216 protein-coding genes and 4 tRNA genes (2 of these 220 only partly in view) are annotated in these 230,686 nt (G+C 34.5%); 135 read left to right on the forward strand and 85 right to left on the reverse strand.

Annotated features, from left to right (window positions below):
* The 6 genes from hppD to BLT57_RS03605 form a co-directional block, all read left to right on the forward strand.
* Nucleotides 1-892, forward strand: partial view of a 4-hydroxyphenylpyruvate dioxygenase gene (gene hppD, locus BLT57_RS03580; protein ID WP_091422385.1) — the 3' portion only. The gene continues 269 nt to the left of window position 1, outside the view; only the last 892 of its 1,161 coding nucleotides appear in the window; its start codon lies beyond the left edge, outside the window; the stop codon is at nt 890-892.
* A 174-nt stretch (nt 893-1,066) separates the two neighbouring features.
* The gene (locus BLT57_RS03585; protein WP_091422389.1) at nt 1,067-1,861 is read left to right on the forward strand and encodes a DUF3108 domain-containing protein; all 795 of its coding nucleotides are present in this window, start codon (nt 1,067-1,069) and stop codon (nt 1,859-1,861) included.
* 3 nt (nt 1,862-1,864) lie between these two features.
* Nucleotides 1,865-2,797 carry a tryptophan 2,3-dioxygenase family protein gene (locus tag BLT57_RS03590; protein WP_091422392.1) on the forward strand — a complete coding sequence of 311 codons (933 nt, stop codon included), beginning with the start codon at nt 1,865-1,867 and terminating at the stop codon, nt 2,795-2,797.
* Between the two features lie 11 nt (nt 2,798-2,808).
* Nucleotides 2,809-4,104, forward strand: coding sequence for a peptidoglycan DD-metalloendopeptidase family protein (locus BLT57_RS03595; RefSeq protein WP_091426650.1), 1,296 nt, complete (start codon nt 2,809-2,811; stop codon nt 4,102-4,104).
* Nucleotides 4,104-5,750 carry a glucose-6-phosphate isomerase gene (pgi, locus tag BLT57_RS03600; protein WP_091422396.1) on the forward strand — a complete coding sequence of 549 codons (1,647 nt, stop codon included), beginning with the start codon at nt 4,104-4,106 and terminating at the stop codon, nt 5,748-5,750. Before BLT57_RS03595 ends, pgi begins: the two co-directional genes overlap by 1 nt.
* A 149-nt stretch (nt 5,751-5,899) precedes the next feature.
* Nucleotides 5,900-8,482, forward strand: a complete 2,583-nt coding sequence (locus BLT57_RS03605; protein ID WP_091422399.1) for a TonB-dependent receptor domain-containing protein — start codon at nt 5,900-5,902, stop codon at nt 8,480-8,482.
* 73 nt (nt 8,483-8,555) lie between these two features.
* Here the strand turns inward: BLT57_RS03605 and gldD are convergent, their stop codons facing one another.
* The 4 genes from gldD to mutY all read right to left on the reverse strand — a co-directional run bounded on the left by gldD (nt 8,556) and on the right by mutY (nt 12,053).
* Entirely contained in the window at nt 8,556-9,137 is a 582-nt protein-coding gene (gene gldD, locus BLT57_RS03610; protein ID WP_091426651.1) for a gliding motility lipoprotein GldD, read from the reverse strand.
* Between the two features lie 13 nt (nt 9,138-9,150).
* The gene (locus BLT57_RS03615) at nt 9,151-10,458 is read right to left on the reverse strand and encodes a gliding motility-associated protein GldE (RefSeq protein WP_091422403.1); all 1,308 of its coding nucleotides are present in this window, start codon (nt 10,456-10,458) and stop codon (nt 9,151-9,153) included.
* A 24-nt stretch (nt 10,459-10,482) separates the two neighbouring features.
* Nucleotides 10,483-10,935 carry a single-stranded DNA-binding protein gene (locus tag BLT57_RS03620; RefSeq protein WP_091422410.1) on the reverse strand — a complete coding sequence of 151 codons (453 nt, stop codon included), beginning with the start codon at nt 10,933-10,935 and terminating at the stop codon, nt 10,483-10,485.
* Nucleotides 10,936-11,012: 77 nt separating this feature from the next.
* Nucleotides 11,013-12,053 (reverse strand): A/G-specific adenine glycosylase, encoded by a 1,041-nt coding sequence (gene mutY / locus BLT57_RS03625; protein WP_091422411.1) that lies wholly within the window; start codon nt 12,051-12,053, stop codon nt 11,013-11,015.
* Between the two features lie 134 nt (nt 12,054-12,187).
* On the opposite strand from mutY, the gene BLT57_RS03630 reads away from it, so the two are divergent.
* The gene (locus BLT57_RS03630; protein ID WP_028870804.1) at nt 12,188-12,478 is read left to right on the forward strand and encodes an HU family DNA-binding protein; all 291 of its coding nucleotides are present in this window, start codon (nt 12,188-12,190) and stop codon (nt 12,476-12,478) included.
* Nucleotides 12,479-12,813: 335 nt separating this feature from the next.
* Entirely contained in the window at nt 12,814-14,358 is a 1,545-nt protein-coding gene (locus BLT57_RS03635) for a ribonuclease E/G (protein WP_091422415.1), read from the forward strand.
* 62 nt (nt 14,359-14,420) lie between these two features.
* Here the strand turns inward: BLT57_RS03635 and BLT57_RS03640 are convergent, their stop codons facing one another.
* The 3 genes from BLT57_RS03640 to BLT57_RS03650 form a co-directional block, all read right to left on the reverse strand.
* Entirely contained in the window at nt 14,421-15,458 is a 1,038-nt protein-coding gene (locus BLT57_RS03640) for an aldo/keto reductase (RefSeq protein WP_091422420.1), read from the reverse strand.
* Nucleotides 15,459-15,557: 99 nt separating this feature from the next.
* A complete protein-coding gene (locus BLT57_RS03645) occupies nt 15,558-16,517 on the reverse strand; it encodes an OmpA family protein (protein ID WP_091422424.1) in 960 nt (319 codons plus the stop codon).
* A 30-nt stretch (nt 16,518-16,547) separates the two neighbouring features.
* Nucleotides 16,548-17,309: an exodeoxyribonuclease III gene (locus BLT57_RS03650; RefSeq protein WP_091422427.1), complete on the reverse strand. Its 762-nt coding sequence runs from the start codon at nt 17,307-17,309 to the stop codon at nt 16,548-16,550.
* Between the two features lie 112 nt (nt 17,310-17,421).
* On the opposite strand from BLT57_RS03650, the gene BLT57_RS03655 reads away from it, so the two are divergent.
* Together BLT57_RS03655 and BLT57_RS03660 are read left to right on the forward strand one after the other, a co-directional pair.
* Nucleotides 17,422-20,832 (forward strand): hypothetical protein, encoded by a 3,411-nt coding sequence (locus BLT57_RS03655; protein ID WP_091422433.1) that lies wholly within the window; start codon nt 17,422-17,424, stop codon nt 20,830-20,832.
* Between the two features lie 107 nt (nt 20,833-20,939).
* On the forward strand, nt 20,940-21,491 hold the full coding sequence (locus tag BLT57_RS03660) for a hypothetical protein (protein WP_091422436.1): 552 nt from the start codon (nt 20,940-20,942) through the stop codon (nt 21,489-21,491).
* Between the two features lie 41 nt (nt 21,492-21,532).
* Here BLT57_RS03660 and BLT57_RS03665 read toward each other — a convergent pair whose 3' ends face one another.
* The 3 genes from BLT57_RS03665 to BLT57_RS03675 all read right to left on the reverse strand — a co-directional run bounded on the left by BLT57_RS03665 (nt 21,533) and on the right by BLT57_RS03675 (nt 26,026).
* Entirely contained in the window at nt 21,533-23,218 is a 1,686-nt protein-coding gene (locus BLT57_RS03665; protein WP_091422441.1) for an FG-GAP-like repeat-containing protein, read from the reverse strand.
* Nucleotides 23,219-23,536: 318 nt separating this feature from the next.
* Nucleotides 23,537-25,078, reverse strand: a complete 1,542-nt coding sequence (locus BLT57_RS03670; RefSeq protein ID WP_091422444.1) for a glycine--tRNA ligase — start codon at nt 25,076-25,078, stop codon at nt 23,537-23,539.
* A 63-nt stretch (nt 25,079-25,141) separates the two neighbouring features.
* Complete coding sequence (locus BLT57_RS03675) at nt 25,142-26,026, reverse strand: hypothetical protein (RefSeq protein ID WP_091422447.1); 885 nt, start codon at nt 26,024-26,026, stop codon at nt 25,142-25,144.
* A gap of 180 nt (nt 26,027-26,206) precedes the next feature.
* Between BLT57_RS03675 and BLT57_RS03680 the strand changes: the two genes are divergently transcribed.
* Nucleotides 26,207-26,776: a ComF family protein gene (locus BLT57_RS03680; protein WP_369825397.1), complete on the forward strand. Its 570-nt coding sequence runs from the start codon at nt 26,207-26,209 to the stop codon at nt 26,774-26,776.
* 74 nt (nt 26,777-26,850) lie between these two features.
* Nucleotides 26,851-28,458 carry an Ig-like domain-containing protein gene (locus BLT57_RS03685; RefSeq protein ID WP_091422449.1) on the forward strand — a complete coding sequence of 536 codons (1,608 nt, stop codon included), beginning with the start codon at nt 26,851-26,853 and terminating at the stop codon, nt 28,456-28,458.
* On the opposite strand, the gene BLT57_RS03690 is transcribed toward BLT57_RS03685, so the two are convergent.
* The 4 genes from BLT57_RS03690 to ahcY all read right to left on the reverse strand — a co-directional run bounded on the left by BLT57_RS03690 (nt 28,445) and on the right by ahcY (nt 32,360).
* The gene (locus tag BLT57_RS03690) at nt 28,445-29,224 is read right to left on the reverse strand and encodes an amidohydrolase (protein ID WP_091422451.1); all 780 of its coding nucleotides are present in this window, start codon (nt 29,222-29,224) and stop codon (nt 28,445-28,447) included. The genes BLT57_RS03685 and BLT57_RS03690 overlap by 14 nt on opposite strands.
* 13 nt (nt 29,225-29,237) lie before the next feature.
* A complete protein-coding gene (locus BLT57_RS03695) occupies nt 29,238-30,380 on the reverse strand; it encodes a methionine aminotransferase (RefSeq protein ID WP_091422453.1) in 1,143 nt (380 codons plus the stop codon).
* 83 nt (nt 30,381-30,463) lie between these two features.
* Nucleotides 30,464-30,928, reverse strand: a complete 465-nt coding sequence (locus BLT57_RS03700) for a DUF1569 domain-containing protein (RefSeq protein WP_091422455.1) — start codon at nt 30,926-30,928, stop codon at nt 30,464-30,466.
* A 118-nt stretch (nt 30,929-31,046) separates the two neighbouring features.
* Nucleotides 31,047-32,360, reverse strand: coding sequence for an adenosylhomocysteinase (ahcY, locus tag BLT57_RS03705; protein WP_091422458.1), 1,314 nt, complete (start codon nt 32,358-32,360; stop codon nt 31,047-31,049).
* A 138-nt stretch (nt 32,361-32,498) separates the two neighbouring features.
* On the opposite strand from ahcY, the gene BLT57_RS03710 reads away from it, so the two are divergent.
* The 8 genes from BLT57_RS03710 to BLT57_RS03745 all read left to right on the forward strand — a co-directional run bounded on the left by BLT57_RS03710 (nt 32,499) and on the right by BLT57_RS03745 (nt 39,662).
* Nucleotides 32,499-33,125 (forward strand): 4'-phosphopantetheinyl transferase superfamily protein, encoded by a 627-nt coding sequence (locus BLT57_RS03710; protein ID WP_091422461.1) that lies wholly within the window; start codon nt 32,499-32,501, stop codon nt 33,123-33,125.
* The gene (locus BLT57_RS03715; RefSeq protein WP_091422462.1) at nt 33,126-33,857 is read left to right on the forward strand and encodes a geranylgeranylglyceryl/heptaprenylglyceryl phosphate synthase; all 732 of its coding nucleotides are present in this window, start codon (nt 33,126-33,128) and stop codon (nt 33,855-33,857) included.
* Nucleotides 33,854-34,114 (forward strand): hypothetical protein, encoded by a 261-nt coding sequence (locus BLT57_RS03720; protein WP_091422464.1) that lies wholly within the window; start codon nt 33,854-33,856, stop codon nt 34,112-34,114. Before BLT57_RS03715 ends, BLT57_RS03720 begins: the two co-directional genes overlap by 4 nt.
* Nucleotides 34,098-34,739, forward strand: a complete 642-nt coding sequence (gene pnuC / locus BLT57_RS03725) for a nicotinamide riboside transporter PnuC (RefSeq protein WP_091422466.1) — start codon at nt 34,098-34,100, stop codon at nt 34,737-34,739. Before BLT57_RS03720 ends, pnuC begins: the two co-directional genes overlap by 17 nt.
* Nucleotides 34,691-35,266, forward strand: coding sequence for an AAA family ATPase (locus BLT57_RS03730; protein ID WP_091422469.1), 576 nt, complete (start codon nt 34,691-34,693; stop codon nt 35,264-35,266). The genes pnuC and BLT57_RS03730 overlap by 49 nt, the downstream gene beginning before the upstream one ends.
* Entirely contained in the window at nt 35,263-36,819 is a 1,557-nt protein-coding gene (locus tag BLT57_RS03735) for a DUF4301 family protein (protein WP_091422470.1), read from the forward strand. Before BLT57_RS03730 ends, BLT57_RS03735 begins: the two co-directional genes overlap by 4 nt.
* Nucleotides 36,820-36,842: 23 nt before the next feature.
* On the forward strand, nt 36,843-37,229 hold the full coding sequence (arfB, locus tag BLT57_RS03740; protein ID WP_369825398.1) for an alternative ribosome rescue aminoacyl-tRNA hydrolase ArfB: 387 nt from the start codon (nt 36,843-36,845) through the stop codon (nt 37,227-37,229).
* A 252-nt stretch (nt 37,230-37,481) separates the two neighbouring features.
* Nucleotides 37,482-39,662: a TonB-dependent receptor gene (locus BLT57_RS03745; protein WP_091422475.1), complete on the forward strand. Its 2,181-nt coding sequence runs from the start codon at nt 37,482-37,484 to the stop codon at nt 39,660-39,662.
* A gap of 68 nt (nt 39,663-39,730) precedes the next feature.
* On the opposite strand, the gene BLT57_RS03750 is transcribed toward BLT57_RS03745, so the two are convergent.
* Nucleotides 39,731-40,159, reverse strand: coding sequence for a hypothetical protein (locus BLT57_RS03750; RefSeq protein ID WP_091422477.1), 429 nt, complete (start codon nt 40,157-40,159; stop codon nt 39,731-39,733).
* 174 nt (nt 40,160-40,333) lie between these two features.
* Here BLT57_RS03750 and greA point away from each other — a divergent pair, with 174 nt between their 5' ends.
* Together greA and BLT57_RS03760 are read left to right on the forward strand one after the other, a co-directional pair.
* Nucleotides 40,334-40,807, forward strand: coding sequence for a transcription elongation factor GreA (gene greA, locus BLT57_RS03755; protein WP_091422480.1), 474 nt, complete (start codon nt 40,334-40,336; stop codon nt 40,805-40,807).
* Between the two features lie 108 nt (nt 40,808-40,915).
* Nucleotides 40,916-41,305, forward strand: coding sequence for an HIT family protein (locus BLT57_RS03760; protein WP_091422482.1), 390 nt, complete (start codon nt 40,916-40,918; stop codon nt 41,303-41,305).
* Nucleotide 41,306: 1 nt separating this feature from the next.
* Here BLT57_RS03760 and BLT57_RS03765 read toward each other — a convergent pair whose 3' ends face one another.
* Entirely contained in the window at nt 41,307-41,663 is a 357-nt protein-coding gene (locus tag BLT57_RS03765; RefSeq protein ID WP_091422485.1) for a hypothetical protein, read from the reverse strand.
* Nucleotides 41,664-41,672: 9 nt separating this feature from the next.
* The gene (locus BLT57_RS03770) at nt 41,673-42,827 is read right to left on the reverse strand and encodes a HAMP domain-containing sensor histidine kinase (RefSeq protein ID WP_091422487.1); all 1,155 of its coding nucleotides are present in this window, start codon (nt 42,825-42,827) and stop codon (nt 41,673-41,675) included.
* A gap of 152 nt (nt 42,828-42,979) precedes the next feature.
* On the opposite strand from BLT57_RS03770, the gene BLT57_RS03775 reads away from it, so the two are divergent.
* The 3 genes from BLT57_RS03775 to aat all read left to right on the forward strand — a co-directional run bounded on the left by BLT57_RS03775 (nt 42,980) and on the right by aat (nt 45,142).
* Nucleotides 42,980-43,849, forward strand: a complete 870-nt coding sequence (locus tag BLT57_RS03775) for a flavin reductase family protein (RefSeq protein WP_091422491.1) — start codon at nt 42,980-42,982, stop codon at nt 43,847-43,849.
* A gap of 39 nt (nt 43,850-43,888) precedes the next feature.
* The gene (locus BLT57_RS03780; RefSeq protein ID WP_091422494.1) at nt 43,889-44,260 is read left to right on the forward strand and encodes a DUF3127 domain-containing protein; all 372 of its coding nucleotides are present in this window, start codon (nt 43,889-43,891) and stop codon (nt 44,258-44,260) included.
* A 255-nt stretch (nt 44,261-44,515) separates the two neighbouring features.
* The gene (gene aat, locus BLT57_RS03785) at nt 44,516-45,142 is read left to right on the forward strand and encodes a leucyl/phenylalanyl-tRNA--protein transferase (protein WP_091422497.1); all 627 of its coding nucleotides are present in this window, start codon (nt 44,516-44,518) and stop codon (nt 45,140-45,142) included.
* A 1-nt stretch (nt 45,143) separates the two neighbouring features.
* Here the strand turns inward: aat and BLT57_RS03790 are convergent, their stop codons facing one another.
* Nucleotides 45,144-45,707: a DNA-3-methyladenine glycosylase I gene (locus BLT57_RS03790; RefSeq protein WP_091422500.1), complete on the reverse strand. Its 564-nt coding sequence runs from the start codon at nt 45,705-45,707 to the stop codon at nt 45,144-45,146.
* A 143-nt stretch (nt 45,708-45,850) separates the two neighbouring features.
* Between BLT57_RS03790 and BLT57_RS03795 the strand changes: the two genes are divergently transcribed.
* Nucleotides 45,851-46,471 carry a thioredoxin family protein gene (locus BLT57_RS03795; RefSeq protein ID WP_091422504.1) on the forward strand — a complete coding sequence of 207 codons (621 nt, stop codon included), beginning with the start codon at nt 45,851-45,853 and terminating at the stop codon, nt 46,469-46,471.
* Here the strand turns inward: BLT57_RS03795 and BLT57_RS03800 are convergent.
* The 6 genes from BLT57_RS03800 to BLT57_RS03825 all read right to left on the reverse strand — a co-directional run bounded on the left by BLT57_RS03800 (nt 46,468) and on the right by BLT57_RS03825 (nt 50,628).
* Nucleotides 46,468-47,226, reverse strand: a complete 759-nt coding sequence (locus tag BLT57_RS03800; protein WP_091422507.1) for a hypothetical protein — start codon at nt 47,224-47,226, stop codon at nt 46,468-46,470. The genes BLT57_RS03795 and BLT57_RS03800 overlap by 4 nt on opposite strands.
* A 58-nt stretch (nt 47,227-47,284) precedes the next feature.
* Nucleotides 47,285-47,827, reverse strand: a complete 543-nt coding sequence (locus BLT57_RS03805) for a hypothetical protein (protein WP_091422511.1) — start codon at nt 47,825-47,827, stop codon at nt 47,285-47,287.
* 35 nt (nt 47,828-47,862) lie between these two features.
* A complete protein-coding gene (gene truB, locus BLT57_RS03810; protein WP_091422514.1) occupies nt 47,863-48,558 on the reverse strand; it encodes a tRNA pseudouridine(55) synthase TruB in 696 nt (231 codons plus the stop codon).
* 3 nt (nt 48,559-48,561) lie between these two features.
* The gene (locus BLT57_RS03815; RefSeq protein WP_091422517.1) at nt 48,562-49,356 is read right to left on the reverse strand and encodes an undecaprenyl-diphosphate phosphatase; all 795 of its coding nucleotides are present in this window, start codon (nt 49,354-49,356) and stop codon (nt 48,562-48,564) included.
* 70 nt (nt 49,357-49,426) lie between these two features.
* On the reverse strand, nt 49,427-49,693 hold the full coding sequence (locus BLT57_RS03820) for a DUF3098 domain-containing protein (RefSeq protein ID WP_091422521.1): 267 nt from the start codon (nt 49,691-49,693) through the stop codon (nt 49,427-49,429).
* A gap of 56 nt (nt 49,694-49,749) precedes the next feature.
* Nucleotides 49,750-50,628 carry an ABC transporter permease gene (locus BLT57_RS03825; RefSeq protein ID WP_091422524.1) on the reverse strand — a complete coding sequence of 293 codons (879 nt, stop codon included), beginning with the start codon at nt 50,626-50,628 and terminating at the stop codon, nt 49,750-49,752.
* Nucleotides 50,629-50,749: 121 nt separating this feature from the next.
* Here BLT57_RS03825 and leuS point away from each other — a divergent pair, with 121 nt between their 5' ends.
* From leuS to BLT57_RS03850, 5 genes are all read left to right on the forward strand, one after another.
* A complete protein-coding gene (leuS, locus tag BLT57_RS03830; RefSeq protein ID WP_091422527.1) occupies nt 50,750-53,566 on the forward strand; it encodes a leucine--tRNA ligase in 2,817 nt (938 codons plus the stop codon).
* Between the two features lie 2 nt (nt 53,567-53,568).
* Entirely contained in the window at nt 53,569-53,913 is a 345-nt protein-coding gene (locus BLT57_RS03835; RefSeq protein WP_091422530.1) for a hypothetical protein, read from the forward strand.
* Nucleotides 53,914-54,064: 151 nt separating this feature from the next.
* Entirely contained in the window at nt 54,065-55,165 is a 1,101-nt protein-coding gene (gene ald, locus BLT57_RS03840; protein ID WP_091422532.1) for an alanine dehydrogenase, read from the forward strand.
* A gap of 90 nt (nt 55,166-55,255) precedes the next feature.
* Nucleotides 55,256-55,771 carry a hypothetical protein gene (locus tag BLT57_RS03845; protein ID WP_157717113.1) on the forward strand — a complete coding sequence of 172 codons (516 nt, stop codon included), beginning with the start codon at nt 55,256-55,258 and terminating at the stop codon, nt 55,769-55,771.
* Nucleotides 55,772-55,847: 76 nt separating this feature from the next.
* On the forward strand, nt 55,848-56,552 hold the full coding sequence (locus BLT57_RS03850; protein WP_091422537.1) for a zinc metallopeptidase: 705 nt from the start codon (nt 55,848-55,850) through the stop codon (nt 56,550-56,552).
* Nucleotides 56,553-56,609: 57 nt separating this feature from the next.
* Here BLT57_RS03850 and BLT57_RS03855 read toward each other — a convergent pair whose 3' ends face one another.
* The 3 genes from BLT57_RS03855 to BLT57_RS03870 form a co-directional block, all read right to left on the reverse strand.
* Entirely contained in the window at nt 56,610-57,287 is a 678-nt protein-coding gene (locus tag BLT57_RS03855) for a response regulator transcription factor (protein ID WP_091422539.1), read from the reverse strand.
* Nucleotides 57,280-58,083 carry a sensor histidine kinase gene (locus BLT57_RS03860; RefSeq protein WP_091422542.1) on the reverse strand — a complete coding sequence of 268 codons (804 nt, stop codon included), beginning with the start codon at nt 58,081-58,083 and terminating at the stop codon, nt 57,280-57,282. Before BLT57_RS03860 ends, BLT57_RS03855 begins: the two co-directional genes overlap by 8 nt.
* 618 nt (nt 58,084-58,701) lie before the next feature.
* Complete coding sequence (locus BLT57_RS03870) at nt 58,702-59,106, reverse strand: hypothetical protein (protein WP_091422547.1); 405 nt, start codon at nt 59,104-59,106, stop codon at nt 58,702-58,704.
* Nucleotides 59,107-59,292: 186 nt separating this feature from the next.
* On the opposite strand from BLT57_RS03870, the gene BLT57_RS03875 reads away from it, so the two are divergent.
* From BLT57_RS03875 to BLT57_RS03885, 3 genes are all read left to right on the forward strand, one after another.
* Nucleotides 59,293-59,841, forward strand: coding sequence for a phage tail protein (locus BLT57_RS03875; protein WP_172827426.1), 549 nt, complete (start codon nt 59,293-59,295; stop codon nt 59,839-59,841).
* 40 nt (nt 59,842-59,881) lie between these two features.
* Nucleotides 59,882-60,433: a phage tail protein gene (locus BLT57_RS03880; protein WP_091422551.1), complete on the forward strand. Its 552-nt coding sequence runs from the start codon at nt 59,882-59,884 to the stop codon at nt 60,431-60,433.
* 117 nt (nt 60,434-60,550) lie between these two features.
* A complete protein-coding gene (locus tag BLT57_RS03885; RefSeq protein ID WP_091422554.1) occupies nt 60,551-61,558 on the forward strand; it encodes a T9SS type A sorting domain-containing protein in 1,008 nt (335 codons plus the stop codon).
* A gap of 67 nt (nt 61,559-61,625) precedes the next feature.
* Here BLT57_RS03885 and BLT57_RS03890 read toward each other — a convergent pair whose 3' ends face one another.
* Entirely contained in the window at nt 61,626-62,096 is a 471-nt protein-coding gene (locus BLT57_RS03890) for an Lrp/AsnC ligand binding domain-containing protein (RefSeq protein ID WP_091422556.1), read from the reverse strand.
* Between the two features lie 52 nt (nt 62,097-62,148).
* Nucleotides 62,149-63,513 carry a saccharopine dehydrogenase family protein gene (locus tag BLT57_RS03895; RefSeq protein WP_091422559.1) on the reverse strand — a complete coding sequence of 455 codons (1,365 nt, stop codon included), beginning with the start codon at nt 63,511-63,513 and terminating at the stop codon, nt 62,149-62,151.
* 153 nt (nt 63,514-63,666) lie between these two features.
* Between BLT57_RS03895 and BLT57_RS03900 the strand changes: the two genes are divergently transcribed.
* Both BLT57_RS03900 and pckA read left to right on the forward strand, forming a co-directional pair.
* The gene (locus tag BLT57_RS03900; RefSeq protein ID WP_091422562.1) at nt 63,667-64,062 is read left to right on the forward strand and encodes a DUF423 domain-containing protein; all 396 of its coding nucleotides are present in this window, start codon (nt 63,667-63,669) and stop codon (nt 64,060-64,062) included.
* Between the two features lie 60 nt (nt 64,063-64,122).
* Entirely contained in the window at nt 64,123-65,733 is a 1,611-nt protein-coding gene (gene pckA / locus BLT57_RS03905; RefSeq protein ID WP_091422565.1) for a phosphoenolpyruvate carboxykinase (ATP), read from the forward strand.
* 67 nt (nt 65,734-65,800) lie between these two features.
* On the opposite strand, the gene BLT57_RS03910 is transcribed toward pckA, so the two are convergent.
* Nucleotides 65,801-66,553, reverse strand: a complete 753-nt coding sequence (locus BLT57_RS03910) for a uroporphyrinogen-III synthase (protein ID WP_091422568.1) — start codon at nt 66,551-66,553, stop codon at nt 65,801-65,803.
* A gap of 15 nt (nt 66,554-66,568) precedes the next feature.
* Nucleotides 66,569-67,222, reverse strand: a complete 654-nt coding sequence (locus BLT57_RS03915; RefSeq protein ID WP_091422572.1) for a DUF4271 domain-containing protein — start codon at nt 67,220-67,222, stop codon at nt 66,569-66,571.
* 164 nt (nt 67,223-67,386) lie between these two features.
* Here BLT57_RS03915 and BLT57_RS03920 point away from each other — a divergent pair, with 164 nt between their 5' ends.
* Genes BLT57_RS03920 through BLT57_RS03930 form a run of 3 tightly spaced genes read left to right on the forward strand, consistent with a single transcriptional unit; the run spans nt 67,387 to nt 69,939 of the window.
* Nucleotides 67,387-68,112 carry a polyprenol monophosphomannose synthase gene (locus BLT57_RS03920; RefSeq protein ID WP_091422575.1) on the forward strand — a complete coding sequence of 242 codons (726 nt, stop codon included), beginning with the start codon at nt 67,387-67,389 and terminating at the stop codon, nt 68,110-68,112.
* Between the two features lies 1 nt (nt 68,113).
* Entirely contained in the window at nt 68,114-69,460 is a 1,347-nt protein-coding gene (locus tag BLT57_RS03925) for a dihydroorotase (protein ID WP_091422577.1), read from the forward strand.
* Entirely contained in the window at nt 69,457-69,939 is a 483-nt protein-coding gene (locus tag BLT57_RS03930) for a DUF4296 domain-containing protein (RefSeq protein ID WP_091422580.1), read from the forward strand. The genes BLT57_RS03925 and BLT57_RS03930 overlap by 4 nt, the downstream gene beginning before the upstream one ends.
* Here the strand turns inward: BLT57_RS03930 and BLT57_RS03935 are convergent.
* Nucleotides 69,906-70,934 (reverse strand): NAD-dependent epimerase/dehydratase family protein, encoded by a 1,029-nt coding sequence (locus BLT57_RS03935; protein ID WP_091422582.1) that lies wholly within the window; start codon nt 70,932-70,934, stop codon nt 69,906-69,908. The genes BLT57_RS03930 and BLT57_RS03935 overlap by 34 nt on opposite strands.
* A gap of 71 nt (nt 70,935-71,005) precedes the next feature.
* Between BLT57_RS03935 and tyrS the strand changes: the two genes are divergently transcribed.
* Nucleotides 71,006-72,298: a tyrosine--tRNA ligase gene (tyrS, locus tag BLT57_RS03940; RefSeq protein WP_091422586.1), complete on the forward strand. Its 1,293-nt coding sequence runs from the start codon at nt 71,006-71,008 to the stop codon at nt 72,296-72,298.
* A gap of 151 nt (nt 72,299-72,449) precedes the next feature.
* Here tyrS and BLT57_RS03945 read toward each other — a convergent pair whose 3' ends face one another.
* Nucleotides 72,450-73,430, reverse strand: a complete 981-nt coding sequence (locus tag BLT57_RS03945; RefSeq protein WP_091422588.1) for an acyl transferase — start codon at nt 73,428-73,430, stop codon at nt 72,450-72,452.
* Nucleotides 73,431-73,507: 77 nt separating this feature from the next.
* A complete protein-coding gene (locus BLT57_RS03950; protein WP_091422590.1) occupies nt 73,508-75,604 on the reverse strand; it encodes a T9SS type A sorting domain-containing protein in 2,097 nt (698 codons plus the stop codon).
* Nucleotides 75,605-75,841: 237 nt separating this feature from the next.
* Between BLT57_RS03950 and BLT57_RS03955 the strand changes: the two genes are divergently transcribed.
* Nucleotides 75,842-76,525: a response regulator transcription factor gene (locus BLT57_RS03955; RefSeq protein WP_091422592.1), complete on the forward strand. Its 684-nt coding sequence runs from the start codon at nt 75,842-75,844 to the stop codon at nt 76,523-76,525.
* Entirely contained in the window at nt 76,525-77,568 is a 1,044-nt protein-coding gene (locus BLT57_RS03960) for a cell wall metabolism sensor histidine kinase WalK (protein ID WP_091422595.1), read from the forward strand. Before BLT57_RS03955 ends, BLT57_RS03960 begins: the two co-directional genes overlap by 1 nt.
* Here the strand turns inward: BLT57_RS03960 and BLT57_RS03965 are convergent.
* Nucleotides 77,542-78,603, reverse strand: coding sequence for a glycosyltransferase (locus BLT57_RS03965; protein ID WP_091422598.1), 1,062 nt, complete (start codon nt 78,601-78,603; stop codon nt 77,542-77,544). The two genes, BLT57_RS03960 and BLT57_RS03965, sit on opposite strands and share 27 nt — an antisense overlap.
* Nucleotides 78,604-78,682: 79 nt before the next feature.
* Here BLT57_RS03965 and trmB point away from each other — a divergent pair, with 79 nt between their 5' ends.
* The 7 genes from trmB to BLT57_RS04000 all read left to right on the forward strand — a co-directional run bounded on the left by trmB (nt 78,683) and on the right by BLT57_RS04000 (nt 83,321).
* Complete coding sequence (gene trmB / locus BLT57_RS03970) at nt 78,683-79,357, forward strand: tRNA (guanosine(46)-N7)-methyltransferase TrmB (RefSeq protein ID WP_091422601.1); 675 nt, start codon at nt 78,683-78,685, stop codon at nt 79,355-79,357.
* Nucleotides 79,358-79,359: 2 nt separating this feature from the next.
* Nucleotides 79,360-79,989: a LysE family transporter gene (locus tag BLT57_RS03975; protein ID WP_091422603.1), complete on the forward strand. Its 630-nt coding sequence runs from the start codon at nt 79,360-79,362 to the stop codon at nt 79,987-79,989.
* A gap of 1 nt (nt 79,990) precedes the next feature.
* Complete coding sequence (locus BLT57_RS03980; RefSeq protein WP_091422607.1) at nt 79,991-80,323, forward strand: MGMT family protein; 333 nt, start codon at nt 79,991-79,993, stop codon at nt 80,321-80,323.
* 162 nt (nt 80,324-80,485) lie between these two features.
* A complete protein-coding gene (locus BLT57_RS03985; RefSeq protein WP_091422609.1) occupies nt 80,486-81,625 on the forward strand; it encodes an Mrp/NBP35 family ATP-binding protein in 1,140 nt (379 codons plus the stop codon).
* A 3-nt stretch (nt 81,626-81,628) separates the two neighbouring features.
* Nucleotides 81,629-81,871, forward strand: coding sequence for a NifU family protein (locus BLT57_RS03990; protein ID WP_091422613.1), 243 nt, complete (start codon nt 81,629-81,631; stop codon nt 81,869-81,871).
* A gap of 65 nt (nt 81,872-81,936) precedes the next feature.
* Nucleotides 81,937-82,989, forward strand: a complete 1,053-nt coding sequence (locus BLT57_RS03995) for an NAD(P)/FAD-dependent oxidoreductase (RefSeq protein ID WP_091422616.1) — start codon at nt 81,937-81,939, stop codon at nt 82,987-82,989.
* Nucleotides 82,989-83,321, forward strand: coding sequence for a 2Fe-2S iron-sulfur cluster-binding protein (locus BLT57_RS04000; protein WP_091422618.1), 333 nt, complete (start codon nt 82,989-82,991; stop codon nt 83,319-83,321). The genes BLT57_RS03995 and BLT57_RS04000 overlap by 1 nt, the downstream gene beginning before the upstream one ends.
* Here the strand turns inward: BLT57_RS04000 and BLT57_RS04005 are convergent.
* From BLT57_RS04005 to BLT57_RS04025, 5 genes are all read right to left on the reverse strand, one after another.
* Complete coding sequence (locus BLT57_RS04005) at nt 83,318-84,217, reverse strand: metallophosphoesterase family protein (protein ID WP_091422623.1); 900 nt, start codon at nt 84,215-84,217, stop codon at nt 83,318-83,320. The two genes, BLT57_RS04000 and BLT57_RS04005, sit on opposite strands and share 4 nt — an antisense overlap.
* 123 nt (nt 84,218-84,340) lie before the next feature.
* Nucleotides 84,341-85,519 (reverse strand): acyl-CoA dehydrogenase family protein, encoded by a 1,179-nt coding sequence (locus BLT57_RS04010; protein ID WP_091422626.1) that lies wholly within the window; start codon nt 85,517-85,519, stop codon nt 84,341-84,343.
* 60 nt (nt 85,520-85,579) lie between these two features.
* Nucleotides 85,580-86,320, reverse strand: coding sequence for a tRNA1(Val) (adenine(37)-N6)-methyltransferase (locus BLT57_RS04015; RefSeq protein WP_091422629.1), 741 nt, complete (start codon nt 86,318-86,320; stop codon nt 85,580-85,582).
* A 55-nt stretch (nt 86,321-86,375) separates the two neighbouring features.
* Entirely contained in the window at nt 86,376-86,906 is a 531-nt protein-coding gene (gene rimM, locus BLT57_RS04020; protein WP_091422632.1) for a ribosome maturation factor RimM, read from the reverse strand.
* A gap of 103 nt (nt 86,907-87,009) precedes the next feature.
* Nucleotides 87,010-87,531, reverse strand: a complete 522-nt coding sequence (locus BLT57_RS04025; RefSeq protein WP_091426654.1) for a 30S ribosomal protein S16 — start codon at nt 87,529-87,531, stop codon at nt 87,010-87,012.
* A 194-nt stretch (nt 87,532-87,725) separates the two neighbouring features.
* Here BLT57_RS04025 and BLT57_RS04030 point away from each other — a divergent pair, with 194 nt between their 5' ends.
* From BLT57_RS04030 to BLT57_RS04075, 11 genes are all read left to right on the forward strand, one after another.
* Nucleotides 87,726-89,093: a DUF6252 family protein gene (locus tag BLT57_RS04030; protein WP_091422635.1), complete on the forward strand. Its 1,368-nt coding sequence runs from the start codon at nt 87,726-87,728 to the stop codon at nt 89,091-89,093.
* A 162-nt stretch (nt 89,094-89,255) separates the two neighbouring features.
* Nucleotides 89,256-93,641, forward strand: a complete 4,386-nt coding sequence (gene dnaE, locus BLT57_RS04035; RefSeq protein WP_091422638.1) for a DNA polymerase III subunit alpha — start codon at nt 89,256-89,258, stop codon at nt 93,639-93,641.
* A gap of 17 nt (nt 93,642-93,658) precedes the next feature.
* Entirely contained in the window at nt 93,659-93,952 is a 294-nt protein-coding gene (locus BLT57_RS04040; RefSeq protein WP_091422641.1) for a hypothetical protein, read from the forward strand.
* Between the two features lie 163 nt (nt 93,953-94,115).
* Nucleotides 94,116-94,433: a thioredoxin gene (gene trxA, locus BLT57_RS04045; protein ID WP_091422643.1), complete on the forward strand. Its 318-nt coding sequence runs from the start codon at nt 94,116-94,118 to the stop codon at nt 94,431-94,433.
* A gap of 90 nt (nt 94,434-94,523) precedes the next feature.
* Nucleotides 94,524-95,066, forward strand: a complete 543-nt coding sequence (locus BLT57_RS04050) for a ClpP family protease (RefSeq protein WP_091422647.1) — start codon at nt 94,524-94,526, stop codon at nt 95,064-95,066.
* A 1-nt stretch (nt 95,067) separates the two neighbouring features.
* A complete protein-coding gene (locus BLT57_RS04055; RefSeq protein WP_091422651.1) occupies nt 95,068-95,997 on the forward strand; it encodes a DUF58 domain-containing protein in 930 nt (309 codons plus the stop codon).
* A 78-nt stretch (nt 95,998-96,075) separates the two neighbouring features.
* Nucleotides 96,076-96,149: transfer RNA gene (locus BLT57_RS04060), tRNA-Asp, on the forward strand.
* Between the two features lie 226 nt (nt 96,150-96,375).
* On the forward strand, nt 96,376-97,335 hold the full coding sequence (locus BLT57_RS04065; protein ID WP_091422653.1) for a hypothetical protein: 960 nt from the start codon (nt 96,376-96,378) through the stop codon (nt 97,333-97,335).
* A gap of 571 nt (nt 97,336-97,906) precedes the next feature.
* Nucleotides 97,907-98,077, forward strand: coding sequence for a hypothetical protein (locus tag BLT57_RS14030; RefSeq protein ID WP_157717114.1), 171 nt, complete (start codon nt 97,907-97,909; stop codon nt 98,075-98,077).
* Nucleotides 98,078-98,188: 111 nt separating this feature from the next.
* Entirely contained in the window at nt 98,189-100,207 is a 2,019-nt protein-coding gene (locus tag BLT57_RS04070; protein ID WP_091422656.1) for a tetratricopeptide repeat-containing sensor histidine kinase, read from the forward strand.
* A 5-nt stretch (nt 100,208-100,212) separates the two neighbouring features.
* Nucleotides 100,213-100,881: a response regulator gene (locus BLT57_RS04075; RefSeq protein ID WP_091422659.1), complete on the forward strand. Its 669-nt coding sequence runs from the start codon at nt 100,213-100,215 to the stop codon at nt 100,879-100,881.
* 247 nt (nt 100,882-101,128) lie between these two features.
* Here the strand turns inward: BLT57_RS04075 and BLT57_RS04080 are convergent, their stop codons facing one another.
* Entirely contained in the window at nt 101,129-101,626 is a 498-nt protein-coding gene (locus tag BLT57_RS04080; protein ID WP_091422663.1) for a DUF456 domain-containing protein, read from the reverse strand.
* A gap of 121 nt (nt 101,627-101,747) precedes the next feature.
* Between BLT57_RS04080 and BLT57_RS04085 the strand changes: the two genes are divergently transcribed.
* Genes BLT57_RS04085 through BLT57_RS04105 form a run of 5 tightly spaced genes read left to right on the forward strand, consistent with a single transcriptional unit; the run spans nt 101,748 to nt 106,488 of the window.
* Nucleotides 101,748-102,668, forward strand: a complete 921-nt coding sequence (locus BLT57_RS04085; protein WP_157717115.1) for a DUF4350 domain-containing protein — start codon at nt 101,748-101,750, stop codon at nt 102,666-102,668.
* A gap of 22 nt (nt 102,669-102,690) precedes the next feature.
* Entirely contained in the window at nt 102,691-103,053 is a 363-nt protein-coding gene (locus BLT57_RS04090; protein ID WP_091426656.1) for a BlaI/MecI/CopY family transcriptional regulator, read from the forward strand.
* A gap of 2 nt (nt 103,054-103,055) precedes the next feature.
* Nucleotides 103,056-104,825, forward strand: coding sequence for a M56 family metallopeptidase (locus BLT57_RS04095; RefSeq protein WP_157717116.1), 1,770 nt, complete (start codon nt 103,056-103,058; stop codon nt 104,823-104,825).
* Nucleotides 104,825-105,961 carry a tetratricopeptide repeat protein gene (locus BLT57_RS04100; RefSeq protein ID WP_091422667.1) on the forward strand — a complete coding sequence of 379 codons (1,137 nt, stop codon included), beginning with the start codon at nt 104,825-104,827 and terminating at the stop codon, nt 105,959-105,961. The genes BLT57_RS04095 and BLT57_RS04100 overlap by 1 nt, the downstream gene beginning before the upstream one ends.
* A 50-nt stretch (nt 105,962-106,011) precedes the next feature.
* Nucleotides 106,012-106,488 carry a hypothetical protein gene (locus BLT57_RS04105; RefSeq protein WP_091422669.1) on the forward strand — a complete coding sequence of 159 codons (477 nt, stop codon included), beginning with the start codon at nt 106,012-106,014 and terminating at the stop codon, nt 106,486-106,488.
* Here BLT57_RS04105 and BLT57_RS04110 read toward each other — a convergent pair.
* From BLT57_RS04110 to BLT57_RS04125, 4 genes are read right to left on the reverse strand one after another with little or no spacing between them, the layout of a single operon-like run.
* Entirely contained in the window at nt 106,485-107,222 is a 738-nt protein-coding gene (locus BLT57_RS04110) for a Bax inhibitor-1/YccA family protein (protein ID WP_091422671.1), read from the reverse strand. The two genes, BLT57_RS04105 and BLT57_RS04110, sit on opposite strands and share 4 nt — an antisense overlap.
* The gene (locus tag BLT57_RS04115; RefSeq protein ID WP_091422673.1) at nt 107,222-108,094 is read right to left on the reverse strand and encodes a hypothetical protein; all 873 of its coding nucleotides are present in this window, start codon (nt 108,092-108,094) and stop codon (nt 107,222-107,224) included. The genes BLT57_RS04110 and BLT57_RS04115 overlap by 1 nt, the downstream gene beginning before the upstream one ends.
* Nucleotides 108,095-108,148: 54 nt before the next feature.
* The gene (locus tag BLT57_RS04120) at nt 108,149-109,276 is read right to left on the reverse strand and encodes a glycosyltransferase (protein ID WP_091422676.1); all 1,128 of its coding nucleotides are present in this window, start codon (nt 109,274-109,276) and stop codon (nt 108,149-108,151) included.
* Complete coding sequence (locus BLT57_RS04125) at nt 109,276-110,250, reverse strand: lysylphosphatidylglycerol synthase domain-containing protein (RefSeq protein ID WP_091422679.1); 975 nt, start codon at nt 110,248-110,250, stop codon at nt 109,276-109,278. The genes BLT57_RS04120 and BLT57_RS04125 overlap by 1 nt, the downstream gene beginning before the upstream one ends.
* Nucleotides 110,251-110,276: 26 nt before the next feature.
* On the opposite strand from BLT57_RS04125, the gene BLT57_RS04130 reads away from it, so the two are divergent.
* From BLT57_RS04130 to BLT57_RS04175, 10 genes are all read left to right on the forward strand, one after another.
* Entirely contained in the window at nt 110,277-110,915 is a 639-nt protein-coding gene (locus BLT57_RS04130) for an outer membrane beta-barrel protein (RefSeq protein ID WP_091422683.1), read from the forward strand.
* A complete protein-coding gene (gene ruvC, locus BLT57_RS04135; protein WP_091422684.1) occupies nt 110,915-111,469 on the forward strand; it encodes a crossover junction endodeoxyribonuclease RuvC in 555 nt (184 codons plus the stop codon). The genes BLT57_RS04130 and ruvC overlap by 1 nt, the downstream gene beginning before the upstream one ends.
* 73 nt (nt 111,470-111,542) lie before the next feature.
* Entirely contained in the window at nt 111,543-112,415 is an 873-nt protein-coding gene (locus BLT57_RS04140) for a DUF6252 family protein (protein WP_091422687.1), read from the forward strand.
* Between the two features lie 100 nt (nt 112,416-112,515).
* Nucleotides 112,516-113,649, forward strand: coding sequence for a radical SAM family heme chaperone HemW (gene hemW / locus BLT57_RS04145; RefSeq protein WP_091422689.1), 1,134 nt, complete (start codon nt 112,516-112,518; stop codon nt 113,647-113,649).
* Complete coding sequence (locus BLT57_RS04150) at nt 113,646-114,395, forward strand: cyclase family protein (RefSeq protein ID WP_091422692.1); 750 nt, start codon at nt 113,646-113,648, stop codon at nt 114,393-114,395. The genes hemW and BLT57_RS04150 overlap by 4 nt, the downstream gene beginning before the upstream one ends.
* A gap of 44 nt (nt 114,396-114,439) precedes the next feature.
* On the forward strand, nt 114,440-115,048 hold the full coding sequence (locus BLT57_RS04155) for a DUF4230 domain-containing protein (protein WP_091422694.1): 609 nt from the start codon (nt 114,440-114,442) through the stop codon (nt 115,046-115,048).
* Nucleotides 115,045-115,407 (forward strand): MmcQ/YjbR family DNA-binding protein, encoded by a 363-nt coding sequence (locus BLT57_RS04160; protein ID WP_091422697.1) that lies wholly within the window; start codon nt 115,045-115,047, stop codon nt 115,405-115,407. The genes BLT57_RS04155 and BLT57_RS04160 overlap by 4 nt, the downstream gene beginning before the upstream one ends.
* Before the next feature lie 138 nt (nt 115,408-115,545).
* Nucleotides 115,546-116,124, forward strand: coding sequence for an alkylphosphonate utilization protein (locus BLT57_RS04165; protein ID WP_091422698.1), 579 nt, complete (start codon nt 115,546-115,548; stop codon nt 116,122-116,124).
* Between the two features lie 4 nt (nt 116,125-116,128).
* Complete coding sequence (locus BLT57_RS04170) at nt 116,129-116,392, forward strand: DUF1272 domain-containing protein (protein WP_091422701.1); 264 nt, start codon at nt 116,129-116,131, stop codon at nt 116,390-116,392.
* 182 nt (nt 116,393-116,574) lie between these two features.
* Nucleotides 116,575-116,853 carry an STAS domain-containing protein gene (locus tag BLT57_RS04175; protein WP_091422703.1) on the forward strand — a complete coding sequence of 93 codons (279 nt, stop codon included), beginning with the start codon at nt 116,575-116,577 and terminating at the stop codon, nt 116,851-116,853.
* On the opposite strand, the gene BLT57_RS04180 is transcribed toward BLT57_RS04175, so the two are convergent.
* The 4 genes from BLT57_RS04180 to BLT57_RS04195 all read right to left on the reverse strand — a co-directional run bounded on the left by BLT57_RS04180 (nt 116,854) and on the right by BLT57_RS04195 (nt 121,408).
* A complete protein-coding gene (locus BLT57_RS04180) occupies nt 116,854-117,324 on the reverse strand; it encodes a nuclear transport factor 2 family protein (RefSeq protein WP_091422705.1) in 471 nt (156 codons plus the stop codon).
* Between the two features lie 42 nt (nt 117,325-117,366).
* The gene (locus BLT57_RS04185) at nt 117,367-118,467 is read right to left on the reverse strand and encodes a DUF4407 domain-containing protein (protein WP_091422708.1); all 1,101 of its coding nucleotides are present in this window, start codon (nt 118,465-118,467) and stop codon (nt 117,367-117,369) included.
* 113 nt (nt 118,468-118,580) lie between these two features.
* The gene (locus BLT57_RS04190) at nt 118,581-121,040 is read right to left on the reverse strand and encodes a M56 family metallopeptidase (protein ID WP_091422710.1); all 2,460 of its coding nucleotides are present in this window, start codon (nt 121,038-121,040) and stop codon (nt 118,581-118,583) included.
* Between the two features lie 2 nt (nt 121,041-121,042).
* Nucleotides 121,043-121,408, reverse strand: a complete 366-nt coding sequence (locus BLT57_RS04195) for a BlaI/MecI/CopY family transcriptional regulator (RefSeq protein WP_091422712.1) — start codon at nt 121,406-121,408, stop codon at nt 121,043-121,045.
* Nucleotides 121,409-121,533: 125 nt separating this feature from the next.
* Here BLT57_RS04195 and BLT57_RS04200 point away from each other — a divergent pair, with 125 nt between their 5' ends.
* A complete protein-coding gene (locus BLT57_RS04200; RefSeq protein ID WP_091422715.1) occupies nt 121,534-122,928 on the forward strand; it encodes a M28 family peptidase in 1,395 nt (464 codons plus the stop codon).
* 70 nt (nt 122,929-122,998) lie between these two features.
* Here the strand turns inward: BLT57_RS04200 and BLT57_RS04205 are convergent, their stop codons facing one another.
* On the reverse strand, nt 122,999-124,387 hold the full coding sequence (locus BLT57_RS04205) for a dipeptidase (protein ID WP_091422718.1): 1,389 nt from the start codon (nt 124,385-124,387) through the stop codon (nt 122,999-123,001).
* A 131-nt stretch (nt 124,388-124,518) separates the two neighbouring features.
* Between BLT57_RS04205 and BLT57_RS04210 the strand changes: the two genes are divergently transcribed.
* Nucleotides 124,519-124,600 (forward strand) — tRNA-Leu (locus tag BLT57_RS04210).
* A 341-nt stretch (nt 124,601-124,941) separates the two neighbouring features.
* Complete coding sequence (locus BLT57_RS04215; RefSeq protein ID WP_091422720.1) at nt 124,942-127,317, forward strand: GAF domain-containing protein; 2,376 nt, start codon at nt 124,942-124,944, stop codon at nt 127,315-127,317.
* 18 nt (nt 127,318-127,335) lie between these two features.
* Here the strand turns inward: BLT57_RS04215 and BLT57_RS04220 are convergent, their stop codons facing one another.
* A complete protein-coding gene (locus tag BLT57_RS04220) occupies nt 127,336-128,562 on the reverse strand; it encodes a Pycsar system effector family protein (protein ID WP_091422723.1) in 1,227 nt (408 codons plus the stop codon).
* 201 nt (nt 128,563-128,763) lie between these two features.
* Between BLT57_RS04220 and BLT57_RS04225 the strand changes: the two genes are divergently transcribed.
* The 5 genes from BLT57_RS04225 to BLT57_RS04245 all read left to right on the forward strand — a co-directional run bounded on the left by BLT57_RS04225 (nt 128,764) and on the right by BLT57_RS04245 (nt 137,615).
* Nucleotides 128,764-130,326: a YdiU family protein gene (locus BLT57_RS04225; protein WP_091422726.1), complete on the forward strand. Its 1,563-nt coding sequence runs from the start codon at nt 128,764-128,766 to the stop codon at nt 130,324-130,326.
* A 247-nt stretch (nt 130,327-130,573) separates the two neighbouring features.
* Nucleotides 130,574-131,791: a bifunctional alpha/beta hydrolase/OsmC family protein gene (locus tag BLT57_RS04230; protein WP_091422731.1), complete on the forward strand. Its 1,218-nt coding sequence runs from the start codon at nt 130,574-130,576 to the stop codon at nt 131,789-131,791.
* A gap of 21 nt (nt 131,792-131,812) precedes the next feature.
* Nucleotides 131,813-132,958, forward strand: coding sequence for an ergothioneine biosynthesis protein EgtB (egtB, locus tag BLT57_RS04235; RefSeq protein ID WP_091422734.1), 1,146 nt, complete (start codon nt 131,813-131,815; stop codon nt 132,956-132,958).
* Between the two features lies 1 nt (nt 132,959).
* Complete coding sequence (locus tag BLT57_RS04240; protein ID WP_091422737.1) at nt 132,960-133,904, forward strand: L-histidine N(alpha)-methyltransferase; 945 nt, start codon at nt 132,960-132,962, stop codon at nt 133,902-133,904.
* Between the two features lie 33 nt (nt 133,905-133,937).
* Entirely contained in the window at nt 133,938-137,615 is a 3,678-nt protein-coding gene (locus tag BLT57_RS04245; protein ID WP_091422739.1) for a metallophosphoesterase, read from the forward strand.
* On the opposite strand, the gene BLT57_RS04250 is transcribed toward BLT57_RS04245, so the two are convergent.
* Nucleotides 137,616-138,446: a hypothetical protein gene (locus BLT57_RS04250; RefSeq protein ID WP_231928764.1), complete on the reverse strand. Its 831-nt coding sequence runs from the start codon at nt 138,444-138,446 to the stop codon at nt 137,616-137,618. It lies immediately after the preceding gene.
* A 102-nt stretch (nt 138,447-138,548) separates the two neighbouring features.
* Between BLT57_RS04250 and BLT57_RS04255 the strand changes: the two genes are divergently transcribed.
* From BLT57_RS04255 to BLT57_RS04290, 8 genes are all read left to right on the forward strand, one after another.
* Nucleotides 138,549-139,259 carry a glycerophosphodiester phosphodiesterase family protein gene (locus BLT57_RS04255; RefSeq protein ID WP_091422742.1) on the forward strand — a complete coding sequence of 237 codons (711 nt, stop codon included), beginning with the start codon at nt 138,549-138,551 and terminating at the stop codon, nt 139,257-139,259.
* Nucleotides 139,256-140,473 (forward strand): NAD(P)/FAD-dependent oxidoreductase, encoded by a 1,218-nt coding sequence (locus BLT57_RS04260; RefSeq protein WP_091422744.1) that lies wholly within the window; start codon nt 139,256-139,258, stop codon nt 140,471-140,473. Before BLT57_RS04255 ends, BLT57_RS04260 begins: the two co-directional genes overlap by 4 nt.
* Nucleotides 140,470-141,018 carry a DUF1697 domain-containing protein gene (locus BLT57_RS04265; RefSeq protein WP_091422746.1) on the forward strand — a complete coding sequence of 183 codons (549 nt, stop codon included), beginning with the start codon at nt 140,470-140,472 and terminating at the stop codon, nt 141,016-141,018. Before BLT57_RS04260 ends, BLT57_RS04265 begins: the two co-directional genes overlap by 4 nt.
* Before the next feature lie 85 nt (nt 141,019-141,103).
* Nucleotides 141,104-142,192 (forward strand): diphosphomevalonate/mevalonate 3,5-bisphosphate decarboxylase family protein, encoded by a 1,089-nt coding sequence (locus tag BLT57_RS04270; RefSeq protein ID WP_091422748.1) that lies wholly within the window; start codon nt 141,104-141,106, stop codon nt 142,190-142,192.
* Between the two features lie 86 nt (nt 142,193-142,278).
* On the forward strand, nt 142,279-143,208 hold the full coding sequence (locus tag BLT57_RS04275; protein ID WP_091422751.1) for a mevalonate kinase: 930 nt from the start codon (nt 142,279-142,281) through the stop codon (nt 143,206-143,208).
* A 10-nt stretch (nt 143,209-143,218) separates the two neighbouring features.
* On the forward strand, nt 143,219-144,121 hold the full coding sequence (locus BLT57_RS04280; protein ID WP_091422754.1) for a geranylgeranylglycerol-phosphate geranylgeranyltransferase: 903 nt from the start codon (nt 143,219-143,221) through the stop codon (nt 144,119-144,121).
* Nucleotides 144,121-145,071, forward strand: coding sequence for a carbon-nitrogen hydrolase family protein (locus BLT57_RS04285; protein ID WP_091422757.1), 951 nt, complete (start codon nt 144,121-144,123; stop codon nt 145,069-145,071). The genes BLT57_RS04280 and BLT57_RS04285 overlap by 1 nt, the downstream gene beginning before the upstream one ends.
* A gap of 38 nt (nt 145,072-145,109) precedes the next feature.
* Complete coding sequence (locus BLT57_RS04290) at nt 145,110-145,985, forward strand: pseudouridine synthase (protein WP_091422762.1); 876 nt, start codon at nt 145,110-145,112, stop codon at nt 145,983-145,985.
* Nucleotides 145,986-146,041: 56 nt separating this feature from the next.
* Here the strand turns inward: BLT57_RS04290 and BLT57_RS04295 are convergent, their stop codons facing one another.
* A complete protein-coding gene (locus tag BLT57_RS04295) occupies nt 146,042-147,055 on the reverse strand; it encodes a transglutaminase domain-containing protein (RefSeq protein ID WP_091422765.1) in 1,014 nt (337 codons plus the stop codon).
* A 13-nt stretch (nt 147,056-147,068) separates the two neighbouring features.
* Complete coding sequence (locus BLT57_RS04300) at nt 147,069-147,545, reverse strand: carboxypeptidase-like regulatory domain-containing protein (RefSeq protein ID WP_091422768.1); 477 nt, start codon at nt 147,543-147,545, stop codon at nt 147,069-147,071.
* A 553-nt stretch (nt 147,546-148,098) separates the two neighbouring features.
* Between BLT57_RS04300 and BLT57_RS04305 the strand changes: the two genes are divergently transcribed.
* The 5 genes from BLT57_RS04305 to BLT57_RS04325 are packed head-to-tail and all read left to right on the forward strand — an operon-like array spanning nt 148,099 to nt 153,357.
* Nucleotides 148,099-149,556 (forward strand): arginine decarboxylase, encoded by a 1,458-nt coding sequence (locus tag BLT57_RS04305; RefSeq protein ID WP_091422771.1) that lies wholly within the window; start codon nt 148,099-148,101, stop codon nt 149,554-149,556.
* Between the two features lie 8 nt (nt 149,557-149,564).
* A complete protein-coding gene (speB, locus tag BLT57_RS04310) occupies nt 149,565-150,509 on the forward strand; it encodes an agmatinase (protein ID WP_091422774.1) in 945 nt (314 codons plus the stop codon).
* The gene (locus BLT57_RS04315; RefSeq protein ID WP_091422780.1) at nt 150,496-151,473 is read left to right on the forward strand and encodes a deoxyhypusine synthase family protein; all 978 of its coding nucleotides are present in this window, start codon (nt 150,496-150,498) and stop codon (nt 151,471-151,473) included. Before speB ends, BLT57_RS04315 begins: the two co-directional genes overlap by 14 nt.
* Nucleotides 151,473-153,002: a bifunctional GNAT family N-acetyltransferase/carbon-nitrogen hydrolase family protein gene (locus tag BLT57_RS04320; protein WP_091422783.1), complete on the forward strand. Its 1,530-nt coding sequence runs from the start codon at nt 151,473-151,475 to the stop codon at nt 153,000-153,002. Before BLT57_RS04315 ends, BLT57_RS04320 begins: the two co-directional genes overlap by 1 nt.
* Nucleotides 153,003-153,042: 40 nt before the next feature.
* On the forward strand, nt 153,043-153,357 hold the full coding sequence (locus tag BLT57_RS04325) for a hypothetical protein (RefSeq protein WP_091422785.1): 315 nt from the start codon (nt 153,043-153,045) through the stop codon (nt 153,355-153,357).
* A 48-nt stretch (nt 153,358-153,405) separates the two neighbouring features.
* Here the strand turns inward: BLT57_RS04325 and BLT57_RS04330 are convergent, their stop codons facing one another.
* Genes BLT57_RS04330 through BLT57_RS04350 form a run of 5 tightly spaced genes read right to left on the reverse strand, consistent with a single transcriptional unit; the run spans nt 153,406 to nt 159,867 of the window.
* Entirely contained in the window at nt 153,406-154,764 is a 1,359-nt protein-coding gene (locus BLT57_RS04330; protein ID WP_091422788.1) for a mannosyltransferase, read from the reverse strand.
* Nucleotides 154,764-156,254: a cellulose synthase family protein gene (locus BLT57_RS04335; protein ID WP_091422791.1), complete on the reverse strand. Its 1,491-nt coding sequence runs from the start codon at nt 156,252-156,254 to the stop codon at nt 154,764-154,766. The genes BLT57_RS04330 and BLT57_RS04335 overlap by 1 nt, the downstream gene beginning before the upstream one ends.
* Complete coding sequence (locus BLT57_RS04340; protein WP_091422794.1) at nt 156,251-156,943, reverse strand: glycosyltransferase family 2 protein; 693 nt, start codon at nt 156,941-156,943, stop codon at nt 156,251-156,253. Before BLT57_RS04340 ends, BLT57_RS04335 begins: the two co-directional genes overlap by 4 nt.
* Before the next feature lie 33 nt (nt 156,944-156,976).
* Nucleotides 156,977-158,566, reverse strand: coding sequence for a 4Fe-4S dicluster domain-containing protein (locus BLT57_RS04345; RefSeq protein ID WP_091422796.1), 1,590 nt, complete (start codon nt 158,564-158,566; stop codon nt 156,977-156,979).
* On the reverse strand, nt 158,563-159,867 hold the full coding sequence (locus BLT57_RS04350) for an NAD(P)/FAD-dependent oxidoreductase (RefSeq protein ID WP_091422800.1): 1,305 nt from the start codon (nt 159,865-159,867) through the stop codon (nt 158,563-158,565). Before BLT57_RS04350 ends, BLT57_RS04345 begins: the two co-directional genes overlap by 4 nt.
* Nucleotides 159,868-160,117: 250 nt before the next feature.
* Here BLT57_RS04350 and BLT57_RS04355 point away from each other — a divergent pair, with 250 nt between their 5' ends.
* Both BLT57_RS04355 and BLT57_RS04360 read left to right on the forward strand, forming a co-directional pair.
* Nucleotides 160,118-161,116, forward strand: a complete 999-nt coding sequence (locus BLT57_RS04355; RefSeq protein ID WP_172827427.1) for a glycoside hydrolase — start codon at nt 160,118-160,120, stop codon at nt 161,114-161,116.
* 81 nt (nt 161,117-161,197) lie between these two features.
* A complete protein-coding gene (locus tag BLT57_RS04360) occupies nt 161,198-161,929 on the forward strand; it encodes a metallophosphoesterase (protein WP_172827428.1) in 732 nt (243 codons plus the stop codon).
* On the opposite strand, the gene BLT57_RS04365 is transcribed toward BLT57_RS04360, so the two are convergent.
* The 9 genes from BLT57_RS04365 to BLT57_RS04405 all read right to left on the reverse strand — a co-directional run bounded on the left by BLT57_RS04365 (nt 161,930) and on the right by BLT57_RS04405 (nt 168,637).
* Nucleotides 161,930-162,625, reverse strand: a complete 696-nt coding sequence (locus tag BLT57_RS04365) for a TIGR04283 family arsenosugar biosynthesis glycosyltransferase (protein ID WP_091422807.1) — start codon at nt 162,623-162,625, stop codon at nt 161,930-161,932.
* Nucleotides 162,618-163,496 carry a DUF547 domain-containing protein gene (locus tag BLT57_RS04370; protein ID WP_091422810.1) on the reverse strand — a complete coding sequence of 293 codons (879 nt, stop codon included), beginning with the start codon at nt 163,494-163,496 and terminating at the stop codon, nt 162,618-162,620. The genes BLT57_RS04365 and BLT57_RS04370 overlap by 8 nt, the downstream gene beginning before the upstream one ends.
* A 202-nt stretch (nt 163,497-163,698) precedes the next feature.
* Entirely contained in the window at nt 163,699-164,667 is a 969-nt protein-coding gene (gene arsM, locus BLT57_RS04375) for an arsenosugar biosynthesis arsenite methyltransferase ArsM (RefSeq protein WP_091422813.1), read from the reverse strand.
* An 80-nt stretch (nt 164,668-164,747) separates the two neighbouring features.
* A complete protein-coding gene (locus tag BLT57_RS04380) occupies nt 164,748-165,560 on the reverse strand; it encodes a purine-nucleoside phosphorylase (protein WP_091422817.1) in 813 nt (270 codons plus the stop codon).
* On the reverse strand, nt 165,553-166,164 hold the full coding sequence (locus BLT57_RS04385) for a TIGR04282 family arsenosugar biosynthesis glycosyltransferase (protein WP_091422820.1): 612 nt from the start codon (nt 166,162-166,164) through the stop codon (nt 165,553-165,555). Before BLT57_RS04385 ends, BLT57_RS04380 begins: the two co-directional genes overlap by 8 nt.
* The gene (locus BLT57_RS04390) at nt 166,157-166,609 is read right to left on the reverse strand and encodes a rhodanese-like domain-containing protein (RefSeq protein ID WP_369825399.1); all 453 of its coding nucleotides are present in this window, start codon (nt 166,607-166,609) and stop codon (nt 166,157-166,159) included. Before BLT57_RS04390 ends, BLT57_RS04385 begins: the two co-directional genes overlap by 8 nt.
* Nucleotides 166,610-166,671: 62 nt before the next feature.
* The gene (gene arsS, locus BLT57_RS04395) at nt 166,672-167,736 is read right to left on the reverse strand and encodes an arsenosugar biosynthesis radical SAM (seleno)protein ArsS (protein WP_091422823.1); all 1,065 of its coding nucleotides are present in this window, start codon (nt 167,734-167,736) and stop codon (nt 166,672-166,674) included.
* Nucleotides 167,737-167,742: 6 nt separating this feature from the next.
* Complete coding sequence (locus tag BLT57_RS04400; protein ID WP_091422825.1) at nt 167,743-168,078, reverse strand: arsenosugar biosynthesis-associated peroxidase-like protein; 336 nt, start codon at nt 168,076-168,078, stop codon at nt 167,743-167,745.
* Between the two features lie 88 nt (nt 168,079-168,166).
* Nucleotides 168,167-168,637 (reverse strand): nucleoside deaminase, encoded by a 471-nt coding sequence (locus tag BLT57_RS04405; protein WP_091426657.1) that lies wholly within the window; start codon nt 168,635-168,637, stop codon nt 168,167-168,169.
* A 112-nt stretch (nt 168,638-168,749) separates the two neighbouring features.
* Here BLT57_RS04405 and BLT57_RS04410 point away from each other — a divergent pair, with 112 nt between their 5' ends.
* Nucleotides 168,750-169,520, forward strand: a complete 771-nt coding sequence (locus BLT57_RS04410) for a zinc-dependent peptidase (protein WP_091422828.1) — start codon at nt 168,750-168,752, stop codon at nt 169,518-169,520.
* A 232-nt stretch (nt 169,521-169,752) separates the two neighbouring features.
* Nucleotides 169,753-171,087: a site-specific integrase gene (locus tag BLT57_RS04415; protein WP_172827429.1), complete on the forward strand. Its 1,335-nt coding sequence runs from the start codon at nt 169,753-169,755 to the stop codon at nt 171,085-171,087.
* Nucleotide 171,088: 1 nt separating this feature from the next.
* Here BLT57_RS04415 and BLT57_RS04420 read toward each other — a convergent pair whose 3' ends face one another.
* From BLT57_RS04420 to BLT57_RS04435, 4 genes are all read right to left on the reverse strand, one after another.
* Nucleotides 171,089-172,096 (reverse strand): bacteriophage abortive infection AbiH family protein, encoded by a 1,008-nt coding sequence (locus tag BLT57_RS04420; protein ID WP_091422835.1) that lies wholly within the window; start codon nt 172,094-172,096, stop codon nt 171,089-171,091.
* Nucleotides 172,097-172,141: 45 nt separating this feature from the next.
* Entirely contained in the window at nt 172,142-173,110 is a 969-nt protein-coding gene (locus BLT57_RS04425) for a phage/plasmid replication protein (RefSeq protein ID WP_091422841.1), read from the reverse strand.
* Nucleotides 173,111-173,155: 45 nt separating this feature from the next.
* A complete protein-coding gene (locus BLT57_RS04430) occupies nt 173,156-173,458 on the reverse strand; it encodes a helix-turn-helix domain-containing protein (RefSeq protein WP_091422844.1) in 303 nt (100 codons plus the stop codon).
* Between the two features lie 198 nt (nt 173,459-173,656).
* Nucleotides 173,657-174,838, reverse strand: a complete 1,182-nt coding sequence (locus tag BLT57_RS04435) for a hypothetical protein (protein WP_091422846.1) — start codon at nt 174,836-174,838, stop codon at nt 173,657-173,659.
* Between the two features lie 114 nt (nt 174,839-174,952).
* Between BLT57_RS04435 and BLT57_RS04440 the strand changes: the two genes are divergently transcribed.
* From BLT57_RS04440 to BLT57_RS04455, 4 genes are read left to right on the forward strand one after another with little or no spacing between them, the layout of a single operon-like run.
* The gene (locus BLT57_RS04440) at nt 174,953-175,147 is read left to right on the forward strand and encodes a helix-turn-helix domain-containing protein (protein WP_091422848.1); all 195 of its coding nucleotides are present in this window, start codon (nt 174,953-174,955) and stop codon (nt 175,145-175,147) included.
* A 2-nt stretch (nt 175,148-175,149) separates the two neighbouring features.
* The gene (locus BLT57_RS04445; RefSeq protein WP_091422850.1) at nt 175,150-177,912 is read left to right on the forward strand and encodes a type I restriction-modification system subunit M; all 2,763 of its coding nucleotides are present in this window, start codon (nt 175,150-175,152) and stop codon (nt 177,910-177,912) included.
* Nucleotide 177,913: 1 nt separating this feature from the next.
* Nucleotides 177,914-179,182: a restriction endonuclease subunit S gene (locus BLT57_RS04450; protein WP_091422855.1), complete on the forward strand. Its 1,269-nt coding sequence runs from the start codon at nt 177,914-177,916 to the stop codon at nt 179,180-179,182.
* A 27-nt stretch (nt 179,183-179,209) separates the two neighbouring features.
* Nucleotides 179,210-182,338 carry a type I restriction endonuclease subunit R gene (locus BLT57_RS04455; RefSeq protein WP_091422859.1) on the forward strand — a complete coding sequence of 1,043 codons (3,129 nt, stop codon included), beginning with the start codon at nt 179,210-179,212 and terminating at the stop codon, nt 182,336-182,338.
* A gap of 548 nt (nt 182,339-182,886) precedes the next feature.
* Here the strand turns inward: BLT57_RS04455 and BLT57_RS04460 are convergent.
* A tRNA-Phe gene (locus tag BLT57_RS04460) sits at nt 182,887-182,962 on the reverse strand.
* A 190-nt stretch (nt 182,963-183,152) separates the two neighbouring features.
* On the opposite strand from BLT57_RS04460, the gene BLT57_RS04465 reads away from it, so the two are divergent.
* From BLT57_RS04465 to BLT57_RS04495, 6 genes are all read left to right on the forward strand, one after another.
* Complete coding sequence (locus BLT57_RS04465; protein ID WP_091422860.1) at nt 183,153-183,881, forward strand: type III pantothenate kinase; 729 nt, start codon at nt 183,153-183,155, stop codon at nt 183,879-183,881.
* Nucleotides 183,881-185,185: a hypothetical protein gene (locus BLT57_RS04470; RefSeq protein ID WP_091422863.1), complete on the forward strand. Its 1,305-nt coding sequence runs from the start codon at nt 183,881-183,883 to the stop codon at nt 185,183-185,185. The genes BLT57_RS04465 and BLT57_RS04470 overlap by 1 nt, the downstream gene beginning before the upstream one ends.
* Before the next feature lie 16 nt (nt 185,186-185,201).
* Nucleotides 185,202-186,584: a M48 family metallopeptidase gene (locus BLT57_RS04475; protein ID WP_091422866.1), complete on the forward strand. Its 1,383-nt coding sequence runs from the start codon at nt 185,202-185,204 to the stop codon at nt 186,582-186,584.
* The gene (gene lptC, locus BLT57_RS04480; protein ID WP_091422868.1) at nt 186,585-187,154 is read left to right on the forward strand and encodes an LPS export ABC transporter periplasmic protein LptC; all 570 of its coding nucleotides are present in this window, start codon (nt 186,585-186,587) and stop codon (nt 187,152-187,154) included.
* A 253-nt stretch (nt 187,155-187,407) separates the two neighbouring features.
* A complete protein-coding gene (locus tag BLT57_RS04490) occupies nt 187,408-188,697 on the forward strand; it encodes a hemolysin family protein (protein ID WP_091422872.1) in 1,290 nt (429 codons plus the stop codon).
* Between the two features lie 174 nt (nt 188,698-188,871).
* Nucleotides 188,872-191,031, forward strand: coding sequence for a SurA N-terminal domain-containing protein (locus BLT57_RS04495; RefSeq protein WP_091422875.1), 2,160 nt, complete (start codon nt 188,872-188,874; stop codon nt 191,029-191,031).
* Between the two features lie 49 nt (nt 191,032-191,080).
* On the opposite strand, the gene BLT57_RS04500 is transcribed toward BLT57_RS04495, so the two are convergent.
* Together BLT57_RS04500 and BLT57_RS04505 are read right to left on the reverse strand one after the other, a co-directional pair.
* Nucleotides 191,081-192,010 carry a GYDIA family GHMP kinase gene (locus tag BLT57_RS04500; RefSeq protein WP_091422878.1) on the reverse strand — a complete coding sequence of 310 codons (930 nt, stop codon included), beginning with the start codon at nt 192,008-192,010 and terminating at the stop codon, nt 191,081-191,083.
* Nucleotides 192,011-193,327, reverse strand: a complete 1,317-nt coding sequence (locus BLT57_RS04505) for a hydroxymethylglutaryl-CoA reductase, degradative (RefSeq protein WP_091422882.1) — start codon at nt 193,325-193,327, stop codon at nt 192,011-192,013.
* Between the two features lie 179 nt (nt 193,328-193,506).
* On the opposite strand from BLT57_RS04505, the gene BLT57_RS04510 reads away from it, so the two are divergent.
* The 4 genes from BLT57_RS04510 (at nt 193,507) to BLT57_RS04525 (ending at nt 199,655) form a co-directional block, all read left to right on the forward strand.
* Complete coding sequence (locus BLT57_RS04510; protein ID WP_091422885.1) at nt 193,507-195,735, forward strand: S9 family peptidase; 2,229 nt, start codon at nt 193,507-193,509, stop codon at nt 195,733-195,735.
* A gap of 28 nt (nt 195,736-195,763) precedes the next feature.
* Nucleotides 195,764-197,161, forward strand: a complete 1,398-nt coding sequence (locus BLT57_RS04515; RefSeq protein ID WP_091422888.1) for a peptide MFS transporter — start codon at nt 195,764-195,766, stop codon at nt 197,159-197,161.
* Nucleotides 197,162-197,230: 69 nt separating this feature from the next.
* The gene (locus tag BLT57_RS04520) at nt 197,231-199,015 is read left to right on the forward strand and encodes a peptide MFS transporter (protein WP_091422891.1); all 1,785 of its coding nucleotides are present in this window, start codon (nt 197,231-197,233) and stop codon (nt 199,013-199,015) included.
* Between the two features lie 88 nt (nt 199,016-199,103).
* Complete coding sequence (locus BLT57_RS04525; protein WP_091422893.1) at nt 199,104-199,655, forward strand: thioredoxin fold domain-containing protein; 552 nt, start codon at nt 199,104-199,106, stop codon at nt 199,653-199,655.
* A 9-nt stretch (nt 199,656-199,664) separates the two neighbouring features.
* On the opposite strand, the gene BLT57_RS04530 is transcribed toward BLT57_RS04525, so the two are convergent.
* From BLT57_RS04530 to surE, 5 genes are all read right to left on the reverse strand, one after another.
* The gene (locus BLT57_RS04530) at nt 199,665-201,701 is read right to left on the reverse strand and encodes a ComEC/Rec2 family competence protein (protein WP_091422895.1); all 2,037 of its coding nucleotides are present in this window, start codon (nt 201,699-201,701) and stop codon (nt 199,665-199,667) included.
* Nucleotides 201,702-201,740: 39 nt separating this feature from the next.
* Nucleotides 201,741-202,262, reverse strand: coding sequence for a C40 family peptidase (locus BLT57_RS04535; protein WP_091422899.1), 522 nt, complete (start codon nt 202,260-202,262; stop codon nt 201,741-201,743).
* 75 nt (nt 202,263-202,337) lie between these two features.
* On the reverse strand, nt 202,338-203,447 hold the full coding sequence (gene lpxB / locus BLT57_RS04540) for a lipid-A-disaccharide synthase (RefSeq protein WP_091422900.1): 1,110 nt from the start codon (nt 203,445-203,447) through the stop codon (nt 202,338-202,340).
* A 2-nt stretch (nt 203,448-203,449) separates the two neighbouring features.
* Nucleotides 203,450-203,734 carry a hypothetical protein gene (locus tag BLT57_RS04545; protein ID WP_091422903.1) on the reverse strand — a complete coding sequence of 95 codons (285 nt, stop codon included), beginning with the start codon at nt 203,732-203,734 and terminating at the stop codon, nt 203,450-203,452.
* Nucleotides 203,724-204,503 carry a 5'/3'-nucleotidase SurE gene (gene surE / locus BLT57_RS04550; protein ID WP_091422904.1) on the reverse strand — a complete coding sequence of 260 codons (780 nt, stop codon included), beginning with the start codon at nt 204,501-204,503 and terminating at the stop codon, nt 203,724-203,726. The genes BLT57_RS04545 and surE overlap by 11 nt, the downstream gene beginning before the upstream one ends.
* 215 nt (nt 204,504-204,718) lie before the next feature.
* On the opposite strand from surE, the gene BLT57_RS04555 reads away from it, so the two are divergent.
* Complete coding sequence (locus tag BLT57_RS04555) at nt 204,719-206,902, forward strand: carboxy terminal-processing peptidase (RefSeq protein WP_091422906.1); 2,184 nt, start codon at nt 204,719-204,721, stop codon at nt 206,900-206,902.
* 1 nt (nt 206,903) lies between these two features.
* The gene (locus BLT57_RS04560; protein ID WP_091422909.1) at nt 206,904-207,998 is read left to right on the forward strand and encodes an ABC transporter permease; all 1,095 of its coding nucleotides are present in this window, start codon (nt 206,904-206,906) and stop codon (nt 207,996-207,998) included.
* Here the strand turns inward: BLT57_RS04560 and BLT57_RS04565 are convergent.
* From BLT57_RS04565 to BLT57_RS04575, 3 genes are read right to left on the reverse strand one after another with little or no spacing between them, the layout of a single operon-like run.
* On the reverse strand, nt 207,995-208,801 hold the full coding sequence (locus tag BLT57_RS04565) for a sulfotransferase (RefSeq protein ID WP_157717118.1): 807 nt from the start codon (nt 208,799-208,801) through the stop codon (nt 207,995-207,997). The two genes, BLT57_RS04560 and BLT57_RS04565, sit on opposite strands and share 4 nt — an antisense overlap.
* Before the next feature lie 11 nt (nt 208,802-208,812).
* On the reverse strand, nt 208,813-209,421 hold the full coding sequence (gene yihA / locus BLT57_RS04570) for a ribosome biogenesis GTP-binding protein YihA/YsxC (RefSeq protein WP_091422913.1): 609 nt from the start codon (nt 209,419-209,421) through the stop codon (nt 208,813-208,815).
* Between the two features lie 30 nt (nt 209,422-209,451).
* Nucleotides 209,452-210,216: an alpha/beta fold hydrolase gene (locus BLT57_RS04575; RefSeq protein WP_091422915.1), complete on the reverse strand. Its 765-nt coding sequence runs from the start codon at nt 210,214-210,216 to the stop codon at nt 209,452-209,454.
* 299 nt (nt 210,217-210,515) lie between these two features.
* Here BLT57_RS04575 and mraZ point away from each other — a divergent pair, with 299 nt between their 5' ends.
* The 18 genes from mraZ to BLT57_RS04665 all read left to right on the forward strand — a co-directional run bounded on the left by mraZ (nt 210,516) and on the right by BLT57_RS04665 (nt 229,327).
* On the forward strand, nt 210,516-210,983 hold the full coding sequence (gene mraZ, locus BLT57_RS04580) for a division/cell wall cluster transcriptional repressor MraZ (protein ID WP_091422917.1): 468 nt from the start codon (nt 210,516-210,518) through the stop codon (nt 210,981-210,983).
* Nucleotides 210,970-211,866 (forward strand): 16S rRNA (cytosine(1402)-N(4))-methyltransferase RsmH, encoded by an 897-nt coding sequence (gene rsmH / locus BLT57_RS04585; RefSeq protein ID WP_091426659.1) that lies wholly within the window; start codon nt 210,970-210,972, stop codon nt 211,864-211,866. The genes mraZ and rsmH overlap by 14 nt, the downstream gene beginning before the upstream one ends.
* A 59-nt stretch (nt 211,867-211,925) precedes the next feature.
* Nucleotides 211,926-212,243 carry an FtsL-like putative cell division protein gene (locus BLT57_RS04590; RefSeq protein ID WP_091422920.1) on the forward strand — a complete coding sequence of 106 codons (318 nt, stop codon included), beginning with the start codon at nt 211,926-211,928 and terminating at the stop codon, nt 212,241-212,243.
* A gap of 57 nt (nt 212,244-212,300) precedes the next feature.
* A complete protein-coding gene (locus BLT57_RS04595; protein WP_091422923.1) occupies nt 212,301-214,247 on the forward strand; it encodes a penicillin-binding protein in 1,947 nt (648 codons plus the stop codon).
* Complete coding sequence (locus BLT57_RS04600) at nt 214,247-215,710, forward strand: UDP-N-acetylmuramoyl-L-alanyl-D-glutamate--2,6-diaminopimelate ligase (protein ID WP_091422926.1); 1,464 nt, start codon at nt 214,247-214,249, stop codon at nt 215,708-215,710. The genes BLT57_RS04595 and BLT57_RS04600 overlap by 1 nt, the downstream gene beginning before the upstream one ends.
* A 1-nt stretch (nt 215,711) precedes the next feature.
* Nucleotides 215,712-216,953, forward strand: coding sequence for a phospho-N-acetylmuramoyl-pentapeptide-transferase (mraY, locus tag BLT57_RS04605; RefSeq protein ID WP_091422928.1), 1,242 nt, complete (start codon nt 215,712-215,714; stop codon nt 216,951-216,953).
* Nucleotides 216,954-218,285, forward strand: a complete 1,332-nt coding sequence (gene murD / locus BLT57_RS04610; RefSeq protein ID WP_091422930.1) for a UDP-N-acetylmuramoyl-L-alanine--D-glutamate ligase — start codon at nt 216,954-216,956, stop codon at nt 218,283-218,285. It abuts the gene before it with no gap.
* Nucleotides 218,286-218,294: 9 nt separating this feature from the next.
* On the forward strand, nt 218,295-219,488 hold the full coding sequence (locus BLT57_RS04615; RefSeq protein ID WP_091422933.1) for an FtsW/RodA/SpoVE family cell cycle protein: 1,194 nt from the start codon (nt 218,295-218,297) through the stop codon (nt 219,486-219,488).
* On the forward strand, nt 219,488-220,582 hold the full coding sequence (gene murG, locus BLT57_RS04620) for an undecaprenyldiphospho-muramoylpentapeptide beta-N-acetylglucosaminyltransferase (protein ID WP_091422935.1): 1,095 nt from the start codon (nt 219,488-219,490) through the stop codon (nt 220,580-220,582). Before BLT57_RS04615 ends, murG begins: the two co-directional genes overlap by 1 nt.
* Complete coding sequence (gene murC / locus BLT57_RS04625; protein WP_091422936.1) at nt 220,582-221,934, forward strand: UDP-N-acetylmuramate--L-alanine ligase; 1,353 nt, start codon at nt 220,582-220,584, stop codon at nt 221,932-221,934. The genes murG and murC overlap by 1 nt, the downstream gene beginning before the upstream one ends.
* A gap of 16 nt (nt 221,935-221,950) precedes the next feature.
* Nucleotides 221,951-222,643 carry a cell division protein FtsQ/DivIB gene (locus BLT57_RS04630; RefSeq protein WP_231928766.1) on the forward strand — a complete coding sequence of 231 codons (693 nt, stop codon included), beginning with the start codon at nt 221,951-221,953 and terminating at the stop codon, nt 222,641-222,643.
* A 3-nt stretch (nt 222,644-222,646) separates the two neighbouring features.
* Complete coding sequence (gene ftsA, locus BLT57_RS04635) at nt 222,647-223,978, forward strand: cell division protein FtsA (protein WP_091426661.1); 1,332 nt, start codon at nt 222,647-222,649, stop codon at nt 223,976-223,978.
* Nucleotides 223,979-224,058: 80 nt separating this feature from the next.
* On the forward strand, nt 224,059-225,987 hold the full coding sequence (ftsZ, locus tag BLT57_RS04640) for a cell division protein FtsZ (protein ID WP_091422940.1): 1,929 nt from the start codon (nt 224,059-224,061) through the stop codon (nt 225,985-225,987).
* A 149-nt stretch (nt 225,988-226,136) separates the two neighbouring features.
* The gene (locus BLT57_RS04645; RefSeq protein WP_091422942.1) at nt 226,137-226,583 is read left to right on the forward strand and encodes a GatB/YqeY domain-containing protein; all 447 of its coding nucleotides are present in this window, start codon (nt 226,137-226,139) and stop codon (nt 226,581-226,583) included.
* Nucleotides 226,584-226,655: 72 nt separating this feature from the next.
* Nucleotides 226,656-226,729: transfer RNA gene (locus BLT57_RS04650), tRNA-Arg, on the forward strand.
* Between the two features lie 275 nt (nt 226,730-227,004).
* Entirely contained in the window at nt 227,005-228,237 is a 1,233-nt protein-coding gene (locus BLT57_RS04655) for a phage integrase SAM-like domain-containing protein (protein WP_091422944.1), read from the forward strand.
* Nucleotides 228,234-229,037 carry a hypothetical protein gene (locus BLT57_RS04660; protein ID WP_091422946.1) on the forward strand — a complete coding sequence of 268 codons (804 nt, stop codon included), beginning with the start codon at nt 228,234-228,236 and terminating at the stop codon, nt 229,035-229,037. Before BLT57_RS04655 ends, BLT57_RS04660 begins: the two co-directional genes overlap by 4 nt.
* 62 nt (nt 229,038-229,099) lie before the next feature.
* Nucleotides 229,100-229,327 carry a hypothetical protein gene (locus BLT57_RS04665; RefSeq protein ID WP_091422948.1) on the forward strand — a complete coding sequence of 76 codons (228 nt, stop codon included), beginning with the start codon at nt 229,100-229,102 and terminating at the stop codon, nt 229,325-229,327.
* Nucleotides 229,328-229,335: 8 nt separating this feature from the next.
* Here BLT57_RS04665 and BLT57_RS04670 read toward each other — a convergent pair whose 3' ends face one another.
* Nucleotides 229,336-229,689, reverse strand: coding sequence for a hypothetical protein (locus BLT57_RS04670; RefSeq protein ID WP_091422951.1), 354 nt, complete (start codon nt 229,687-229,689; stop codon nt 229,336-229,338).
* 108 nt (nt 229,690-229,797) lie between these two features.
* Nucleotides 229,798-230,154, reverse strand: coding sequence for a hypothetical protein (locus tag BLT57_RS04675; protein ID WP_157717119.1), 357 nt, complete (start codon nt 230,152-230,154; stop codon nt 229,798-229,800).
* Nucleotides 230,155-230,470: 316 nt separating this feature from the next.
* Between BLT57_RS04675 and BLT57_RS04680 the strand changes: the two genes are divergently transcribed.
* Nucleotides 230,471-230,686: the beginning of a helicase-related protein gene (locus BLT57_RS04680; RefSeq protein ID WP_157717120.1), read on the forward strand. The gene runs 2,607 nt beyond the window's last position; 216 of the gene's 2,823 nt are visible here — the first part of the coding sequence; it begins with the start codon at nt 230,471-230,473; the stop codon falls past the right edge of the window.

Raw genomic sequence — 230,686 nt, forward strand, 5'->3', positions numbered from 1 at the left:
TAATGCCCATATTGTAAAACACGGTGATGGGGTAAAAGTAATCGCACTATGGGTAGATGATGCTAGAAAATCGTATGAAGAAACAACGAAAAGAGGGGCAAAGTCTTACATGAAGCCAGTTGTTGAAACCGATGAATTTGGAGAAGTGGTACGTGCAGGAATTTACACCTATGGAGAAACGGTACATATGTTTGTAGAGCGTAAAAACTATAAAGGGACGTTCATGCCAGGATTTGAAAAATGGGAATCCGATTATAACCCTGAACCTGTGGGCTTGAAATATATAGATCATATGGTAGGTAATGTAGGTTGGGGACAAATGAATACATGGGTGAAATGGTATGAAGACGTTATGGGATTTGTGAATTTCCTGTCTTTTGACGACAAGCAAATTCATACCGAATATTCAGCTTTAATGAGTAAGGTGATGAGTAATGGAAACGGCCGTATTAAATTCCCAATTAATGAACCTGCAAAAGCAGCTAAAAAATCACAAATAGAAGAATATCTTGATTTTTATGAAGATTCAGGGGTGCAACATATTGCAGTCGCAACAGATGATATCATTAAAACAGTGGCGAAATTAAAGGCTAGAGGTGTAGAATTCTTACCACCACCGCCACAGTCCTATTATGATATGATTCCTGAGCGATTGGGAGAGCATCGCGATATGATGAAGGAGGATATTAATAAATTGCAAGAATTATCAATTTTGGTAGATGCTGATGAGGAAGGTTATTTATTACAAATTTTTACGAAACCAGTGGAGGACCGTCCAACACTGTTTTTTGAAATTATTCAACGCATGGGAGCTAAAGGATTTGGGGCGGGTAATTTTAAAGCCCTGTTCGAATCAATAGAACGAGAACAAGCCAAACGCGGAACTTTATAAAGAAAAAAACTCCATCAGTATTGATGGAGTTTTTTATTTGAATTCTAACATAACTATAACGTCATTGTATATAATGGTTTCAATAAAATTTATATTTTTGGAATAGTAATTGTAATTCTATAGTACAAACAATAAAGTGTAATGCTGAAAGTTACATATACAATACGATCTAAAATGAAAAAAGTACTACTTATAATTGCTATTCTGTTTGGTGTGCAAGTTTCTTTTGCCCAAGATAAAGGCGCATTCCAAGAAGGCGAATGGTTTAAGTTTAAGATGAGTTATAGTGGTTGGTTAAAAGCCGGAGAAGCCACGTTAAAAATAAATGAAAAAGAATTAAATGGGAAAAAGGTGTATCATGTCGTAGGAAAAGGAAAAACTACAGGTTTGATTAATACCGTTTTTAAAGTAAGAGACCGCTACGAAAGCTATTTTGATAAGACAACAGGCTCTCCATATAAATTTATAAGAAAAATAGACGAAGGAGGACATACTAAAGATATTGAAATAGATTTTAATCATCAAGAACAGAAGGCTACTGTAAATAATAAAAAGTATAAAAACATTAAAACTATTGCGACTGAACAAGGTGTTCAGGATATGGTTTCTATGTACTATTATTTAAGAAATAGTATTGACATATCTACTTTGAGACGCGGAGATGAGATAAAAACAAATATGTTTTTTGATGAAGAGAATTATGGTTTTAAATTGAAATATTTAGGTAAAGAGACGATTAAAGTAGATATAAATGGTTCAGAGGTTAAAGTGAAAACATTGAAATTTAGACCTTATGTTATGGCTGGTCGCGTATTTAAAGAAGAGGAAAGCTTAACACTATGGGTTAGTGCCGACAAGAATAAAATTCCTCTAAAGATAAAAGCAGATTTAGCAATAGGGTCTTTAAGAGCAGATCTTGTCGCTTTCAAGGGTTTAAAACACTCTTTTCAAATAGAATTTGACAATTAAATTATGCCAGACCAACCTAAGTACGACGACATTATTAAAAAACTTCAAACGAAGTATGCTAAAATAGACCAAGATACCGAAGACCATTTATATGGTTTGCTTTATAGCAAGCCAATTACATATTGGGACTATATACAAACGGATGCACTTTTAAGCCTTCAAACACAGCGTACAACTTTACCTGATGAAATGGTCTTTATAGCCTATCATCAAATTAATGAGCTCATTTTTAAAATGATTTTGTGGGAAATTCAACAAGTAGCCGAAAAGGACGAATTATCTGTTGAGTTTTTTGAAAATAAAATTATGCGTATCAGTCGGTACTTTGACATGTTGACTACCTCATTCAATATCATGAGAGAAGGAATGGAAGTTGAACAATACATGAAGTTTCGATACACGCTGACTCCAGCAAGTGGATTTCAAAGCGCACAATATCGCATGATTGAATTCGCGTCAACCGAATTAATCAATCTTATTGATTATAGATTTAGAAAAACCATTGATCGGAATACACCTTTTGAGCACGCTTTCGAGCATTTGTATTGGCAAGCTGCAGGGAAAGATTATACTACAGGTAAAAAATCAACTCTTTTGACGAATTTTGAAAAGCGATACAAGGGTGATTTTATTCGCTTTATGCAAACCTACAATACTAAAAATTTATGGTCACGCTTTAAAGAATTACCAGAAAAAGATCAAGAAGATGAAAGCCTAGTTAAAGCTATGAGGCACTTTGACTATACGGTTAATATCACTTGGGTGATGGCGCATTACAATGCAGCACGTCATTACATTGAAAGCGGGACCGGAGATGGCGAAGCTACAGGCGGAAGCGATTGGAAAAAATATATGCATCCTAAATACCAAAAACGCATATTTTTTCCTGAACTTTGGAGCGAACAGGAATTAGAAAATTGGGGAGAAAACATTTAACGAACATTTTAATGCAACCAAAACAATTATTAATAGCACTTTTTATTTGTATTGGTTTTTTTTCATGCAAGGAGGAAGAAAAACCAGAATTAGAGCAATTACAAACCTTTTTAGAGCCAGAACCTGACAAAGAGTTTGGTTTTGTTCTCGAAGACTACGTTGTTAAAAGAGATACGATAAGAAAAGGAGATAGCTTCGGCGAAATATTAGAACGTAACAAAATTGGCTATCCTAAGATTTTTAATATCGCTGAAAAGGCCAAAGATAGTTTTGATATTAGAAAACTACAGATAGGTAAACCATATACCTTATTGTGCTCTAAGGATTCATTAGAAACACCTCGCTGCTTTATATACCAACCTAATAAAGAAGAATACGTCGTTATTAACTTTCAAGATTCTATTCATGCTTACACGAGTAGAAAGCCTATTACTTATGTTGAGAAAACTGCAACAGGAATTATACCAGATGGTATGGGAATTTCACAATTAATGATTGAACAAGGATTAAGTCCAAGATTAGCCTATAAAATGGCCGATGAAATATATGCTTGGACTATTGATTTTAGAAGACTTCAAGCGGGAGATAGATTTAAAGTGATTTATACTGATAAATATATAGATGATTCTGTATATGTAGGTGTTCATGATATTAAAGCCGTGTATTTTGAACACAAAAAAGAACCTTTCTATGCGTTTGAGTTTGAAACTGATTCTGTGAAACAAATTAGAGATTATTTTAATGATGAAGCTAAAAATTTAAGAAGGGCATTTTTAAAAGCACCTGTTCAATTTAGCCGGATATCGTCACGTTACAATCTCAATCGTCGAATCGCCTATTACGGTTATAAATTAAGACCACATAAAGGAACTGATTTTGCAGCATCAATAGGAACACCAATTCTGGCAACTGCCAACGGAACCGTCACCGAATCCACAAGACGACGAGGAAATGGGAAATATGTGAAGATTAGACATAATGCTACCTATAGCACTCAATACCTGCATATGAAAGCACAAAATGTTAAAAAAGGTGATTTTGTAAAGCAAGGAGATGTTATAGGTTGGATAGGGATGACTGGAAATACTGGTGGACCTCATGTGTGTTACCGTTTCTGGAAAAATGGAAAACAAGTGGACCCTTTAAGAGAAAAACTTCCTGAAGCCAAACCAATTTCAGATAGTTTAAAAGTAAAATATTTAGATTATATAGCACCAGTAAAAGTCAGGCTAGATAACATTCAATTTGAAGATAATAAAATTGAATTACCATCGGAAAGTGAAACACTAACGTCTAAAATACAGTAATGGCATTACAGACAATTAATCCAACTACAACTGAAGCTTGGAGCAAATTACAAGCACATTTTAAAAATATTCAATCGAAACATTTAAATGACCTTTTTGCACAGCATCAAGATCGCGTGAAGGACATGACGATTTCTTGGGATGATTTTTATGTAGATTATTCCAAACATCGCATTTCAGAAGACACAATGGATTTACTCCTAGAACTGGCCCATGAAGTGAAATTAAAAGACGCCATAGAAAAGTATTTTGGAGGTGATGTAATTAACCAAACTGAGGGGCGGGAAGTTCTACATACAGCCTTACGTAATCCAGAGCATACTGAAGTTCTGGTTAACGGAAAAAATATAATGCCAGAGATCTATCAAGTGAAAGGTAAGATTCATAGGTTTTCAAGTGATATCATCAACGGATCATTAAAGGGTTATACTGATAGGCCTTTTACAGATGTCGTCAATATTGGTATTGGTGGTTCTGATTTAGGTCCAGCAATGGTAGTTGATTCTCTTACATATTACAAAAACCACTTAAAAACACACTTTGTAAGTAATGTAGATGGTGATCATGTGAATGAAGTGATTAAGCAGCTAAATCCAGAAACGACTTTATTTGTGATCGTATCTAAAACCTTTACGACGCAAGAGACCTTGTCTAATGCAAATACCTTGAGAGATTGGTTTCTAAACAATGCGCCTAATGATGCCGTTTCCAAGCATTTTGTTGCTGTTTCTACTAATATTGAAAAAGTAAAAAGCTTTGGGATCGATGAAAACAATATTTTCCCAATGTGGAATTGGGTTGGTGGCCGTTTTTCACTTTGGAGCGCCGTAGGATTATCCATAAGTCTTGCTATTGGGTTTGATAATTTTGATAAGCTTCTTATCGGCGCTCATAAAATGGATGAGCATTTTAAAACAGAAGATTTTAAAAATAATATTCCTGTGATTACAGCACTTTTAAGTGTTTGGTATAATAATTTTTTTAATGCTGAAAGCGAAGCGATTATTCCATATTCGCAATATTTAAACCAATTTGCGACCTACTTGCAACAAGGTATTATGGAAAGTAACGGAAAAAGTATCGATAGAAATGGAGATACTATCAATTATCAAACAGGAACTATTATTTGGGGAGAACCAGGAACTAATTCTCAGCATGCGTTTTTTCAATTGATTCATCAAGGCACCAAATTAATACCTGCAGAGTTTATTGGATTTGCTAAATCCCTTCATGGAAATCAAGATCATCAGGATAAGTTGATGTCTAACTTTTTTGCTCAAACCGAAGCGTTAATGGGTGGAAAGTCGAGAGATGCGGTTAAATCAGAATTACTTGCTCAAGGGCTTTCCGAAGAAAAAATAAAAGAATTGACACCTTTTAAAGTTTTTGAAGGGAATAAACCAACAACAACTATCTTAATTGAAAAATTAACTCCAGAAAGCTTAGGTAAACTCATAGCAATGTATGAGCATAAGATTTTTGTTCAAGGAATTATTTGGAACATCTTTAGTTACGATCAATTCGGCGTGGAGTTAGGAAAGCAACTCGCAAATACCATTTTGAAGGAGCTAAATGACGAAAATGTTATCAACAATCACGACGCATCTACACAAAACCTTATCAAATACTACAAAAGCGTTAAATAGACCTGTTTATTACTATTTTGATTTCCATCAAGTTAAAAAGCAATTTTATGATAAATTTGTGTGTTAATAATTATTAACATTAAATTAACGTTTAAAACTAATACCATAGTATTTTTGCAGAAAATTAAAACTCTTTAAATTAATTTCATATGAAAAAAATTACTCAATTTTTATTTATGAGCTTATTGTTGCTTTCTACAGCAGCTATGGCTCAAAGTACTGTAAAAGGAAAGGTGGTCGCTGATGGCTTTCCATTACCTGGAGCAAACGTAGTTGAAAAAGGCACATCAAATGGTGTAAGTACCGATATTGATGGAAATTTCACCTTACAAACTAATGCTGCTAGCGGTTCTATCGTGATTTCTTACGTTGGATACTCAAGCATCACATTGAAGTTCAATGGGTCTCAAGATCTAGGATCTATTACTCTAGAAGCAGATAACTCACTACAAGAAGTTATTGTTGTTGGTACAGGAGTTATTGATATTGCTGAGGCAAGACAAACTCCAGTAGCCGTATCTACAATTAGAGGTAAAGATATTCAGTTGAAAATTGCTGGTAACTCTGAATTCACGGAATCAATGAAAAACACACCATCTATTTATGTAGCTAATCAAGCTGGTGGATTTGGTGATAGTCAATTATTTTTACGTGGTTTTAACGATACAAATACGGCTTTCCTTTTAAATGGACAACCTATTAATAGTGTTGAAGATGGTCGTTTGTTTTGGTCTAACTGGGCTGGTATGGCTGATGTTGCCAATGCCGTACAGATTCAAAGAGGTTTAGGGTCTTCTAAATTAGCAATCTCTTCAGTTGGTGGTACTGTTAACATTGTATCTAAAACGACTGAGCAGAAAAAAGGTGGTTTCTTCAGAGTCATGGGGGGTAACGATAGCTTTATGAAAGCAACTGTGGCTTACAACTCTGGTGTTAACGAGAAAGGCTGGGCGTTTTCAGTTTTAGTTGATCACTGGCAAGCACACAGAAAGTATTCTATTGGTACTGCTGGTCAAGGACAAAACTACTTATTCTCTGTTGGTTACAAGCCAAACGATAAAAACACATTCAACTTTTTATTAACGGGAGCACCACAATGGCATGATCAAAATTTTTCTAACGATTTAGAAGAATATGAGTTATATGGTGAGAAGTATAATGGAAATACAGGATTTAAAGATGGAGAGCGTTTTTCTGAAAGACGTAACTACTACCATAAGCCAGTAGCAAATCTTAACTGGGACTACAACATCAATGAAAAATTAGATTTATCTACCGTATTATATGCGTCTTGGGGACGAGGAGGTGGAACAGGGATGTTAGGTCGAGGTAGCCGTATCAGAAACGATATTGGTGAGATAGTATTTGATGATATCGTTGATAATAATGTTGCTGCGGCAGATTCTAATGGTTTTGCTGGTTTTAATGATGCTAGAGTAAGACGAGCGTCAGTTAATAATCATAACTGGTATGGATTATTATCTAATTTAAACATTGAATCTGGTGAAAACTGGACATTTAATGTAGGATTTGATGGTCGTTTATACAAAGGTGATCACTGGAGACAAATCAACGACTTGATGGGTCTTAGTGGTTTTGTAGATAATTTTAGAACCGATCGTCCAGATGATTATGTGTTTACTACTGAATTTGATGCCAACCCATGGTCGGCCTTATTTGAAACAGCAGACGAATCTGAACGTACGCAATTTGATTATTCTGAAAATATTAATTACTTAGGTGGTTTTGGTCAAGCTGAATATTCTACTGATAAATTCTCTGTATTCGTGCAGGCTGCAGTATCTACTCAGTCTTTCCAAAGAACAGGTCGTTTTATAGGAACAGGTAATGGTTTAGGTGAGTCTGAAAAAATTAATAAAACAGGTTACCAGGTTAAAGGTGGTGCATCTTATAACTTAGATGAACAACACACCGTTTTTGCAAATGCTGGTACATTCTCTCGTCAGCCATTCTTAGATAATATCTTTAGAGATATTAGAAACTCTAATGATTTAGTTCAACCAGAGATTGAAAACGAAGAAATCTTAGGTCTTGAAGCAGGATACCGTTTCACAAATGATGTGTTCAGATTTAACGTAGATGTATACAGAACCGAATGGGGTAATAGATTCCTATCATTTGGAACAGAATTACCAATGGATGAATTTGGAACATACCGTTTTACAGATGTAACACAAATTCACCAAGGTGTTGAATTTGATTTCGAATACCGTCCAATAGGAGGAGATTTCACATTAAGAGGTTACGGATCTTTAGGAAACTGGAAATATGAAGGATCTACGCCTTTTACCTTACAAAATGATGATACTACAGTTTTCCTAGAAACCAATGGAAATGTAGAATTAACAGATGTAAAAGTTGGTAATGCACCACAAACATCTTTTGGAGCTGGTTTTGTTTATAATATTACTGAAGGATTATCAGTAGATATGGATTATAACCTTTTCACAGACTTATATGAGTTTGTAGATGTTGAGGATGTTGTAGATGCAGCATTAAATGACACAACTTATCAAGCAGAAAAATTACCTGCTTACACATTGGCGGATGCTGGTGTAACTTACAGATTTGATCTTGGAGATAACAAGATGACATTTAGAGCAAACGTTAATAACGTATTTAACTCTGCTTATATCAACCAAAGAGATAACTTCGGTTACTTCCTAGGAATTGGAAGAACGTTCAACGCAAGTTTACGTTACAATTTCTAATTAGACTTAAGCTCAAAAATATAAAAAAGCCTATCATAATTGATAGGCTTTTTTGGTCATATTAATTTGGTTTTCATTTCTTCCATTCAATAGATTCCATCAAATGTTTGATGTCATTTTTTAAGTATACTGCTGCAGGATAAATAGAATCATAATTAGGTTTTGTATAGAAATATAAGGATCCACTTAGAAAATGATGGGTACTGTCTGTGACATAAAATTGTGATTGTGATGCAGCATTACCACCTACTTCATAGAACATTCCATAAACATCCTGTTTTGGATTCTCATAAATGATACTTTCAATTTCATCGGCTTTCATCGTGTGCTTCTGAGTTAAGTTTTGTGCATCTCGTAATAAGTTATTTAAATTATCAGCTGTAACTTTCTTATAAGTAAGATAAATAGTCCCTTTCATGTCAGGATAATTAATATCAATACCATAAGAATTATTAATACCATCTAATTTTAGCTTAGAGATATTATCTGCAGCTTTATTCTTTTCAAACGTAAATGGTATCGGCAAATCTACTTTAGCATATTCTGGTTTTTGATAGTCTAGTCTGAGCATCGCCTTGGGCTTCGGCAAGGGGTCATTTCCGCAAGAGATACAAGCAAAAGCCATCACAGGCAGCAATATTTTTTTTATCCTCATAGTGGTAGCCATTTTAATCTAAAATGGTAAACTTAATCTGTTTGATTCTTTTTTTGTCAATAGCTTCTATAGTGAAAACGTAATTTTTAAAGTTTATTTTACTCTGTAATCTTGGGAAAATTCCTGAAATCTCTAATACAAAACCAGCAATAGTCTCCGCTTCACCTTTATAATCTTCAAAATGTGATTCATCTTCAAGTTTAATGATTTTATAGAAGTCTTTAAGTGTTGTCTTCCCTTCAAAGGAATAATTTTTATCGTCAATTTTTGTGTAGATGACATCGTCATCATCAAATTCATCACTAATATCTCCAACGATTTCTTCAATGACATCTTCTAGTGAAATCACTCCTGATGTACCGCCATATTCGTCTACAACAATGGCTAAATGCACTTTCTTCTCTTGGAATTCTAACATTAAATCATCCAACTTTTTATTTTCAGGAACAAAAAATGGTTCACGCAATAAGGTCGTCCATTCAAACTTTTTTCGTTCAATATGAGGCAGAAGGTCCTTTATGTATAATATTCCAGTAACACTATCAATACTATCTTTATACACTGGAATTCTAGAGTAGCCATTTTTTACCACTTCTGGAATAATTTCTGCGTAATTCAAATCTTCACTCAGAGCAAAAATGTCCATTCTAGGTCGCATTACTTGCTTGGTATCGGTATTACCAAAAGACACAATTCCTTTAAGTATTTTATGTTCTTCTACGGTCGTATCGCCTTCCGTAGTGAGCTCTAAAGCTTGGGACAGCTGGTCAACACTTAAGTTTGATTTTTGCTTTCCAAATCGGTTTTGAATGCCTATTGTAATACTGCGCATAGGTAAACTAACAGGAGAAAATAGTACATCTAATATTCTTAATGGAATGGCCATAAACAAAGAGAATTTCACCCGATTTCTACTGGCATATATTTTAGGGACAATCTCACCAAAGAGCAAAATTAAAAAGGTGATAACAACTACTTCTAATGCGAAACGCAACCACGATAATTCAATGCTTTCAAATAAACGTTCACCTAGATAAGCAAAGAGAATTACGATGCCAATATTAATAAAGTTGTTGGCAACTAATATTGTGGCTAAAAGCTTTTTAGGGCGCGCTAATAGTTTAGAAATAACAGCAAAAGCTTTTTCATTTTCTTCTAAACCATTGTCAATATCAGATTTGGTTAAAGAGAAAAAAGCGACTTCTGCACCAGATATAAGAGCAGAGCAGAGCAACAAAATAAAAAGTAATACGAATCCGTAGAGAAAGGAAGCGCTTACATTGAGTATGCTAATTATTAAACTCGAGGGTTCAGGGTCCAAAGCAATAATTTAAGTTTAGATTATTTAAAACGGAAGATCATCGTTGTCTTCTGTAATTGATTCAGTTGGACTCGAAAGAGCCGGATCAGGTGTTGCTGCTTGTGTATTAGCCGCAGCAGCTTGACTTCCTTGATTCTCATTTTTTGTCGATAAGAATGTGAAATCGGTACATTGAATTTCAGTTGAATAACGATCGGTACCTTTATCGTCTGTCCATTTTCTCGTCTTTAAACGTCCTTCAATATAGACTTTGTCACCTTTTGATAAGTACTTTTCACATATTTCAGCTGCTTTATTCCGAACGACAATATTGTGCCATTCTGTATTGCTTACACGTTCATTAGTCTGTTTGTTCACATAGGTTTCGTTCGTGGCTAATGGAAAACGACCTACGCAATTCCCACCATCAAAATAATGCATCTTTACTTCATCGCCTAAATGCCCTATTAGCATTACTTTATTTAATGTTCCTGACATAGTTATTGTTATTTGAGCTTACAAAATTAAACATTTTGTAATCAGAATATTAAAAGTAAGAAAATTTTATGAGAATACTAAAAGTCAAACTCGTCAATAAATTTACTAATTAATATGGGTGTAGGATAGGTTTTGAGATGAGCAACAGGGATTCCTTCCTTTGGGAGCTTATCAAGCTCAATAATCCAAAATCGAGTGAACAAATGCTGGTGTGATAGTTTATGGACCAATTCGGAAGTGTTATATAAACTGTACTCATAATTAAGTCCACTGAAAAAGTGCTTAACTTTGGTATGCGAATTAAAATTTTCAGGATCTATGGGATGTTCACTTTCTATCAGTGGGAACTGATATAAATTTTGCCAAATACCTTTAGACGTCCGTTTTTCGAAAAGCGTTTGTTTGTCTGCGGAAATGAGCACTAAAAAGTTGAAGTGTTTCTTAGTGATCTTAGTTTTCTTTAGTTTGACAGGCAAAGCGTCAACCTTGCCTTTTTGTAACGCCATGCAACTATCTTTAAGCGGACAAACAGAACAGTTTGGATTTTTGGGCTTGCATTGGGTGGCGCCAAACTCCATAACTGCTTGGTTATAATCTCCTGGGTTGGTGCTATCTAATAAAGAACTGGCCAAGGCCTTGAATTCTTTAATACCAGTACTTGAGTTAATGGGTGTATCAATTCCAAAATATCGCGATAGCACACGATATACGTTTCCGTCAACCACCGCGGCAGATTCATTGAAACAAATGGAAGCAATGGCACTGGCTGTATAATCACCAACACCTTTAAGTTTTAGAATGTCTGAATAATTAGAAGGGAAAACACCATCTAGCTCATCAGCAATATGTTTTGCTGAAGTGTGCAAATTTCTAGCTCTAGAGTAGTAGCCTAATCCTTGCCATAATTTTAACACCTCTTGCTCGTCGGCATCTGCAAGTTTAAAAACTGTTGGAAAATGCCTTATAAAAGCTTCATAATAAGGCAACCCTTGTTTAATTTGAGTTTGTTGCATGATAATTTCAGACAACCAGATATGATAAGGGTTTTTGGTTGTTCTCCATGGTAAGCTACGCTTATTTGCTGAGTACCAATGTGTTAAAATTTTAGTGAAATTCATTTAAATTAAAAAATATTGGCAAAAGTAAATCTTTACAACGTTAAATTTTAATTAATTACGCTTGAAATATTGAAATTAAATTACCTATATTTGCATCCCTTATAATTAATAGATAACCCTAAAAATTAATAACAATGACAAAAGCTGACATAGTAGCTAAAATTTCCGATAAATTGGGAATTGAGAAAGGAGACGTACAAGCAACGGTGGAAACATTTATGGAAGAAGTTAAATCATCTTTAGAAGGAGGAGATAACGTTTACTTAAGAGGTTTCGGAAGTTTTATCGTAAAAACTAGAGCAGAAAAAACTGGTCGTAACATTTCAAAAAACACAACAATTAAAATACCTGCGCACAATATCCCTGCATTTAAACCTGCAAAAGTATTTGTCGAAGGAGTTAAAACTAACGTTGAAGTAAACTAAAACACGGGCTGAATTCGGTTCAGTAATAAAACAAATATTAATTTAAAAAATACATAATTTATGCCAAGTGGTAAAAAAAGAAAAAGACACAAGGTAGCGACGCATAAGCGTAAAAAACGTAGACGCGCTAATCGTCACAAAAAGAAATAAATTAAGAAAAGTAGTTTTTAACTACTTTTCTTAATTTTAAAAACAACGTTCTTTGATATAAAATTCATGAGTTTATTGCGTTTTACCTTCGCAATACATGAGTTTACTGGATTAAATATCCTGTGTCAAAATAAAGTAGTATCCATCTGTTTTGAAATGAATCAAAATGGATTAAAATTAACAACATGGAAAAAGAATTGATTATTAGATCGAGTTCTGATATTGTTGATTTTGCCTTATTAAAAGATGGAAAACTTATCGAGTTACACAAGGATGAAGATGATAACAACTTTGCAGTTGGTGATATATTTATCGCCAAAGTACGTAAAGCTGTTCCTGGTCTAAATGCTGCATTTGTAAATGTAGGTTATGAGAAAGATGCCTTTTTGCATTATCATGATTTAGGACCAAAATTACCTTCCCTTGTAAAATTCGTTAAACGTGTAAGCACAGGTAGACATACCGATTTTTTACTGAAAAATTTTCAGTTTGAGAAAGATATTGATAAAAACGGAAGCATAGCTAACGCTTTAAAATCAAATCAATCTCTATTAGTACAAATTGTAAAAGAGCCAATATCAACCAAAGGTCCTCGTATTAGTAGCGAGTTATCTATTGCTGGTCGTTATATCGTCTTAGTACCGTTTTCAGATCGGATTTCAATTTCTCAAAAAATTGAATCTAAAGAAGAAAAAGACCGTTTAAAACGGTTGGTTAAGAGTATCACACCAAAAGGATTTGGCGTTATTATTCGTACAGTCGCAGATGGCAAAAAAGTTGCCGAACTCGACAGAGATTTACAGAATTTGCTGAGTAGATGGACAGCAATGTGTAAAAAACTCAATAAAGCACATCATCCTAGTAAGGTCTTGAGTGAAATGAACAAAGCCTCTTCAATTTTAAGAGATATTTTTGACGATTCATTCTCAAGTATTACAGTAGATGACGAATTGCTTTATGGACAGATTAAAGATTATGTGCAAGAAATTGCGCCCAAAAAAGAATCAATCGTGAAGTTGTATAAAAATGGCGTACCTCTATTTGAGAAATATGGTATTGAACGTCAGATTAAAACGACTTTCGGTCGCACAGTTTCTATGGCAAAAGGAGCTTATTTGGTGATAGAACACACCGAAGCGATGCATGTGATTGATGTTAATAGCGGGAACAGATCTAACAAAGAAAAAAATCAAGAAGACACTGCATTAGAAGTCAATATGATTTCTGCTTCAGAAATTGCTCGACAATTGCGTTTACGCGATATGGGAGGAATTATCGTGGTAGATTTTATTGATATGAAAAGTGCAGAGAATCGAAAAAAATTGTATAATTATCTTCGTGACGAAATGAACGATGATAAGGCAAAACACAAAATTTTGCCACCTAGTAAGTTTGGTTTGATACAAATTACCAGACAACGTGTTCGCCCAGAACGCAATATTAAAACAAAAGAAGAAAACCCTGATGGTGTTGTTGGTGGTGAAATTGAAGCACCAATTAAAGTGATTCAAAAAATCACCCAAGACCTAGAAAGGCTTTTCAAAAAAGACTACAAAAAGATAACCTTAAATGCGCATCCTTTTATAGCAGCCTTCTTAACCAAAGGGTTTCCATCGGTACGTTCTAAGTGGTTTTTAGAACACAAAAAATGGGTAAAAGTTTTACCTAGAGATGCTTACACTTATCTTGAATACCATTTTATTGATAAAAATGGTAAGGAAATCAAATAATATCAAAAAACCCCTTTTCGTTTAACGGAAAGGGGTTTTTGTTTTTAATATAGTCATCGATATTAAGGCGCTGGATTTGGTAATTCAGCATGCACGTCATTAATCGCTTTCAAGATCTCATCACTTAATTGAATATCAATACTGTCAATATTTTCTTCTAGTTGAACTAAAGAAGTCGCTCCAATGATATTACTGGTCATAAATGGTCTATCGGTTACAAAAGCTAACGACATTTGTGCTAAAGTCATATTGTTGTTTTCTGCAATTCGCATATAACGTTTGGTTGCTTCCGTAGCTTTGTCTCCACTGTATCTCGCAAATCTTGGGAATAATTTTAAGCGTGCATTGTCTGCAGCCGTGCCTTTAATATATTTCCCAGACAACACTCCAAAAGCCATTGGAGAATAGGCTAATAAGCCAATCTCTTCACGCATTGCAATTTCAGCCATATCACCTTCAAACACTCTATTAAGTAATGAATAAGCATTTTGAATGGTAATCATTCGCGGTAAGTTATGCGCATTAGATTCTTCTAAATAGCGCATGGTTCCCCAGGCTTTTTCGTTTGAAATCCCAACTTGACGTATTTTCCCTGATTTGATGATATCGTCTAATTGATGTAAGACCTCATTAAAATTATCGGTCCATGGGTCATTAGAATTGTGCGTGTAATCTCTCACACCAAAAGTATTGGTTTGACGTTCTGGCCAATGCAATTGATACAAATCGATATAATCTGTTTTGAGTCGTTTTAAACTGTTATTTACGGCCTCGTTAAGCGCTTCTTTACTAAAACCTGTGGTACGAATATGCGCAGTATAGTCACCTGGTCCAGCAATTTTAGTGGCTAAAACCACTTTATCACGATGCCCCGTTTTATCAAACCAGTTACCAATAATACGTTCGGTATCGGCATAGCGTTCAGCAGTAGCAGGTACAGGGTACAATTCGGCAACATCAAAGAAATTCACTCCTTTATCTAAAGCTAAATCCATTTGTGCAAAGCCTTCTTCTTGCGTGTTTTGATTTCCCCAAGTCATAGTGCCAAGGCATATTTTACTAACTTTTATGTCGGTTTTTGGTAAGGTCGTATATCTCATTCTTTTCAATTAATTATTAAAGACGTGTAAAGATAAGAAGACCTTTCAGCTTTATAAAAACGGAAAGGTCTAAATCTATGTTAAGGTTTTAATGATGAATTAAATATCATTTAACAACTTTGAGATTTCATCTAATTTCGGAGTCAATATCACTTCTATGCGACGGTTTTTCGCTTTGCCTTCTGCAGTTTCATTAGTCGCTATCGGTGCATATTCACCGCGACCTGCCGCGGTTAAATTCTCAGGGTTGATGTTAGCATTCTCTCTCAATATATTCACAATGGCCGTTGCACGTTTGGTTGATAAATCCCAATTGCCACTTAATTGTGCATTACCTTTATAGGGAACATTATCAGTATGGCCTTCTATTAAGATTGCAATTTCAGGATTGTCTGCCAGTACTTCGCCCAATTGCTTTACTGCTTGTTTTCCTTGCACCCCTACTGCCCAACTTCCAGATTCAAATAAGAGTTTGTTTTCCATTGAGACATATACTTTTCCGTTGCGTTGCTCAACAGTAAGACCTTTACCTTCAAAATTGGTTAGGGCTTTTGAAATCGCATCTTTTAGTTTGCTCATTGCAGCATCTTTAGCAGCTATTACGCTTTCTAACTCTGCAACACGCTGTGAACGCGCTTCTAGTTCTTTCTTTAATTGTTCTAATCTAGCGTTTTCGGCAGCAAGGGCTTGCTCTTTTGCTTCGAGTTGTGCTAAGAGCTCTCTATTCTTTTTAGAATTTTCAGCAATGGCAGCACTGCTATTCTTTTCTAAGGCGTCGTATGATGCTTTTAAATTATCCAGATTTGCCTTAGCGGCATCGTAATCGGCTTGCAATGTATTGCGTTTCGCCAAAGTTGTATCGTAATCTTTCTGAAGTTTAGCCAACTCGTTTTGAGCTTTGTTAAGCGCTGTTTGTAATTCGCTATTATCGTCAGCGAGTGTTCTATTTTCCTTCTTTAAATTGGCGTATTTGTCTTCTAAATCTTCATAGATTTTTTTAGAAACACAAGAGGTTGTTAATACTAAAGTTAATGCTATTAGTGACAATTTTTTAATCATGCTAAATGAATTAAGTTGTTTGTTTTTAGTTTAGTTTTCAATTTCTATTAGAATCGGACAGTGATCACTGTGTACCGCTTCAGAGAGTATAACGCTGCGTTTGATGTTTTCTTGTAAAGGTTGTGTCACCATCCCATAATCCAGTCGCCAACCTTTATTATTAGCTCTAGAGTTAGCGCGATAACTCCACCATGTATACTCTTGATTTTCAGGGTGTAAGTATCTAAATGAGTCTATAAACCCACTATCTATAAAATGGCTTAACCACTCACGTTCTTCAGGTAAAAACCCTGAAACTCCTTTCATTTTTGGGTTGTGAATATCAATGGCTTCGTGACAAATATTATAATCACCTAGAACAACAAGCTTGGGTTTTTCTTGACGCAGATTGTTAAGGTAATTCTTGATAAGATCCATATACTCAAACTTATGTGCTAATCGAGCATCATTAGTTCCAGAAGGTAGATACATACTCATAACAGATAATCCATTAAAGTCTGCTCTTAGGTTACGCCCCTCAAAATCCATAGACGCAATACCAGTGCCATATTCTACATGGTCAGGTTCGGTTTTACTTAAAATAGCAACACCACTATAGCCTTTTTTTTGAGCACTAAACCAATAGTTGTATTTGTAACCTGCATTTTCAATGGCTTCGATATCAACTTGCTCTTTCATAGCTTTGATTTCTTGTAAGCAAATCACATCTGGATTTGCGCTTTGGAGCCACTCGATAAAGCCTTTATTCATGGCTGCACGAATACCGTTGACGTTGTAGGAGATGATTTTCATTCTAACATATTATTGATTTCAGCTAAATTAAATAATATGGTACTTTTACACTATTATTTTAAGGGCATTTTAACCATAAAATAATTTCTGTCTTTACAAGTTTATATACTGGATGAAATTTGCTATAACACTTATTTGTTTTATTATGTCTTTTTGCGCTTTAGCACAGGAAGGCAGCACTAACTATAGAACAAAAAAAATAGCGGTTCGCGATTCTATTACAATAGACACTGTAAGTATCAACTCTAGTTTTTTTATTCTGAAACGGAAAGATAAAACCACCATTGACACCTCATATTATAAAGTCGATTTTGCAAAAGCCATACTCACATTTAAAACACCTATTAAACTCGATTCCGTAGAAGTAAGCTATTTGCGTTATCCTGATTTTTTAACTCGGAAATATTTTCAATTAGACGACAAAATTATTGTTGATAATACTAATAATCTTCAACGGCTATACAAACTCAACCAATCTAATCTCGATCGCACCTTTAAACCCTTTGATGGTTTGACTACCACAGGTAGTATTTCTAGAGGGGTTACCTTAGGGAATAATCAAAATTCAGTATTAAATAGTGAGCTAGATCTGCAAATCTCAGGTAAACTGAGCGATAAAGTATCGTTAAGAGCATCTATCCAAGATGCCAATATACCTTTACAAGAAAGTGGCTATTCGCAGCGTTTGGATGAATTTGATCAGGTATTTATTGAACTCTTTAGTGACGATTGGAACATTAGAGCTGGAGATATTGACTTAACAAATACCAATAGTTATTTTGCCAGCTTTACCAAACGTGTACAAGGGTTGCAAGTGAGTGCTAATATCAATGGAGACGACTCTAAAACAAATCTTTTTGCCTCTGGAGCTCTGGTGCGTGGTCAATTTACTACGAGCCAGTTTATTGCACAGGAAGGTAATCAAGGCCCCTATAAACTTACAGGACCCAATAATGAATTGTTCGTCTTGATTGTTTCTGGAAGTGAAACGGTGTATGTTAACGGTGTACCTATTGAACGTGGTGAAAACAGGGATTATATTATCGATTATAATGCTGGTGAGATTATTTTCAATTCTACGTTTCCAATTACTTCGGAAATGCGAATTACAGTAGACTATCAGTTTAGTGATCGTAATTATTCTCGATTTACGGTGTATGGCGGTGGAACCTATGAAACTGAAAAATTAAAACTTGGGGTATCGGTTTACTCTGAAGCCGATGCTAAAAACCAACCTTTACAGCAAAACTTATCTTCCGAACAGGTTGAAATTCTATCCAATGCGGGTGATGATACTTCTCTCATGGTGGCACCCTCTGATGTGGCGCAGGCTTTTGATGAAAATAGAATTTTATACCGAAAGGAACTTATTGGTGCCACTGAAATATTTATATTTTCTAACAATCCAGATGATGAGTTGTTTAGTGTGCGTTTTTCTTTGGTCGGACCTAATCAAGGAAATTATATCTTGATTAATAGTAATGCTGTGGAAAATATCTTTGAATATATAGCTCCAATAAATGATATACCACAAGGAAATTATGAACCAATAGTGCGCTTAACACCTCCTGAAAAACTTCAAGTAGTAGTATTAAGCGGTAACTATAAGCCTACGGAAAAAACGGATGTGTTTTTAGAATTGGCGGGAAGTAGAAACGATATTAATTTATTTTCAAATTTAGATGATGGCGATAATGATGGATTTGCAGCCAAATTACGCGTCAATCAAAGCATTATAAAAACAGATAGTTTATGGAATTTGAATGCCTTTGCTGATGCAGATATTATTAATAAGAATTTCACAACAATCCAACGCTTATATAGAGCTGAATTTAACCGTGACTGGAATCTGGAAAATCCATCAGGGAATCAGGCCTTGTTAACCTCAGGAGTGGATCTTGTTCATCCTAAGAAAGGATTAGCATCCTATAAATTTGAACACCTAAATTATTCTCAAAACTTTAATGGTAATCGTCATAATTTGTTGGCTAATTTACAACTGAATCAGTTTAATATTTTTTCAAATTCTAGCTTCTTGAGTAATACTAGTAGCGTTTCAACATCTACTTTTGTGCGTTCTTTTAACCGCTTGACCTATAACTTTAAGAAACAATGGGTTGGTGCTAAAATCGCTTTAGAAGACAGTGAACAGCGTGAAAAAGAAACAAATTTATTAACCAATATAAGTCAGCGATTTACCTCATATGAGGCTTTTACAGGCTATGGTGACAGTACTGGTGTTTTTGTTGAAGTGGGTTATAAATACCGAGTCAATGATAGTTTGAGAGCTAATCAAATCAAGCGCGTTAATACTTCCAACACCTATTATGTAAAGTCGCGCATTGTTCAGAATAAAAATACAAACATCGGAATCTATGCCAATTACCGGACTCTAAAAAGTGAAGATGATGCCATTAAAGATGAGAATTCTTTAAATTCTCGATTGAACTTCAATCAAAAATTCTGGAATAATTTAGTGTTGTGGAATACTGTCTTTGAGACTAATTCAGGAACGTTAGCACAACAAGATTTCACCTATGTAGAAGCAGAGCCTGGACAAGGGGCTTATGCCTGGATAGATTACAACGACAATGGAATTCAAGAACTCAATGAATTTGAACTAGCACAATTTTCTGATCAAGGGAGTTTTATTCGTGTATTACTGCCTAATCAAGTATTTGTAAAAACCCATCAAAATCGTTTTAGTCAAACTTTGACAATCAATCCGCAACAGTGGGTAACCTCCGAAAATAAAACTAAGAAATTCTGGTCGCACTTTTATAACCAAACCTCCTATTTAATTGACAGAAAAAACAGAAGAGTAGGTGATAACTTCGATTTAAATCCCTTTGCGACAGATGAAGAAAATCAATTAGCATTGAACAAAAGTGTGAGAAATGTACTTTTTTTTAATCGAGGAAAACAACATTACACCACCTCATATACCTTTTTGTCTAATGTAAACCGAACGACACTGTCAATAGGATTTCAGGAAAATCAGTTACAAAGTCATCAATTACAATTCAATCATAAGTTTGCTAAAAGCTGGTTAATGACCTTACAATCTAGCTTAGAGACCAATGAAAGTACTAGTGAGAATTTTGTGACGAGAAACTTCAAATTAGAGGAACTACGTTTGCAACCCAAGCTGTCATATATTTTCAATGAGAACGCGCGTTTCGATATGTTTTATCAATACACATCTAAAGATAATACCATTGGTGAACTTGAGCAATTGTTACAAAATAATTACGGACTTTCATTTACCTACAATAATGCTAATAAGATAGCATTAACAGGAGAAGTAAATTTCTTTAAGAATGAATTTAGTGGAAATGCCAATACACCAGTAGCGTATCAAATATTAGAAGGCTTACAACCAGGAAACAATTTTACTTGGACTTTATTAGTACAAAAGAAATTGACCAAATTTCTAGATTTGAATTTGAATTACTTCGGTAGAAAAACAGAAACCAGTAAAACCATTCATACTGGAACTGTACAATTAAAAGCTTATTTTTAATTCGAAAATTACTATTTTTCTTACGCAACCTTTTCATTATACTTGCATCTTAACACTGGTATCATAATTGTTACTCTAGTTCACATTAACTTTTAACTACATCTTTTATGAAAAAATCAATTTTATGTTCGCTTGCTCTATTGTTTTCAGTGTCATTATTTGCTCAGGAAAATACCGTAGACCCAGAAGTAAACTATCCATCGCATGAACTTAAACTCAATGCCCTTTCTTTAGTTCTTGGAGGCTTTGATATATCTTATGAATATTTTTTAAATGAAGAATCTGCTCTAGGATTAAATGCTCTTGTTGTTTTTGATGACGATTTAGACACCGATCTCAACTATTATATTTCACCATATTACCGCCTCTATTTCGGTCAGAATTATGCTGCGGGATTCTTCATAGAAGGATTTGGAATGCTGAGTTCTGTAAAAGACAATCGCGCTATATTTTTTGATAATTTTGGGAATATTACAGGTCTTGAAGAAGAGAATGTCACAGATTTTGCTTTAGGTATAGGATTAGGAGGTAAATGGGTTACAAAGAGCGGTTTTATTGGAGAAATTGGACTTGGAATTGGCCGTAATTTATTCAACTCAGATGAATCGGGTTATGACCTTGTGGTAAAAGGAGGGATTACAGTTGGTTATCGTTTCTAATAGACTTTAGTTGATATCAAACCTATTTTGTAATAAGTTAATTAGCGTTTAATGATTTTTTTAATTTGAGATTGATTGTTGCTATAGGTCATATGTAAGAAATAAATGCCAGCATTTAAATCTGAAACATCTAGCTCAAAATTGACCTGAGAAACAGAATACTTCCGCACTTGTTGTTGTAATGTATTAAATAGTGTCACTTCTGAAATGAGACTTTCCGATTGCAATGTCAAAGTATTACTGACAGGATTGGGGTACACGGCGGTTACAAATGTATCGGCATCACTAAGTGATAAGGTAGTAGAATTTTCTACAATGTTAACGGTTTGGTCTACATTAATATTTTCTATGAGATCTACTATACCACTAGGCCAAGTGACTTTAATATAGTCAATAGAAGTATTTTGTCCTAAACCAAAGAATTCGGCAGATGAGTTTTGCGTGAGATACCCTTCTCCACATTGTGTCTGTCGGTATTGTTTTTGTCCATTTAATGAGATTTCTATAAATGATCCAATACCGTCTCGATTGCTAGTAGTGCCCTCTAAAGTTACCTTTAGCCAATGATTTGTGGTTGTACTTTGGTTTTCCCAAAGGTCAATACTTTGATTATTAGTATTAGTCACTACCAAATCAGGATAACCATCATTGTTGATATCACCAATGGCATTACAATAACTTTGCTTTTCGTCACCAATAAACCCAGCGTTATTTGGGATTTGAAACACACCAGTACTCATTTGTTCATAAAACACAGATGTATTAATGGAGGGGTTATTGAAAAGAGAACTACTCACGTAAAGATCTAAATCGGCATCTAAATCGGCATCTAAAAAAACAGCGCCCCAAGTAAATCCGCCATGTTCACAACCAGAGGGCACAGCTTGATTTGAGAATGTTTCATTACCATTGTTAACTAATAAGGCAGTATTGCCTCCATTGGTCACATAAATATCGATATAGCCATCGTTATTATAATCACCAACCGTCGCACTCATAGCATTAAAAGCTAAGTTGGTGCCAGATGCAAATCCAATTTCTGTAAAAGTGCCATCACCATTATTTTTATAAAGTTGATTGAGGTTATAGGCTTTGTCTGTTGACGTGTAAATATCTTGCCATCCGTCATTATTAATGTCTAAAAATACGGAACAGAAGGTTTGATGACTATTAGCATCAATCCCAGATATACTCGAGACATTGGTAAAAGTACCATCGCCATTATTTTTATATAAATAATTAGGAATAATGATATCAGCAGTTGCACCTTTATTGCTCAGAAAAACATCGAGATAACCATCATTATTATAATCTGCCCAAGCCGCCCCATTCGTGTATACATTTGCAATAGGAAGTCCGGAAGAGTTTGTGATTTCATTAAAATTTAAGTTTCCTAAATTTTCAAAAATCTTATTGCCAATAGTGTTGCTCGTGATAAATAGGTCTTTATCACCATCGTTATCAATATCAACCCAATTTAATTGCTTTGTTTCATGGCTGATAATCCCAATGTTTAAGGTTACAGGGACAAAGATTCCATTATTGTTTTTATAAAACCTAAGATTTTGTCCATTTCCAGAGGCGAAGGACAAATCATCCCAACCATCATTATCAAAATCAACAAATGCAACACCACTGCCTAAATACGGATTTCCGACGGTATAATTAACACCGAGATTATTAGCATTATTTTCAAAAGCAATTTGGCCCTGTGAGAAGAACCACATAGATAGTAACACATATGTAAAAACGCATCTTCTAATAACTGTCAATTGCAATAAATATTTAGTTTCATTCAGTAGGCAAAATACTAAATTGTGTTAAAATTTTATAGTAAAAATTAAAATTTGTGAGAATAAGAAACAATATTATAGAAATTGAGGTTATTTATAGTATAAAGTCTATATAATTGTTTTGATTTTAGACAAAGTGGGTGATACAAGGTTTATGTGATTAGGAGCTTTAATTGAACTTGTAAACAGATAAAAGCTCCCATGATATATCATGAGAGCTTTAAGATTTGGAGTCTATTTTTAAATTAGGGATTATTTCATTTTTTGAAGCCAATGCTTCACATCTACTTCATTCTTAATGATACTGCGTAAATCATCAATTTTAACACGTTGTTGCTCCATAGTATCTCTATGACGAATCGTAACTGTTTGATCTTCTTTAGTGTTATGATCTACTGTAATACAAAAAGGTGTTCCGTTTGCATCTTGTCTTCTGTAACGTCTTCCCACAGCATCTTTTTCATCATAAATGACATTGAAATCCCATTTTAAATCTTCTACAATTTGTTTGGCGATTTCAGGCAAGCCATCTTTTTTTACTAATGGTAAAACTGCTGCTTTAGTAGGCGCCAGTACTGCGGGTAATTTCAAAACGGTTCTTACACTTCCGTCTTCTAGAGTTTCGTCTTCTAGTGCGTTCGAGAATATGGCTAAAAACATCCGATCTAAACCAATTGAAGTTTCCAGCACATATGGTGTATAACTGGCATTGTCTTCATGATCGAAGTACTGCAATTTTTTACCAGAAAACTCTTCATGCTGTTTTAAGTCAAAATCAGTACGTGAGTGAATGCCCTCTAGTTCTTTAAAACCGAATGGAAATTTAAATTCGATATCTGTAGCGGCATCGGCATAATGTGCTAATTTTTCGTGGTCATGAAAACGATAGTTCTCCGCTCCCAAACCCAATGACAAGTGCCATTTCATGCGGTTTTCTTTCCAATAGTCAAACCATTCTTTTTGAGTTCCTGGCTTGATAAAGAATTGCATTTCCATTTGCTCAAATTCACGCATTCTAAAAATAAATTGTCTTGCAACAATTTCATTTCTGAAGGCTTTACCCGTTTGTGCAATACCAAAGGGAATCTTTATACGTCCCGTTTTCTGAACATTCAAAAAGTTAACGAAAATACCTTGAGCAGTTTCAGGGCGTAAGTACAAATCCATAGCATGTTCTGCACTGGCCCCTAACTTAGTTCCAAACATCAAATTGAATTGCTTGACCTCTGTCCAGTTTCTAGAACCCGAAAGTGGATCAGCGATTTCTAATTCTTCAATTAATGCCTTTACATCTACTAAGTCTTCTTTTTCTAAAGATTGACCTAATCGCTTTAGAATGCTGTCAATTTTCTCTTGATATCCAACAACTCTTCCGTTAGTACTTATAAATTCTTCTTTATTGAATGAGTCACCAAAGCGTTTTTCGGCTTTTTTAACTTCTTTATCAATCTTATTTTCAATTTTAGCACAATAGTCTTCTACTAAAACATCTGCTCGATAACGCTTTTTAGAATCCTTATTATCAATTAAAGGATCACTAAATGCGTCAACGTGACCAGAAGCTTTCCATGTGGTAGGATGCATGAAAATTGCTGCGTCAATACCAACAATGTTTTCGTTCAATTGAACCATGGCTTTCCACCAATAGTCGCGAATATTTTTTTTGAGTTCTGCTCCATTTTGTGCATAGTCATATACTGCACTTAATCCGTCGTAGATTTCACTACTTTGAAACACGTAACCATACTCCTTTGCGTGAGAGATTACTTTTTTGAATTGATCTTCGTTTGCCATGATGCAAAAATAAAAAACCGCTCCAATTAACAGAGCGGTTTTTAATAATTTATGTTGTATAATTTATTTAAGTCTAACTTCTGTACTTCCAAGTTTTCGGTCTTTGTGAAAAATAGAGATATAATAGGTGCCTGGAAAAAGCGGTCGCTCATCAATATCGGCATCAATATCTAAACAAACATCAACCACGTCATTAGAATAATTTATAACTTTTTTAGCGCTATAAATTAATGAATTGCTTCCAAAATTAATGGCGCCTTTATCAGCAACTACATTATTTTTCGGATTGACGATTTGAACATAGAGTTCTTTTTCTCCAGCGATGGTCAATGCGTTTTCAGCGAGTGTAAAACATACTTCAATACTTTGAACACGTTTGGCTTTTGCACTGGATCGTTTTGCTCCGAAGAAATTCTCATAACCTTTTGCCTTAAAGGAATTAGCAGTTAATAATGCACCTTTCTCTATGCTTTTTTCAAGGTCTCTTTTTTCTTTTTCTAATGAAGTATTAGCGAGTTGTTGCTTTTTTAATTCGTTGTAAGCCACTAGCTTTTCAGTCATTAAATTTTGATTTACAGCATCTAAAGAATCTACAGTTTTAAATAAAACCTTATTTTTAAGTTTAAGATTGAATAATTGTTGACGATATTTTGAGAGGACGGTTAAGTCGCTGCGAAGGACCCTAAGAGAATCCAAAGTAAGTTTGGTGTTTCTTTTAGCATCTTCTAGTTGAGAAGAAATCAGATCATTAGAAATTGAAACATCATCATAGCGTGTAATCATTTGGGATAATTCACTTTCAACGAGTTTCTTTTCTTGTTCTAAAAATTGTTCATGAGCTCTAATGGATTGAAAACTCGTAAAACTAAAAACAGTCAAAACGGCAACTGCCACTATTAAAGAACCAATAATTAATCTGTAGTTAAATGATTGAGGGTTAACTATCATTATTAATATTGTTATTTTACTTTGCGAAACTAAAGAATATGAATCCGAAAATTGATTTTAATCGTTGAAATGATAAAAAACTTGTTAAACTTATTTTTTCCTAAGATCTGCCTAGCATGTAGTAATCATTTGTGCGATAATGAATTGCATATTTGTACGAATTGTCGCCATCAACTACCTTTGACAAGTTTTCATGATGATAAAGACAACAAGGTTCATAAATCACTTTATGGACGTGTAAAATTAGAAAACGCAACAGCGTTACTTCATTTTTCAAAGAAAGGAATTGTACAACAATTATTGCATAACCTTAAATACAAGGGACATGAGGAAGTTGGTCAAATATTAGGGGAATGGCTAGGAGAAGAATTGAAGTTAGTACCAAGCTATGCTGATATTGATGTTGTTATCCCAGTGCCATTGCACAGGTTAAAGTTGAAATCTAGAGGCTATAATCAGGTTGATAAATTTGCAAAAGCCTTGTCCTCAGCACTTAATGCAGAGTTTAATAATTCGACATTATTAAAAACGACCAATACTAAAACACAGGTATTTAAAGATCGACTAAAACGAAATACCTTAGAACAGAGTAATTTTGAAATCACTAACGCGAGTATCCTAGCAAACAAGCACATATTACTGGTCGATGATATAATTACAACTGGTGCAACGGTTGAAGATTGCGCAAATCAGTTATTGGAAATTGAAGGGATTACATTAAGCCTGGCAACTATCGCAATAACAGACTAGACCTGTCAAAACCACGTTAATTGTTTTGAGTATCGAACAAATAAGTTGTTAATTTGTTGAAATTTGAACGGATAATGTGTAAAAAAAGTTTACAAGGAGGTGTACTAATTACAATCATTGCAATGCTCATTGGTTGTGCTAATCGCGGCAACCCTGCTGGTGGCCCAAAAGATAAAGAGGCTCCAGTTATTGTGAAATCTAGCCCTGAGAACTTTTCAACTAACTTTAAAGGAGAAGAAATCAGAATTTATTTTGATGAATATGTCAAAGTGAAGAATCTTCAAAAACAACTTATTATTTCACCTCCAATGGATCCTGAACCAACAATTACTCCAATGGGTTCGGCCAGTAAATACATTAAAATTATTATTAATGATACACTAGACGATAATACGACGTATGCGTTTAATTTCGGGCAAAGTATTGTCGATAATAATGAGGAGAATCCTTATGATTATTATAGATATGTGTTTTCAACAGGTGATTATATTGATTCGTTGTCTGTTAAAGGTCAAATTTTAGATGCAGAAGACAGAAAAGCCGAATCCTTCGTTTCCGTCATGTTATATGAAAAAGACAGTACATATACCGATTCTATTGTATACAAAGAAAAACCAAAATATATTACCAATACCTTAGATAGTATAACAACTTTTAGTATTGATAACATCAAGCCTGGTGCGTATAAGTTAGTGGCTTTAAAAGACGAGAATGGTAATTTTACATTTCAGCAAGACAGCGATAAAATTGGCTTTTATGAAGGATTTATAACAGCTCCTACAGACTCTTTATTTACCATAAAACTATTTAAAGAAATTCTTGAATTTGATGTTAAACGCCCAAAGCAAGTTGCCGGACAAAAAATAGCTTTTGGCTATGAAGGGGATTACAAGGATATGGATATTGAGCTTCTTGGTGATAAGCCAGATGGATTTCAAACACGCCTTACTAAAGATGCCAAGTCGGATACCCTTTATTATTGGTACAAGCCTAAGATTGAACAGGATTCGGCAAAATTCGTAATTAAAAATAAAGCTTTTGTCGACACCCTAAATCATCGTTTTAGATCTATTGATAGAGATTCATTAATCGTTAAAGTGGCCTCTAATAGCACTTTAGCTTTTGATGAAGACATTAGAATTGAAGCAAATATTCCTATTGAAAAATTTGATAAAAAGCAGGTCACAATTTTAAACAAAGACTCACTCGAAGTTTCTTTTGAAACAACATTTGATAAATTATCTAATACCTATAGTTTTCAATTCGAAAAAGAAGAATCTCAAAAATACCTTGTGCAGATACTTCCTGGAGCAGTAGAAGATTTCTTCGGAAATGTAAATGATACTATAAATCATAATGCAAGAACAAAAACATATGCCGATTATTCTAACTTAAGAGTCACATTAAAGAATGTGGATTCTTACCCAATAATAATACAGCTTGTGAATGAAAGGGGTGAATTACAATATGAGCAATTTGCTGACGAACCGCGACCATTTGATTTTAAGGCCATTGCACCGGTTAACTATTTCATTCGTGTGATATTTGACACCAATGGCAATAGGCAATGGGATACAGGAAATTACTTGAAACAAATCCAACCTGAACGTATAAGCTATTCAAAAATAATTGAGGAAACTCGAGCCAATTGGGATCCTGTAATTGAGTTTATTCTAGATTAAAATCATCTCTATCATTCAAGAACCCTAACTTGTCTCTGTTTGCTTTAATATGAGCCATGTCTAAAGTGACAATTTCTATAACTTCTTTATCATAAGGAATTGTATCTATTTGTTTTCCTAATACATCATAAGCTGCAGAATGTCCAGAATATTCATGGTTATTAAAATCTAAACCAACGCGATTCACACCAATACAATAGCTCATGTTTTCTATAGCTCTAGCTTTTAGAAGTGCATCCCAAGCAGAGATTCTAACCTTAGGCCAATTGGCGACATACAGTAAGAGGTCGTAATCTTCAACGTTTCTAGCCCAAACAGGGAATCGTAAATCATAACAAATAAGAGGTTTGATACTCCAGCCTTTATAAGTGATTATAGTATGATTCTCACCAGTTTGATAAACGTGATGTTCGCCTGCTAAGGTAAAGGTGTGGCGTTTATTATAGGTGTCAATTTTACCGTCAGGATGAACAAATAGCAACCGGTTATAATATCTGTTACCTTCTTTAATAACCATACTTCCGGTAATAGCTGCCTTGTTTTGTTTTGCTAATTCTTGCATCCATAATACAGTGGTACCAGTCATCGTTTCAGCGACGCCTTTGGCATTCATTGTAAATCCTGAGGTAAACATTTCAGGCAATACAATAAGATCGACAGGCTCAGTCATATCGTTTATTTTATCAGTGAAACGACGTCTGTTTTCATCTGGGTTTTCCCAAACTAGATCAGATTGTATGAGTGCTATTTTTAATTCGTTTTGCATGGTTTATAATGGCCTAAATTCTGTTTAATATATCTGCTGCTTGTTTTAAAGTTTCATTTGTTTTGGCAAAACAAAAACGAAGTACATTATGGTCTTGTTTATTATCGTAAAAAACGGATAATGGAATGGATGCGATACCATTTTTAGTGGTCAATTGTTTGGCGAATTCAACGTCATTCATAGTTGTAATATCTGAATACGCGAGTACTTGAAAATAAGTGCCTTTAGAAGGGGTGAACTTAAATCTTGAATCTTTAATAAGGCTTAAAAATGTATCCCGTTTTTCTTGAAAAAAATCGGGTAAATTTAAATAATGACTAGAGTCTTTCAGATAATCGGTAAATGCTTTTTGGGATGGGTGATGAACCGAAAACACATTAAATTGATGTACATTTCTATAGGCCTCCATCAAGTCTTTAGGCGCACAACAGTAGCCGATTTTCCAACCTGTGTTATGAAAGGTTTTGCCAAAAGATGCCGTTATAAAACTGCGTTCTTTTAAGTTTTGAAATTTACAGATACTTTGGTGTTGCTCAGCATCAAAAATGATATGTTCATAAACTTCATCACTAAGTATAATGATGTCTGTTTCATTTGTGAGTTCTTGAAGTTTTAGCATATCATGTTCACTCATCACAGTTCCTGTTGGATTGTGAGGTGTATTCACAATGATCATTTTGGTCTGATTATTAATGCTATGTTCAACAAGATTCCAATCTATGAGGTAATTGGGCGCTTCAAGTGCAATAGAAATAGGCTCTCCTCCATTTAGTTTTATGGCTGGTTCATAACAATCATAGGCAGGTTTAAAGATGATGACTTCATCATTGGGTTTTACAAAAGTTGAAATGATGGTGAAAATAGCTTGTGTTGCACCAGCCGTAACTGTAATTTCGGTTTCTGGATGGTAACTTGAATTATATAGAATGTCAAATTTTTTAGAAATGGCTTTTCTTAACTCTAAACTTCCAGCCATAGGCGCATATTGGTTGTAACCTGAATTCATGGCTCTTGAAACTCCGTCAATTAACTTTTGGTCGCTCTTAAAATTTGGAAATCCTTGAGATAAATTAATAGCATCATGCGCATTTGCTAAAGCGCTCATTACAGAAAAAATTGAGGTTTCTATATTGTTAAGTTTTGGTGTGATTTGCATAAAGTAAATATACAAATACCATATTTTGAAAGAAAGATAAGACGCAAATAAAAAAACCTTACAACTCTAGATAGGTGAGATATTTATGTCATGACAATATCATTTATAATTTTTAAGTGATGATTTGTGTGTAGTGCTAAAAAATAGGTGACTCTTTTTGTGTTAATATTACCAAATAATGGGTGATTGAAATAAGCGTTCTTGTCTAAACTAGATATTGTTTCAACATTAGCCTTAGCTCGTTGCATTTGTGAGATAAGATCCTCTTTTAGGATAACTTCTGGAGGTTTAACATATTTTGGAGCTTTAGCCTTTCCTCTAGGAAAGAAACCAAGTTTAAAGAATAGCTTTCCCAAAAAACTAAAATTATTTTTATACGAATTTGGATCAGATTTTTGGAGCGCAATAATTACAGTATTAACCACCTTAAGGCTGTGGTCTATATGCCAAGCGAGATTTCCTTTAGAAATTTTTAAGTTAGAAACACTATGGTTTTCAATGTGAGGCTCTAAATTAGTAAGCGCGAGATTTAAGTTTTGTAAACTCATAATTTTTTGTTCAGCAATATCAAGGTCTTAATGTATCCATTTTAAAAATAAAACCCAAACATTCAATGAGTGTTTGGGTTTAGTTTTGTCATTCAAATTCCTGCAAATCAGGCTTTTATTAATACCTGTAATATTCAGGTTTAAATGGACCTTCTTGAGGTACTCCAATATAATCTGCTTGATCTTTACGAAGTTCAGTTAATTCAACACCAATTTTAGCTAAGTGTAATTTTGCTACTTTCTCATCTAAATGCTTGGGTAACATATAGACTTCATTTTTGTATGCATCTTTGTTAGTCCATAATTCAAGTTGCGCTAACGTTTGGTTTGTAAATGAGTTACTCATTACAAAACTTGGATGACCTGTTGCACATCCTAAATTAACTAAACGTCCTTCAGCAAGAATAATAACATCTTTACCATCAATAGTATATTTATCTACTTGTGGTTTGATTTCTACATGCGTATTACCATGGTTTTTCTTTAACCAAGCCATGTCAATTTCATTATCAAAATGACCAATATTACATACAATGGTTTTGTCTTTCATAGCTTCAAAGTGTTGTCCTTGAACAATGTCTTTGTTTCCTGTTGTTGTTATTACGATATCTGTGTTTCCAACAACGGTTTCTAAACGTTTGACTTCAAAACCGTCCATAGCAGCCTGTAAAGCACAAATTGGATCTACTTCAGTAACAGTAACAATACTTCCTGCCCCTTTAAAAGAAGCAGCTGTTCCTTTCCCAACATCTCCATAGCCACAAACTGTTACACGTTTTCCTGCAAGCATAATATCTGTAGCACGACGAATCGCATCTACAGCACTTTCTTTACAACCGTATTTATTATCAAATTTAGATTTAGTAACCGAATCGTTAACGTTAATCGCCGGCATTGATAATGTTCCATTTTTCATGCGTTCGTATAAACGGTGAACTCCTGTAGTCGTTTCTTCTGATAGACCATTAATCCCTTCCATTAATTCTGGATATCGATCAAAAACCATATTAGTCAAGTCACCACCATCATCTAAAATCATGTTTAGTGGTTTACGATCTTCACCAAAGAATAATGTTTGTTCAATACACCAATCAAATTCTTCTTCAGTCATACCTTTCCATGCATATACTGGAATTCCAGCAGCAGCGATTGCAGCAGCAGCTTGGTCTTGTGTTGAAAAAATATTACAAGAACTCCAAGTCACTTCTGCACCGAGAGCTTCTAGTGTTTCAATTAATACCGCCGTTTGAATGGTCATATGAAGACATCCAGCAATTCGAGCACCTTTTAATGGTTGAGAATCTTTATATTCTTCACGAAGACTCATCAACCCTGGCATTTCTGCCTCTGCCAATTCAATTTCCTTTCTTCCCCAATCTGCAAGAGACATGTCTTTTACTTTGTACGGTACGTAAGTTGTGGTTTTATCCATTTGTCTTTTTTTAACTTTCTTAATGTTTAATTCTATTACTCCTTTGGCTTTAGAGCTTAAAATTGGTTAAATTCGCTTGTCTAATTGTTGTATTGCCAAAGGCGCTGCAAAGATAATCATTAAGTTTCAGATAATTAAATGCCATTATATAAAACTATCCACCTAAACGAAGAAACCATTGTCAAAATATGGAAGATTACAGAGTCGTATGAGGATTTATTAGGTCCCTTAGATTTAAAGAACAATAGTTTGGAACGTGTTTTAGGAATGAAAAGCGAACTGCATCAGCGAGGATTTTTAAGTGTGCGCCATTTATTGCGGGATTTTGGATATACCGATCAAGATTTGTATTACGATGCATACGGCAAACCACACTTAAAAGATGGTAAGCATATTTCAATTACACATTCATTCACGTTTTCAGGCGTAATTATTAGTCGCTCGGAGGTGGGCATTGATATTGAAATGCAGAGAGATAAAATTGCGATCATCGCGAAGAAATTTGTAGACTATGAGTTTAATTATTTATCCGATGATGATAACGAATATATTAAGAAACTTACAGTCATTTGGGGTATAAAAGAATCGTTATATAAGTTATTTGCTACTCCGGGCATGTTATTTCGTGAACATTTTTTGGTGATACCTTTTATGTTGTCTGATGCAAAAACTGTTGCATGGATTGATTATAAGGACAAAAAGTACAGGTACAATACTCATTTTTTAGAATTTGAAGGCTTTACTTGCGCCTTCGTTACGGCCTGAATGAAAGAGATCTACCATAACATATTATATTCAATTTTCGAAGGAAAAAAAATGCTTGCTATATTAATTGATCCTGATAAGATGGCACTCCAGCAGCTTTCGGCATTTATTCAAAAGGTTAACCTTTCAATGGCCACGCATATATTTGTTGGTGGTAGTACTGTAGAAGATCATCTTACTGAAGCATTGGTTTTTGAATTACAAAAACACACGAAGTTACCAATCGTCTTATTTCCTGGAGATATTACTCAAATTAGTGAGCATGCAGATGCATTACTGTTCTTGTCATTAATTTCGGGAGATAACCCTGATTATTTAATAAAGAAGCATATATCGGCGGTGGCTCAACTCAGACATTCTAACTTGGAGGTGATTCCAACAGGCTATGTTCTTATTGAAAATGGAAAAGAAACATCTGTTGAAAAAGTAACACAAACAAAACCAATACCTCGTCAAAATATTCAGCAAATTATTGATACTGCTAAAGCAGGCGAACTTCTCGGGATGAAATTGATATATCTTGAATCTGGAAGTGGCGCCTTACAACCAATACCAGCAGAAATTATTTGTGCTGTAAAAAATGAATTAAATATACCCTTGATTGTTGGTGGCGGTATTAGAACTGCGCAAGAATTGGAAATAGCATACCAATCTGGAGCCGATCTTGTTGTGATAGGCACGGCATTTGAAGACGACGACACATTTTTTGAGGAATTAAAATTAGTGCTATGAACATATCTGTAGAATTAACATTGAGTCCGTTACAAGATGAGTATGAGCCGGCAATTATTCATTTCATAAAACAATTGCGTGCATCCAACTTGAACGTGCTTGAAAACCCATTAAGCACTCAAGTCTATGGCGATTATGATGAAGTAATGAAGCTACTAACAGTCGAAATAAAAGAGGCATTTCAGCTCATTGAAAATGGCTTGTTACATATGAAGGTAGTAAAATCTGACAGATTCGAGTATGAACCACATTTTTGAGTTTTTTTTTGAAACCTATCAAAATAGAGCAACCCATTTGATAGTTCTTGAAGCAATAGCATTCTTCTTTGGTATTGCAAGTGTGATATATGCCAAGCGAGAGAATATTTTAGTATACCCAATTGGACTCGTCGCTACAGTAATTACAGTCTATATTTTTTTACATGATGAGCTCATGGGAGATATGATGATGAATTTTTACTATTCCGTTATGAGTATTTACGGATGGTGGAATTGGTCGCGAAAAAAAGACAATACATATGTAGTGCCAATTTCTAGAACCAACAACAAAGAAAAATGGATCGGATTCGGAATGTTTTTACTTACAATGCTAATCACATACTTTATTTATAAAGGATACGGAACAGCGATTGATTCTTCTAATTATATTGATATTTTTACATCTGGGATATTTTTTACTGCAATGTGGTTTATGGCTAATAAAAAGTTAGAGAACTGGACGCTTTGGATTATTGCAGATATTATCACAGTACCACTATATGCTTATAGAGGTTGGGGAATGTTGTCATTACAATATTTAATATTTACCATTGTAGCAATACAAGGTTATTTAGCATGGAAGAAAAGCTTAAACAAATCTCAGATAGAAACACAAACTGTATAAAAGTCGTTTTATATGGTCCAGAATCTACAGGGAAAACCTCTTTAGCAAAAGCTCTTGCTGATTACTATGAAACGACCTATGTTGAGGAGTTTTCTCGTTATTATGCTGAACTCAAATCCAAACAAAACTTGCCGCTAACAAAAGACGATGTCTTGCCAATTGCCATCGGACAAATACAAAAGGAGAATGAACAATTAAAAAGCGCTAATAAACTTTTAATTTGTGATACAGATCTTCTTGAGACTCAAGTTTATTCGGAGTTTTATTATAACGGATTTTGTCCTGAAATTGTCAAAAAAAAGGCCTTGGAAAACACTTACGATTTGTATTTTTTAACTTATATTGACATCGCATGGGAAGCCGATGGTATTCGTGACAAGCCCAATAATCGATTACAAATGTATAAGAGGTTTGAACAGATATTGAAGCGATCTAAAAAACCATTTATTACGGTGAAAGGTAGTTTTGAAGAACGACTCAATACTTGTAAAAGATACATTGATGAACTTTTAAAAAAAGCATATTGAATTTTTCAGAAAAAGATATAAAACAAATTGAGCGTAAAGGGTTGAGCTTGAAAAAAGTGGAGCAGCAAATCGCCCTTTTCGAGAATGGTCTTCCTTTTTCAAACTTAGTTTCTGAAGCCACCATTGGAAATGGGATTCTTAGTTTGAAACCAGATGAAATATCATATTTTAGTTCATTATTCGACAAAACAAAAGGAGAAAAATGTATTTTAAAGTTTGTTCCAGCTTCTGGTGCAGCAACTAGAATGTTCAGTTTTTTATTTGAGTTTTTAGATGAGTATTCTGTTAGGAAAGAAAGTATTAATTCTTATATAAATAGGCACAAGAGTAAAGATTTATCCCTTTTTTTTATTGGTATTGAGAAGTTTCCATTTTTTCATATTGTTCAGGAACACCTTCAAGAAAAATATCCAAATTTTGATAGCCTATCACTTAATGAGCAAGGATTAATGTTTGTTCAAATGATGTTAGATCAGGATAAGTTAGATTATGGTAATTACCCTAAAGGTTTGCTCCCGTTTCATCTTTATAAAAATCAATTGGTAGCAACCGCTTTTGGTGAACATTTATATGAATCGGCTTTGTACTCTTCTGATGATGAATCGACCAAATTACATTTTACGATTTCAGAAAAACATGAACATAAGTTTGATGAGGAATTTACAAGGATTGAAGAAAAAGTAGAACTAAAAACAGATTCAAGATTTGAAATTTCTTTTTCTTATCAAAAAGAATCTACCGATACAATTGCGGTAACTCCCAAGAATAAACCCTTTAGGAATGATGATGGCACATTACTGTTTAGACCTTCTGGCCATGGTGCTTTAATAGAAAATTTAAACGATTTAGAAGCTGATATTATCTTTATTAAAAACATAGATAATGTGGTAACTTATAAGTATAAAGAGGAAGTTGCTAAATACAAAAAAGTTCTAGCAGGGATTCTCTTTGAGGTTCAAAAACAAGCTTTTAAGTATTTAGATTTGCTAGATAACGGTGATTTATCTGAAAATCAACTTATAGAAATTGCTGAGTTCTTAGTAAACAAAATGAATGTTAAGATAAGTTCAGAATTTGAAAAGTATTCCCTTAAATATCAGATTGAGTACTTGACGGAAAAGTTGAATAGGCCAATCCGCGTATGTGGTATGGTAAAGAATGAAGGTGAACCGGGAGGTGGGCCATTTTGGGTCAAAGACGAAAGTGGAAATATATCGCTTCAAATTGTTGAATCGGCTCAAATTAATAAAAAGAGTAAGCGTCAAAAGGAAATTTTAAAGAACGCCACACATTTTAATCCGGTTGATTTAGTGTGTGGAATAAAGAATCATAAAGGTGAAAAATTTGACCTTCGGAAATTTGTAGACCCTAAAACGGCATTTATTACCATGAAAACAAAAACGGGTAAGGACCTTAAAGCACTAGAACTTCCTGGCCTGTGGAATGGCAGTATGGCTAATTGGAATACGATTTTTGTAGAGGTTCCGTTAATTACTTTTAATCCTGTAAAAACAGTTAACGATCTTCTCAAAGCACCACATCAAATAAAATAATCATGTTTGATGAATCATTACTTTTGAATGAGTTAAAATTTAAAGCCATTCGCAGTTCTGGTGCTGGTGGTCAGCATGTCAATAAAACAGCTTCTAAAATAGAATTAATGTTTGATGTGGAACACTCAGCTGTATTAACTGAAGATCAAAAGCAACGTCTTAAATCTAATCTGCAAAGCAAACTGTCAAAGGCATTTATTTTAATCATGCAATGTGGTGAAAGTAGAAGTCAGCACAAAAATAAAGCTCTAATTATAAGTCGGTTTTTAGAATTGATAAAGCTCAATTTAATTGAAGAGAAAGAGCGCATTCCAACGAAAACTACTAAAGCAGCCAAAAAAAAGAGATTGGCTAATAAACGGAAAAAAGCAGAAAAAAAATCATATCGAAAACCACCACCAATCGATTGATTAAAATTTTAAATTTTATTGGTGTACAATCCGTAAATCTATTTTATCTTTGTAACGTTCTCAAAAAAGGGGTGCCTATTATCGGCTGAGATCATACCCATTGAACCTGAGCAGGTAATGCTGCTAAGGAAGGCGATAATCGCCATATAGAAAGACTAATTTGTATTCAAATCAAACTAGTAAGCAAAACAATTATTAATAAAGAATAATAACCTCTTTTTATTCGATTATAATGTATTTAATCTAATCGTAATGAAAAATGTATTCGCTTTTTTATGTTTTTTTGCATTGACGCTCAATGTATTTTCACAAGAGAAACAACAAGATTCAACAAAAACGGAAAAACTTGACGAAGTGCTCGTAAAAGCCGTTCGTGTTGATGCCAAATCTCCAATTACACATAGTAATTTGACTAAAAAGGAAATCGCTAAACGAAATCTAGGACAGGACATCCCTATGCTTTTAAACTTTTTGCCGTCAGTGGTAACAACTTCTGATGCAGGAGCTGGTGTTGGTTATACGGGAATTCGCGTTCGTGGTATAAGTTCTCAGTCTACTAATGTCACCATTAACGGTATTCCATATAATGATGCTGAATCTCTTGGGACCTTTTGGGTTAACTTAGGTGATTTTGCTTCGTCTGTTGAGAGTTTACAATTGCAACGTGGTGTTGGTACGTCAACTAATGGCTCTGGCGCATTTGGAGCTAGTATTAATGTGCTTACCGATGCTATATCAAAAGAGGCAACTGGAGAAATTTCTAATTCTTTTGGAAGTTTTAATACTAGAAAACATACTGTGAAGTTTAGTACTGGGTTGTTAAATGAGCATTTCGAAATTGCTGGCCGACTATCAAATATTGCTTCAGACGGATATATTGATAGGGCTTCTACCAATTTAAAATCGTACTATCTGCAGGGCTCTTATGTCGATGATAATACACTCATCAAAGCAATTACTTTTGGTGGGAGTGAAGTAACATACCAATCATGGTTTGGAATCGATGCAGAAACTTTAGCAAATGATAGAACATTCAATCCAGCCGGACTTTATACAGATGATAATGGTGATATTCAGTTTTATGATCGCGAAGTAGATGACTATAAACAAGATCATTATCAGTTGCATTGGAATGAGCGCTATAACAATCAATGGTCAACAACTGTTGGATTAAATTATACCTACGGTCGTGGGTTTTTTGAACAGTTTAGAGAAGATGACGATTTTGAGACCTACGGATTAGAACCTATAACGGTTAATGGTGAATCTGTTACCACAACAGATTTGGTAAGACGTCGTTGGTTAGATAATGACTATTATGTGATTAATGCCAGTGCTAATTATAAGAATAATAACCTAGATTTAATCTTCGGAACTTCAATTAGTCACTATAATGGAGATCATTTTGGAGAAGTTATTTGGGCAGAGTTTGCAAGTCAGAGTGATATTCGAGAGCGTTATTATGAAGGGAACGCCAAAAAGAACGATGTTTCAGTTTTTTCTAAAGCTAACTTCCGATTGAATGAACGTGTCAAACTCTACGGAGACATACAGGTAAGACATGTAAATTATGAAACCTCAGGTATAGCCTCTAATTTGGCTAACTTCACTGTTGACGAAAATTACACCTTCTTCAATCCTAAAGCAGGAATTACATTTGAATTGAACCCTACAAATGACTTCTATTTTTCTTATGCTAGAGCAAATCGGGAACCAAGTCGCGATGATTTTGAAAATAATGCCAATGTGCAACCAGAACAACTTAACGATTTCGAACTTGGCTGGAGACATAAAAAGGGCAACTTTAGTTTTAATGCTAATGGTTATTTAATGCTATATAATGAACAATTAGTATTAACTGGAAATATTGATAATGTTGGAAATCCTGTTCGCACCAATAGTGGTGAAAGCTATCGTTTAGGACTAGAATTAGAAGCTGTAATTCCAGTATCCCCAAAGTTGACCTTGCAACCTAATGCAACCATAAGTGCGAATAGAAATCAAGAGACAATCATTTCATTTGATGGTACATTGGTTGATTTAGGAGCAACAGATATCGCTTTTTCACCAGCGTTGATAGCTGCAAATGCCATTGTATATCAGCCAACTAAAAACTTACAAATGTCTTTATTAAGTAAGTATGTTGGTGAACAATTTATGAGTAATACTGAAGCAGAATTGTCCAAATTAGATGGGTTTTTTACAAGTGACTTCAACATCACATACACCATAGAAACTCAGTCGATATTTGATTCGGTTGTGTTCACAGGATTGGTAAATAATATATTCAACGAAAAATTTGTATCTAATGGTTATTATTTCACCTTTGATGATGATTTTAGTAATCCTGGAACTATTTCAACAGTGGAAGGTGTTGGGTATTACCCCCAAGCTACGACTAACTTTTTAGTAGGATTAACCTTAAAATTTTAAATAGCATCAATATAAAACTCCCAAATCACTAGATTGGGAGTTTTTATATACGTTACAGATTATTTCATCTAATTGCTAATCACCAAATTCGCCCCAGAAACCGTGACTCGATATTCCCTAAGACCGCATGGCAATGGATCTCCAAGGGATTGTCCAGTAAATAAGCTGTATTTGTTTTCATCAGCACAGCCGCAGGTCACATCAACACCATCGCGTTGTAAAAAAGAACAGTTTGGATCAAAGGCGTGATTAGGATCGGCAGCATCCCAAGCTCTATAGGTGTCATTTCCAATATTGATGACATAAATTCCTGCATTCCCTTGATTAGGAACATAGACAACATTACTGGTAAATATCAATTGACTAAATTCAGGTAAGTTGAGATTGAGTGTTGCATTGACGCCAACATCAAATAGGAAATTACATCTATTTACAGTATCATCATTACCACAATTGGTTAAAAATAAGAGAGATAAAACAAGAATAAGCTTTTTCATAGGGGTGTTAACTTTTTGTTGCAATTTACAATAATTTAAAGGTTGAATTAAATATTTTGTATCTTTGTAATTCAATCTCGTGATAGCGGGATTTTTTCATTAGTCCCGAACTCGTTTCGGGATATTTTGAATATAGCTATTAGAGATTTGATTATTAACCTAAACGAGTGAATTATGAGTAAAGTATCTTATTATACTGCTGAAGGATTAAAAAAATTAAGAGACGAACTTAAGCAATTGAAAGATATTGAGCGCCCAAAAGCGTCGCAAGCAATAGCCGAAGCAAGAGATAAAGGTGATTTGAGTGAAAATGCAGAATATGATGCGGCTAAGGAAGCGCAAGGGATGTTAGAGATGAAAATTTCTAAATTAGAAGAAACCTTGTCTGGTGCACGCGTGATCGACGAGTCTCAAATGGATGCCTCTAAGGCTCTAGTATTATCAAAAGTGAAAATTAAAAACCAAACTAATGGTATGGAAATGGTTTATACTTTAGTAGCTGATGGTGAAGCCGATTTAGCCTCTGGAAAAATCTCTGTGAATTCGCCTATTGGGAAGGGGCTATTAGGTAAAATGGTGGGAGAAGTTGCGGAAGTTCAAGTGCCTAACGGTGTTATGAAATTCGATATTTTAGAGATTTCTAGATAAGTCATTACACTTTATATAATTCGTGTGAGAACACGACACAAAATATTAGAAAAGAGTTCTAAGTCATAGGAATCTTTTTATATTTACATAGACTCTAAAAATAAATCTATGGCATCTATATTCACAAAAATAATTAATGGTGAAATTCCTTGCTATAAAGTTGCTGAAACTGAAGATTTTTTGGCGTTTTTAGATATTAATCCTAATGCGAAAGGACATACATTATGTATTCCGAAAAAAGAAGTTGATAAGATTTTTGATCTTGATGAATCAACGTATCATGGACTTATGGAATTCTCAAGACAAATAGCGATAGCTATTGAAAATGCTGTGGTATGTAGGCGCGTTGGAATGACTGTTATTGGATTAGAAGTTCCGCACGTTCACGTTCACTTAATTCCATTATCAACCATGGAAGATGCGCGTTTTACCACCAAAACACAATTAAAAACTGCTGAATTTGAAGCCATCGCAGAACGGATAGCTTCTTTTCTGTAAATTAAAAGGACAAGACTCCAGTTATCAATAAAATCACAACAATTAACACTAAGAGATCCGCCAAAATAAAAAGCCAGCCTAACCGTTTTAATTTTATTGATTTTGGTTTTGGAGTTGCAGCACGCTTTTGATACGCTACCACTTGTTCAATTTCATCGGTCCAACGCACAGGAAAGATTGCAGTATCACATACCTTACAATGCATTTCGTTGATAAGATCATCAGTGATTGCTTTGTACAGTGCATTCTCAACAAAACGCTGTTTAAACGTTAGTTCTAATCCTTCAGTAGAATAGCACTCTGGACAATTATTGTTCAGTTTTACTTCTTGTAACGTAATGTATTTTGGCGTTTTCATGTGATCTAATTAGGATATTAATTTCAACGAAATCTGCATGGTTGTTCCTTTTCCAATTTCAGAATGAAGAACTTTTATTTTTCCATTGTGATAATCTTCAATAATTCGTTTTGCTAAAGACAAACCTAAACCCCAACCGCGCCTTTTGGTGGTATAGCCAGGTTGAAATATCGAATTATAATTTTGCTTTGTGATTCCTTTTCCACTGTCTTCAACAGTAATTTTTACCAGCTTATCATCATGAGTTATGGCTAATTTTAAAGTGCCTTTGCCTTTCATGGCATCAATGGCATTTTTAACTAAGTTTTCGATTGTCCAACTATATAATTGCTTATTGAGGTCAACAAATAAGGGCTGCTCTGGTGTGGTAATTTTAAAGTTAATTAATTTTGAGGAGCGTACTTTGAGGTATTCAAAAGAGTCGATTGTTTCCTTAACGATATCACTCTTTGCCAGAGTAGGTATAGAACCAATTTTACTGAAACGATCTGTAATCATTTGTAATCTGGATATGTCTTTTTCAATTTCAATGAGATAGTCTGGATTTACGTGCTCACTTCTTAGAATTTCAGTCCATCCCACCAATGATGACAAGGGTGTTCCTATTTGATGTGCGGTTTCTTTGGCCATACCCGTCCATAATTTATTTTGATCTGCTGTCTTAGAACTTTTATAGAAGAAATATGCTACGGCAGCAAATAGGAAGATAATAAGCAATAATGCTAAAGGATAATATTTTAACTTATTCAATAATGGTGAGTAGCCGTAGTAAATTGTTGAATAGACTTCATCGTCAATCATGACCTCAATGGGCTTATTTTCAGCTTTAAATTTTGAAATCAGTTTTTTTACTGCAATTGAATCTTTAATTTCAGAGTCATCAATATTATTAGTATTTCCAACGGTACCAGTTTCATTAATAACTACCAAAACTGGTGTAGAGGTATTGCTATTTAAAATTTCTAGTATAAGATCTAAATTGGGATTGTTTTCTGAGTTTAAAAACTCTGTTTGGGCAGATGACCATATTTGCATTTTACTGCGTTCTTCTGCTTTAAAATTTTGAAAAAAAGCATAGGTATTCCATAATATTAAAGAGATAATGATAAAGGAAGCAACGATGATTATCCATCGCGTCATATTGCGGTTCATGCTTAGTGCCATCAACTATAATTTTGAATTTTAAATATAAAGGAAATATGTTAATAATATTGTGTTCAGATGGGTCGAATTCATTTTTAAAACACTTACAATATAGTTACATTTGCAGTTCAATATCTTGAAACGGTTGCGTTTAAGGGTAAAACAAGGTTAACATGGCATCTTTTAATCCAAAAGACATTTCTACAGGACGATTACACGCTTATTTATTAAGTGCTGTGGCTCCAAGACCCATTGCTTTTGCAAGTACAGTAGATGCTGATGGACTTCCAAATTTATCACCTTACAGCTTTTTTAATGTCTTTAGTTCTAATCCGCCAATTATGATTTTTTCTCCGGCTAGACGTGTGAGAAATAATACCATAAAGCATACTCTTGAAAATGTTAAAGCAACGAAAGAGGTGGTCATAAATGTGGTTAATTACGATATTGTACAACAAATGTCGCTGAGTAGTACTGAATATGCCAAAGGTGTTAATGAATTTGAGAAAGCTGGTTTAACGATGTTAGCGTCTGATATTGTAAAACCCTTTAGAGTAGCCGAATCTCCAGTTCAATTTGAATGTAAGGTCAATGAGGTTGTTGCTTTAGGAACGGAAGGTGGTGCTGGTAATTTGGTAATTTGTGAAGTTGTGAAATTACATATTTCTGATGATGTATTGGATGATGAAGGGATTATTGTGCAAGAAAAATTAGACTTAGTGTCTCGGGCCGGTGGAAGTTATTATAACCGTGCAAAAAAAGGATTTTTTGAAATTCCCAAACCATTATCAACTCTAGGAATAGGTGTTGATGCTATGCCAAGTCAAGTTAAAAATAGTATGGTGCTTACTGGAAATGATTTGGGGATGTTAGGAAATGTTGAAGCTTTACCAGAGCAAAACGAAATAGACGAATTTATAAACAATGTGAGTGAACGCTACCCTAATATTAAGGATAAATCACATCACGAGAAACATAAAATTGCCAGAAACTATTTGAGTTATGGTGATGTCGATAGTGCATGGAAACTGTTACTATCATAACAATAGTAAAGAATCTAAATTAATATAAGTAATACAAAAATGGAAGTACAAGGAAAAATCAAAATGATTGGAGAAACTCAAACGTTTGGAAGCAATGGGTTTAGAAAGAGAGAATTAGTAGTAACCACAGAAGAACAATATCCACAGCATATTTTGGTTGAATTTGTCCAAGATAAAACCGATTTATTAAATAGCTATCAAGTTGGACAAGCCGTAAAAGTTAGTATTAATCTAAGAGGTCGTGAATGGGTTAATCCACAAGGAGAGACTAAGTATTTTAACTCTGTTCAAGGATGGCGAATTGAAGCAGCACAAGCAGAGGCAGGAAGTGCGCCACCTGTAGCTCCTACAGAAGCGTTTGAACCAGCTACAAATTTAAACGAAGAAGATCATGATGATCTGCCTTTTTAATATAAGCACTCATTAAAATAAAAAAACCTCAATACTACTATTGAGGTTTTTTTTATAGAAAAAAAGTCCTGAAATTTTTCAGGACTTAATATTGTGGTTTTAGGTTTGACCATTATAAACAAACTCAAAAAAAAGCAATGTTGAACAAAATTTCATCCATAAAGGTCATTTCAAATATGGCGAAAAATCATAGAATTTCAAAGTAAATCCTTAGTTTTAACATCCTAATGGATAATCATAGTGTAAGAGTACTATATGCACTTTTTAAATACTGATATTGTTTTTCCAGATGTGTCTTTGGCTTCAAAAGAAGGCATAGTCGCTTTAGGTGGAGATCTGTCTCCGCAGCGATTACTATTGGCTTATCAAAGTGGAATTTTTCCTTGGTTTGAACAAGATGAGCCTATAGTATGGTGGTCTCCTGACCCACGATTTGTTCTATTTCCAGAGAAATTGAAAGTATCTAAAAGTATGAAACAGGTATTGCGACATAGGGATTTTGAAGTGACTATAAACAAAGATTTTGAGGCTGTTATTGCCAATTGCTCCTCAATAAATCGAGATGGTGAGCATGGGACATGGATTACTCAAAGCATGAAGGAAGCCTATACGTTATTGTTTAAATTAGGTTATGCCATTTCTGTTGAAGTCTGGCAAGACAAAGAATTGGTTGGTGGTTTGTATGGTGTTGACGTTAATAATGGGGTGTTTAGTGGCGAAAGTATGTTCAGCAAGGTAAGTAATGCGAGTAAGGTGGGCTTTATTACTTTTATTCAAAATTCAGATTATAAATTAATAGACTGTCAAGTTTTTACAAAACATCTCGCTAGTTTAGGCGCTGAAGATATTACAAGGTCTGAATTCTTAACGTATTTAGGCTAGTCTACACAGCATCATATCTAAAACAATTAACTTCGTGATCATTAACCATTCCTGTTGCTTGCATATGTGCATAAACAACAGTAGAACCAACAAACTTAAAACCGCGCTTTTTTAGATCTTTACTAATGATATCACTCAATGGTGTATTTGCAGGTGCGTCTTTATAACTTTTTAAACTGTTTTTAACAGACTTACCATCAACAAAAGCCCAAATATATGTTGAGAACGAACCGAATTCTTTTTGGATATTCATGAAGGCTTGTGAATTGCTAATAGTCGCATTAATTTTCAATTTGTTTCTAATAATCCCAGTATTTTGTATCAAAGCATCTATCTTTTTATCATCATAAGTAGCAATTTTTCGATAGTCAAAATCGTCAAATGCTTTTCTGAAATTCTCTCGTTTTCTAAGAATGGTTATCCAACTTAAACCGGCTTGGAAGGTTTCTAAGATTAAGAATTCAAATAAGGTATCATCATCACGAACGGGAACACCCCATTCCTCATCATGATAGGCTTCATATAAAGCATCTCCTAAACACCAACCACATCTATGTTTCTCCATAAAATAGTATTGAATTTTAAATGTAGTAAGTTTTTTATAAAGAATCCGTCTTAATGTAGAGTACAATTTTATCGAAGGCAAATTTTATGATTTAAGTCAGTATTCTTTAACTAAGTTTAACCTAATTTTGTAATACAAATCACATGACTACATTGGAACAGACATCATTAAACCAAATCATAAAAGATAGTTTGAAAAGAGCAATATCTTATCAGGACTATCGCAAACTAGTACAACAATTAGTGAAAGAAGAATCTACTTCTGGAGATGATAAAACGGAAGCTTTAGCTAATTATACCATGCTTAATGATCGTCGCATGAAACGATGGGATAAAACCGTGAAAATTTCCGAAGACATCAAAACTAAATTGTTTAATTATAAAGGAAATATCACCTGGTTGGTGATTACCGAAAGTTGGTGTGGTGATGCCGCTCACGTGATTCCAGTTTTAAATAAGTTGGCTGAATTGAATCCTAATATCAATTTAAAATTAGTCTTTAGAGATGAAAATGAAGCATTGATGGATCAGTTTTTAACTCATGGAGGACGAGCTATTGCAAAATTAATCATGATTGATAATAACATTGGTGACGTCACCGCCACATTTGGACCTCGACCTAGTGAAGCTACAAAAATGGTAGCTGCTTATAAAAGGGAACACGGACAATTAACGCCTGATTTTAAAGAGGACTTACAAGGTTGGTACAATAAAGACAAAGGTCAAAATATTATAAATGACGTGATGAGTATGTTGGGACTCTAATGTTTTCCTTGAAAATAATAAGTAATTGAGCCAATTTGTTGTTTTCGATCTGCGGAAGAGAAACGTGCATTTTTCGCATATTCTATGGCATGATCAATTAAACATTGGTTATCGGTTGAAGACGATGAATTGATATAAGTTTCTGTTACCAGACCTACTGCATTAACTTTAATATTAACAACGATCTTTCCAGTTTCTTCGCAGAGATACACAGGAGGTGGTAAACTCACTTTCGTCCGGTTGGACAACGAAAAGGAAACACTGCTACTTTTATTGCCTTCACTGGTCTTGTCATCTTTTTTTGTTGAGTGCATGGCCAATATATCATTAGCTTTATTAAAGGTTTTACGTTCTTTTTCGTTTAAAGCATAAGTTTTAGATGAACTAATTTCAGTGTTAGAAGTTAATAACTCTTCTGGATTCTCAGAGCTCTCTTCCGTAGGCTTTTCGGTATCTTCTGCAACCTCTTGAAAATCATTGGAGTTCACAGTTTTAAAATTACGCATCATTTGTTTGAACTCTTCATCTTCGTTAAACGCCTGATTGGATTTAGGGTTTAAGTTAGCGAGTTCTTCAATACGCTTTTGTAGTTCTTGGTCCTCTAGTTCCTCTGTTGTAGGGGGCTCAAGTTGATAATAGCTTTCGGTAACAGATACAGTCTTTTGTTTGATATGAAAACTGAACATAGCAAGTACAATCGTTCCTGTAATTAGGGTCGTTAGAATGAAGGCTTTATGTTTTTCAATAAAATCCAAGTAGGTTTAATTTTGTTATGAGTTGGTCATTAATATACGTCAAAGTAGTAAAAAAAGATTAGAACAGCATAAATTCCAAGAAAACAGAAAAGCTAGATAACTTTTCTGTTTGTCTAAAACCGTAGCGTTTTCGGCTAAAATCGAATCCAATAAGCCAGGAATTTTTAAAATTGTCATCAAATGCCCGATAACCAAATCCTACTTTATAAGTGGTGCCATCTTCAAATGCCTTTCCCAGACTCACTAATTTTCCGTAACCACCACGTACGAAAACAACATCATCAAAATCAAAGATATTATAAGTGAAGTCTAAATAAAGAGGTAAAAAATTCAGATTTTGATTTATATAATGAGCATATTCTATATTAAGGCCCACACTGGTTCGGTTATCAAATTGATAGCCTAATGTATTGTTGAAGAAAATTCCGTTGACATCAATAAACGACTCGTCATTATCATTAAACAGTGTGTAATCTTCATTATTAATGAGTGTAGCAGATACTGAGGCTTTATAAAAAACACCATTTGTTTTTTCTTGTTCTTGGGAGTAGAGTGCTCCATAACAGAGAAGCAAAATTAATGTTGAGATTTGTCTAGTCATTAATGATTATTTTAGACCTAACGCTACAACAAAAATTATTCCGAAGCTAAGGACAAAATGAAATCATTTGGAGAAACGGCATTTTTAACATCAAACGCACCAATTTTAGTACGACGTAAAACCGATAGATGTGCACCAGAATCTAGAGCCTTACCAAAATCGTGAGCAAGCGAACGAATGTAAGTTCCTTTGCTACATACTACCCTGAAGTTGATATTTAAACCATTAATAGTTGTAATCTCAAATTTTGAAATTTCTACAGGTCTCGATTTGATATCTACGTTTTCACCTGCTCGCGCATATTCATATAAGCGTTTACCATCTTTTTTTAATGCAGAAAACACAGGAGGATATTGTTCAATAGTACCAATGAATTGTTCGGTAGCTTTGTGAATCATCTCTTCGGAAATATGAGCAGTAGGGTAGGTGCAGTCTATATCCGTTTCTAAATCATAAGACGGAGTTGTGCTACCTAATACGAAGGTTCCTGTATATTCTTTGTCTTGACCTTGAAAGGTATTTATCTGCTTGGTCATCTTACCTGTACAAATAATTAAAAGGCCAGTTGCTAGAGGGTCAAGCGTCCCTGCATGACCAACTTTTATTTTTTTGATATCAAATGCTTGCCTGATTTCCCAACGCAGTTTGTTCACGGCCTGAAAGGATGTCCAAGTCAACGGTTTGTCTATGAGTAGTACTTGACCAGATTTAAAGTCTTCTCCAGATGTCATATATTAATTCATTGAAGCATAAGTGATCGCAATAAAGCCTACCACCACACAGTAAATAGCAAAGTAAGTTAGCTTACTCTTTTTAACTAGTGAAATCATCCAAGTACATGCAAATAATCCTGAAACAAAAGCCGCAATAAAACCAGCAGAAAGGATTGTAAAGTTAGTACTGTCGTAGCTAATAGTCCCTGTGAGGACATCTTTCCCTATTTTACCGAAAATTAATGGCACTACCATTAAAAATGAAAATCGTGCAGCTTTGGTTTTATCATTTCCAAGCAAAACCGATGTTGAAATCGTTGCTCCAGATCGTGAGATACCAGGCAGCATGGCGATGGCTTGGGCAAAGCCTATAATTAGAGCATTTTTAAAACTTACTTTCTTATCAGTATGTTTGGCTTTGTCAGCAAGATATAATAGGAATGCGGTTAGCAATAACATAAAACCTACCAATTGAATATTGCCTCCAAATAGTTCGGCGAGTTCAGATTCGTAGTTGTAGCCAATAAGTACAGCGGGAATCATAGAGATGATAATTTTTGTTAGGAATTGTAGATCTTCATTCCATTGAAATTTTAGAATACCTTTAAGGATTACCCAAATATCCTTTCTGAAAACCACCATAGTACTTAAAGCAGTGGCAAAATGCAAAACAACCGTGAAGAGTAAACTTTCCTCTGGAATGGAATCGTCACCTAGAATCGCTTTTCCAAGTTCTAAATGCCCACTAGATGATACAGGTAAAAATTCGGTAAGTCCTTGAATAATTCCTAATATAATTGAATCTAAAATATCCATATTTAGCAAATATCAATTAACCTAATTCAAATTCCAAATAAGAAAATTGAAAACTCTTTTTAGAAATGGATTATTTCGACTTAGAATGTTTGTTTGGGTTTAATAATATGGCATACACTTGAATACCAAAACCGATGAGTACTAAAGTTGGGGCTAATCTAATGCGTCTCCAGTTAAAAATACTTTCATCAAATACATTGGGATCATTGCTGCCACCGCCAGACATTAATATAAAACCAAGTCCAATACATGCTAATCCAATAAGCATGAATTTGTAGTTTTTCTTTCCGAAGATAAATTCGTCTTTAGTAGCGTCTTTGCGTTTTTGTTCTCCCATGTTTTAAATATGATGTAAATATAAAAGAAATTTTAGTTCAAATTCTTAATTAAATATTAATAGTATAACTGATCTGTCTTTAAATTAAGGAAACGCTGGGTAGCAATAAACGTACTAATCCAAGTAATCAAAACTCCTAAGAGAAAGACGCCAATAAATAATACAGCGATTAAAACTGGTTTTTGCAGTAATTCTAGCTCTGGAAACGTTCTATCGAGGTAGTATAAAACCACAGCCATTCCAATAAGTGCGACGATAGCTCCAATAACACCCAATTGGATACTCTTAAAAACAAATGGTTTTCTAATGAATCGTTTCGTGGCGCCTACCATTTGCATCGTTTTAATAATAAAACGCTTAGAATACACAGCTAAGCGTATTGAACTATTGATGAGTAGCACTGCAATCAATGTAAAAAGAGCACTTAAAATTAGCACCCAGAAAGTAATTCTCTTGACGTTATTATTCATGATTTCAACCAAATCGTTATCATAAGTAATATCTTCAATAAATGCTTTGTTCGCTAATTCTGCGGCAATCCCATCTAAAGTTTCGTTGGTAACAAAATCAGCATTTAGGTATATATCAATTGAGTTTTGTAGTGGATTAGCACCAAGAAACTCCATAAAATCTTCACCAATATCGGACTTGATAATTTGGGCAGCTTCTTCTTTAGAAACGTATTTGGCTTCTTTGGTATATTGGGCCATCGCAAGACTTTTTTGAAGTTGATTGACTTCAACTTCTTTTGCTGAATCATTTAAATAGATAGTCACGACTACCTGCTCTCTAAAATGATCTGCTACCTTTTTGGCGTTCAATACTAATAGGCCTAAGCAACCCAATAAGAACAAGACCAAAGCAATGCTAATCACTACTGAAAAGTAGGATGAGATTAATTTTCGTTTTTGATATCTGTCAAATGAGGTGCTCATAAAAGTGCCGGATTAATGATGTAAAAATAAAAAACAATTTGTTTGTATAAGGTTTACAACGCTTAAACTTTTAATTGTGTTGTAATACGTGTAAATTTGCGGTCTAAATTTCAGGACTACCATGAGTTATCATTTCAATACTATAGAAGCCAAATGGCAGAAATATTGGGCAGAACACCAGACGTTTAAAGCTAAAAACAATAGTGATAAGCCCAAGTATTATGTGTTAGATATGTTCCCTTATCCAAGTGGTGCGGGATTGCATGTTGGGCATCCGCTGGGCTATATTGCTAGTGATATTTATGCACGGTATAAGCGTCATAAGGGATTTAATGTTTTGCATCCCCAAGGATATGATAGTTTTGGATTACCCGCTGAACAATATGCGATTCAAACAGGTCAACATCCAGCCATTACTACAGAAACTAATATTAAAACCTATCGTCGTCAGTTAGATCAAATCGGATTTTCATTTGACTGGAGTCGAGAAGTGCGTACAAGTGATCCAAACTATTACAAATGGACACAATGGATTTTTATTCAGTTGTTTGAGTCATGGTACAATAACGATACAAATCAAGCGGAACATATGGATACCTTAATTTCGAAATTTTCTTCCGAAGGGAATGCCTTTGTAAATGCTGTTTGTGATGATAATATTTTAGCGTTTACAGCTCAAGATTGGGCTCGTTTTTCTTCAATAGAACAACAAGAGATTTTATTGAAATACCGCCTGACATATCTCGCCGAAACAGAAGTGAACTGGTGCCCTGCGTTAGGAACAGTTTTAGCCAATGACGAAATCGTTAATGGTGTTTCTGAACGTGGAGGACATCCTGTGATTAGAAAGAAAATGACCCAATGGAGTATGCGAATTTCAGCTTATGCCGAACGCTTGCTTCAGGGCCTAGAGACCATAGATTGGACAGATGCACTCAAGGAGAGTCAGCGCAACTGGATTGGTAAATCGGTTGGTGCTAGTGTGACATTCAATGTGAATAGTCATGATGAGGTGATTGAAGTCTTTACAACCCGTCCTGATACTATTTTTGGTGTGTCGTTTATGACCTTAGCACCAGAGCATGACTTGGTATCAAAAATTACAACTGCAGATCAAAAAACAGAGGTAGAAGCTTATATTCAAGCAACAGCAAAACGCAGTGAACGCGATCGTATGGCAGATGTCAAAACCATTTCAGGTGTATGTACAGGTGCCTATGCTGAGCATCCATTTACCAAAGAGCCTATTCCAATCTGGATTGGTGATTACGTCTTAGCAGGCTATGGAACAGGAGCTGTGATGTCTGTGCCTTGTGGAGACCAACGCGATTATGATTTTGCAACACATTTTAATATTCCAATCCCTAACATTTTTGAAGGAGTTGATATTTCTGAAGCAGCTTTTGACGATAAAGCAAATACGATTATTACTAATAGTGATTTCCTTAACGGAATGAACTATAAAAAAGCGACGAAACGCGCGATATATGAATTAGAGCAACTGGGTCAAGGCGAAGGAAAAACAAATTACCGATTGCGTGATGCTGTATTTAGCAGACAACGATATTGGGGAGAACCGTTCCCAGCGTATTACGTGAATGGCATGCCGCAAATGATAAACAAAGAACATTTGCCTATTCGTTTGCCAGAAGTTGAAAAATATCTGCCAACAGAAGAAGGTGAGCCTCCTTTGGGTCGCGCTGATGTTTGGGCTTGGTGCACCAAAACTAACACGGTAGTTACTAATGACAATATAAATAATAAAACAGTGTTTCCTCTAGAACTCAACACCATGCCAGGCTGGGCAGGAAGCTCGTGGTACTTCTTTAGATATATGGAAGAAGCCATGCGTGATGAAGTGTTTGCAAGTGAAGAGGCACTTAGCTATTGGGAAAATGTCGATTTATATATAGGTGGAAGCGAACATGCGACAGGTCATTTATTATACTCCCGTTTTTGGGTGAAGTTTATGCATGATAGAGGTTTTGTCAATGTAGACGAGCCTTTTAAAAAGCTGATTAACCAAGGGATGATATTAGGAACTAGTGCATTTGTATATAGAGAAGAAGGCACGAATAGGTTTTTGTCTAAAGGCTTAATTGCAAATACAAAAGTTCAGCCTATCCACTCCGATGTTGCTTTTGTCAATGCCTCTGATGAATTAGATATTGATGCTTTTAAAACTTGGCGAGATGAATTTAAAGACGCAGAGTTCATTCTTGAAAAAGGCGTTTATAAAGTGGGTCGCGAAGTCGAAAAAATGTCGAAGTCTAAATACAACGTCGTTAATCCAGATGCCATTTGCGAGCAATATGGTGCCGATAGTCTGCGTCTCTACGAAATGTTCTTAGGGCCTCTAGAGCAAGCAAAACCTTGGAACACGGCAGGAATTACTGGAGTTCATGGTTTCCTTAAAAAACTATGGAAATTGTATGTGGGTGATAACGGTTTAAACGTTAACGATGCTCAACCAACAAAAGACAACCTAAAGACATTACATAAAACCATCAAAAAAGTAGAAGAAGATATCGAGAATTTCTCGTTTAATACTTCGGTGTCTACGTTTATGATTGCAGTCAATGAATTGACAGCTCAAAAATGCACGAGCAAAGTAATTCTTGAACCTTTACTCATCGTATTGTCACCTTATGCACCTCATATTGCGGAAGAGCTCTGGAGCAGTCTTGGAAATGACGAGTCAATCTCAATAGCAACATTTCCGAAGTTTGAAGCGCAGCATTTAGTGGAGAGCAGCAAGAATTATCCAATATCATTTAATGGAAAGACACGTTTCACCTTAGAATTGCCCTTAGATATGAACAAAGAGGAGATTGAAAAAACAGTCATGGCTCACGAAAAAACAATAGCCCAATTACAAGGGCGTACACCTAAAAAAGTGATAGTGGTTCCAGGTAAGATTGTAAATATAGTGGGTTAGAAATGTATAAGAAAACGCTTTTCATATTGGTTATTGCGATTGTAATTAGCGTTATTCTCATTTCAATCAATGAAAATCAATTTGATGAAGCGAATTGGAAGAATGATCCTTTGACTCGTTATACCATGGCTAAGGATATTGTTGAAAATGAATTACTTATTGGAGAATCAAAATCGGATGTTTTGTTACGTTTAGGAGAAGCTAAAACCTCTAATTTAGAAGGGAAAGATCATTTAATATATCCCTTAGGAAAAGCGCCTAGTTTTTTTGAATCGAAAGATGAAAGCCTAATTATTATATTTGACAATGATACTGTGTCTAAAGTGATACACTCTAAAGAGAATTGAGAAAATGATACGGTGTATAAAATTGAAAACTTCATAATAGAAACTTCATATTTTACGAAATTCATAAAAATTAATAGGAACTTACCATTCCAAGAGTGTTATGACAAATTTCATCGTATTTTTCTATGGATAACCATTAATATTTTAACAGGTGACTATAGGAATTCCGAAAGAAATTAAGAACAATGAAAACCGCGTAGGAATGACGCCTGCGGGAGTTTTTGAATTAGTAAAAAACAATCATACGGTAGTTATTCAAAAGGATGCAGGGTTTGGTAGTGGCTTTTTGGATAAAGATTACCAAGATGTTGGAGCTGTAATCATAGATACGATTGACGAAGTATATGCCTTAGGTGACATGATAGTTAAGGTAAAAGAGCCTATCGAAAAAGAGTATTCTTTAATTACTTCAAAACATGTAATTTTCACCTATTTCCATTTTGCATCAAGTGAAACCCTTACCAAACAAATGCTTAAAAGTAATGCAGTTTGTATCGCCTATGAAACGGTTGAAGATGAAGATGGTTCGTTGCCGCTATTAACACCAATGTCTGAAGTGGCTGGAAGAATGGCGATTCAACAAGGCGCTAAATATTTAGAGAAACCTATAAAGGGCCGAGGCGTATTGCTTGGAGGTGTTCCCGGTGTGCCTCCAGGACGTGTATTAGTTTTAGGAGCTGGGATAGTTGGTGTTCAAGCGGCTAAAATGGCTGCTGGCCTTGGTGCTCATGTGACAATTATGGACATTAATATGAAACAGTTACGTTATGTCAATGATGTGATGCCAAATCATGTAGTTACCGAGTTTTCTAGCGAGTACAATATTAGAAAACGAATAAAAAATCATGATTTAATTATTGGAGGTGTACTCATAAAAGGGGCTAAAGCTCCTAAACTTGTCACTCGAGATATGCTAAAAGATATGCGACCTGGAACTGTTATCGTAGATGTTGCAGTAGATCAAGGTGGTTGTATTGAGACTACAAAAGCAACAACTCATGAAAATCCAACTTATATTATTGACGATGTGGTGCATTATTGCGTGGCTAACATGCCTGGAGCGGTTCCATATACGTCCACATTAGCCCTAACCAATGTCACACTCCCTTACGTTTTAAAGCTTGCTAATATGGGCTGGGAAATGGCATGTGATAAAGACCAAACTTTGGCAAAGGGCTTGAATATTGTCAAAGGTAAGATTGTTTATAAAGAAATTGCTGAAGCATTTAATTGGCAAATTGATGCGATGTAAAAGCAATAAATTATAGTTGCGTTTTGCCTTTTTAACTGGTAATGGCCAAGTACTTCAGTAACTTTTACTATTTTTACTAAAATGTTAATTATGAGAGTTTTAACGACAGTATTAGTGCTATTGATTTGTTTTTCGGTACAAGGCCAAGACAAGGTATTTCCAGACGACTATGTAGGTGTTTATAAAGGGGATCTTGTTATAATAAATGAAAATGGGCAACAAAATGTGGGGATGGAGTTTCACCTTCAAGCCACAGATTCCATCCACACTTTTGACTATAAACTGGTATATGCGAGTGGTTCCAAACCTATGGAAAAAGTGTATAAGCTTATCATTAAGGATCGTTCAAAAGGTGAATTCATGGTCGATGAGAATAATGGAATTTTATTGAATGCGAATTATTTTAATAACACCTTATACAGTGTATTTCAAGTCAGGAATAGTTTAATCACAACAACCGAAACTTTTTATGAGGATAGAATGGAGTTTAAGATTGTATTCTCTAATATGAGTGATAACGTCATTGTTGATGGCGAAGAAAACACGGTTCAAGTCACAAATTATCCAGTAAGTGTCATACAAAAAGCAGTTTTGATCAAACAGTAACTGACAAAATTACTGAAGTGTTATTTGGCGCACTTTTTGTTATATTTATCATGAACAATTTTAATAAAAATTACATATGAATGGATTATTCGGATACTATATATTAATTGGAGCCATAGCATTGGTGAGCTGGTTAGTTAGTAATCAGTTAAAACGAAAATTTGCAAAGTACTCAAAAGTACAGTTGCGAAATGGAATGAATGGTAAGGAGATCGCAGAGAAGATGCTAGCAGATAATGGGATTAGCGACGTAGAGGTAATTTCAGTTAAAGGTCAACTTACAGATCATTACAACCCAAAAAATAAAACGGTAAATTTAAGTGAATCTGTTTACAATCAGCGTAATGCAGCCTCAGCGGCTGTGTCAGCTCATGAGTGCGGTCATGCCGTACAACATGCTCAGGCGTACAAAGCACTTGAAATGCGTTCGGCATTGGTGCCAATTGTCTCGGTAACTTCAGGAATGTCTCAATGGTTGGTTATTGGCGGATTAGTGCTAGGGGCTGCCGCAGGTGTAGGATTAGGATATTATGTTGCTGTTGCTGGTCTAATCTTTATGGGATTCGCAACCGTATTCAGTTTAATAACATTGCCAGTAGAATATGATGCAAGTAACAGAGCATTAGCATGGTTAAAAGCAAAAAATGTGGTAACCCCTGAAGAATATAAAGGATCTGAAGATGCCTTAAAATGGGCTGCAAGAACCTATTTGGTGGCCGCTATCGGAGCACTGGCATCATTGTTATATTGGGCCTTACAAGTCTTTGGAGGTCGCGATTAATACATAAAAATAGCATATAAAAAAGCATCCTGAAATGGATGCTTTTTTAGTTTAATCCTAAAACGATTCTTCGAGATTGACTAATTTATTCTGAATCGCATATACAACCAATCCTGCTAAATTCTTAGACTCTGTTTTTAAGAGCAAATTATTGCGATGACCATCCACAGTTCTCGGACTGATAAATAATTGTTCAGCAATTTCATTGGTAGTGAATTGCTGGCAAATCAGTCCTAAAACTTCCTTCTCTCGTTTCGTGAAATAAGTGTTATCAAAATTAGATTTTTTGAGTTGTTCATTATTGTTTAAAAGGCCTTCATGGATGAATTTCATCACTTGCTCATCGTAATAAAAACCTTTTTCAGCTACTTCTTTTATAGTTGTTAGCATCAATTTCGGACTGCTATTCTTGGCTAAATAGGCTACAGCACCAATAGATATCATATTGATGATAAACGGTTTACTGAAGTAACTGGTGAGAGCAATAATTCTGATATTAGGAAACTCTTTTTTAATGAGTTTCGTGGTTTCCACACCGTTAAGCTTAGGCATTTTTAAATCGGTAATTATGACGTCTGGTACCTTCGTAGCTGCCCTTAATTTTTTCATTAAGTCACTACCGTCTTCGGCATCAAAGAGAATATCAAGATGCTCTTCTTTGTTTAAAATTGAAATAAGACCACGCCTAAACAATAGCTCATCATCAGCTATTGCAATCGTAATTTTGTCATCCATAAGAGTTGCAATTTATTTTAAATATACTTCCTGTTAATTCAGAGCTCTCAACAAAAAGCTGTCCATTTAAAATAGCAACTCTACTCTTAATATTTTGTAATCCTATTCCAGATTTCTTGCTGTTTTTGGTAACGTCAAATCCCACGCCGTTATCTTTAAACATTAATGCAAATCCGGTTTTTTCTTTTTTTAATAGCATTTTTAATTCATCCGCTTTTCCATGAACAAGGGCGTTATTAATAAGCTCTTGAGCAATTCGGAAAACATGAAGTGCGTTGCTTTTATCAAGATGATCTATAGCATCGATGTCATGTTTTATTTTAATAGATGTATTCGATGTAAACTCATCAAATAATTCTTCTAGTGCGACCTTGAGTCCAAATTCATCTAATATCGGAGGAATAAGTTCGTGCGCAATTTTTCTTGAACTTTCTAAGGTTTTAGTCGTAATGTCAAGTATATGGTTTAAAGCTTCCTTATGTTCTGGTTGAATGGTTTCATCGTCTATGAGTACATTGGTTGTTAAACTCACCACATTTAGTTTTGAACTAATTGCATCATGTAAATCTTGGGCAATCCTGTTGCGTTCTACTTCCTGTACTTTGATGGTGTTTTGTAATATTTTTTTTTGATGACCTAGTTTGATGTTTATTTTTTCAACTTCTTTTTCAATAATTTTTCGTCTGGAATAATAGAAAAACAATATCAACCCTAGTGTTACTAGAACCAAAAAAATTAAACCATAAACAAGTGCGCCGATTATGAGCTCTTGGCTGGTTGAAATTTGATTTTCCATTCTATCAGAATTAAAACTAAATATAAGACGTATAATAGCTTGTTTATGATCCAAATTTTTGTGATCAAGTCATTTCTAAACTCTGCCAAATAATTTCCTAAAATAAAAATCAGGGTGCTCGTTGTAAGATACACAAGAATGCCAGAATTAACAAGCATATATTCACCGTTTTTACTCAATGAGTTGTAAAGGTGTATTATTGAATATATTATAATTGGAAATGAGGTGATAAATATTTCAAAGAGATTGAATTTGTATATTAATTCCGGGTTTTGTATGTATTGACAGATCAAAACAGTCAATACAAAAATCAAAATAAGAGTCACCCATTTTTTTTGCTTTGAATTAAAAAGAGACCCGAAGAAGAGTGATAAAAATACAAACTGTGCGATGAAATAGATATGTGATAAATGAAGATTAGGTTCACTATTATAAGCAAGAATAGAGCTAAACACCATTACAATTCCAGAAACAAATAAGTAGAGCGATAGAAACAAAAGAGCTACATTTTTTTTAACAATAATGTAGCTCCTTGTATAAAGTAATGCATTTAAGACAATTAGAAATAACCCTAAGTATTGTAATAAGTCATCAAATTGCTTCATGCAGATCGTTTATTTAATGATTAAGTGGGCTTTTAGGGTCACAATTACTCGGACATGGTTTTGTGAAATCAAAAGCACCACTACCTATAAGTTTAGCGCCACCATCTGTCGGGAAAGAGCCGTTTTCAACAATATCGCTTTGTATAGCGCCATTTTTTACCGTACCAACAATCACCAGTTTTTCACCAAAACCTTCAGATTGGCTTTCATCTGCACCCATGTAAGTTCTCACTTGAGCATTGGGGTCGTCTGCCACTAAATTGCCATTCTTGTCTCTAGAAATCGTAAGACCCATTTCGGTCATACACATTAATAAATCAGCCACAGGAATTAAGAATGCTTTGGCATGATTAGGATTGTCATTTTGCCATTTTAAAGTCCATGCTTTTGCATCAGATAGTTTTACGGGATTTGTCATTTTTATACTAGTTTATTAGGTTAATTTGGCATTAAAGCTACATCAATAGTTTTTAAAAAAATAGTTGTGTAATAAAAATAGGTATATCTACCTGTTTTTGCCTTATAGTGGTTTTGCGGTAAAATTCTGATACCTAAAACCCGACATTTGATCTTCATATTAACCAATTAGAAAAATACAAAAATTATGAATCCGTATTTAGCACAGATTATTATGTTTGCCGGAACTTTTGCCCCAAGAGGTTGGGCGTTTTGCAGCGGACAGCTATTACCCATTTCTCAATATTCGGCATTGTTCTCTTTAATAGGAACGATCTATGGTGGAGATGGAAGAACTACTTTTGCACTTCCTGATTTAAGAGGTCGTTTACCAAAAGGAATGGGGTCAGGACCTGGATTGTCACCAGTTCAAGAAGGTGAAAAAAGTGGTCGAGAACTTGTTGGTTTGACTATAGCAAACATGCCAGCTCATAGCCATGATGGCAGTAGTTTAAGCATGTCATTAGCTTGTAACGAAGAGGATGGGGATAATGAAGAACCTTCAGGTAGAAACTTTGGAATCGCTTCAGCTGGAACTCCTTATAATTCTTCTCCAAACGACGCGACTTTTGGCGGAGGAACTGTCTCTGGAAATACTGGAAATCAAGGATCTGGTCAGCAATTTGATATCCAAAACCCATTTTTAGGGGTTAATTATATCATTGCTTTACAAGGAACATTTCCACCAAGAAGCTAAACTAAAACAAATAAAACTTTAATTTAAAAAATACAATATTATGGATGATACATATATAGGTGTAATAGAAATGTTCGGAGGAAACTTTGCACCAAGAAACTGGGCATTTTGTAACGGTCAATTATTAGCAATTAGTCAATATCAAGCTTTGTTTTCAATTTTGGGAACAACTTACGGCGGTGATGGAAGAACAACTTTCGCTTTACCAGATTTAAGAGGTCGTGTTCCAAAACATGTAGGTAATGGTCCTGGATTACAACCTGTTACACTAGGAGAGAAAGCTGGTCGAGAAACTGTGGGCTTAACAACTGGAAATTTACCTTCTCATGCTCATGATGGAAGTAGTTTATCTGCAACATTAGGCTGTAATGAGGAGGATGGAGATAATGATGAGCCATCAGGGCGCAATATAGGTATTGCATCTGCTGGAACACCTTATAATTCTAGTCCTAATGACGCTAGTTTTGGTGGAGGATCAGTATCAGGAAATACAGGTTTACAAGGTGGAAATCAACCATTTGATATCCAAAACCCATTTTTAGGGATGAATTATATCATTTGCATGCAAGGCTTATATCCGCCAAGAAGCTAATAAGATATATTAAATGTAGGTTAAATCTTATGTTATTATATCGAATATTTTAGATATTGAAGTACCACGTCAAATAGATGTGGTACTTTTATCGTATTAACAATTAATATATAAACTATGAAAACAAAACTACTTTTACTTTCTTTTTGCGCGAGTATAATGATGTACTCAAACTCTACAAAAGCACAGACGGTATTGGCACCGGGCGATATTGCAGTATTTTGGTATCAAGCTGATACACCTGACTCCTTTGCATTTACAACTTTTGTAGATATCATGCCTGGAACACAAATTTTATTTACAGATTGTGGTGCGGTTCCAGCAGGAACTTTTGATCCTGCGGGCTGTGGCGAAGGTGCATTTGTTTACACCGCACCTACTGGTGGACTAACAATTGGTGATATTGTTCAATATAACGATCTTGCACCAGGTCCTGATTTTGCAGATTATGGAGGAGACAGCACTATTATAGGTGGTACCGGTATGTCATTGTCTACTGGAGGTGATCAAATCACTGTTATTCAGGGTACTGGTGTTGCTCCAACATTTATTTCTATGTTAAGTGGATCATCTACTACCTTTTCAGGTGATGATAGCCTAAGTACAACACAAACTAACTTATTTACAGGATTGGTTGATACAGGATTACCTAGAACAGCTGTTGCAGTAGGTTCTGGACCTGCGCCGTCGCAAGAAAATGATAATGCTATGTATACTGGAGTTTATACTTTTGCTACTGTTGATGAAGCCAAAATTGCTTTGACTAATCCAGCAAATTACTATGGTACTCAGGCAATTACTGATGGAACATACGCTGCTTTAGTAGGAGGTATACCTGCGGTATTTACGTATACAACGCTTTCAACTGGAGATGTTACATTAGAGAACTCTGTATTTGTTGCACCTAATCCTTCAAATGGAACTATCACTATAAAGAATGCAGGGAATGTGTTGCAATCTGCTGTGATCACAGATCTAAACGGTAGACTAGTTTCACAATTAAATTTAAATGGAAATACTGGAGATCAAGAAATTAATTTATCAAATGTGTTATCGTCAGGAATGTATTTTATGACGATCTCTACAGAAAATCAATCGACAATTAAAAAGATTATTATCAAGTAATCTAATCGTATACTTTTAAATAGAAAAGGCAGCCATATAGGTTGCCTTTTTTTGTTATATGCGGATTTTAAATCTTAATCTGTCGATCAATTTGCTGATCTAAAGAAATAAAGGTTTCGGTTCTAGAGACCCCTGTAATTGATTGAATATCATGATTAAGAACATGCATTAAGTGTGCATTATCTTTGCATAATACTTTGATGAAAACACTCCAATTTCCAGTCGTATAGTGGCATTCTAATACTTCAGGTATTTTTTGTAACTGCTTTACAGCTTGCGGATTACTTACCGCTTTATCAAGAAAAACACCAATAAAAGCCATCGTGGTATATCCTAAAACTTTGGGGTTAATAACAAATTTAGACCCTGAAATTAATCCTGATTTCTCCAGTTTCCGTAAGCGCTGATGAATAGCAGCACCCGAAATACCTACCAATCTGGCAATTTCTAAAATAGGGGTTCTAGCGTCTGTCATCAAAGCACGTAGTATCTTTTTGTCAATACCATCAATTTGAATGTTTTGGTTTACTATTTTCATAAGATCTTCGGAAATTTCGGTTGTTATACCATTTGATAACTAGCCATTGAAATTACGCATTCAAAGGATTATATCCTAAATACGGGACTTCTTTTTCAGTGAATTGAATGCCATATTCCTTGAGTTCTTCAAGGATAGGTTCATAGACTTCTCGACGTATAGGAATTTGAACACCAGGAGTTGAAATTTTTCCATTTAAGATATCCATTGTGGCTATGGCTACCGGTAAACCTACTGTTTTTGCCATGGCGGTATAGGTCTGGTCTTCACCAATAGTTACCATGGTTGCATCAATTTGATGACGTTTACCATTGAGCTCATATCCAAACTTATGATACATGACAATCATGTCTTTATCGGTTTCATCAAGTGTCCAACTATCCATTAATATCTTCTGAAGAATTTGTGCTGGTGTCGCTTTTTTAATTTCAACCATTTTTGTTTTACTGAAAATATCTAACTCTTCAAGTTTGTCCCAAACAATATCATCTTGGTCAATTTTGAGTGCATGTCGAAACTTAAGTTCCACAGAATCTGTGGGACTATATGGAAGAAATGCATTTACGAAATCACGATAGCTCATGTTTTCACTGTCATCTATAGTGTAGCTGTCATCGGTCATTCCTAAAAGCACAAATATGTTCCATGCCCGACTAAAGCCAACACGACGCATCGTGCCTCTATATAATGTTTCAACATGATCTAACCCATAAACGGATTGGTATTTAAGTGAATCCCTATTGGCATAAGCTTCAAAGCGGCCAAAACCGTCAATTTCCAAAAATTCGGTACGTCTAAATAAGCGGTTGTATGGAATGTATTTATATGAGCTTTCTTGAAGAAACTTGGCAGCACTTCCTTGACCAGCTAAAACCACATTTCTAGGGTTCCAAGTAAACTTATAATTCCATAAATTATTATCACTTTCAGGAGCGACAAGACCTCCAGTAAAAGATTCAAACAAAATCATTTTACCACCTTGGTCTCTTATTCTATCTATGACCTGCATAGCACTCATGTGGTCGATACCAGGATCTACTCCAATTTCGTTCATAAACACCAAACCTTTTTCTGTAGCCGCAGGATTTAATTCTTGCATCTCTTCACTGACGTAAGACGCAGTGACCATGTTTTTCCCATAGTTAATACAGTCTTTAGCTACTTCTATATGAAAACGCGCTGGAAGCATTGAGACCACGATATCGGCATTTTGAACAGCTTGTTCTCTTGAAGATTTATCAAAAACATCTAAGCTGATGGCATTAGCATTTTTATGACCATCAATTAATTTATTAGCATTACTTGTGTTAATGTCACCAACAATGATATGAAGATTTTCTTTTTCAGATTTGTCTAATAAATATTTTATAAGGTATGATGCTGATTTTCCAGAACCAATAACTAAAATTTTTCGCATAATGGGATGAGTTGAGTAATTTTGTTAATGAAATTTAAGTTGTGTGTACTGTTTCAAATGAATGCCTTTAGATGCGTTCACAAAACGGATAACAAATGTCAACACGAATGTAATAAATACAACGGTTTATAAAAACCTAAATCTAATATATATATGAACAAAAAAATTCTAATCATGGGTAGCCTTTTAGGACTAATAGCTATTGTTTTAGGCGCTTTTGGCGCACATGGTTTAAAGTCAGTAATTAGCATTGAATCACAACAATCGTTTGAGACTGGTGTGCGCTACCAAATGTACCACGCACTTTTTCTGCTATTTGTAGGAAGCTATTCTGGAATAGGTCTAAAGACGAAACAAGTCATTTTTTATTTGGTGCTACTTGGTGTTCTTTTTTTCTCGGGATCCATATACGGATTAGCGACAAATGACCTTTCAGGATTTGATTTTAAGGCAATTGGTTTTATAACACCTATTGGCGGACTCTTATTAATTATCGCTTGGGCCATATTGTTAATAAAGTTTTTGAAAACCAAGGCTGATAAATCTTAAAATTAACAGACTACTTTAAAATATTGTTTAATTTTGCAGCCTAAACAACACATACAAATTATGGTAAACCATACACCAACAACGAAAACGATTTCGTTAGAATCTTACGGCATTAAGGATGCTGAAGTAAAATATCAATTATCACCTGTCGAACTGCAAGAACTAGCTGTGGCAAAGGGTCAAGGAGTAGAAACTTCTAACGGCACCTTAGCAGTGAATACTGGCGAATTTACTGGCCGATCTCCGCAGGATAGATTCATCGTCAAAGATGATATTACCAAGGATCGTGTTTGGTGGGGAAATATCAATAAACCATTTGAGTCTGATAAGTTTCAAAAGTTATATGAAAAAATAACAGCGTATTTATCTCACAAAGAAGTCTTTGTTCGAGATTGTTATGCTTGCGCAGATGACAATTATAGATTGAACATACGAGTCATTAACGAATACCCTTGGTCTAACATGTTTGTTTATAATATGTTTTTAAGGCCTTCAGAGGAAGAATTGCAAGGTTTTACGCCAGAATGGACTGTAATTAATGCGCCAGGTTTTATGGCAGATGCTGATATTGATGGCACCAGACAACATAATTTTGCCATTTTAGATTTTACACGTAAAATGGCCATAGTTGGTGGAACAGGATACACTGGAGAAATCAAGAAAGGAATATTCTCTGCACTAAATTTTGTACTACCAGTTTTTAAGAACACCTTACCAATGCACTGTAGTGCTAATGTCGGTAAAGATGGAGATACTGCAATCTTTTTTGGATTATCAGGCACAGGAAAAACAACCTTGTCTACAGATCCAGACCGCAGCTTAATTGGAGACGACGAACACGGTTGGACCAATGAAAATACCGTCTTTAATTTTGAAGGAGGTTGTTACGCCAAGGTGATTAATTTAACACGTGACCAAGAACCAGAAATCTACGATGCAATTAAACCAGGAGCCATACTAGAAAATGTAATTCTAGATGATAAGGGTGATGTTGATTTTGGGGATACAACGATTACTCAAAATACTAGGGTAAGTTACCCGCTTTATCATATAGAGAATATTAGAAAGCCTTCAATAGGTAAAAACCCAAAAAATATATTTTTCTTAACGGCTGATGCCTTTGGAGTGTTACCTCCAATTTCAAAATTAACGCCAGGTCAAGCAGCGTATCATTTTATTTCTGGATACACTGCCAAAGTAGCTGGAACTGAAGCCGGAATTGACGAACCATTGCCAAGTTTCTCGGCATGTTTTGGAGCACCGTTTATGCCTTTACATCCTACAAAATATGCAGAAATGCTAAGTGCTAAAATGAAGGAAACAGGTGTTAATGTTTGGTTGGTAAATACAGGTTGGACTGGTGGACCTTATGGTGTTGGTTCTAGAATGAAATTGAAGTATACAAGAGCAATGATAAGTGCTGCAATGGACGGAAGTTTAGAAGCCGCTAATAAGGATAATTATCATCTGCATTCTGTTTTTGGAGTACAGCAACCTAGAACGTGTCCAAATGTTCCAACAGAAGTATTAAGCCCAAGATCAACTTGGAATAATGATGAAGGCTACTATAAGACTGCTTATAAGTTATCACAATCATTTAGAGACAATTTCAAAAAGTTTGAAGATTATGCCAATGAAGAAATTATGGCAGGTGCTCCAAATCTTAAATAGAAAATATCAGGACATAAAAAAATGCGATTTCAATTAGAAATCGCATTTTTTTTATCGTAATATGTCTTTATTTTCCTTTATTAGTTTTCTCTATATATTTCTCGAGAGCCATAGTCATGGAAGGCGTTTCAGGGGTTGGTGCTGAAATATCAACACGTAATCCTCGCGATTCAACGGCTTTGATTGTTGTATTTCCAAAGACAGCAATACGTGTATCGTTTTGCTTGAATTCAGGGAAATTATGAAATAAGGATTCAATTCCTGAAGGGCTGAAGAATACTAAAATATCATAATATACATTAGCTAGATCGGAAAGATCACTAATAACAGTTTTGTAAAAGACAGATTCTTTCCATTTAACACCTAAATTGTTCAAAATTTCTGGAACCTCTGGTTTTAATTTATCAGTCGTAGGTAATAAGAATGATTCGTCTTTATACTTCTTTATTAAAGGGCATAAGTCTGAAAACAAACGTTTACCAACATAGATTTTACGTTTTCTATATACCACGTATTTCTGAAGATAATATGCTACAGCCTCAGATTGACAAAAATATTTCATTGTGTCTGGAACTTTAAATCGCATTTCATCTGCTACTCTAAAAAAATGATCAACAGAGTTTCTACTGGTTAGAATGATAGCCGTATAGTGAGAAAGATCAACTTTTTGTTGTCTGATTTCTTTGGCTTCTACACCTTCAACATGGATAAATGGTCTGAAATCAATCTTAACCTTTTGCTTTTCTTGAAGATCATAGTAAGGCGAATTTTCTATTTTAGGCTCGGGCTGAGATACTAAAATCGTTTTCACTTTCGTCATATTACTTAAAGTGTTTTAAGCGTTGAAATCTTTAATTAACTTATATAAAATCAGATAGGGTCCAATTTCAAGTGCGCAAAGATACAAAATAAAATAGAAAATGTTGTTTAAAAGTAATTTTTGATGATTTTTAAATGACGTAATAAAACCAACAAGATTAACAAGAATAATAAGCCCAATAACGAGGTAAATAAGAGTTTTAGAAGGGGAAACAGCGTAAATCAGTACGCAGTTAATTGGGAAGAGAAGAAACCCAGAATAATTTTTAAAGGTGGTTTTCTGAAATAAGTAAGCATCTATCAGTTCATCTATCTCGAAAAGGCTTCCTATTAAACGTTCTAATAATACTTTTATTAAGAATAAAACACCTATTCCAAATAATAATTTAAAAAATTGATTGAGGTTAAAATCAGCAGGATTGACCAATGTTGAATAACTTACATAGGCAAACACTGATACAGAAATAATAAGATTAAAAAAAAGTAAAGCATCAAAACCATCAACAAATTTTTGATCTCTCGCATAAATCTTTAAATACTTAGAGTTTCCAATAACTGCCAAAAAGTCTTTAAAACGATGTGCAAAAAGGTATTTGCTAAGAGTCAAGCACACCAAGCCCAGGAGTAAAAATATGGTAAACCAATCATTAGAAATTATGTCTCTAAGCATAGTCACAAAATTAGTAAGAAAATTTGACGAATGGATGAGATACGATTGGCAAGTTGTGATCGCATCTAGAAGATTAACAATGTTTGTGATTTTAACATTTAAATTTAAATGATAAAACACTTACTTTTGCTCTTAACAACAATCTAAAGCGAATCAAATAGTACATGAAAGATGCACTTGTCATTATACCAACTTTTAATGAGATAGAAAATATTGAGGCTATTATCAAAGCCATACTAGCTCAAGAAAAAGATTTCGATATTTTAGTTGTAGATGATAATTCGCCAGATGGAACTAGTGCAAAGGTAAAGGAGTTACAATCAGAATTTCAAGATCAGCTTCATTTATTATTAAGAGCAAATAAAACAGGCTTGGGTACAGCTTATATTGATGGGTTTAAATGGGCCTTACAACATCCGTATGATTATATTTTTGAAATGGATGCTGATTTTTCACATAACCCGAAGGACCTCATTCACCTATACAATGCATGTGCTATAAAAGGTGCTGATATATCCATTGGATCACGCTATGTTGATGGCGTAGTAAATGTAGTAAATTGGCCAGTGAGTCGTGTATTGCTATCTTATGGAGCATCAAGATATGTAAGATTTATTACAAGAATGAAAATTGCTGATACGACCGCAGGATTCGTTTGTTATAAACGAAAAGTTTTAGAAACGATTAATTTGGATGAGATTAAGTTCGTGGGATATGCTTTTCAAATTGAAATGAAGTTTAAAGCCTATTTGAAGAAATTCAATATTATTGAAGTTCCTGTTGTGTTTACAGATCGAACAAAAGGAAAATCAAAAATGAGTGGAAGTATAATATCTGAAGCTATTTTTGGTGTGATTAAAATGAAATTTAATAGTTTATTTAGTAATTAAGATGGAAAAGAAGACAATACTTATTAAAAATGCCAAAATTGTAAACGAAGGTAAAGTGGTGGAAGGCGATATTTTAATTGAAAACGAAATTATTAAAGAGGTCTCCGATTCAATTAGCGCGAAATTTGCCGATGTTGTCGTTATTGATGTTGAAGGTAATTATGTCTTTCCCGGAGTTATAGATGATCAGGTGCATTTTAGAGAGCCTGGTTTAACGCACAAAGGCAATATTGAAACCGAGTCAAGAGCAGCCATAGCAGGAGGGATTACTTCATTTATTGAAATGCCTAATACAAATCCTCAAACTACAACTGTTGAAAAACTCGAAGAGAAGTTTGAAATAGCAGGAAATTCTTCGTTTGCTAATTACTCTTTCATGTTTGGGGGAACAAATGATAATTTAGATGAGATATTAAAAGTAGATAGTAAGTCTGTGGCAGGACTTAAATTGTTTTTAGGGTCTTCAACAGGAAACATGTTAGTAGACGATCCAAAGGTGTTAGAGAAAATCTTTCGCAGTACGGATATGGTTATATCGGTTCATTGTGAAGATGAAGCGACAATTAGAAAGAACCTTCAAGAATATATGGACGAGTACGGAGAGGATATTCCAATTGAAAAGCATCCAATCATCAGAAGCGAAGAAGCTTGTTATATATCATCATCTAGGGCTATAAAATTAGCTAAAAAGACTGGAGCAAGATTACACGTTTTTCATCTATCTACCGGAAAAGAAACAAATTTATTTTCGAATAAAATCCCGTTAAAAGACAAAAAAATTACTTCAGAAGTTTGTATCCATCATCTATGGTTTAGTGATGAAGATTATAAAACCAAAGGGACACATATAAAGTGGAATCCAGCGGTTAAAACAGCCTCAGATCGAGACCAATTATGGAAAGCACTTTTAGATGATAGGATTGATGTGATTGCAACAGATCATGCTCCGCATACCTTAGAGGAGAAAAATAATGTTTATACAAAAGCGCCTTCTGGAGGGCCACTAGTTCAACATGCCTTGGTAGCTATGATTGAAATGTTTCACCGAGGTAAAATTACGTTACCTAAAATTGCAGAAAAAATGGCACATAATCCTGCTATTCTTTTTCAAGTTGAAAAACGAGGTTATATTAAGGAAGGTTATTTTGCAGATTTGGTTGTTGTAGATATTAATAACCCATGGTCTGTGAAAAAAGATAATATTTTATACAAGTGCGGATGGTCACCTTTTGAGGGGAATACATTTAAGTCGCGCATTACTCATACGTTCTTAAACGGGACTTTGGTTTATAATAACTTCAAAGTCTTAGACGTTAAAGCAGCAAAACGCCTAACTTTTAATAGATGAGAACTACCATATTCATTTTAACGACACTGTTTCTTTTTGGTTGCAATTCGATTGAGAAGCCAGAAAAACCAGAGAATCTTCTTTCGAAGGATAAAATGGTGGATATCTTATATGATATATATATATTAAATGCGGCCAAAGGAGCTACTAAAACCGTTTTAGTAGATAATGGCATATTTCCACAGGATTATGTTTTTGAAAAGCATAAAATTGATAGTTTGCAATTTGCAAAAAGCAATGAATACTATGGATATTATGTGGAGGAGTATGAATCTATTTTAGGACAATTAGAACAAAAAATAAGTAGAGATAAAGACAAATATCAATTACAGATTGACAAAGAGTTAATAGAACGAGAGCGCAATAAAGATTCTATAAAAACCTTAAGTGATACCTTAAAAGTCAAGAAGAAAAGTAAGAAGATTAAAAAAGTCGACTATAAAGATTACCCGTCAGACAGATCTAAATCATCCAAATAAAATGAAGAAACGTCGCTTATAGATTGGTCAGTCGCTTTAAATTCAAAATCCAAAGCGTTTTTTAGTTTCGAATTGCCATAAATCGTATTGCTCGTTATAGATGCGACTAATTGTTTTGACAATTTTCTGCGTTTTCCAAAAAGTTTATGGTTGAACCAATCCACTCGCCATGCTATCGATAGCAAGAAACTAGTCGCTTCTTTTTTAGCAGGTTCTACCCCTAATTGTTGAGCAGCTTTTTTTTGAAAATCTTGAAATGACAGATTTTCTGCTATTACTATAAAACGTTCATTTGTAATGCTGCTCGCCATTAGCTGGGTCATGCTTTCAATGACGTCTAAAACATCCACATATGCTGAAATACCTTTGGTGTAGTAACTCATTCCTTTGTGAATTTGTCTAAATAAACTGCTGCTTCCGCCACCTTTCCAAAATCCTGGTCCCAAAATAATTCCTGGATTTACAATCACCGCATCAATACCTTCTTGTGTGCCTCTCCAAACTTCCATTTCAGCACCATATTTTGTAATGGCATAAACACTATGATCCAACTCTGGGTTCCATTCGGTCTCTTCAGTAATGACGGTATTAGGATTAGGTTCATGACCAATAGCCGCTATGGAGCTCACATAACACAATTTTTTAATTTGGTTACTAATACATAGATTTACAATATTTGCTGTGCCTTCTATATTTATTTTACGGAGATCAAGATATCTATTTGGTTCAAAGCTAATAAATGCGGCACAATGGTATACATGTGTAATATCTTTAAATGCGAATTCTAAGGTCGGAATATCATTAATGTTGGCGGTAATCCATTCGATTTTATTATACAATGCATCAACATCATTCGTATAATAGGAAAATACTTTTTTTACCGATTCTAATTTATGTGCTCTTCGGTAAATTGCCCGAACCGTTGCATTATTACTCACTAGTTTGAACAATAAATGTGAACCAACCAACCCAGTGCCACCTGTAACTAATATCATTTTGTAAAATTAGTCTTTTTTCTTTTGTGGTATAAATCTATCTTTGCCAAAGATTACTAAAACATCTTATTATGATAAAGAATTTCGTAGAAGAATTAGAATGGAGAGGTATGATTCATGATACGATGCCTGGAGCCGAAGAGCATTTAATAGAAGCCATGCGTTCTGCATATATAGGTTTTGACCCTACAGCCGATTCTCTGCATATTGGAAATCTCGTACCCATCATGCTTTTGGCTCATTTTCAACGTTGTGGTCACAAGCCTTTTGCATTGGTAGGAGGAGCCACTGGAATGATTGGAGATCCATCTGGAAAATCTAGTGAACGCAATTTATTGGACGAAAAAACATTGCGTCATAATCAAGAAGCAATCAAAAAACAGTTAGCTCATTTTTTAGATTTTGAAAGTGATGTCCCAAATGCTGCAGTTTTAGTGAATAATTATGATTGGATGAAAGAGTTTTCGTTTTTAGAATTCATTCGTGATGTTGGAAAACATATCACTGTAAATTATATGATGGCGAAAGATTCTGTGAAAAATAGAATTTCTTCAGAATCGACAGATGGTATGTCTTTTACAGAATTCACTTATCAATTGGTACAAGGGTATGATTTTTTGCACCTGTACAAAGAAAATGAATGTACTATTCAGATGGGTGGAAGTGATCAATGGGGCAATATTACTACGGGAACCGAATTGATAAGACGTATTGCGCAAGGAAAAGGTTTTGCTATTACGTGTCCGTTAATTACTAAAAGTGACGGTTCTAAGTTTGGAAAATCTGAAGGAGGAAACGTTTGGTTGGATGGCAATAGAACCTCACCTTACAAGTTTTACCAATACTGGTTGAATTCTAGTGATGAAGATGCTAAGAAGTATATCAAGATTTTTACTTTCTTAGATAAAGATGAAATCAATACTATTGTTGAGGCTCATCAAGAAGCGCCACATCAGCGCCTACTTCAAAAGCGTTTAGCTCAGGAAATAACCACTATGGTGCATTCTAAACCTGATTTTGAGAATGCCGAAAAAGCGTCTAATATATTATTTAGTAAAAGCTTTAAAACAGATATTAAAACTTTGGATGAAAAGACCTTCTTAGATGTATTTGAAGGCGTACCTCAAGCCCAGATTTCTAAAGATGAATTATCTGACATTGATATGATTGGTGCTTTAGCAGCTAAAACTAATTTCTTAGCCTCTAATAGTGAAGCTAGACGAGCACTGAAAGAAAATGCTGTGGCCGTGAATAAAGAGAAGGTTAAAGAAGATTATCAGTTATCGGTTGATGATTTAATTAATGATAAATATATCATTTTAAATAAAGGAAAGAAAAACACTTATATTATTAAAGTGCTATAAAAAGAAAAACGTCCCAATAAAAAAAAGGGACGCTTTACGTTAACCAACCAACTATCTGGAAGTAATGTTTTCTTTTTCATAGAATTTTCATTCTAATAAAATTACTTCCATGTTTTATGTCGGTATTATATTTAAACCTTACACTTAGGCGTTAGAGGACCATTAAATTACAGCCTCTAATGTCGCTAGCATCAAATCTTCCTATAATTTCAAAACTGTGGTCTTGATAAACTCGGCCTAAGTCTTGCGTCGCAATGAAAGCACACGAATTAATATTTGCCAAATCAATAATATTAATACCTCCTGTATGATGAGGTTGCTGGAGTGTGAGTGCGTCCTCAGGATCACGAGTTAACACGCGCATCCAATTTGGGCATCTAAAGCGACCATTGCCTTGAGAATAGGACTGACTCAATAGTTCGGTCATACCATATTCACTATGGATTTTCGAAACACCAAATCCAGATATTAAAATTCTATGAAGTTCTTCTCTTACCAATTCTTTTCTTCGACCTTTCATACCACCCGTTTCCATGACAATAGTGTTTTTTAGGTTGAATTGATGCTGTTCTACCAAATCAAGAAGCGCAAACGTCACACCTATAAGTAGTACTTTTTTACCTTCGGAATCCAGAGTGATTAACTGCTCTTTTAATTCGTTTATATTATTGAGGTAAAATCCGCTTTCAGGATGATGCGATTGCGCAATCATATCATTAACCATATAAATTAATGATGAACCTTCGCGTTCTATGTAGTTGGGTAATAATGCTAGAATGACATAGTCGTTGATATTTCCGTAGAACTGTTGAAACCCTTTGCGAAAACTTTGTTCGTATATGCTGAGGTCTGTGACATAGTGTTTACTTGTTACTGACCCTGTGGTTCCACTGCTTGAGAAAATGTCTTCAATTTGAGCGTTTGAACTAAGAACTTGGTGGCTCTTGAAGAATTGAATTGGTAAAAACGGAATGTCTTCAATATGTTTTACATCGCTAGGATGTTTGTATAACAAATCACAAAATGAGCGATATACAGTATTGTTTTCAAACTGAAATTTGAAAACCTCTAAGGCTAAAGTTTGAAATTCTTCTGCCGTAGTAATTGAAAAAATATCACATGTATTTATCATTGTTGCAAAAGTATGCAAAAACAAAAAAGCGTCCCGAAAATTTTCAGGACGCTTTTATAATAATTTATAATAGCGATTTACTTGATTACTAATTTTTTAGTGACCGAAGCGTTATTTTGAGATATCTTTAAAATGTAAATCCCTGTGTTTAATTCAGATACATTTAAACGATTATTTGCTAACGTTTCATTGATTACTTGTTTTCCTAAGATATTATAAACAACAACAGTGATATTATCGTTATTACCACTTGTAATGTTTACAAACCCTGTTGATGTTGGGTTAGGGTAAACTTTAAATCTATCTGAAGTAAATTCTTGGGTAGATAATGTAGTAGGTGTAACATCAGCCCATGAAGTTCCGACTCTTAATTCATCAACATCTATAAATCCAGTTTCTGTTGTGCTATCTTGTCTTAATGCAAATCTATTAATACTCGCAGCCATTGTAGGATCAATAAATGTAATAGTTTCTGCCGGTTCTGTGCCTTCAAAATCTGCACTTGAAGGGTTGATCCAAGCTTTCATTACTCCTGTTGTTGTTTCATAACTCATAACAACAAATACTTCATCGTTAAGCGCGTGCTCTGTAGCGTTAATAATATCGGCAGAACCAGTATTATATCCTAGGCCAACTTGGTATCCGCCAGCAGAGGGTACTACCCATAATCTACCATCAAAAGCTCCTAAAAAGGCAAAATAACCACCATCAGGATCCGTAACTAAGCTTAAGTCTGTTACTCTAAAAATGAAAGAAGAATAAACAGTTCCGCTCGTTACAGGAGCAAAGAAAATTGCATTATCAATTCCACCACCATCAAAAGAAGCTTTGTTACCAGTAGAAGGAGCAAGACCTGCATAACTTAAACTTGTAGCGGAGATTAAGATCTCATCAGATGTTCCATTAATATTATCCCAATTTGGTGCACTTGTAAGCGTAGATGCATCTGCATAATCAAAACCATCATATAGCGGTAATGTTAACACTGGATTACAGTCAGGACTATTAATATTTCTTGTAAAATCACATCCACTATTGACAGGGTCACCTGTAAATGTTACTACGAAATCAGTATCCTCAGGAATATTTGTAATTGTAATAGTTCCGGCCGCAACAGAAGTTGGATCGTCTCCTCCTAATGTTCCAATACCCTGAGTGTATATAGTGTAAATCGTTGTTCCACCTCCTGTGTAATCTAAAGTTACATTGTATGTGTCTCCAGGTCCTGGATTTATAGCATCACAAGTTTCAGTGATCGTACCTATTTGCAGATCACATGGAAATGAAATTGAGAAATTCACTGTATCCGAGGCAATTACTGCTCCATTTACAAGCTCTATCGTTACTGTTAGATTATCACCATCAACAGTTGGAATTTGAACAGGACTTGTAACGTCATTAATAGTATTTGGACTGCCACCATTAAGAGCAACAGTTATGTCAAATGTTGATCCAGCAGGTACATTTTCGCCGTTAAAAACAATATCAACCAAGGTTGTACCTGAGGCTAAAGAAGCACCTTCGGTTGGCGACGTAATGGTTACAACAGGATTAGTTAAACAACCCGTGTAAGATCCTAAAGTATCCCATCCAGAATCAATTGGTCCAATATTCCATTCAGATGTTGCCGCATCAACTCCAAAAGATCCTAATGGTGTTGGGTTAGGACTACAAATAGAAGTCTTTCTAGTTAATGTTTGGTTCTGTGTTCCATTTGTATCATCACCAACTGCCCAACCTGAACCAGGATCACCTTGAAGATCTCCTAAAATATCGATAATTGTGTAAGTACTCGCTGTTGCTCCAGCTAAAGTTAAGGCATAAGCATCATCCCCGTTACTTAAGAATTGAAATGTTGTATCTGCTTCTGCGAGAATTTGAGCGTCAGCACTTGGGTGTGCTATAACATAAACGTCGCCGTCCATTAGCATTGTGCCTGATGCAAATGTTATATTATCAGGAAAATCAAATTCTCCAAAAGTATCACATCCATTTGAACAGCTAGAAATTGAATAGTTGCTCAAATCCACGTCTGCACCTGTTCCATTGTATATTTCTAGGAACTTGTTGTCTCCACTTCCTTCAGCATACTTACTGATTAATAGATCTGTAGTTTGTCCAAAAGACAAAGTAGTGATGAGTAATGTTAAACATAAAAAGTAAAGTTTTTTCATAATTAATTAAATTAGATTGAAAATTAGTACTCAAATATACTCAGTTTTGACTTTTTTTACCAATAAAACAGTGAGTAAATCGTTATTTTACAATGATATAACATGCTTTTTAATATGAATTATAGGTATTTTCATACGAATGGCTTTAGGTTAACTTAATGTTATTAATTAAAACAAGATTCTAACATTTTGTTATTAATCTTATCTTTACCAAACTCAGTTGTTCAAAATAAAACAATGAAAAAACGCGATATTAAAATTTTATTGGTTGATGATGAACCAGATATTTTAGAGATTGTTAGTTATAATTTATCATCTCAGGGTTACCAAATCATAACTGCCGAAAATGGTCTAGAAGCTGTAAAAAAGGCTAAAAAAGAAAAACCTCAATTGATTATTTTAGATGTGATGATGCCAGAAATGGATGGTATTGAGGCTTGTGAACAAATTAGGAAAAATCCAGAATTAAGCGATACAATCATTAGCTTTTTAACCGCACGAGGCGAAGATTATTCTCAAATGGCTGGATTTGATGCAGGTGCTGATGATTATATTACTAAACCTATCAAACCTAAAGTGTTAGTGAGTAAAGTTAAAGCACTTTTAAGACGTCTTAAAGAGGAAGAGAAGCCAGATGAAGTATTGAAAATAGGCAATTTAACTATTAATAGAGAAGAGTACAAAATCACAATTAAAGGTGAAGAATTGATGCTGCCTAGAAAAGAGTTTGAATTGTTATCTTTGTTGGCATCAAAGCCTAACAAAGTGTTTAAACGCGAAGAAATTCTCGATAAAGTTTGGGGAAATGAAGTGGTAGTTGGTGGCAGAACAATAGATGTTCATATTAGAAAACTTCGCGAAAAAATTGGCGATGAAAAGTTTAAAACGATTAAAGGAGTTGGATATAAGTTTGTAGATTAATGCAAAACAAAATAAAAAAAACGTATAGGTTCGCAGCAAAAACGTCTTTGTACATCACTATTTTTTTAACGCTCTTATCGAGTGTTTTTTTGTATTTGTTACATTCAGTAAACATTCTTTATCTGGTCTCATTTGCCATATTCACTTATGTATTATCGTTTGTGGTAATACAATATAGGGTTGAGAAATTTATTTATCGAAGAGTCAAGAAAATCTACGATGATTTAACCTTGTTAGAGTCTACTAGCCTTCGTAAGCAACCTATTACTACTGATATGGCAACACTTACAGAAGAAATAGATAAATATGCTAAAGACAAAAAGCTTGAGATTGAAACCTTGAAGGTGAGGGAGGAATATCGTAAAGAGTTTTTAGGTAATGTATCTCATGAATTAAAGACGCCATTATTTACCGTTCAAGGGTATTTGTTAACCTTATTGGATGGCGCAATTAATGATAAAAACGTTAGTGAAAAATATCTCAATAGGGCTAATAAAGGATTAGAACGTCTTATATACATTGTTAAGGATTTAGATATGATTACCAAATTAGAAGTTGGGGATTTACGTCTAAATATAGAAACTTTTGATATTGTAGAATTGGTAGAAAATGTTTTTGAACTGCTTGAAATGAAAGCTGCGAAGAAGAAAATTTCATTGATCTTCGATATCGATTATAAAGAGCCCATTATGGTTGTGGCAGATAAAGAACGGATACAACAAGTGCTATCAAATCTTATTGTAAACTCTATAAAATACGGCGAAGAAAAAGGCACAACCGAAATAAGTATAGAAAATCTAATCAAAAACAAGGTAATTGTTAGAGTCACAGATAATGGTGAAGGCATCTCAAAAATTAATATTCCTCGACTATTTGAACGTTTTTATAGAGTAGACAAAAGTGGCTCTAGAAAAGAAGGAGGTTCAGGATTAGGTCTTGCTATTGTCAAACATATTATTGAAGCACATGATGAAAGAATTTATGTTGAAAGTGAATTAGGAGTTGGTAGTGAGTTTTCATTTACCCTTGAAAAGACTAAATAGTTTTTTGTAATTCACATCATAATCCATTGTTTGCAAACCTTTGTATTTTGAAGTTTCATTAAGTTTCTCCAAGCTAAATTCATCTTGACTGCAACTGGGAGCATAACCAAGAGAGGTGAGACGTTTGGCTAAATATTCTTGCTCAAATTGCCCAGGTGTTGGAATAAAAAAGACCTTTTTATTCAATTTGGTTAAATCCATAAGCGTCGTATATCCCGAACGAGTTACAATGATTTTACTTTCGTTGATGGCCGTATTGATTTCCTCTGTGGTCATAAAATTATAAATAGTTAACTGACCAGATATGGAAATATGCTGTTCCTTTTCTATCAGGCCTCTTATAAATAGAATATTCCCATTATAATGTTTGAATACATCCAAGAGTTTAGTTTCCAAAATTGAACGTTGTGGTTCAGGTCCTGAAATTAAAACAAGAATATCATATGCAATTGGAAGGTGCTCTTTTTTTAGTCGGCTCAACGGACCAATATATTTAATAGGTATCTCATACAAGGGAAAGTGTCCTAATTTACCACTAAGATTTGGATCCCCTAAATTGTCAGGAACCCAACATTCTTCAAATCGTTTAATAACTTTTTGATGTAGATTGGTACTTAGCCAGGTGGTAGTTCCGCTTAAAACCTGAAGTTGATGTGTTATAAAAACACAGGGTAAACTTTTATGATGAATGCCCAAGCGATTGTCGGAAATAATTCCGTCAATTTTATATTTTTCAATTATAGCGGCTGTTTCTCTTTTTTCAGCTATTATCGCTTTCATAAGTTTGGGCGAATCTTGAAGTAACTTCAATTTAAAATGTTTGCCTTTTTTTGGATAAGTGATATGATAAGAAGGTAATTCAATTGATTGGCAATTAGGAAATTCTTTTTTTAATAATACCAGTGCTGCGCCATCGCTAGCTATCACAGGTTCAAAATGATGCTTTATAAGGGCATTTATAATTGGGACACATCTAGTTGCGTGTCCTAAACCCCAATTTAAGGGTGCTATTAGAATTCGTTTTTTCGATTTCATCGAAAACAAAGTTAAAGCTTAAAATGTTTCCTTAATTTTACTGGCTGAAAATTAAAAAAGAAATCGTTAAATTTTAAAAGTGGGAAGTAAAAACAAACTGAAGAGGTTTAAAGAGAATGAAACATTTGAAAACGTGTTTCAGCCGAGTCGCGATGATTTGGTTAAGTCAAATTATAGCTTAAAAGGAAATTGGAATAAAACGGTTTTTAAGAATGATCATCCTCTTATTTTAGAATTAGGTTGTGGTCGTGGAGAATATTCAGTGGAACTTGCAAAAAAGTATCCGCAGAAAAACTTTATTGGGATTGATATTAAAGGCGCACGTTTTTGGAGAGGGGCAAAAACAGCCATAGAAGAGCATATTTCAAATGTTGCTTTCTTAAGAACTCAAATTGAATTAGTAGACTTTGCCTTTGCCGAAAATGAAGTGGATGAAATTTGGATTACCTTCCCTGATCCACAAATAAAATACAAGCGAACAAAACATAGAATGACCAATTCAGATTTCTTAAAACGCTATAAAACAATTCTAAAACCTGAAGGTGTTGTTAATTTAAAAACAGATAGCGAATTCATGCATGGATATACACTAGGACTGCTGCATGGTGAGGGGCACGAAGTGCTTTACGCTAACCATAACGTCTATAAACAAGAAGGAAGCCCAAAAGACGTTACCAGTATTCAAACCTATTATGAGTCTCAATATCTAGAGCAAAACAAACCAATTACGTATATTAGGTTTAAAATTAAATAGATTTGAATATTACTGTTATATTTTTCCTAGGATTAATTATTGCGTTAGTGGGTGTTATTCCTCCTGGATTATTAAATATGACAGCGGCAAAAGTAAGTTTAAAAGAAGGTTATAATAGAGGTATAGCCTTTTCTGTTGGGGTTTGTTTTATTGTATTTTTACAAACCTATATCGCCGCCATGTTTGCGCGTTATCTCAATAATCACCGAGATGTCGTTGAAATTTTACAGCGTGTCGCTTTTGTGATATTTATCTTAATCACTATTTATTATTTGCTACTGGCAAAGACAAGTCCCAAACCTGATATAGAAGCGCATACTAGAAGTAGCCATAGCCGTTTTTTTCAAGGGATGTTTTTGTCTGCAATTAATGTATTTCCTATTCCTTATCAAGCTTATATGACGATTACCATCGCCACATTTGGTTGGTTTAATTTTGAAAAAATTAGTATCATTTCTTATGTCTCTGGAGCCACAACGGGTACTTTTGTAATGCTTTATTTTTATATCTTCTTCTTTGATAAAATCAAAAACAAGGCCTTTACCTCACAAAAAAACATGAACTATATTATTGGTGCTATTACAGGTATTGTTGCAGGTGTGACCTTAATTAATATATTAATGGATCTGTAGCATGACACCTGAAACACTTTCATTTTTTGATAAAGTTTATGAGGTTGCCAAATTGATTCCTTATGGCAGAGTGACCAGCTATGGCGCCATTGCCAATTATCTTGGTGCAAAGCGGAGTTCAAGAATGGTTGGTTATGCTATGACGAGCTCTCACGGAAAGGATGTTCCAGCACATCGCGTAGTTAATAGAGTAGGCTTGCTAACTGGGAAACATCATTTTGATGGCACGAATTTAATGCAGCAATTATTAGAAAGTGAAGGGATTAGTGTTTTAGATAATCAAGTACAACAATTTAAACAGGTATTTTGGGATCCAGCTAAAGAGCTTAGATGATTTATATTACTACCTTAATCTTTTTAACTTCATAATTATAATATATACAAATTACATCATAAGAAATAGCAATCTTCTGGCTTTAATCTTCAAGCTTTATGTAGTATATTTGCACTTTAGAACCATTCTTAATAAAAAGGATTTAAGGATTTAAAAATTGCTATGAAATTACAGAAACAAGATATACTTAAAGCGCTTGAAACCATCTCTGCACCAGGAGAAGGACAAAATATGGTAGAAAGTGGTGCTGTTACAAATGTGGTGACCTTTGCCGATGAGGTTGTTGTTGATATAACAATTACAAATCCGAGCTTACAAGCTAAAAAGAAAACCCAAGTAGACATCATGAAAACTATTCATGAAATCGTATATGAAAAAGCGAAAATCACAGTTAATGTTAAGGTTGACGCTCCGGCTAAATCAGCCCCCAATGTGATTAAAGGCAAGGCAATCCCGGGGATAAAGAATATCGTTGCCGTAGCTTCTGGCAAAGGAGGCGTTGGAAAATCTACGGTTACCGCCAATTTGGGTGTTACTTTAGCGAAAATGGGATTTAGTGTTGGGATCTTAGATGCAGATATTTATGGACCCTCAATGCCAATCATGTATGATGTTGAATTAGAAAGACCTTTAGCGGTTAATATTGACGGAAAGTCAAAAATGCGACCTGTAGAAAACTATGGTGTAAAAATATTATCTATTGGGTTTTTCACTAAACCAGATCAAGCTGTAGTTTGGAGAGGACCAATGGCGGCAAAAGCGTTAAATCAAATGATTTTTGATGCAGCTTGGGGAGAATTAGACTTTTTACTGATTGATTTACCTCCTGGTACTGGTGATATTCATTTGAGTATCATGCAGTCCTTACCAATTACGGGAGCTGTGATTGTAAGTACACCGCAACACGTAGCTTTAGCAGATGCTAAAAAAGGTGTTGCTATGTTTCAACAAGATAGTATCGATGTACCGGTATTAGGTATTATTGAAAATATGGCCTATTTTACACCAGATGAACTACCTGAAAACAAGTATTATATCTTCGGGAAAGAAGGTGCGAAGCAGCTCTCAGAAGATCTTGGAGTGCCCTTTTTAGGAGAGATACCATTAGTGCAGAGTATACGAGAGGCAGGAGATGTAGGTAGACCAGCAGCATTGCAAACCGCAACACCAATAGAAAAAGCTTTTGAGAAATTAACGCAAAATGTTGTACAGGAAGTGGTAAGACGAAATGACAGTTTGCCTCCAACTGAGGCGATTAAAATCACAACCATGGCTGGTTGTTCAGCAGTTAAGAAGACATAGAAAATGAGTACAGAAGAACTAAGATTAAATGTAGAAAAAGCATTAGATGAGATTCGACCTTTTCTACAAAGCGATGGAGGTGATATTTCATTATTAGCCATTGAAAACGATACTTTAGTTAAGGTGCAACTACAAGGCGCTTGCGTTGGTTGTAGTGTTAATCAAATGACGCTTAAGTCTGGCGTGGAAATGACGATTAAAAAATATGCACCCCAAATAGAACAAGTCATTAATATTGAGGCGTAAATGTTATATTTGTCACATAATTTGACTTCCATTTCTATTAATTTTACTTCTCGAAATTAGAATTCATGATTAAAACAGATATACTCATAATTGGAGCCGGACCTACGGGTTTATTTACAGTATTTGAAGCTGGTTTGTTGAAACTTAAATGCCATTTAATTGATGCATTGCCTCAGCCTGGCGGACAATGCTCTGAAATTTATCCTAAAAAACCTATTTATGATATTCCAGCTTATCCTGAAATTCTTGCAGGTGATCTTACCGATAAATTAATCGAGCAATGCAAGCAATTTGAACCTGGCTTTACATTAGGAGAACGAGCAGAAACTATTGATAAACAAGATGATGGAACATTTATTGTAACTACAAATAAAGGAACTAAACATCATGCTCCTGTGGTTGCAATTGCTGGTGGACTTGGAAGTTTTGAACCACGAAAACCGTTGATTGCCAATATCTCAGATTATGAAGATAAAGGCGTAGAATACATTATTAAAGATCCTGAATTTTATAGAAATAAACGTGTCGTTATTGCTGGCGGTGGAGATTCAGCCTTAGATTGGAGCATCTTTTTAAGTGATGTAGCTAGCGAAGTGACGTTAATACACCGACGTAGCGAATTTCGAGGACATTTAGATTCTGTAGAAAAAGTACAAGCCTTAAAAAATCATGGTAAAATAGAACTGGTTACTCCTGCAGAGGTTGTTGGTATTGATGGTGAAGGCAAAGTTGAAACTATAACCGTTAAGAAAGGAGAGGAGACTATCAAGAAATCCTGTGATCACTTTGTGCCGCTTTTTGGATTATCCCCAAAACTTGGTCCTATTGCAAATTGGGGTTTGGAGATTGAGAAAAACGCCATTAAAGTCAATAATGCCTTAGACTATCAGACTAATATCCCAGGGATTTTTGCCATTGGTGATGTCAATACATATCCTGGAAAATTAAAATTGATTCTCTGTGGATTCCATGAAGCGACTTTGATGTGTCAAGCAGCTTATCAAATTATTAACCCAGGAAAACGTTACGTTTTAAAATATACAACAGTAAGTGGTGTTGATGGTTTTGATGGGACACGAAAAGAAGCCCCAAAGGCAGTTGTAAAAGCAATTAACTAGTGGAACAAGACGTCAATATAAAAATCACCGATAGAGCTGGTGTCACTCATGATATCTTAGCACCTACAGATATGGCCATGAACCTCATGGAGGTTGTGCGTTCTTATGAACTTGCACCAGAAGGTACTATAGGCATTTGCGGTGGTATGGCGATGTGCGCGTCTTGCCAGTGTTACGTAAAATCAAATCATAAACTTCCTGAAATGCAAGATGATGAGGAAGCTATGCTTAGTGAGGCATTTTATGTGAAGGATAATTCTCGCTTAGGTTGTCAAATTCAAATTACACCTGAAATGGAAGGATTGGAGGTAGAGCTAGCTCCAGAAAGCTAATTAGTTTTATACATTATTAGTTTTCTCGGTCCTTCCAACAATACTCTAACAATTTTTAGCGTACCATCGTCTGTGGTAGCAATTTGCCATTTGATAAGTGATATTTGTCCATTCTCTATTTCGATACCTGTAATGCTTCTAGGGTGTACACAACTTCCATCATTAAAAAAAGCAATATCATTAGGTTCGGGGAACCGTGGTCTATGAGTATGACCTACAATGGTAATAAGGTTATCATTTTCAGCTATCCATTTTTTTGTACGACGCTCCACCTTAATGAGCTCTTTATAGTTTTTAGCAGGACTTGTAGGGTCAGCAATACCCATAACATTAAGTGGTTTCCATAAAACCCGAACCATGAAACGACTCCATTTCCAAAACAGGTAATTCCACCAATCAGCTTGATGACCATGAGTTAGAAATAATTCTTGTTGTGTTTTAGTGTGTTTAAGAATGACAGCTTCGTGATATTTGATGTCACAAAATAGTTCAACATCTTCCTCTTCTTTAGGATCAAAATATGTCGATAGATGCTTTTCAACATATTTAGGGTCACGATAGACCATATCATGATTTCCCCATATCATATGAAGTCGGTTTTGTTCATGAAATTGTTTCATGAGCAAATACACATTTTTGTGAGCATTGAGTATGGAATCAAATGATAGATTTTCCCATAGTTCATCACCATCACCAAGTTCACAGTAATCAAAGCCTTCGATATAATAATACTTCAACGCATGAAAATAGATGTTTCGGTTATTTGCGAAATCATCAGCAAAACTATTATCTCCTCTGTGACAATCACTAAATAAAATGAATTTACTGGTATCATCAAAACCTACAACTTTGGCTTCTCTATACGCTCTGTCGAATCTTTTTTTAGCTGAAAACATGAAGTAAATGTAAACAAATTTGAAAGAAAAATACCTCTCTTAACTGAGAGGCATTTTCTTGAAATTAGATTATTTTCTCCACACCGATTCCGTTAGTGTGCAATAATTAAATAGGTCTTAGGTTTATTTAAAGGCGTTTAAGCCTGTAACATCTAATCCTGTAATTAACAAATGAATGTCATGAGTGCCTTCATAAGTGACAACACTTTCAAGATTCATCATATGTCTCATAATACTGTATTCTCCAGAAATTCCCATACCACCTAACATTTGTCTAGCGTCACGAGCAATTTTTAAAGCCATATCTACATTGTTACGTTTCGCCATAGAAATCTGAGCTGAGGTTGCTGTTCCGTTTTCACGCATAACTCCTAAACGCCAAGCTAACAATTGTGCTTTGGTAATTTCGGTAATCATTTCGGCTAATTTCTTTTGTTGCAGTTGAAACTGACCAATAGGTTTTCCAAATTGCATACGCTCTTTACTATATCGAAGTGCAGTATCATAACAATCCATGGCAGCACCAATGGCTCCCCATGCAATACCAAAACGTGCCGAATCTAAACACCCAAGAGGTGCTCCCAATCCAGATTTGTTAGGTAATAGATTTTCTTTTGGCACTTTTACATTATCAAAAATCAGCTCTCCTGTTGCGGATGCTCTTAGTGACCATTTATTATGTGTTTCTGGTGTTGAGAAACCTTCCATGCCACGTTCTACAATAAGTCCGTGAATACGTCCACTTTCATCTTTAGCCCAAACCACAGCTATTTGGCAGAAAGGGGAATTTGAAATCCACATTTTTGCACCATTTAAAAGATAGTGGTCTCCCATATCTTTGAAATTAGTTGTCATGCCTCCAGGATTACTACCGTGATCTGGTTCGGTTAATCCAAAAGACCCCATCCATTCTCCAGATGCTAATTTTGGCAAAAACTTTTGACGTTGTGCTTCATTTCCATATTTCCAAATTGGATACATGACCAAAGAGGATTGAACCGATGCTGTGCTTCTCACACCAGAATCACCACGTTCAATTTCTTGCATGATTAAACCATAAGAAATTTGATCTAATCCAGCACCTCCATATTCCACTGGGATATAAGGTCCAAAAGCTCCAATTTCAGCCAAGCCACCAATGATTTGTGTAGGGAATTCTGCTTTTTGCGCGTACGCTTCAATAATTGGTGAAACATCGCGTTTTACCCAATCTCTAGCTGCATCACGTACTAATTTATGTTCTTCTGAAAGTAGTTCATCTAGATTGTAATAATCTGGTGCTTCGAATAAATCTGGCTTCATATTGTTATATTTTATGAAAAGCAAAAATAACGAAAACGTTTTCAGCTAACAATTTTAAAACTACATTTTCAAGTAAAAATCTTTGGTGAGATTGATGTAATCTTCCGTATATAGATGTCGTGTAGTTTCAATAATGAGTTCAGAGCTTTGTATTTTAGAATTGCTGAAAGTGAACTCCATAAGGCTACGTTTTATTTCAGAGGAAGGGCTGCCTTTTACACGTAAAATTCGCAAAGGAAATAGATTGGATTCAGAAGCTAATTTAATAAATTGCTCTTCTTCGGAAAAGGGTACAACAACAGAAAACCGTCCATTTTTTGACAATAATTTAGCAACACTTTCAATTAAGTGTTTAAAGGGCATTGCATCCTGAAACCTTGCTTTTTTACGGGCATCAGACATTGAATTCTCTCCTTTTTGTAGAGCTGTTGAAACCAGAGAGGGCGAATAAAAAGGGGGATTAGAAATGATAAGATCATACTCATCATCAATTTCATCTGCAAATTCTTCTAAAGATGCATGGTAACAAAACAAACGATCACCCCATGAAGAATTTTCAAAATTTCTGACACACTGTTCATAGGCCTTATCGTCAATTTCGAGAGCGTCTATAGCTTCAGCCATACATCGTTGTGCCAGCATTAATGATAAAACTCCTGTGCCAGCTCCAATGTCTAATATCGAAACTGGATTTTCATTTATTGACGTCCAAGCACCAATTAATACACCATCAGTGCCAATTTTCATTGCACATTGGTCTTGGTGAATTAAGAATTGTTTGAATTGAAATGGCTGTTCCATGAAATCATCCAAAAATTAATTTAGAATGCTTTGTTAAATTTAGTTTGACAGAAAATTAATCATTTAAATAGAGATTAATTAAGCCTTCAGGAGTATCCACGAATATAGTGTTCTTTTTCTTATCTACTTTTGTAATGAATTCATCATTCATTGGTATTAATACTTCAGTACCATTGTGGTCAATTTCAAAAAGAGATTGTGCAGTAGAATCATTAATAGCTTTTATAATTCCTACAAAACCAAAATGTTTGTCTTCTACTTTGAACCCTATTATTTCATGGAAGTAAAACTTGTCATCTTCTAATTTTGGTAAAAATTCAAGAGGTAAATAGACACCGCTCTTGAGCAACGCATCGGCATCTTCTTCTGTGTCGACGTCTTCAAATTTAATACGTAATAATTCGCTTTTATGAAGTTGTGATGATTCTATAAAAAAGGGAACCAGGTTGTTTCTAAGATCAACAAAAACAGAAGCCATATGTTCATAGAGTTCTGGTTCATCTGTGTCAAGCTTGACTAAAAGTTCACCTTTAAAACTGTATTTTTTTACAATTTTTCCAAGAAAAAAGCAATCCGTTTTTTTCATTAAAAATGATAATTAATGTTACTGTCTTTTTGAGAATCGAAATTCTCAAAACTAAAAAACTCCGACACAAGGTATCGGAGTTTAAAATTATAAAAATAAATTTCTATTCTTCTTCGTTTGATGCTGTAGCTTCAGCATCACCTTCAGTTTGAACTTCTTCAGTTGCTTCTTCAACAACAGGAGCAGCTGCAGCTATTCTGGCTTCATTTACTGCTTTTTCAGCAGCTAATGCGTCTGCTTTAGCTTTCGCTTCAGTTTCAGATAAACCATCAGCTTTCATTTGTATTTTTGCTGCTTTTTCTTCTAACCAAGCATTGAATTTTGCTTCTGCTTGTTCTTCGGTTAAAGCACCTTTTTGTATACCACCAGCCAAATGGTTTTTGAGCATTGCACCTTTATAAGATAATATTGCTCTGGCAGTATCAGTAGGTTGTGCACCATTCTGTAGCCATTGTACTGCGCCATCAACATTTAAGTCAACGGTTGCTGGGTTAGTATTTGGATTGTAAGAACCTAATTTCTCTAGGTATTTACCATCTCTCTTTGCTCGTGCATCTGCGGCAACGATCCAGTAGTAAGGTTTCCCTTTTTTACCGTGTCTTTGTAATCTAATTTTTACAGGCATATTAGTAATTAATTTGTGAGGTTCTCGACCTCTATTATTAATGAGGGTGCAAAGATAATACAATTATTTAATTATGAACATTTTATTTCAAATTAAGTAATATTGAAATTTTATTATACTTTTGACAGTTCTAAATCGTTATGTTTAACCTGTATAAAACCTCGTTTTTATTTTAGAGGAACAAAACTAAAACAATGAAAAGACTAGCTATACTTTTTATAACTATATTAACACTAGTGAGTTGTGGTGATGAAGTTGAATTTAATTCACCTGCATTTCAAGGTAATCGAGAGTATGGTTTGTGGCGAGCAGAATTCACAAATGCAGCTATAGATCAGAATGGTTTTCTTACTTTAACAGGAGGAAATAATGTTGAAACCGTGCAATTAAAAGTGCCTTCTGTGGCCGTTGGCAACTATGTTGTTGGCGACTGGATTACGCTAGAAGCTCGATATATAGATGCAACAGGCAAAGTGTTTACAACTAATAACAGACCAGATCAAAGTGTGTCAATTTACCCAGAATATGGTTTTATAGAAATCACCGAAATCAACAACAATACATTCACTGGTAAATTTGAATTTTTAGCATTTGACGAATCAGGACTTAACTCGATTGGTTATAATGAAGGCATATTTTTTAGAGTTCCACTAACCTCAGGAAGTATTCCTGCTGTAGTTACAACTTGTGTTGATACGGAGTTGCTATCTCAAGAAGCTAGAGATGCCTATTTAGCCTCATTTGCGTCAAGCCTGGAATATGTGGATCTCGTCACCTATGAAGCAGCTTGTAATGCTTACCGGGAAGCTACAATAGTTCAGCGTAATTATTGTGGTGACATAAGTGGTGACCTTACACAGTTAATAGCCGAATTAAATTCTTGTGGATTTCGTTGTTCTTTCGCTGTCCATAATAAAAATACTGCCCAAGCAGCTTTTGAGGCCGCAACAATTGGAAATTATATCTCAGCATGTGAGAATTACCGGTTTTATTTAGAACAGGAAATTGAAGTTTGTGGTGATCCAGATGGTAGTGTTCAAGCGGTGATTGATGGTCTTGATTGTAATGATGATGATGGTGATGGGATTCCAAACATTTTTGAAGACTTTGATGGTAATATGGATTTAAATGATGATGATACCGATGGTGATGGTATTGCTAATTATTTAGATGACGATGATGATGGTGATGGTGTGCCTACAAGTGCTGAAGCAACTGATGCAGATGGAAATCCGATTGATTCTGATGGTGATGGCGATGTTGATTATTTAGATGATGATGATGATGGTGATGGGATATTGACCATTAATGAAATGGGAGATACCGATGGTGATGGTATAATGAATTATTTAGATAATGACGATGATGGCGATGGACTATTAACACAATTTGAAATAGGAGATACCGATGGTGATGGGATTGATGATTATCTAGATGATGATGATGATGGAGATACTATTTTAACGGCCGATGAAAACGCTGATCCTAACATGGACGGTAATCCTGCTGATGCGCTTGATACCGACATGGATGGTATACCTGATTACTTAGATAATATGTAATTTTAAATATGAAATATTATAAAAGCAGCCATTCGGCTGCTTTTTTTGTTTAAAACTGTTCATAACTTCCCTTTAAAAAAGACCAGTTTATTTGTAATTTTATGGACTTGCTTCTAGAATTATTTCTTCAGAAGTTTACATAATAAAAGGACACAAAATTACATGTATTTAATCTTTGATACCGAAACGACTGGACTGCCAAAACGATGGGATGCTCCAATAACCGATACCGATAATTGGCCAAGATGTATTCAAATCGCTTGGCAATTGCATGATGAAATGGGAAACTGTATCGATCATCAGGATTATTTGGTTCAGCCTGACGGATTTAATATCCCTTTTGATGCTGAAAAAATACACGGTATTTCAACAGAGTTAGCCCAAGAACAAGGGATTCCACTTCAAGAAGTCTTAGAAAAATTTAACGATGCGCTTTCGAAAACTAAATTTGTTGTTGGTCAAAATGTAAAATTTGACCTTAATATCATGGGTGCTGAGTTTGTGCGAGAAGATGTGGCTAATCAACTTCAAGTACTTCCCGTTTTAGATACCTGCACCGAGCATACAGCTGCACTATGTCAAATTCCAGGTGGTCGCTATGGAAAGTTTAAACTCCCTACTTTAACAGAATTGCATCAATTTTTATTCGATAAACCATTTGATGAAGCGCATAATGCAACAGCTGATGTAGAAGCAACTACACGCTGTTTTTTAGAACTTATCCGACGCGGAGAATATACCAAAGAAGCGTTAGATGTTCAGCCAGATTATTTTCAGAGCTATAATGAGGCGAATCCAAAACCAATTCAGCTTATTGGGTTAAAACATATCAACCTTAAAAAAGCGAGTGCAAAAATCAATGAACGACTGCAAAAGGTGCAAAGTGACGCGATTTCCGAAGCAGAAATTAAACAGAACATTTCTGGTTTAGCCGATGTTGATTACGTGCATTTACATAACCATTCGCAATTTTCAGTACTGCAATCTACAATTAGTATTTCAGATCTAGTTGCTGTAGCCGCGGAGCATCATATGCCAGCAGTGGCATTGACTGATCATGCTAATATGATGGGAGCTTTTCATTTTGTTAAAGCAGTTAATAATCACAATAAATCTGTTAAAGCTAAAAATGCCGAAGCTGAGGAGCTAGGAGAACTGCCAACAGCAAAAGAAATCAAGCCAATCATTGGTTGTGAGTTTTTCGTTTGTGAGGATCACAAAGATAAAACCCGAAAAGATAACGGTTATCAAATTGTATTGATTGCTAAAAATAAAAATGGCTATCACAACCTAGCTAAGTTGTCATCGCATGCGTTTGTAAACGGGTTTTACTACTTGCCAAGAATCGATAAAAAACTTATCCAACAATATAAAGAAGATTTGATTTGCTTGACTGGAAATTTGTACGGAGAAGTGCCAAGTAAAGTCTTAAATGTTGGTGAAAATCAAGCCGAGGAAGCTTTGATGTGGTGGAAACAGGAATTTGGTGATGATATGTATGTGGAGCTGATGCGTCATAATCAGGAAGATGAGAATCGCGTGAATCCTGTGCTAATTAAATTGGCTCAAAAGCATGACGTAAAACTTATAGCATCCAATAACACCTATTACTGTAAACAAGAAGATGCCAATGCACATGATATTTTGTTGTGTGTGAAAGATGGTGAAAAACAAGCGACGCCAATTGGTCGAGGTCGAGGTTACCGCTACGGATTGCCTAATCAAGAATACTATTTTAAGTCTTCAGAAGAAATGAAGGCTTTGTTCAGAGATATTCCTGAGGCTATTATTAATATTCAAGAAGTTGTTGATAAGGTAGACGCCTTTCAATTGGCGCGTGATGTCTTATTACCAGCTTTTGATATCCCAGAAAAATTTAAAGACGAAGCCGATATATCTGATGGAGGAAAACGTGGAGAGAATGCGTATTTACGGCATCTCACGTACGAAGGAGCCAAAAAGCGTTACGAAGAACTTACCGATGAGATTAGAGAACGCCTCGATTTTGAATTGAGCGTTATTGAAAACACAGGGTATCCTGGTTACTTTTTAATTGTAGAAGATTTTATTCGTGAAGCGCGAAATATGGACGTTTCAGTTGGTCCTGGTCGTGGTTCGGCAGCAGGATCTGTAGTAGCCTATTGTCTTTGGATAACAAATATAGACCCTTTAAAGTACGACTTGCTTTTTGAGCGTTTCTTAAATCCGGATCGTATTAGTATGCCAGATATTGATATCGATTTTGATGATGAAGGTCGAAGTCGTGTTATGGATTATGTGATTCAAAAATATGGATCTAATCAAGTAGCACAGATTATTACTTACGGAACCATGGCTGCGAAATCATCAATTCGAGATACAGCAAGAGTATTGGATTTGCCCTTGTTTGATGCTGATCGCATAGCGAAATTGATTCCGACCATGTCCAAATTAGGTAAGATTTTTGGTCTTGATGAAAAAGAATTGGGTAAGAAATTTAGAGCTGAAGATTTAGAAAAAGTCAATCAGTTACTAAATATTGCCGATGGGGATGATCTAGAAGCTGAAACTGTAAACCTAGCAAGGACCTTAGAAGGTTCAGTTCGTAATACAGGAATACATGCCTGTGGTGTGATTATTACGCCCGATGATATTACTAAGTTCGTTCCTGTGGCAACAGCCAAAGATTCCGATTTATATGTCACACAGTTTGATAACTCTGTCGTTGAGGATGCTGGTTTGCTGAAAATGGATTTCTTAGGGTTAAAAACCTTGACTTTAATTAAAGATACAGTCAAAATCGTTAAAGCCAAACATGATATATTGCTCGACCCAGATAGTTTTCCATTAGATGATGAAAAAACATATCAACTGTTTCAAAAAGGAGAAACGGTAGGAGTATTCCAATATGAATCACCTGGAATGCAAAAACACCTTAAGGATTTAAAACCGACCGTGTTTGAAGATTTGATTGCTATGAATGCGCTTTATCGCCCTGGTCCAATGGAGTACATTCCAAGTTTTGTTCGTCGTAAGCATGGTGACGAAGAGATTTCTTACGATTTACCAGCAATGGAGGAATATCTGAAAGAAACGTATGGAATTACTGTCTACCAAGAGCAGGTGATGCTACTCTCGCAAAAATTAGCAGACTTTACCAAAGGTGAAGCCGATGTCCTTCGAAAGGCCATGGGTAAAAAACAAATTGCGGTTCTGGATAAAATGAAACCAAAGTTTATTGCGCAAGCTAGCGCTAAAGGTCATGATGCTAAAGTTTTAGAAAAGGTGTGGAAAGATTGGGAAGCTTTTGCAAGTTATGCCTTTAACAAGTCTCACTCGACTTGTTATGCGTGGATTGCTTACCAAACGGCTTATTTAAAAGCTCACTATCCTGCAGAATATATGGCGGCTGTATTGTCTAATAATATGAATGACATCAAGCAGGTCACCTTTTTTATGGAGGAGTGTAAACGTATGCGATTAGATGTTTTAGGACCAGATGTAAATGAGTCGTATTATAAATTCTCTGTAAACCAAGATTATGCCGTTCGCTTCGGAATGGGGGCTATTAAGGGTGTAGGTCATGGTGCTGTGATGACTATAGTTGAAAATCGCAAGAAAGATGGTCATTACAAATCAATTTTTGATTTAGCAAAGCGTATTGATTTACGTGCTGCGAATAAAAAAGCATTTGAGAATTTAGCTTTGGCTGGAGGGTTTGACGGATTTGGAGAAGCACATCGTGCACAATATTTTCAAGATGAAGGAGATGGCATAACCTTTTTGGAGAAAGCCATTAAGTATGGTGCTAAACATCAGGAGAATGAAAATTCGGCACAAGTAAGTTTATTTGGAGCAACTAGTGATGTTCAAATTGCAGAACCTATAGTGCCACCCTGTGAAGAATGGGGAACTATGGAGAAATTAGCTCAAGAAAAAGAGGTGGTTGGGGTTTATATTTCTGGACATCCATTAGATGATTTTAAAGTAGAAATGAAAACGTTTTGCAATGGCAGTTTGGCCTTGTTTAACGAGTTAGAGAACTATGTCAATCGTGAAATTACGTTTGGAGGTGTTGTTACCGATGTACAACATCGTGTAAGTAAACAAGGTAAAGGCTGGGCATTATTTATGGTTGAAGATTATACAGATAGTTATGAGTTTCGGATATTTGGCGAAGAGTATTTAAAGTACCGTCACTTTTTGGTAAAGAACAGTTTTATCTATGTGAAATCATTTGTTCGAGAAGGTTGGGTAAATCGTGATACAGGAAAAAAGAGTGATCCGAGATTACAATTTAATAGTTTCCAATTATTACATGATGTTATGGGTACTTATGCTAGGAAACTTTCTATTCAACTGAATATAAGTGATCTTAAAGAGCAGCGCATCACGATATTGCAAGATTTGTTTAGAATGCATCAAGGTGAAAAAGCATTGAATTTTGTGATATACGATAATGATGAAAAAATTAAACTCAATATGCCAAGTCGAAAGCAAAAAGTAAAAATTTCGCAAGAGTTACTGAACGAATTAGAGCTGAATGATATCATGTTTAAATTAAATTAGTGCAACATTTTTAAATGATGAGCTACTTTCTTGAAACTAAAAATGATAGATATGAAAGCGACAAAGATCATCAATTGTGTATAGCGTTTGCAGGCTTATTGGCTTCTTTTTTCGGATTGATTAGTGGTGATGCAGTGATGGATCACTTCATGACCCTTATATGTAGTATCTGTTTAATTTATAGCTATTTTGAATTCAATAAGACAATAAACCCAATCATTAAAACTGATTGCGCAAAGGATGGAGCGGCCTGTTTGAGCTCTCCTGCTTCGTGCTTCGTGCTATGTAGGAAGCGAGTAGTGACAGCCTGACTGTTTTGTGCTTTTGAACAAAAGAGATGCGCCAAAACAAGAGTATGCAATCGCTCTATAACCTCATAATGAAAACAAATACTGTCCTTGTAAGGTTTCGCGAAATTTTTGACTAATTTTGTGTATTCAATTAAAATGAAGTTAAACAATAGACAATATAATTATGGCATTAGAAATAACAGATGCAACGTTTGAAGAAACAGTATTAAACAGTGATAAGCCAGTAATGGTTGATTTTTGGGCTGCTTGGTGTGGACCTTGTAGAATGGTAGGACCAATCATTGATGAAATTAGTTCTGAATATGAAGGTAAAGCTGTTGTAGGTAAGGTAGATGTTGATGCAAATCAAGAGTTTGCTGCTAAATATGGCGTACGTAATATTCCAACGGTTTTGGTTTTTAACAAAGGTGAGGTTGTTGGACGTCAAGTAGGTGTAGCCCCTAAAAACGCTTATACTGAAGCTATCGATTCTTTATTATAAGATAAATCCAAAAGAAATGATAAAAGGTTTGCCAGTGTGGTGAACCTTTTTTTATTTTTAGCTAATATTAAGACTTAAGACAAAACATATATGAGTAAGCAACCAAAAGCACAAGACCTAATAGATCAGAAATTACTAGAGGAACGCAAAGTATTTCTTTGGGGGATGGTCGATGATAAATCGGCGAAACACGTGATAGACCGATTACTGTATTTAGATGCCTTAGAGACGAAAGACATTCATTTATATATTAATAGTCCAGGCGGTTATGTTACTTCTGGCTTTGCGATTTACGATTGTATAAAATCCTTGAACAGTGATGTATCTACTATCTGTACAGGATTGGCTGCATCAATGGGATCAATCTTATTATCGGTTGGTGCTAAAGGAAAACGTTTCATACAGCCACATGCGAGAGTAATGATTCACCAGCCAAGTGGTGGAGCACGAGGTCAGGCGAGTGATATTGAAATTACTGCTCAAGAAATTATTAAAACAAAAGAGTTGAGCGCTCAAATATTAGCAGACAATTGCGGACAAGATTATAATAAAGTCATGAAAGACTTTAATCGTGACCATTGGATGGGCGCAGAGGAGTCTGTTGCTTATGGAATTGTTGATAAGATGATTTAAAATGAATTTACAGGCAGAACTCAATAAAGCAGGAGGCTTTAAAAACCTGGAATTACTTGCTAAGCAGGTGGTTGAAGGGTTTATCGCTGGAATGCACAAGAGTCCGTTTCACGGGTTTTCTGCTGAATTCGCCGAACACAAGATCTATAATCAGGGAGAAAGTACACGACATATCGATTGGAAGCTGTTTGCCAAAACAGATAAGTTATACACCAAACGTTATGATGATGAAACCAATTTGCGTTGTCATTTAATTATTGACAATAGTAGTTCAATGCACTATCCTGAAGTTAAAGATTTCAGTATCGGGAATTTAAATAAGATTGGTTTTTCGGCATTAGCTGCTGCTGCACTCATGCACATTTTAAAGAAGCAACGTGATGCTGTAGGTTTAAGTATTTATAGCGATGCATACGATTATTATGCGCCTGAAAAAGGAAGTGAGCGTCATCACCAAATGTTATTGAGTCAATTATCTAAGACGGTTGTATCGAAACAATTAAATAAAAAAACCGAGACTTATACTTATTTGCATCAAATAGCAGAAAACATCCGCAGACGTTCGTTGATATTTTTCTTTACGGATATGTTTCAAACTTCCTCAGATGATGTGAAATTATTTGAAGCCTTAAGACATTTAAAATATAATAAGCATGAAGTGGTTCTATTTCATGTGATGGATAAGGAGAAGGAGCTCAAATTCAATTTTGACAATACACCGAAGCGTTTTATTGACGTAGAGACCAATGAGTACATCAATTTATATCCTGATACCATAAAGGAGGGATATGAGTCTGCTGTGCAAGATTATTTTAAAAGCATACGATTAAAATGTGGACAATATCAAATAAAATATGTAGAAGCCGATATTAATAAACCCTTTGATAAAATACTTACGACCTACATGGTAGAGCGTCAAAAATTTATTTAATGTTTTTGATAAAAAATCTTCTGAAAATATTTGTGGTATTAAAAATCGAATGTATATTTGCCCTCGCAATAAAGCAACGGTCTGGTAGTTCAGTTGGTTAGAATGTCGCCCTGTCACGGCGAAGGTCGCGGGTTCGAGTCCCGTCCAGACCGCTAAAAATTGCAAAACTAAAGCTTCAAGAAATTGGGGCTTTTTTTAAGCAATGACAATAGTTGTGTTGTTCTCAGAGTAATCTGAGATGTAGTTTACCAAAGTAATTTGGTATTCCAATGAAAGGCTTTCCTTTTTTCTGAATAAGAAGATTGGGATGCTTTTTTGTTTTGAGTCTTTAGATACTTTTTCTTACCTTTCTTGTTATAGATTACCAACCAACCAACTATGAAAGATCAAAACAACCCACCTGAATCAAATCTGCCTGTAAAAAAACCAAACCTTTTTCGCGACTGGTGGGAAGAAATGTATCCACATGATTTCATTCAAACTTTTAAAAATTACTTTTTTAATCATAAACAATTTTTTGATGAAGTATTCAATGAACAATGGGACAATAAAGTAAAACCCATGGCTTTTTTATTTACTGCTATTGGTGTGTCATTAATTATTGGGTCTATTTCACCTTGGGGATTGGACTTTAGTGATGAACCTGCTCCACCAGTTGCCTGGCGTGAAATGCAGAAATCTATGAGTCAGGAAGAACGTGCCGCATTTGTAAATGCTTTTCAATTACAAGATTTTTTTAATTTAGAATATGATTCACCTCAATATTCACAAGCTGTTGATAACAGACTCATGGAGTATTTAAAAAGCGATACACTTGTAACGGCAACAAAACTCAAGGAATATTTCGAATCTAAAAATATGAAAGAGTTAGCTTTAAGGGCACATTATGTCGTATTAAAACAACAAGTTGAACATGATAAGTTTCTGAAAAAAAGTGAAATTGGAGAAATAGAGCAAGTGGTTTATTTAAACCTTTTCGTATTGTGGTGCATGTTTTATTGGCTCATTGCACATCGGCTTTTTAAGAGGGCCAAACGAACATCAAGGGAAACAGTGTTTGTTTTTATGTACGGTTTGGGCATGCTGATATTTGTTGTTTACGTTCCGTTAATAGCTATTTTGGGAGCTTTAGATGATAATGTTCTCGCAATTGGATTTCTTCTTGTACTACTATTATTAATATTTGTGTTATATCGCATAATTACGATCTTTAAACATACCCACAACACTGGATTTTTTAACTTGATGCTGGTGTATGTCAAAACATTTCTTGTCGCTGGTTTACTCGGGGTGTTGTTATTTGCTGGAGCGTACTTTTTAATGGAATCTCTATTATAGATAGTTCTTTTCCATTTTATTATGGAATTATATTTTGGCTCATATAATATAGGGCGTGCTACAAAAGCCCTATGACAATTCAAGAGAGGCCTTGATAAGATGAATAGGAAAAGCGTCTTCTTAGGTTCTCCTATGCCATGATGAAATACTGTTTTTTAAGATCGGGATACTCGTTTCTAGATAGTAAGGCTGTTATTATAATAGCATTTAGGGCGTTTGTCATACTGAACTTTATTATCCTTTAAGAGGAGTTATTAACAGTTAATGAACAATTAAATCAATAAATAATGCATTTCAACGATAAAATATTACATTTTATCGTTTAAATTTTTGTTTCTCTCTATTTTAGTCCTATGTTTGTAGTCCTTCTTAAGCCCCAAAATCACTTATCAAGGTAAATTTAATAATCCATTCATGTTTAGATGTCCTTAGGCATTTAGATTCCCTCAATTTTTAAGGCATTTAGTGTCTTATAGTTAATAATCCATTCTTCCCTCGAATTGGCATTTTTGATGCTGTTTTATCATTAACATAACGAAATTGAAATTTATAATCCCTAAAAACCAAAAACATGAAGACCCTGAAAATTACTTTACTACTTGTGGCTGTATTATTATTAACCGTATCTGGACAGAGCAGTGATTCTGTTGTGGATACTGATCAGCCTACCTACGAAACTCAAAAAAGCTACGATTTATTAGCACATGCTAAGAAAAAAGCAAAATTACAACCGCAAGGTTAATCTGTAAGAGATAAAATAAAAACTAAGCCCTTATTTCTATAAGGGCTTTTTTGTTTACGTTTTAATGAAATTTATTCTAACTTTGATTGAGTAACAATAAACGTATACATCTTGATTAAATGCTTCTTACCCTTATTGGTATTTTTTACCTTACAGGTCTCTTCTCAAAGTAAAAATGATAGGATTGAAGAAGTTATCTCATTACGACTAAAATCAAAAGACCAAAAGATCAAACTTGAAGATCGCATAAAATATGCGGTTCAATCTGTTGATTTAGCCAAACAAATTAAAATTGATTCATCACTCATATTAAGCAACAGGCAATTGTCGCTTTTATACTATGAGGCTGAGGCATATGACAAGTATCTTCGATTAAACAAGGAAAATATTGAAATCGCTCAAAAATTAAATGACTCCACATCTATTGCGATTTCAAATGATAATATCGCTATATATTTTCATTATAATCAAGTCAACGATAGTGCCTATTTCTATTATTCAAAAGCACTTAAGTTTTATGATGATAAAAAATTATCAAGGAAAGCAACTATCTTATTAAATATTGCTGATTTACAGGATACAGAAAAAGATTATTATGGGAGTGAAGAAAATGCGATTAATGCTCTAAAAATATTTGAGAACCTACCTGAAACAGAAGATAACTTAGATAATTTATGGATATTAAATAATCTCTTAGGAATTGTTTCACTCAAATTAGGTCATTATGATAAATCACTAGAGTATCATGACAAAGCAGAAAGGGTAAGTCGGAATATGCGAAATGGTTTTTATAATAAAATTTACTCTACCAATAATAAGGCATTCGTTTACAGAAAAAAAGAGAATTATTCTAAAGCTATAGAGTTATATTCAAGTTTGATACAAATTAGAGATCAATACGATGACTATGATCCTGCATTTTATCCACTAGTTATTGATAATATGGCTTATACAAAACTAGTTTCAGGATCAAAGAATTTTGATGAAATGGAACGCTTGTTTAAAGAGGCGTATAAAATAAGTGATACCTTAAATGATGCAACAACGAAACTTCAAATTAGTATAGATCTTTCTAAATTTTATCTTAATCGAAAACAACAAGATTCCTCCCTAAAATATGCTAATATGGCTTATAGAATAGCCAAGGAAACCTCTTCAAATGAAATTTTATTGGATGCATTAAAAGTACTATCAAAATTAAAAGAAGGGGAAGATGGAAAATCTTATTTGAACGAATATATTAGAGTTCAAGATAGTTTACTTACTGTAGAGCGAAGCAAAAGAGATAAATTTGCTAGGATAGAATTTGAAACCGATAAAGTTGAACAAGCCAACGAGCGCATGTCTGAACAGCTTATTTGGTTATTAGCGATTTCTGGAGGTTTATTAGTAACCTTATTTTTACTTTATATAATTATTACACAGCGCGCAAAAAACAAAGAATTAAAGTTCGAGAAAGAGCAACAACAAGCAAATGAAGAGATTTATAACCTAATGTTATCCCAACAAGATAAGGTTGATGAAGCTAGAGCAGGAGAGAAAAAACGAATTTCAGAAGAACTTCATGATGGCGTTCTAGGCAGACTCTTTGGAACAAGACTTAGCCTTGATAGTTTAAACTTTTCCGAAGGTAAAGAAGCAATTAGTAATAGAGCAACCTATATCAAAGAACTCATGACCATCGAAAATGATATTCGTAAAATTTCACACGACTTAAACACTGACTTTGTTTCAGGGTCTGGATTTATGGATATCGTTTCAGAACTTATTGAGAAGCAAACACAAGCCTATCAACTAAAATCAACCTTTAATTATACCGATGATATCAACTGGGAAATGGTACATAATAAAACGAAGATTAACATTTACAGGATCATACAAGAATCCCTTCAAAATATCTACAAACATGCAAATGCTAATGGTGTAAAAATTAGTATTCAACTAAAAAATAATGTAATTTGCTTATCCATTGTTGATGATGGTGATGGATTTGACGTCAATAAAAGTAAAAAAGGAATAGGTATCAAAAACATCAATTCGAGAGTTAATGAGGTTCATGGGAAGGCCGAATTTAACTCTATAATTAATAAAGGGACAGAAGTAAGTATTACCATACCATACAAAAATTAGACGACATGCAACATATTCATATTTTAATGGTTGATGATCACCCAATCATTATTGAAGGGTATCAAAACACATTGATGGCTACAAAGAAGGAAGATCAAACTTTAGTTATCGATACAGCGAATACTTGTGATGCTGCAAATTTATTAATGCAAAAAGCAGCAAAAGAGCGACCATATGACGTATGCTTTTTTGATATTAGCTTGCCGGCGTCATCGGATGGTAAAATTACATCTGGCGAAGATTTAGCTAAAATATCGCGAACGCTTATGCCAAATGCAAAGGTTATTATTTTAACCATGTTTAATGAATCTTATCGCATTCACAGTATTGTTAAAGAAATCAATCCTGATGGGTTTCTTATTAAAAGTGATTTAACCTCAAGTGAATTAGCAGAAGCCTTTCACCATATCTTAATTGATCCTCCTTATTACAGTAGTACAGTAAGTAATTTCTTAAATAAAACGGTGGTTAATGAAATTTATGTCGATGAAATTAATCGTAAAATATTACATCTCTTATCACAAGGGATAAAAACAAGAAGTCTTATTGAGTATATTGACCTTTCCATGAGTGCGATAGAAAAACGAAAAAAACAATTAAAGATTCTTTTTTCAATAAATGATGGTAAAGACGAATCGTTGATTATTGAGGCTAGAAAAAAAGGATTTCTTTAAAAAAACTGTTAAATATCTATATTTACACATCAAGGCTTCCTATGGGAAGCCTTGTCAACACTACAAACTACGGTTTTTCCACATCAAGTTTACGGTTTTTCCGTAGTAAAAAGTTATTATCTAAACCTATATTTGACAAGTCAACAAAATTAATTAATCCCTCTAAGTAATTTGTTGAATTAATAGCAAAGAAAAGAACCTAATACTGCTCAACAGGTATTAGGTTTTTTCTTTTATATAACTCATGTTAAAATATCACTGCTTTATATTCAATAAATTTTACAATAAATAAGCCTAAAAACATCATCGCCACCATAAATTTAATGAAGGTGGATGCGATAAACCCAAGAAACGATCCAAAGGCTGCCTTTAATGCTTTATCAAATTCAGTTTTATTTAGAAGTTCTCCAATTAAGGCGCCAAAGAATGGGCCAATGATAATACCACCAGGTATAGGTGACAGTAAGCCAACAATCAGTCCTACTGAAGTTCCAATCATACCTGCTTTGGTGCCTCCAAATCGCTTGGTGCCCATGGCTGGAATAATATAGTCTAATATCCAAATTCCAAACGCAAAAATGAAGGTAATAATTAAAAAGGTCCAATTCATGGGAACCACATCAGCTAAGTGAAAAGTAAGTAATCCTACCCAACTGGTTAAAGGTCCTGGTAAGATTGGAAGGAAGCTGCCTATGATTCCTAAAATCATAAAGAAGGTAGCTAAAATGACTAAAAATATGTCCATTAAAATGATTTAAAATTCTACTTAGTAGACGTGAAAAAGTTAAAATTGTTACATTTTTAAACTAAATATTTAGTTTAAACTAAGTTTTTAGTTATATTTGAAATATCAAAATAGGCAGTTTATGTTTTCAAAGATGACCAAAAGCTTAGTGATTTACAGTTTTATATGCTGTTCGTATTTTGGTATGTCGCAACAAGTAGCTGATTCGTCTTTAGTTCTAGAAATTGAAAACCCCTATCATAAAAAAGACAAAGGACCTACACTATATATTGACGAAGCACATCATAATTTCCATACCAAAGAGGGACGGTTTAAACCATTTAGTACCTTTTTAGAAAACGATGGTTATGTTGTAAAGTCCATGTCAAACTATGATAATTTAAAACCTACAGAGGTTTTAGTGATTTCTAATGCTATTCATTCTAAAAATATAGGAAATTGGCAACAACCCATTTATAGTGCTTTTAATGAACAAGAAATAAACAGGTTAACGGAATGGGTAAAAAATGGTGGACGATTATTAATCATCGCAGACCATATGCCGTTTTCTGGTGCTGCGAATGAATTGGCTAATGCTTTCGGATTTGATTTCTGTGACGGATTTGCACAATTATCAAAACCCAGAAATCAACCAGATATATTTTCCGAAGATAATGACCGCCTCATCTCATCTCCACTTACCGATGGAACTTATGGAAAAGCTATAAAAAGTGTGACCACATTTACGGGCTCCTCGTTTCAAATTCCGTCTTCCGCAACAGGAATTCTAAAATTTAAAAAAGGAGACGAATGCGCACAGCCAGAAATCGCCTGGCAATTTGATGACGATACGAAAGCCAAAGATTTAGAAGGACACTATCAAGGTGCTATTATGAATTTTAGCAAAGGTAAATTGGCCGTTTTTGGTGAAGCTGCTCAATTTACTGCACAGACTATTACCAATGAAAATGGCACATTTCGATTTGGATTTCATTCTGAAGATGCGCCAAACAATATGGAATTCCTAAGAAACCTAATGCTTTGGCTTAGTGCTAAAGACTAATAAAAACAATAAAAGTGACCAAATGAAACAATTAACAAAAGCCGAAGAAGAAATCATGCACATCCTTTGGCAATTAGAACGTGCTAATGTAAAAGATATTATTGAACAGCTTCCACAGCCTAAACCGGCTTATAATACCGTGTCTACCATAGTACGTATTTTAGAGAATAAAGGGTTTGTGGACTACGAAAAACAGGGTAAAGGGCATATTTATTTTCCGTTGGTTAAAAAACAAGAGTACAGCAATCAGTCGATTACGAACTTAGTTGACAATTATTTTCAAGGATCTTTTAAAAGCATGGTGTCCTTTTTTGTTAAGAAGAATGATGTTGATTTAAAAGATATGGAAGCCATTTTAAAAGATATTAATAATAAAAAACAATAGGCATGCTACATTATATTTTACAAGTCGTTGCGTTTCAAATATTGTTTTTAATTATCTATGATGCTTTTCTTAGGAAAGAAACGTTTTTCAATTTAAATCGCATCTATTTGTTAGGCACAGCAATACTTTCAATAGTGATTCCATTTATAAAAATTGAGCGCATAAAAGAGGTGGTTGCTAAAGATTTTAACATTCGTATACCCGAAGTGATTATAGGTAATCCTTTAGAAAGTATAGGTACAATTGATCCGCAAATTGCTATGCAAGCAGGCATAAATCTAGAACCTGAACCATCATCTATTTGGATGATTATTGTAATATCGGGAATGTGTATCGCGACCCTTATTTTACTCATTAAAATCACAAAACTATTCTGGTTAGCTCATCAACATCCTAAGCAATGGCTAGGAAATTTATTAATAATCAAATTGATAAATAGTACTAAAGCCTTTTCATTTTTTCACTATATCTTTTTAGGGGAAAAATTAAATGGTCAAGAAAAGTCGACCATTTTAGAACATGAAATTATTCATGTGAAACAAAAACACACTTTAGACTTACTATTTTTTGAAGTTTTGCGCGTTGTGTTTTGGTTCAATCCGCTTGTTTATATGTATCAATATAGAATGGCAACCTTACATGAATACGTCGCAGATGCTAAAGCGTTAGAGCATTCCAATAAAGCAGCGTATTACGACAATTTGTTAGCTCAGGTTTTTGAGACCGAACAGTTTTCATTTGTCAACCCATTTTTCAAACAATCATTAATCAAAAAACGAATTCTTATGTTAAGCAAATCAAAATCACGTCCTTTAAATCTTTCTAAATACTTATTAATTCTTCCATTAATTTCAGGGATGCTTGTCTATTCATCATGCTCGGTATTTAAAAACAAACAAGATGTCACGGTTGCAAGAACAGAAGTTAAAGAAGTCAAACAAGTAGAAAGTGGTGAAATTCCATTTGCAACAGTCGAAGAAGCACCAACATTCACAATTTGTGAATCCTTAAAAACAAATGAGGAGCGTAAACAATGTATGAGTGAAAACATCTCAAAGCATGTTGCTAAAAACTTCAATACGGATTTAGCAAGTGAATTAGGATTAGTTGGGAGACAACGCATCAATGTGATGTTTAAGATCGATAAAGACGGTGTTGTAACTGGAGCTAAAGCAAGAGCACCACATCCCAAATTAGAAGAGGAAGCCGTAAGAGTTATTAATACCTTACCACAATTTATTCCAGGTAAACACAAAGGTGTGTCAGTAATGGTTCCTTATAGTTTACCAATTGTCTTTCAGGTACAAGGGAAAGTTAGTGATGATAAACCAGCTGATAGTGCAGATAATAATCGCATACAAAAAATTAAAGAACAATCTAAAAATATAGATGAAGTGCCTTTTTCCGCTTTGGATAAAGCGCCAAGTATAGATGCGTGTAAGGGACTAACTTCAGAGAAGGAATCAAAAACGTGTTTTAGTATGTTTATTTCTAAATATGTGAATGAAAAATTCAATGTCAATTTGGCATCAAAGCTAGGCTTAGTAGGACGGCAACGTCTTAATGTAATATTTAAAGTTGATAAAGACGGTAAAGTGACTGGTGCAAGAGCAAGAGGGCCACATCCTGAATTAGAAGTTGAAGCGCTCCGTGTTATTAATAGCTTACCACAATTTACTCCTGGACAAATGAACGGCAAAGCTGTAACAGTTAATTACTCCTTACCGATATTATTTCAAATTGAACCAGCTAATAAAGACAAGAAGAATTAATGAGAATATTCCCAGTCCTACTATTTCTGATAATAATATTTAAAACCGAAGCACAGTCTTCGGTTTTAAATCGTGCAGACAGTTTATATATTAATGGTAATTATAGCAAAGCGATTGAGGCTTATAAAGCCTATGATGATCAAACTGAAGTCAATGATAGAATTGCCAAAGCGTATGTCGCCATAGGAAATTACGACGCTGCATTGCAGTATTATAAAATGAGTTTAGAAGCAAATCCTAGGAACGGATTGGTGCTTTATGAGTACGCCAAACTACTATCAAAAACTAAAAAATTCGAAGCGTCTATTGAGGCCTTCAATAATTTAATGAATATCGATTATCGCAATCCTAATTACCACTACGAAATGGGATTGGCCATAGAACGAATGGATGATTCTACGGCTATAAATCGATACCGATCGGCTTACGATTTAGATCCAACGCATCAAAAGGCGATTTTTAAAATCGCAAAGCACTATCTGCAGAAACGAAACCATTCTTATGCCGAAAAGTATATAGATAAAGGACTAGAGAGTTACGAAAATAATGTTGAGCTTATTAGTTTAAAAGCACAGAGTTATTATCTGCAAGATTATTACACCAAAGCACGAGATTGGTTTCAAAAGTTAATTGATTTGGGTGAGTCTTCAGAATTCATTCATGAGAAACTGAGTTTGTGTCATGGACAAAACTCCGACTATGAATTAGCAATAGAACAGCGAAAAAGAGCTTTAAAGTATAACCCTTATAATGCCAATGTGATTTTTGTGATTGGAACCTATTATAAACGACTTCAGAATTATACAGAAGCCGAAAAATACATTCGACAAGCATTGGCCATGAAAGATGTGCCTTTAGATTATGAGTATCAAGAACTAGGTGTTGTATTAAACTGGCAAAACAAACATAAAGAAGCCATTGAAGTCTTTGAAAAATCGCAAAAGGAAAACCCTCAAAACATCCAAACCGCTTTTTTTATCATCACAACTAAGGATAAATATTATGCAGATATAGATACAAAAATTAAGCTCTATGAGGACTTCAAGGAAAAACACAAAGAAAGCTTCTATTCTAAGTTTGCTGCACGACGAATCTCAGAGCTTAAAGAAGAGAAATTTTTAAAGGCTCAAGACTAATGCCTTCTGATATTTAAAAAAATTGTACTTTTCGGTTTCAGTAGAAATCAATGAAACGGATACTTTTTTTTCTCATCTTATTAAATCTTTTTGCTTGCGACTATTTCGATAAGAAAAAGGTATATACTGAAGATATTCTCGAAGAAGAATTACAAACATTCAATTGGAATGAAGTGGATGAATATCCTGCGTTTGAAACTTGTGAATCAGCTTCTGGAAAAGAGGATAAAAAGAAATGCTTTGAAACGACTTTACGAAGTATTCTAAATTCCAATCTATCAAAGCACCATATAATCGTCTCTGAAGATATTAATGACACCCTTCAACTTAACATAACGATTGATAATCAAGGTAAATTTACTATAAACAACATTGCCAGTAAAGCAACCACAAAAGCACTCATTCCTGATTTGGATAGTTTATTACGACATAGTTTAGATTCACTACCCAAAATTTATCCTGCAATCAAAAGAAGTCAACAAGTAAAAACTCAATTTGTATTGCCAGTCATAATAACGATTAATTAGAATCGTTTTGTGAGCTTCTGCATAAGTCTTAAGATTTCAACGTAAAGCCAGATAAGTGTCGCTAAAAGTCCCCAAGTGGCTAGCCATTCTTTAGATTTGGGTGCGCGATTTTTATGGCGTTCTATGTAATCAAAGTCTAAAAGCAATGCAAAAGACGCCACTATTGCAGCGATACAATTAAACACAATAGCAAACCATGAGGTTCCCCATATATAAGATTTAATTCCGAAGAACCCTAGAATCATTGAAATCATATATACTACAAAAATACTAACAGCTGAAGTAATAATGACACTTCTTAGTTTTTTGGTAACCACAATAATGCGTGTTTGATATAAGAGAAGCATGACAAGAAATGTGACAATCGTAACACCAATAGCTTGGTATGGCAACTCCGGAAAATTTTTATGCGCATATGCTGAAAAGCCACCTAAAAACAAACCTTTGGCAATCGTATAAATGGGTACCAAAATAGGAGCCCATTGCTGTCTTACTGAAATTACAACACTTGTGATTATTGCACCTAACATACCGCCTAATGTGAACCAACGAACACTTATACCATCTTCACTGAGTTTCCATATGTAAGCCGTTATTGCCGCAATCACTAGGATACACAGTAAAGATTTGACGAAAATACCAGTAACGGTCATTTTCTTGTTAGTGACTTTTGGCCCTTCCCAAAAATAACCAGAAAACACAGGGTTGTTCGTCTTATAGTTTGATAATCGCATTAGAGATTAAACTTAAAGCCAATTGAAAAATCTTGTGAAAAATTACCCTGATTATCCAAGAGTAAAGCAAATAATTCGTTGTAAGCTAGAGTGATATAGCTGTTTTCAGTAACTCGAATATCTGCACCAACACCAAATATGAATGGTACATCAAAAGCGGTTTCGTTAAATTCTTCCGTAGTAATTGTGCCATTGTTATCTGTTACAACTACGGCATTCGAAAAGTTCAACGTAGCAAACTTGACATTTCCATAGAGACTAAAGGTCTCCTTATTAATAACTCTAAACCGGTAACCTAATGCTACTTCTGTTGTTGAGTATTGTAATTCATCTTGTTCAACTACATGTTTTAATTGCAGGAATGCTGCATGTCTGGAAATTTGATTTGCATCTAAAACTTCAAACTCAGCTCCAAAAAGAGGCGTAGTTAAATTATCTGGATTTGTTACAAATGGGCTGTTGGTCAAACCACCAAAAACGCCAAGTCTAAACTGTAATTTATTTCTTATCGCAGTAGATTGGTAGGTTGAATCAACAGTACTATTATAGCTGTCTATAAATTCTTTTAAACTAAATAAAGTGAGGTTTAAACGTTTTGTAGACATTGTATTATTAGTAAATTCTATGAGTATGTCTTTGTATTCCGATTGGAATTTTCCGTCTTTTTTTGTGTTTTTTAGTTCTATAATGGTACTGGTTTCTGTTCTTACGAAATATCTGTATTTTCCGTCAATGATATTCCATAATAAATCCAGTTTGCCTTCAACTTCAGTCTTCAATTGTAATTGTTCTCCCTCAACCATATAAATATCTTGCGCTTGTGTAAAGGTAAAGGTGAAAAAGAGGCATAATAAACAGATAAATTTTTGCATTGCGATTATGGGTTATGATTCAGGTAAATCTAACAAAAATAAATGGAAACATCACTATTTAGTGTAGGTTCTGCCTTTCCATTTATACCCTTTAAAAACTGAAATAAACCCAATATAAACACTGAAAAATGGATATAATACACTTGAAAACAGATAGGATGGTAAATACTGTTCTTGATTAAAAAAGCGAGCCGTTTTAAACAGGAGTAAGAAGTCTATAAGGATTTTAATGAGATAGGTATAGAGAAAGGTTTTCAAAGTAATAATACCAACGAGAAATACCAAAGGTAAACATACCAGTAGTGCGTTCATTATAAGCACTGTAAATCCAGCTGCTTTACCAAAACCGTTATGATAAGTCGATGTTTTTGCAGCCCATCGCACCCGTTGTGCTTTTAGAGATTTAAAATTTGATTGTGCTGGTGTGGAGACTATGACTTGATTATTTTTCAGATAATGAACGGTGTTCTTATCCTGTTTTACAGCTTTTTCCAAAAGAAAGATATCATCGCCACTTGCAATATTTAGATTCCCTGAAAAACCATTTAGTGTATTGAAAAAGTCTTTTCTGTAAGCTAAATTTGCACCATTGCATAAGAATGGCTTTTTGATACCGAAACCTCCAATGGTAGCACCTTGCAGACTTAGAATGTCTAAAATTTGAAAGCGTTCTAAAAAAGTATGTGCCTTCGTTAGAGCCACAGGAGCAATAATAAGATTTGGTTGATGACCTTGTATGTATTGATCAAAAATATCCAACCAATATTTAGGCACTAAACAATCGGCATCAGTGGTGACAATCCAGTCATATTTGGCGTGATGAATTGCCATGGTGATAGCATCTTTTTTAGGGGAGTTTGATTGTCGATTGTTTTTAAAAACTGAAATTTTTAAACCATCAAAGTCATGGTTAAAGCTATGGATGAGCGCTACAGAATTGTCTGAAGAATCGTCATCTACCATAATGATTTCAAAATGAGACCTTGGATAATTTAATTCTGAAATGGACGTCAATAAGGCTTCCAAATGAGCCGCCTCATTTCTAAAGGGAATGACTATTGAGAATTTAGTTTTTGCAGAAATGTCAATTGTTTTAAAATCTAGAACTTTATCAAAACCATAGACCAAACTGCCAATCAAACACAGGTAAATACTTGTAATAATAAAAATGATGATGAGCATTATTGTTGTTCGGTTTTTGGAAAATTAAAATTGAGAACATAGTAGCTTCCAAATGCACTGGGCAATACAAAATTAAGCAACCACATAATAGTAATAATAGAAAGTGTAGTGAATTCATTTACACCAACTATTGTAAAAAGAAAAACTGCAATACTTCCTTTAATTACCACATCAAATATAAAAAGGGATGGAATAATTGACGAGAGCATATACATCGTGGTAATGACAATCATGGCGTTATAATAGCTTACATTTACTCCAAAGAGGTGCAGTAAAAAGTAAAACTGAAATGAAAATATGAGGTACCTTATAAGTGAAAGTGAAAAGTTCTTTAAATGCATTTCTCTCGGTAAATGCTTGAAGAAGGTTTTTAAACGTTCTATGGTAAATCCTTTTATTTTGAATCGTTTTTGTTTTAATCCAAAAACAGTAAAACCACCAATGATCACAAAAAGAACTATAAATCTGGAAACTCTGAAGTAATCAATGTTTAAATCATACTTCGCTTGCATCAGAAAAAAACCAAGTAGTCCAAACATCATGGTCACTGACATTTGCATCATATTGCTTAACAAATTAATAAGCATAATTTGTTTGCGTTTAGAACTATGGTAGTAAATAGCTTTAGCGCCATATTCCCCAATACGATTAGGTGTAAAAAGAGAAGCTGTCAAAGCCCCTAAACTTTGTTCGAGTGCATTTTTAAAGGAAATGTGTTTCACATAGCCCACTAAAGTTTTCCATTTTATGATTTCAAAAACCCAGTTAAAAAGGCTTAAAATTATCAAAAAAGCAATGTTTATGATCGAAAATGATTCGTTTTCGCTTAAAAATACTAAAAACTGACTAAAATCTAAGGCGTCATTATTGGCCAGTTTTTGATAAATAAAATAAAAAGCCCCAACTACAATACTTAATTTAATAAGTACAAAAAAGAATTGTTTAGTTTTGTAAGGAAGGCTGCCAAAATACATAGCACAATTTAAATTATTATACTGATATGACCTCAAATTATAGGCTACAAATATTACCAATTATTGTTTTGGTTCTATGTTGTATCTCTACTACTTACGCTCAACGAGATACTAACAAATGGAAAGCGCAAATAGCAATAGGAGTTAACAGTCCGTCACAATCTGGTTTTGTAGATGGCTTTGTCGGTAAATCTATCAACTTCCCTACAGTTAACTTAGGGATTCAACACATGTTTAAACCAGAATTAGGAGCAAAGTTTGACTTCGGATTTAATCGGTTTTCTAGCGATGACGCAAGTTTGGTTGACTTTAAAACAAATTATACCAGAATAAATATTCAAATGGTTTATGATCCAACAGAAAGGTTAGGGTTTATGCCTCGGCGGATGGGATTAGTAGCTCATGTTGGACCTGGTTATTCTTTTGTGAAACCATTAGGTGATTTTGGAGCAAATGATAACTCGTTTTTAAATGTCATGGCTGGATTGGAATTTCACTATGGATTGACACAACAAATATCTGTCTATTCAGACCTGTCTTATATTTTAGGTTTATCCGGTGATTTTGAGCCAGAGACCGACGGATTTGGATCATTCAACGGGAATCTTTTAACCATCACTTTCGGAATTACATTTTCGATAAGTGGATGTCAATACTGCGATTAATGAGTAACGAAAAAATTATATTAGGGATTGATCCAGGAACAACCATTATGGGCTTTGGGCTTATTAAGGTGGAAGGCAAAAAAATGTCATTTCTTCAACTCAACGAATTAGATCTTAAAAAATACAGCGATCATTACCTCAAACTCAAACTCATTTTTGAACGAACAATAGAACTTATTGATACGCATCATCCTGATGAAATTGCTATTGAAGCCCCATTCTTTGGGAAAAACGTTCAGAGTATGCTAAAGCTTGGTCGCGCTCAGGGCGTTGCTATGGCTGCAGGATTATCGCGTGAGGTGCCCATTACTGAATATTCGCCTAAAAAAATCAAGATGGCCATTACCGGTAACGGAAATGCCAGCAAAGAACAAGTTGCAAAAATGCTTCAGAGTTTACTGAATTTGAAAACCTTACCGAAAAATTTAGATGCAACAGATGGTTTAGCTGCCGCAGTTTGTCATTTTTACAATCAAGGGCGTATAGAGATTGGAAAAAGTTATTCTGGTTGGGGAAGTTTTGTAAAACAGAACGAGGATAGGGTTAAGAAATAGTGTCAATTTAATTCTAATTATGTAAGAATTTATCTATATAGAATTATATTTACGAAAATTTAAAACTCTTATTATGAAAAATTTGAAAGTATTTAAACTGTTTATTCTATTCATTTTAGTTTTTGGATGTTCAACAAATGATGATAGTGATAACGACAATCTTTCCACAAATAATTCAATGACAATTGTTGTTGATGGTGTTACATATACCTTTAACAGCTTTATTGGAATTAAAACCTTTGACAATATCGAAGTATTGGGTTCTAACGACAATGACGAAAATTTTTACATGAGATTTAATGAAAATGGAGTCATAGATAATGCTAGTTTTTATAGCACGGATTTTGAAAATGACTTTGATTTTACATCGTCTTATTTCTGGGCCGATGGTATGTTCGATTTAAATAATCTATCTATAGACGAAGGGAATATGGTTGTAAATGCCGATTTTAATGGCACTATTTATGAGGATCCTTTCATCATTGCTGACGGAGGTAGTGCTACTATTAATTCTGGAAGCTTTAATATAGTATACAGCGTAAATGAAAACGCTACCGTAGATGTGTTTTTAGATGCAAATGTGAATGGTCAAACCTATGAGAGTGTGAAAACAGGACAAACAGGAGGCTTTTTTGTTGGTACAGATATCGCTTTAACAGGATATTCGGATAAAGAATTTGACATAGCAATCGCATTTAATCCGAGTAATACCATAACTGGAACTTATGAGTTTTCGACGGGTAACGAAATTGAAAAAGTTTTAGTCTCACGCTATAACCCCTTTACTGACGAATATCAAGAATACATGACCAATGGAACCTTAATCATCGAAGAAATTGTTTCAGGTTTTACAAGTTACATTAGAGGTACTTTTGAATTGTCAGCAAATGATGGTCAGGGTGATGATTTAAATATTACAAATGGGGAATTCTTTTTAGTGTATTAAAATCTCTCAGATTTATAAAATAAAAAAAGTTCCTTTCAATTAGGAACTTTTTTATTTGCACTAACTTTATATTCTAAAACATTTTAAATAGTAAATTTAGTTGAGCGGCATCTATATCCATATCCCATTCTGTAAACAAGCATGTCATTATTGTGACTTTCATTTTTCTACCTCACTTAAAAAGAAGGATGAATTGATTCAGGCATTAGCTGCAGAATTACAAATGCGGAAAATTGAGTTTCAAAATACAATTGTAGACACCATTTATTTTGGAGGCGGAACACCAAGTCTATTATCAAATGAGGAACTACAATTTATAATCGATGCTGTCTATAGCAATTATCAAGTTTCCGAAGTACCAGAGATTACTCTTGAAGCCAATCCTGATGATCTGACTAAAGAGCGCATTCAGTTATTAGCACAAACACCAATCAATAGATTAAGTATTGGGATTCAGTCTTTTTTTGAAACCGATTTGCAACTGATGAATCGTGCGCATAATGCAGAGGAAGCCGAAAACTGTTTGCAAGTGGCTAGGCGTTATTTTGATAATATTACAATCGATTTGATTTATGGTATTCCGGGATTGAGTAATGAACGTTGGAAAGAAAATATTGATATGGCGTTGCGTTATGATATTCCGCACATTTCAAGTTATGCATTAACAGTTGAACCCAAAACAGCATTAGAACATTTAATTAAAAAAGGTGAAATTAAAAACGTTGATGATGATGCAGCGCAAGTCCAATTTCATATGTTGACAGATAGATTAGAGGCTGAAGGTTTTGTGCATTATGAGCTCTCTAATTTCGGAAAGGAAGGGTTTTTTAGTCGAAATAATTCAGCCTATTGGTTAGGAAAATCTTATATAGGTATTGGTCCTTCTGCGCATTCGTTTAATGGAAATGAGCGCAGTTGGAATGTTCGTAATAATTCAAAATACATCAATGCCATTGCGTCGAGTAGACTGCCCATGGAGACGGAAACCTTAACGGTCACTGATAAATACAATGAATATGTGATGACCGGCTTGCGAACGGTTTGGGGAGTTTCAATACATAAAGTTTCTAAAGACTTCGGGAAAACCTATAAGGATCACCTATTATTACAGGCTGATTCTTTTATAAATCAACAATTATTGTATATTAATGATGAAAAAATAATGGTTACCAAAAAAGGAAAGTTTTTATGTGATGGTATCGCTTCTGAACTTTTTATGCTCAACAACTCATGATAGCAATAATACAATATAATTCCAGAAAATTACAAATAGATTTATCACAACCTTTAGATATTTCAATTCCAATTCGCGCTTCAAAATCAAATGTTAATGCATGGTATATTGATGAGCCTCATATTGCTCCTGAAGTGATTGAAGATACCACCATAAGTGTATCACAGGGCGCTTCCACAAATTTTAATGGAATCCGTTTTAACCCCCATGCTCATGGCACACACACCGAATGTGTTGGCCATATTACAGAGACCGTGTATTCCATCAACCAGAATTTAAAGACCTTCTTTTTTCTTGCAGAAGTTGTTACCGTCGCTCCCGAAGTTAAGGGCAACGATACGGTAATTTCAAAAGCCCAATTGCAGTTTGCTTTAGGAAACAAAAAACGAGATGCTATTGTAATTAGAACCATACCTAATACGACTGAAAAATTATCACGACAATATTCACATACCAATTGGACTTACTTGGAAGAAGATGCTGTAGCCTTCTTAGTTAAAAAAGGGATTAAGCACTTGTTAATTGATTTGCCTAGCGTAGATAAAGAAGAAGATAGTGGCGAATTAAAAGCTCATAAAATGTTCTGGAATTACAGCGGTAAATTAAGAAAAGACTGTACCATTACAGAGTTAATCTATGTTCCTAATGCTCTGGAAGATGGAGAATATTTTTTAAACCTTCAAATTGCACCCTTTGAAAATGATGCAACGCCTAGTAAACCTGTGCTATACCAAATTATGGAATAATTATTGTCTTACTGATGGAGTGTCAGGACCTCATAAACATATCTATGGAAACATTTTTTATCATTATTATAAGCATACTCATCACTTTAGGAGCTGTGACCCTGTTTAAACAGTTAAAATTAAAAAGACAAACCAGTTCGCAATCGATACTATTGTTAGATAAGATTAAAAAAGTATGTAAGTTTATTACTGTAGAAGGTGATTTTGCTGAAATCTATCATTATGAAGATGTGAAGCAACGTTTTTTAAAATTAGTGTCCAGTAAAAAGAAAGCTCTGGTAGTTATTAATGCTAAAGCTCATGTAGGGTTTGACTTGTCTAAGATAAAAATGGACTCTAACATTAAAACTAAAACTCTGAAATTATATCATTTTCCACAACCAGAAGTATTAAGTATTGAAACCGATTTGAATTACTACAACAAAACGGATGGCATGTTTAATAAATTTGAAGCTTCAGACCTTACCGAGTTGCATAATGAAGCGAAGCAACATATCATGAATAAAGTCCCTGAAAGCGGACTCTATGACATTGCGAAACGCGAAGCGCTTGAGTCGGTGATACTTATTGAAAGTATTGTCCAAACTATAGGTTGGACCTTAGATTATTCAGATTTAAAATTAGAATCAGAAGACAAGACATTACTAGAATGAATATAGAAGACTACAGAAATTATTGTATGAATAAAAAGGCAGTGACAGAGCACTTTCCCTTTGATAAAGATACGTTGGTTTTTAAAGTTTTAGGTAAAATGTTTGCCCTTGCATCATTAGAAAAATGGGAACAAGGAGAAGGATTTATCAATCTTAAATGTGATCCTGAATACGCTCAAGAATTAAGAGATCTCTACGATAGTATCAAACCAGGATACCATATGCACAAACAACAATGGAACAGCGTTTACATTCATAACGGTGATCTTCCGCCTCAATTAATTTTAAAATTAATAGACCATTCTTACAATATGGTTATTCAAGGCATGACTAAAAAAATGAGAGCGCAGTTAGAGTAAATACCATCAACACCATTAGTCTGTACTTAATTTAAGCTAAACGAAGTGTGTTTTCACTTAGTCTTATTGTATTATTTTCATCATCTATGTTATCACTTTACAATTCCTATATTTGTTTACCTAAAACAAACAATTAAAATGAGTGTACTACAAACTCTGCAAGACCGAAGTAATAACACTTGCGAATTATGCGGGTCTAAACAAGACCTCAAACAATATACCATTCCACCTTCACTTAATGAAAATGTAGCTAATGATCTATTAGTTTGCAGTACGTGTTTGGATCAAATTGAGGGAACATCTGAAATGAATACCAATCATTGGAGGTGTTTAAATGATAGTATGTGGAGTGAGCATGTAGCCGTTCAAATAATGGCCTGGCGAATGTTACAAAGACTTCGAAATGAAGGTTGGCCTAAGGACCTTTTAGATATGATGTATCTAGATGATGATGCGATGACCTTAGCTAGAGCAACTGATGAGCACGAAGATGAAGCTGATAAAATTATTCACCGTGATTCTAATGGTGTGATTTTAGAATCTGGAGATTCGGTTGTGTTGATTAAAGATTTAAAAGTCAAAGGTTCTAGTATGGTAGCTAAGCAAGGAACGGCCGTTAGGAACATTCGTCTAGATCACGAAAATGCTGAATATATTGAAGGAAAGGTTGATGGTCAACAAATTGTAATCATTACGCAATACGTTAAGAAATTATAGAAGCATGTTAGACATAAGGCCAACATGTGAACATTGCAACAAATCACTTCCATTTGATTCTGAAGAGGCAATGATTTGTACGTTTGAGTGCACCTATTGTCAAGACTGTGTCACCCTACTAAAAGAAGTTTGTCCGAATTGTGGCGGTAATTTTTCGAAAAGACCAATACGACCTGAAATCTTATTAAAAATACATCCTGTTTCAACAACAGTAGTTTATAAACCGGTCGACCTTGAGAAACATTATAAAAACATACAGGGATCATAGTCTAATGTCTTTAAAACGTGTAGTTTATCGATTATCTTTAACCGTTTATTATCTATAACCAACCAATGATACATTTAGTCGAAAATATGGTAGACTTGCTCTTATATTTCGGATATTTAAATCGTAATAATATTGATTAATAGCAATCAGAGCAATTACAATATTGACTAAATCGTATTATTATGAACTTAGAAATTACGCACGCTAACAACTTCTTCAAAGTCAAAGGATCTTTAGATAAACACAATATTCATGTGTTTCAAAAAGAATTCAGAAATATTTTTGATAAAGTAAATGCTATTACGGTTAGTTTAGAAAACTTAACGAGTATTGATCGTTTTGGTGTTAGAGCAATTGCGCAATTGCATAATGAAGCCATAACTAAAAACAAACGTTTGTCAATTATTGGATTAGGTCAGGGGAATTTATATCATCACTTTAAGTCGGAAGAAGCGGCTTAATTAGCAGGACATATCGGCAACGATTTTCCATTGGCCATTAATCTTCTTAAAAATAATCATAAAAACACCGTTGGCATCTCCAATTGGTCGTATTAAATGATATTCGCCCATGACCCAATAGTTGTTATTTTCAATTTTAGAGATATCATTGATAACAAAACGTAAAGTCCCAGATTCAGCTTTCGTTGGGTATCTTTCTTTATAGTTTTGTAGGGTTTTCTCCCAGCCTAGAGTAAGGCCATTTCCACCATAAAATTTAAGTTGGTCGCTTTTCCAATACCCTTTCATAAACCCTTCTAAATCATGTTTATTCCAGGCAATTTCTTGAGCTTCCATTATAAGCCTTATTCCTGCCTCAGCCATATTAACATCACTTTCACGCATTTCTGCCGTTTCGGTCGTGACATCTGCTTTAATGCTTATGCAGCTTAGACATAAAAAGGATAACAGAACTATGCTAAAGTATTTCATAAGATTATATTTTAATTTTAATCTAAATGTACTAACTAATCTTTAAAGCGCACTTTTTTGATTATTAAAAAAAGTATCCGCCTGTAGTTGCATTAATTCTCGTGCTTTTTTACGTTTATAATTATACAATTCATCTTCTTCTGCGATATCATTGTATATTTTATTGTTCAAGGCTTGATCCGTTTTTAGTAATATCTTTCGTTCACTTACTTTTTGTTCTACCCATGTTTTAACAGCAGTTTCAATATCTTCGAGTTTATAATCATATTCGCCTTTTGGTGATAATAGTTTAGCAAAAATAGGAGAGGTTTCCACGGCTAAAAACAACAATAGAATAAATAAGGATGGCAGCCAAGGTAATTCACTTAAAGCGTTCACTCGAGCCATTAAACCATCAAAGCCATCAATTATAGGTTGCGTTGCAACGACTTGTGCGTCATAATCAGATTTTAGTTGAGCAATCTGTATTTCTGTTGCTGCAATTTTGGACTTGTTGTCCGCTTTGAGTTCATTTAACTCAGCAAGAGCAGCGTCGTGTTTTTCGCGCTTCTCCTTATAAACAGGACCTTTGCCAAGTAGCTCAGTTCCAGCGGTACCTTCTGCCTCAGAGATATAAATGTCATAGAGTGCATTAACTTCTGCTTCTTTTGTGACTATTTGTGCTTGAAGCGATTGAATATCATTTTCTAAAGCTTGAACATTGGGTGTAAACTGCTCTGAGATTTGAATTTGATTTGCTAAGGTTAATTCATTCTTCTGTTCCAAGAGGACTTGGTTGATTTCCTTTTCAAATATTTTTAGTTCTAAAGGTTTTGAAATCACTACAGCGATAATGACTGCTAAAATAAGACGTGGTGATGCCTGTATGATTTCGTCTATGATATTATTTCGTTTCTTAATAGTTGAAACGATAAAGCGGTCTAAATTAAATATTAATAATCCCCAAACAAAACCAAACCCAATGGCAGTATAAGCATTGTCAAACACGGTGTAAAGCGCATAACTACAAGCGATAAAGGCCATTACAGCCGTGAAAAACACGGTGGCGCCAATGCCAGCATATTTATTTTGTTCGCCGATAGCACAAGTATCGAGAATATCTGTATCGGCACCCGAACAGATGATGAAGAATTTTTTAAGCATGATGATTGTTTTTTGATTGATTGACTATTAGAACGCTAAATGTGGTGTTTTGTTACATTTTTGTATAAAAAAAGCCTCCGTGAGGAGGCTTTTATTACCGAGACTTAGGTTGTTTATTCTTCAGTGTGTTTGGAAAGTTTTACGACATATTTCCCCTTTGCATCTTTTTGAGTTATCATATCAGTTCCTTTTCCTTTATTCTTTCTAGCTATAGTTTTAGCTTCTTTAGCTGTAATTTTTTTTCCATCCATCAAGAAGATTGCTCCTTTTTCTTCCATTTCTTTGATGTATTCTAAAAAGGAAGGGTTTTTGGGCGGTGGCGGTGGTGGAATATCTACCACATCAGGAATTTCAATAATCTCTATGACTTCTCCATTTTTGTTTTTAGCTGTAGTAACTTTTGCATGCTTTTTAGTATTGTAATTATCCATAGCATGATTATACTTTTTCTTTTGTTCTAAAGTCGCTTTTTCTGGTAATGGTGGTGGTGGCGGAACATCTTTGATCTCTCGTATTTCTGGAGATTTTAGTGATGGTGGAGGGGGAGGGGGTGGAAAACTTGGCCATATTTCTGAATCTTTCTTTTGACTAACTGTCATTATATCGTAAATAGCTTTGTATTTATTTACCTCTTTTACTTTTACAATAGGATATGCGTTGACATCATTACTCGCCTTTGCATTAAGCATTTGCCGATTAATGGACCTTGCCCAAGTGTTGTATGCTGCCACTTGCTTTCCTGTGGCTTTTTTTTGTTGTGTTGATAGTTCTATTTGATTTGAACTAAAAAGAATCTTATATTTCTTTAAAAGTTGTAATACTTTTTCGGTATCCGTTTGAGACACTTGATCTTCAGCCTTGAAGCTAATAGTATAGTCTTTAGGTATTTCAAGATTTTGTAAAAATGTTTCCAAAGTATCAAGGTCACCAGTTTCGTTATTAATGATAAGTTTTCCGTTGTCTTTAATAAGAATATTTAGAATAGTTTTCGGAATTTTCTGTACTGCAGGCACAGGAGGAACAGGCAAAATATCATGTTTTTTCAATTCTTCTTTTGTGAATTGATTATAGAATTTATCAGCCTGTGCTTTTAGTATTCTTAGTTCAGAATTGTCTGTCTGGGGACCTTTTAAATAGTCGTGTATGGCAATAGAATATTTCTGACAAATTTCGTTATAACCACTTACAAAAGCTTCTGTATAATACTTATTAAAGCCATCTTTAGTATATAAATTAAATTGAAAAGGTTGTGGAAAGTTTTGGTTACGTGCATTTTTCTGAATTTTTGAACCTGTATAATGTGCAATCTCGCTTATCTGATAGTTGTTTAATTCTGAATTTGAAATATGTTTTCTATCTAACCAAATTGCATACACCTTTTCGTTTTTCCAAGATTCAAATTGAGTAGCTGAAGGTATAGTGGGTTCTACCGAATATAATTCAGGAGTTATTTCTTGAAGAAAAGGATGCGTTTCGACTGAGTTGCGTTGCTCTTTGCTCATAAGGTCATAGATAGCAGTTAAACGCTCAAATGTACCTACAGGTATCAAAAGACTTGAAGAGTCGTTGTTTAGTTGCTTTATCCAGTCTTTGTATTCTTTTATCATTGTCTCAGTCGCGCCATCTTCATATATAACTTGTGGCTCATTGACTTTGTCTAATTGGTTTGTAATTGCTTCTGAAATCTTACTATTTTCTTTTTCTACATATTCTTCTTGAGCAAAACTGTAATAAAGAATAGCAATTATTGGGAGCAGTAATAAACTACTTGCCCAAATTCTGGTTGTTGATGTGTTTGTTTTCATAACTGTAAATCGTTTTTTGATGGATGAATAATTGATGGCACTCACTAATTGATGATTTCGAGTGTTTGATGAAAATTGTAATAATATTTTTTGATAATTAGATGTGTCTGCACCATGCCTTAAAACTGCCTGATCTGCTAAAAACTCATGGTTAAGTTTTATATGATGTTTTAAAATATAGATGAGCGGATGAAACCAAAGTACGATCTGCAGCAGTTCTATAACTATAACATCTATACTGTGTAATTGCTTGGCATGCGTTTCTTCATGTAGCACGACTTCTGAGGGAATAGTGTTATTGTAAAAGTTTAATTCATTCAGAAAAATATATTTAAAGAATGAATGCGGGATGCGATATTCTTTCAACAATACATAAATAAATGAACGTTGAGCAATGGTCTCATTTTTAGAAATAAGACGATAGAGTCTTCTACTATTGACTGCAAATCGCAATAAAAACAGGAATACCCCTAAACCATAAATGAGCCAAAGTGTAATTTCTAAATTGATTACAGGTGATTGCTCGATAGGTATCTCAATCACAGCAGTAGTTTCAAAGGGTATAAAATTCCGTGAACTTTCTATTTTTGGAACAATAGGCTCTACATAAGTTGTTAATGTTAATTTAGGTATTAGTAGAGACAATGCTAATGCTCCTAACAAATAGAATCGTTTAAAGTGATGCATTTTATGACGTTCTAGTAAAAAGACATAAACAAGCCAAAACACTAACAAGCAAGCCGAAAATTTTAATAAATATATCTCCATTATTACTTGCTTTTAATTTCTTTGTCAATTAAAGTTTTTAAGTCTTCTAGTTCCTCTTTCGTTAGATCGGTTTCTTTTGTGAAAAAAGAAGCAAATTGCGATGCACTATCATTAAAAAAGGTTTTGATAAGTGTATTTACATGCTTAGAGAAATAGTCTTTCTTTTTAACCAAAGGGAAATATTCTCTTGATTTCCCATAGAGCTTATAAGCAACAAAACCCTTATCTGCCATGCGTTTTAAAAGCGTAGCAACTGTTGTTGTTGCTGGTTTTGGCTCAGGATAAGCTTCTAATAAATCTTTCATGAAAGCTTTCTCTCGTTTCCAGAGATATTGCATGAGTTGCTCTTCGGTTTTTGATAATTGCATTGCTCTACATTTTTAGAATGAACTCTACAAATGTAGAGTAAAATATGTAATTACACAATAGTTGAGAACGATATTTTATTAAAATCCATTATCTTTGATACCAATTATTAGAAAAAAAGCCCACAATGAAAGCCTTTAAGACTACAATCATATGTCTCCTGTTTTGTTCAGCCACTTCTTTTGGACAGAATATTCAGGATATTATTAATCAAGTTGATATCAATCGTTTGTCACTCATCATTAATGAATTTAGTGGCGAACAAAGTACTGTTGTTAATGGTAGTACAGTGACCATATTAAACAGACAGCAGGCCAATAACGATTTGGCTGCAGATTATTTGGTTGAACGATTTCAGGAACTTGATAACATTACTATAACAGATCAATCTTTCAATAGTAATGGAAGAAACATCATTGCAACCCAATTGGGTCAAACCAACCCAAACGATATTTATGTTATTTGTGCTCATTATGATACTGTGGCTAATTTCTGTGCAGACGACAATGCTACCGGAACTGCTGCGGTACTTGAGGTTGCACGATTATTATCAACACAATGTTTAGATAATACAATTGTCTATGCACTGTGGGATGAAGAAGAAATAGGGTTACGTGGTTCGGCTTTTTATGCCGACTTGGCCGCAGCGAATGGTGATAATATCTTGGGGGTTTTAAATATGGACATGATGGGTTATGACGGCGATGCTCCAGGGCAACCTGGAGACAATGAATTTGATATTGATTACAGAAATATAGCAGGTTCTGTTGCCATGAAAAACGATATCATTTCGGTTCTAAACGCATATACTTTTGACCTTAGTGTTATTGAAGTAAATCCTGGGACTACAGCGAGTGATCATTCAAGTTTCTGGTTTGCAGGTAATGGGACTACAGATGCTTTTTCTGCCGTATTGGTTGGAGAGTCCTGGGAAACTAATGATCAAACACCCGCTTATCATACAATAGCCGATCGTTTTGCAACTTTAGATTTACAATATTATCATGAAATGGTTAAATTGATAGCGGCATATACGGCAACTAAAGGCGGTCTGGTGGCTGTTGATAATACGGTATCCCAAACCATGACAACCTTAACAGCCAATGAATCTTCAGCGACTTATCAATGGATTGATTGCAGTACCAATACACCTATTTCTGGGGCTACAAATCAAACTTATGCGCCAGTAGTTAATGGGAATTATGCGGTTGAAATAACTTCAGGAATATGTATAGAACGCAGTGAGTGTATTCTTTTTGATACACTTGGTTTGGAATCTTTTCTAAATAATGAAGTTAAAGTATATCCAAATCCTGTCAAATCAAATCTTAACATAGAAGTGAATAGTGAGAATCAAGATATTGTCATTAAACTTTACGATTTGTCTGGTAAGTTGATTTTGACTTCAAACTCGACTAAGGTTTTAACTACTTTAGATGTTAAGGAAATACCTCAAGGTATTTATTTTTTAAATGTATCGTCTTCTGAAAAGTCAGGAACCTATAAAATTGTAAAAGAGTAATTCAATAAGATTAAATTAAAAAGCCACCAATGCTGTTGGTGGCTTTTTTTATGAGTCAATAATTAGGATATCATTGGCTGAGTTCTGAAAAATATTTATAGAACAGTGGAATTGTTTCAATCCCTTTAAAATAATTCCAAACACCAAAATGTTCATTAGGGGAGTGGATTGCATCACTGTTTAAGCCAAATCCCATGAGAATGGTTTTGCTTTTTAACTCCTGCTCAAATAATGCGACAATGGGAATACTTCCACCACTGCGCTGCGGAATGGGGTTTTTACCAAAGGTATCGTGATATGCTTTTGAAGCCGCTTGGTAACCAATACTATCAATTGGAGTCACATACCCTTGTCCGCCATGATGTGGTTTTACGTTTACTTTGACACCAGCTGGTGCGATGCTTTCAAAGTGTTTTTTGAAGAGTGTAGTTATCTCCTCCCAATCTTGATGTGGTACTAAGCGCATTGAGATTTTTGCATAGGCTTTACTAGCGATAACTGTTTTGGCGCCTTCACCTATATAGCCACCCCAAATACCATTAACATCTAGGGTTGGTCTAATTGAATTACGTTCATTGGTTGTATAGCCCTTTTCACCATAAACTGCATCTATACCTATAGCATCTTTATATGCTTCAAGTGAAAATGGAGCTTTAGCCATTTCTTTTCTTTCCGTATCGGAAAGTTCTTCTACTTTATCGTAGAATCCAGGTATTGTAATATGATTATCCTCATCATGTAATGACGCAATCATTTTGGTTAGAATGTTTATAGGATTTGCAACCGCACCTCCATATAATCCAGAGTGTAAGTCTCTATTGGGTCCAATAACTTCAACTTCGACATAACTTAATCCGCGAAGTCCAGTGGTAATTGAAGGTACATCTTGAGCGATCATACCAGTATCAGAAATTAAAATGACGTCATTTTTTAGTTTTTCTTGATGGGTTTCCACAAATTTTGAAAGGTTTATACTGCCTACTTCTTCCTCACCTTCAATCATGAACTTCACATTACATGGTAATTGATTGGTAGATGTCATAAATTCCATAGCTTTCACATGCATATACATTTGACCTTTATCGTCACAAGCGCCACGAGCAAAAATCGCACCCTCGGGATGTGTGTCCGTTTTTTTAATGACAGGCTCGTATGGTGGTGAATCCCATAACTCTATTGGGTCTGCTGGTTGTACATCGTAGTGGCCATAAACAAGAACTGTAGGTAAATTTTCATCTATCATTTTTTCACCATAGACAATAGGAAATCCATCGGTTTCACAAATTTCAACATGGTCACAACCTGCACTTTCCAGGCTTGCTTTAATCACTTGTGCCGTTTTAATGACATCATTTTTATAAGCAGAATCTGCACTAACAGATGGTATCTTTAATAAATCAATAAGTTCGTTTAAGAAGCGATCTTTATGTTCTTCAATATAGGATTGAATACCTTGCATAAGTTTTGTTTTTTGAATTCATTCAAAAGTACAAAATTGACTGCGATTTTTTCCTAATTAAAGTTATTTGAATATTGAAACTATTGTTTATATTTGCAACCCGTAATCCTAATAGTATTATGGAGAAAGTTGCAGGCGTGGTGGAATTGGTAGACACGCTAGACTTAGGATCTAGTGCCGCAAGGTGTGAGAGTTCGAGTCTCTCCGCCTGTACTTAATTAGAAAGCTAACTTTAACGAGTTAGCTTTTTTGTTTTTAGTTGGATTCAAAATTACTAGGAATCTATATTAAAGTTTAACAGGCTTTGAAGTCAAGAGTTGTAAATTCTAATTTGAAATAACCTAAGTGTCATTTTTAGTCAAATCTTCTCAAACGGTATTTACCAATTTAGTTATCCGGAATATCAAATAGTTGTAAGCACTTTACTGCTTTAAAACACTCCATTCAATCCTTATTATTTAACATTTGTACGTGTAACATTCTGAGCGTAAGAAAGTCTTATTACTAGCGACTAAACTAATAATTTGTAACTTTGCATGTTCAGAATGGTTCACATGAAAGACATTAATGAAAATATCGAATCACCTTTAGAGTTGAAGGTTAGCTTTGATAAATTGCTTAAGCACTATGAAATATTGTCTCAAAATGAAGACGAATTTATAGCAGCCAAAGCAAGGCGTGTTCTTAAAACAGCGGATGCTTTTCCGGTGTTGCGAGATGGATTTAGTGACACCGCTATCTTAAAAGAACGAGAAAAAGAGATAGGTATTATTCTGCAAGATTCGTTTAGTCCAGTACTAACGAAGAATGAAATTAAAACAGCTTCTGTGCCATTTCATAATTTGATTTTTAATTCTTCAGAACGATTTAAATCAATCATTCAAACTGCTGGTGACGATTTCGAATTAGAGATTAAGAACATGCCCAAAGATGATAAGTACATCATTGCATGTACCATCATTTTATCATTTTGTTATGGGTATCAATTGAATTTTAAACGACCATTTTATTATGAAATCCCTGATGCTAATGGGATAATGCAGTATTATAAAATATTATATAATGCCGATTTCACTGAAATTATACCTAGTGTTGGAGTGCCTAAAATCACTCAAGAGGATGTAGACGAATTATTAGATAATTTTGATAACATCGACTTGTGGAAGAAAAAGTTCCCTCCAAATAGCTATACATTTAAGGGCTTTGTGATCTCGAATATTTTCAATGTGACTGACGATCAATCCATTTCTAATATTAAATCATCGTTGATAGGTGAGGACAAAAGGAAAGATGAAGGCTTTATGGAAGATTTTCATGAAATTTTCAGGTCACTACTAGGTCTTAAAGATATCAAAGTAGGATTTTCTATTTACAATGAAGAAGAAGGCACCTTTGAACGTGTTTATGGCGCTGGAATGAATAGTTTTTTACTTAATAGTTTAGATAATAATGATTGCGCTAATGCTTTATGCAGTAAGTCATATAATGTGTTATTGAAAGATAAGCAATTCTATAGCATATCTGATGTGGATAAATACTATGAGTTGTCAAAAGGGAAAGTGCCACAGTATAAAACCTTGAAGGACCAACATATTAAAAGTGCCATATTAGCTCCTATAGCCAATGAAGACGGCTTGATGGGAATCCTCGAAATTGTTTCAGAACGACCTAAAGTTTTAAATAGTATCAATGCGAATAAATTGATAGATGTAATGCCATTTATTGTCTCGGCTGTTGAACGTTCTAAAAAGGAAGAAGAAAATTTAGTTGAGGCTATTATTCAGACTGAGTGTACCTCCATACATCCAAGTGTGCATTGGCGATTTGAAAAGGAGGCAAAAAACTTCATTAAAGATCAGCTTAATGGTAAGGAGCCTAATTTCAAAAAAATAGCATTTGAAAACATTTATCCGCTTTATGGACAAATTGATATTAAAGGATCTTCTGAAGCTAGAAATGCCGCAACACAAAAAGATTTAACTATTCAATTAGAATCAATTAAGGCTATAGTGCAAAAGGCGTTTACAATAGAAAAGCTACCAATTTATGAGCAGTTTTTATACCAAATAGATAATTATTTGGAAGGGCTAAATTCACGTTTTCAGGTGGATAGTGAACAACAAATTTCCGCCTTCATAAAACAAGATATTGATCCGTTATTAGAGCATCTAAAAGGTGTTGATGCTTTAGAAGAAGAGGTAAATTCATATTTTGAGAGTATTGATTCGAAAGTACAAGTGCTGTATAAGCATAGAAAAGATTATGATGAAACCATTACTTTGGTAAATAATGAAATGGCATCACTTCTAGATAAGAAACAACACGAAGCTCAGGACATGTATCCACATTATTTTGAGCGTTTTAAAACGGATGGTGTTGAACACAATATGTATATTGGAGAAGCTATTACTAAAGAAGAAAACTTTAATCCCATTTATTTATATAATCTGAGGTTATGGCAGTTGCAGGTGATGTGTGAAATGGAGAATGTATTCTATTTAATGCAATCTGATTTCCCAGTAAAGCTCGATGTGGCTTCAATGATTTTGGTTTTTAATCAACCGTTATCCATTAGTTTTAGAATGGATGAGAAACAGTTTGATGTCGATGGGACCTATAATGCCAGATATGAAATCGTAAAAAAACGTGTTGATAAGGCGTATATAAAAGGAACAAAAGAACGTGTCACCCAAAAAGGAAAAATAAGTATTGTTTATTCACAAAAACAGGACGAGGTAGAGTACTTGAGGTATATTAAGTTTTTACAATCAAAGAAGTATGTAGATGACGATGTTGAAATTGTTGAACTTCAAGATCTACAGGCGGTCACAGGTTTAAAAGCAATTCGGGTAAGTGTATTGTATCACAAAAACAAAGATGATAAAGCATTTTATACGTATGATGATTTAATGAAAGAAATTAAAGCTTAATTTTTAGTAAACCATATCCTACAATAAGGAGTTTGCTCCGTCTATTAAAGTATTAGATTCAGACAATTGAAATGCTACAGCAAAGCAAATGACACTTACTACTATGCCTATCATGAATACAGTATAGGTTAATCTTAATAGACCATATTTCCGATTTAAAACGAGCCCGAGAAAGTAAAGATCTTTAGTCAGAGAGCTGTAAAGGTAATCTCTATCTTGCATCATTTCTGTCATTGCCCATTCAAATTCATCCAGTTTCATTTTATGGAAATTTCCGAAGAACAGAAGATTAACTTTTTTATTAGCCACATCTTCTTTAGTAAATTTTCCACGTGTAACATTTGGACGCGTAGCTAAAACAGATAACACGATTGAAGCCAATGTAAATAAGGCAAAAATAGCTGTTGGCCAAATTAAATACTGATTCGATGGATTATCGAGTTTAGATACGAGATTGGAAAGGACTAAGGAAATAATAATGGCATTCACTGAGAGTAAAATGTTGGCCTTTGTATCGGCAATATCACTCAATGTAATATGATTTCTAAGGGCAACTCTAAACATGGTTTCGATACCACGTTCGGGTAAGTCCATTTTTTTCTTTTTGAAACTAAGCTCCGCTTTTTTTTGCTTTAATTTTTCCGTTCTCTCTTTTATTTTATTCTGACTTTGTAATAAACGAGCTAGATTTTGTCCTTTTCGTTTTTCCCATTTACGTGCGGCAATATCAGAATAGAAGGTGTGGTTTGTTAAAAATGAAATATTATCCTGTATCCAATCTGGTTTCGAAATAATTTTACCTTTTGTTAGTTCCCACTCTTTTCTCAGAAGCGCAGCATATTCATCATATTTTTTACTAGAGACATGGGCGCAATCGGCATCGCGTATCAGACCTTCTAATTCATTCTTTGGCTTCAAATCCATTTGGGTGGCTAGGATGATATCAGAAACAACATGTATTGTGTCTTCAGAAGCCCCTTGCGATTTTAAAAAAGCGCTTGCGATTTTTGCACTCTCCTTTTCATGTCCTTCAATCGTTTTTGTAAACCCTGTATCGTGAAACCAAGCGGCAATCAATAGATGAGATTTTTGAGGCTCATCTAATTTTATACTCTCAATTAATTCCTGAACTTTTCCAACAACACGCTGTGTATGGGCTAAATTATGATACACAAACTTAGAATCTAAGTTGTCATTTAAATAGCTAATGACATACTTTTCGGTTTCTTGAACAAGGCTTTCCATAGAGAGTAATAGTTTATTTAGTAAAAATACTAAACTTTAATTAATGCTAATCGAACAATTTACTTTGTCGTTATTTTCAATAAATCTTTCAAAATCTGAATTCTTAAATCTGTAATTTATTACAACATAAAACGACTAAATTTTTTGTAAATTATAAGATTTAAAATCATTAATTCTAATAGTCAAGTATATAAAGATTTTATGCGCTTAAACTTAAAACATACATTTATAAATGAACTGCCTGCTGATCCTATTTCAGATAATTCAAGACGACAAGTAAAACGAGCCTGTTTTTCATATGTTACTCCGAAATTAACGAAATCACCGAAGCTTCTTCATGTCTCAAAAGAGATGGCTAATGCTTTAGGAATTTCGGAACGAGATCTTTCTAGTGAGACCTTTACAAATGTCATAACTGGGAATACTCTTTTGCCTAATACTAAGCCTTATGCTATGTGTTATGGCGGACATCAATTCGGACAATGGGCTGGACAATTAGGTGATGGTAGAGCTATTAATTTATTTGAAGTTGAACATCATGGCAAACAATGGACCGTTCAGCTTAAAGGTGCAGGAGAAACACCTTATTCGCGAAGTGCTGATGGCTTAGCTGTGTTGCGTTCGTCTATTCGTGAATATCTGTGCAGCGAAGCTATGTTTCATTTGGGAGTGCCAACAACTAGAGCATTGTCATTAGCTTTATCTGGAGATGATGTGATGAGAGATATGTTGTATGATGGAAATTCAGCCTATGAAAAGGGCGCTATAGTGTCGCGGATTTCACCATCATTTTTGCGCTTTGGAAGCTTTGAAATATTTTCTGCACGACAAGATCATAAAACACTTAAGATTTTAGTGGATTATACCATAAAGCATCATTTTTCGCATTTAGGAGCACCTTCAAAAGAAAGCTATATCCAATTTTTTGCTGAAGTTTCTGAACGAACTCTAGATATGATTATTCATTGGCAACGAGTAGGTTTTGTGCATGGCGTAATGAATACTGATAATATGTCTATTCTAGGATTAACCATCGATTATGGTCCTTATGGATGGTTGGAAGGATTTGATTTTGGCTGGACACCGAATACAACCGATAGTCAGCATAAACGTTACAGATATGGAAATCAGCCAAACATCGGTTTATGGAATTTATACCAATTGGCAAATGCATTGTATCCATTAATAGAAACCCCGGAACCTTTAGAAAACATTTTAGAAAATTATAAAGTAGGTTTTGAGCGTAAGTCATTAGTCATGATGAAATCAAAACTAGGATTAGTGCAAGAAGACGATAAAGACTATTTGCTTATTGAGGCTTTGGAAGACGCACTGCTATTAACAGAAACAGATATGACTATTTTCTTTCGAAATTTAAGCAACTTCAAAAAAGGGGATGCTAAAAAAGGATTAGAAATTGTTCAAGAAGCCTTTTATGCATCTAATGAAGTCTCTAGTAATATCGCTCAACAATGGCGTGATTGGTTTGAACGCTATGATTTTAGATTAGAAAAGGAGGTCTTGTCAAATCAAGAACGACAGTCTAATATGAATTATGTAAACCCTAAATACGTCCTTAGAAATTACATGGCCCAGTTAGCTATTGATGATGCGAATAAAGGAGATTATAAGCTAATAGATGAACTGTTTCAATTGCTTAAGCAGCCTTATGCTGAACAACCTAATATGAATAAATGGTTTGCCAAACGACCCGATTGGGCACGTCATAAAGTAGGTTGTTCTATGCTATCTTGTAGTTCGTAATGCGCATCAAGTCACTTATAATATTTTGAATTAAAGTTTTGTTAACAAAACATCACGAATTGTGAAGTTATAATTGCCACTACAAATTCTGAAGATTTAAAGTCAAAGCTCAAGGTCAGAGACTTTCAATTATCTATTGCTAATCTCGACAGGTTTAAGGAATTTAAAATAGATACGACAAACTATTGGGTAGACCACAAAAAACGGAAACACTTAGAGGTCACATCGACATTTTAACCATAGAGTTATGAGAAACGAGAAATTACATATAGAAAATAAAAAGGGAATTAAACTTCAGGCCTATCTTGAATTACCTGCAAATCAAAACCCAAATTATTTTGCCGTTTTTGCACATTGTTTTACGTGCAGCAGTACCTTAAGTGCAGTGAAAAATATAAGTCGATCTTTAACCAATCACGGGTTTGGCGTTCTTAGATTTGATTTTACAGGTTTGGGACGAAGTGAAGGTGAGTTTGCCGATAGCCATTTTTCGGCTAATGTCTATGACTTGATAGCAGTTAATGACTATTTAATAGAACATTATAAGGCGCCATCATTGTTAGTTGGTCACTCTCTAGGAGGTGCAGCAGTTCTAGTTGTGGCCTCAAAATTGGATAATATCAAGGCCGTAGCCACTATTGGTGCTCCTTCAACAGTAGGTCATGTAAAGCATCTATTCTCTCATGGTCTTGAACAGGTTAAAGAAAAAGGTGAGGTTGAAGTTAATATTGGTGGACGACCATTTAAAATTAATGAAGAATTTGTAGCCGATTTTGACAAAACCGATTTACCCGCTATTGTAAAATCTTTAAGAAAACCATTACTTATTTTACATTCTCCAATAGATACAATTGTTGGTGTGAAAAATGCGCATGAGTTGTATCATAATGCGCACCATCCTAAAAGTTTTGTCAGTTTAGATAATGCTGATCATTTATTGAGTAACGCTCCTGATAGTTCTTATGTTGGAGATATGATTGGCACTTGGGTAAAACGTTATTTTGAACCTCAAGATAATAAAATGTTAGATACAGGTGGTGAACAGTTGGTCGCTCATTTAAATTTAAAAGAAGATAAATTCACGACTACCATTCAAACTTCAAAACACAGTTTTATTGCAGATGAACCAACATCTGTTGGGGGTGATGATTTTGGACCTTCACCTTATGATTTTTTAAGTGCTGGATTAGCCGCTTGCACAGTCATGACCTTAAAACTTTATGCTGAGAGAAAAAAATGGGACTTGCAAGAAGTCTTCGCGCATATTACATATTCCAAAAAACATAGTGATGATTTAATGTTAGATGTAGATAAACCAAAACGTATGGACCATCTATTAAAAAAATTGACTTTTATTGGTAACTTAGACGAATCACAAAGACAACGCTTAAAAGAGATTGCTTCAAAATGTCCCGTTCATAAAACACTACAAAGCGAAGTTATTATTGATACCGAACTTATCTAAAACATATTTCATTACTTATAAATGATTTTAAAAGACTCATATTTAAAAACGCGACAACGATTTATTTCTATTTGTAAATCTTTGAAAATAGAAGATTACTCAGTGCAACCTCAACCCTTTGTGTCTCCACCAAAATGGCATTTGGCGCATAGCACTTGGTTTTTTGAACAGTTTGTGCTTTGTCAATTTAAGAAGAATTACGTCGTTTATGATGACGATTTCGCCTATTTATTTAACAGTTATTACAATAATGCAGGCAAACGAATTTTACGACTAAACAGAGGTTTGATGACTCGCCCAACAGTAGATGAAGTCTATGACTATCGCAAGTATGTTGATGAGCAGATGATTAGTTTTTTTACTGAAAACCCATCGAAAAAAGCTCAGGAAATTATCGAATTGGGAATTCAACATGAGCAGCAACATCAAGAATTATTCTATTATGATATCAAGTATATTTTAGGAAATCAACCAACCTTTCCTATTATTGAAAACGCCATTAGTTTAGCTGAAATTGAACAGTCTTCAAAATGGATTAAGATTTCAGAAGGGATTTATAGTATTGGACACGATGGCGATTCGTTTTGTTATGATAATGAATTAGGAAAACATAAGGTGTTCTTGCATGAGTTTGAAATTTCTGATCTACTGGTAACTAACGAAGATTATATAAAATTCATGGAAGCTGGAGGTTATGAAGATTTCAATTTATGGCATGCCGAAGGTTGGGATTTTATTCAGAAACATAAAATAAATGCTCCACAATATTGGCATCATGTCGAAGGCAAATGGTATCATTATACCTTACATGGCTTTAGAGAAGTAAACCCTAAAGCACCTGTCAATCATGTTAGTTTTTACGAAGCATATGCCTATGCTGAATGGAAAAACCAGCGCTTACCAACAGAGTTTGAATGGGAAGTAGCTTCAAAATATTTTAACTATGGGCAATTGTGGGAATGGACCAATAGTGCGTATTTACCATATCCTAATTATTCGAAGGCGGCAGGTGCTTTAGGCGAATATAATGGCAAATTTATGATTAATCAAATGGTGCTTCGAGGGGCATCTATAGCTACTGTTGACTATCATAGCAGATCGACTTACCGTAATTTTTTTCACCCTGAAATGCGCTGGCAATTTTCAGGAATAAGACTCGTAAAATAACATGAATCATACATTTGCAAATGATGTTTTAGAAGGCCTATCGGCTGAGAATAAACAGTTGTCTTCAAAATATTTTTATGACGATAATGGGAGCCGCATATTTCAAGAAATTATGAATATGCCAGAATACTATTTAACAAATGCCGAGTTTGAAATTCTCTCGTTACAATCAAAACAGATTTATAAAGCGCTTCAATTTAACACACCGTTTAATATTGTCGAGTTAGGTGCAGGAGATGGTTTTAAAACCTATAAATTATTAGAGTTTTTAATTCGTAATAAGGTCGATTTTAATTATGTACCCATCGATATTTCTCAGGAAGCTATGGACATATTGACCAAGCGGCTAAATGAACGACTTCCTAGTTTGAATGTTAAACCTAAAGTTGGTGATTACTTTGAGATATTAAAACAAAATAAGCAAAGTGATTATCCAAGTTTACTCTTGTTTCTTGGTGGAAATATCGGCAATTATCAAGAAGAAAAAGCAATAGAATTATTAAACCTATTTCATGACAATATGAAGCTTGGCGATAAGCTGCTCACAGGTTTTGATATAAAGAAGAATCCAATCATCATTCATAATGCCTATTCTGACAAATTTGGTATTACAAAACGATTTAATTTAAACCTCTTACTTAGAATCAATAAGGAACTAAATGCGAATTTTAAATTGGATGATTTTGATTTTTATTGTCATTATAATCCAATTACAGGGGATGTTAAAAGTTATTTGGTGAGTTTGCGTCAGCAAACTGTAGAAATTAAAGCATTACGTAAATGTATTCACTTTGATTATAATGAATTGATATGGACAGAGCTGTCAAAGAAATACAGTCTTGACGACATTCAAAATATGGCAGAAGCTTCAAATTTTAATCTGGTTACAAATTTTTTAGATTGTAAACACTACTTCACAGATAGTCTGTGGGAAAAATTAGTCTAAGAATTAATATCTTTATACATTGAATTTTTTGAAATGAAAAATACCAACCGCTTCGTAGTCATTTTTATATTGAGTCTTTTTTGTAATGCTTGTGCAACCTATCAACCGCAATATAAAAATGAGAATACGTCCGTATCATTTCCTAATAAAGAAATTCAACATTCGTTTTATTTAATTGGTGATGCCGGAAACTATGAAATCGGAGCGTCAGCCGAAGTTTTAAATGCGTTTAGAACAGAATTGAATGCCGCTTCTAAACATAGTACAGCTATATTTTTAGGTGATAATATTTATCCTATTGGCTTTCCAGATAAGGATCATAAAAATAGAGAATCAGCTGAAAGGTATATCAAAGCGCAAACGGATGTCGCTAAAGATTTTAAAGGGCGAACTGTGTTTATTCCGGGAAATCATGATTGGTATTCTGGTGTTAAAGGATTGAAACGGCAAGAAAAATTTGTAGAGAATGCCTTAGGAAAAAATACCTTTTTACCTGAAAATGGATGTCCATTAGAAAAGATAGACATATCCGAAGACATTGTGATGCTTATTTTAGATTCTGAATGGTATTTAACCAATTGGGATAATCACCCCACTATCAATGATGATTGTGAAATTAAAACACGCGCTAAGTTTTTTGATGAGTTTGAAAGTGAGATAAAAAAAGCGCGAGGTAAAACAACTATCGTTGCCTTACATCACCCAGTTTTCACCAACGGCTCTCATGGCGGACAATATTCGTTTGGTAGTCATATGAAACCAATTCCAGTTTTAGGAACCATAAAAAATATTATACGAAAAACGGGCGGAGTTACAACAGTTGACACACAGAATAGTCTATATAATCAGTTTAGAGAACGTATTATCACGCTGTCACAAGAAAATGATAAAACGATATTCGTCTCAGGTCATGACCATAATTTGCAATACATTGTTCAAGATAATTTACCTCAAATTGTAAGCGGATCGGGTTCGAAAGTTTCAGCAACTAGAAATGTTGGAGGTGGACAATTTTCATATGGAACAAATGGATTTGCCATACTTGATGTGTTTAAAGATGGTTCTTCATTTGTGCGTTTCATAAAGGCGCCTGAGAATGAAACTGTATTTCAAACACCGGTAATATCTCCAGATAAAAAAGTCGCAAGTCGTAATTACGATGATAATGTAGTCAAACAAACTAAAGCTTCAATATACTCTGAAGAAGAAACAACAAAAGGCAGTGCTTACAGAGTACTTTGGGGAGAGCGCTATCGTGAAGATTTTAGTAGAAAAGTAACTGCTCCAACGGTAAATTTAGACACCTTGTTTGGCGGGCTAACTCCGATTCGAAAAGGTGGTGGACACCAATCGAAATCTGTTCGACTGGTGGATAAAGAAGGACGAGAATATGTCATGAGAGCACTGCGAAAAAATGCCATACAATATTTACAAGCTGTGGCTTTTAAAGACCAATATATTGAAGGGCAATTTGATAATACCTATACTCAAGGGCTCCTGTTAGATGTCTTTACGGGTTCTCATCCTTATGCACCATTTACGATTGCAACCTTATCAGATGCTGTAGGGATATATCATACTAATCCTGTATTGTATTATGTTCCTAAACAAAAAGCTTTAGGTGACTATAATAATGAGTTTGGTGACGGGTTATACATGATTGAAGAACGAGCGGGAGATGGTCATGGAGATAATGCTAGTTTTGGGTTTTCTAATGAGTTGATTAGTACTGACGATCTATTAAAAGAACTGCAAGAAGACGAAGATATAATACTTGACGAAGCAGCTTATGTTAGAGCACGTTTGTTTGATATGCTTATAGGTGATTGGGATCGTCATGAAGATCAATGGCGATGGGCAAAATTTGACAAAGACGGAAAGACGATGTATCGTCCTGTGCCAAGAGATCGCGACCAAGCCTTTTCAATTATGGCAGATGGGGCCTTGCTAGGTGTTGCATCAACCTTAATTCCATCATTGCGTTTAATGAAAAGTTATGATGAAGAACTAAAAAGTCCAAAATGGTTTAATTTAGCACCTTACCCATTAGATATGGCTTTAATTAACGAGTCAAATCGGGAGGTTTGGAATATCCAAGTACAGCATATTGTTGACAACCTTACAGATGAGATTATTGATGAAGCATTTACTTATTTCCCTTCGGAAGTTAATCAGGAAACCATTGAAACTATTAAACGAAAACTGCAAGGAAGACGCTCAAACCTTCAAAAGATATCTGATGATTACTACAATCATATTAATAGGTTTGGATTAATAAAAGGAACTGATAAAGATGATTGGTTTGATATTCTGCGACTACCAAATGGGGAAACGAAAGTGACAGCTTATAGAATTAAAAAAGGTAAAAAAGCAGATGTTTTTCATGAACGCAGTTATACGTGTGAAGACACAAAAGAAATCTGGATTTATGGTTTAGATGACGACGATGTATTTCATGTCTCTGGAGAAGGAAATAAACTTATTAAATTAAGATTAATTGGTGGTCAAAATAAAGATGTCTATGACATTCAGAACGGTAAGAAAGTAAACATCTATGATTATAAATCAAAAGAAAGTGAGTTTTTAACAACTAAAGGTCATGTGAAGCTAACTGATGACTATGAAACCAATGTTTATGACTACAAAAAATTAAAAAATAGTAGTAATCAATTTATTCCAACCATTGGCGCTAATCCAGATGACGGACTTAAAATAGGATTCGCAAATACATATACTAATTATGGATTTGAACGTAATCCATTTACCTCGCAACATACGATTTCAGGAGCATATTATTTCGCTACTCAAGGATTTGACCTTGGATATAAAGGTGAATTCGCCCATGTTATTGGACGTATGAATTTAGGTATTAGAGCTCATTTTACAAGTCCAAATTATGCGATTAACTTTTTTGGTTTTGGAAATGAAACCCAAAATCCAGAAGCCGATGAGGCTGACGGATTAGATGTAGATTTAGATTATAATCGTGTTAAGTTGAGAAACTTAACATTTTCACCCTCTTTAATTTGGAGAGGTCGTCTAGGAGCGAGCTTTGAAGTTGGATTAATATATGAGTCTATAGAAGTTGAAGAAACAGAAGGACGATTCATCAATTTATTTATAGGAGAGAATTTAGATGTCAATGATGATTTTTACGGTATAGATGCTAAATATCAATATGAGAATTCTGATAATAAAGCATTTCCAACATTAGGAATGAGGGTCGCTTTACAGGCAGGTTATAAAAATAATGTTAGTTCGTCTAATGGGTTTGGTTATATCATTCCAGAACTAGGATTTGATTATAAATTAGTATCAAGCGGACAGTTAGTTTTGGCAACTAAATTAAAAGGGCAATTTAATATTGGAGATGAGTTTGAATTTTATCAAGGCGCAAATCTTGGAGCAAATGAAGGGCTTCGAGGTTATAGAAATGAGCGGTTTACAGGAAAAAGTGCTTTTGTGCAAAGTACAGATTTGCGTTTAAATTTACGAAAAATAAAAACAGGTATTTTACCATTGCAAATTGGATTTTATGGTGGCGCCGATTATGGTCGAGTTTGGGTAGATGGTGAAGATTCTGACCGTTGGAATAACTCCTTTGGTGGTGGAATTTTTGCCAATGCTGCAGATATGATTACCGCAAATATTTCTGCATTTAATAGCGATGACGGTATACGACTAGCCTTTAAATTAGGGTTTGGATTTTAGTTAATCTAAGGCAAAACGGTAAATATTTCCGCCTTCGTGTTTCGTTTTTTCATCCGTAATTAAGACTGTGTTTGAATTGATGAAATTAATGCCTTCCTTTTGTGAATCATGATCAAATTTTATGGCGTCAATCGTTCCACTGAAAAAATCAGCACCTGTAAAGTTTGTTATTTTCCATAGTTTATCATGATTTAATAACACTACAGTGTTACCGTCATCACTGATATCCGCAGAGGTCACTTTGGTGTGTTTACCCTTTAGTTTTACTTCTGAAATGTATACAGCCACATGATCTCCAATCACATTAGGAACCGTAATTAACTTACATTTTTTGTGATCTTTACTGAAGATATAAAAGTATCCATCGAAAAGAAAAAACGACTCAAAATCTTGCGACTTCATATCTTTAGGAAGCTGGAAACTGATAACCTGAGCATCAACAGAGTCTTTTGCTTCTGATGGATTCGTCACTTTGTAAATTGCGAAATTTTCTCGTTTTTTTGAATTGTTTCCAAAATCACCAATATAGATATTTCCGTAGGTGTCCGAAGTCAAGTCTTCCCAGTCAATATTTTGAACATTATCAATATCGATATCTTTTATAATATCGCCATGAACACTCAAGCCATAGAGATTATTCTTGTTGCCAGCGTCTTCAATAACCCATAATAATTCAGAATCCTTTACTTTTTCTATGGCTGAGGTCTCTTTTAAACTTGAGGGTAAATCTGCAATAACCGTAAGTTTTCCCGTATCACAAGAACTGATCAGAAAAAATAGAATAAAAAGGGTGATGATATTTAAGTTCATAGTCTCTAAATCTGACCTCAAGAAATGAGTTTTTCTTCGGAAAATGAAATCTAAAGTCTTAAAGATTCTTTAAAACATATTATGTTGTGATTACTCAACCAATATTTAATACTTTTATCATTCATGACAGCACCACTTAATATAGGGCATCGCGGAGCTAAAGCTCATATAGCAGAAAATACCTTAGCATCTATTAAAAGAGCATTAGATTTAGGTGTTGATGGGGTAGAAATAGATGTGCATAAGTGTGCCTCGGGCGAATTAGTCGTCTTTCATGATTTTACGCTTGACCGTATGACCAATGGCAGTGGAGAAATTGCGAAACATACATGGAGCCAACTGCAAAACCTTAAAATTGATGAGCAGTTTTCAATACCATCACTCACTCAGGTTTTAGATCTTATTAATAAGAAATGTCTGCTCAATATTGAACTTAAAGGAAAGGATACAGCTACGGAAACTTGCCGATTAATAGCAGACTATGTTAGACGTAAAGACTGGCATGAAAATCAGTTTTTAATCTCCAGCTTTCAACATCAGGAATTAGAACAGGTATGTCAACTGAATACAAACTTACGCTTGGGAGTCTTAACGAAAGCCAGTGTTACTGATGCCTTAGTTGTTGCAAAAAGAGTTAATGCTTATGCCATACATCCAAATGTTGCGTTGCTCTCAAAAGCAAATGTAAAACTTGCAAAAGAAAAAGGTTATAAAGTTATTACATGGACTGTTAATGACGATGAAACCATTGAACGTATGCGACTTTATGGTGTTGATGGGATTATTTCTGATTATCCCGATAAACTAAAAGGGATTAATATATTTACTAAATGAGTAATTACGATGTTATCATAGTAGGAGGTGGAGCTGCAGGTTTTTTTGCGGCTATTAATATCGCAGAACAGAATTCGCATCTGAAAGTTGCTATTCTCGAGCGAGGAAATAGTGGGCTCCAAAAAGTAAAAATATCAGGAGGTGGACGATGCAACGTCACGCATGCAGAATTTATTCCTTCAGAATTAGTGCGCAACTATCCTAGAGGTGAAAAGGAATTGTTAGGACCATTTCATCAATTCATGACAGGAGATACGATTGAGTGGTTTGAAAACAAAGGGATTGCCTTAAAAATTGAAGAGGATGGCAGAATGTTTCCTGTCTCTGATAGCTCGCAAACCATTATCGATTGCTTTTTAAATGAAGCCCAGAAATATAAGGTTGAGGTATTATATAATCATTCGGTAAAATCTATTAAGCATGTAAATGATATGTGGCAACTAGATACGAATCAAGGTGGATTTGCATCTGAGAAATTATTAATCGCTACAGGTAGTAACCCAAAAATCTGGAGACTTATTGAAAGTTTAGGGCATACCATATCGAAGGCAGTACCATCGCTTTTTACTTTTGATATACAAGATGAACGCATAAAAGATATTCCAGGTGTTGTTGCTTTAGATGTTGATGTTAAAGTGGTTGATTCAGATTTGTGGAGCGAAGGACCACTTCTCATTACTCATGTAGGAATGAGTGCGCCAGCAATATTAAAATTGTCAGCTTTTGGTGCAATAGAATTGGCAAAACGTGATTACAACTTTGACATTGAGATTAACTTTGTAAAACAATCTTATGAAGAGTGTATAGAACAACTGAAACAACTCAAGCATAATTTGGCCAAGAAGACCGTTTTAAAGTCGGCTCAATTTGAACTGCCTAAACGCCTTTGGCGAAAGTTAGTATTAGCCTCAAACATGACCAACGAAACACGTTGGGCCGATTTGAGTAAATCACAAACAGAACAGTTAGCTTCACAGCTTACCAAAGCCGTTTTTAAAGTGACCGGTAAAAGCACATTTAAAGAGGAATTTGTAACGGCTGGAGGCATTGACCTTAAGGAGGTTAATTTTAAAACCTTCGAAAGTAAATTGCATAAGAACCTGTATTTTGCAGGAGAAATTTTAAATATTGACGCTATCACCGGAGGGTTTAACTTTCAGAATGCTTGGTCTGGAGCATATATTGCCGCAAAAGCCATAACATTAAGCTCATGAAAACAGTTATTGTATTGCTTAGAGGTATAAATGTTGGAGGTCATAAAAAAATCCCTATGGCAGAATTAAGAGACCTATTGGCTTTAGAAGGTTATCAAAATGTTAGAACCTATATTCAAAGTGGTAATGTTGTATTAGAATCGGCTGAAGACAGTCTTACGGTCATTGAAGATACCGTTCAGAAAGCCATTCATTCAAAATTTGGATTTGACGTGCCAGTGATTGCTAAAACCAGTAAAGCGTTACAATTAATTTTTGATGCCTGTCCATTTTCTGAAGAGAAGAAAATCAAAAGCTATTTTACTTTGTTGCAGTCTACTCCTAAAAAGCAAGACGTGATAGAGGCAACTAAAAAACAGTATGATGGCGAAGAATATGTAATTCTTAATAATTGTATTTATTATTACTGCGAAAAGGGATATGGCCAAGCTAAATTCAATATGAGTTTATTTGAGAGAAAACTTAATACCCAAGCAACTTCAAGAAACTATAAAACTATGCTAAAATTGTTGGCAATGTCTGATGAAAATGAAAAAGACCATTAGATATTTCCTATTTTTGCTGCGTTATATCAATTACTCAATACAAGACGTCTGTATCAAACGCTCTTTATGAGATGAATTATTATTAATGACTGAAAAATCGTTTATTCTTAAGCCCAATACACATACACTAGAGAATGGTAGTGTAACTTGGTCGTCACCAAGTAATATTGCACTAGTAAAATATTGGGGCAAAAAGCAGCATCAAATTCCAGAAAACCCATCTATAAGTTTTACACTAGACAATTGTAAAACAATAACAAATCTTACTTATGCTTCAAAGGACTCACGTTCAGGTTTTTCTTTTGATGTGTTTTTAGATGGTGAACAAAAAGACAGTTTTAAATCTAAAATTGAAACTTTCTTTAAACGAATAGAACAGTATGTGCCATTTTTGAAGGATTATCATTTTATAATTAAAACGTCAAACACATTTCCACATAGTTCAGGTATAGCCTCTTCGGCTTCAGGAATGAGTGCATTGGCATTGTGTTTAATGAGTATTGAAAAAGAACTTTCAGAAGACATTTCCGAAGAATTCTTCAAGCAAAAAGCGTCTTTTTTAGCGCGTTTAGGTTCTGGTAGTGCTTGCAGGAGTGTTGAAGGTGATCTTATAGTTTGGGGGTCTCACAAGGCGATTGTTGGCAGCTCTGATCTTTTTGGTGTGAAATATCCATACAATGTTCATCAGAATTTTAAAAACTATCAGGACACGATTTTGCTAGTAGATAAAGGGGAGAAGCAGGTGAGCAGTACAGTGGGTCATAATTTAATGCATAATCACCCATTTGCGACAAGACGCTTTGAGCAAGCACATAAGAACATGTCTCAGCTCATGAACGTTTTTGAAAATGGAGATTTGGATGCTTTTGTGAACATAGTTGAAAGCGAAGCCTTGACCTTACATGCTATGATGATGACCAGTTTGCCGTATTTTATTTTAATGAAACCAAATACACTTGAAATTATCAATAAAATTTGGTCTTACAGGAACACAAACAATTCAAAAGTTTGTTTTACCTTAGATGCAGGCGCTAACGTCCATGTATTATATCCAGAAAATGAAAAGGACAGCGTCCTTGAGTTTATTAAAAATGAATTGGTTGTATATTGTCAAAACGGACAGTATATTTGCGATCAAATAGGTTTTGGCGCAAAACAATTAATAGATGAGTAATATTTTTTATAATTGTCTTAACTATTGGCAGTGAATCAAATACTATAATTATACCTATATTTGTTAAAGCAAATTGCTAGAAATACATGAAAGGACCTCTTTTTTACTCTAAAATTTTACTCTTTGGTGAGTACGGTATCATCAAAGATTCTAAAGGGTTATCAATTCCCTACAATTTTTATAATGGAGCGCTGAAAACAGATGAGAATCCATCTCAAGAGGCGATTAAATCTAATAAAAGTTTAATACGGTTTGTATCTTATTTAAAAGATATTGATTCCAAATTGGTCACCTTTGATATTCAAAGTTTAACTAAAGATGTGTCGGCAGGAATGTATTTTGATTCGTCTATCCCGCAAGGTTATGGCGTTGGAAGTAGTGGTGCTTTGGTTGCTGCTATTTATGATAAATATGCAGAGAACAAGATTACAGTCTTAGAAAATTTAACTAGAGAAAAATTATTAAAACTTAAGGTGATTTTCTCTGAGATGGAATCATTCTTCCATGGTAAATCTTCAGGATTAGATCCATTAAATAGTTATTTAAGTATTCCAATTCTTATCAATTCTCAAGATCATATTGAGGCTACTGGAATTCCGGCGCAACAAACCGAGGGAAAAGGAGCTGTCTTCTTATTAGATTCAGGTATTATTGGAGAAACAGCACCTATGGTTCGTATTTTTATGGAGAATATGAAACAAGAAGGCTTTAGAAGTATGCTTAAAGATCAGTTCATTAAACATACCGACGCATGTGTTGACGACTTCTTAAAGGGAGATGTTAAATCCTTATTTAAAAACACAAAGCAATTGTCTAAAGTGGTATTAAATCATTTTAAACCAATGATTCCTCAGCAGTTTCATGAACTCTGGAAAAATGGTATTGACACCAATGAGTATTACCTCAAATTATGTGGTTCTGGAGGAGGAGGGTATATCTTAGGTTTTACCGAAGATATCGAAACCGCTAAACAGGCGCTTAAAGACTACAAATTGGAAGTGGTTTACAACTTCTAAATTTTCACTTATGCTTTCCCGTAGACAAAAACACATTATGCTGAAATTTTTTAGCATGTTTTCTGTGGTGCGAGGGTATAATATTCTTATTGTTGTTATTGCTCAATATTTGACTTCTATCTATATATTAGCCTATGACAAGCCTCTAAAGGCTGTCATTTTTGATGTAAACCTACTCATGTTGGTACTCGCTTCTGCAGCAACGATTGCAGGTGGCTATATTATTAATAATTTTTATGATTCAGAAAAAGATCTCATCAATCGTCCAATCAAATCCAAGCTTGATCGTTTAATAAGTCAAAACACGAAATTGTCTTTCTATTTCGTACTTAATTTTGCGGCAGCAATAATGGCAAGTTATGTGTCATTTAGGGCCGTCATATTTTTTTCTGCCTATATCTTTGGAATTTGGTTTTATTCTCACAAGCTGAAAAAACTTCCATTTGTTGGTAATCTGACTTCGGCAATTCTTACTATTTTACCTTTCTTCGCCATTTTTCTCTATTACCTAAATTTTGAAAAAGTCATTTTTGTTCATGCCGTCTTTTTATTTCTAATGATTTCTATGAGAGAACTCACTAAAGATCTAGAAAACATGACTGGTGATTTGTTACTGGATTATAAAACCATACCTGTAGTGTATGGTGAGAAAGCTTCAAAAGTAATGCTTACAGTGTTAATTGTTCTCACTAGTGTTCCTGTTTATCTCTTACTTAATCATTTTGATTTGGGATACATGTACTTTTTTTTCTACCTCTCTGTGATATTATTACTAGTGTTTCTAATTTTGTTATGGAAATCAACAACAAAGACACACTATTTGATATTGCATAACATTATAAAATTTATCATTGTAGCTGGCGTATTTAGTATCGTCTTAATTAATGTCAATCTTGTTTTAAATCGTATGTAATGAATTCTACTCTAAAAGTTGCATTAGCACAATTATCTCCCGTATGGTTAAATAAAAAACAAACGCTTAAAAAAGTTGAACACGCTATTGCAGAGGCTTCAAAAGAGGGTGCAGAGCTCATCACTTTTGGAGAAGGTCTAGTTCCTGGTTATCCCTTTTGGTTAGCCATAACGGGCGGTGCCGAATGGAACACGGACGTTAACAAAGTATTGCATGCACATTATGTAAGTAACTCCATTACCATTGAAAATGGAGATTTAGATGGAATCTGTGCTTTAGCAAAAGAGTATGGAATAGCTGTGTATTTGGGAATTATAGAACGCCCTTTGGATCGCGGTGGACATAGTATTTATGCCTCACTAGTTTATATTGATGCTCACGGTATAGTTCAATCCGTGCATCGAAAATTACAGCCTACATACGATGAAAGGCTTACTTGGGCTCCAGGTGATGGAAATGGTCTGCGCGTACATAATTTAAAAGATTTTACTGTTGGCGGACTCAACTGTTGGGAAAATTGGATGCCGCTACCTCGTGCAGCACTCTATGGTCAAGGAGAGAACTTACACATAGCCGTTTGGCCAGGTAGTGATCACAATACCAAAGATATTACGCGATTTATTGCGCGAGAATCAAGATCGTATGTGATCTCTGTATCTAATATAATGACTTCGGAAGATTTTCCAAAAGACACCCCTTACTTAGATAGTATTTTAAAAAAATCGCCAAAAGTTTTAGCTAATGGTGGTAGTTGTATTGCTGGCCCAGATGGTGAATGGATTACGGAACCTATACTTCATAAAGAAGGGGTCTTTTATGCGACTTTGGATTTCAACCGTGTGCTTGAAGAGCGTCAGAATTTTGACCCTGTTGGCCATTATTCTAGACCAGATGTGACACAACTAACCGTAAACAGGGAACGTCAATCTACAACTAAATTTGTAGATTAATTCAAGTATTGTAGTACCTTTGCGCAAAATTAGTAACCATGGGCAGACATCAAGGCGCAAGCGGAAAAGGAAAATCTTCAATAAAAGGAGCGAGCAAACCTACCAAAAAAAATTACGGTAAAGGAAAGGATAATGCTAAAGGCAAAAGTGTAGCAAGAGCTGATGCTCCTGTAAGGAAACAGAAAACACCTGCTAAAGCCAGCAATCCAAATGAAATTAGGTTGAATAAATACATTGCAAATTCAGGAATTTGTTCACGTAGAGATGCCGATATGCACATTTCTGTTGGTAGCGTTACCGTTAATGGAAAAGTGGTTACCGAGATGGGATATAAAGTTAGATTTGAGGATGAAGTTCGCTTTGATGGCGCACGTATCAATCCGGAGAAAATGACTTATGTCTTACTGAATAAACCAAAGGGATTTGCTACAACAACTAGCGAAAGTAAAGGGCGTACGGTTATGGATTTGGTTGCTAATGCTACTAGTGCTCGTATAAAACCCATTGGACGATTAGGACGTAATTCTACGGGTTTATTACTCTTTACAAATGATGATAAAATTGTGAATAAATTCACGAATTCAAAATCAGGAGTGTCACGGTTATTTGAAATAGAGTTAGACAAGAATTTGAAATTTGATGATTTCAAAAAGATTCAGGAAGGGTTTAAAATTCAAGGGAAGTTAGTCTCTGTTGAAGAGATTAGTTATATAGAAGGGCAATCAAAAACAAAGATTGGCTTAAAAATTAAAAACACTGGGAATACCATTTTACATACCATTTTTGACTATTTCAAATATGAGATTATTCGCGTCGATTGCGTGCAAATTGCACATCTTACAAAGAAAGATTTACCGCGTGGACACTGGAAAATTTTGAGTCAACAAGAGGTGAATACATTGCAGATGCTCTAATAATTCGTTTTAACAGACGTAAATACTTGTTGTATTAAGGCGTTGTCATTTTCATATTACCCCTTCACTTTAAAGGTATAGGTCGAAATGCGATCTTCACCAATAAAGAGGTGTACATCATAAAACCCGGCAAATTCAAACTGATATTCAAGGGTTACAGAAGTATCTTCTGCAATAGTTGTTTTTGGCTGTACTTTTTTATTGAAATACCCATTATCAATTTCAAATATGATTGTTTTATCTAACACCAATTGACTTAATTCATATTTGAAGGTTACAGTTTCATGTCTCTGTACGGTGTGATGCATTTTTTTCGGAGCATTATGTAAAGTCAGATTCTTATAAGCTTTCCCATATACAACTGGAGCTTCTAAAAATTCGTCAAAGCTTGGACTATTTTCCTCTATCAGTAGCCAGTTTTTATCATCTGGAAAATGATTAATTGCAAATAGTTTAGGGTTGGCAAGGAAAAACCCATCATTATATTGAAATCTAAATTTTTGGGTCCTTGGATCTGGAATTCCACTAGCCCAAGTAGGATCACATAAATACCATTTTCCATTGAGCTCAACTGCATTCCATGAGTGGTTTGGTGCTGTAAGTTGATCGAGATTTGTAATACTTGTACGACCAAAGCCATGTACGATTTCACAATTAATATTAGCTAAATTGGCGAGTTTTTTAACCAGATAGGCATAGCCGGTACATATCGTTCTTTTATTAGTTAAGAGCGTCTCTATGAGTTTAGATCTAGATTGGTGGTTCCAAAATTTTAATTTGAGGCTATCCTCTTGAAAGCGCTCTCGTTTGCGTTTATTCTTTAAATAAGACGTGTAGTCATTTGATATATTGGTGCAAACCCACATATAAATGGCTCTAAACTTTTCAACATCGGTAGTCAAATTTGAAGTCAGTTTCAGAGATAATTCTGGCAGATTATAAAGTCCTTCATTAGTGTAAGCCAAAGCCACACTATCTGCTTTTTGAAAATTGAGATGATCAAAATCAGAACGCTGTGCATGACAGTGACATACAATAATAAAGAACAATAAGTATCTAAAGAAATTCACCTAGTTATGGGATTTAATTAGAACGCTTTGATTTATATGGTTTTTCAGAATCTAAAGCGCCAAGAATTTCAAGAAGGTCGGATGTGAGTTCAACTTTCAAAAACGTCAAATTTTCAATGATCTTTAGTTCTTTGGTATCATAACCCATAAAGGTAAAAACCAATACGTCGCCTTTCTTTAAGGCCTTCGGAAAGGTAAATTCTCCATTTTTATCGGAAAATGTTCCCGTAGAGGTGCCTTTTAATAAGATATTAACACCTAATAATGGTCCGTCTTCATCACTAACCACACCTTTAACAATGCCGTCCTGGGTCGAATTAGAGGTCTTGTTAACTGCTTCGGTTTGTGCTTGTAATGGGTTAATGAAAAACGTGCTGAGTATAACACCTAAAACTAATAATAATCGAGTTCTAAATTTTAAATGCTGTGAATGCTTTTCAGGAAGCCCAATGCTTAACTGATCTTGTGTTGCTGTAAAATGTGTTTTCATAATTATTTAAGTTTTTATCAAATCTCGACACTAATAAGAGAACTATCAAACCATAATGAGTTATCGCAATATATTATCGAGTGAACGGTTTATATGGATGAGTGATCTTAAAATTAATCTTTTTAAAATAAACAACTTTCCTCAGACCTGTTAAAAATTTTTCAAAAAAATCACAAAAAAGGTTTACGCATTTAAAAATAAATTACATTTGCGGTGCTTTTTTAAATAAATAGTTTAAAAGCAATAGCATAGCTGAACAAATTGAAACATGTTTATACGTTCGGGTTTTTGGGCATCAGGGAGTCATATTCAAAAACAGCTTACAGAGTGAGTAACCGAATTTTAGAGCTAACTTCCGCAAACTACATCGCAATGAGCCAACATATGTATGGCTTTATTCCAACGACCCAGCCTCAGCTGAAGGTCTGAACACTTTATTTGTCAATTATTTTAATAGCGATATTCTTATACATCGGTATTTAGATAATTAATTGTCATTGGTATAACGTCAAGTTAGCCATCACCTTTCGTTTTTAACTTTTTTGAACTTATAATGAATACAAAATATATTGATTTGGTCAATCAGACATTTGATTTTCCACAACCAGAATTTAAACTTGAAAATAAAGCCTTAGAGTTTCACGATGTTAACCTTATGCAATTGGTTGAGCAATATGGAGCGCCTTTAAAATTCACATATTTACCACAAATCACAAATAATATTAATCGTGCAAAAAAATGGTTTTCAGATGCTATTGATAAATACAACTATAATGGAACTTATAGCTATTGCTATTGCACAAAAAGTTCACATTTTAAACATGTACTCGATGAGGCTTTGAAGAATGATATTCATATAGAAACATCATCAGCATTTGATATTGATATTGTTGAACGCCTAAAAAGTGAAGGGAAAATTACAGATAATACCTTTGTAATTAGCAACGGCTTTAAACGTGCTCAATATATTACAAATATTGCGAGATTGATTAATAACGGACATAAAAATGCGATTCCAATTATTGACAACTATGAAGAGATTGAGCTGCTTTCAGCGGAAATAAATGGAAAATTTAATGTTGGAATTCGTATCGCTTCAGAGGAAGAACCAAAATTTGAATTTTATACGTCTAGATTAGGAATTGGTTATAAGAATATTGTCCCATTTTATAAAAATCAGATTCAAAATAATGAAAAGGTAGAACTAAAGATGCTTCACTTTTTTATCAATACGGGAATTCGTGACAACGCCTATTACTGGAACGAATTAACAAAGTGTTTAAAAGTTTATACAAGCTTGAAAAAGGTTTGCCCATCATTGGATAGTTTAAATATTGGAGGAGGATTTCCAATTAAAAACTCATTGGCTTTTGATTTTGATTACGCTTATATGGTTGATGAGATCGTGAATCAAATTAACTTAGTTTGTAAAGAAGAAGAGGTAGAAGTTCCAAATATTTTTACTGAATTTGGAAGCTTTACAGTTGGAGAGAGCGGAGGAGCAATCTATGAAGTATTATATCAAAAGCAACAAAACGATAGAGAAAAATGGAATATGATTAACTCCTCTTTCATTACGACATTGCCAGATACATGGGCAATTAACAAACGTTTTATCATGTTGCCCATTAACCGTTGGAATGATAGTTATGAGCGCGTCCTACTAGGTGGATTAACTTGTGATAGTGATGATTATTACAATAGTGAACAGCATATGAATGCCATTTATCTTCCGAAGTATAATAAAGAAAAACCTTTATATATAGGTTTCTTTAACACAGGAGCGTACCAAGAGACCATTGGTGGATTTGGAGGTTTGCAACATTGTTTAATTCCTTCACCAAAACATATTTTAATTGATAGAGATGCTGAAGGAAATATCACTACAAAAGTATTTAGTGAACAACAAAAAAGTGAAGACTTACTCAAAATATTAGGATACAACCAAACAATTCAAAATAATACTAATGATCAAAATGAAGCATTAGAATTAGCTTTAAATACACTATAATTAAATTAATGAATACAAAAACTTACGCAGGAATAGAAGACCAATATTCTAAATTAGACAGTTCAAAAATTGTACTAATTCCAGTGCCTTATGATGGCACAAGCACATGGCAAAAAGGGGCAGATAAGGGGCCTCAAGCATTTTTAGATGCTTCTGAGAATATGGAGCTTTATGATATTGAAACTAAAACAGAAGCGTATAAACAAGGCGTGTTTTTAGTTGAACCTGTAACAGAAAATACATCGCCAGAACTCATGGTAGATGCTGTTCATCAAGTCGTTAAAACATATATCAAAAAGAACAAGTTTGTAACAACTTTTGGAGGTGAACATTCCATTTCTATTGGAACAATTAGAGCCTTTAATGAATGTTTCGATAATATAACAGTCTTACAGTTAGATGCACATGCCGATCTACGAAAAACCTATCAAGGCAGTAAATGTAATCATGCTTGTGCATTGTATGAAGCAAGTCAATCGACAAACCTTATTCAAGTGGGAATTAGAAGCATGGATGTTATTGAAACCACGGTGATGGACCAAGAAAAAACTTATTTTGCTCATGACATGGCAGCAGATGATAGTTGGGTAGATTCAGCCATAGATCAAATGACAGAAAATGTTTATATCACGATAGATTTAGATGTTTTTGACCCCTCAATCATGCCTTCAACAGGTACGCCAGAACCAGGTGGTTTATTGTGGTATGAAACATTAGATTTTTTACGTCAGGTTTTTGAAGAAAAAAATGTTATTGGATTTGATATTGTAGAATTGTGTCCAAACTTAAACGAAAAGTCATCAGATTTTTTAGCAGCAAAATTGTATTACAAAATGCTTAGTTATAAATTTTTAAACGAAGAAGCAGACGACGATTTCGATAATAATTTTAATGATTCAAAAGGGAAATTTAATAAGTTTTCTAAATTCAATGACGACGATGACAACTCATAAAGGACAAATTTCACAATTTATAGAAAAGTACTACCTACACTTTAATGCAGCAGCTTTGGTGGATGCAGCAAAAGGATATGAAGACCAATTGAACTCTGGTTCAAAAATGCTAGTCTCATTGGCAGGAGCCATGAGTACAGCAGAATTAGGCAAAATATTTGCAGAAATGATTCGTCAAGATAAAGTACATATAGTATCCTGTACTGGTGCAAACCTTGAAGAAGATATCATGAATTTGGTGGCACATTCCCACTATAAACGAGTACCTAATTATCGTGATTTGACTGCTCAAGATGAATGGGATTTATTAGAAAAAGGACTAAACCGTGTTACTGATACTTGTATACCTGAAGAAGAAGCTTTCAGAAGAATACAAGAACATATTGTAAAAATATGGATGGATGCTGAAGCTAAAGGCGAACGTTATTTGCCACATGAATACATGTACAAATTATTACTGTCTGGTGTTTTAGAAGAACACTATGAGATAGATTTAAAAGATTCTTGGATGTATGCCGCAGCAGAGAAAAACTTACCAATCGTTTGCCCTGGGTGGGAAGATAGTACGATGGGAAATATTTTTGCAAGCTATGTGCTTAAGGGCCAGTTAAAAGCAAGTACTATGAAATCTGGAATTGAATATATGACGTTTTTAGCCGATTGGTACACAGATAATTGTCAAAAAGGTATTGGATTTTTTCAAATTGGCGGAGGAATAGCTGGTGATTTTCCAATTTGTGTTGTACCCATGTTATACCAAGACATGGAACGAACAGACACACCGTTTTGGAGCTATTTTTGTCAGATAAGTGATTCAACAACAAGTTATGGTTCTTATTCTGGTGCTGTGCCCAATGAAAAAATTACTTGGGGAAAATTAGATATAAACACACCGAAATTTATCATAGAAAGTGATGCAACAATCGTAGCACCATTAATTTTTGCTTATCTCTTGGACATGTAATGGAAGATCATAAAATTGAAAATATAGAGTTAAAGTATTTAACGGTTGATGATTTTGAAGAATTAAAATCGGCAACTTTAGAGTCCTATGGAGGTGGGCTTAATTCCTATTGGAAAAAGCACCACATAGAAGATTTAACTTCTATGTTTCCTGAAGGGCAAGTAATCATAAAAATAGATGGTGATATAGCGGGATGTGCATTATCTCTCATCGTAGATTATGATACTATTGATGATGAACATACTTATGAGGATATTATTGGAGGGGAATCTTTTAAAAACCACCATCCTGATGGAGATGTGCTTTATGGAATTGATGTATTCATAAAACCGCAATACAGAGGCTTACGCTTAGGTAGACGACTATATGATTACCGAAAAGAAGTTTGTGAAAACCTAAACCTAAAAGGAATTGTATTTGGAGGAAGAATGCCAAATTATCATAAACACAAGCAGTTTACTCCTAAAGAATATATTGAAAAGGTGAAACGCAAGGAAATTCATGACCCCGTTTTAAATTTTCAAATTTCAAATGATTTTCATCCGGTTCGGGTTTTAAAAGGTTACTTAGAAGGCGATACTGATTCAAATGAATATGCAGTATTGATGGAATGGGATAATATCTATTATACTAAGAAAAGCCGCAAAGCGAGTAGTGTGAAAACAGTCGTTAGGCTAGGTCTAATACAATGGCAAATGCGTACATATAATAGTTTGGACGAATTGATGCAGCAGGTAGAGTATTTTGTAGATAGTGTAGCAGCTTATAGATCTGACTTTGCCTTATTTCCAGAGTTTTTTAATGCACCATTAATGGCGAAGTATAACCATATGCATGAACCAGATGCCATTAGAGAATTAGCAAAATATACCAAGATTATTGTTGAAAAAATGCAGCAATTATCAATTTCATATAACATCAATATTATTACTGGTAGTATGCCAGAGCTTATCGATGATAAATTATTTAATGTGGGGTATTTATGTCGCAGAGATGGGAGTTCAGAGCGTTACGAAAAAATACATGTAACACCAGATGAGGCTAAAGTATGGGGAATGCAGCGTGGACATAAATTGAAGACTTTTGAAACCGATGCTGGGAAAATTGGAATATTGATTTGTTATGATTCTGAGTTTCCAGAATTATCAAGATTGTTATCAGATGAAGGAATGGATATCTTATTTGTCCCCTTTTTAACCGACACCCAAAATGGATATTCAAGAGTGCGCTTGTGCGCGCAAGCACGAGCTATTGAAAATGAATGCTATGTTGCAATTGCAGGAAGTGTAGGTAATTTACCAAATGTAAACAATATGGATATCCAGTATGCTCAGTCTGCTGTATTTACGCCTTGTGATTTTTCATTTCCAAGTAATGGTATAAAAGCTGAGGCTACAACAAATACAGAAATGATTTTGGTTGCAGATGTTGATTTGAGTTTGTTAAGAGAATTACATTCTTTTGGTGCAGTTAAAAATTTAAAAGACAGAAGAAAAGATATGTATGACGTTATACGTGTAGAAAAATAAATACTATCTTTAAACTTAATTAGCTTCAATTATTAAAAAAATGAAACATAAAGACGCAAACTTAAAACGAGTTATCGTTGATTTTAAAAAACTAACGCCTGAAATATTAGCTTTGCTAGTAGAGAAGTATCCCGATGGATATGATGATGCTCACATTATCACTTTCAAAAATGCCAATAATGAAATTGTTGAAGCTGTTGAAGTAACTACGGAAGACACCAAGTATCTTGTTAAAGTAAGTACCAAACTCTCTATAACAATGGAAAATTATGACGAAGATGATTACGAAGAATTTGAAGATGATGATCCAGAAGCAGTTCAAGATCCCGAACTAGAAGTAGATGATGACGACTAAACTTATTTAAATAAAAATTAAGCCAATTCTTTTGAGTTGGCTTTTTTATTAGTGTTTTATGCGTTTCTGTATGAATATTTCCCAAAATAGAGCAGCATAGACAACGCTATATTCAATCGCAATAATCCAGAGGTTTTCAGATTTATCAGCTTTATTGAGGTGGAGGTATGATAAGTAACTTAGTATAATTACAAAACTCCATACTAAGGGAAATTTATAATTAGTAAATACATTTAAAATGAGTAGCGTTGCCAAATACCAAGGATGCACTGTTGTACTCAAAAACAGATAAAATGTAAACGCCAAAAGCATAGTCGTGATCAATTTCTTGGTATCTATACGATTTCGGAAAAGCGCTAATCCCATCACAAATAAAAACACTAAAATAGCCAAGATTTTTCCAATACTGGCAATTTCATTATACCCTCTAAATAAATAACCAATTTCACGTGCTATATAATAAATGCTCGCATTGAATTCAAAATTTTGAAACCAAAGTCCGATGGTTTTTGCATAGTTGTTTACAAATGCGAAAGAAAAGAATGGCGCAAATAGTAGGAGTGTTGCAATACCAACAATACCATAAAATAAGACTAGTTTTTTTAGATCGTATGTTTCCGAAGCCCCCTTTTTAAAGTACTTAAATAATAAAGGTAAAAACAGTAATGGAATGAGTTTTACTGAAATTGATAAAGCAAAAATTAGAGCGGCCCATTTCCATTTTCCAAGGTGTAGAAGATATATACTCCAGACTAAAAAGAAAATCATAACACCTTCAAAATGAAGGTTGCCGGTGAGTTCAATAATAATTAACGGGTTTAATAAAAACCAAAAGATGTTCTTTACAGGAATATTTAGTCGTTCAAGTAATCGTTTTCCAAAGAAAAACGTTCCGAAATCAGCAGTGATAATTAGTAATCGTAACACGATTACGGAACCTGAAATACTATACCCAGAAAAAAGTCCAGCTATAACAAAGCACAATTGATTTATTGGTGGGTAATTGGTAAAATGACTGCCATTAAGTTGTCCCATTCCGGCATATAATTCTTTAGCTTGAGCAACTGGAAATTCACCCGACAGCATGAATGATTCTGGAGTGTAGAGATAAGGATTAAAACATTCTAGAATCATGCGGCCATCCCAAATAAAGCGATAAAAATCTTGAGATAGGTTGGGAATCGCTAAGATGAAAATAGCTCGTGATAAAAAGGCGATAAGGGTTAAGAATTTAATATTCTTGTTGGCATACTTTAAAAGCAACAAAACGATTAAAAACAAAAAAGAATAAAGCACAACGAGTTTCGTATACTCGGTTCTTACCAGATTATATGCGAAATACCAATAAAGAAATAGGCTAACAAAAGTAAGCAACAACGGAACCTTATAAAGTTTCCAGAACTGCATTACATTTTAGATGAGATCGATTTGAAAAATACATAGCCGAAGCCTAAAAACAGCATCAAGTGAAAAGGAAACAATCCAAAATCACCACCTTGATCACCAACAACAAAGGCACTGTATAACCCAAAGGCAAAATACAGCATTAATAGGCCTTCAACAATCACATTGAGCGATAGTTTTTTTCGTAAGTATTTGTTGCCTTTCCAAGAATCCTTTATGGTACTAATATTAAATTTTGGCGTTCTTACAAATTCACTGCGCTTACCAATATGACCTTCAATAACTGCGATAGAGTTGTGAAGTGAAAAACCCATAGCTATTGAAAAGAAGGTGAAGAACATGGCGATATAACCAAAGAATTTTTTAAATCCACCACCATAGATCTGTTTGTACATAAACCAATAACAAACAAAGAAAATGATAGTACTCATTACGAAGAAACTCATAAAGTAGAAGTAAAATCGTAAATGTGCATACTCGTTTTTAATATATAACATCGGAATGCTCAATACCGCAACTATAAAAATACTTAAGAACATCGTACTATTGAGCAAATGCAGTAAACCGTGGATTTTAGTTTTAGCTGAAATATTCTTTGATTTGATAACGCGCCATAACATTTTTCTGAAATTCTCTGCACCACCTTTATTCCAACGGAATTGCTGTGAACGCGCAGCACTTATTACTACAGGTAATTCTGCAGGGGTTTCTACGTTTTCTAAATACTTGAATTTCCACTTTTTAAGCTGTGCTCTGTAGCTTAAATCTAAATCCTCAGTCAAGGTGTCGCCTTCCCAATTTCCTGCATCTATAATGCATGTCTTACGCCAAACACCAGCAGTACCGTTAAAGTTGATAAAGTGGCCTTTGCTATTGCGTCCAACCTGTTCTAATGTAAAATGCGCATCTAATGCAAAAGCTTGTATTTTAGTAAGTATCGAATAATTTCTGTTGATGTGTCCCCAACGTGTTTGAACTACACCAATTTGTTCATCTTTAAAATATGGAATGGTGCTTTTTAACCAGTTTTTCTTCGGAAGAAAATCGGCATCAAAAATAGCAATGAATTCACCTTTTGCAACTTTTAGTCCTTCTTTAAGTGCTCCTGCTTTAAAGCCAGTTCTATCCGTTCTTGTAATATGTTTGATGTCAAGGCCTTTACTTTTTAATGCTTTAATATGCCTGCGAGTGGTTTCAATAGTTTCATCTGTAGAATCATCTAGGACTTGAATTTCTAATTTATCTGAAGGATAATCGAGAAGTGCGATATTGTCAAGAAGTCGTTCCATAACGTACATTTCGTTATAAACTGGCAGCTGTATGGTTACCAAAGGAACTTCGTCAGGATTCGACAAATCAAAAGTCTCACAAGTTTTATCTGTTTTTTTTGATGACAGATAATTATAAAGCAGATTTAGCTGAGCTAATGCGTACATGAAAATAAGCAAGATAGCTATGGTATAAATGACAATTATAACCGTTTCAAGAATCATGTTTTAAAACTATATTTAAATATCCAACCTAGGATTTTTACGCCTGCAAATATAGCACCTTTTACCGTACCTGAAACTTTTGAGACACCTATTCTATTTCGGTAATTTACAGGAACTTCGGTATAGCTTAGTTTTTGACGCAAGGCTTTAAGTTGCATTTCTATCGTCCAACCATAGGTTTTGTCTTGCATATTAAGCTGTAGTAACTTATTGTATTTTATCGCTCGAAAAGGTCCCAAGTCACTAAATTTGGCTTTAAACAAAATCGCCATGAGGGAGGTTGCTAGCCAATTTCCGAAGATTTGAGGAAGGGTCATCGATCCTTTTTCTCTTAATCGTTTGACTCTTGACCCAATGACAAAATCGAGATTTTCATCTCGTATTGGTGCAACAATTTTAACTAATTCTTCGGGATAGTCACTGTAATCACCATCTAGAAATACAACAATATCAGGCAGGTCTTTGAGTTTTGAAATATAATCCATGCCCTTTAAACACGCATAGCCATAACCTTTGTTAGCTTCTTTAAGTACAGTGGCTCCTGCATTCTTTGCGTTTATTTCAGTATCATCAGTCGAGTTATTACTAACCACAATGATTTCATTGACAATATCAGGGATATCTCCAATAACATGTGCGATGGAATCTGCTTCGTTATAAGCAGGTATGATGACTTTAATATGGGTCATTTAGTTCATTTCAAGTTGCAAAAATACAACTTCTTAGTTCTCATTTACTAATTTCATAAGATCAACATCATTTCCTAGAAGCACTTCATTTGGATTGATTCGTCCTTTCATAGTGTCATTCTCTAATTTTAATACACCTCTCGGGCAAACGGCTGAGCATATACCACAACCTACACAACTAGAACGGACGATATTTTCTCCTTTTTGAGCATAAGCTCGAACATCAATTCCCATTTCACAGTAGGTAGAACAATTCCCGCATGATATACATTGTCCGCCATTGGTCGTAATTCTAAAACGTGAGAACATCCGTTGTTGGAACCCAAGGATCGCTGCCATAGGGCATCCAAATCTGCACCATACCCGATTTCCGAAGATTGGGTAAAAGCCTGTTCCAATAACTCCAGAGAAAATAGCTCCTATAAGAAAGCCATAAGTTACTCTTAAAGTTTCAGCCTTGAATATAAAGAGTTTTGTTTCTGAGCTGAAGAGATGAATTCCAATTAATACCATGATGATTACAAAGTATCCAATAGCACCATATATGGCGTCTTTACCTAATTCATGGCTTTTAAAGATCATGGTAAGAGCAAAAACAAGCGTTAAAAAACCAGCAACTGAAAACAAAAACGCATCACGTGTGAGCCAGTATTTATTTGGATCATAACCCAAATAGGTATAGATCACTGCTGTGGTCATCAAAACAACAAATACTAGAACACTGTGAATCACCCAACGCTCAATCTTCCATGCAGATTGGCTTTTGTCACTTAACTGTCTAAAAGAATCACCTGCTGTTTCAGCCAATCCACCGCAGCCACAAACCCAAGAACAGTACCAGCGTTTGCCAAATTTGAAAGTTAAAATTGGTGTAATCACAAAAACAGATAGGAGACCAAAAATGAGCATGGCCATTCCAATAGTGCCGCCATTGATAAATGAGTTAATACGATATTGCTCAAAGTTATAGTAGTTGAGAGGCCATACACTTTTGAGATCATAATAAGGTAAATCTGAATTCATGACGTACATAAATTCTGGAATTAAAAAGGCAAAGGCCAATTGAAAGAACATTACTGAAATGGTTCTGATTTGCTCATAGCGATTATGGCGATATTTCAAAATAAACTTATAGCCAAAAGCCAAGATTGCGATAGTATATAGGGCGCCGTATACAAACCATTGGCTTGCAGGCCTACCGCTTAAAAGTTGACTTAACGGATCAAAAAGGGCTATTAAACCTGTGTTTTCCGCACCATCTGTTGCAGTTCCTAGCAATTCTTCATAAAAGTATAATACAATATAAAATGCTGTAAGTACAATGCCGGTAATCCACCCTAAGGTGCCTCTTGATGAAATCGATTTGAACCATACGCCATCATTTTTAATGCCTTTTAATTTGGTCAGATAAACATCATTAGCGAATATGACTGTTCCTACCGCGATTAATGCAAGAGAAATGATAAGAAATATAGAAGCATTAGGTAGTTTAATATTGAAAAGTGCGAGTACTAAAATAAATAGTCCAATAACACCTAATCCGACGGCTAGTTTTTGTTTTGCAGATAAGTCTTGTGCATCAGGTTTGGCCAAAGACATACTAGGATTTAATTTATTACTCATGATGACACGGTTTGAAGTTGTTTGGTATATGCGGCTAATATGTCTTTTTCAAAACGTTTGTAAAACTCCGGATCGAAATTTGCCTCTGCAAGATGATTCATGACATAATCGATATCGCGTTTTTCAGTAAGCCATTTGTCAAATGTTTCATGGCGCATGCGTATTCCAAAAGTGTTGATTCCTATAAACGCACTAGTTTCTGTATGATAAGCTATTGTAATGCATTTTGTGTCGTCGCTATGTTTCCAATGAAAGTGTGCTTCATTTTCTCTTGGTTGGGCAAAAACCCAACCATAGGTTTGATACTCAATATCTAGAAATTTAGCAGAATTAAACCAATGTCCTGGTTTATATGCTATGCGATTTCCACAGATCGTTTGTGCTAAAGTTTCACCCATCATTCGACCAGTATACCACACAGCTTCAATTGGTCGGCGATTTCCAATAGCCTCATGCTGCTCGGCACAGTCACCAATGGCATAAACATCTGGTACGTTCGTTTCTAGGTAACGATTAACTTTAATACCTCTACCTGTTTCAATTGCAGAAGATTTTAAAAAATCAATGTTTGGAGAAACTCCAGCAGTGAGACCAACAAGGTTACATTGGATTTCTTCACCCGTTTCTTCAATGATTACAGATTTAACCTTTCCGTTAGCATCGCTTTTAATTTCTTTAAGATTATTAGATAGCCTTAGATCAATGTGATGATTTTTAATATGCCTATTTATCATTTGACTTTCGCCTTCAGGCAAAACACCATTCCAAAAACTAGACTCTCTAACTAAAAAGGCTACGGGTATATTTCTAGAATTTAACATTTCGGCTAATTCGATACCTATTAATCCGCCACCTACAATCACAGCACGTTTACAAATTTTGTTGTTTGGTGCATGGACTTCAAGATTCTCTAAATCCTGTTTATGATACATGCCCATTACGCCGTCCAAATCTTGTCCAGGCCAACCAAATTTATTGGGTTTGCTCCCGGTTGCAATTACTAATTTGTCATAGTTAAGGTTGTCACCGTCCTTAAGATTTAAAACTTTATTAGTGGTGTCTATCTGTTCCACATAAGCTTTACGAAGTTCTATTCGATTCTTTTCCCAAAACCAGTTTTCGTATGGTTGAGTGTGCTCGAATTTCATGTGCCCCATGTAAACATACATAAGTGCAGTACGTGAAAAAAAGTAGTCCGTTTCAGCCGATACGATAGTGATTTTTTTGTCGGAAAGTTTTCTAATATGTCTTGCTAATGTGACACCAGAAATTCCATTACCAATAATGACGATGTGTTCCATGTGTTTTGGTTGTTGTTAGGAGTCTGTCGAAAATAAAGATAAGAACTTAATTGGTGAATCTTATTTATATCAGGTTTAAATTAAAGGTCAATTGTAAGGTTTATTTAAGAATTTGCACAAGCAAGCGTTTTAATATACTTTTATGGCAATGGCCAGCTTAATAAACTTGAGTTTAATTAAATATTTAACATAGGCTTAAGAGCTTTGTTTTAGTCTTCATAGTATTTTAGAGCAAATAATTGATCAACCTATGCGTATATTAAAAGCTTTTCTTTTATTGATATTTCTTAATTCTTGCGCTGCACAACCAGCAAAAATTAACGGATTGAGTTTTGTAGCCGCTCGTGATGCTATCGATGAATCTCATACAAAACCAGTTGTTTCTGTAGGTGCTAATTATACGGCAATCATGCCGTTTGGTTTTATTAAAAACCTCGAACATCCTGATATTGTTCATAATACAGATCGTCAATGGTTTGGTGAAACTAGGGCAGGCGCCAAACAATATATCAATGAACTGCGTAAGAAAAACATCAAAATTATGATTAAGCCTCAAATATGGGTTTGGCGCGGCGAATTTACAGGGAACATCAAGATGTCTGATGAAGACAATTGGAAAGCCTTAGAAGCATCATATTCGAGTTTCATTTTAGAATATGCCGATTTAGCTCAAGAAACCAAATCTGAAATTTTGTGTATAGGTACCGAATTAGAGAATTTCGTAAAAGAGCGTCCAGAATACTGGAAAGGTCTTATCGAAAAAATTAGAACTATTTATAAAGGTCAATTAACCTATGCAGCCAATTGGGATGAATTTAAACGAACGCCTTTTTGGAGTGATTTAGATTATATAGGTGTAGATGCTTATTTTCCCGTAAGCAATAATCAAACACCTTCAGTGGAAGAATGTAAGGCTGGATGGCGAAAACATAAAGAAGTCATAAAGTCATTGTCTGTGAGCCATAACCGACCAGTATTATTCACTGAATATGGTTATCGCAGTATGGATTATACGGGCAAAGAACCATGGGAAAGTGATCATACAATTAAATCTTTAAATTTTGAAGCTCAAGCTAATGCTACCCAAGCTTTGTTTGAAGAATTCTGGGATGAAGAGTGGTTTGCTGGAGGTTTTGTTTGGAAATGGTTTCATTCACATGAGAAAGTTGGTGGAGAAAAAGACAATCAGTTTACACCACAAAATAAACCAGCTGAAATTATCATTAAATCTTTCTATAAATCGGAATAAAGTTTGAAATTTCCCATAAAAAATAGTTCGAAAACACTTTTTTGAGCTAATTATTACAATAGATTTGTAAATAAAACAATCATGCGAACATTAGCTATCGGTGATATTCATGGCGGACTTAAAGGACTGAGCCAACTTTTAGAGTGCGCAAAGGTAACTTCAAAGGATACACTGGTATTTGTTGGTGACTATGTGGATGGTTGGAGTGAGTCTGCACAAGTGATTCAATATTTAATTGAGCTATCAAAAACCAATGACTGTATTTTTGTTAAAGGAAACCATGACGTTTGGTGTGAAGATTGGCTTCGTACGGGACAAGGGGAGCCTGTTTGGCTCGCACATGGAGGCAAAGAAACTGTTGATAGTTATAAGACGTTTTCCGAAGATGAGAAAAAGCAACATCTATACTTTTTTGGGGATATGCAGTTGTATCATATTGACAACCAAAATCGCTTGTTTATTCATGCAGGTTTTACCTCAATACATGGTGTAGAGCGTGAATATGACGTCAGAAGTTTTTATTTTGATCGTACACTTTGGGAAATGGCACTAACTATGGATCGCAAGATTGAAAAAGATTCTGAAATATTTCCAAACCGGTTAAAGCATTACTCTGAAATATATATTGGTCATACACCAACCACAAATTTTTATAAAGACAAACCCATGAATGCCATGAATGTTTGGAATATTGATACCGGAGCTGCATTTGCTGGTAAGCTTTCAGCTATTGATATTGAGACAAAAGAAATTTTCCAGAGTGACACTTTAAAAGATTTGTATCCCGATGAGCTCGGAAGAAATAAGGCTTAATTAGCAAATGTATTTCTTGTAATAGGCAAATAATTCATCGGCTGAGGCGCCCAGCCATTTTTTAACATAAATGGTCCAAAAATGGTATTGGAGCTTCCAAACACCATGTTTGCGATACAATCGAGCTGAGGTTTTTATTTTTTTATTGATTACCACAAACTCATTTCTAGCATAAAGCTCATTAATTAAAATATTATCCTCGTAAATGATATAGGATTCATCATAGCCTCCAATCTCATCAAAAAGTTCCCTTGTGATAAACTGACTTTGGTCACCACCTCTGCAGGCACGCCATGAAAATTGTGTGAGCCAGCTCGCCAAACGCAACCACCAATGATTATGGTCAAATTTCAATCTAAAACAACCTGCTTGATGTCCTTTTTCTATTTCATTAATGATGTGTTGGTCATAGCGATTGGGAGGAAAGGAATCGGCATGTAAAAAATAGAGTATATTCCCTTTTGCAGCATTGGCTCCAATGTTCATTTGTTTAGCACGTCCTTTAGGACTCTTTAATAATACAATGTCTAAGTCTAAATTTTGAATGATAGCTATCGAATTATCGGTACTACCACCATCGACTACAATAATTTCTGAAATGGTCTGTAGTGAGGCGTTGTCTATTAAATGAAATAGAAGCGCTTTAATAGTTTTAGCTTCATTAAGAATAGGAATAATGACAGAAATCTTATTCATTTAAATTCCAGTTATAATCTTTATAACTCTTCTTCGCATTAGGAGAAATCCTAACCTTTGAATATTGATTTAGAAAATCAATAAGATTGTTGCCATACGTTTTAAAATCGCCGCCGTACCATTTGAATATTTTGGAGATTTTAATATGATCTTTAGATAATTCGTTCTTTGTAATGTCATTTAAAAACCCTCGCGTTAAGAGATCTAAATCGGATTCTAAGTGGTTTGCTGTAAAAGCTTTGTTGTATAGCCTAGGGCAGGACACAGCCGCACAAACGAGTGCAAAATGAATTCTTGGCTCTCCCATTTTACGTATGATTTTGTGTTCGACATCGTTAAGAGTGTACCAGGTTTCACCAATTTTTATAAAACGATGATTCCATGGGTTATTAATATCTTTGATGCTTTTTGTTGGATAATTATCGAGTATGAGCTTTACGGTAAAGGCATTATAAACATTCATCCAATAGGCAAGTGTTTCATCTTTGCTCCAAGACTCTTGAGGGGGCTTTTTAGTAAGCAATTCTAAATAAGAGTTAAACTTAGCATGATCGGCTATAAAACCTTTGTAGTTGACATTCCCTTGATTTGAAACATGTTTTTGTAATAAGTCATTCCATAAGGAGTGATCAACTGTTTCAAAATCAGTTAGAACCTCATTTGCGATTTCTGTTTTAGTTTTAGCAACGGGTATTTCGGTTACTATTTTGTTTTCTATTACTTCAGTTACGACTTCAATGTCTGTTTTGATTATGGTGTCAAGTTTAATAATAGCTTCATTTCTAGCTAAACTAGCAACTCTCTTAGTTTCACAACAACCAAAAGCATTAATACTCACGAATAAGACGGTTAAAAATTTTAAGTATTGCATTGCTCTTGTTTTGATATAAACATCATCTATTATAAAGATCTTATTCTAAGTGTTTTAATTTAGTCTGTAAGTTATGTCGAACCTAACATGATTTGGTCGTTCTTTTACGCGATTCCAAATACACTTCTTCATCCTACTGAAACTAAGTAATACTTTTCAAGTGCAATTGAAGCCGTAGTTTCATTCTTAAGATCATTGTCATCTAACAGCAACCACCACCATCATAATGATATGTAGAGGCACTAAGGAAGATGTCGTCTCTTTTTAAATCTGCTAATGCCCCTGCAGTTTTATCGCAGATGGCTAAGGGTTGATTTTTAAGTAAAATATGACCCGCTTGATCGTCAAAATAATCGTTTTCTCCAAAATAAATGGCTGCTTTTCCTGTAAAAACGCATGGGCCATCAGCAGGCATAGGGTCTTTAATTGCGGCGACCTCTATAGATTCAATATAGATCAACTCATTTGTTGGATAATGTTTAGGGTCTAAAATTCGATATGGCTTTCTCGCTCTAATTTCTATGGTTCCAAAACCAGCATCAGTTAATGCTTTGACATATTCTGCTATTGGCAAACTACCACTTAAACATAAGGCTCTCAAACGATCATCATTTCGCAATTCATCATTCATGGCTTGCTCACATGTTGGATCACTCATCACCAATCGACCATGAGGTTTTAATACACGGTACATTTCTGCTATGGCTTTCTTTAAATCGTCTGCTTTAAAAATGTTGAATAAGCAGTTTTGAGCAGCAACATCAATAGTATTGTCTTGAACGGGAAGATTCATGGCGTCACCCTTTTTTAGGTCTACAAATTCAGACTTAAACCAATCATTTTGAGCTTCGGCTTCTTTGAAATTTTTACGTGAAGCTTCCAACATTTCATCTACAACATCAATACCAATAACGCCACCTTTTTGGCGATTAAAATATGAAAACTGTAATAATTCCATACCTCCTCCAACACCAACATAAAGCATCTTTGGATTATTGGTTAAATCGCGAGCATGAACGGTACTTCCGCAACCATAATTCATTTCTTGCATGATTCTAGGGATTTTTAATCCAGGTAATTCCCATATGGGATTTGTAGTACAACACAACCCAACATCTGGAGTTAATGCTGCTTCTTTATATAAATCGTTAGTGGCGTTTAAGTAACTCATAGCTTAAGATTATAATTTAATGTTTTGGTGGATAAAGGTAAGTCCTTTATCAGTTTGATAGTGTAACAACTATTACACGATTAAATGGTTTTTATCAGTGTTTTAAATAAGGTAATCATATGTGGCTCTGCTTTGCCAGCCATTGCAATAATTTCTGAAATATTTACAGGCTTTAAATTATCTGGATCGCATTCATCTGTTAAAACAGACACTGCCGCTACTTTTATTTTTAAGTGATTGGCAACTATAATCTCAGGAACAGTGCTCATTCCTACGGCATCAGCTCCAATAATTTTTAGCATTCGATACTCGGCTCTTGTTTCTAATTGTGGACCAACAACACTAGCATAAATACCTTCATGTAAGGTAATCTGATGCTCGGCAGCAATAGCTCTAAACTGAGCATTGATGTCTTCGTTATACGGAGCACTCATATCGGTAAATCGCTCACCCAAAGCTTCAACACCTTTAAAGGCTAAAGGAGAACTTCCTTGTAAATTGATGTGATCGGTAATAAGCATTAATTCCCCTTTTTTGAAATTGAGGTTGATAGCGCCAGAGGCATTAGAGACTAATAATGTTTTAATTCCAAGTTTTTCCATGATGCGAACAGGGTAAGTCACATCTTGCAATGAATATCCTTCATACACATGAAAACGTCCTTGCATCACAATCACTTTTTTGCCAGCTAAAGTTCCAAAGATTAATTTTCCTTTATGAAATTCGACAGTTGCCGTTGGGAAGTTTGGAATATGATTATAACTCACTTCGGAAATGACTTCAATCTCTTCTGTTAGCTGACCTAATCCTGTCCCTAGGATTATACCAATTTCAGGATCGTTAAAGCCTTTCGATTTTAAATAATCTACGGTTTCGTTTATCAATTTAATCATGCGTCTTATAAAAGCGTTTTAGTTGTTCGTAATGTTTCATGTCATCAAAAGTGTCAATATCATTCAATTCTCGTAATAAAGACACTTTAATATTTTTTAGGTCTTCCAATGTTTCTGCTCGCACTGTTTCGGTTCCCCAAGATTTATTCTGAAAAATATTGAAATGCAGTTCTTTCATGCCAAGCAGATAATAACCACCATCTTCAGCAGGTCCCAAAACCACATTGTTTGTATCTAAGGATTGAAATGCCTTTTTAATAATAACAGGAGTTAAGTCTAATAAATCACTGCCAATAATGACAACTTTAGAATACCCCAATTCAAATAAATTCGCAAATGCATTATGCATTCGTTCGCCTAGATCTTTTCCGATCTGGACTTTTTTAATGAAGTATGCATTCGGCCATAGGTCCTTATTCGCAATGGCTTCAGAATAAAATACAAAACGGTCAGCATCAATGGCTTCTGCAACGTTGGCCGTATGAGCAAGCAAATACTTATAAATATCAAGAGCCGCTTGATTGCCTATGGTTTTCGCCAATCGCGTTTTGCACTGCCCTAACTCAGGGTTTCTAGTAAAAACAATTAAGGCATTTTTAGTCATCTGTCACTAATTCGTTAGGGTATACTTTTATGCCTTTTTCTAACCATTTACTCCAAGATTTAGAATATGCATGTATGCTATCTGTAAGTTTATCTTGAGAATTATATACCTTGAAATTCTTGTTTTTCCACTCAAAGATGCCTCCAAACAGGTTTTTGACATTTGTATACCCTTCTTCTCTGAGTCTTTTAGCTATCACTTCTGATCGAATTCCCAATGAACAGTACACAATAATTTCATTGTTTTTGTTTTGAATGACATTCTCTATCGAAGCCATTTGAAATTCATCATAGCCAATGTGAATAGCATTTTTAAGATGACTGATTTCAAATTCTGCCAATTCTCTTGCATCCAGAATAATAGCCTTAGTTTTTGGCATCGCTAATTCTTCTACAGAGATATATGGAATGTCTCCAGTATTGTATTTTTTAAGCAACTCACGCATGCTGTTTTGCGAGAAACAAATACTAGTAGTCAATGAGAATAATAATAAAAATTTTGTTTTCATTACGCGACCACACCTTGACAGCTACTGCCTGCACCAGCCGTGCATCCATAGCAATGTTGAGAAATGACAATCTTGCGTCCTTCTAATAACTCCTTATTAAATTCTGAAATATGCTTGACTTTACTGTTTACAGGTAGTTCTAGCATTTGATTAAAATCACAATCGTATAAATTACCATCCCAACTTACCGATAAAGTATTTGTACACATAACATTGGCAACAGCAGAAGGATTATACGCCTCCACAAGCTGGTACATATAGTCTTCGTAATTTTCGGATGCAATTAAGTAATCGAGAAAACGAGAAATAGGCAAATTTGTTATGGCAAAAAGAGTATGAAAATTAATACCAAAATCTTCCAACAACGCTTTTTTAAAGTCTTTTTCCATTGCGCTTTGATCACCGGGTAAAAAGGCACCAGAAGGATTGTAAACTAAATCAAGCCGCAGATCGCTACCAGGTAATCCATAACCTACAGCATTAAGTTCTTGAAGTGCTTTGATAGATTTATCAAAAACACCATCACCGCGCTGTTTGTCTGTTTTTCCTCTTGTCCAGTGGGGCATTGAACTTACAACATGTACATTATGTTTCTTAAAGAATTCGGGTAAATCGTAATATTTTTTATTAGCTCGAATGATCGTTAGATTTGACCGAACGATAAAATCTTTAATACCTACTTTAGCAGCTTCTTCAACAAACCATCTGAAATCGGGATTCATTTCTGGAGCACCTCCAGTAAGATCTAAAGTATGAGCACCAGAGTTTTTAATAACATCTAAACATTGTTGCATGGTTTCGCGAGTCATGATCTCTTTTCGATCAGGACCAGCGTCAACATGGCAATGCTCACAAACTTGGTTACACATATATCCTACATTAATCTGTAGTATTTCTAAAGCCTTGGCTTTAAGTGGGAACTGATTGGTTTCAGAAATTTTATCCTTAAACTTGGGGAGTTCGCCATTTTGAAATATACCATTGGATAAAATTTCAAGTTGCCTATTGCTTTTTGCTAATTCACTTTCGCGTTTGTGTAGGGATTGGGTCTTTAATTTTGTCATTTGCTGTTAGCCATCAAGTTTATTAACCTTATTCATCATTTGCACGCCATGCACTAAAGTTGCGCCACTTTTTATGGCGGCTCCAACATGAATGGCTTCCATCATTTCTTCCTTGGTAACACCTCTTTGTAAACCATCTTTTGTATAGGCATCTATACAGTATGGACATTGTTCAGTATGGGATACCGCTAAAGCGATCAACGATTTTTCGCGTGCTGTAAGTGCGCCTTCTTCAAATACTTTTCCGTAGTACTCAAAGAATTTATTACCCAGTTCTTCACTCCATTCGGTAATTTTTCCAAATTTTCTTAAATCTGCTGGATCGTAGTATGTTTTTTGCATATTGTAAAATTTCAAAAGGGTTTCTCGTAGCTACGTAAAATATGGATAATAGATGTTAGGTCGCAAAATTTACGCAAGCATTACAAAATTAATATTCAATTTTATCTTCTTTTTCTGTCCATGCCTTAAATGGTTCAAGAGCGCTAGCTCGCCCTAATTGCTCAAACGGAATACTTCGTTCGTTATAAGGTAGCGGTATTTCTTTGTAAATAAAGGCATCATCAAATCCAATATGAGCTGCATCCTCTTGATTACTACCAAAATAGACTTTGTCAGGTCGCGCCCAATATATGGCCCCTAAACACATTGGGCAAGGTTCACAAGAGGTGTATATTTCACATCCTTCTAACTGAAAAGAATTCAAATGTTTACAAGCTGCTCGTATTGCAGTGACTTCGGCATGAGCAGTTGGATCATTTGTTGAAGTGACTTCGTTATGCCCTCTTCCAATTATTTCACCATGCTTAACAATAACGCATCCAAAGGGTCCGCCTTCATCGTTATTCAAGCCATTTAGGGCTTCTTGAACTGCAGCCTGCATGAACTTTTCTTTACTCATTTGCCTTAAAAATTTTTTAAAAATACTAATCATTTTCTCACTTGAAGTAAATTTTAATATTTAATTATTAAAAAATGTTTAGCTTCGGAAATCTGAAAAACTGTTGTAAGCAATGACACTCTATTTTGTTATATTTTTTTTTCTGATTGCTTTTATAATCTATACGTTTATTAAGATAAAACCGAGACAAGCATCAAATTTCCCAATACATTGGTATGCTATTTTAGTAGCAGAAGTTCGTTTTTATAGCGCGCTAGATCGTAATGAACAAAAACGCTTTCAAAATCGAATGATGCAGTTTCTGTCTGAAGTTTATATTGATAGTGTAGGATTTGAATTAGAGGAATTGGACAAGATACTCATCGCATCAAGTGCCGTAATACCTGTTTTTGCATTCAAAGAATGGCATTATCCAACCGTAACTGGGATACTGTTATATCCAGATAATTTTAATGAAGATTTTGAATTTGCAGATAAGAGCCAATCACGATATATTTCTGGAGTAGTTGGTGGTGGTCGCCTAGAACGTCAGATGATTCTATCAAGAAAAGCCTTGTGTCACGGATTTAAAAACGACAATGACGGACGAAATACTGCGATCCATGAGTTTGTGCACCTTATTGATAAAATGGATGATCACATTGATGGAATACCTAAAATTTTGATGCAGAATTCTTATACAATTCCTTGGTTGAAACTAATGCATGATGAAATGGAAGCAATTAATAAAGACGAGTCTGATTTAAGAGCTTATGGCGGGACAAAACAGGCTGAGTTTTTTGCAGTGGCTTCCGAATACTTTTTTGAGAAACCGAAGCAAATGCAAAAGAAAAAGCCAGAATTATACAATATGCTTGCTGATTGTTTTAGATTTAAAACATAGCCTTGCAAAAAGGTACAAAACCAAAAAACCCGATTCATGTGAATCGGGTTTTTGATGGTGGTGCCTCCAGTACCTGAAATTATGAATAGGCTTGTTTTGGTTTAATTTCATTTAACTAGTAAATCCTTTTATTTACATAGTACATAAAGCTTAAATGAAATAATTTACTACATTTGAATTTAAATAGATTCATTAAATGTTGTACACTTTGTTGTACACTAATAGAGATTTCATGGCAAATACAGTATTAAAAACTAAGGTTTCAGTAAACTTCGTTCTTAAGGAACCTAAAGCAAAGAATGAAACGCTTATCGTGTTTAGAGTCTCAGCAGGTCGAAAGATAGATAGAAGGTTCTCAACAGGGTATAAGGTTAAACCTAAATACTGGGATTCAACGAAGAAAAAAGTACGAAATGTTGCTACCGTATCTAACAGCTTAGAGATTAATAATTATTTGGACCAATTGAAGAATGAGTTTAATAAGATTGTAGCTGATAGAATTTCTAAGGGGGAAATGATAACAAAAGATTCAATTAAAGAGATTTATCATTCCATTTCAAACAAAGAACAGATTAAAGAAAGTGATGAAACAATGACCTTTTTTAAGTATTGTGATGTGTTTATTGAGGGGAAAATCAGAACCCTTCAGAAAGATAATAAAAGAGCTAAAAGCACGACTGTAAGTGCTTATAAACAGGCAATAAAGCATATTAAAGAGTTTCAAAAGGATGAAGGTTTTAAAGTTGATTTTGATAGCATAGATTTAGAATTTTATTACAGCTTTGTTGAATACATGCAGACAAAAGAAAAGGTAGATGGTTCATTCTATGCCATTAATACTATTGGGAAGCATATTAAAACACTTAAGACAATACTTAATTCAGCAACAAATGAAGGTCATAACTCGAACTCAAAGTATAAACTTCCTGAATTTAAAATTGTTAATGAGTTGACTACCGCTGTTTATTTAGACATGGATGAATTAAAGAATATGTTTGAACTAGATTTGTCGAAATATCCAGAGCATGAAAAAGCTAGAGATATATTTATTTTAGGTTGTGAGACTGGTCAAAGAATTTCAGACTACAACAATTTTTCAAATTGTCAAATTATTAAGGAAGATGACGGGGAATATATACAGGTTGTTCAGAAGAAAACAAGAAATAAAGTTTATTGCTTCATTACACCTGTAATGAGAAAAATTATGAATGACAGATATAATGGTAATCCACCAAAACCTATGATAGAGCAGTATATTAACGCCTGTATAAAAGAGGTTGCTCAAATGGCAGGAATTAATAAAAGAGTCAAATTTGAAAGAAACGAGGGTGGTAATCAAGTTGTAAAAGAAATACTTAAATATAAATTAATTTCTACCCATACCGCTAGAAGAAGTTATAGCACTATTAAATATAGAGCAGGTGTCAATGTTCATGATATAATGCCTTTAACTGGTCATAAGTCAGAAAGAGAGTTCTTAAAGTATATAAGAGAAGATGGTAAGGATAGAGCATCTAGAATTGTTCAGTCAAACGCTTTTAAAGATTCATATCTTAAGGTTGTATAATCTACAGTTTCAATCTTGTCTGTTGATTATTAATCAAAATATGTGCTAGTTCAAAAAAGTTGATATTTGTAACTCCAATACTATTTAAATTTAATTTTATATTTTTTATTGAGTCGTAATTGTAGAAAGACACATTCCATTTTGCTTTTTTTCTTATATGTTTTTTTAATTCCTCAAAATAGGGCAAATCAACTTTTGATACTGAATGTCCAAGTACGAAAACCTCATTAATACATCCTAAATTTTCAAAGAAATGCATATTATTATTGATTACTTCATTGCTTGGTTTGTAAGTTCTTTCAAAATACTTCAATAGGTTCTCTTTACCTGTATCTATTGAATAGTCAAAGTTACCATACCATTGTTCTAGTTCCTCTTCAGATAGGTTTTCAGGTGGTTTTTCTTCAAAGCTTTTTGGTTCAATTTCATGTCCAAGAATAATTGGTTCAGACCCATAAAATGCACTATTATGTATATAATTAATTCTTTGACTTTCTATTCCGTAAATTTTTTCTAATGTAGGAGTATAATTAAAGGTTAGGAAGTTTGACTTCTTTTTTAAATTGATTAATAATCCATCTACTGATTTTGAGTATTCAATACTCTGTATAAACTCTAAAAAATTCTGCAATAAATTAGTTGTCAAACTTTCGCATAGGTCTTCCATTATATCTGGAAAAGTATGCATATCTCTAGACCTAAAATCGTCACTTGCTATATCAGGTAGAAACAATGAATAATCATTGAAAATTTCATCAAGATTTAAATTCGCTAGGTTTTCTTCAAATTTACTCCATAAGCTATTGTCCTCGGTTGGAAAGTCAATATAAGATTCCAGAGTATTATATAACTCACTGTCTTTTTGTTGAAGATATTCTGAAAAATCAAAATAACTTGTTTTCAAGCCATGGTGTAAATCAAACCCATTACCTATTATATAAAGAGTTTTGTTATTGTGTCTCCTTATTAACCAGTTTCCAATACATTTAAAAAAGCACTTGCAATTCATGTTCAAATATAAAAAAACGCCCTTGTTTTAAGGGCGTATAAGAAGCTATTTTAAAGGAATTAACATAGACTGCATTTTTGAGTTTAACTCTCCTGTAAAGTCGTAGTTTGAGGTGTTATTTGCATTGTCATAAGCGTTATTTAGCACCTGTTTTAAGTAGTATGCTTTTTGCCGAGTAAAGTTATCTGCATTTTTGGATTCATCAATCATTTTGTAAGCATATTCAATCCCTCCAATTGCTTCAACTCCTTTTGTAAAAAAATAGTCTTTAAAATCTTTAGCGGTAAAAGTTCTATTTTCAGATTCAAATATTACTGGATTCTGCTTTTTAATGTTCCAGTAATAACTTTGCCACTTATCAAAGACTTCTTTTAAGAAAGATTCAGTTCGTAAGTCAGTTACCCTTATTGTTCTGTCAAATATCTTAGCAACATCCTTTTTAAAACGAATCTCATACCTCAAAATATTTTCAGTATTTAAGTGTTTAGTAGGGATTTTAAATCCTTTCTCTTTGTACTCCTTCTTCTTATCATAGAAGTTGAGTTCTATTCTTTTAGTTTTAAAGTATAAATTTCCATTAATAGCGTATCTTTTATATCTCGAAAGATGTTTTAAACACTCATGGTAGGTGCTTGGTTTGTATTCCATTAAAAAGTTGTTAGCTATATCAATTCTACATACTCTAGCATTGTTTAAGCAAACTCCTAATCTTTCGGAAATTTCATCAATAGCATTATTGAACTGCATAAGTGTTAGGGTCTCAAAATTGTTGCCTAAATAGTATTTACAGATAGAGCTGTTCTTACCCATCATTGAAATTCTATAAGGTTCAACTTTAAAACTTAGTTTTTGGTTATTCTTACCTTCTATACTTATATATGCAAATGGTACATCATTTAATTTAAGACCATACCTTTCAATAGTTATGTTATTGGAGTTCTCTAAAACTTCATCATATAAATTTATGTTGTTTGCATCTCTACTATCTAAATACAAGCTAATATTATCATACATAATCTCTTTCTTTTTAAAAATTTGTTACAAGTACCTACTTATATATTAGACAGCATTCTGATTTCTTAATGCTCCAATTCTTTCTAGTACCTCTTTTTTGTCATATCTAGTTGATTTACCAAAAGACTTACGCTTTAGAATCCCTTGTTTGGTGTAATTGTAAACTGTGGTTTTGCATACCTTCAATAGTTTTGCTGTTTCTTCAATGGTTAGCAATTCGGTTTCACTTTCTTTTTGGTTTTTAAGACCACTTGGAAAGAGAGCGTTGAGCTTCTCATCAATTAAGTTTGAAATTTGTTTTAATAATTCTTCTGAACTAGTCTGTTCAATCACAAAGTTTTTAGTCATTTTTCATAATGATTTAATTTAAATTACTATTTATATTGTCGAACTAACGACAGTACAAAGGTACAACTGAGTAAAACGGATGGAAGTCTCAAAAAGTATATAATAACCTGTAAAACAAGTGGTTAAATCAATAAGGGGTTCTTGATTTTTATAAAAAACGGAAGTGGAAGTCTGAAAAACGGAAATGAAATTGAAAGTCTAAAATGCTTTTTCTATCCATCTAAACTCATATGAAGGAAGTTTAATGAGTTTTCTCTGATTTGGTTTGAATTGGTTTGTAATATTGATTGAGTATCTCTTTTCGAAAAAGTGTCTAAGTTTTCTTATCTCAGTATTATCAGTTACATCTGCTCTGATTTTAAAATAAGCTAAAGAGCGACAATGTAAAATAAACTCAACAAGCTGTTTCTTTTGATTAATCCATTTAGCAGAAGAATCAAAATACTCCTCTTTAATTAATTGTCTTTCTAAGTCTTCAAACGGGCGAATATTAGCAGGTAAAACAAGTTCAGATAGACTGTTTCTATCTTGTAACAAAGCGAATATCTCATCTTTATTAACCAGTATCACTTCTAAATAAGCGTTATAGTTTTGCTTCATGTAAGCATCAAAGAAAATCGTAATAAAGAATGGTTTAAGGTCAATAAGATTTTGAGACTCAAAAGTGTTGGTTTTTATGAAAATATCTAAGAAATTGGCTAAATCAATATCGTTGTTGTAATCATAATTTATTACATCGTTTACTACTAAATAAGGACTTTGCCTTAATTTGATTTTATTGAGGTTATGTAATTCTCTAATGTGAGTTCTTTTTTCTTCTTGGTTTTTATTTTTTAATGTCTTTTCAAGTTCTTCTTTTAGATTGCTGAGTGAGGTTTTTAAAGGTGTTTTAACGCTATCTAAGAGCTTCAGGTAATTGATAAAGCTATTACCTAATTGAACATCTTTAAGTTTAATATAATAGCTTAAAATTTCCTTTTTAGATTTAATGCTATTATTGAGATTTCTTATTAATTCTTTGCCGAAAATATATTCATCCAGTTTTTTACATTTATAAGTAGTCTCAAGGATATTTTTTAATTCAATTCTAATTTCACCAAAGAGGGGTTCTTCAATTTCTATATCTTTTAAGAGGTTTGTGATTTTCGAAGTGGTCTCATCATAAAAAGTGTCAAAACTTACCTCTCCAGACTTATCAATTATTTGTTGAACTTGCTTGTAATTCAAGTTAGTTTCTTGTTCTTTTAGTTTCGATTCTGTAATAAGTTTTCTACTATCTTTAATACTTTCTAAATAATCAGAAATACCGATTTTTTGAAGGTCTAAGGTTGCTAAGACTTTTAAATTAAATAGATGTGTTGTTAATTCTTCAAAAAACATAGCTTAATGTGAAACTGTTAGTTTGTAATCAAACATAATGATTATTTTTATACTCACTTAGTGAGATATTGAAAATAGTTCCTAATTTAGAAAACAGAATTAAATGATTCAGTAATGAACCGAATTAAAGAGGTTATAGAGGCGAAAGGGATTAAACAAATTTGGTTGGCTGAACAATTAGGAAAAAGCTACAATATGGTAAACTCCTACGCTCAAAATAGAAGGCAACCAAGTTTAGAAGATTTATACAAAATCGCTGAAATACTTAATGTAGATATTAAAGAGTTAATAGTTTCAAACAAGAAATAAATATGAATAAACAGCAATTAGCAGCTAAAATATGGGAATCAGCAAATCAAATGCGTTCCAAGATTGAGGCTAATGAATATAAAGATTACATTTTAGGCTTCATTTTTTACAAATACCTGTCAGATAAAGAAATACAGTTTTGCAAAAAACAAGATTTTACTGATAAGGATATAAAAGCCCTTTCTGAAGAGGAAGTTGAAACGGTAAATTACATCAAAAAGAACATAGGCTATTTTATTGCTTATGATGATTTATTCACCACTTGGATTGATTTAGCAAAAGACTTTAGTGTTGACAATGTAAGGACTGCATTGTCTGCCTTTAATCGTTCAATTAGTCCAGCTCACAAAAAACTGTTTGATGGGATTTTCAACACTTTAGAAACTGGTTTAAGTAAGCTGGGAGATACTTCTGGAAAGCAAACTAAAGCTATTAGTGAACTAATCCATTTAATAAAGGATATTCCAATGGATAGCAAGCAAAGTTATGATGTACTTGGTTTTATTTACGAATATCTTATTGAAAAATTTGCTGCTAATGCTGGAAAAAAGGCTGGAGAATTCTATACACCTCACGAAGTTTCAGTGTTGTTGTCCGAAATTGTTTCAAACCATTTAAAAGACAGAAAAGAAATTCAAATTTACGATTCATGTAGTGGTTCAGGTTCTTTATTGATTAATATTGGTAATAGTGTGGCAAAACATATTGACGACAGAAACAATATTAAATACTACGCACAAGAATTAAAAAAGAACACTTATAACCTAACAAGAATGAACTTGGTAATGCGTGATATTTTGCCAAATAACATTGTAACTCGTAATGGTGATACTTTAGAAGATGATTGGCCATATTTTGATGAAAATGATGCTGTACACACTTACGAGACACTTTATGTAGATGCAGTTGTTTCAAACCCTCCATATTCTCAAAAATGGGACCCAGCAAATAAAGATTCAGACCCAAGATATTCACGATTTGGATTGGCTCCAAAATCTAAAGCAGACTTTGCTTTCCTTTTACACGATTTATTTCACATTAAACCAGATGGTATTATGACCATTGTATTACCTCATGGTGTGTTGTTTAGAGGTGGTGAAGAAGGTACAATTCGTGAAAAATTAATAGAATCCAATCATATTGATGCCATCATTGGCTTACCACCAAGTATTTTCTTTGGAACTGGTATTCCTACTGTAGTTATTGTTTTAAAACAAAAACGTAAAAACACAGATGTCTTAATTATTGATGCATCTAAAGGTTTTATAAAAGAAGGTAAAAACAATAAGTTAAGAGCTTCGGACATTAAAAGAATTGCTGATGTAATACGTGATAGACAAACTACACCAAAATTTTCTAAAGTAATAGAACGAGATACCATTAGAGAAAATGAATACAATCTAAACATTCCAAGATATGTAGACTCTTCTGCAAACCCAGAAAGTTGGGATATTTATGCTTCTATGTTTGGTGGTATTCCTGTAAAAGAAATAGACGAGCTTGAAAAATACTGGCAAGCCTTTCCTAATTTACGAGAAGCCTTATTTTCTAAAACTTCAGAAGTTAATTCAGAATTAAAAGTGGAAGATATTAATTTGGCTATTAAAGAACAAGCTAGCGTTAAAGCATTTAAGGAAAAGTTTGATAATTCATTTAAAGATTTAGACACCTTCTTAAAACAGGAATTATTAACCAATATTGAGACCGTTAATGTTCCAAGAGAAAAAGAAGTATTGAGTAATGATATTTTTAAAAGGCTTGAAACTATAGACTTAATAGATAAATATGAAGCCTATCAATTGCTGGATAATGAATGGGAAGCTATAAAAGTAGATTTAGAAATTATACAAACTGAAGGTTTTGAATCTACAAAAATAGTAGATGCAAATATGGTGCTCAAAAAGAAAGATGGCAAAGAAGTAGAAAAACAAGAAGGTTGGAAAGGTAGAATTATGCCTTTTGAACTGGTTCAAGAAACCTACTTAAAAGAAGAGCTACAAAGCTTACAACAAAAAGAAAATCGCTTGTTAGAAATTACTTCTGAATATGAGGAAATTATTGATTCCTTTTCTGAAGAAGAAAAAGACAGTCCTGTTTTAAATGATAATAATGATGCTTTTGTAACTAAAGAAATAAATAGTGCGCTTAAAGAGATTTTTGCAGATGTAGAATCTGAAGAAATAAACACCTTAAAAAGCTATCTTGAGTTGTTAGACAATAAAGCAAGGAAACCTGAAAAAGTTGATTTTATAAACAACAATAAACAAGTGCGATGGTCCAAAATAGTAGCTAATAAAGATGGCACTTATGGTAAAGGCAATGTTAACAAATATCTATTCACATTACAATCAACATTTACATTTCCAGAAGATTCTTTTGAAAGCAAATTAGTAAAAACAGCAAAGCTTATAGCAGAAGAAAAAGACGTGAAAAAAATAGCTAAGGAAGAAAAAGCGAAACTACACTTGCTAACTAAAGAAACCATTGAAAACCTTGAAGAAAGTCAGATTTACAAGTTATTAGACCTAAAATGGGTACACCCAATTGTAACGTCTTTATATAATTTGCCAAAAACAATTATTGATGGATTGACAATGAAAGTTGTAGCACTTTCTGAAAAGTACAGTACAACCTACTCAGATGTTGCTAAAGAAATTAACAAGGCAGAAAATTCTTTGTCTAAATTAATTGATAACTTAGAAGGAAATGAGTTTGATATGAAAGGATTAAATGAATTGAAGGTTTTATTAAATAGAGAAGACTAGTATGGCAAATAAGAATAAAAATCCTGAAGTTCGTTTTAAAGGTTTTACTGAAGATTGGGAAGAAGATTTTATAGGTTCATTTTATGATTTTAAAAATGGTCTTAATAAGGGAAAAGAATATTTCGGTTACGGTAAGCCAATAGTAAATTTCACTGATGTATTTCACAAAAGAGGGTTATTAACTAAAGAGCTAAAAGGAAAGGTTGATGTAACTAGGGATGAAATTAAAAATTACAGTGTTCAAATTGGAGATTTGTTTTTTACCAGAACATCTGAAACAATAGATGAAATAGGTCAACCATCGGTTATGCTTGATAACCCAAAAGATGCAGTATTTAGTGGTTTTGTTTTACGTGCTAGACCAATACATAAAGACCCTTTAGAAATTGGTTTTAAGCAATATGCTTTTTACACAGATTTTTTTCGTTCAGAAATGACAAAAAAAAGTTCAATGACAACCAGAGCATTAACTTCTGGTACTGCTATTAAAAAAATGATATTTTCATTTCCAAAAAGTAAAATTGAACAAAAACAAATAGGTACTTTCTTCCAAAACTTAGAAAAACTTATTAGTCATCATCAAAAAAAACACGACAAACTAGTTGTTCTAAAAAAAGCTATGCTTGAAAAGATGTTTCCAAGTAATGGTGCTACTGTTCCTAAAGTTCGTTTTAAAGGATTTACTGGAGATTGGGAAGAAAAACCATTTGGAGAATTTGCTTTAGTGAAAAGAGGTTTAACTTATAGTCCTAGTGATGTTTCAAATAAAGGAGTTAAAGTTTTAAGGTCCTCTAATATTTATGAAGATACTTTTATCGAAAAGGAAGATGATGTTTATGTAAGGGAAGAAGCTATAAATATTGAATTTGCAAAGAACAAAGACATTCTTATTACTTCTGCAAATGGTTCTAGTCGTTTAGTTGGAAAACATGCAATAATTGACGGTTTAAATGGAAAGGCTGTTCACGGTGGTTTTATGTTAATTGTTAGGTCAAAAACGCCATATTTCTTAAATGCCTCTATGAGTTCTTCTTGGTATAGAAAATTTATAAGCGTTAATGTTTCAGGAGGTAATGGTGCAATCGGAAACTTAAAGGCTAGCGATTTTGAAGAACAGAAAATACTTATCCCTAATGAAGATGAACAACAAAAAATAGGTAATTATTTCCAAAACTTAGATAATCAATTAGCATTACACAAATCACAGTTAGAAAAACTCAAGAACATCAAAAAAGCCTGTTTTACTAAAATGTTTATAGCACAAGACTAATTTACTGGCACTGTAAAATTAAAGAAAATGACATTTACCAAAGAATCTGAATTTGAAGAAGCCTTAATATTGGCACTAAGTAAAAAAGGCTGGGAAAATGAGGTTATAAAAAACCCTACAGAAGAAGATTTACTAAACAACTGGGCAAATATTCTTTTTGATAACAATAGAGGTATAGACCGTTTAAATGACACGCCATTAACAAATGGTGAAATGCAACAAATACTTGAGCAAATAAATGCTTTAAGAACACCTCTAAAGCTAAATGGATTTATAAATGGTAAAACAGTTGCTATAAAACGAGATAACCAAGAAGACAAATTACATTTTGGTAAAGAAGTTAGTTTAAAAATCTACGATAGACATGAGATAGCAGCAGGACAGAGTAGATATCAAATTGTACAACAACCAAAATTTAAAACTAAATCTAAAATATTAAATGATAGACGTGGTGATTTAATGCTTTTAATTAATGGAATGCCAGTGATTCACATCGAGTTAAAAAGAAGTGGTGTATCTGTAAGTCAAGCCTATCATCAAATAGAAAATTACGCTCGTTCTGGAATCTTTTCAGGTCTGTTTTCTTTAGTTCAGGTATTTGTAGCAATGGAGCCTAAAGAAACTGTTTATTTCGCTAACCCTGGTCCAGATGGGAAATTCAATAAGGACTTTTATTTCCATTGGGCAGACTTTAATAATGAGCCAAAAAATGATTGGAATGATATAGCATCTTCTTTTCTCTCTATTCCAATGGCACATCAATTAATAGGTTTCTACACCGTACCAGATGATGGTGATGGTGTTTTAAAGGTAATGCGCAGTTATCAGTATTATGCAGCAAATGCAATATCAGATAAAGTTGCTAAAACAGATTGGAAAAGCACACATGCATTAGGTGGTTATATATGGCATACTACAGGTTCTGGTAAAACAATGACCAGTTTTAAATCGGCTCAGCTTATTGCCAATTCAAAAGATGCCGATAAGGTTATTTTTTTGATGGATAGAATAGAGTTAGGGACACAATCTCTAAAAGAGTATCGAGGTTTTTCAGATGAGAACGAAGAAGTGCAAGCAACTGAAAACACAGGTATTTTAGTTACAAAACTAAAAAGTAAAGACCCTGTAAATACTTTAATAGTTACTTCTATACAAAAGATGAGTAACATTAAGGATGAAGAGGGTGGATTAAATGCAAGAGACATTCAGATTATGAATGAAAAAAGAACTGTATTTATTGTAGATGAAGCACATCGTTCAACTTTTGGAGATATGCTTATTGATATTAAAAATACATTTTCATCAGCCATTTTCTTTGGGTTTACAGGAACACCTATTAAAGATGAAAACCAGATAAACATGAACACCACTTCAACAGTATTTGGAGGAGAGTTACACAGATATACTCTTGGTGATGGCATAAGAGATAAAAATGTATTAGGTTTTGACCCGTATAAAATATTGACATATAAAGACCGTGATTTAAGGAAGGTAATTGCTCTAGAAAAGGCAAGAGCTACAGATGAAGCAGATGCTCTTTCTGACCCTGCAAAAAGAGAAATTTTCAATAGGTATATGAATGATTTGAGAATGGCAGGATATTATGACCATTCTGGTAATTATGTTCGTGGTATTGAAGATTTTGTACCAAAGTCTCAATACGAAATAGATACGCATCAAGAAAAAGTAGTTGAGGATATATTAGAAAATTGGGTTGTGCTAAGTCAAAATAGTAAGTTTCATGCCATTTTTGCAACAAGTAGTATAAATGAATCTATTGAATATTATAGGTTAATAAAAAGACTTCAACCAGAATTAAAAGTAACAGCACTGTTTGACTCGACAATTGACAATGTTGGTAATGCTGCTTTTAAAGAAGATGGTTTAGTTGAGATTTTAGAAGATTATAACGAAAGATTTGAACAAGATTATACCTTAGCAACGCATGCAAAATTTAAAAAGGATATTGCTGCTAGATTGGCTCACAAACTACCTTATTTGAGAATTGAAACAACACCAGAAGAGCAGATTGATTTGCTAATTGTTGTAGACCAAATGCTGACAGGTTTTGATTCTAAATGGGTTAATACATTGTATTTGGATAAGGTAATTAGATATCAAAATATTATTCAAGCATTTTCAAGAACAAATCGTCTATTTGGACCAGACAAACCATTTGGGACAATACGCTATTATAGGTTACCACATACCATGGAACAGCACATTGATAGTGCCATTAAATTATACTCTGGAGATAGCCCTGTAGATTTATTTGTTGACCGTTTAGAACAAAATCTAAATTCAATAAATTTTATGTATAACGAAATTTCCCAATTGTTTAATTCAGCAGGAGTCCAAAATTTTGAAAGCCTACCAGAGGGTATTCCAGAAAGAGGACGATTTGCTTCACTCTTTAAAGATTTAAATGACTTTTTAGAAGCAGCCAAAATTCAAGGTTTCAATTGGAATCAATCAAAATATGTGTTTGGTAAAGGAAACGAAAAGTCTGTGGTTGAAATGAATTTTGATGAAAACACATACTTAATTCTAGCATTACGTTATAGAGAACTATTTAGTGGTGATGGCGGTGGCACTGGAACAAGAGAGGTTCCTTTTGAAATTGAAGGGTATTTAACGGAGATTGATACAGATAAAATTGATGCAGACTACATGAATTCTCGTTTTGAGAAATACATCAAAGAACTTAAAGGAGAGGATGTTGACAGTAAACAACTACAGCATACTTTAGATGAGTTGCATAAGTCATTTGCCACGTTAACTCAAGAAGAACAAAAATATGCTAATATTTTTATACATGATGTCCAAAGTGGTGCTGTAACTATTGAAAAAGGTAAAACATTTAGAGAATATATTACAGAGTATCTTTTTAATGCTAAGAATGACCAGATATTTAGAATTTCAGAATTACTAGGTTTAGATGAAACTAAGCTTCGTAGTATGATGGATTCAGGAGTAACTGATAAAAATATAAATGATTATGGCCGTTTTGATGATTTAAAAAGTACCGTTGATAGGGACAAGGCTAAAGCGTATTTTGAGAAATTGGAAGGTAAAACAATTCCTGCTTTTAAAATAAACATAAGAATTGATAAGCTGTTACAAGAGTTTATTATTAGTGGTGGAATTGAAATTTAATTTTTGACCCTATTGTAACTTTTTTACTGATAATGATGGCTATATGTTTACTTGCATTGTCAAAATCTAATAAAGCTCGCATTTGTATTGATTATAGTATTGTCATTTGAAAAATTCATTCTCCTCTCTCTTCCCCTTACTAGGGTATATGACAAATTAGCCCCTCACTTTTCAAAAGGGAAAGTCGATTTTTTCGATAGGGGTGGGTCTGGGTTTTAGTAATTTGAGTTGAAATTTTTGAATTTTTTATTTTTCTTCTCACTTTTTGCGCTATTTGGGTACCTATTTTGCTGCAGTTAACAGATATATGTTTTACTCATCTGACGAACCTTTGACAAAGGGAAAGTTGTTTGAAATGACTTTGGTAGTTCAGATATAACAAGGTTTTGTTTCAGAAGTCCGTTTTTTTTGACCGTTTTGCCAAGGGATAATTTTTAATTTGACAACCTGAAAAAAGTAGTAGAAATTAGTTCGTTGTACACGTAGTTGTACACTGTTAAACCAAAAAACTCGTAACTTTCTAAAAAATAGATTGTTACGAGTTTAGGTGGTGGTGCCTCCAGGAATCGAACCAGGGACACAAGGATTTTCAGTCCTTTGCTCTACCAACTGAGCTAAGGCACCAGTTGCATAAAAATGCGAGTGCAAATATAGAGGCATTTTTATTATTCGCAAAAAGAAATATTAAAAATTTAGGTTTATTATCAGATAAGGACTTCAAATGACTGGTTTCATTAGAAATAATGTTATAATTTGGTTAAGAGTTATATTGATTTGAAGCTTCATTTCGTAGATTTAACCTTTTAAAACTCCTATGAATTTAATTCTTGATGTCGGTAATACCTTTTTGAAGTTAGCTGTTTTTGACAAAGGGCGACTTATAGAAAAGTATATCGGTAAGCTTGTTGATTTAGATGTGCTTATTAAAGAGGTGCTTTTATCTTATCCGCAAGTGAAACAGGCTATAGTGTCTTCCGTAGGAAAATTAAAACAAGAACATGTCAAAATTCTTAAGGCAAAGATGCCTGTTATTGAATTGTCTCATGAACTCAAGTTGCCTTTTAAAAACCTTTATAAGAGTCCGAAGACCTTAGGTGTAGACCGCATCGCACTCGTATGTGCTTCTGTGGAGCAATTCCCTAATACTAATGTGCTTATCATTGATGCAGGTACTTGTATAACTTACGATTTTATTAATACTCAAAATGAATATTTAGGAGGTGCTATTTCACCTGGTATACGATTGAGGTATCGCAGTTTGAATAATCTAACGGCAAATTTACCGTTGTTAGATACAGAAATACCAGACACTATCATTGGAGATTCAACGCAGCAGTCCATCCATTCCGGTGTTATGTATGGCGTTTTAAAAGAAATTGATGGTGTAATTGATGATTATGCTAAAAAATATTCAGATTTAACAGTTATTTTAACAGGAGGCGATACCAAATTCTTGTCAAACCAATTAAAAAATAGCATATTTGCCAATTCAAATTTTCTTTTAGAAGGTTTGAATTTTATTTTAGAATATAATAGACAATAATGATAAAAAAACTTTTAATAGTTTTAGTTGCTTCTTTTGCTATACAAGCCTATGCGCAAGAAGGTACCGCTTCGCCTTATTCGTTCTACGGAATAGGGAGTTTGAAGTTTAAAGGTACAGTAGAAAATAGAAGCATGGGAGGTTTGAGTATTTATACAGATAGTGTTCATGTCAATTTACGAAATCCAGCAGCCTACGTTGGTTCAAATCTTAAACTTTGGAACGAGACCAACCGTCCTGTGAAATTTTCTGTAGGTGCAAGTCATAATAGTATAAATTTAGAAGCGAACTCTGGGGAGGCTGAGGTGAGCTCTACTACGTTTGATTATATAGCATTATCAATGCCTGTAGGTAAATTTGGTTTTGGTTTTGGCTTGGTCCCTTATACGTCTGTTGGTTACAAACTTGAAGATACTGAAGAAGATGTTATCCAAAATAGATATACTGGAGAGGGTGGTGTGAACAGAGCATTTTTTGGGTTTGGTTACCAAATATCACCTAAGTTAAGTGCTGGTATTGACTTCAATTATAACTTCGGAAATATTCAGAATAGCGTCGTTGAGTTTTTGTATGACGAAGATGGAAATATCGTGCAATATCAAACCAGAGAAAATAATCGTTCAGATTTAAGTGGTTTAAATATCAATGTAGGATTGACTTATAAAACAATGCTTAATGAGAAATTAGAGCTTCAGACTGGATTAACCTATTCTCCAAAAAGTAATTTATCATCGGTTAATGAACGATCATTCGCAACCATAGTGATCAATTCATTAACAGGTCAGGAGTTTGTGGTTAATGAAGTTGCTGCCGATTTAGAAGCTTCGAATCTTGATAAAACAGATTTAACTTTACCTTCAAGATTGTCTTTTGGAGCTGGTATTGGCGCACCAAGAAAGTGGTTTGTTGGAGCGGAGTACACCCTTCAAAACACAAGTGAATTTTCAAATCCAATTGTATCAATAGAAAATGCTAATTTTGTAAATGCTTCAAATGTGTCTGTTGGAGGTTTTTATATTCCAGATTACAATTCATTTTCAAGCTACTGGAAACGAGTAACCTATCGTGCTGGTTTTCATTTTGAAAACACTGGATTAGAGGTGAACAACGAAACTATTAATGAGTTTGGCATGTCTTTTGGAGTAGGATTACCAGTTGGAAATGTTTTCTCAAATGCCAATGTTGGTTTTGAGTTCGGAAGACGAGGAACAATAAATCAAAATCTCATTCAAGAAAACTTTATCAATGTGAACATAAGTCTATCATTAAACGATAGATGGTTTGAAAAAAGAAAATATAACTAACGTAAATTAAAAGAAGATGAAAACGAGAATTACACTAATCATTGCTGCTTTGTTCATGGCGACAAACTTTAGCTTTGCGCAACAAGACGAAGAGTGTATGTTAAACTTAACGTTGATGAATGACTACGTTAAGACAAAGAAATATGACGAAGCCTATGAGCCTTGGATGAAAGTAAGAAATAAATGTCCGAAGTTTAATATCGCACTTTATAAATACGGTGAGAAGATTTTAGATCATAAAATTGACAATTCCTCAGGAGCAGAAAAAGTAGCGTTTATAGAAGATTATATGGTTTTATTAGATAAAGCCAGAGAATACTATTCAAGTAAATATGAATTAGGAGAAGTATTAGAGAGAAAAGGCGTGTTAATGTATGAGAATCAAAAAGATTTGAATATTAATGACAAAAAAATATACGATACCTTCCACGATGCATATATGCAAGATTTGCCAAACTTTACAAATACAAAAGGATTGTATGTTTACTTTACTAAAACGGTAGACCTTTTTAATGCTGGAGAATTTGAACTTCAAAGCGTGTTTGATAAGTATGATGATGTTAACGAGCAGTTAGAAAATCTAAACGAAAAATATGCCAAGGCATTGAATGAAATCATTCTTAAAGAAGAAAGAGGAGAAGCTTTAGGTAAAAAAGAAAAGCAATATAAAAAATACTACCAAGCTAAAATTGAAGCTAACGGTAAAGTTGCAGGAAGTTTAGATACGTATTTGGGTCAGTTAGCCAATTGTGAGAACTTAATTCCTTTATATCAAAAAGATTTTCCAACATATAAAACAGATGCTGTATGGTTAAAAAGAGCCGTAAGTAGAATGTACAACAAAGAATGTACAGATGATCCGTTATATATTGAGTTGGTAAAAGCTTATGATGCAACCGCACCATCAGCAGATACAAAGTATTTTGTTGCAAATGTATTGTATAAGCAAGGCAAAAACTCTGAAGGTGATAAATACATCAGAGAAGCTTATGAATTAGAAACAGATACATTTAAAAAATCAAAACTAGCGAAGCGAATCGCAAATGCTTTCAAAAAGAGAGGAAGCTATGGGACTGCGAGAACATACTATAGAGAAGCCTTGAAGTTGAATCCATCAGATGGAACTCCACACTTAAGAATTGCATCTATGTATGCAGACAGTGCTAAGAATTGTGGTGATTCTAACTTTAATAAAAGAGCGGTATTTTGGTATGCTGCACAAGAGGCTTTAAAAGCGGGCCAAGTAGATCCAAGCTTAAAATCGACAGCGTCAAAAACAGCAGCATCTTATAACGCTAATGCACCAACAAAAGCTGAAATATTTACAGCTGGGAATGCAGGAGAAACCATCACTATTGGGTGTTGGATGGGAGGTAGCGTAAGAGTGCCAAGCCTATAAATGAAACGTCAAATATTACATATAAATAAAGTCATAGTCACAGCAATTGTTGTGACTATGTTTTTTTCATGTAAAAACAACTTCAAAGAAGTACAAAAAATAGGTGTGCTTCAAAATCAGCCCATCGGCGAAGCAAAAAATATCAATTTAAAATATACGGAAGCTGAAGATTCTATTGGGCGCGTAGTAGCCAATTTGGAAAGTCCTAAAATGTTAGATTATTCAAATCGTGAGTTTTCATTTTCAGAGTTTCCAGAGGGTGTTCGTTTATCTCTTTATGATGAAGATGGTCGAAAGAATATTGTTTTGGCAGACTACGCTATTGTTTATAATGCGACCGATTTAATAGATCTACAAGGTAATGTCATATTGGTCACTCCTCAAAATGATAGTTTATTTGCAGAACAGCTATATTACGATCAAAGCCGTGAATGGCTATTCACAAATCTTCCAGTTCAATTAAAATCTTCCACATCAAATAGTGGTCGTGGTGATATCTTTGACTCCGATTCTAAATTTAAAAACTATACAATATTAGAAGGGCGAGGTGATATGATATTAAAAGATTAACACCTTGGTTTTTATTTGTAAAACATCTTTATCTTTGTGCTTAACAATAAAGTAATGACATGAAGATACTTCAGTTTTTTCAATATGCATATTTGTTTTTTGCTGTGCTTTTTATTTATGATGCAATTTCAAATATAGGTGTAGATAATAGCCGAATGACAATTTCATTCGTTTTTGCCGGTTTATCAATCTTTATGTTTTTCTTCCGAAAAAAGTTTAGAAATAAATTCGATAACAGAAACAAGTAACCGCTATGGACTTTAGCCTTGTTATTATTGTTCTCATGTTATTGCTTTCGGCATTTTTCTCTGGAATGGAAATTGCCTATGTGTCTTCGAATAAGATTCATATAGAAATCGAAAAAAAACAAGGCGATTTTATCGCTAAAATTTTAACAAAGCTCACCGAGAAACCATCCAAATTTATTGCCACTATGCTTATTGGTAACAATATTGCATTGGTTGTCTATGGCTTTGTTATGGGAGATGTTTTAATGGAGTGGTTCCAATCTATGTCGCCCTCTCAATATCAAGTTGTAAATTCTCTATTGACAGATTTGAGTTTGTTATCCCAAACTATCATTTCGACTATTATTATTTTGATAACGGCTGAATTTCTGCCCAAGGTGTTTTTTCAAATCTATGCGAATTCTTTTCTGAAGATATTCGCTTTTCCAGCTTATGTATTCTATTTGCTGTTTTGGTTTGTGTCATCGTTTATCATTTGGATTTCAGACCGCATTCTAAAACGTTTTTTTAAAACAGAAGGAGATGATGTGCAGTTGGCGATGTCAAAAGTAGAGCTGGGTAATTACATTAGTGAACAGATGCAATCTGTTGAAGCACATGATGAAGTGGATAGTGAAATCCAGATATTTCAAAATGCTCTAGAGTTTGCAGAAGTTAAGGCAAGAGAGGTTATGGTTCCAAGAACAGAGATTACAGCTGTTGAGATAAATGATACAATTAAAACGGTAAGTACCTTATTTATTGATTCGGGATTGTCAAAAATACTGGTCTATAAGGATAGTATCGACGATATTCAAGGATATGTCCATTCATTTGATTTATTTAAACAACCGAAATCAATCAAATCAGTCACGAAACCGGTCGTTTATGTGCCAGCAACCATGTTGGTGAAAGATGTTCTTAATATTTTGACCAAGAAACGTAAAAGTATGGCTGTAGTTATTGATGAGTACGGAGGAACAGCCGGAATTATGACCATTGAAGATATTGTTGAAGAACTCGTTGGAGAGATTGAAGATGAACATGATAGTGTGGCCTTGATTGAAGAACAAATAGATGATAACACCTATAAGTTTTCTGCGCGATTAGAAGTCGATTATATTAATGAGGTCTATAAACTTAAGCTTCCTGAAAGTGAGAATTATGAAACTATTGGTGGTCTTATAGTTAACCAAGCTGCAGAAATCCCTCAAATTAACGACCGGGTTATCATTGCCAACTTCGAATTTACCATTCTTGAGGTTTCATCCACAAAAATTGATTTGGTCTCGCTTCAAATCTTTGAGGAAGACTAAAATTGCATTTATTATATTAAAACTCGAAGAGCGTTTCATCCGTAAAACGATCGCCTTTAACCATCAATCGATGAATGCTATTAAAAATCGGTAATAAAATCGCCTAACCGCTTTTATTATTTAATAGAAAATGGTATTTTCGCCCACTTATTATTTCATAAATTATACATAAAAATGGCAGTTTTAAATAAAATTAGACAACGTTCACTGTTTTTGATTTTGATCATCGCTTTAGCGTTATTTTCATTTGTACTTACAGACTTATTCAAAAATAGTGATGCATTATTTGGTGGATCACAAGATGTAGTTGCAACTGTAAATGGTAAAAATATTAACAGGATTGATTTCATGAATAAAGTAGAGAACATGCAAAGGCAATTAGGCCCTAATGCTTCTTCGACACAAGCAATGAATCGAGTCTATGATCAAGAAGTGCGACGAGCAGTGATGAATACACAGTTCGAAGAGCTTGGGCTAACCGTTGAACAAGATCAAATGAAAGACTTGTTGAAACAAAATTTTTCAAGTTATACTGAGTTTCAAAATGAAGCTGGACTTTTTGATGAAAACAAGCTTACAGAATTTGTTGCCAATCTTAAAGAATTAAATGGTGAACGAGCGCTTCTTGGAAATTTTCAATTAAATTATAGCGATTGGGTCAATAGTGAAAAATCTATTGCGGTAGGAGCACAGGAAAGAACATACTACAATATGGTTAAAGCTGGTGTGAATGCGACATTGAATGAAGCTGAAGTAGATTATGTTCTTGAGAATGCAACAAGAGATATCAAATTCGTGCAAATTCCTTACACTACAATTAATGATACACTGATTGAAGTAACTAAAGGAGATATTAAAGCATATATCAACGAAAACAAAAAACAATTTGAAGTTGAGGCGTCACGTGATATTGTGTTTGTGCAATTTAATGAGGAGCCAAGTCTAAAGGATGAAGAAGACTTAAAAGCGAGTTTTGATTCGTTTATCAACGGAAAAGTAGTGTTCGATAATGGTAAAAATGATACCATTGTGCCATTTGCAGCGGTTAAAATTGATGATTTAACAAACTATGTAAATTTTGCTGCAGAGTCAGATGTGAACTATGCAGATACTTTTGTGCAAAAATCAGCATTGCCAGCAACAGTTGCAGATACATTATTTAATTTAAACATTGGTCAAGTATACGGTCCATATAAAGACGCAGGTATGATGAAGTTGTCTAGATTGGTTGCGACTAGGCAAATGCCTGATTCGGCTAAAGTAAGACATATTTTAATTCCTCATCTTGGTGCAACACGAGCTGCACCAGATGTAACTAAAACGGAAGTTGAAGCTAGAAAAACAGCTGATAGTGTCTTAGCAATAGTAAAAGCAAACCGCTCTAAATTTCCAGAATTAGTAACTGCATTGTCTTCGGATACTGGAAGTATTGATAATGGAGGAGTTTATGATTTCCATCCAAGTACTCAAATGGTGAAACCATTTAGTGATTTTGAATTTCAAAATAATGTAGGCGATATCGAGGTGGTAAAAACACAATTTGGATTCCATATTATTGAAATATTAGATCAAAAAGGAGATTCTAAGGTGGTTAAAGTAGCTACGATAGGAAGAACTATCGAAGCTTCTGAAGAAACTATAGACAATGTCTTTACTGAAGCATCTAAATTTGAGATTGCGATTCAGGATGGTGATTTCCAAGAAATGGCTAAAGAGCGTGCATTGGAAGTGAGACCCGTTATTGGCATCAAAGTATTAGATGAGGCTATACCAGGTATTGGAAACCAAAGACCAATTGTACGTTGGGCTTTTGAAGAAGGGACTAAAGTAGGAGACTACAAGCGTTTTTCCGTTCCAGGTGGTGGTTATGCAGTAGTGCAAGTGACCAAGATTAGCAAGAAAGGATTAATGGATCCTGAGAATGCATCGGTATCTGCTCTTAATGAAATTAGAAAAGAAAAGAAGGCACAGATGATTCGCGAGAAAATTTCGGCGACTACAGTTGATGAAGTTGCTAAAAATCAAAACAGACCAGCATTGACGTCTGCAGCTGTAAATATGAAGAATCCTACTATCTCTGGTGCCGGACTTGAGCCGAGAGTAGTTGGTGTTGCCTTTGGTATGAATGAAGGAGAAACATCAGGATTAATTAATGGAGATAGAGGCGTGTATATGATAGAAGTCACTAAGGTGAATGAAGCTCCAAAATTAGAAAATTACCAAGCCAATGCTAACCGATTAAGTACTGCGAGATCTAGTGCTGCGCAAACACAAGTGTATAATGCACTTAAAGAAACAGCAACTATTGAAGATAATAGAGCTAGATTTTACTAATAGGCTCAAATATAATCTATAAAAAAGCGCTGCAATTTGCAGCGCTTTTTTAGTATTTTACCATCTCGGAGTACTGCAGAATAGTTGGATAGCCTTTTGATTTAAAATATGTGGTGGGGTCGACATCAGATGCGACCAATATGAAATCTCCACCCCAAGCACCTAAACTCTTAATACTGCCTTTAAAATCATTGAACAGACGTTGTTTTATAGGTGTCTGCTTAATAATTTCAGAAATAAGCTGCTCATGTTCATTTAGTAAGTGTTGAAATGCAATTAGAGTTTCACATTTAATAACCTCTTTCGTAATGGCACTTATTCTCGAAATAGATACTGATAAATCGGAGGTATTCGCTCTATACTGAGAAATACCATCACGACTATTTTGCTTTTGATTCAAGTAAATGAAGTATAAATGCTTGTGGAATGATGGATAAAATGCAACATCCGAAATCACTGGTTGATTGTTACTCTTATGATGTGGATGTAATTCATAGGTCAAACTTCTGTTTGCACTTGCACAAGCAATATCATATCCGCTTCCGCCAAAAGTCATATCGAGTAAAGAATAAGGGTTCACATTTGCCCAGCTGGCTAGATTGTTAATTAATGTTGACGACGTCCCTAGTCCCCAATCTCTAGGGAAATCTAATTTTGTGGTCACGTCATATCCTGATAGTTTTACTAGAAACTTTGGATTAAGTTTGAGCGCAGCGTTTAGTATTTGTAATAGTCGATTAGAAATGGGATCATCGCTCTCATGAGCTTTTAGAATCTCTTGATTATAAATATTAAATTCAGTTTCAAACCAAATCTGGTCATTTTCATCAAAACTCTTCCATATGAGATGGTTGTGATTGGCTTTCTGAATATCTAATGATTGTCCAAAACCTGTTGGTATGGCCAAAGATGTAGCGCCATCAAGCACAACATATTCTCCTGTGAGAAGTAATTTTCCATGACTGTAAAAGGACTTCATTTATTGTCTAAGTTTTTCTAATTCCTCAACTACTGCCCTATGTGTTACGATATTAGATTTAAAATATTCAGTCAATTTATTTTTTTCTGCTGCGGTAGCTTCAAACTGATTTAAAATATTCATGAGGTGCATCTTCATATGTCCTTCTTGTATTCCAGTAGTCGTTAACGAGCGCAATGCTGCAAAATTCTGTGCTAAACCAGCGACAGCAACGATTTGCATTAATTCTTTTGCAGAGGGTTCACCCAGTAGTTCTAAAGCAAGTTTCACTAGTGGATGCAGTTTTGTAAGTCCGCCAACTGTCCCTAAAGCCAATGGAATTTCCATCCAAAATGAAAAAATGTCATCTTCTATTTTGGCATGAGTTAAACTGCGATATTGCCCCGTTTTTGATGCGTAGGCATGGACGCCAGCTTCAACAGCCCTAAAATCATTTCCAGTAGCTAAAACAACGGCATCAATACCATTCATTATACCTTTATTATGAGTTACAGCTCTAAACGGCTCAACTTCGGCTATAGCGACTGCTTGAAGAAATTTTTCAGCAAATTCACGTGCTGGAATATCAGAATTTTCGGTGAGATCCTTTACTGCACAACTCACTTCTACCCGCACCAAACAATCAGGAACATAGTTAGAAAGAATAGACATAACGACCTGTATATCCTTTTCTTCTGAAGAAAATAATTCAAAACCTTGTGCCTCGTCTTTCAAGGTTTTGGCAAATTGCTCTAAACAAGAGTTGATAAAATTAGCACCCATAGCATCCAAGGTTTCAAAAGTGGCGTGTAATTGAAAATAACCTTCAATATCCTGGGTTTTATCTCTCAATTCAATATCAAGAATGCCGCCACCACGTTGTTCCATGTTTTTAGTGATAGGCTTTGCCTTTTTATAAAGCATGGGTTTTAGATATGTAAAAAACGCTGTCAATCTCTTGGTGTCACCAAAGTACATGAAATGTACTTGACCTATTTTTTCAGTCGATATAACTTCCGCTTTAAAACCACCTCTATCATACCAAAATTTAGCAGCTTTACTTGCAGCAGCTACCACCGAACTTTCTTCAATAGCCATTGGTATGGTGTAAATCTTATTATTTATCAAGAAATTTGGAGCAATACCAAATGGAAGATAATAATTAGTAATGGTGTTTTCTATAAACTCATCATGAAGCTGCTGGAGCTTTTCATTACTATTCCAATATTGCTTTATAAGTGTTTTAGCCGCATCAGAATTAGTGAAATAGGTGTTAACAAGCCAATCGATTTTTTCAAATTTCGATAATTTAGAAAAGCCTGAAATAATTTTGCTCATGTGTTGAAATTTAAACTTAATGATTCAAAAAAGGGTTCTCGAATACGAAATGCAAAGATACTATTCTTGGTATTATTATTGAGACATTCCCATAATAATGCGCATTTAACTCTCAATAGTTAGTGTTTTTTACATTATTTTTAGTAAACTTGACATTATTTTACCAAAAAAAAATCCCTATGAATAGACACAAATTCTTCATGCTTCTTCTTTTTTTTGTAAGCACCTTAATGTCAGGGCAAAATAAAGAAATTACACTTGAAGAGATTTGGAATGATACGTTCAAAACAGAAACGTTAGAAGAATTACACTCCATGAAGAACGGACAGCAATATTCAGTCTTAAATTCTGGTGATGGGATATCTCAAATTGATATTTATGATTACAAAACTTTAAACAAGCTTAAGACGCTAGTGAGTTCAGCAAATATTAATGGTGTAGATGAGTTTTCAAAGTATACATTTAGTACTGATGAAACCAAAGTACTATTAGCTACAAATGTTGAACCCATTTATAGACGTTCTACACTTGGTAAATATTATATCTACGATAGTACATCAAATAAAACGGTATTAGTGTCTGAAGAAAAAATTCAAGAACCAGCATTTTCTCCCGACGGTACAAAACTTGCATATGGTCTTAATAACAACCTGTTTATTAAAGACTTAGTTACGGGTGAAACTAAGCAAATCACTAATGATGGTGAAAAAAATAAAATTATCAATGGTATAACCGATTGGGTTTATGAGGAAGAGTTCAGTTTTGTGAGAGCTTTTGAATGGAATGCTGATAGTAATAAAATAGCATTCATTCGTTTTGACGAGACCAATGTTCCTGAGTTTTCAATGGATATTTATGGTCAGGAGCTATATCAAACGCAACAAGTCTTTAAATACCCCAAAGCTGGAGAGACGAATTCGCACGTGTCATTGCATGTGTATGACTTAACAAGAGACAAAGCGAATGAAGTTAAGCTGTCTAAAACGTATCAGGATTTATATATTCCAAGAATACAATGGACCAATAACCCAGATGTATTAAGTGCCCAGTATATGAACCGTCATCAAAATGAGTTGGACTTGTGGATGATTAATGCGGAAAGTTTAGAGGGTAAGTTAGTTTTAGCTGAAACCGATAAAGCCTATGTAGATGTGACCTTCAATTTAACGTTTTTAAAAGACAATAGCTTTATCTGGACGAGTGAGAGCGATGGATGGAACCATATCTACCATTATGACAAACAGGGCGATTTGATCAATCAGGTGACGTCTGGAGCATGGGAAGTAACAAATTATTATGGCTACGATACCAATTCAAAACGTATTTTCTATCAATCTACTGAAGATGGATCTATTAACCGAAGCGTTTATTCCATCGGTCTTAATGGTAAAAATAAAAAGCGCTTAACAAAGAATACTGGAACTAATTCGGCGGCTTTTAGTGCTGATTTCACCTATTTTATAAATACTTTTTCAAGTGCTACAAATCCGCCAGAATATACTTTAAACGACTCAAAGTCAGGTAATTTAGTAAAGAGTATCAAAGATAACGATAAGTTATCGCAAAAACTGTCTCAATATAAAACCTCACAAAAAGAGTTTAGTACCATCACTGTAAATGGGAACGATTTGAATATGTGGACGATTAAGCCGGCTAATTTTGATGAGAGTCAACGCTATCCATTGTTTATGTTTCAATATTCAGGACCAGGGTCTCAGAAAGTAGCTAATAGTTGGAATAAAGACAAAGACCACTGGCATCAGCATTTAGCACAACAAGGCTATATTGTTGTTTGTGTGGATGGTAGAGGCACTGGATTTAAAGGCTCAGATTTTAAGAAGATCACACAAAATGAACTTGGGAAATATGAGATAGAAGACCAAATTACTGCTGCTCAGCAATTGGCAAAATTGCCGTATATTGATGAACATAATATTGGTATATGGGGCTGGAGTTATGGTGGTTTTATGAGTAGTAATGCATTGTTTAAAGGGAATGATACCTTTTCTATGGCTATAGCGGTAGCGCCAGTCACTAGTTGGAGGTTTTATGATACCATTTATACAGAGCGTTACATGATGACGCCTCAGGAAAATCCTACAGGATATGACGAGAATTCACCAATTAATCATGTTGAAAAACTTAAAGGTGATTTCTTGTTAATTCATGGAAGCGGAGATGACAATGTACATGTTCAGAATTCTATGCGATTGAATGATGCATTGGTTCAGGCAGACAAAGCCTTTGATCAAATGATTTATACCGATAAAAAGCATAGTATAAAAGTAGGATCAAATACACGATTGCATTTATATAGAAAAATGACTCGTTTTATTCACAATACTTTAGGCAAAGATCGAAAAACACCTAATGAAGTCGACAAAGAACAAGTTAAAATTAAAGGATAAAATAACTAACTAACTAACACATAAATTTATGTCAACAGTAATTAAACAACCGCACCAGAAAGAACTATTTGGACACCCTGTAGGTCTTTATGTTTTATTTTTTACAGAAATGTGGGAGCGTTTTTCGTATTACGGAATGCGTGCAATTTTAGTATTATACCTTGTAGCACAAACTCAAGATGATAATGCAGGTCTCGGCTGGACTAATGGTGAAGCTCTCGCTCTTTATGGATGGTACACAATGCTTGTGTATGTGGCATCTATTCCTGGAGGTTGGATAGCAGATAAATTTTTAGGTCAGAAAAAATCAGTTCTCTATGGAGGAATCTTGTTAGTAGGAGGCCATAGTATTTTAGCAGTTGAGCAAATGTGGGCTTTTTATACAGGTTTGGGACTTATTATTGCAGGTGTAGGAATGCTTAAGCCTAATATTTCTACCATGGTTGGTGGGCTTTACAAACAAGGTGATATTAGAAGAGATAAGGGATTTACAATTTTCTATATTGGAATTAATGTGGGTGCATTTCTTTCTAGTCTAATTGTAGGATATGTTGGAGAAGTTCATGGTTGGCATTATGGATTCGGATTGGCAGGTATAGGAATGGCTGCAGGCTTAATACAATACCTTGTTGGGCAAAAGTACCTTAAAACTGTTGGTAATTTTTTAGGAACATCTCAAAATTTAGTTGAAAAAGAGGCCATGAAAAAGCCATTAACTAAAATTGAAAAAGATAGAGTTGTAGTTTTATTTATTTCATTTTTGCTGGTTATTGTTTTTTGGGGAGCCTTTGAGCAGGCTGGTGGATTAATGAATATATATGCATCCGAAAAGACGAATAGAATGCTGATGGGATGGGAGGTCCCTGCCTCTTGGTTTCAATCACTAAATGCAATGTTTATAATATTCTTAGGAACTACAGTTGCTGGTTATTGGGCAAGTCGAAAATTAAAAGGTAAATTATCTACAGGCTTATTTAAAATGATAATAGGACTTATTATAATGGGTACAGGATTCTTTTTTATGACAGCAGCCGCTGGACAATATGAGAGTAATGGATCATCTGCAATGTATTGGTTAGTATTGGCCTATTTATTCCATACAGTCGGTGAATTATGTATTTCACCAGTAGCATTATCTTATATAACTAAATTAGCACCATTGAAATATGCTTCCTTAATGATGGGAGTCTATTTTGCAATGACTGGATTTGGAAATAAAGTTGCGGGCTTATTAGGTGAAGCTTCTGAAAAACTTGGTGAATTTACCATCTTTACAGGTATAGCTGTATTCTGTGTTGTTTTTGGGCTGTTAGTCATGGTGTTTAGAAAAAAACTAGAAACTTTAACTCATGGTGCTGAAGATAACGAGCATGAAATGTTGGAAGCAGAAAAATACGAATTAGCAGATCCAGATATTAATAACTAAAACATATTACAAAGCCCTTGCAACTCCATTGTTGTAAGGGCTTTTCTTTTCTAACTAAATATTTTTCCTATGAATACAGATATTGAAAATCTATTTAAAGACAAAGTCATTGGTCATCCGGCTGGACTATTCGTGCTATTTTTTACTGAAATGTGGGAGCGTTTTTCCTTTTACGGAATGCGTATTCTTTTAGTATTATTTTTAACGGCACCTTTTGCCAGTGAAAACCCAGGTTGGGATTGGCCTAGAGAGCATGCTCTAGCACTCATAGGGACTTACGCTTCATTATTGTATTTAACACCAATAATTGGAGGTTGGATAGCCGATAAGATTACGGGCTATCGCGTTGCCGTGGTTATAGGTTGTTTAATAATGACGCTAGGGCACGCATCCATGGCTTTAGAAACGACCATGACATTTTATGTAGGACTAGCACTTTTAGTGATAGGAACAGGTTTCTTTAAACCAAATATTACCTCTATCATTTCAGAAATGTACAAGGGTAAAGAATCTAAAAAGGATGGCGCTTATACCATATTCTATATGGGTGTAAATGCAGGAGCCTTTTTTGGGATGATGCTTTGCGGTTATTTGGCTGAAAATTATGGATGGTCTTGGGGATTTGGATTAGCTGGAATTTTTATGTTCTTAGGAATGCTTCAATTCTGGTTAGCGAAAGAGTTGTTTGGAAAAATTGGGGCTAAACCATCGAAAATACATGAAGTTGAACTGCCACAAAATATTAATGAAGAAAGCCCTGCGGAACAAGAAGAAGCTGAGATTGATGAGAAACTAAATCCGTTCACACTATTTGACAAAGTACTCATTGTGTTATCCTCGTTAGGTGGGTTGTTATATCTGTTTAATGATCCTTTAGAAAAGATAGAAGGCACGAGCTTAGCGCCTTTTGAGTTATTTGGATTAAAGGGATCGGATGTGGTTGTATTAGGTGCATTAGTCTTGTTCTTAATATTATTGGTAACCAGAATTGCTAGGTATATTCCTATTGTGAGAGATCGTATTATTGCGGTTTCTATTTTTGGTTTATTTACCGTGTTTTTCTTTGCGTTTTTTGAGCAATCATTAGGGTCTATGACTTTATTTGCTCGAGATTATACAGATAGAATTTTGGTGGGAGATTCTGCTACCATCTTTAAAGTTGTAGATGCATTATTAACCACTGTACCTTTAATAATTATTACTTGGGTTTTAATTCTATTGGCGAAGAAGACATTTTCTAGAATAGGATTGTCCAATATTATTTTAGGAATCGCATTTGCCGGATTATGGTTTTTGGTTATTTTCAGATTAATGGATAAGTTTTCTCAAGAAGGCAATGAAGTCGATGCAACTTGGTTCGGAATTTTAAATTCCTTCTTCATTATTACACTAGCACCTTTCTTCTCAAGATGGTGGGAAAGTAAGTATAATCCAAGTGCCGCTATGAAATATGGGTTAGGGTTAATATTACTCGGACTTGGTTTTGCCATATTATCTTACGGTGCTTCAGATATACCGTCAGGCGCTAAAACAGCTTCGGTGAGTATGATATTTCTAATTTTAGCTTACTTATTACATACGATGGGAGAATTATGTTTGTCTCCAGTAGGATTGTCTTATTTAAGTAAATTAGTTCCGGCTCGAATGATTGGTTTTATGTTTGGAGTTTGGTATTTGGCCATTGCTGTAGGTCAAAAAGCAGCAGGAACCATGGGTGGTATGATTGATAAAATCTCTGAGCAATACTCTTTAGGAACCTTCTTTTTAATCTTTACATTGATTCCAATAGGTGTAGGGGTTCTTTCCATAGTATTGAATCCATTACTTAAAAGATTAATGCATGGTGTTCGATAATCGAATAAAACCGTTAAAATAACGCAAAATGCTCCTATTTAGGAGCATTTTTTGTAAGTTCGGAACAACTTTTGCAACAAATCAAATTATGAAGAAACTAATATTATTAGCAGTAGCATTGATGTTATCAAGTTCTGCTATCGCTCAATTACAGGAAATTAATTGGATGACTCTTGAAGAGGCATTGGCAGCTCAAAAGAAAAAGCCAAAGAAGATTATGATGGATGTTTACACCAACTGGTGTGGTCCTTGTAAACTGTTAGATAAAAACACCTTTCATAATAAAGACGTTGTAGACTATGTGAATGAGAATTATTATGCGGTTAAGTTTAATGCTGAAGGGAATACTGTAATAAACTACAAAGGAAACAAGTTTTCAAATCCTAATTATAAAGAGGAATTAAAGAATCGAAGAAATAGCTCACATGAATTATCGAGTTATTTGAAAATTCGTGCGTATCCAACCATTGTCTATATGGATGAAAAAGGAGATGTCATTCAACCTATTAGGGGTTACATGAAACCAAAACAAATAGAGGTGTACCTAAAGTTGTTTCATACCAATGCTTATAAAAAGATAACCACACAGGAGGAGTTTAATTCTTATTATAATTCATTTAAATATGAATTTCAAGAATAATTCTGAAATTTAATTAATTATAAAAGCTCCCTTTTCACCTGTATAGTGAAAAGGGATTTTTCTTTTCGAACAAGTCACTGCCCATCTTTTAATATAGGACTTATAATTACTGCCATCCGCAATAATCAATTGTGGTTGTATGGAGTCTATCATGCGATTTAAATGAATTCGAGGCGAGTTTCTAAGCAAGACATATTCGGGTTGAAACATTTTTACATTATAAACACCTAAGCTATCAATGATTAGCAAGATTTTATTCTGAAATTGATAAACTGATTTCAATGAATCGCTTTTAATGGAATTTATAAAATTTCCGACGCTATAATCCTCAATTAATCCACTGTTTTGTATATTTAAGTTAGCCATGTTATGATTAATTTGTAATTGCGAATTTGTCTTAATGCCAATAACGCTGTGTCTGCTTTTGTGGAAGACGGTAAACGTATTGTTGGCATGTTTGTACGCCGAATATATGTATACAACTTGTAATAGTATAATAGAAATGAGCATGACTACCATTCGTCTAAAAGTTCGTTTCTGATACCAGGACACTATCGTGATAAGACTTAAGTAGAATGTAATAACTTGAGCTGAATTAAAGGATATGTCTTGAAAAATGAACTGCTCCTTTTGCGATACCCATGATACAATAGAATTCATGAGACGTATAATGCTACTGTAGCCATGAGCTAATACTTCGGGAAGACTATCCAGTAAGGCGAGTACGATAACAAGTATGCCAAATCCTAATATAAAACCTAAAAAAGGAATGATGGCTAAATTGCTCACAAAGAATAAACCTGGAAACTGATGGAAATAATATAAACTTAAGGGTACGACACCTAGTTGAGCTGCAAAAGTTACGGTTAAAACCTGCCAGAAATAAGTTGTAATTTTCCATTTTGGATGCCATAATTTGAATAAGAGTGGTTGTATTGAAACTATAGCTATGACTGCAACATAGCTCAATTGAAATCCAACATCAAATAAAAACATAGGTTTAAAAAGTAATACAATAAAAACCGAAATTGCTAAGGTATTATAAATGTTGGTAGGGCGTTTCAAATGCATGGCAATGGCAAGGATACTAAACATGGTTACAGCTCTTGTTACTGATGCGCTTAGTCCCGCAATGATCGCGAAACTCCAAAGCAAAACGAGTATAAGTGTAACCTTAATGACTTTGCCTCTTTTAAAATGCGCTATAGGTTTGAGCAGATAATTAAGTAACAGTAGAATGATACCAACATGCAAACCCGAAACCGCCAAAATATGAATGGCACCTGCATCTGCATATGTCTTATAAGTGTCTCTGTCCATGTCTTGACGCTGACCAAGCAGCAATGCGTTAATGATCATTAATTCTTTAGAATGAAAATTATAGTGGTTTAATTTCTGGTTAATCGTTTGACGCAATACTTCGGCATAACCAAAGACCGTTCGTTTTTTTGAGTTTAGTTTTAATATTGAGTTATGATTTAAAAATAACTGTTGGTAAATATAAAGTCGCTCGAGATAAGCTTTATAATCAAATTGATTAGGATTTAATGGTGTTTTGATAGCTTCCAAATTGGAGTAGGTTATAAATACATCATCAATTTTTAAGGGCGCTAAAAGACTGTCTCTTTCAATATTTAAAAGGAGAAGACCTGTTGTTTTTTGCTTTTTTAGTTGGAGTAATTCAATCACATATTTGTCGTGATAGATACTTGGTTTAAGACGTTCTTTTATTTTGAAGGTTAATGCTATAGGTTCAGCACTAGAGACAGCGTTAAATAGTGTATAATGATTCGAGAAGTTCTTTTGATCATGAAAAGTGTAGGTTAATGCACCTATAGAAATCATCGTAAAATAAACACAGCCTCCAAACCAGATCGTTTTATTAAGCCGATATTTTGCCCTAGTGAAAGTTAAACAAAAGAGTGCCAATGTAACCATAGTGGTAAAGGCAGCTTTTTCAAGGCTTATGTTTTGATTATGAGCCAGTAGTATACCGATGGCAAGACAAACGGCTAATTTAATGACTATAAAATTGAGAGGTTTCACGCAATAAATATAGTCAATATTCTATATATAGAAAATAAACTATATTATACGTCGTGCTTGTACATAAGCTGTGTACCAATAGCGTTCAGAAAGTCTCGAAGTAATAACGCCACGACTGGTTGTAGAATGTATGAATTCTATAAAGCCTGGTCGGCGCAGAGTCACAATGCCTACATGATTAATTTTCCGGCTATTTTTTTTTGTCGCAAAAAATAAGAGATCGCCTTCTTGTACATCTTTAACATCAACCCAATCCCCACGTTTAGATAAATCGGTAGTGGTTCTTGGTAATAAAACATCTTCTTTTTTAAATGCAGTCACTACAAGCCCAGAACAATCCATTCCCTTCTTAGTAGTGCCTCCATATTTATATCGCGTTCCTTCAAAAGTTTTAGCATAGCTAATAATATTACTGACTTCTTTAGCGGATACAGTTGCGGAATTAGTTGTTTTGGAAATACTCCTTTTAGTGGTGTTACTCTTTTTTGTGACAGCACGTTTTGAAGATTTGCAGTTACAAATACAGACACTTATAATGAGTAGGAGTAAGATTTTTTTCATGGGTAGCAAATATTGCTTAAAAATAGATAATAATAAGAGTTTAATTAAGAGATACGATTTGTGTTTTCAACAGGATTATTCACAACTACCAACAATGAGTTTAGCGGCTTTCAGACTAGCACCTTTTCCGCCTAACTTTTTCTCTAGCTCGTAATAGTCCATAAAGAGTGTTTTACGTTCATTTTCATCTAGAATTTTCACCAATTCTTTTTTAAGGCGTTTAGTATTTAAATCACCTTGAATCAATTCTGTAACCACCTCACGATCCATGATAAGATTGACTAGTGAAATAAACTTCAGTGTGATAATACGTTTGGCAATTTGGTAAGAAATCGCATTGGCTTTATAGCAAACCACTTGTGGGACTTTAAATAATGCTGCTTCTAAGGTTGCTGTGCCAGATGTTACCAAAGCTGCCGTCGAAACGCTCAGTAAATCGTATGTTTTATTTGAAATAAAAGCAACGTTGTCTTGTTGAATAAAGGGCTTGTAGAAGTCAAAATCCTGACTCGGAGCTCCTGCTATCACAAATTGATAATCTGGAAAATCATTAACTAGGCTTAACATGACCCCTAGCATTTTAGTGATTTCTTGTTTTCGACTACCTGGCAATAAGGCGATAATAGGTTTATGACTTAATCTATTGTTATTCCTGAACGTTTGTTCGTCAACTTGAACTCTGTCGGCAATAGCATCTATAAGTGGGTGGCCAACAAAATTTACGTCATAATTATAGGTGTTGTAAAAGTCTTTTTCAAATGGTAGTATGACATACATCGCATCAATATCACGTTTGATCTTTTCTATTCTATTTGCTCTAGAGGCCCAAACCTGAGGTGAAATGTAATAATGTGTACGATAGTGCTGTGCTTTTGCCCATTTGGCAATACGCAGGTTGAATCCCGAATTATCAATAAATACAATGACATCGGGTTTGTATGTGTCGATATCAGTTTTACAAAATGTAATAAGTCCTAAGATCTTTCTAAGGTTCATTATCACTTCAGCAAAACCCATAAACGACCGTTCTTTGTAGTGCTTCACTAAAGTGCCACCAACAGCTTGCATAAGATCGCCTCCCCAAAATCTAAATTCAGCATGTTTATCTACAACTTGTAATGCTTTCATTAAATTGGAACCATGCAAATCTCCTGAGGCTTCGCCAGCGATGATGTAATACTTCATAGTTACACAAATCTAACTATTATGGTGATAGCAGCGACAATTACCGTTGCAATAAGCACCCCTTTTGCTTTGGAATCTTCTTTTCTCTGTATGAATAGGAAAAAGACAGCTAAATTTAAAATAGCTCCCATACTCACCAATTTTGTTAATACACTGCTGTTGATGGCTACTTGTAAGGAATCAAACAATGAGTTGCCTTTTCCAAAAATAAGCAAGGTAATGATGAGCCCTAAACAACTCGCTAGAAGCCCTGCAACTAAGCCGAGAATAACCTCTTTATTTTTCATCGAAATTCCAAGTATTTAAATGTTGTATACTATGATGAGCTGTGAGATCGAATTGAACAGGAACTACCGAAACATATCCATTTTCTAGAGCCCATTCATCGGTATCTTCACCCTTATCTAGGTTGATAAACTTACCAGTTAACCAATAATAATCTTTACCATAAGGGGTTTGACGCTTATCAAACTCTTCCTCCCAGTTGGCTTTAGCTTGCCTGCAAATTTTAATGCCTTTCATATCTTTTTTTTCTAAGTTAGGAAAGTTGACATTTAAAACGGTACCGTGATCTAAACCTTGTTCTAATACATTTTTAGCTATAGCTTTTACGTAGGATTTACAGTGGTCAAAATTGGCATTCCAATTATAATCACATAATGAAAATCCAATGGCAGGAATACCTTCAATACCTGCTTCAATTACGGCGCTCATAGTACCTGAGTAAATCACATTGATAGATGAATTAGAACCGTGATTAATTCCGGAAACGCAAAGATCTGGGCGTCTTTCAAGAATTTGTCTGATACCTAATTTTACGCAATCTGCTGGAGTTCCAGAGCAACTGTATTCTTCGATGGTATCATTTTCTGTGCTTATTTTGTCGAGGTGCAGTGTTGAGTTAATGGTTATGGCATGACCCATACCACTTTGAGGACTATCTGGAGCCACAACGACCACATCACCCAGTGTTTTCATAACATCGATTAAGGTCCTAACTCCAGGTGCGGTAATTCCATCATCATTGGTTACTAAAATTAGTGGCTTTTTAGACATAAATTCTTTCGTTTTATAGATTTACAAAAATACGCAAACGGGCTTGAAATTCCTATAAATAAGGGTTTAACAAAAAATTAGTAGCACTTGGTTTTATTGGCATGATTTTTTCAGTTACTTTAGTAGAAATTATACATTTTTAGCATTGACAGTCATGACTAAAAGAATTAATTTCTTGATAAATGCGTTTTACAATAAATAATATAACAGATATGATGAAGAGGAATTATAAACTGCTGCTTTTAGCTTTGCTTTTAGCATTTGCCTCCTGCAGTTTTACAACGAAAAAGTTCGAAGATCCAAATAAAGATAAGCTACTAATTCAGCTCATAACCTATGTGCTCGAGCAAGGTCATTTTAATCCACAAGAATTAAATGATGACTTCTCGAGGAATGTATTTGAAGGCTATATAGATCAACTGGACCCTTTCAAACGCTATTTTTATAAATCGGATATTGAAGAGTTTGAAGCTTATAAAGATCAGTTAGATGATCAAATCAAAACTTATGATTTGACGTTTTTTAATCTAACACATGAGCGTTTGTTGAAGCGCATTGAAGAGTCTAAAAGCATGTATAAAAACGTGTTGGCAGAGTCCTTTGATTTTTCAGTATCTGAAGAAATATCAACCGATTATGAGAAGTTGACCTATGTAACCTCTAAAAAGGAAATGAAAGAACGCTGGAGACAGCAGCTGAAGTTTTCAACCATAGCAAATTATGATGATTTAATAAGTGAGCAAGAAAGTGCTAGCAAAAATAATGTTTTGTCAAAAGGAATGAGTGATGCTGAATTAGAGAAACTAAATACTGCCAGTAAGAAAGAAACTAAATCATTACTTCAGTTAGAAGTCGAAGCACGAGAAGCTACGGAAAAATCACTTGATGAACTTTATGATTTTATTGATGATAGACAACGTAAAGATTGGTTTGCAGTTTATATTAATGCTATTGTTGCCGAGTTTGATCCGCATACAGATTATTTTGCACCAGAAGATAAAGATCGTTTTGATGTAACAATGTCAGGTAATTTTGAAGGGATTGGTGCGAGGCTTCAGAAAAAGATGGATGCCATCATCGTGAACGAAATTATAAGTGGTGGACCAGCTTGGAGACAGAATGAATTGGAAGTTGGAGATCAGATTGTAAAAGTGCGTCAAGAAAATGAAGAAGAACCGACTAATGTTGTAGGTATGCGACTTGACGATGCAATAAAGTTTATCAAGGGACCTAAAGGGACTAATGTCACTTTAACTTTGAAAAAAGTAGATGGTACAATAGAAGATATTACGATTACTAGAGATATTGTGGAACTCGAAGAAACCTATGCTAAATCATCGACAGTAATAAAAGATGATAAAAAGTTTGGAGTGATTAACTTACCTAAATTTTATGTCGATTTTCAAGATTACAGTAAACGAAATGCAGCCTCTGATATTAAGCTAGAATTAGAACGCTTAAAAGCAGAGGGTGTTGAAGGTATCGTTTTAGATCTGAGAAATAATGGTGGTGGTTCGCTTCAAACCGTTGTAGATATGGGTGGATTGTTTATAAAAGATGGCCCTATCGTTCAAGTAAAAACTGCTGGAGAACCAAAAGAAGTGTTATTAGATAGAGATAAGGACATCGTTTGGGATGGTCCATTAGTGATACTTGTGAATGAATTATCGGCATCGGCCTCTGAAATTTTAGCTGCGGCAATGCAAGACTATAAAAGAGCCATTGTAATAGGGAGTAAGCAAACGTATGGAAAAGGAACAGTTCAAAATGTATTGGATTTAAACCGAATGGTGAGACAAAATAGTAATGGAGATATGGGAGCTTTAAAGTTTACCACTCAAAAGTTCTACAGAATTAATGGAGGTTCTACACAACTTGAAGGCGTTAAGAGTGATGTTGTTGTGCCAGACCGCTATAGTTATATTGATATTGGAGAGAAAGATCAGGAAAATCCATTAGCATGGGATAAAATTGATCCAGTTGATTATGAACTCTGGGGAAGTTATTATGATTATGATACTACCATTTCAAAAAGTAAAGAACGCATGGCAAATAATGAACAACTTAAATTGATTGATGCTAATGCCCAATGGGTAAAGAAAATAAGAGATAGAGAAGTATATTCTTTAAACTATGAAGCCTATAAAAATGCTCTAAAAAGTAATGAAGAAGAATCTAAACGATTTGAGCAGCTTTCAGACTATAAAACCAACTTAACATTTCAATCACTTCCTTATGAGCTTAAGCTAATGCAACAAGATACAGTGCTTGGTGAGAAACGTCAACGCTGGCATACAAGTTTAAGTAAAGATGTTTATATTGAGGAAGCACTTAACGTGCTAAATGATCTTAAAATGACCTATGAAATAAAAAAAGTAGCCACGTCAGTAAAAAATTAAAATGAGTAAAACTAATGACTCGTTAACTAAATTAGCGCTCCGAAAGTTCAAAAAGAACTTTTGGGGCGTTTTGAGTTTTTGGTTAATAGTCGCTATTGGATTCTTATCATTATTTGCTTATGTCATTGCTCCAGATGACTCTCAAAACGCAAATCAAATGCATCTTTCTATTCATTCGCAACGACCAGGATTTAAAGCGCAAATACTTTATATCCCTTCAGAAATAAAAACAGATCAACACCTGCTCTCCAAGTGGCTGTTTGGGAAAAAATCAACAGATTTAGAGATTCCTATTTCAGATTTTACTGTAGAAAATAGGCATTTGGTATATACCGAGTTTGCTACTGATGGATTGGTTGGCGAGAATAAGTCGGTGAATTTAAATGTGTTTCCGAATGCTAATTATAAGCCATTTATCAAGGAAAAAACATTTCTTTTTGGCACCGATAAATACGGTAGAGATTTATTGAGTCGTATTTTAGTGGGTTCACGAATATCTTTTTCCATTGGGTTTATTGCTGTATTTATTTCGTTGGTGATAGGCATCTTTATGGGAAGTGTTGCAGGTTATTATGGTGGTAAAATAGATGCTTTTATTATGTGGATTATCAATGTCACTTGGTCCATACCAACCTTACTCTTGGTGATTGCTATCACATTAGCATTAGGTAAAGGGTTTTGGCAAGTATTTATCGCTGTTGGTCTCACCATGTGGGTTGAGGTAGCTAGAGTGGTTCGAGGTCAAATAATTAGTGCTAAAGAAATGCAATATGTGACTGCGGCAAAAGCTTTGGGTTATAATGACTATAGAATTATCACTAAGCATATTCTGCCAAATATAATGGCGCCAATCATTGTTATTTCTGCAGCTAATTTTGCAGCGGCAATTCTTATCGAAAGCGGATTGAGTTTTTTAGGAATAGGAGCTCAGCCACCTATGGCAAGTTGGGGAGCAATCATTAAAGACCATTATAATTATATTATTTTGGGAAAACCGTATTTAGCCTTAATACCAGGACTATGTATTATGCTACTAGTTATGGCATTCATGCTTATAGGCAATGCGCTTAGAGATGCGCTAGATGTAAAATCTTAAGGTGTTAACCAGTGAGAGAGGTCTCGGTTTGTAAGGGTCTCTATAGTTTTAATGTCTGCTTTAACCTGTTCTAAAATGTAGTTTTTCGTCGCTGCTGAAATTTGAGGTTTGTAATCTATGAAGTTAGTGTTGAAGTAGTTCTTAACAATTAATCCAATCTTTTTAAGTTTTAACCATGTCGTTTTCGGATTGTCATATTGATATGGTAATACACGTCTGTTAAAACTCTTATTTTGGTTAATGTCTTTTGCTTTGATTTCTATGGTATCGAGTTCTAAAAAACGACAGACAGTATGCAACACGTTTTGAGGATCATCAATAAAATCTTCAAAAAAAAGTAATAAAACATTCTCACGATTAAAACGCTCAATATATGGGTTGATTTGCATCGCATAGCGCGAAATATTCACATAACTTGGATTGGATACTATTGTGTTATTGATATCCGTTGAGGTCTCATAACCTCTGTTGTAAACATGAATATATTGTGAAATGATACGATCTATTGGATGCCTCATTATGTAAATGAGTTTCATGTCAGGATTATATTCATAAATATCATCATGAATATTGGCATTAAATAAGGGGTATTTCGTGTAATTTGTGGAGCCTTCACCATAAAGCTTGGCGTCTTTTTCGAATAAATTATGATAGTCGGAAATACGATTACGCCAGTCTTCGCGACTAAAAAATTGTGGCTCTTTTAGTGTGCTAAAACAGATATCCGGATGCTTTGATAAGGCATTGCTCAAGCTCGTTGTGGCTGATTTTGCGGCTCCGATAATTAAAAAATTGACTTTCAAATTTCTATGAATTAGCGCATAGCTCCAATTTCTGTATTGGTGTCAGCAATGAATTGTAACACATCGTCCCTTCCTATGGCTTTTGAAGAGGAGGTCACAAAGTAATTGGGAACTTCTTCCCAAGTCTTTAGTAGTTCTTGGCAATAAGATGCGACATTTCGCTCTATTGCCATAGGTTTTAATTTGTCGGCTTTGGTGAAAATAATAGAGAACGGGATTTGGCTTACTCCCAAATACTCCATAAATTCTAAATCTATTTTTTGCGGCTCATGTCTCACATCTACTAAAACAAATGCCATAACGAGTTGTTTTCGTTTTTCGAAATAGTTGGTGATAAACTTCTGAAATTTTCTTTTTGCTGTTTTGGAAACTTTAGCATAGCCATAACCAGGTAAATCCACTAAAAACCACTCTTTATTGATCATAAAATGATTGATAAGTTGTGTTTTCCCAGGGCGTCCCGAAGTCTTAGCCAAACTTTTATGATTGGTAAGCATATTAATTAATGAGGATTTTCCAACATTACTGCGCCCAATAAACGCGTACTCTGGAATCTGATGGCTCGGACATTTATCCACATCAGAATTACTTATAATAAATTCAGCAGTTTTTATAATCATAATAGTTCCAAAGTTACACTTTAATTAGAACTATAGCTTTTTGTCAATTAGCCATTTATGCAGAATCTGATTGAATTCCTCAGGATGCTCCATCATGGCCGCATGACCACATTTGTCAATCCAGAACAAATCAGAATTTGGTAATAATTGATTAAACTCTACAGCGACTTCTGGTGGTGTTACGGTGTCATTTTTGCCCCAGATAATACAAATAGGTAATACCATTTTTGGTAAATCTTTAGACATATTGTGTCTAATCGCACTTTTTGCAATAGCCAGAGTTTTTATAAGCTTGTTGCGATCGTTAACAGTTTCATAAACCTCGTCTACAATTTCTTTTGTGGCTACTTTTGGATCATAAAAAACTTCCTGTGCTTTTTTCTTTATAACCTCATAGTCACCGCGTTTTGTATAACCACCACCCATGGCACTTTCATAGAGTCCAGAACTGCCTGTAATGATAAGAGCTTTCACTTTTTCAGGATAAAGCTTAGTGTGATATAAACCGATGTGACCTCCGAGTGAGTTGCCAAGTAAAATGACCTCGTCAAAGCCCTTAAAATCAATGAAGTCGTGCAGATACTTCGCGAAACTTTTCACATTGGTCTTGAGTAATGACGTTGTATAAATAGGAAGTTCTGGTATTAAGACTTTATATCCGTTATTGCTAAAGAAATCCGTAACTGCATCAAAATTACTCAATCCACCCATCAGTCCATGAAGCACAATAATGGGAGTGCCTTCCCCTACTTCTATATAGCTATAATCTTTCTCTTTCTTTAAACGATGCGTCATGTACTAGTTAGTGATTTTTGGTCAAAAACAAATATAGTTAATTCCATTAAAATAAAAGCATATTATTTAGGGTCACACTTTAAAGTTTCATTCAAGATGTTAACAATGAATTAGGGATAAAGCATCAGTATTTTATAGGGTTGATTCTAAAGTTTTTATAAGGTTTTAATGAGGTGAATAGGTGCGCAAAAAACCTCTGAAACGGAAATTTATCAACAAAAGTGGGTTTAAGTGGTAAATTGTGGTAATATTTTCAATATATTTGAATCTTAATCGTTACAAGTACTAAATCAATCATTTTGAACCCATTAATCGGAACATACGAATGTAAAGTGGACGCCAAAGGAAGGCTCATGCTTCCTGCTGCTATCAAAAAGCAGTTGCATCCTGTCTTGCAAAATGGTTTCGTTTTGAAGCGTGCTGTATTTCAGCCTTGTTTGGAGTTGTACCCTATGAGTGAATGGGAGACGCTCATGCAAAAAGTGAATAAGCTTAATCGGTTTAAAAAGAAAAATAATGATTTTATACGTCGCTTTACTGCAGGATTAAAAGTCGTTGAAGTTGATGCGGCAGGACGATTATTAATCCCTAAAGATTTAGTGGCGTTCTCTGGTATTACCAAAGAAATTGTAGTGGCTTCTGCCATTAATATTATCGAAATCTGGGATAAAAATAAATATGAGTCGGCTATAGATGATGCAACTGGAGATTTTGCAGATCTAGCTGAAGAAGTGATGGGACAAGACGATGACGATGGAATATCATAATCCGGTTTTATTAAAAGAATCTGTTCAAGGTTTAAATATCAAGCCTGATGGAATTTACGTTGATGTCACCTTTGGAGGAGGAGGTCATAGTAAAGAAATTTTAAAACACTTAGGACCAAACGGAAAGTTATTTGCTTTTGATCAAGATAAAGACGCTCTTTTAAATACAATTGATGACGACCGCTTCACATTGATTAATGAAAATTTCAGATATGTAAAACGATTTCTGAGATTTTATGGTGTCAAACAGGTCGATGGTATTCTCGCAGATTTCGGGGTATCGTCTCATCAATTCGATGTGGCTGAGCGAGGGTTCTCTACGCGATTTGAGGCAGACCTAGATATGCGAATGAATCAAAGCAATAGATTATCTGCATATCACGTGATTAATGATTACGACGAAGAGCAAATCAAGCAGGTCCTATTTCAGTATGGCGAATTAAGACAGGCACCTGCAATGGCAAAAGTAATTGTAGAGACACGTCGTGAGGGTGATATTAAAACGAGTGAGCAATTAAAAGCGGCACTAAAAAAGTTTCTTAATCATAAAAAGGAAAATAAAGTGTTGGCTCAAATTTATCAGGCGATTCGAATAGAAGTGAATCAAGAGATAGAAGTACTCAAAGAGTTTTTGCAGCAAACGCCAGAAATATTGGTAAAAGGTGGGCGATTGAGTATGATATCTTATCACTCGCTTGAAGATAGATTGGTAAAACGATTTATACGTAACGGTCTTTTTGAGGGCGAACCTGTTCGCGATGTCTTTGGGAATTTTGAAGTGCCACTAAAAAAAGTTGGCGGTTTAATTGTTCCAGCGGCTGAAGAGATTGCAAAAAATAATAGAGCAAGAAGTGCGAAACTTCGAATTGCTGAAAAGATATAGTCAAACTAATAGTTGAATGGCTTCCTTTTTAGGGAAGATATCCGAAGGATAAAAGGGTAATGAAAAAAAACATTTACAGCATATTAAGAGGTAAATTTTTAGTCAGTGATGATTCGTTTAAAAACTGGAGAATTATCATTTTCATTTCAGTATTAGCCATTATAATGATTGCGAGTTCGCATAGTGCAGATCAAAAAGTCTATGAGATTGCAAAGCTTAAAAATGAAGCGAAAGAATATCGATCGGCATTTGTAGATGGTAGGTCAAAGTTGATGAGACTCAAAATGGAATCATCGATTATTAAAAAAGTAGCAGAAAAAGGAATCAAAATATCTGAGATTCCACCAAAAAAAATAACCGTAAAATCACAAAACTGATAAGTGGCAACCACCGAAACTAACATATTAAACAGATTGTATTTCGTAGCTGGCAGTATGTTTGTCTTCGCACTTGCTGTGGTATTTAAGTTGTGTAGTATTCAGTTTATTCAAGGGGATCAATACAGAAGTCTTGCTCAAGAACGTGTAGTGAAAAACGTTGAAATTCCTGCAAATAGAGGTAATGTATATTCTGCCGATGGGAGCTTGCTAGCAACCTCAATTCCTAAATATGATATTCGCATTGATGCGGTACAGCCAAAGCAAGAGGTATTTAATGAATTCATCAAGCCTCTAGGAGATTCATTGGCGAAATACTCAGGAAAAACATCAAGTTATCATCAAAATGTGATTAAGAAAGCTAGACTGGATAAAAACCGTTATTTCTTATTGGCTAGAAATATCAGCTATTCAGATTACATCAGGTTACGCAGTTTTCCCATATTAAAACTTGGTGCGATAAAGGGCGGGCTCATCGTAGAGCAAACTACAAGACGAGAACATCCAATGGGTGGAATAGCAGAGCGCACTATTGGTTATGAACGAACGGATGAAAACGGAAATGTGACACGACCAGGTATTGATGGTGCCTTTGGGGCGAAGTATTTAAGTGGTGTTAATGGTAAAAGACTCAAGCAGAAAATTGGTAATGGCCAATGGAAACCTATTGTGGATTATAATCAGGTGGAGCCTCAAGACGGGTATGATGTGTACACAACGATTGATGTTAATATACAAGATATCGCACACCATTCATTATTAGGTCAGTTAGAAAAATATGAAGCCGATCATGGCTGTGCTGTTGTAATGGATGTTAAAACAGGTGAAATCAAAGCGATTTCGAATTTAGGACGTAACAAGAATGGCAAGTATTACGAGCGTCTCAATTATGCCGTTGGTGAAAGTCATGAACCTGGATCTACGTTTAAGGTGATGGCCTTAATGGCAGCGTTAGAAGACAAAGTTATTGATACGTCCACCATAGTGGATACCAAAAAAGGGTCTAAGCGTTTCTACGGAAGAACCATAAGTGATTCTCGTGGACATGGTAAAATTTCAGCAGCGCGAGCACTAGAAGTGTCTTCAAATATCGGTTTGGCGACTATTATAGACGATAATTACGCTAAACAACCTAAAAAATTCATTAATAGATTAAAGGGCTGGAAGCTTCATGAACCTTTAGGGGTGTCAATCATTGGTGAAGGCATGCCTGACATTGCTGAGCCAGGTAAGGCGAATTGGAGTCGTAATGCCTTGCCATCAATGGCTTATGGGTACAATCTTAGAATGACACCGTTGCAAACACTCACCTTCTATAACGCTATTGCTAATGATGGTGAAATGGTGAAACCAAGATTTATAAAGGCTGTTAAGGAGTTTAGTAGAGAGATTGAGGTATTTGAAAAAGAAGTGATCAATCAAAAAATATGTTCTGATCAGACCTTAGGTGAGATTCGTGAGATATTAAAAGATGTTGTTGTTAGAGGAACAGGACAGGGAATGTATTCTGAAAATTTCTCAATGGCAGGAAAAACAGGAACGGCAAGAACAGACTATAATAATTATGAAGAATGGCTAAAAGACAGGAAATATGTGTCGTCTTTTGCGGGTTATTTTCCTGCAGATAACCCGAAGTATTCATGCATTGTAGTGATACATAAACCTAGTACAAAAGTGGGAATCTATGGGTCTGATGTTTCTGGACCAGTTTTCAAAAGAATTGCTCAAAAAATATATACTGAAACCCCTCTAATTGACCAAGTTGAATCGCTTGAGGTTGTCAATACTAGAGTGGAAGAAGCATTTGAGTCTTTTTATCAAACAGCTCAAACATATAAAACGATTATGCCAGACGTTGTTGGTCTTCCAGCCATGGATGCCTTGGCATTATTAGAAAATATGGGGCTTAAAGTGAAAATGGAAGGTGTTGGAACTATAAAGTCACAATCTATTACTAAAGGCATAAAAATAAAACCAAACCAAATTATTGTTTTAGGCACTTAATGATGCAATTAAAAGACATATTGTATAAGGTTACTATTAATGCTGTTAGCGGAAGTACAGGTGTATCTGTTAATGCCGTGCATTTTGATTCGCGTCAGGTATCTAAAGGGGATGTATTTGTAGCTATTAAAGGGGTTACAGTTGATGGTCATGAATTTATTGAAACCGCAATTGAAAAAGGGGCAATTGCCATCATTTGTGAAGTATTACCTTCTGAAATAAAGCATGGCATTACCTATATAGAAGTTGAAAAAGCAAGTCAAGCATTAGCTTTTATGGCTGCTAATTTTTATGGGAATCCATCCGAAAATTTACGATTGGTAGGGGTCACTGGCACAAATGGTAAGACTACAATTGTAACGCTGCTTTATCAGTTGTTTAAAAAAGCGGGCTTCAAGGTGGGTCTTTTGTCAACGGTCAAAATAATGGTCGATAATACCGAATATAAAGCCACACATACCACACCAGATTCTTTGACTATTAATAAGTACTTGAAACTTATGAATGACGCAGGCGTTGAATTCTGCTTTATGGAAGTAAGTTCTCATGGGATTCACCAACATCGAACAGATGGCCTATACTTTGAAGGCGGAATTTTCACCAACATTACTCATGACCATTTAGACTATCATAACACGTTTGCTGAATATAGAGATGTTAAGAAATCTTTTTTTGATCATCTCCCAAAACATGCATTTGCCTTGGTCAATATTGATGATAAAAATGGTTTGGTCATGATGCAAAACACACAGGCTAAAAAGTATACCTATGCGCTTAAAACCTATGCGGATTTTAGAGCACAGATATTAGAAAATGAATTTAGTGGCTTACTCTTAAAACTTAATGATAGTGAGTTATGGACGAGGCTAATTGGAAGTTTTAACGCTTATAATGTCACAGCAATATACGGTACAGCAGAATTGTTGGGGCTTGAAAAAGTTGAAATTCTAAGGCTGATAAGTGAATTAGAAAGTGTTAGCGGTCGTTTTCAATATCTCATTTCAGAAGAAAAAGTTACCGCTATTGTTGATTATGCACATACACCAGATGCTCTTAAAAATGTCTTAGAAACAGTTAATAGCATTCGAACAAAAAATGAACAACTGATTACTGTCATAGGGTGTGGTGGAGATAGAGATAAAACCAAGCGTCCAAAAATGGGGCATATCGCTTCTGCATTAAGTACTAAGGTAATTTTTACCAGTGATAACCCGAGAAGTGAGGTCCCTGAGGCCATAATAGAAGATATTGAAAAAGGGGTCGAACCTCAAAATTTCAAAAAAACCATGTCCATCGTTGATCGAAAGCAAGCCATTAAAACAGCTTGTCAATTGGCTAATCCCAATGACATCATTTTGATTGCGGGTAAAGGACATGAAACCTATCAAGAAATCAAAGGAGAGCGCTTTGATTTTGATGATTATAAACTAGTAGAGGAATTTTTAAAGCAGTTACAAAAGTAAGATGTTATACTACCTATTTGATTATTTAGAACAACAGTTCCAATTTCCGGGAGCATCGCTTTTTGGGTTCATTACGTTTCGAGCTGCTGTAGCTATTATTTTATCCTTGTTAATTTCTACCATCTTTGGTAAACGCATTATTCGTTTTCTACAAAAACAGCAAGTTGGTGAGACCATTAGAGACCTTGGTTTAGAAGGTCAGGTTGAAAAAGCAGGCACACCTACAATGGGTGGAATCATTATCATTTTGGCAACACTCATACCCGTTTTGCTCCTAGCGAAACTTGAAAACATTTATATCATTTTGCTTATTGTGACTACCCTATGGATGGGTACCATTGGATTTATTGATGACTATATTAAAAAATTTAAGAATAATAAAGAAGGTTTAAAAGGACGTTTTAAAGTGCTAGGACAAGTCGGACTAGGTATTATTGTTGGAACCACTCTGTATTTTCATGATGATGTGACTATCAAAGAAAAATTACCACAAGAGCAACAACAAGTGCTTTTGGCCGAGGACCCAAATATTTCTCCGACGAAACTTTTTGAAGAAGAAGAGAAATCAACAAAAACAACCATTCCATTTGTCAAAGGCAACGAATTTGATTATGCCGATTTAATTACATGGATAAGTCCTGGCTTGGAAAAATATGCATGGCTCATCTTTATTTTTATTACCATAGTTATAGTAACAGGTGTTTCAAATGGTGCAAATTTAACCGATGGTATTGATGGATTAGCGGCAGGCACATCGGCCATTATCGTGCTCACCTTAGGAATTTTTGCTTGGGTTTCTGGTAATATTATATTTTCAGACTACTTAGATATAATGTACATCCCAAGAGTGGAAGAGATTACTATTTATATCGCGGCATTTGTAGGGGCATTGATTGGATTCTTATGGTATAATACGTATCCAGCTCAAGTATTTATGGGAGATACAGGAAGTTTGACCATTGGAGGAATCATAGCTGTAATTGCAATTGCTGTGCGTAAAGAATGGCTCATACCTGTGTTGTGCGGAATTTTTGTGGCAGAAAATCTATCGGTGATTATGCAAGTAAGTTGGTTTAAGTATACCAGAAAGAAATATGGTGAAGGTCGACGCATATTTAAAATGTCGCCTTTACATCACCATTATCAGAAATCTGGATATCATGAAAGTAAAATTGTTACACGATTTTGGATTGTTGGAATCCTCTTAGCAATTATATCTATCGTGACCTTGAAAATTAGATAAATGAAACGGTTAGTGGTTCTTGGTGGAGGAGAAAGTGGTGTTGGAACAGCGCTTTTAGGAAGAGCAAAAGGATATGATGTTTTTGTTTCTGATAAAGGACAAATAAAAGACAAGTACAAAGAAGTTCTTATACATAATGAGATTGAATTTGAAGATGGTGAACATTCCCAAGAAAAAATTCTGAATGCAGATATCGTGATGAAGAGTCCGGGTATTCCAAATAAAGCGCCTCTGGTTAAACACATTAGAGCCATAGGAATACCAATAGTATCTGAGATAGAGTTTGCTTCAAAATTTACAGATGCGACATTAGTCGCTATTACTGGAAGCAATGGTAAAACAACCACAGCAAGTCTTACGCATCATGTTTTAAAACAAGATATGAAGGTTGGTTTAGCAGGAAATATTGGAGAAAGTTTTGCGAAACAAATCGTTGAAAATGATTATCCCAACTACGTGTTGGAAGTCAGTAGTTTTCAATTGGATGATATCCATGAGTTTAAGCCCAAGATTGCGGTGTTACTCAATATTACTCCAGACCATTTGGATCGGTATGATTATGAATTTGAAAATTATATCCAATCAAAATTCAAGATTGCTCAAAATCAAACTCAAGACGACTATTTCATCTATGATGCAGATGATCCAGTCATCACGAATTGGTTAGTAAAACATCCAGTTCAATCAACATTATTGCCATTTTCACTAATAACACCTATTGAAAATGGCGCGTATTTAGACAATGATAATATTAAAATAACAATAGATAATAACCAGATAATTATGCCAACAGCAAATTTAGCATTAGAGGGGAAACACAATATTAAAAATGCAATGGCTGCCTCAACAGTAGCGCATTTACTTAAAATAAGAAAGCAAACCATTAGAGAAAGCTTAGAGAACTTTCAAGGTGTTGAGCATCGCTTAGAGCATGTGCTTAAAATCAATAAGGTGCAGTACATCAACGATTCTAAAGCAACCAATGTCAATGCGACTTACTATGCTTTGGAAAGTATGGATGCGCCGACGGTTTGGATTGTTGGAGGTGAAGACAAAGGCAATGATTATCAAGAGCTATTTCAGTTTGTCAACGAAAAGGTAAAAGCCATTATCTGTCTTGGTGTAGATAATGAAAAGCTGATGGATAATTTTGGGAATATGGTTGACATCATCGTAGAAACTCAATTTGTGAGTGAAGCCGTGAAAATCGCTTATAAAATAGCCGAAGCCGGTGATAATGTATTGTTGTCTCCAGCTTGTGCGAGTTTTGACCTATTTGAAAATTATGAAGATAGAGGGCGTCAATTTAAAGATGCCGTAAGAAATTTGTAAAGACATACAGTGCAGACATTATTTAATAACATAAAAGGAGATCGATTAATCTGGGCAATTGCCGCATTGCTGGCTATTTTCTCATTTCTTCCTGTGTATAGTGCTGCGAGTAATTTGGCATACGTTGGTGGTGCAGGAACTACATTCAGTTTTTTTGTGAAACACTTTATGCATTTATTTTTAGGATTTGCCATTATGTATGGGGTTCATAAAATACCATATCGCTATTTCAGAGGCTTATCTATGGTGATGATACCTATTGTTGTGGTGTTGTTAATCATAACGATGTTGCAAGGAACCACTATTGATGGTGCTAACGCTAGTAGATGGATACAAATACCATTTGTAGGAATGTCGTTTCAAACTTCAACCTTGGCGGCTGTGGTATTAATGGTGTATGTGGCACGGTATTTATCAAAAATACAAGATCAACAGGTGACCTTTACGGAGACTATATTACCGCTTTGGGCGCCTGTATTTTTTATACTGATATTGATTTTGCCTGCCAATTTTTCAACAACGGCAATTATGTTTTTGATGGTGATGATGTTGGCATTTATTGGAGGGTATCCGTTAAAATATTTGGCTGTAGTCATTGGTACTGGTATCGTTGCCTTAACCATATTTGTTTTAGTAGCTAAGGCATTTCCAGATGCCATGCCAAATCGTGTGGATACCTGGATGAGTCGTGTAGAAAATTTCGCTAATGGTGAAGATACTGAAGCCGATTATCAAATTGAAAAAGCAAAAATCGCTATTGCATCGGGAGATGTTTTCGGACGAGGGCCAGGCAAGAGTCAGCAAAAGAATTTTCTACCGCAATCTTCATCAGATTTCATTTTCGCAATTATTATTGAGGAATATGGTTTAGTAGGTGGCTTGTTTTTATTAGTGCTTTACTCGTGGTTGTTATTTAGAATCGTCATAGTATCTCAAAAGGCAGATACCGTTTTTGGTAAGCTTTTGGTCTTAGGTGTTGGTCTTCCCATTATATTTCAAGCCTTAATAAATATGGCTGTGGCCGTGGAGTTATTTCCAGTAACTGGACAAACCTTACCACTAATTAGTAGTGGAGGAACCTCTATTTGGATGACCTGCTTAGCTGTAGGCATCATTTTGAGTGTTAGTGCGAGACGTGAGCAGATAAAAGATCAAGAGATTAATGAGGATAATCCATTAGAAATTTTAAGTGAAACCATTTAATGAGTAACTATAAAATCATATTGTCAGGCGGAGGAACAGGAGGTCATATATATCCTGCAATTGCTATTGCAGATGAATTGAAGTCTCGTTTTCCAGATGCTGAATTTCTATTTGTTGGCGCTTTAGATCGCATGGAAATGGAGAAAGTCCCTCAGGCAGGCTATGAGATTCAAGGCTTATGGATTTCAGGGATACAAAGAAAATTGACCTTAAAGAATCTGGTATTTCCTTTTAAACTGCTTTCAAGCTTATTAAAGTCCCGTAAAATCATCAATACGTTCAAGCCTGATGTGGCTATAGGGACAGGAGGGTTTGCAAGCGGACCACTACTAAAGACAGCGACATCTAAAGGTGTTCCAAGTTTGATTCAAGAACAAAATTCATATCCTGGCATTACCAATAAGCTTTTGGCAAAGCAGGTCAATACCATTTGTGTGGCTTATGAAGGTTTAGAAAAATTCTTCCCAAAAGATAAAATCGTTGTAACTGGAAACCCAATTAGAAAAGACCTGTTAGATATAGAGAGTAAACATATAGAAGGTAAAGATGCATTTCGATTAATACATAATAAACATACGCTTTTAGTGTTGGGAGGAAGTCTAGGAGCAAGACGCATCAACCAGCTTATAGAACACAATCTGGACTATTTTAAATCGCTTAATGTACAAGTTATTTGGCAATGTGGAAAACTGTATTATCAAGACTATAAGCATTATAATGAGTTGGAAAACATTCAAGTACACGCATTCTTAAATACTATGGATATGGCTTATGCAGCTGCAGATGTTATTATTTCTCGTGCAGGAGCGAGTTCGGTATCTGAATTATGTGTTGTGGGTAAGCCTGTGATTTTTATTCCTTCACCTAATGTGGCAGAAGATCATCAAACTAAAAATGCAATGGCAATTGCCAATAAAAAAGCAGCTATTCTAATCAAGGAGAGTGATCTAGACACAGCGTTTCAAAATGAATTCTCAGACTTGATGGCCTCTCCAGATAAAAGAGCGATGCTATCAAAACATATAAAAGATTTGGCATTAGTGAATGCAACAAAAGATATCGCAGACGAAGTTGAAAAATTGTTAAACAGTTAATGGATTTGAAGCAAAAAAATAGCGTTTATTTTATAGGCATCGGAGGTATCGGGATGAGTGCCTTGGCGCGTTATTTTGTAGCTAAGGGATTCGCTGTTGCGGGTTATGATAAAACAAAAACAGACATCACCGATGCTTTGCAAGAAATAGGCGTTTCAGTTCATTTTGAAGATGACGTGAACGCTATTGCTAGTCCGTTTTTAAACACAGAAACAACCTTGGTGGTTTACACACCGGCCATTCCAAAAACACATAACGAATTGAATTACTTCATGTCCAACGGATTTGAAGTTCATAAGCGTTCTATGGTATTAGGAGCGATTACAAAAGAGACCTTTTGTATGGCAGTAGCTGGTACCCACGGAAAAACGACCACAACGAGTATTTTAGGCCATTTACTAAAGGCATGTGATGTTGCCGTTACCGCATTTTTGGGTGGTATTAGTGAGAATTATAATTCTAATTTAATACAAAACGGAACAGAAGTGACGGTTGTCGAGGCAGATGAGTTTGATCGTTCCTTTTTGACCTTGTCTCCAGATTTTGCTTGTATTACTTCTATGGATGCAGATCACCTCGATATTTATGGTGATGCCTCGGCCTTGGTAAAATCATTTGAAGATTTTACAAAAAAAATAAAACCAAACGGAAAGCTCTTTGTTAAAAACGGACTACCTATTAAGGGTATTACTTACGGTATTGAAGATAATTCTGATTATTCAGTAAAAAATATAAAAATAGAAAATGGCAGCTATGTGTTTGATGTGCAAACACCAAAAACGCTGCTTAAAGATTTTAAATTTAGCCTACCCGGTAGACACAATCTGTCGAATGCATTAATTGCCTTGGCGATGTCTGTAGAATATGGACTCCCTCATCCGCAGCTCGCCAAGGGATTAGCATCTTACAAAGGTGTTAAACGACGATTTACGTACCAGATTAAAACCAAAGACCTGATTTACATTGATGATTATGCGCATCACCCAGAGGAGATTAATGCCGTGCATCAAGCGGTTCGAGAAATGTATCCCAACAAGAAAGTTATGGCCATATTTCAGCCGCACTTGTTCAGCAGAACAAAAGATTTTGCGAATGAATTTGCCGAAAGTTTAGCGCAGTTTGATGAAGTGGTATTGCTAGATATCTATCCAGCGCGCGAATTGCCTATGGAAGGTATTACGTCGGGTTGGTTGTTAGAAAAAATTGAGACGACTCATAAAGCTTTAGTCCAAAAAGCAGACCTTATTGAGGAGATACAAAACTCTAGTGCCACGGTAATTTTAACACTAGGCGCAGGCGATATTGGAGAAGAAGTCAAACATATTAAAAAGGCATTGAGTATTGCGAGTTAATTATAACTATATAAAAGTGGCTTTACTACTAATGTTAGTAGGTTTTTTATATGCGTTTTCATCAGTGAGAAATGCTGGGAGGAAGGTGGTGACGCCAGCTATAAAATTTGTTGGAGATGATAATCTGTTCGTGACTCATGAAACTGTTAGTAAATTGTTAATACAAAATCAAGAGAGCGTTACAAACAAGCCTAAAGATATTATAGATTTGAACGAATTAGAATCTGCCCTAAACTCTAATTCTATGATTAAGCAAGCGCAAGTGTTTATGAGTGTTGATGGCTTAATCACAGCTGAAATTGAACAAAAAAAACCTATAGCAAGAGTAAGCACAAATGCATCTTATTACATTGATGAGACGGGTTCGTTTATGCCTTTATCAACAAATTATACCGCACGCGTGCCTCTCGTAACTGGTAATATTGAAAAGAATGATTTGGTAAATGTGTATACCGTAGCCAAAAAAGTTCAAGAAGATGATTTTTTGATGACGCATGTCACTGTTATTCATCAAAATCAAGATAAAACTATTGATTTAAAATTTAGATCTCATGATTTTAATATCCATCTCGGATCATTGAATTTGTTAGATAAAAAAATAAGTAATCTAAAGGCATTCTATAAGAAAGCCATGAAAGACGATATGCTAGCTGATTATGCGCTAGTGAATTTAAAATTTGATAAGCAAGTGATTTGCACCAAAAAGTAAATGATGGAGAATAATAAAATTTCAGTAGGACTCGATATCGGTACCACAAAAATTGTGGCAATGATTGGTCGTAAGAACGAATATGGAAAAGCCGAAATTTTAGGGATTGGAAAATCCAAGAGTTTGGGAGTTCATCGCGGTGTGGTCAATAATATTACACAAACAATACAATCCATTCAGCAAGCGGTTCAAGAGGCGGAAGCTGAAGCAGGACTAAAAATTGAAGACGTAACGGTAGGAATTGCAGGGCAACATATCCGAAGTTTACAACATAGTGATTATATCACGAGAGCAAATTCTGAAGTGGTTATCGATGAAGAAGATATAGATCGATTAATTAATCAGGTGCATAAGTTGGTCATGCTTCCGGGTGAAGAAATTATTCATGTGTTACCGCAGGAATACAAAATTGATGGTCAAGCTGAAATAAAGGAACCTATTGGCATGTATGGCGGACGATTAGAAGCCAATTTCCATGTGGTGGTGGGTCAAGTGTCATCGATTAGAAATATTGGGCGTTGTGTAAAAAGCTCCGGTTTAGAGTTGGAAGGCATCACCTTAGAACCACTAGCATCGGCTAATGCCGTATTGAGTCAGGAAGAAAAAGAAGCTGGTGTTGCTTTAATTGATATAGGAGGTGGAACCACAGATCTTGCGGTGTTTAAAGATGGCATCATACGTCATACGGCTGTAATTCCATTTGGTGGCAATGTCGTGACAGAAGATATTAAAGAAGGCTGTTCTATTATTGAGAAACAGGCCGAATTATTAAAAATAAAATTCGGTTCTGCATGGCCAGGAGAGAATAAGGAGAATGAAATCGTATCGATTCCGGGATTGCGTGGTCGCGAACCTAAGGAGATTACGTTAAAAAATCTATCTAAGATTATTCATGCGCGAGTGGTTGAAATTGTAGAGCAGGTGTATGTTGAGATTAAGAACTACGGTCACGAAGAGCAAAAGAAAAAATTAATAGCCGGTATTGTTTTAACGGGAGGCGGAAGTCAGTTGAAGCATTTGAAGCAATTGGTGGAGTATATCACAGGAATGGATACAAGAATTGGCTATCCAAACGAGCACCTTGCGGGTGATAGTGATGATGAGATTGCAAGTCCGTTGTACGCCACCGCTGTAGGTTTAGTGATGGACGGATTAAAACGTCAGGAACGCAAACGTGCCGAGAAAGAAATAGAGCTCATGGAGCAGGTGGCCGAAGAAAATGCTGAGGACCATGGCGCGCATGAAGAAGCGATTGAGCAACCAAAAAAAGAACGCAAGTCCTTTTTAGACAAATTAACAGAACGCGTTAAAGATTTTTTAGATAACGCAGAATAAATAGATCATACATCTTCAATTGGGTAGGACTATTGAAGGTATTTGGGGAATTATAATATAAATAGAGTAAAAGAAATTTTATGAGCAACAACAATGAGTTAGGCAGCATTGCATTCGATTTACCAAAAAACCAATCCAACGTCATTAAAGTGATTGGAGTTGGTGGAGGAGGAAGTAACGCCATTAATCACATGTTTTTACAAGGGATTAAAGGTGTAGATTTTGTAATATGTAATACAGATGCCCAAGCACTGCAAAACAGTGGTGTCCCGAACAAAATTCAATTAGGAGTTAATTTAACCGAAGGTTTAGGTGCAGGTGCAAATCCGGAAGTAGGTGAGCAGGCTGCAGTAGAAAGTTTAGAAGATTTACGTCGCATGTTAGATACCAATACAAAAATGGTATTTATTACGGCTGGAATGGGTGGTGGTACTGGTACAGGTGCAGCACCAATTATAGCGAAGCTTGCGAAAGAATTAGATATATTAACGGTTGGTATTGTGACCATGCCATTTCAGTTTGAAGGAAAAACAAGAAATGAGCAAGCCCAAAAAGGGGTTGAAACCTTGCGTGGTCATGTAGATTCTTTAGTAGTGATCAATAATAATAAATTACGTGAAGTTTATGGTAATTTAGGATTTAAAGCTGGTTTCTCTAAAGCAGATGAGGTGTTATCTACAGCATCTCGCGGAATTGCCGAAGTTATCACACACCATTACACACAAAACATCGATTTACGCGATGCTAAAACCGTATTGAGTAATAGTGGTACGGCCATTATGGGATCATCTACAGCTTCAGGAAAAACGAGAGCTCAAGAGGCGATCATGAAGGCTTTAGATTCACCATTACTTAATGACAACAAAATTACTGGAGCTAAAAACGTACTGTTGCTTATCGTTTCTGGTTCTCAGGAAATTACTATTGATGAAATAGGTGAGATTAATGATCACATTCAAATTGAAGCCGGACATGGTGCTAATATTATTATGGGTGTTGGTGAGGATGAGTCGTTACAAGAATCGATTTCTGTAACGATTATTGCAACTGGATTTGATATTGATCAGCAGTATGAGATTTCAAATACTGAACAAAAGAAAGTGGTTCATGCTTTAGAAGAGGATAGGAATGATGAGGTACGTGTTACCGAAAGTGATCCTGCGATTATCACACCAGATATTATTTTAGAAAAGGAAGAAGATACGGATTCGACAGTGGTAGTTCATACTTTGGTTGATGATGAAGAAGAGATTGATGATGCCCTTAATCATTCGGAGACCGATTTGATTACAACAACTGATATCATTAAAAATATTAGTGTGGTTTATGATGAAGTTTTAGATCATAAAACTGTAGAAGAGGATTTTGTTATCACGCCAATGCAAGCGGTCAAAGACGAGGTAATTGATGAGGTTGAAGAGGAGCAGATTACGTTGACGTTTGACTTGCCATTATCATTTGGAGCTTCCGAAGAAGAGGTTGTTGAAGAAAAAACCATTTTCACTTTAGACGAGGAGGTCAAGGATATGGAAGTACAAGAGCATATAGAAATTGTTCCAGTAACGGAAGCTAATGAGGAAGGTGAAAAGCGTTATGCCTTGGATGATTTCATGACTTATGAGTCTGCCATGAATGAAAACGACACCAAAGTAAAAGCGCAACCTGAGGTAGAAGAGGAAATTGTATTTGAAAAAAAGGTGATAGAATCTGACGCAACAGAGGCCGAAGTTGGAGAAGAAATTGATCCAATGAATAGTCCGATTTCAGAATTATTGAAAGAGCGAGCAGACGAAAGGCGTCGTAAAATGAAAGATTTCAATTATAAATTCAATACGGCAAAAATAGATGAAATTGAAAAAGAACCAGCATACAAAAGACAAGGTGTGAATTTGGAGGATGCACAGCATTCATCAGAAACCAATGCTTCCCGTACATCGGTGACGACTGACGACAACGATGACATTCAATTGAGAAGTAACAATTCATTTTTACACGACAACGTAGATTAATAGCAAATTTAGTTTAGTGTTTCACACTTTGTTAAACCCGAAACGTTGAGAGATACGTTTCGGGTTTTTTTTATGCAGTAATACGGTGAAGCATAGCTTGAAACCTCTTACTTTTTTATATCTTCGTAACCGAAATAAAACGGAGTATTATGAGTTTACAGAATGATGTTATGGTTGCTCTAAAAGCGGCAATGAAAGCGAAAGACCAAACGGCTTTAGCGGCATTAAGAGCTATAAAATCTGAGCTATTATTGGCGCAAACCTCAGGAGAGGGAGGCGAGTTGACCGAAGACCAAGAGATCAAGATATTATCTAAGTTGGTGAAGCAGCGTAAGGATAGTGCTGCCATTTATTTAGAACAAGACCGTAAGGATTTGGCCTTACCAGAAATTGACCAGGCGGAAGTGATAAGTCAGTTTTTACCAGAAGCCTTAACGGAAGAAGAGATAGAGAAAGTGGTGGTTATGACCATAGATGAGATTGGTGCCGAAGGCATGAAAGATATGGGGAAAGTGATGGGGATTGTTAGCAAGGAGTTAGCAGGCCAAGCCGATGGTAAAACCATTTCAATGATTGTAAAAGCAAAATTGACATAACACAAAACTGGCCTCGTAGTTCAAGGGGATATCAGATTTCAAATTGTTTTTATATGTAATATTAAATTAAATGGCCTCGTAGTTCAACTGGATAGAATATCAGATTTCGGCTCTGAGGGTTGGAGGTTCGAATCCTCTCGAGGTCACTAATATAGGTTCAATTAAATTCATTACCCCGTGTTTCGTAGGAAACACGGGGTTTTTGTTTTCAGTTGGGTTCGGTTAAACACATAAAATGTTTCACCATTGTTTCACCAAGTGAAACATGTTTCACCAAAAATTCGTTTTTGGCGAAATATTTAGAAATTATTTGATGGTGTTTTGGGCTTTCGTTTGCAACTAGATTCTATTGAACTTAGTTGATGTCATTTTTTTGTTCCACAAATTTTTAAACAAAATCAGTAATCTTAACAAAAAAATTATGGCAACAACATTAAAGTTTTACATCAAAGTTCCTAAAAAGTTAGAAGAAGACAAGCGTTATCCTTTTTATCTGAGAGTCCTTCACAACCGAAAAAAGGCGGAAGGAAAAATGAGCTTAATTCCAATTATGGGATCTGAACTTAGTAATTGGATTGAAACGAATCAGCGTTTTACTTCAAAAGACAAAAAATATCTGAGTTATAATCTTTTTCTCAATGCCATTGAGAATGAATTTCATAATTATTTAAGAGATCATAAAGCAGAAATGTCAACTATAACACCTCACCAAATTGTAGATCATTTATTGAGCAGAGTTCAAATGGATGATAAAATAACAATTCTCCAAGCTGTTAATCATTATTACGAGAATGACATTCTTCCTGATGTCGATAAAGCTCCAGGAACAAAAAACAATTACAAAAGATCAGTCACTCATTTTTCTAACTTTTTAAAACATACAAAGTTGGATAAATTGCATGTAACGGAGTTCAAAAGGAAACATGCTGCGAAATTTATTGCTTATTTAAAGAAACCTAATAAAAAGTATAATAAGATCGCTTTAAATGGACAGTCTGTAAATAGTGTGGTGAAGAACATTAGACCATTTTTTACCAAGCTTCATTTTGAGGAAGAAATTACTAGAAATCCATTTATTGGGGTCAAGACTACTTTTAAAAGAACTGAAAAACCACGTTTAGCCAACGCTGAATTCAAAAACATTGTTGAACTTGATTTGTCAAATAATCCAAAACTAGATGTATATCGAGATTTATTTGTGTTTCTGTGTCATACAGGATTGAGTTATTGCGACGTAATTGATTTAAAATATCCAGATATTAAAAACGGTTATTTTAATCTTGATCGGAAGAAAACCAAAGTACAAACCAAACAATTTTTTATGAAGCAAACGCTTTCTTTATTTGAAAAGTATGAAGGTCAGTTGCCTGAAAGACGTATTTTACCTAAGCGAAGTTTAGATAAATTTAATTTAAATCTGAAGCTAATAGCAGCACTAACAGGTATTGAATTCTCCTTATCAACCTATGCGGCACGGAGGTTTTTTAGACAGTCTATACATGAGGCAGGGATTAGAGAGGGTTTAGTCATAAAAATTTTAATGGGTCATACGCGCTCAAATGACATCGATAGTCATTATTTTTATATTGATGATGCTATTTTGATACAAGCGAAAAAGAAATTACAAAAACACTTTAAGAAGATTACTGAATGAAAGAGGCGCTAAAAAAACTGAATAAAAAATTTAAGGAACAGGAACTTCAAAGATTAGCTAATGAAAGGGAGGGACTTATCCATGCACTGGAAAATTTGAAAGAAGATTATTTAAAAATCAATGATTTACAAAAATTTGTTTTAATAGCCGAGAATGTCTTTAAATTATCATTTTATAAAGATGATGAGGTTATAGAAGTTGTAAAGTCTTTTGGTTTATTAAAATATACACCCAATGTTTTTATTAATAATACTGATTTTTTTCAGGCCTTAGATGGTTACCAAGAACAAGTAGAATATTTATACCCTTATGAATTGGTATGGGGATTTTATGAGCGTTATAGTTCATCTGTTATTAAAGAGAAAATAGCTCTAGATTTAAAAATTGATCTTTCGGATGTAGGAAGAAAAGTTAATAGACAAATAAATAACTTGAATTTTCCTCCAATTTTAAGAGATGTAATTGATGATTTGAAAAAATTAGCTGACCTGCTAAAAACAGAAATTCCTAATTACAAAATGCCTCTTTCTGATACGAATCCATTGACTTCAGTTATGCATATAATCAATTACGCTCATAAAAATGAGTTATATAATTTATATCACTTTCTTATTGATTTTAATAGAGAGCTTAATTTTATAGATGTTGATGAAGGTGATTTTAAATTTGAATTTTATGCTTTATTAGAAATTCTTTACAGGACTAAAGGACAGTTGAATAATAGTGAAAAGGCAAAAGCAAATTATTATAATGAAAGACAATTTAGGGTTGCACATGTTAATAGGAATATATTATCATAGTAAACTTTTTGTTCCAAGCTTTTTCAGGTTTTATTCAGACATTTGAAATCAAAAGCATTCAAATGGATTCAAAAAATAACAACACAGCAACACTAACTGCCTCTCAAATCATGGGTGATTGGGTACCGAGAAAAGTAGTTCAAGACTTCTTTAACTACGGCAATACAAAAATGTCAACCTTTGCTACCGACTATAATGTTAGAATTTCAAAGGTTGGCAAACGTATTTTTTATAAATATTCAGATATCATTAGATTGATGAATGATGGACTCTGTGAAAATGACAGTTGATACGGTGCTTAATTTTGGAGCTTTCTTTTAAACTTCTTCAATTCGATTAACTTTTCTGTAAGTTTCATGTTTGTTATTGCCAAATCTACTGTCTTATCATAAAAAGTTTTGTATTCACTCTTTAGCTTTTCTAGCACTTGACAAATAAACTCCATTTTTTTAATTGTTAAATCAATGCCTTCAATTAATTCTTCTTTATTTTCCGTTTTACCGTAGCTGTTTTTGTGCTTGGATAATAAGTGATTCGCCCATTCTGATACACTTAAATCATGTGAGTGAGCTATTTCATTAAATTCCCAATATTGACGTTCATTAACTCTGACAGTGATGTTTTTGTTTTTAGGATTATTTTTTCTATTCATGATACAATTATTTATTTTTATAAGTGTATAAATGTAAAGCATTGACTGTTATCATATTGGAACAATTTTATGACATATGTGTAAAGCATGAGGGTTATCAAATAGACCTTATTCATGGCAAATATACTTGTCAATCATATACCTTGTAATTGGTTTAAGTGTTTTTCCCGTTTCTGGATGTAATCCTAGAGCCGTGAAATATTCTAACTCTTTATTTCTATTCTTTCCATACCAGATATTGACACTTTCATCGTCATTAAAAAATTTTGTGTCGCAAGTCGGTGACACTTTTTCAAAAAGATTTATCCTTTCTTCTTTATATCGTTTAAGTTGGTTCATGTTATATTTTTCTGTATCAAAATCCACCTCTATATAATGATCTTCTTGCCACATCATCCAACTTTGTCTGGTTGAATAATTGTATATAAATATCCCAGAAATGACGACAGCAGAAATAATAATCAATAGTTTATTCCTTTTTAAAAAATTTTGAAGTTTAGGTTTAGTAATAGTTTTTTCACTTGAATTATGTTTTATAAAGTCAGCGAAACTGGTAAATCCCAAATAATGACTTATAGCGTATATTATTTTTGTTTTGAACTAATGATAATTTTCACTTTTTATTATTCTTACTTTTTATATCTTTAAATTTCCTAAAACATCAAATAAATTAATGAATATATATGTTATAATAACTACCTGGAATAATAAAATTAACGGAAAAGCAAAGAACGGAAGTGTTTTTTTTTAATGACATTAATTTTATTAAAACAAAGGTATATTGATTTCTCAAGGACAGATTATAAAATTAAGAAACAGACTATGGAGAGTTGAGGACAATTCCGAATCAATGTTTTCTGCTATCCCATTATCAGGTGATTCATTAGAAAAAACCACATTTCTTAAAGGCGTTGAAAAAGTTCAAGATGCTAAATTTGAAACAATAAGTTCTGATCATCCTGGTAATTATTCAAATCAAAAACTATTACAAACTGCT

This window comes from Formosa sp. Hel1_31_208 (assembly GCF_900104785.1).
Classification (GTDB): domain Bacteria; phylum Bacteroidota; class Bacteroidia; order Flavobacteriales; family Flavobacteriaceae; genus Psychroserpens.

Bases quoted from the DNA above. Each gene is read 5' to 3' on its own strand.
- BLT57_RS03870 (WP_091422547.1), bottom strand. From the start codon at position 59,106: ATGACAAATCCCGTAAAACTATCTGATGCAAAAGCATGGACTTTAAAA.
- BLT57_RS04420 (WP_091422835.1), bottom strand. From the start codon at position 172,096: ATGAATTGCAAGTGCTTTTTTAAATGTATTGGAAACTGGTTAATAAGG.
- BLT57_RS03790 (WP_091422500.1), bottom strand. From the start codon at position 45,707: ATGGAGAAACATAGATGTGGTTGGTGTTTAGGAGATGCTTTATATGAA.
- BLT57_RS03920 (WP_091422575.1), top strand. From the start codon at position 67,387: ATGAAAGATGCACTTGTCATTATACCAACTTTTAATGAGATAGAAAAT.
- BLT57_RS14030 (WP_157717114.1), top strand. From the start codon at position 97,907: ATGAAGACCCTGAAAATTACTTTACTACTTGTGGCTGTATTATTATTA.
- BLT57_RS03645 (WP_091422424.1), bottom strand. From the start codon at position 16,517: ATGATTAAAAAATTGTCACTAATAGCATTAACTTTAGTATTAACAACC.
- BLT57_RS04205 (WP_091422718.1), bottom strand. From the start codon at position 124,387: ATGCAAGGTATTCAATCCTATATTGAAGAACATAAAGATCGCTTCTTA.
- BLT57_RS04340 (WP_091422794.1), bottom strand. From the start codon at position 156,943: ATGACCCATATTAAAGTCATCATACCTGCTTATAACGAAGCAGATTCC.
- BLT57_RS04365 (WP_091422807.1), bottom strand. From the start codon at position 162,625: ATGAATAAGATTTCTGTCATTATTCCTATTCTTAATGAAGCTAAAACT.
- BLT57_RS04300 (WP_091422768.1), bottom strand. From the start codon at position 147,545: ATGAAAACACATTTTACAGCAACACAAGATCAGTTAAGCATTGGGCTT.
- BLT57_RS03750 (WP_091422477.1), bottom strand. From the start codon at position 40,159: ATGAAAAAGCTTATTCTTGTTTTATCTCTCTTATTTTTAACCAATTGT.
- BLT57_RS04435 (WP_091422846.1), bottom strand. From the start codon at position 174,838: ATGTTTTTTGAAGAATTAACAACACATCTATTTAATTTAAAAGTCTTA.
- BLT57_RS03875 (WP_172827426.1), top strand. From the start codon at position 59,293: ATGAATCCGTATTTAGCACAGATTATTATGTTTGCCGGAACTTTTGCC.
- murC (WP_091422936.1), top strand. From the start codon at position 220,582: ATGGATTTGAAGCAAAAAAATAGCGTTTATTTTATAGGCATCGGAGGT.
- ahcY (WP_091422458.1), bottom strand. From the start codon at position 32,360: ATGGATAAAACCACAACTTACGTACCGTACAAAGTAAAAGACATGTCT.
- BLT57_RS04475 (WP_091422866.1), top strand. From the start codon at position 185,202: ATGAAAACGAGAATTACACTAATCATTGCTGCTTTGTTCATGGCGACA.
- gldD (WP_091426651.1), bottom strand. From the start codon at position 9,137: ATGAGGATAAAAAAAATATTGCTGCCTGTGATGGCTTTTGCTTGTATC.
- BLT57_RS03930 (WP_091422580.1), top strand. From the start codon at position 69,457: ATGAGAACTACCATATTCATTTTAACGACACTGTTTCTTTTTGGTTGC.
- BLT57_RS03820 (WP_091422521.1), bottom strand. From the start codon at position 49,693: ATGGGAGAACAAAAACGCAAAGACGCTACTAAAGACGAATTTATCTTC.
- BLT57_RS04200 (WP_091422715.1), top strand. From the start codon at position 121,534: ATGAAAGCCTTTAAGACTACAATCATATGTCTCCTGTTTTGTTCAGCC.
- BLT57_RS03630 (WP_028870804.1), top strand. From the start codon at position 12,188: ATGACAAAAGCTGACATAGTAGCTAAAATTTCCGATAAATTGGGAATT.
- BLT57_RS03775 (WP_091422491.1), top strand. From the start codon at position 42,980: ATGGCATCTTTTAATCCAAAAGACATTTCTACAGGACGATTACACGCT.
- BLT57_RS04405 (WP_091426657.1), bottom strand. From the start codon at position 168,637: ATGAGTAAAGAAAAGTTCATGCAGGCTGCAGTTCAAGAAGCCCTAAAT.
- BLT57_RS03685 (WP_091422449.1), top strand. From the start codon at position 26,851: ATGTGTAAAAAAAGTTTACAAGGAGGTGTACTAATTACAATCATTGCA.
- BLT57_RS04055 (WP_091422651.1), top strand. From the start codon at position 95,068: ATGAATTTACAGGCAGAACTCAATAAAGCAGGAGGCTTTAAAAACCTG.
- BLT57_RS04270 (WP_091422748.1), top strand. From the start codon at position 141,104: ATGACTGAAAAATCGTTTATTCTTAAGCCCAATACACATACACTAGAG.
- rimM (WP_091422632.1), bottom strand. From the start codon at position 86,906: ATGAAAAAAACGGATTGCTTTTTTCTTGGAAAAATTGTAAAAAAATAC.
- BLT57_RS03760 (WP_091422482.1), top strand. From the start codon at position 40,916: ATGGCATCTATATTCACAAAAATAATTAATGGTGAAATTCCTTGCTAT.
- BLT57_RS03860 (WP_091422542.1), bottom strand. From the start codon at position 58,083: ATGGAAAATCAAATTTCAACCAGCCAAGAGCTCATAATCGGCGCACTT.
- BLT57_RS03620 (WP_091422410.1), bottom strand. From the start codon at position 10,935: ATGTCAGGAACATTAAATAAAGTAATGCTAATAGGGCATTTAGGCGAT.
- BLT57_RS03900 (WP_091422562.1), top strand. From the start codon at position 63,667: ATGAACAAAAAAATTCTAATCATGGGTAGCCTTTTAGGACTAATAGCT.
- BLT57_RS03730 (WP_091422469.1), top strand. From the start codon at position 34,691: ATGGAAGAAAAGCTTAAACAAATCTCAGATAGAAACACAAACTGTATA.
- BLT57_RS04240 (WP_091422737.1), top strand. From the start codon at position 132,960: ATGAATCATACATTTGCAAATGATGTTTTAGAAGGCCTATCGGCTGAG.
- BLT57_RS04355 (WP_172827427.1), top strand. From the start codon at position 160,118: ATGCGTATATTAAAAGCTTTTCTTTTATTGATATTTCTTAATTCTTGC.
- BLT57_RS04085 (WP_157717115.1), top strand. From the start codon at position 101,748: ATGTTTTCAAAGATGACCAAAAGCTTAGTGATTTACAGTTTTATATGC.
- BLT57_RS04305 (WP_091422771.1), top strand. From the start codon at position 148,099: ATGAATACAAAATATATTGATTTGGTCAATCAGACATTTGATTTTCCA.
- greA (WP_091422480.1), top strand. From the start codon at position 40,334: ATGAGTAAAGTATCTTATTATACTGCTGAAGGATTAAAAAAATTAAGA.
- BLT57_RS04105 (WP_091422669.1), top strand. From the start codon at position 106,012: ATGAAACGGATACTTTTTTTTCTCATCTTATTAAATCTTTTTGCTTGC.
- tyrS (WP_091422586.1), top strand. From the start codon at position 71,006: ATGATAAAGAATTTCGTAGAAGAATTAGAATGGAGAGGTATGATTCAT.
- BLT57_RS03805 (WP_091422511.1), bottom strand. From the start codon at position 47,827: ATGACTAGACAAATCTCAACATTAATTTTGCTTCTCTGTTATGGAGCA.
- murD (WP_091422930.1), top strand. From the start codon at position 216,954: ATGAAACGGTTAGTGGTTCTTGGTGGAGGAGAAAGTGGTGTTGGAACA.
- BLT57_RS04515 (WP_091422888.1), top strand. From the start codon at position 195,764: ATGTCAACAGTAATTAAACAACCGCACCAGAAAGAACTATTTGGACAC.
- BLT57_RS03880 (WP_091422551.1), top strand. From the start codon at position 59,882: ATGGATGATACATATATAGGTGTAATAGAAATGTTCGGAGGAAACTTT.
- BLT57_RS04040 (WP_091422641.1), top strand. From the start codon at position 93,659: ATGAGCTACTTTCTTGAAACTAAAAATGATAGATATGAAAGCGACAAA.
- BLT57_RS04170 (WP_091422701.1), top strand. From the start codon at position 116,129: ATGTTAGACATAAGGCCAACATGTGAACATTGCAACAAATCACTTCCA.
- BLT57_RS03605 (WP_091422399.1), top strand. From the start codon at position 5,900: ATGAAAAAAATTACTCAATTTTTATTTATGAGCTTATTGTTGCTTTCT.
- BLT57_RS04590 (WP_091422920.1), top strand. From the start codon at position 211,926: ATGAAAAAAAACATTTACAGCATATTAAGAGGTAAATTTTTAGTCAGT.
- BLT57_RS04600 (WP_091422926.1), top strand. From the start codon at position 214,247: ATGATGCAATTAAAAGACATATTGTATAAGGTTACTATTAATGCTGTT.
- BLT57_RS04090 (WP_091426656.1), top strand. From the start codon at position 102,691: ATGAAACAATTAACAAAAGCCGAAGAAGAAATCATGCACATCCTTTGG.
- BLT57_RS04245 (WP_091422739.1), top strand. From the start codon at position 133,938: ATGAAAAATACCAACCGCTTCGTAGTCATTTTTATATTGAGTCTTTTT.
- BLT57_RS03835 (WP_091422530.1), top strand. From the start codon at position 53,569: ATGTATAAGAAAACGCTTTTCATATTGGTTATTGCGATTGTAATTAGC.
- BLT57_RS04520 (WP_091422891.1), top strand. From the start codon at position 197,231: ATGAATACAGATATTGAAAATCTATTTAAAGACAAAGTCATTGGTCAT.
- BLT57_RS04110 (WP_091422671.1), bottom strand. From the start codon at position 107,222: ATGCGATTATCAAACTATAAGACGAACAACCCTGTGTTTTCTGGTTAT.
- BLT57_RS03825 (WP_091422524.1), bottom strand. From the start codon at position 50,628: ATGAGCACCTCATTTGACAGATATCAAAAACGAAAATTAATCTCATCC.
- BLT57_RS04315 (WP_091422780.1), top strand. From the start codon at position 150,496: ATGACAACTCATAAAGGACAAATTTCACAATTTATAGAAAAGTACTAC.
- BLT57_RS04280 (WP_091422754.1), top strand. From the start codon at position 143,219: ATGCTTTCCCGTAGACAAAAACACATTATGCTGAAATTTTTTAGCATG.
- BLT57_RS04380 (WP_091422817.1), bottom strand. From the start codon at position 165,560: ATGATTAAATTGATAAACGAAACCGTAGATTATTTAAAATCGAAAGGC.
- BLT57_RS04575 (WP_091422915.1), bottom strand. From the start codon at position 210,216: ATGACGCATCGTTTAAAGAAAGAGAAAGATTATAGCTATATAGAAGTA.
- BLT57_RS03770 (WP_091422487.1), bottom strand. From the start codon at position 42,827: ATGGCACTAAGCATGAACCGCAATATGACGCGATGGATAATCATCGTT.
- arsM (WP_091422813.1), bottom strand. From the start codon at position 164,667: ATGAGTTACTTAAACGCCACTAACGATTTATATAAAGAAGCAGCATTA.
- BLT57_RS03665 (WP_091422441.1), bottom strand. From the start codon at position 23,218: ATGTGGTTCTTCTCACAGGGCCAAATTGCTTTTGAAAATAATGCTAAT.
- BLT57_RS03640 (WP_091422420.1), bottom strand. From the start codon at position 15,458: ATGAGATATACGACCTTACCAAAAACCGACATAAAAGTTAGTAAAATA.
- BLT57_RS03780 (WP_091422494.1), top strand. From the start codon at position 43,889: ATGGAAGTACAAGGAAAAATCAAAATGATTGGAGAAACTCAAACGTTT.
- BLT57_RS04525 (WP_091422893.1), top strand. From the start codon at position 199,104: ATGAAGAAACTAATATTATTAGCAGTAGCATTGATGTTATCAAGTTCT.
- BLT57_RS04025 (WP_091426654.1), bottom strand. From the start codon at position 87,531: ATGCCTGTAAAAATTAGATTACAAAGACACGGTAAAAAAGGGAAACCT.
- trxA (WP_091422643.1), top strand. From the start codon at position 94,116: ATGGCATTAGAAATAACAGATGCAACGTTTGAAGAAACAGTATTAAAC.
- pgi (WP_091422396.1), top strand. From the start codon at position 4,104: ATGGCATTACAGACAATTAATCCAACTACAACTGAAGCTTGGAGCAAA.
- mraY (WP_091422928.1), top strand. From the start codon at position 215,712: ATGTTATACTACCTATTTGATTATTTAGAACAACAGTTCCAATTTCCG.
- BLT57_RS03795 (WP_091422504.1), top strand. From the start codon at position 45,851: ATGACTACATTGGAACAGACATCATTAAACCAAATCATAAAAGATAGT.
- BLT57_RS04115 (WP_091422673.1), bottom strand. From the start codon at position 108,094: ATGCAAAAATTTATCTGTTTATTATGCCTCTTTTTCACCTTTACCTTT.
- BLT57_RS04335 (WP_091422791.1), bottom strand. From the start codon at position 156,254: ATGATTCTTGAAACGGTTATAATTGTCATTTATACCATAGCTATCTTG.
- BLT57_RS04385 (WP_091422820.1), bottom strand. From the start codon at position 166,164: ATGACTAAAAATGCCTTAATTGTTTTTACTAGAAACCCTGAGTTAGGG.
- BLT57_RS03885 (WP_091422554.1), top strand. From the start codon at position 60,551: ATGAAAACAAAACTACTTTTACTTTCTTTTTGCGCGAGTATAATGATG.
- BLT57_RS03695 (WP_091422453.1), bottom strand. From the start codon at position 30,380: ATGCAAATCACACCAAAACTTAACAATATAGAAACCTCAATTTTTTCT.
- pckA (WP_091422565.1), top strand. From the start codon at position 64,123: ATGGTAAACCATACACCAACAACGAAAACGATTTCGTTAGAATCTTAC.
- BLT57_RS03995 (WP_091422616.1), top strand. From the start codon at position 81,937: ATGATTAAAACAGATATACTCATAATTGGAGCCGGACCTACGGGTTTA.
- BLT57_RS03720 (WP_091422464.1), top strand. From the start codon at position 33,854: ATGAACATATCTGTAGAATTAACATTGAGTCCGTTACAAGATGAGTAT.
- BLT57_RS04120 (WP_091422676.1), bottom strand. From the start codon at position 109,276: ATGCTCATCATCATTTTTATTATTACAAGTATTTACCTGTGTTTGATT.
- BLT57_RS03595 (WP_091426650.1), top strand. From the start codon at position 2,809: ATGCAACCAAAACAATTATTAATAGCACTTTTTATTTGTATTGGTTTT.
- BLT57_RS03895 (WP_091422559.1), bottom strand. From the start codon at position 63,513: ATGCGAAAAATTTTAGTTATTGGTTCTGGAAAATCAGCATCATACCTT.
- BLT57_RS03585 (WP_091422389.1), top strand. From the start codon at position 1,067: ATGAAAAAAGTACTACTTATAATTGCTATTCTGTTTGGTGTGCAAGTT.
- murG (WP_091422935.1), top strand. From the start codon at position 219,488: ATGAGTAACTATAAAATCATATTGTCAGGCGGAGGAACAGGAGGTCAT.
- BLT57_RS03690 (WP_091422451.1), bottom strand. From the start codon at position 29,224: ATGCAAAACGAATTAAAAATAGCACTCATACAATCTGATCTAGTTTGG.
- BLT57_RS04320 (WP_091422783.1), top strand. From the start codon at position 151,473: ATGGAAGATCATAAAATTGAAAATATAGAGTTAAAGTATTTAACGGTT.
- BLT57_RS04225 (WP_091422726.1), top strand. From the start codon at position 128,764: ATGCGCTTAAACTTAAAACATACATTTATAAATGAACTGCCTGCTGAT.
- mutY (WP_091422411.1), bottom strand. From the start codon at position 12,053: ATGAATTTCACTAAAATTTTAACACATTGGTACTCAGCAAATAAGCGT.
- BLT57_RS04665 (WP_091422948.1), top strand. From the start codon at position 229,100: ATGGATTCAAAAAATAACAACACAGCAACACTAACTGCCTCTCAAATC.
- BLT57_RS03890 (WP_091422556.1), bottom strand. From the start codon at position 62,096: ATGAAAATAGTAAACCAAAACATTCAAATTGATGGTATTGACAAAAAG.
- BLT57_RS03670 (WP_091422444.1), bottom strand. From the start codon at position 25,078: ATGGCAAACGAAGATCAATTCAAAAAAGTAATCTCTCACGCAAAGGAG.
- BLT57_RS04535 (WP_091422899.1), bottom strand. From the start codon at position 202,262: ATGAAAAAAATCTTACTCCTACTCATTATAAGTGTCTGTATTTGTAAC.
- BLT57_RS04490 (WP_091422872.1), top strand. From the start codon at position 187,408: ATGGACTTTAGCCTTGTTATTATTGTTCTCATGTTATTGCTTTCGGCA.
- BLT57_RS03950 (WP_091422590.1), bottom strand. From the start codon at position 75,604: ATGAAAAAACTTTACTTTTTATGTTTAACATTACTCATCACTACTTTG.
- BLT57_RS04150 (WP_091422692.1), top strand. From the start codon at position 113,646: ATGATAGCAATAATACAATATAATTCCAGAAAATTACAAATAGATTTA.
- yihA (WP_091422913.1), bottom strand. From the start codon at position 209,421: ATGATTATAAAAACTGCTGAATTTATTATAAGTAATTCTGATGTGGAT.
- BLT57_RS03845 (WP_157717113.1), top strand. From the start codon at position 55,256: ATGAGAGTTTTAACGACAGTATTAGTGCTATTGATTTGTTTTTCGGTA.
- leuS (WP_091422527.1), top strand. From the start codon at position 50,750: ATGAGTTATCATTTCAATACTATAGAAGCCAAATGGCAGAAATATTGG.
- BLT57_RS04285 (WP_091422757.1), top strand. From the start codon at position 144,121: ATGAATTCTACTCTAAAAGTTGCATTAGCACAATTATCTCCCGTATGG.
- BLT57_RS04400 (WP_091422825.1), bottom strand. From the start codon at position 168,078: ATGCAAAAAACATACTACGATCCAGCAGATTTAAGAAAATTTGGAAAA.
- BLT57_RS04005 (WP_091422623.1), bottom strand. From the start codon at position 84,217: ATGTTTTCAGCTAAAAAAAGATTCGACAGAGCGTATAGAGAAGCCAAA.
- BLT57_RS04160 (WP_091422697.1), top strand. From the start codon at position 115,045: ATGAATATAGAAGACTACAGAAATTATTGTATGAATAAAAAGGCAGTG.
- BLT57_RS04185 (WP_091422708.1), bottom strand. From the start codon at position 118,467: ATGCTTAAAAAATTCTTCATCATCTGTTCGGGTGCCGATACAGATATT.
- lptC (WP_091422868.1), top strand. From the start codon at position 186,585: ATGAAACGTCAAATATTACATATAAATAAAGTCATAGTCACAGCAATT.
- lpxB (WP_091422900.1), bottom strand. From the start codon at position 203,447: ATGAAGTATTACATCATCGCTGGCGAAGCCTCAGGAGATTTGCATGGT.
- BLT57_RS04165 (WP_091422698.1), top strand. From the start codon at position 115,546: ATGAGTGTACTACAAACTCTGCAAGACCGAAGTAATAACACTTGCGAA.
- BLT57_RS04325 (WP_091422785.1), top strand. From the start codon at position 153,043: ATGAAACATAAAGACGCAAACTTAAAACGAGTTATCGTTGATTTTAAA.
- BLT57_RS04140 (WP_091422687.1), top strand. From the start codon at position 111,543: ATGAAAAATTTGAAAGTATTTAAACTGTTTATTCTATTCATTTTAGTT.
- BLT57_RS03935 (WP_091422582.1), bottom strand. From the start codon at position 70,934: ATGATATTAGTTACAGGTGGCACTGGGTTGGTTGGTTCACATTTATTG.
- BLT57_RS03960 (WP_091422595.1), top strand. From the start codon at position 76,525: ATGCAAAACAAAATAAAAAAAACGTATAGGTTCGCAGCAAAAACGTCT.
- BLT57_RS04100 (WP_091422667.1), top strand. From the start codon at position 104,825: ATGAGAATATTCCCAGTCCTACTATTTCTGATAATAATATTTAAAACC.
- BLT57_RS04050 (WP_091422647.1), top strand. From the start codon at position 94,524: ATGAGTAAGCAACCAAAAGCACAAGACCTAATAGATCAGAAATTACTA.
- truB (WP_091422514.1), bottom strand. From the start codon at position 48,558: ATGACATCTGGAGAAGACTTTAAATCTGGTCAAGTACTACTCATAGAC.
- surE (WP_091422904.1), bottom strand. From the start codon at position 204,503: ATGTCTAAAAAGCCACTAATTTTAGTAACCAATGATGATGGAATTACC.
- BLT57_RS04345 (WP_091422796.1), bottom strand. From the start codon at position 158,566: ATGAGTAATAAATTAAATCCTAGTATGTCTTTGGCCAAACCTGATGCA.
- BLT57_RS04080 (WP_091422663.1), bottom strand. From the start codon at position 101,626: ATGGACATATTTTTAGTCATTTTAGCTACCTTCTTTATGATTTTAGGA.
- BLT57_RS04390 (WP_369825399.1), bottom strand. From the start codon at position 166,609: ATGCGTGAGTTGCTTAAAAAATACAATACTGGAGACATTCCATATATC.
- BLT57_RS04155 (WP_091422694.1), top strand. From the start codon at position 114,440: ATGGAAACATTTTTTATCATTATTATAAGCATACTCATCACTTTAGGA.
- BLT57_RS04195 (WP_091422712.1), bottom strand. From the start codon at position 121,408: ATGCAATTATCAAAAACCGAAGAGCAACTCATGCAATATCTCTGGAAA.
- BLT57_RS03655 (WP_091422433.1), top strand. From the start codon at position 17,422: ATGAAATTTGCTATAACACTTATTTGTTTTATTATGTCTTTTTGCGCT.
- BLT57_RS04190 (WP_091422710.1), bottom strand. From the start codon at position 121,040: ATGGAGATATATTTATTAAAATTTTCGGCTTGCTTGTTAGTGTTTTGG.
- BLT57_RS04415 (WP_172827429.1), top strand. From the start codon at position 169,753: ATGGCAAATACAGTATTAAAAACTAAGGTTTCAGTAAACTTCGTTCTT.
- BLT57_RS04290 (WP_091422762.1), top strand. From the start codon at position 145,110: ATGGGCAGACATCAAGGCGCAAGCGGAAAAGGAAAATCTTCAATAAAA.
- BLT57_RS04265 (WP_091422746.1), top strand. From the start codon at position 140,470: ATGAAAACAGTTATTGTATTGCTTAGAGGTATAAATGTTGGAGGTCAT.
- BLT57_RS04350 (WP_091422800.1), bottom strand. From the start codon at position 159,867: ATGGAACACATCGTCATTATTGGTAATGGAATTTCTGGTGTCACATTA.
- BLT57_RS04410 (WP_091422828.1), top strand. From the start codon at position 168,750: ATGACACTCTATTTTGTTATATTTTTTTTTCTGATTGCTTTTATAATC.
- BLT57_RS03815 (WP_091422517.1), bottom strand. From the start codon at position 49,356: ATGGATATTTTAGATTCAATTATATTAGGAATTATTCAAGGACTTACC.
- BLT57_RS04440 (WP_091422848.1), top strand. From the start codon at position 174,953: ATGAACCGAATTAAAGAGGTTATAGAGGCGAAAGGGATTAAACAAATT.
- BLT57_RS04260 (WP_091422744.1), top strand. From the start codon at position 139,256: ATGAGTAATTACGATGTTATCATAGTAGGAGGTGGAGCTGCAGGTTTT.
- BLT57_RS04560 (WP_091422909.1), top strand. From the start codon at position 206,904: ATGAGTAAAACTAATGACTCGTTAACTAAATTAGCGCTCCGAAAGTTC.
- BLT57_RS04465 (WP_091422860.1), top strand. From the start codon at position 183,153: ATGAATTTAATTCTTGATGTCGGTAATACCTTTTTGAAGTTAGCTGTT.
- BLT57_RS04180 (WP_091422705.1), bottom strand. From the start codon at position 117,324: ATGAAATACTTTAGCATAGTTCTGTTATCCTTTTTATGTCTAAGCTGC.
- BLT57_RS04510 (WP_091422885.1), top strand. From the start codon at position 193,507: ATGAATAGACACAAATTCTTCATGCTTCTTCTTTTTTTTGTAAGCACC.
- BLT57_RS04495 (WP_091422875.1), top strand. From the start codon at position 188,872: ATGGCAGTTTTAAATAAAATTAGACAACGTTCACTGTTTTTGATTTTG.
- rsmH (WP_091426659.1), top strand. From the start codon at position 210,970: ATGGAATATCATAATCCGGTTTTATTAAAAGAATCTGTTCAAGGTTTA.
- BLT57_RS03955 (WP_091422592.1), top strand. From the start codon at position 75,842: ATGAAAAAACGCGATATTAAAATTTTATTGGTTGATGATGAACCAGAT.
- pnuC (WP_091422466.1), top strand. From the start codon at position 34,098: ATGAACCACATTTTTGAGTTTTTTTTTGAAACCTATCAAAATAGAGCA.
- ftsZ (WP_091422940.1), top strand. From the start codon at position 224,059: ATGAGCAACAACAATGAGTTAGGCAGCATTGCATTCGATTTACCAAAA.
- BLT57_RS03745 (WP_091422475.1), top strand. From the start codon at position 37,482: ATGAAAAATGTATTCGCTTTTTTATGTTTTTTTGCATTGACGCTCAAT.
- BLT57_RS04450 (WP_091422855.1), top strand. From the start codon at position 177,914: ATGGCAAATAAGAATAAAAATCCTGAAGTTCGTTTTAAAGGTTTTACT.
- BLT57_RS03710 (WP_091422461.1), top strand. From the start codon at position 32,499: ATGCCATTATATAAAACTATCCACCTAAACGAAGAAACCATTGTCAAA.
- BLT57_RS03590 (WP_091422392.1), top strand. From the start codon at position 1,865: ATGCCAGACCAACCTAAGTACGACGACATTATTAAAAAACTTCAAACG.
- BLT57_RS04545 (WP_091422903.1), bottom strand. From the start codon at position 203,734: ATGAAAAATAAAGAGGTTATTCTCGGCTTAGTTGCAGGGCTTCTAGCG.
- BLT57_RS04445 (WP_091422850.1), top strand. From the start codon at position 175,150: ATGAATAAACAGCAATTAGCAGCTAAAATATGGGAATCAGCAAATCAA.
- BLT57_RS03915 (WP_091422572.1), bottom strand. From the start codon at position 67,222: ATGCTTAGAGACATAATTTCTAATGATTGGTTTACCATATTTTTACTC.
- BLT57_RS04130 (WP_091422683.1), top strand. From the start codon at position 110,277: ATGACCTCAAATTATAGGCTACAAATATTACCAATTATTGTTTTGGTT.
- BLT57_RS03910 (WP_091422568.1), bottom strand. From the start codon at position 66,553: ATGACGAAAGTGAAAACGATTTTAGTATCTCAGCCCGAGCCTAAAATA.
- speB (WP_091422774.1), top strand. From the start codon at position 149,565: ATGAATACAAAAACTTACGCAGGAATAGAAGACCAATATTCTAAATTA.
- BLT57_RS03965 (WP_091422598.1), bottom strand. From the start codon at position 78,603: ATGAAATCGAAAAAACGAATTCTAATAGCACCCTTAAATTGGGGTTTA.
- BLT57_RS04670 (WP_091422951.1), bottom strand. From the start codon at position 229,689: ATGAATAGAAAAAATAATCCTAAAAACAAAAACATCACTGTCAGAGTT.
- aat (WP_091422497.1), top strand. From the start codon at position 44,516: ATGCACTTTTTAAATACTGATATTGTTTTTCCAGATGTGTCTTTGGCT.
- BLT57_RS04430 (WP_091422844.1), bottom strand. From the start codon at position 173,458: ATGACTAAAAACTTTGTGATTGAACAGACTAGTTCAGAAGAATTATTA.
- BLT57_RS04230 (WP_091422731.1), top strand. From the start codon at position 130,574: ATGAGAAACGAGAAATTACATATAGAAAATAAAAAGGGAATTAAACTT.
- BLT57_RS04370 (WP_091422810.1), bottom strand. From the start codon at position 163,496: ATGCAATACTTAAAATTTTTAACCGTCTTATTCGTGAGTATTAATGCT.
- BLT57_RS04500 (WP_091422878.1), bottom strand. From the start codon at position 192,010: ATGAAGTCCTTTTACAGTCATGGAAAATTACTTCTCACAGGAGAATAT.
- arsS (WP_091422823.1), bottom strand. From the start codon at position 167,736: ATGACAAAATTAAAGACCCAATCCCTACACAAACGCGAAAGTGAATTA.
- BLT57_RS04425 (WP_091422841.1), bottom strand. From the start codon at position 173,110: ATGTATGATAATATTAGCTTGTATTTAGATAGTAGAGATGCAAACAAC.
- BLT57_RS03650 (WP_091422427.1), bottom strand. From the start codon at position 17,309: ATGAAAATCATCTCCTACAACGTCAACGGTATTCGTGCAGCCATGAAT.
- BLT57_RS03850 (WP_091422537.1), top strand. From the start codon at position 55,848: ATGAATGGATTATTCGGATACTATATATTAATTGGAGCCATAGCATTG.
- BLT57_RS04655 (WP_091422944.1), top strand. From the start codon at position 227,005: ATGGCAACAACATTAAAGTTTTACATCAAAGTTCCTAAAAAGTTAGAA.
- BLT57_RS04660 (WP_091422946.1), top strand. From the start codon at position 228,234: ATGAAAGAGGCGCTAAAAAAACTGAATAAAAAATTTAAGGAACAGGAA.
- BLT57_RS03660 (WP_091422436.1), top strand. From the start codon at position 20,940: ATGAAAAAATCAATTTTATGTTCGCTTGCTCTATTGTTTTCAGTGTCA.
- ftsA (WP_091426661.1), top strand. From the start codon at position 222,647: ATGGAGAATAATAAAATTTCAGTAGGACTCGATATCGGTACCACAAAA.
- BLT57_RS03925 (WP_091422577.1), top strand. From the start codon at position 68,114: ATGGAAAAGAAGACAATACTTATTAAAAATGCCAAAATTGTAAACGAA.
- BLT57_RS04360 (WP_172827428.1), top strand. From the start codon at position 161,198: ATGCGAACATTAGCTATCGGTGATATTCATGGCGGACTTAAAGGACTG.
- BLT57_RS03715 (WP_091422462.1), top strand. From the start codon at position 33,126: ATGAAAGAGATCTACCATAACATATTATATTCAATTTTCGAAGGAAAA.
- BLT57_RS04595 (WP_091422923.1), top strand. From the start codon at position 212,301: ATGTTTGTCTTCGCACTTGCTGTGGTATTTAAGTTGTGTAGTATTCAG.
- BLT57_RS03675 (WP_091422447.1), bottom strand. From the start codon at position 26,026: ATGATAGTTAACCCTCAATCATTTAACTACAGATTAATTATTGGTTCT.
- BLT57_RS04175 (WP_091422703.1), top strand. From the start codon at position 116,575: ATGAACTTAGAAATTACGCACGCTAACAACTTCTTCAAAGTCAAAGGA.
- BLT57_RS04505 (WP_091422882.1), bottom strand. From the start codon at position 193,327: ATGAGCAAAATTATTTCAGGCTTTTCTAAATTATCGAAATTTGAAAAA.
- BLT57_RS04215 (WP_091422720.1), top strand. From the start codon at position 124,942: ATGAAAGACATTAATGAAAATATCGAATCACCTTTAGAGTTGAAGGTT.
- BLT57_RS04255 (WP_091422742.1), top strand. From the start codon at position 138,549: ATGACAGCACCACTTAATATAGGGCATCGCGGAGCTAAAGCTCATATA.
- BLT57_RS04220 (WP_091422723.1), bottom strand. From the start codon at position 128,562: ATGGAAAGCCTTGTTCAAGAAACCGAAAAGTATGTCATTAGCTATTTA.
- BLT57_RS04015 (WP_091422629.1), bottom strand. From the start codon at position 86,320: ATGGAACAGCCATTTCAATTCAAACAATTCTTAATTCACCAAGACCAA.
- BLT57_RS04030 (WP_091422635.1), top strand. From the start codon at position 87,726: ATGAAAAGACTAGCTATACTTTTTATAACTATATTAACACTAGTGAGT.
- dnaE (WP_091422638.1), top strand. From the start codon at position 89,256: ATGTATTTAATCTTTGATACCGAAACGACTGGACTGCCAAAACGATGG.
- BLT57_RS04455 (WP_091422859.1), top strand. From the start codon at position 179,210: ATGACATTTACCAAAGAATCTGAATTTGAAGAAGCCTTAATATTGGCA.
- BLT57_RS04555 (WP_091422906.1), top strand. From the start codon at position 204,719: ATGAAGAGGAATTATAAACTGCTGCTTTTAGCTTTGCTTTTAGCATTT.
- BLT57_RS04470 (WP_091422863.1), top strand. From the start codon at position 183,881: ATGATAAAAAAACTTTTAATAGTTTTAGTTGCTTCTTTTGCTATACAA.
- BLT57_RS04095 (WP_157717116.1), top strand. From the start codon at position 103,056: ATGCTACATTATATTTTACAAGTCGTTGCGTTTCAAATATTGTTTTTA.
- egtB (WP_091422734.1), top strand. From the start codon at position 131,813: ATGATTTTAAAAGACTCATATTTAAAAACGCGACAACGATTTATTTCT.
- BLT57_RS03855 (WP_091422539.1), bottom strand. From the start codon at position 57,287: ATGGATGACAAAATTACGATTGCAATAGCTGATGATGAGCTATTGTTT.
- BLT57_RS04125 (WP_091422679.1), bottom strand. From the start codon at position 110,250: ATGTATTTTGGCAGCCTTCCTTACAAAACTAAACAATTCTTTTTTGTA.
- BLT57_RS03635 (WP_091422415.1), top strand. From the start codon at position 12,814: ATGGAAAAAGAATTGATTATTAGATCGAGTTCTGATATTGTTGATTTT.
- ruvC (WP_091422684.1), top strand. From the start codon at position 110,915: ATGAGTAACGAAAAAATTATATTAGGGATTGATCCAGGAACAACCATT.
- BLT57_RS04330 (WP_091422788.1), bottom strand. From the start codon at position 154,764: ATGCAGTTCTGGAAACTTTATAAGGTTCCGTTGTTGCTTACTTTTGTT.
- BLT57_RS04075 (WP_091422659.1), top strand. From the start codon at position 100,213: ATGCAACATATTCATATTTTAATGGTTGATGATCACCCAATCATTATT.
- BLT57_RS03765 (WP_091422485.1), bottom strand. From the start codon at position 41,663: ATGAAAACGCCAAAATACATTACGTTACAAGAAGTAAAACTGAACAAT.
- BLT57_RS03945 (WP_091422588.1), bottom strand. From the start codon at position 73,430: ATGATAAATACATGTGATATTTTTTCAATTACTACGGCAGAAGAATTT.
- BLT57_RS03985 (WP_091422609.1), top strand. From the start codon at position 80,486: ATGAAATTACAGAAACAAGATATACTTAAAGCGCTTGAAACCATCTCT.
- BLT57_RS03990 (WP_091422613.1), top strand. From the start codon at position 81,629: ATGAGTACAGAAGAACTAAGATTAAATGTAGAAAAAGCATTAGATGAG.
- BLT57_RS03700 (WP_091422455.1), bottom strand. From the start codon at position 30,928: ATGAGTTTACAAAACTTAAATCTCGCGCTTACTAATTTAGAGCCTCAC.
- BLT57_RS04065 (WP_091422653.1), top strand. From the start codon at position 96,376: ATGAAAGATCAAAACAACCCACCTGAATCAAATCTGCCTGTAAAAAAA.
- BLT57_RS04645 (WP_091422942.1), top strand. From the start codon at position 226,137: ATGAGTTTACAGAATGATGTTATGGTTGCTCTAAAAGCGGCAATGAAA.
- BLT57_RS03980 (WP_091422607.1), top strand. From the start codon at position 79,991: ATGACACCTGAAACACTTTCATTTTTTGATAAAGTTTATGAGGTTGCC.
- BLT57_RS04275 (WP_091422751.1), top strand. From the start codon at position 142,279: ATGAAAGGACCTCTTTTTTACTCTAAAATTTTACTCTTTGGTGAGTAC.
- BLT57_RS04010 (WP_091422626.1), bottom strand. From the start codon at position 85,519: ATGAAGCCAGATTTATTCGAAGCACCAGATTATTACAATCTAGATGAA.